This is a genomic window from Bacillus sp. ISL-4 (assembly GCF_018613275.1).
Lineage (GTDB): Bacteria > Bacillota > Bacilli > Bacillales > DSM-1321 > Peribacillus > Peribacillus simplex_E.
This window is the reverse complement of record NZ_JAGGQN010000010.1, coordinates 115343-346028: the sequence shown is the minus strand read 5'-3', so window position 1 is coordinate 346028 and position 230686 is coordinate 115343. Positions and strand designations below refer to the sequence as shown.

At 41.1% G+C, this 230686-nt stretch carries 235 protein-coding genes, 1 other RNA gene and 1 riboswitch (1 of these 237 only partly in view); of the genes, 205 read left to right on the top strand and 31 right to left on the bottom strand.

Annotated elements, in window-relative coordinates; translation table 11 throughout:
• The 3 genes in view from gcvT to gcvPB are tightly spaced (at most 17 nt apart) and all read left to right on the top strand, a layout consistent with a single transcriptional unit that may run on beyond the window.
• Nucleotides 1-476: the 3' end of a glycine cleavage system aminomethyltransferase GcvT gene (gene gcvT / locus J7J00_RS08060; RefSeq protein ID WP_214789708.1), read on the top strand. 631 nt of this gene lie to the left of the window's left edge; only the last 476 of its 1107 coding nucleotides appear in the window; the start codon falls outside the window, past its left edge; it ends in the stop codon at nt 474-476.
• A gap of 17 nt (nt 477-493) precedes the next feature.
• On the top strand, nt 494-1840 hold the full coding sequence (gene gcvPA, locus J7J00_RS08055; RefSeq protein WP_214789706.1) for an aminomethyl-transferring glycine dehydrogenase subunit GcvPA: 1347 nt from the start codon (nt 494-496) through the stop codon (nt 1838-1840).
• Nucleotides 1833-3290, top strand: a complete 1458-nt coding sequence (gcvPB, locus tag J7J00_RS08050) for an aminomethyl-transferring glycine dehydrogenase subunit GcvPB (protein WP_214789705.1) — start codon at nt 1833-1835, stop codon at nt 3288-3290. Before gcvPA ends, gcvPB begins: the two co-directional genes overlap by 8 nt.
• Nucleotides 3291-3451: 161 nt before the next feature.
• Here gcvPB and J7J00_RS08045 read toward each other — a convergent pair whose 3' ends face one another.
• Nucleotides 3452-3835, bottom strand: a complete 384-nt coding sequence (locus J7J00_RS08045) for a rhodanese-like domain-containing protein (protein ID WP_076365383.1) — start codon at nt 3833-3835, stop codon at nt 3452-3454.
• 203 nt (nt 3836-4038) lie between these two features.
• Here J7J00_RS08045 and J7J00_RS08040 point away from each other — a divergent pair, with 203 nt between their 5' ends.
• Both J7J00_RS08040 and J7J00_RS08035 read left to right on the top strand, forming a co-directional pair.
• The gene (locus tag J7J00_RS08040; protein WP_214789703.1) at nt 4039-4875 is read left to right on the top strand and encodes a lipoate--protein ligase family protein; all 837 of its coding nucleotides are present in this window, start codon (nt 4039-4041) and stop codon (nt 4873-4875) included.
• A 391-nt stretch (nt 4876-5266) separates the two neighbouring features.
• Complete coding sequence (locus J7J00_RS08035) at nt 5267-7837, top strand: vitamin B12-dependent ribonucleotide reductase (RefSeq protein WP_214789701.1); 2571 nt, start codon at nt 5267-5269, stop codon at nt 7835-7837.
• A 142-nt stretch (nt 7838-7979) separates the two neighbouring features.
• Here the strand turns inward: J7J00_RS08035 and J7J00_RS08030 are convergent, their stop codons facing one another.
• Complete coding sequence (locus J7J00_RS08030; RefSeq protein WP_098369828.1) at nt 7980-8165, bottom strand: hypothetical protein; 186 nt, start codon at nt 8163-8165, stop codon at nt 7980-7982.
• Between the two features lie 137 nt (nt 8166-8302).
• Between J7J00_RS08030 and splB the strand changes: the two genes are divergently transcribed.
• Entirely contained in the window at nt 8303-9328 is a 1026-nt protein-coding gene (gene splB, locus J7J00_RS08025; protein WP_214789699.1) for a spore photoproduct lyase, read from the top strand.
• Between the two features lie 85 nt (nt 9329-9413).
• Nucleotides 9414-10295: a patatin-like phospholipase family protein gene (locus J7J00_RS08020; RefSeq protein WP_214789696.1), complete on the top strand. Its 882-nt coding sequence runs from the start codon at nt 9414-9416 to the stop codon at nt 10293-10295.
• Nucleotides 10296-10318: 23 nt separating this feature from the next.
• Here the strand turns inward: J7J00_RS08020 and J7J00_RS08015 are convergent, their stop codons facing one another.
• Together J7J00_RS08015 and J7J00_RS08010 are read right to left on the bottom strand one after the other, a co-directional pair.
• Complete coding sequence (locus J7J00_RS08015; protein ID WP_081395494.1) at nt 10319-10693, bottom strand: SA1362 family protein; 375 nt, start codon at nt 10691-10693, stop codon at nt 10319-10321.
• Between the two features lie 138 nt (nt 10694-10831).
• Nucleotides 10832-11785: a DUF1385 domain-containing protein gene (locus J7J00_RS08010; RefSeq protein WP_214789694.1), complete on the bottom strand. Its 954-nt coding sequence runs from the start codon at nt 11783-11785 to the stop codon at nt 10832-10834.
• 334 nt (nt 11786-12119) lie between these two features.
• Between J7J00_RS08010 and J7J00_RS08005 the strand changes: the two genes are divergently transcribed.
• From J7J00_RS08005 to J7J00_RS07870, 28 genes are all read left to right on the top strand, one after another.
• Nucleotides 12120-12632 carry a YqhR family membrane protein gene (locus tag J7J00_RS08005; protein ID WP_214789692.1) on the top strand — a complete coding sequence of 171 codons (513 nt, stop codon included), beginning with the start codon at nt 12120-12122 and terminating at the stop codon, nt 12630-12632.
• A 94-nt stretch (nt 12633-12726) separates the two neighbouring features.
• Nucleotides 12727-13173, top strand: coding sequence for a type II 3-dehydroquinate dehydratase (aroQ, locus tag J7J00_RS08000; RefSeq protein WP_214789685.1), 447 nt, complete (start codon nt 12727-12729; stop codon nt 13171-13173).
• Nucleotides 13174-14235, top strand: coding sequence for a M24 family metallopeptidase (locus J7J00_RS07995; RefSeq protein ID WP_214789683.1), 1062 nt, complete (start codon nt 13174-13176; stop codon nt 14233-14235). It begins immediately after the preceding gene.
• Nucleotides 14236-14260: 25 nt separating this feature from the next.
• A complete protein-coding gene (gene efp, locus J7J00_RS07990; RefSeq protein ID WP_214789681.1) occupies nt 14261-14818 on the top strand; it encodes an elongation factor P in 558 nt (185 codons plus the stop codon).
• A gap of 359 nt (nt 14819-15177) precedes the next feature.
• Entirely contained in the window at nt 15178-16110 is a 933-nt protein-coding gene (spoIIIAA, locus tag J7J00_RS07985) for a stage III sporulation protein AA (protein ID WP_214789679.1), read from the top strand.
• Entirely contained in the window at nt 16103-16618 is a 516-nt protein-coding gene (spoIIIAB, locus tag J7J00_RS07980) for a stage III sporulation protein SpoIIIAB (RefSeq protein ID WP_214789677.1), read from the top strand. Before spoIIIAA ends, spoIIIAB begins: the two co-directional genes overlap by 8 nt.
• 21 nt (nt 16619-16639) lie before the next feature.
• On the top strand, nt 16640-16843 hold the full coding sequence (gene spoIIIAC, locus J7J00_RS07975) for a stage III sporulation protein AC (protein ID WP_034308319.1): 204 nt from the start codon (nt 16640-16642) through the stop codon (nt 16841-16843).
• A 14-nt stretch (nt 16844-16857) separates the two neighbouring features.
• Entirely contained in the window at nt 16858-17247 is a 390-nt protein-coding gene (gene spoIIIAD, locus J7J00_RS07970; protein WP_214789950.1) for a stage III sporulation protein AD, read from the top strand.
• A 33-nt stretch (nt 17248-17280) separates the two neighbouring features.
• Nucleotides 17281-18489, top strand: a complete 1209-nt coding sequence (spoIIIAE, locus tag J7J00_RS07965) for a stage III sporulation protein AE (RefSeq protein WP_214789675.1) — start codon at nt 17281-17283, stop codon at nt 18487-18489.
• 16 nt (nt 18490-18505) lie between these two features.
• Entirely contained in the window at nt 18506-19114 is a 609-nt protein-coding gene (gene spoIIIAF / locus J7J00_RS07960) for a stage III sporulation protein AF (protein ID WP_214789673.1), read from the top strand.
• Between the two features lie 7 nt (nt 19115-19121).
• Nucleotides 19122-19793: a stage III sporulation protein AG gene (gene spoIIIAG, locus J7J00_RS07955; RefSeq protein ID WP_063233088.1), complete on the top strand. Its 672-nt coding sequence runs from the start codon at nt 19122-19124 to the stop codon at nt 19791-19793.
• Between the two features lie 14 nt (nt 19794-19807).
• The gene (locus J7J00_RS07950; RefSeq protein ID WP_214789671.1) at nt 19808-20395 is read left to right on the top strand and encodes a SpoIIIAH-like family protein; all 588 of its coding nucleotides are present in this window, start codon (nt 19808-19810) and stop codon (nt 20393-20395) included.
• Between the two features lie 621 nt (nt 20396-21016).
• Nucleotides 21017-21508 carry an acetyl-CoA carboxylase biotin carboxyl carrier protein gene (accB, locus tag J7J00_RS07945; protein ID WP_214789669.1) on the top strand — a complete coding sequence of 164 codons (492 nt, stop codon included), beginning with the start codon at nt 21017-21019 and terminating at the stop codon, nt 21506-21508.
• A gap of 14 nt (nt 21509-21522) precedes the next feature.
• The gene (gene accC, locus J7J00_RS07940) at nt 21523-22875 is read left to right on the top strand and encodes an acetyl-CoA carboxylase biotin carboxylase subunit (RefSeq protein WP_214789667.1); all 1353 of its coding nucleotides are present in this window, start codon (nt 21523-21525) and stop codon (nt 22873-22875) included.
• A gap of 37 nt (nt 22876-22912) precedes the next feature.
• Complete coding sequence (locus J7J00_RS07935) at nt 22913-23317, top strand: Asp23/Gls24 family envelope stress response protein (protein WP_396020512.1); 405 nt, start codon at nt 22913-22915, stop codon at nt 23315-23317.
• A 448-nt stretch (nt 23318-23765) separates the two neighbouring features.
• Nucleotides 23766-24158, top strand: coding sequence for a transcription antitermination factor NusB (nusB, locus tag J7J00_RS07930; protein WP_214789662.1), 393 nt, complete (start codon nt 23766-23768; stop codon nt 24156-24158).
• Nucleotides 24159-24227: 69 nt separating this feature from the next.
• Nucleotides 24228-25103, top strand: coding sequence for a bifunctional methylenetetrahydrofolate dehydrogenase/methenyltetrahydrofolate cyclohydrolase FolD (gene folD, locus J7J00_RS07925; RefSeq protein WP_214789659.1), 876 nt, complete (start codon nt 24228-24230; stop codon nt 25101-25103).
• Nucleotides 25104-25251: 148 nt separating this feature from the next.
• Complete coding sequence (xseA, locus tag J7J00_RS07920) at nt 25252-26604, top strand: exodeoxyribonuclease VII large subunit (protein WP_214789657.1); 1353 nt, start codon at nt 25252-25254, stop codon at nt 26602-26604.
• Nucleotides 26601-26834, top strand: coding sequence for an exodeoxyribonuclease VII small subunit (locus J7J00_RS07915; RefSeq protein WP_214789655.1), 234 nt, complete (start codon nt 26601-26603; stop codon nt 26832-26834). The genes xseA and J7J00_RS07915 overlap by 4 nt, the downstream gene beginning before the upstream one ends.
• Before the next feature lies 1 nt (nt 26835).
• Nucleotides 26836-27729: a polyprenyl synthetase family protein gene (locus tag J7J00_RS07910; RefSeq protein ID WP_214789653.1), complete on the top strand. Its 894-nt coding sequence runs from the start codon at nt 26836-26838 to the stop codon at nt 27727-27729.
• 249 nt (nt 27730-27978) lie between these two features.
• Nucleotides 27979-29871 (top strand): 1-deoxy-D-xylulose-5-phosphate synthase, encoded by a 1893-nt coding sequence (gene dxs, locus J7J00_RS07905; RefSeq protein ID WP_214789651.1) that lies wholly within the window; start codon nt 27979-27981, stop codon nt 29869-29871.
• 4 nt (nt 29872-29875) lie between these two features.
• Entirely contained in the window at nt 29876-30703 is an 828-nt protein-coding gene (locus J7J00_RS07900; RefSeq protein ID WP_214789648.1) for a TlyA family RNA methyltransferase, read from the top strand.
• A gap of 327 nt (nt 30704-31030) precedes the next feature.
• Complete coding sequence (gene ahrC / locus J7J00_RS07895; RefSeq protein ID WP_214789646.1) at nt 31031-31480, top strand: transcriptional regulator AhrC/ArgR; 450 nt, start codon at nt 31031-31033, stop codon at nt 31478-31480.
• A 22-nt stretch (nt 31481-31502) separates the two neighbouring features.
• Nucleotides 31503-33218 (top strand): DNA repair protein RecN, encoded by a 1716-nt coding sequence (recN, locus tag J7J00_RS07890; protein WP_076365435.1) that lies wholly within the window; start codon nt 31503-31505, stop codon nt 33216-33218.
• A 161-nt stretch (nt 33219-33379) separates the two neighbouring features.
• The gene (gene spoIVB / locus J7J00_RS07885) at nt 33380-34672 is read left to right on the top strand and encodes a SpoIVB peptidase (protein ID WP_214789644.1); all 1293 of its coding nucleotides are present in this window, start codon (nt 33380-33382) and stop codon (nt 34670-34672) included.
• Nucleotides 34673-35002: 330 nt separating this feature from the next.
• Entirely contained in the window at nt 35003-35794 is a 792-nt protein-coding gene (gene spo0A, locus J7J00_RS07880) for a sporulation transcription factor Spo0A (protein WP_063233099.1), read from the top strand.
• 400 nt (nt 35795-36194) lie between these two features.
• Nucleotides 36195-36362 (top strand): hypothetical protein, encoded by a 168-nt coding sequence (locus tag J7J00_RS07875; RefSeq protein WP_214789643.1) that lies wholly within the window; start codon nt 36195-36197, stop codon nt 36360-36362.
• A gap of 84 nt (nt 36363-36446) precedes the next feature.
• Nucleotides 36447-37181 carry a glycerophosphodiester phosphodiesterase gene (locus tag J7J00_RS07870; RefSeq protein ID WP_214789641.1) on the top strand — a complete coding sequence of 245 codons (735 nt, stop codon included), beginning with the start codon at nt 36447-36449 and terminating at the stop codon, nt 37179-37181.
• Between the two features lie 43 nt (nt 37182-37224).
• Here J7J00_RS07870 and J7J00_RS07865 read toward each other — a convergent pair whose 3' ends face one another.
• Nucleotides 37225-37461 carry a DUF2627 domain-containing protein gene (locus J7J00_RS07865; protein WP_098369850.1) on the bottom strand — a complete coding sequence of 79 codons (237 nt, stop codon included), beginning with the start codon at nt 37459-37461 and terminating at the stop codon, nt 37225-37227.
• A gap of 205 nt (nt 37462-37666) precedes the next feature.
• Here J7J00_RS07865 and J7J00_RS07860 point away from each other — a divergent pair, with 205 nt between their 5' ends.
• The 15 genes from J7J00_RS07860 (at nt 37667) to J7J00_RS07790 (ending at nt 57148) form a co-directional block, all read left to right on the top strand.
• A complete protein-coding gene (locus tag J7J00_RS07860; RefSeq protein ID WP_214789639.1) occupies nt 37667-39724 on the top strand; it encodes a sigma-54 interaction domain-containing protein in 2058 nt (685 codons plus the stop codon).
• A gap of 368 nt (nt 39725-40092) precedes the next feature.
• The gene (gene bcd, locus J7J00_RS07855; protein WP_214789637.1) at nt 40093-41190 is read left to right on the top strand and encodes a branched-chain amino acid dehydrogenase; all 1098 of its coding nucleotides are present in this window, start codon (nt 40093-40095) and stop codon (nt 41188-41190) included.
• Between the two features lie 131 nt (nt 41191-41321).
• Nucleotides 41322-42743 (top strand): dihydrolipoyl dehydrogenase, encoded by a 1422-nt coding sequence (lpdA, locus tag J7J00_RS07850; RefSeq protein ID WP_214789635.1) that lies wholly within the window; start codon nt 41322-41324, stop codon nt 42741-42743.
• A 24-nt stretch (nt 42744-42767) separates the two neighbouring features.
• Nucleotides 42768-43763: a thiamine pyrophosphate-dependent dehydrogenase E1 component subunit alpha gene (locus tag J7J00_RS07845; RefSeq protein ID WP_098369854.1), complete on the top strand. Its 996-nt coding sequence runs from the start codon at nt 42768-42770 to the stop codon at nt 43761-43763.
• Between the two features lie 12 nt (nt 43764-43775).
• Complete coding sequence (locus J7J00_RS07840) at nt 43776-44759, top strand: alpha-ketoacid dehydrogenase subunit beta (RefSeq protein WP_214789633.1); 984 nt, start codon at nt 43776-43778, stop codon at nt 44757-44759.
• Nucleotides 44760-44785: 26 nt separating this feature from the next.
• Nucleotides 44786-46072, top strand: a complete 1287-nt coding sequence (locus J7J00_RS07835; RefSeq protein ID WP_214789631.1) for a dihydrolipoamide acetyltransferase family protein — start codon at nt 44786-44788, stop codon at nt 46070-46072.
• Nucleotides 46073-46763: 691 nt separating this feature from the next.
• Nucleotides 46764-48641 (top strand): methylmalonyl-CoA mutase family protein, encoded by a 1878-nt coding sequence (locus J7J00_RS07830; RefSeq protein WP_214789629.1) that lies wholly within the window; start codon nt 46764-46766, stop codon nt 48639-48641.
• Between the two features lies 1 nt (nt 48642).
• Nucleotides 48643-50835 (top strand): methylmalonyl-CoA mutase, encoded by a 2193-nt coding sequence (scpA, locus tag J7J00_RS07825; protein ID WP_214789627.1) that lies wholly within the window; start codon nt 48643-48645, stop codon nt 50833-50835.
• A complete protein-coding gene (meaB, locus tag J7J00_RS07820; RefSeq protein ID WP_214789625.1) occupies nt 50835-51962 on the top strand; it encodes a methylmalonyl Co-A mutase-associated GTPase MeaB in 1128 nt (375 codons plus the stop codon). The genes scpA and meaB overlap by 1 nt, the downstream gene beginning before the upstream one ends.
• A gap of 208 nt (nt 51963-52170) precedes the next feature.
• The gene (locus J7J00_RS07815) at nt 52171-52608 is read left to right on the top strand and encodes a BrxA/BrxB family bacilliredoxin (RefSeq protein ID WP_034308239.1); all 438 of its coding nucleotides are present in this window, start codon (nt 52171-52173) and stop codon (nt 52606-52608) included.
• Nucleotides 52609-53110: 502 nt separating this feature from the next.
• The gene (locus J7J00_RS07810; RefSeq protein ID WP_214789949.1) at nt 53111-53914 is read left to right on the top strand and encodes a transporter substrate-binding domain-containing protein; all 804 of its coding nucleotides are present in this window, start codon (nt 53111-53113) and stop codon (nt 53912-53914) included.
• A gap of 131 nt (nt 53915-54045) precedes the next feature.
• The gene (locus tag J7J00_RS07805) at nt 54046-54705 is read left to right on the top strand and encodes an amino acid ABC transporter permease (protein WP_101223460.1); all 660 of its coding nucleotides are present in this window, start codon (nt 54046-54048) and stop codon (nt 54703-54705) included.
• Entirely contained in the window at nt 54698-55420 is a 723-nt protein-coding gene (locus tag J7J00_RS07800; RefSeq protein WP_214789623.1) for an amino acid ABC transporter ATP-binding protein, read from the top strand. The genes J7J00_RS07805 and J7J00_RS07800 overlap by 8 nt, the downstream gene beginning before the upstream one ends.
• Before the next feature lie 191 nt (nt 55421-55611).
• Nucleotides 55612-56601: an aromatic acid exporter family protein gene (locus J7J00_RS07795; RefSeq protein WP_214789621.1), complete on the top strand. Its 990-nt coding sequence runs from the start codon at nt 55612-55614 to the stop codon at nt 56599-56601.
• 31 nt (nt 56602-56632) lie between these two features.
• On the top strand, nt 56633-57148 hold the full coding sequence (locus J7J00_RS07790) for a L,D-transpeptidase (RefSeq protein WP_214789948.1): 516 nt from the start codon (nt 56633-56635) through the stop codon (nt 57146-57148).
• Between the two features lie 37 nt (nt 57149-57185).
• On the opposite strand, the gene prli42 is transcribed toward J7J00_RS07790, so the two are convergent.
• Complete coding sequence (prli42, locus tag J7J00_RS07785; protein WP_155726463.1) at nt 57186-57281, bottom strand: stressosome-associated protein Prli42; 96 nt, start codon at nt 57279-57281, stop codon at nt 57186-57188.
• Between the two features lie 166 nt (nt 57282-57447).
• On the opposite strand from prli42, the gene mce reads away from it, so the two are divergent.
• From mce to J7J00_RS07770, 3 genes are all read left to right on the top strand, one after another.
• The gene (gene mce, locus J7J00_RS07780; RefSeq protein ID WP_214789619.1) at nt 57448-57873 is read left to right on the top strand and encodes a methylmalonyl-CoA epimerase; all 426 of its coding nucleotides are present in this window, start codon (nt 57448-57450) and stop codon (nt 57871-57873) included.
• Nucleotides 57870-59420, top strand: a complete 1551-nt coding sequence (locus J7J00_RS07775; RefSeq protein ID WP_214789617.1) for an acyl-CoA carboxylase subunit beta — start codon at nt 57870-57872, stop codon at nt 59418-59420. Before mce ends, J7J00_RS07775 begins: the two co-directional genes overlap by 4 nt.
• Before the next feature lie 216 nt (nt 59421-59636).
• A complete protein-coding gene (locus J7J00_RS07770) occupies nt 59637-60758 on the top strand; it encodes a tripeptidase T (protein ID WP_214789615.1) in 1122 nt (373 codons plus the stop codon).
• A gap of 51 nt (nt 60759-60809) precedes the next feature.
• Here J7J00_RS07770 and J7J00_RS07765 read toward each other — a convergent pair whose 3' ends face one another.
• The gene (locus tag J7J00_RS07765; protein WP_214789613.1) at nt 60810-60971 is read right to left on the bottom strand and encodes a hypothetical protein; all 162 of its coding nucleotides are present in this window, start codon (nt 60969-60971) and stop codon (nt 60810-60812) included.
• Nucleotides 60972-61154: 183 nt separating this feature from the next.
• Here J7J00_RS07765 and J7J00_RS07760 point away from each other — a divergent pair, with 183 nt between their 5' ends.
• A complete protein-coding gene (locus tag J7J00_RS07760; protein ID WP_214789611.1) occupies nt 61155-62429 on the top strand; it encodes a DNA polymerase IV in 1275 nt (424 codons plus the stop codon).
• A gap of 42 nt (nt 62430-62471) precedes the next feature.
• Nucleotides 62472-63884 (top strand): NADP-dependent phosphogluconate dehydrogenase, encoded by a 1413-nt coding sequence (gndA, locus tag J7J00_RS07755; RefSeq protein ID WP_214789609.1) that lies wholly within the window; start codon nt 62472-62474, stop codon nt 63882-63884.
• 128 nt (nt 63885-64012) lie between these two features.
• On the opposite strand, the gene J7J00_RS07750 is transcribed toward gndA, so the two are convergent.
• Nucleotides 64013-64186, bottom strand: coding sequence for a hypothetical protein (locus J7J00_RS07750; protein ID WP_034308217.1), 174 nt, complete (start codon nt 64184-64186; stop codon nt 64013-64015).
• Nucleotides 64187-64480: 294 nt separating this feature from the next.
• Here J7J00_RS07750 and J7J00_RS07745 point away from each other — a divergent pair, with 294 nt between their 5' ends.
• Nucleotides 64481-64642 carry a hypothetical protein gene (locus tag J7J00_RS07745; protein WP_214789607.1) on the top strand — a complete coding sequence of 54 codons (162 nt, stop codon included), beginning with the start codon at nt 64481-64483 and terminating at the stop codon, nt 64640-64642.
• A 43-nt stretch (nt 64643-64685) separates the two neighbouring features.
• Here the strand turns inward: J7J00_RS07745 and zwf are convergent, their stop codons facing one another.
• Nucleotides 64686-66185, bottom strand: coding sequence for a glucose-6-phosphate dehydrogenase (gene zwf, locus J7J00_RS07740; protein ID WP_214789605.1), 1500 nt, complete (start codon nt 66183-66185; stop codon nt 64686-64688).
• Nucleotides 66186-66414: 229 nt separating this feature from the next.
• Between zwf and rnz the strand changes: the two genes are divergently transcribed.
• From rnz to J7J00_RS07715, 5 genes are all read left to right on the top strand, one after another.
• Nucleotides 66415-67356, top strand: coding sequence for a ribonuclease Z (gene rnz / locus J7J00_RS07735; RefSeq protein ID WP_214789603.1), 942 nt, complete (start codon nt 66415-66417; stop codon nt 67354-67356).
• 63 nt (nt 67357-67419) lie between these two features.
• Nucleotides 67420-68238, top strand: a complete 819-nt coding sequence (locus J7J00_RS07730; RefSeq protein ID WP_214789600.1) for a squalene/phytoene synthase family protein — start codon at nt 67420-67422, stop codon at nt 68236-68238.
• Nucleotides 68239-68445: 207 nt separating this feature from the next.
• The gene (locus J7J00_RS07725) at nt 68446-69441 is read left to right on the top strand and encodes an ABC transporter substrate-binding protein (RefSeq protein WP_214789598.1); all 996 of its coding nucleotides are present in this window, start codon (nt 68446-68448) and stop codon (nt 69439-69441) included.
• Between the two features lie 33 nt (nt 69442-69474).
• Complete coding sequence (locus J7J00_RS07720) at nt 69475-70506, top strand: ABC transporter permease (protein ID WP_214789596.1); 1032 nt, start codon at nt 69475-69477, stop codon at nt 70504-70506.
• Nucleotides 70481-71275, top strand: coding sequence for an ABC transporter ATP-binding protein (locus J7J00_RS07715; RefSeq protein WP_076365488.1), 795 nt, complete (start codon nt 70481-70483; stop codon nt 71273-71275). The genes J7J00_RS07720 and J7J00_RS07715 overlap by 26 nt, the downstream gene beginning before the upstream one ends.
• A gap of 160 nt (nt 71276-71435) precedes the next feature.
• On the opposite strand, the gene J7J00_RS07710 is transcribed toward J7J00_RS07715, so the two are convergent.
• On the bottom strand, nt 71436-71987 hold the full coding sequence (locus tag J7J00_RS07710) for a MerR family transcriptional regulator (protein WP_214789594.1): 552 nt from the start codon (nt 71985-71987) through the stop codon (nt 71436-71438).
• 237 nt (nt 71988-72224) lie between these two features.
• Between J7J00_RS07710 and J7J00_RS07705 the strand changes: the two genes are divergently transcribed.
• On the top strand, nt 72225-72656 hold the full coding sequence (locus J7J00_RS07705; RefSeq protein ID WP_214789592.1) for a VOC family protein: 432 nt from the start codon (nt 72225-72227) through the stop codon (nt 72654-72656).
• A 108-nt stretch (nt 72657-72764) separates the two neighbouring features.
• Here the strand turns inward: J7J00_RS07705 and proC are convergent, their stop codons facing one another.
• Nucleotides 72765-73610 carry a pyrroline-5-carboxylate reductase gene (gene proC / locus J7J00_RS07700; RefSeq protein WP_214789590.1) on the bottom strand — a complete coding sequence of 282 codons (846 nt, stop codon included), beginning with the start codon at nt 73608-73610 and terminating at the stop codon, nt 72765-72767.
• Nucleotides 73611-74123: 513 nt separating this feature from the next.
• Between proC and J7J00_RS07695 the strand changes: the two genes are divergently transcribed.
• The 3 genes from J7J00_RS07695 (at nt 74124) to J7J00_RS07685 (ending at nt 76596) form a co-directional block, all read left to right on the top strand.
• Nucleotides 74124-75092: an MBL fold metallo-hydrolase gene (locus J7J00_RS07695; protein ID WP_214789588.1), complete on the top strand. Its 969-nt coding sequence runs from the start codon at nt 74124-74126 to the stop codon at nt 75090-75092.
• 23 nt (nt 75093-75115) lie between these two features.
• Nucleotides 75116-75907, top strand: a complete 792-nt coding sequence (locus J7J00_RS07690; protein ID WP_286201229.1) for an SDR family NAD(P)-dependent oxidoreductase — start codon at nt 75116-75118, stop codon at nt 75905-75907.
• Between the two features lie 161 nt (nt 75908-76068).
• On the top strand, nt 76069-76596 hold the full coding sequence (locus tag J7J00_RS07685) for a DUF3221 domain-containing protein (RefSeq protein WP_214789584.1): 528 nt from the start codon (nt 76069-76071) through the stop codon (nt 76594-76596).
• Nucleotides 76597-76678: 82 nt separating this feature from the next.
• On the opposite strand, the gene J7J00_RS07680 is transcribed toward J7J00_RS07685, so the two are convergent.
• Complete coding sequence (locus J7J00_RS07680) at nt 76679-77338, bottom strand: C40 family peptidase (protein WP_214789582.1); 660 nt, start codon at nt 77336-77338, stop codon at nt 76679-76681.
• 415 nt (nt 77339-77753) lie between these two features.
• On the opposite strand from J7J00_RS07680, the gene J7J00_RS07675 reads away from it, so the two are divergent.
• From J7J00_RS07675 to J7J00_RS07665, 3 genes are read left to right on the top strand one after another with little or no spacing between them, the layout of a single operon-like run.
• Complete coding sequence (locus tag J7J00_RS07675; RefSeq protein ID WP_214789580.1) at nt 77754-79013, top strand: Y-family DNA polymerase; 1260 nt, start codon at nt 77754-77756, stop codon at nt 79011-79013.
• 27 nt (nt 79014-79040) lie between these two features.
• Complete coding sequence (locus J7J00_RS07670; RefSeq protein WP_141993873.1) at nt 79041-79373, top strand: YolD-like family protein; 333 nt, start codon at nt 79041-79043, stop codon at nt 79371-79373.
• A gap of 54 nt (nt 79374-79427) precedes the next feature.
• A complete protein-coding gene (locus tag J7J00_RS07665; protein WP_309487151.1) occupies nt 79428-79901 on the top strand; it encodes an iron-sulfur cluster biosynthesis family protein in 474 nt (157 codons plus the stop codon).
• A 40-nt stretch (nt 79902-79941) separates the two neighbouring features.
• On the opposite strand, the gene J7J00_RS07660 is transcribed toward J7J00_RS07665, so the two are convergent.
• Entirely contained in the window at nt 79942-80841 is a 900-nt protein-coding gene (locus tag J7J00_RS07660) for an alpha/beta hydrolase (RefSeq protein WP_214789578.1), read from the bottom strand.
• Between the two features lie 130 nt (nt 80842-80971).
• Between J7J00_RS07660 and J7J00_RS07655 the strand changes: the two genes are divergently transcribed.
• Both J7J00_RS07655 and J7J00_RS07650 read left to right on the top strand, forming a co-directional pair.
• Nucleotides 80972-81232, top strand: coding sequence for a YqkE family protein (locus J7J00_RS07655; RefSeq protein ID WP_098369883.1), 261 nt, complete (start codon nt 80972-80974; stop codon nt 81230-81232).
• A 163-nt stretch (nt 81233-81395) separates the two neighbouring features.
• Nucleotides 81396-81833: a MarR family winged helix-turn-helix transcriptional regulator gene (locus J7J00_RS07650; RefSeq protein ID WP_098369884.1), complete on the top strand. Its 438-nt coding sequence runs from the start codon at nt 81396-81398 to the stop codon at nt 81831-81833.
• Nucleotides 81834-82272: 439 nt separating this feature from the next.
• On the opposite strand, the gene J7J00_RS07645 is transcribed toward J7J00_RS07650, so the two are convergent.
• From J7J00_RS07645 to mciZ, 3 genes are all read right to left on the bottom strand, one after another.
• Entirely contained in the window at nt 82273-82698 is a 426-nt protein-coding gene (locus J7J00_RS07645) for an Ohr family peroxiredoxin (RefSeq protein WP_214789945.1), read from the bottom strand.
• A gap of 283 nt (nt 82699-82981) precedes the next feature.
• Nucleotides 82982-83890 (bottom strand): aldo/keto reductase, encoded by a 909-nt coding sequence (locus J7J00_RS07640; protein ID WP_214789576.1) that lies wholly within the window; start codon nt 83888-83890, stop codon nt 82982-82984.
• Nucleotides 83891-83946: 56 nt separating this feature from the next.
• On the bottom strand, nt 83947-84108 hold the full coding sequence (gene mciZ, locus J7J00_RS07635; protein WP_214789574.1) for a Z-ring formation inhibitor MciZ: 162 nt from the start codon (nt 84106-84108) through the stop codon (nt 83947-83949).
• Nucleotides 84109-84183: 75 nt separating this feature from the next.
• On the opposite strand from mciZ, the gene J7J00_RS07630 reads away from it, so the two are divergent.
• Together J7J00_RS07630 and J7J00_RS07625 are read left to right on the top strand one after the other, a co-directional pair.
• Nucleotides 84184-84735, top strand: coding sequence for an NUDIX hydrolase (locus tag J7J00_RS07630; protein ID WP_214789572.1), 552 nt, complete (start codon nt 84184-84186; stop codon nt 84733-84735).
• Nucleotides 84736-85917: an endonuclease Q family protein gene (locus tag J7J00_RS07625; RefSeq protein ID WP_214789570.1), complete on the top strand. Its 1182-nt coding sequence runs from the start codon at nt 84736-84738 to the stop codon at nt 85915-85917.
• Nucleotides 85918-85952: 35 nt separating this feature from the next.
• Here the strand turns inward: J7J00_RS07625 and J7J00_RS07620 are convergent, their stop codons facing one another.
• Nucleotides 85953-86516, bottom strand: coding sequence for a GNAT family N-acetyltransferase (locus J7J00_RS07620; RefSeq protein WP_214789568.1), 564 nt, complete (start codon nt 86514-86516; stop codon nt 85953-85955).
• Between the two features lie 141 nt (nt 86517-86657).
• Between J7J00_RS07620 and spoIIM the strand changes: the two genes are divergently transcribed.
• From spoIIM to lysA, 17 genes are all read left to right on the top strand, one after another.
• Complete coding sequence (gene spoIIM / locus J7J00_RS07615) at nt 86658-87305, top strand: stage II sporulation protein M (protein WP_214789566.1); 648 nt, start codon at nt 86658-86660, stop codon at nt 87303-87305.
• Nucleotides 87306-87424: 119 nt separating this feature from the next.
• Complete coding sequence (gene fur, locus J7J00_RS07610; protein WP_034311309.1) at nt 87425-87874, top strand: ferric iron uptake transcriptional regulator; 450 nt, start codon at nt 87425-87427, stop codon at nt 87872-87874.
• Between the two features lie 168 nt (nt 87875-88042).
• Nucleotides 88043-88270, top strand: coding sequence for a YqzK family protein (locus J7J00_RS07605; RefSeq protein ID WP_057914302.1), 228 nt, complete (start codon nt 88043-88045; stop codon nt 88268-88270).
• A 5-nt stretch (nt 88271-88275) separates the two neighbouring features.
• Complete coding sequence (xerD, locus tag J7J00_RS07600; protein ID WP_214789564.1) at nt 88276-89169, top strand: site-specific tyrosine recombinase XerD; 894 nt, start codon at nt 88276-88278, stop codon at nt 89167-89169.
• A 300-nt stretch (nt 89170-89469) separates the two neighbouring features.
• Nucleotides 89470-90672 carry a phosphopentomutase gene (gene deoB / locus J7J00_RS07595; protein WP_214789562.1) on the top strand — a complete coding sequence of 401 codons (1203 nt, stop codon included), beginning with the start codon at nt 89470-89472 and terminating at the stop codon, nt 90670-90672.
• Nucleotides 90673-91485, top strand: a complete 813-nt coding sequence (locus J7J00_RS07590) for a purine-nucleoside phosphorylase (protein WP_098373672.1) — start codon at nt 90673-90675, stop codon at nt 91483-91485.
• Nucleotides 91486-91550: 65 nt separating this feature from the next.
• On the top strand, nt 91551-92855 hold the full coding sequence (locus J7J00_RS07585; RefSeq protein ID WP_214789560.1) for a pyrimidine-nucleoside phosphorylase: 1305 nt from the start codon (nt 91551-91553) through the stop codon (nt 92853-92855).
• A gap of 206 nt (nt 92856-93061) precedes the next feature.
• The gene (locus J7J00_RS07580; RefSeq protein ID WP_214789558.1) at nt 93062-94228 is read left to right on the top strand and encodes a D-alanyl-D-alanine carboxypeptidase family protein; all 1167 of its coding nucleotides are present in this window, start codon (nt 93062-93064) and stop codon (nt 94226-94228) included.
• A 131-nt stretch (nt 94229-94359) separates the two neighbouring features.
• Nucleotides 94360-94710, top strand: coding sequence for an anti-sigma F factor antagonist (gene spoIIAA / locus J7J00_RS07575; RefSeq protein ID WP_034308142.1), 351 nt, complete (start codon nt 94360-94362; stop codon nt 94708-94710).
• 1 nt (nt 94711) lies between these two features.
• Entirely contained in the window at nt 94712-95152 is a 441-nt protein-coding gene (spoIIAB, locus tag J7J00_RS07570; protein WP_034308139.1) for an anti-sigma F factor, read from the top strand.
• 13 nt (nt 95153-95165) lie between these two features.
• A complete protein-coding gene (gene sigF / locus J7J00_RS07565; RefSeq protein WP_214789556.1) occupies nt 95166-95933 on the top strand; it encodes an RNA polymerase sporulation sigma factor SigF in 768 nt (255 codons plus the stop codon).
• A gap of 281 nt (nt 95934-96214) precedes the next feature.
• Nucleotides 96215-97510, top strand: a complete 1296-nt coding sequence (locus tag J7J00_RS07560) for an NCS2 family permease (protein ID WP_214789554.1) — start codon at nt 96215-96217, stop codon at nt 97508-97510.
• A gap of 154 nt (nt 97511-97664) precedes the next feature.
• The gene (locus tag J7J00_RS07555; protein WP_144526821.1) at nt 97665-98285 is read left to right on the top strand and encodes a stage V sporulation protein AA; all 621 of its coding nucleotides are present in this window, start codon (nt 97665-97667) and stop codon (nt 98283-98285) included.
• Nucleotides 98275-98697: a stage V sporulation protein AB gene (locus J7J00_RS07550; protein WP_144526820.1), complete on the top strand. Its 423-nt coding sequence runs from the start codon at nt 98275-98277 to the stop codon at nt 98695-98697. Before J7J00_RS07555 ends, J7J00_RS07550 begins: the two co-directional genes overlap by 11 nt.
• Before the next feature lie 43 nt (nt 98698-98740).
• A complete protein-coding gene (spoVAEA, locus tag J7J00_RS07545; RefSeq protein ID WP_214789552.1) occupies nt 98741-99322 on the top strand; it encodes a stage V sporulation protein SpoVABEA in 582 nt (193 codons plus the stop codon).
• On the top strand, nt 99300-100793 hold the full coding sequence (locus tag J7J00_RS07540; protein WP_396020506.1) for a spore germination protein: 1494 nt from the start codon (nt 99300-99302) through the stop codon (nt 100791-100793). Before spoVAEA ends, J7J00_RS07540 begins: the two co-directional genes overlap by 23 nt.
• Before the next feature lie 272 nt (nt 100794-101065).
• On the top strand, nt 101066-102394 hold the full coding sequence (gene lysA / locus J7J00_RS07535; RefSeq protein ID WP_192205394.1) for a diaminopimelate decarboxylase: 1329 nt from the start codon (nt 101066-101068) through the stop codon (nt 102392-102394).
• 38 nt (nt 102395-102432) lie between these two features.
• Here lysA and J7J00_RS07530 read toward each other — a convergent pair whose 3' ends face one another.
• Entirely contained in the window at nt 102433-103302 is an 870-nt protein-coding gene (locus J7J00_RS07530) for a DUF1002 domain-containing protein (RefSeq protein ID WP_286201227.1), read from the bottom strand.
• A gap of 581 nt (nt 103303-103883) precedes the next feature.
• Between J7J00_RS07530 and J7J00_RS07525 the strand changes: the two genes are divergently transcribed.
• The gene (locus tag J7J00_RS07525; protein ID WP_214789548.1) at nt 103884-104228 is read left to right on the top strand and encodes a GNAT family N-acetyltransferase; all 345 of its coding nucleotides are present in this window, start codon (nt 103884-103886) and stop codon (nt 104226-104228) included.
• A gap of 28 nt (nt 104229-104256) precedes the next feature.
• Here the strand turns inward: J7J00_RS07525 and J7J00_RS07520 are convergent, their stop codons facing one another.
• Both J7J00_RS07520 and J7J00_RS07515 read right to left on the bottom strand, forming a co-directional pair.
• On the bottom strand, nt 104257-104793 hold the full coding sequence (locus tag J7J00_RS07520) for a DUF309 domain-containing protein (protein WP_214789546.1): 537 nt from the start codon (nt 104791-104793) through the stop codon (nt 104257-104259).
• Between the two features lie 166 nt (nt 104794-104959).
• Complete coding sequence (locus J7J00_RS07515) at nt 104960-105052, bottom strand: YjcZ family sporulation protein (protein ID WP_081108854.1); 93 nt, start codon at nt 105050-105052, stop codon at nt 104960-104962.
• 215 nt (nt 105053-105267) lie between these two features.
• Between J7J00_RS07515 and J7J00_RS07510 the strand changes: the two genes are divergently transcribed.
• The 18 genes from J7J00_RS07510 (at nt 105268) to J7J00_RS07425 (ending at nt 123246) form a co-directional block, all read left to right on the top strand.
• Complete coding sequence (locus tag J7J00_RS07510; RefSeq protein ID WP_098370821.1) at nt 105268-106035, top strand: segregation/condensation protein A; 768 nt, start codon at nt 105268-105270, stop codon at nt 106033-106035.
• Nucleotides 106022-106603 (top strand): SMC-Scp complex subunit ScpB, encoded by a 582-nt coding sequence (gene scpB / locus J7J00_RS07505; protein ID WP_214789544.1) that lies wholly within the window; start codon nt 106022-106024, stop codon nt 106601-106603. The genes J7J00_RS07510 and scpB overlap by 14 nt, the downstream gene beginning before the upstream one ends.
• Before the next feature lie 55 nt (nt 106604-106658).
• Complete coding sequence (locus tag J7J00_RS07500; RefSeq protein ID WP_286201226.1) at nt 106659-107060, top strand: hypothetical protein; 402 nt, start codon at nt 106659-106661, stop codon at nt 107058-107060.
• Between the two features lie 37 nt (nt 107061-107097).
• A complete protein-coding gene (locus J7J00_RS07495) occupies nt 107098-107586 on the top strand; it encodes a YpuI family protein (RefSeq protein ID WP_141993594.1) in 489 nt (162 codons plus the stop codon).
• Between the two features lie 120 nt (nt 107587-107706).
• A complete protein-coding gene (locus tag J7J00_RS07490; RefSeq protein ID WP_214789540.1) occupies nt 107707-108582 on the top strand; it encodes a superoxide dismutase in 876 nt (291 codons plus the stop codon).
• 443 nt (nt 108583-109025) lie between these two features.
• Nucleotides 109026-109589 (top strand): alkyl hydroperoxide reductase subunit C, encoded by a 564-nt coding sequence (gene ahpC / locus J7J00_RS07485; protein ID WP_214789538.1) that lies wholly within the window; start codon nt 109026-109028, stop codon nt 109587-109589.
• A 174-nt stretch (nt 109590-109763) separates the two neighbouring features.
• Nucleotides 109764-111410, top strand: coding sequence for an FAD-dependent oxidoreductase (locus J7J00_RS07480; RefSeq protein ID WP_214789536.1), 1647 nt, complete (start codon nt 109764-109766; stop codon nt 111408-111410).
• Nucleotides 111411-111558: 148 nt separating this feature from the next.
• Complete coding sequence (locus J7J00_RS07475; protein WP_214789534.1) at nt 111559-112719, top strand: D-alanyl-D-alanine carboxypeptidase family protein; 1161 nt, start codon at nt 111559-111561, stop codon at nt 112717-112719.
• Nucleotides 112712-113305, top strand: a complete 594-nt coding sequence (locus J7J00_RS07470) for a nucleoside recognition domain-containing protein (protein ID WP_076365572.1) — start codon at nt 112712-112714, stop codon at nt 113303-113305. Before J7J00_RS07475 ends, J7J00_RS07470 begins: the two co-directional genes overlap by 8 nt.
• A gap of 1 nt (nt 113306) precedes the next feature.
• A complete protein-coding gene (locus J7J00_RS07465; RefSeq protein WP_214789532.1) occupies nt 113307-113846 on the top strand; it encodes a spore maturation protein in 540 nt (179 codons plus the stop codon).
• Nucleotides 113847-114161: 315 nt separating this feature from the next.
• A complete protein-coding gene (gene rluB, locus J7J00_RS07460) occupies nt 114162-114902 on the top strand; it encodes a 23S rRNA pseudouridine(2605) synthase RluB (RefSeq protein WP_053535625.1) in 741 nt (246 codons plus the stop codon).
• A gap of 208 nt (nt 114903-115110) precedes the next feature.
• Nucleotides 115111-115641: a thiol-disulfide oxidoreductase ResA gene (gene resA, locus J7J00_RS07455; protein ID WP_098370814.1), complete on the top strand. Its 531-nt coding sequence runs from the start codon at nt 115111-115113 to the stop codon at nt 115639-115641.
• A gap of 18 nt (nt 115642-115659) precedes the next feature.
• Nucleotides 115660-117309, top strand: coding sequence for a cytochrome c biogenesis protein ResB (gene resB, locus J7J00_RS07450; protein WP_214789530.1), 1650 nt, complete (start codon nt 115660-115662; stop codon nt 117307-117309).
• Nucleotides 117302-118480: a c-type cytochrome biogenesis protein CcsB gene (ccsB, locus tag J7J00_RS07445; RefSeq protein WP_214789528.1), complete on the top strand. Its 1179-nt coding sequence runs from the start codon at nt 117302-117304 to the stop codon at nt 118478-118480. Before resB ends, ccsB begins: the two co-directional genes overlap by 8 nt.
• A 296-nt stretch (nt 118481-118776) precedes the next feature.
• Complete coding sequence (locus J7J00_RS07440) at nt 118777-119493, top strand: response regulator (protein WP_098370811.1); 717 nt, start codon at nt 118777-118779, stop codon at nt 119491-119493.
• Complete coding sequence (locus tag J7J00_RS07435; RefSeq protein ID WP_214789941.1) at nt 119490-121283, top strand: ATP-binding protein; 1794 nt, start codon at nt 119490-119492, stop codon at nt 121281-121283. Before J7J00_RS07440 ends, J7J00_RS07435 begins: the two co-directional genes overlap by 4 nt.
• 213 nt (nt 121284-121496) lie before the next feature.
• A complete protein-coding gene (gene sigX / locus J7J00_RS07430; protein ID WP_214789940.1) occupies nt 121497-122057 on the top strand; it encodes an RNA polymerase sigma factor SigX in 561 nt (186 codons plus the stop codon).
• Complete coding sequence (locus J7J00_RS07425; RefSeq protein WP_214789526.1) at nt 122023-123246, top strand: hypothetical protein; 1224 nt, start codon at nt 122023-122025, stop codon at nt 123244-123246. The genes sigX and J7J00_RS07425 overlap by 35 nt, the downstream gene beginning before the upstream one ends.
• A 90-nt stretch (nt 123247-123336) precedes the next feature.
• On the opposite strand, the gene serA is transcribed toward J7J00_RS07425, so the two are convergent.
• Nucleotides 123337-124911 carry a phosphoglycerate dehydrogenase gene (serA, locus tag J7J00_RS07420; RefSeq protein WP_214789525.1) on the bottom strand — a complete coding sequence of 525 codons (1575 nt, stop codon included), beginning with the start codon at nt 124909-124911 and terminating at the stop codon, nt 123337-123339.
• A gap of 308 nt (nt 124912-125219) precedes the next feature.
• A riboswitch (FMN riboswitch) is annotated at nt 125220-125356 on the top strand.
• 164 nt (nt 125357-125520) lie between these two features.
• Here serA and J7J00_RS07415 point away from each other — a divergent pair.
• The gene (locus J7J00_RS07415) at nt 125521-126102 is read left to right on the top strand and encodes an ECF transporter S component (RefSeq protein WP_141993586.1); all 582 of its coding nucleotides are present in this window, start codon (nt 125521-125523) and stop codon (nt 126100-126102) included.
• A gap of 127 nt (nt 126103-126229) precedes the next feature.
• Here the strand turns inward: J7J00_RS07415 and J7J00_RS07410 are convergent, their stop codons facing one another.
• Nucleotides 126230-126478, bottom strand: a complete 249-nt coding sequence (locus J7J00_RS07410) for a ferredoxin (RefSeq protein ID WP_214789522.1) — start codon at nt 126476-126478, stop codon at nt 126230-126232.
• 290 nt (nt 126479-126768) lie between these two features.
• Between J7J00_RS07410 and J7J00_RS07405 the strand changes: the two genes are divergently transcribed.
• The 20 genes from J7J00_RS07405 (at nt 126769) to fni (ending at nt 145199) form a co-directional block, all read left to right on the top strand.
• Nucleotides 126769-127830, top strand: coding sequence for a YpbB family protein (locus tag J7J00_RS07405; protein ID WP_214789519.1), 1062 nt, complete (start codon nt 126769-126771; stop codon nt 127828-127830).
• Nucleotides 127831-127832: 2 nt separating this feature from the next.
• On the top strand, nt 127833-129338 hold the full coding sequence (locus tag J7J00_RS07400) for a RecQ family ATP-dependent DNA helicase (protein ID WP_286201225.1): 1506 nt from the start codon (nt 127833-127835) through the stop codon (nt 129336-129338).
• Nucleotides 129328-129954, top strand: a complete 627-nt coding sequence (locus tag J7J00_RS07395; protein ID WP_214789485.1) for a CPBP family intramembrane glutamic endopeptidase — start codon at nt 129328-129330, stop codon at nt 129952-129954. The genes J7J00_RS07400 and J7J00_RS07395 overlap by 11 nt, the downstream gene beginning before the upstream one ends.
• A complete protein-coding gene (locus tag J7J00_RS07390) occupies nt 129932-130729 on the top strand; it encodes a LysM peptidoglycan-binding domain-containing protein (RefSeq protein WP_286201224.1) in 798 nt (265 codons plus the stop codon). Before J7J00_RS07395 ends, J7J00_RS07390 begins: the two co-directional genes overlap by 23 nt.
• A gap of 142 nt (nt 130730-130871) precedes the next feature.
• Nucleotides 130872-131330, top strand: coding sequence for a YpbF family protein (locus tag J7J00_RS07385; protein ID WP_063233188.1), 459 nt, complete (start codon nt 130872-130874; stop codon nt 131328-131330).
• A 95-nt stretch (nt 131331-131425) separates the two neighbouring features.
• Nucleotides 131426-132241: a metallophosphoesterase gene (locus J7J00_RS07380; RefSeq protein WP_214789482.1), complete on the top strand. Its 816-nt coding sequence runs from the start codon at nt 131426-131428 to the stop codon at nt 132239-132241.
• Between the two features lie 98 nt (nt 132242-132339).
• The gene (locus J7J00_RS07375) at nt 132340-133233 is read left to right on the top strand and encodes a MerR family transcriptional regulator (RefSeq protein WP_214789479.1); all 894 of its coding nucleotides are present in this window, start codon (nt 132340-132342) and stop codon (nt 133231-133233) included.
• A 91-nt stretch (nt 133234-133324) separates the two neighbouring features.
• Nucleotides 133325-133900 carry a genetic competence negative regulator gene (locus J7J00_RS07370; RefSeq protein ID WP_214789477.1) on the top strand — a complete coding sequence of 192 codons (576 nt, stop codon included), beginning with the start codon at nt 133325-133327 and terminating at the stop codon, nt 133898-133900.
• Nucleotides 133901-134167: 267 nt separating this feature from the next.
• A complete protein-coding gene (locus J7J00_RS07365) occupies nt 134168-135445 on the top strand; it encodes a Glu/Leu/Phe/Val family dehydrogenase (protein WP_214789474.1) in 1278 nt (425 codons plus the stop codon).
• 152 nt (nt 135446-135597) lie between these two features.
• Nucleotides 135598-136566: a YpdA family putative bacillithiol disulfide reductase gene (locus J7J00_RS07360; protein ID WP_214789471.1), complete on the top strand. Its 969-nt coding sequence runs from the start codon at nt 135598-135600 to the stop codon at nt 136564-136566.
• A gap of 27 nt (nt 136567-136593) precedes the next feature.
• Nucleotides 136594-137559: an asparaginase gene (locus tag J7J00_RS07355; RefSeq protein WP_214789468.1), complete on the top strand. Its 966-nt coding sequence runs from the start codon at nt 136594-136596 to the stop codon at nt 137557-137559.
• 97 nt (nt 137560-137656) lie between these two features.
• Nucleotides 137657-138343, top strand: coding sequence for a glutamic-type intramembrane protease PrsW (prsW, locus tag J7J00_RS07350; protein ID WP_076365613.1), 687 nt, complete (start codon nt 137657-137659; stop codon nt 138341-138343).
• Between the two features lie 125 nt (nt 138344-138468).
• The gene (gene sleB / locus J7J00_RS07345) at nt 138469-139308 is read left to right on the top strand and encodes a spore cortex-lytic enzyme (RefSeq protein ID WP_214789465.1); all 840 of its coding nucleotides are present in this window, start codon (nt 138469-138471) and stop codon (nt 139306-139308) included.
• Nucleotides 139309-139322: 14 nt separating this feature from the next.
• A complete protein-coding gene (ypeB, locus tag J7J00_RS07340; RefSeq protein ID WP_214789463.1) occupies nt 139323-140678 on the top strand; it encodes a germination protein YpeB in 1356 nt (451 codons plus the stop codon).
• Between the two features lie 182 nt (nt 140679-140860).
• Nucleotides 140861-141082, top strand: a complete 222-nt coding sequence (locus tag J7J00_RS07335) for a PilZ domain-containing protein (RefSeq protein WP_214789460.1) — start codon at nt 140861-140863, stop codon at nt 141080-141082.
• Nucleotides 141083-141143: 61 nt separating this feature from the next.
• Nucleotides 141144-141329 (top strand): YpfB family protein, encoded by a 186-nt coding sequence (locus J7J00_RS07330; RefSeq protein WP_214789457.1) that lies wholly within the window; start codon nt 141144-141146, stop codon nt 141327-141329.
• Nucleotides 141330-141520: 191 nt separating this feature from the next.
• A complete protein-coding gene (gene cmk, locus J7J00_RS07325) occupies nt 141521-142195 on the top strand; it encodes a (d)CMP kinase (protein ID WP_214789454.1) in 675 nt (224 codons plus the stop codon).
• A 2-nt stretch (nt 142196-142197) separates the two neighbouring features.
• Nucleotides 142198-142779, top strand: a complete 582-nt coding sequence (locus J7J00_RS07320; RefSeq protein WP_192208331.1) for a lysophospholipid acyltransferase family protein — start codon at nt 142198-142200, stop codon at nt 142777-142779.
• Between the two features lie 214 nt (nt 142780-142993).
• Entirely contained in the window at nt 142994-144133 is a 1140-nt protein-coding gene (gene rpsA / locus J7J00_RS07315; RefSeq protein ID WP_214789451.1) for a 30S ribosomal protein S1, read from the top strand.
• 19 nt (nt 144134-144152) lie between these two features.
• Entirely contained in the window at nt 144153-145199 is a 1047-nt protein-coding gene (gene fni / locus J7J00_RS07310; RefSeq protein WP_214789448.1) for a type 2 isopentenyl-diphosphate Delta-isomerase, read from the top strand.
• Between the two features lie 66 nt (nt 145200-145265).
• Here fni and J7J00_RS07305 read toward each other — a convergent pair whose 3' ends face one another.
• The gene (locus J7J00_RS07305) at nt 145266-145397 is read right to left on the bottom strand and encodes a YpzI family protein (protein ID WP_076365623.1); all 132 of its coding nucleotides are present in this window, start codon (nt 145395-145397) and stop codon (nt 145266-145268) included.
• 111 nt (nt 145398-145508) lie between these two features.
• Here J7J00_RS07305 and J7J00_RS07300 point away from each other — a divergent pair, with 111 nt between their 5' ends.
• From J7J00_RS07300 to J7J00_RS07145, 33 genes are all read left to right on the top strand, one after another.
• Nucleotides 145509-146126: a YphA family membrane protein gene (locus tag J7J00_RS07300; protein ID WP_214789431.1), complete on the top strand. Its 618-nt coding sequence runs from the start codon at nt 145509-145511 to the stop codon at nt 146124-146126.
• Nucleotides 146127-146627: 501 nt separating this feature from the next.
• Nucleotides 146628-147938 (top strand): ribosome biogenesis GTPase Der, encoded by a 1311-nt coding sequence (gene der, locus J7J00_RS07295; RefSeq protein WP_098370788.1) that lies wholly within the window; start codon nt 146628-146630, stop codon nt 147936-147938.
• Nucleotides 147939-147954: 16 nt separating this feature from the next.
• Nucleotides 147955-149007 (top strand): NAD(P)H-dependent glycerol-3-phosphate dehydrogenase, encoded by a 1053-nt coding sequence (locus tag J7J00_RS07290; protein ID WP_214789428.1) that lies wholly within the window; start codon nt 147955-147957, stop codon nt 149005-149007.
• A 386-nt stretch (nt 149008-149393) separates the two neighbouring features.
• Entirely contained in the window at nt 149394-150731 is a 1338-nt protein-coding gene (locus J7J00_RS07285) for an APC family permease (RefSeq protein ID WP_214789425.1), read from the top strand.
• Nucleotides 150732-151122: 391 nt separating this feature from the next.
• Nucleotides 151123-151254 (top strand): hypothetical protein, encoded by a 132-nt coding sequence (locus J7J00_RS27940; protein ID WP_286201223.1) that lies wholly within the window; start codon nt 151123-151125, stop codon nt 151252-151254.
• Between the two features lie 226 nt (nt 151255-151480).
• Nucleotides 151481-153586 (top strand): sigma 54-interacting transcriptional regulator, encoded by a 2106-nt coding sequence (locus tag J7J00_RS07280; protein WP_309487150.1) that lies wholly within the window; start codon nt 151481-151483, stop codon nt 153584-153586.
• A gap of 302 nt (nt 153587-153888) precedes the next feature.
• On the top strand, nt 153889-155262 hold the full coding sequence (locus J7J00_RS07275; RefSeq protein WP_214789422.1) for a putrescine aminotransferase: 1374 nt from the start codon (nt 153889-153891) through the stop codon (nt 155260-155262).
• A gap of 220 nt (nt 155263-155482) precedes the next feature.
• The gene (locus J7J00_RS07270) at nt 155483-155680 is read left to right on the top strand and encodes a DUF2768 domain-containing protein (RefSeq protein WP_048681698.1); all 198 of its coding nucleotides are present in this window, start codon (nt 155483-155485) and stop codon (nt 155678-155680) included.
• Between the two features lie 13 nt (nt 155681-155693).
• A complete protein-coding gene (locus tag J7J00_RS07265; RefSeq protein ID WP_396020503.1) occupies nt 155694-156419 on the top strand; it encodes a hypothetical protein in 726 nt (241 codons plus the stop codon).
• 232 nt (nt 156420-156651) lie between these two features.
• The gene (gene spoIVA, locus J7J00_RS07260) at nt 156652-158130 is read left to right on the top strand and encodes a stage IV sporulation protein A (RefSeq protein WP_214789416.1); all 1479 of its coding nucleotides are present in this window, start codon (nt 156652-156654) and stop codon (nt 158128-158130) included.
• Nucleotides 158131-158634: 504 nt separating this feature from the next.
• A complete protein-coding gene (locus J7J00_RS07255) occupies nt 158635-158907 on the top strand; it encodes an HU family DNA-binding protein (protein ID WP_034308023.1) in 273 nt (90 codons plus the stop codon).
• Nucleotides 158908-159212: 305 nt separating this feature from the next.
• Nucleotides 159213-159779 (top strand): GTP cyclohydrolase I FolE, encoded by a 567-nt coding sequence (gene folE / locus J7J00_RS07250; RefSeq protein WP_076365641.1) that lies wholly within the window; start codon nt 159213-159215, stop codon nt 159777-159779.
• Nucleotides 159780-159799: 20 nt separating this feature from the next.
• Nucleotides 159800-160048 carry a trp RNA-binding attenuation protein MtrB gene (gene mtrB, locus J7J00_RS07245; RefSeq protein WP_214789398.1) on the top strand — a complete coding sequence of 83 codons (249 nt, stop codon included), beginning with the start codon at nt 159800-159802 and terminating at the stop codon, nt 160046-160048.
• 248 nt (nt 160049-160296) lie between these two features.
• The gene (locus J7J00_RS07240) at nt 160297-161121 is read left to right on the top strand and encodes a heptaprenyl diphosphate synthase component 1 (protein ID WP_214789384.1); all 825 of its coding nucleotides are present in this window, start codon (nt 160297-160299) and stop codon (nt 161119-161121) included.
• 3 nt (nt 161122-161124) lie between these two features.
• Complete coding sequence (locus J7J00_RS07235; protein ID WP_214789380.1) at nt 161125-161835, top strand: demethylmenaquinone methyltransferase; 711 nt, start codon at nt 161125-161127, stop codon at nt 161833-161835.
• A gap of 34 nt (nt 161836-161869) precedes the next feature.
• On the top strand, nt 161870-162832 hold the full coding sequence (hepT, locus tag J7J00_RS07230; RefSeq protein ID WP_214789379.1) for a heptaprenyl diphosphate synthase component II: 963 nt from the start codon (nt 161870-161872) through the stop codon (nt 162830-162832).
• A gap of 96 nt (nt 162833-162928) precedes the next feature.
• Entirely contained in the window at nt 162929-163375 is a 447-nt protein-coding gene (gene ndk / locus J7J00_RS07225; protein ID WP_076365651.1) for a nucleoside-diphosphate kinase, read from the top strand.
• Between the two features lie 175 nt (nt 163376-163550).
• Nucleotides 163551-164324 carry a CheR family methyltransferase gene (locus tag J7J00_RS07220; RefSeq protein WP_214789378.1) on the top strand — a complete coding sequence of 258 codons (774 nt, stop codon included), beginning with the start codon at nt 163551-163553 and terminating at the stop codon, nt 164322-164324.
• A gap of 255 nt (nt 164325-164579) precedes the next feature.
• Nucleotides 164580-165752: a chorismate synthase gene (gene aroC, locus J7J00_RS07215; protein ID WP_098370778.1), complete on the top strand. Its 1173-nt coding sequence runs from the start codon at nt 164580-164582 to the stop codon at nt 165750-165752.
• 3 nt (nt 165753-165755) lie between these two features.
• Nucleotides 165756-166835, top strand: coding sequence for a 3-dehydroquinate synthase (gene aroB, locus J7J00_RS07210; protein ID WP_214789375.1), 1080 nt, complete (start codon nt 165756-165758; stop codon nt 166833-166835).
• Nucleotides 166836-166859: 24 nt separating this feature from the next.
• Nucleotides 166860-167228: a chorismate mutase gene (gene aroH, locus J7J00_RS07205; RefSeq protein ID WP_076365659.1), complete on the top strand. Its 369-nt coding sequence runs from the start codon at nt 166860-166862 to the stop codon at nt 167226-167228.
• An 83-nt stretch (nt 167229-167311) separates the two neighbouring features.
• Entirely contained in the window at nt 167312-168403 is a 1092-nt protein-coding gene (gene hisC, locus J7J00_RS07200) for a histidinol-phosphate transaminase (RefSeq protein ID WP_214789372.1), read from the top strand.
• Between the two features lie 102 nt (nt 168404-168505).
• The gene (locus J7J00_RS07195) at nt 168506-169609 is read left to right on the top strand and encodes a prephenate dehydrogenase (protein ID WP_141993566.1); all 1104 of its coding nucleotides are present in this window, start codon (nt 168506-168508) and stop codon (nt 169607-169609) included.
• Nucleotides 169610-169634: 25 nt separating this feature from the next.
• Complete coding sequence (aroA, locus tag J7J00_RS07190; protein WP_214789369.1) at nt 169635-170921, top strand: 3-phosphoshikimate 1-carboxyvinyltransferase; 1287 nt, start codon at nt 169635-169637, stop codon at nt 170919-170921.
• Nucleotides 170922-171289: 368 nt separating this feature from the next.
• Entirely contained in the window at nt 171290-172561 is a 1272-nt protein-coding gene (locus tag J7J00_RS07185) for a tetratricopeptide repeat protein (protein WP_214789363.1), read from the top strand.
• 41 nt (nt 172562-172602) lie between these two features.
• Complete coding sequence (locus J7J00_RS07180) at nt 172603-173154, top strand: ReoY family proteolytic degradation factor (RefSeq protein ID WP_214789360.1); 552 nt, start codon at nt 172603-172605, stop codon at nt 173152-173154.
• 161 nt (nt 173155-173315) lie between these two features.
• A complete protein-coding gene (locus J7J00_RS07175) occupies nt 173316-173777 on the top strand; it encodes a YpiF family protein (protein WP_214789357.1) in 462 nt (153 codons plus the stop codon).
• 160 nt (nt 173778-173937) lie between these two features.
• Nucleotides 173938-174444: a QcrA and Rieske domain-containing protein gene (locus tag J7J00_RS07170; protein WP_214789353.1), complete on the top strand. Its 507-nt coding sequence runs from the start codon at nt 173938-173940 to the stop codon at nt 174442-174444.
• A 3-nt stretch (nt 174445-174447) separates the two neighbouring features.
• Nucleotides 174448-175122, top strand: a complete 675-nt coding sequence (gene qcrB / locus J7J00_RS07165; protein WP_053346766.1) for a menaquinol-cytochrome c reductase cytochrome b subunit — start codon at nt 174448-174450, stop codon at nt 175120-175122.
• A 56-nt stretch (nt 175123-175178) separates the two neighbouring features.
• Entirely contained in the window at nt 175179-175946 is a 768-nt protein-coding gene (locus tag J7J00_RS07160) for a menaquinol-cytochrome c reductase cytochrome b/c subunit (RefSeq protein WP_034307972.1), read from the top strand.
• Nucleotides 175947-176122: 176 nt separating this feature from the next.
• Nucleotides 176123-176719: a lipoprotein heptaprenylglyceryl N-acetyltransferase LhaT gene (lhaT, locus tag J7J00_RS07155; protein ID WP_214789349.1), complete on the top strand. Its 597-nt coding sequence runs from the start codon at nt 176123-176125 to the stop codon at nt 176717-176719.
• A gap of 119 nt (nt 176720-176838) precedes the next feature.
• On the top strand, nt 176839-177624 hold the full coding sequence (gene ypjB, locus J7J00_RS07150; RefSeq protein WP_214789346.1) for a sporulation protein YpjB: 786 nt from the start codon (nt 176839-176841) through the stop codon (nt 177622-177624).
• Nucleotides 177625-177709: 85 nt separating this feature from the next.
• A complete protein-coding gene (locus tag J7J00_RS07145) occupies nt 177710-178384 on the top strand; it encodes a zinc metallopeptidase (protein ID WP_214789342.1) in 675 nt (224 codons plus the stop codon).
• A 136-nt stretch (nt 178385-178520) separates the two neighbouring features.
• On the opposite strand, the gene J7J00_RS07140 is transcribed toward J7J00_RS07145, so the two are convergent.
• A complete protein-coding gene (locus J7J00_RS07140) occupies nt 178521-179393 on the bottom strand; it encodes a YitT family protein (protein ID WP_214789339.1) in 873 nt (290 codons plus the stop codon).
• A 167-nt stretch (nt 179394-179560) separates the two neighbouring features.
• Between J7J00_RS07140 and J7J00_RS07135 the strand changes: the two genes are divergently transcribed.
• The 22 genes from J7J00_RS07135 (at nt 179561) to J7J00_RS07030 (ending at nt 200355) form a co-directional block, all read left to right on the top strand.
• A complete protein-coding gene (locus J7J00_RS07135; protein WP_098370844.1) occupies nt 179561-179920 on the top strand; it encodes a nucleotide pyrophosphohydrolase in 360 nt (119 codons plus the stop codon).
• A complete protein-coding gene (dapB, locus tag J7J00_RS07130; RefSeq protein WP_098370765.1) occupies nt 179913-180713 on the top strand; it encodes a 4-hydroxy-tetrahydrodipicolinate reductase in 801 nt (266 codons plus the stop codon). Before J7J00_RS07135 ends, dapB begins: the two co-directional genes overlap by 8 nt.
• An 18-nt stretch (nt 180714-180731) precedes the next feature.
• Nucleotides 180732-181157, top strand: a complete 426-nt coding sequence (locus J7J00_RS07125; protein WP_214789334.1) for a methylglyoxal synthase — start codon at nt 180732-180734, stop codon at nt 181155-181157.
• Nucleotides 181141-181854 (top strand): bacillithiol biosynthesis deacetylase BshB1, encoded by a 714-nt coding sequence (bshB1, locus tag J7J00_RS07120; RefSeq protein ID WP_214789331.1) that lies wholly within the window; start codon nt 181141-181143, stop codon nt 181852-181854. Before J7J00_RS07125 ends, bshB1 begins: the two co-directional genes overlap by 17 nt.
• A 4-nt stretch (nt 181855-181858) precedes the next feature.
• Nucleotides 181859-182998, top strand: a complete 1140-nt coding sequence (bshA, locus tag J7J00_RS07115; protein WP_214789328.1) for an N-acetyl-alpha-D-glucosaminyl L-malate synthase BshA — start codon at nt 181859-181861, stop codon at nt 182996-182998.
• Between the two features lie 13 nt (nt 182999-183011).
• Complete coding sequence (locus tag J7J00_RS07110) at nt 183012-184193, top strand: CCA tRNA nucleotidyltransferase (protein ID WP_214789325.1); 1182 nt, start codon at nt 183012-183014, stop codon at nt 184191-184193.
• Nucleotides 184178-185158, top strand: a complete 981-nt coding sequence (locus J7J00_RS07105) for a biotin--[acetyl-CoA-carboxylase] ligase (RefSeq protein WP_214789322.1) — start codon at nt 184178-184180, stop codon at nt 185156-185158. Before J7J00_RS07110 ends, J7J00_RS07105 begins: the two co-directional genes overlap by 16 nt.
• A 338-nt stretch (nt 185159-185496) precedes the next feature.
• Complete coding sequence (gene panB / locus J7J00_RS07100; protein ID WP_214789318.1) at nt 185497-186333, top strand: 3-methyl-2-oxobutanoate hydroxymethyltransferase; 837 nt, start codon at nt 185497-185499, stop codon at nt 186331-186333.
• A complete protein-coding gene (gene panC, locus J7J00_RS07095; RefSeq protein WP_214789315.1) occupies nt 186330-187178 on the top strand; it encodes a pantoate--beta-alanine ligase in 849 nt (282 codons plus the stop codon). Before panB ends, panC begins: the two co-directional genes overlap by 4 nt.
• Nucleotides 187179-187203: 25 nt before the next feature.
• Nucleotides 187204-187587 (top strand): aspartate 1-decarboxylase, encoded by a 384-nt coding sequence (gene panD / locus J7J00_RS07090; protein WP_076365694.1) that lies wholly within the window; start codon nt 187204-187206, stop codon nt 187585-187587.
• Nucleotides 187588-187747: 160 nt separating this feature from the next.
• Nucleotides 187748-190528 carry an ATP-dependent DNA helicase DinG gene (gene dinG, locus J7J00_RS07085; RefSeq protein WP_214789312.1) on the top strand — a complete coding sequence of 927 codons (2781 nt, stop codon included), beginning with the start codon at nt 187748-187750 and terminating at the stop codon, nt 190526-190528.
• Between the two features lie 155 nt (nt 190529-190683).
• Entirely contained in the window at nt 190684-190854 is a 171-nt protein-coding gene (locus J7J00_RS07080) for a YpmA family protein (RefSeq protein WP_065310840.1), read from the top strand.
• Between the two features lie 18 nt (nt 190855-190872).
• On the top strand, nt 190873-191349 hold the full coding sequence (locus J7J00_RS07075) for a cell wall elongation regulator TseB-like domain-containing protein (protein WP_063233239.1): 477 nt from the start codon (nt 190873-190875) through the stop codon (nt 191347-191349).
• A gap of 19 nt (nt 191350-191368) precedes the next feature.
• Entirely contained in the window at nt 191369-192553 is a 1185-nt protein-coding gene (locus J7J00_RS07070; protein ID WP_214789310.1) for a pyridoxal phosphate-dependent aminotransferase, read from the top strand.
• A 237-nt stretch (nt 192554-192790) separates the two neighbouring features.
• Nucleotides 192791-193468, top strand: a complete 678-nt coding sequence (locus tag J7J00_RS07065; protein WP_214789307.1) for a GntR family transcriptional regulator — start codon at nt 192791-192793, stop codon at nt 193466-193468.
• 109 nt (nt 193469-193577) lie between these two features.
• On the top strand, nt 193578-194495 hold the full coding sequence (hpaI, locus tag J7J00_RS07060; RefSeq protein ID WP_214789304.1) for a 2,4-dihydroxyhept-2-ene-1,7-dioic acid aldolase: 918 nt from the start codon (nt 193578-193580) through the stop codon (nt 194493-194495).
• Between the two features lie 79 nt (nt 194496-194574).
• Nucleotides 194575-196089 carry a 5-carboxymethyl-2-hydroxymuconate semialdehyde dehydrogenase gene (gene hpaE / locus J7J00_RS07055; RefSeq protein ID WP_214789302.1) on the top strand — a complete coding sequence of 505 codons (1515 nt, stop codon included), beginning with the start codon at nt 194575-194577 and terminating at the stop codon, nt 196087-196089.
• 31 nt (nt 196090-196120) lie between these two features.
• Nucleotides 196121-197104, top strand: coding sequence for a 3,4-dihydroxyphenylacetate 2,3-dioxygenase (hpaD, locus tag J7J00_RS07050; RefSeq protein WP_214789299.1), 984 nt, complete (start codon nt 196121-196123; stop codon nt 197102-197104).
• Between the two features lie 224 nt (nt 197105-197328).
• Complete coding sequence (locus tag J7J00_RS07045) at nt 197329-198204, top strand: FAD synthetase family protein (RefSeq protein ID WP_214789296.1); 876 nt, start codon at nt 197329-197331, stop codon at nt 198202-198204.
• A 244-nt stretch (nt 198205-198448) separates the two neighbouring features.
• The gene (locus J7J00_RS07040) at nt 198449-198652 is read left to right on the top strand and encodes a DUF485 domain-containing protein (RefSeq protein ID WP_214789293.1); all 204 of its coding nucleotides are present in this window, start codon (nt 198449-198451) and stop codon (nt 198650-198652) included.
• Nucleotides 198559-198786: a DUF485 domain-containing protein gene (locus tag J7J00_RS28845; protein ID WP_214789932.1), complete on the top strand. Its 228-nt coding sequence runs from the start codon at nt 198559-198561 to the stop codon at nt 198784-198786. The genes J7J00_RS07040 and J7J00_RS28845 overlap by 94 nt, the downstream gene beginning before the upstream one ends.
• Nucleotides 198787-198789: 3 nt before the next feature.
• Nucleotides 198790-200355 (top strand): solute symporter family protein, encoded by a 1566-nt coding sequence (locus J7J00_RS07030; RefSeq protein WP_214789290.1) that lies wholly within the window; start codon nt 198790-198792, stop codon nt 200353-200355.
• Between the two features lie 178 nt (nt 200356-200533).
• Here J7J00_RS07030 and J7J00_RS07025 read toward each other — a convergent pair whose 3' ends face one another.
• The gene (locus J7J00_RS07025; protein WP_214789287.1) at nt 200534-201403 is read right to left on the bottom strand and encodes a LysR family transcriptional regulator; all 870 of its coding nucleotides are present in this window, start codon (nt 201401-201403) and stop codon (nt 200534-200536) included.
• 165 nt (nt 201404-201568) lie between these two features.
• Between J7J00_RS07025 and hpaB the strand changes: the two genes are divergently transcribed.
• Nucleotides 201569-203041: a 4-hydroxyphenylacetate 3-monooxygenase, oxygenase component gene (hpaB, locus tag J7J00_RS07020; protein ID WP_214789284.1), complete on the top strand. Its 1473-nt coding sequence runs from the start codon at nt 201569-201571 to the stop codon at nt 203039-203041.
• Between the two features lie 81 nt (nt 203042-203122).
• Here hpaB and J7J00_RS07015 read toward each other — a convergent pair whose 3' ends face one another.
• From J7J00_RS07015 to J7J00_RS07005, 3 genes are read right to left on the bottom strand one after another with little or no spacing between them, the layout of a single operon-like run.
• Nucleotides 203123-203506, bottom strand: coding sequence for a 5-carboxymethyl-2-hydroxymuconate Delta-isomerase (locus tag J7J00_RS07015; RefSeq protein ID WP_214789281.1), 384 nt, complete (start codon nt 203504-203506; stop codon nt 203123-203125).
• A 17-nt stretch (nt 203507-203523) separates the two neighbouring features.
• The gene (locus J7J00_RS07010) at nt 203524-204312 is read right to left on the bottom strand and encodes a fumarylacetoacetate hydrolase family protein (RefSeq protein ID WP_214789278.1); all 789 of its coding nucleotides are present in this window, start codon (nt 204310-204312) and stop codon (nt 203524-203526) included.
• Nucleotides 204309-205097: a fumarylacetoacetate hydrolase family protein gene (locus tag J7J00_RS07005; RefSeq protein ID WP_214789259.1), complete on the bottom strand. Its 789-nt coding sequence runs from the start codon at nt 205095-205097 to the stop codon at nt 204309-204311. Before J7J00_RS07005 ends, J7J00_RS07010 begins: the two co-directional genes overlap by 4 nt.
• Nucleotides 205098-205302: 205 nt before the next feature.
• Here J7J00_RS07005 and J7J00_RS07000 point away from each other — a divergent pair, with 205 nt between their 5' ends.
• From J7J00_RS07000 to J7J00_RS06975, 6 genes are all read left to right on the top strand, one after another.
• Nucleotides 205303-206820 (top strand): 4-hydroxyphenylacetate 3-hydroxylase family protein, encoded by a 1518-nt coding sequence (locus tag J7J00_RS07000; RefSeq protein WP_214789241.1) that lies wholly within the window; start codon nt 205303-205305, stop codon nt 206818-206820.
• A gap of 165 nt (nt 206821-206985) precedes the next feature.
• Nucleotides 206986-208845 (top strand): XylR N-terminal domain-containing protein, encoded by a 1860-nt coding sequence (locus J7J00_RS06995; RefSeq protein ID WP_214789238.1) that lies wholly within the window; start codon nt 206986-206988, stop codon nt 208843-208845.
• Nucleotides 208846-209102: 257 nt separating this feature from the next.
• Complete coding sequence (gene asnS / locus J7J00_RS06990) at nt 209103-210395, top strand: asparagine--tRNA ligase (RefSeq protein WP_214789235.1); 1293 nt, start codon at nt 209103-209105, stop codon at nt 210393-210395.
• 116 nt (nt 210396-210511) lie between these two features.
• Nucleotides 210512-211207: a DnaD domain-containing protein gene (locus J7J00_RS06985; protein WP_214789232.1), complete on the top strand. Its 696-nt coding sequence runs from the start codon at nt 210512-210514 to the stop codon at nt 211205-211207.
• Between the two features lie 22 nt (nt 211208-211229).
• The gene (nth, locus tag J7J00_RS06980) at nt 211230-211886 is read left to right on the top strand and encodes an endonuclease III (RefSeq protein ID WP_214789230.1); all 657 of its coding nucleotides are present in this window, start codon (nt 211230-211232) and stop codon (nt 211884-211886) included.
• Nucleotides 211883-212422: a YpoC family protein gene (locus tag J7J00_RS06975; protein ID WP_214789227.1), complete on the top strand. Its 540-nt coding sequence runs from the start codon at nt 211883-211885 to the stop codon at nt 212420-212422. The genes nth and J7J00_RS06975 overlap by 4 nt, the downstream gene beginning before the upstream one ends.
• A 41-nt stretch (nt 212423-212463) precedes the next feature.
• Here J7J00_RS06975 and J7J00_RS06970 read toward each other — a convergent pair whose 3' ends face one another.
• Nucleotides 212464-215217, bottom strand: coding sequence for a PBP1A family penicillin-binding protein (locus tag J7J00_RS06970; protein ID WP_214789225.1), 2754 nt, complete (start codon nt 215215-215217; stop codon nt 212464-212466).
• A gap of 27 nt (nt 215218-215244) precedes the next feature.
• Nucleotides 215245-215856 (bottom strand): Holliday junction resolvase RecU, encoded by a 612-nt coding sequence (recU, locus tag J7J00_RS06965; protein ID WP_214789223.1) that lies wholly within the window; start codon nt 215854-215856, stop codon nt 215245-215247.
• A gap of 150 nt (nt 215857-216006) precedes the next feature.
• Between recU and J7J00_RS06960 the strand changes: the two genes are divergently transcribed.
• The 4 genes from J7J00_RS06960 (at nt 216007) to J7J00_RS06945 (ending at nt 218680) form a co-directional block, all read left to right on the top strand.
• Nucleotides 216007-216948 (top strand): DUF2515 family protein, encoded by a 942-nt coding sequence (locus tag J7J00_RS06960; protein ID WP_286201222.1) that lies wholly within the window; start codon nt 216007-216009, stop codon nt 216946-216948.
• A 356-nt stretch (nt 216949-217304) separates the two neighbouring features.
• Entirely contained in the window at nt 217305-217580 is a 276-nt protein-coding gene (locus J7J00_RS06955; RefSeq protein ID WP_098370736.1) for a hypothetical protein, read from the top strand.
• 69 nt (nt 217581-217649) lie between these two features.
• Nucleotides 217650-218018, top strand: coding sequence for a YppE family protein (locus J7J00_RS06950; protein ID WP_214789217.1), 369 nt, complete (start codon nt 217650-217652; stop codon nt 218016-218018).
• A gap of 77 nt (nt 218019-218095) precedes the next feature.
• Nucleotides 218096-218680 carry a YppG family protein gene (locus J7J00_RS06945; RefSeq protein WP_286201221.1) on the top strand — a complete coding sequence of 195 codons (585 nt, stop codon included), beginning with the start codon at nt 218096-218098 and terminating at the stop codon, nt 218678-218680.
• A gap of 68 nt (nt 218681-218748) precedes the next feature.
• On the opposite strand, the gene J7J00_RS06940 is transcribed toward J7J00_RS06945, so the two are convergent.
• Complete coding sequence (locus J7J00_RS06940; RefSeq protein ID WP_214789214.1) at nt 218749-219201, bottom strand: Hsp20/alpha crystallin family protein; 453 nt, start codon at nt 219199-219201, stop codon at nt 218749-218751.
• Between the two features lie 141 nt (nt 219202-219342).
• On the opposite strand from J7J00_RS06940, the gene J7J00_RS06935 reads away from it, so the two are divergent.
• The 10 genes from J7J00_RS06935 to J7J00_RS06890 all read left to right on the top strand — a co-directional run bounded on the left by J7J00_RS06935 (nt 219343) and on the right by J7J00_RS06890 (nt 230676).
• The gene (locus J7J00_RS06935) at nt 219343-220104 is read left to right on the top strand and encodes an alpha/beta fold hydrolase (protein WP_214789211.1); all 762 of its coding nucleotides are present in this window, start codon (nt 219343-219345) and stop codon (nt 220102-220104) included.
• 121 nt (nt 220105-220225) lie between these two features.
• Complete coding sequence (locus J7J00_RS06930) at nt 220226-222502, top strand: DEAD/DEAH box helicase (protein WP_214789207.1); 2277 nt, start codon at nt 220226-220228, stop codon at nt 222500-222502.
• A gap of 36 nt (nt 222503-222538) precedes the next feature.
• Nucleotides 222539-223795, top strand: coding sequence for a ribonuclease H-like domain-containing protein (locus tag J7J00_RS06925; RefSeq protein ID WP_214789205.1), 1257 nt, complete (start codon nt 222539-222541; stop codon nt 223793-223795).
• A gap of 453 nt (nt 223796-224248) precedes the next feature.
• Nucleotides 224249-224776, top strand: coding sequence for a CotD family spore coat protein (locus tag J7J00_RS27935; protein WP_286201220.1), 528 nt, complete (start codon nt 224249-224251; stop codon nt 224774-224776).
• Nucleotides 224777-224840: 64 nt separating this feature from the next.
• On the top strand, nt 224841-225392 hold the full coding sequence (locus tag J7J00_RS06915; RefSeq protein ID WP_214789201.1) for an SLOG family protein: 552 nt from the start codon (nt 224841-224843) through the stop codon (nt 225390-225392).
• Nucleotides 225393-225594: 202 nt separating this feature from the next.
• Nucleotides 225595-225909, top strand: coding sequence for a cell division regulator GpsB (gene gpsB / locus J7J00_RS06910; RefSeq protein ID WP_098370729.1), 315 nt, complete (start codon nt 225595-225597; stop codon nt 225907-225909).
• 80 nt (nt 225910-225989) lie between these two features.
• An RNA gene (gene rnpB / locus J7J00_RS06905) (RNase P RNA component class B) lies at nt 225990-226379 on the top strand.
• Between the two features lie 613 nt (nt 226380-226992).
• Nucleotides 226993-228141 (top strand): THUMP domain-containing class I SAM-dependent RNA methyltransferase, encoded by a 1149-nt coding sequence (locus tag J7J00_RS06900; protein ID WP_214789198.1) that lies wholly within the window; start codon nt 226993-226995, stop codon nt 228139-228141.
• 193 nt (nt 228142-228334) lie between these two features.
• Nucleotides 228335-228535, top strand: coding sequence for a cold-shock protein (locus J7J00_RS06895; protein ID WP_034307871.1), 201 nt, complete (start codon nt 228335-228337; stop codon nt 228533-228535).
• 224 nt (nt 228536-228759) lie between these two features.
• Complete coding sequence (locus tag J7J00_RS06890) at nt 228760-230676, top strand: ATP-dependent DNA helicase (RefSeq protein WP_396020499.1); 1917 nt, start codon at nt 228760-228762, stop codon at nt 230674-230676.
• The last annotated feature ends 10 nt before the right edge of the window (nt 230677-230686 follow it).

The window sequence follows — 230686 nt, the reverse complement described above, 5'->3', positions numbered from 1 at the left end:
GGAAGGCGATTATGGAAGCCGGAAAGGAAGAGGGGGTTCAGCCGATTGGTTTAGGTGCTCGTGATACCCTGCGTTTTGAAGCGAAGCTGCCGCTGTATGGACAGGAGCTTTCAGCGGACATCACCCCGATGGAAGCCGGTATTGGTTTTGCAGTTAAAGTGGATAAGGAAGTGGATTTTTTCGGGAAAGCCGTTCTTGCTGAGCAAAAGGAGAAAGGAGCTCCCCGCAAGCTTGTGGGAATTGAAATGATTGACCGTGGCATTCCACGTCATGGTTATAAGGTCTACAGCGGTGATAAAGTCATTGGCGAGGTCACGACCGGTACCCAATCACCAACGTTGAAGAAAAACGTGGGATTGGTACTTATCGATAAGGAATTTTCGGTGCTGGATGCGGAAGTCGAAGTGGAAATCCGTTCCAAACGTTTGAAAGCCGTTATCATACAAACACCTTTTTATAAAAAACCACGTAAATAGAGAGGAATGGTCATTAGATGAAACATCGTTATTTACCCATGACAGAGCAAGATAAACAAGAAATGCTGGAAGCGATAGGGGTATCTACTGTTCAAGAACTTTTCAATGATATCCCTGAAAGCGTTCGTTTTCAAGGAGAATACGATATCAAGCCTGCTAAATCGGAACCTGCATTAATGAAAGAATTATCAAGGCTTGCTGCCAAGAATGCGGACCTTAAAACCTATGCTTCCTTCCTTGGTGCGGGTGTCTATGACCATTACGCACCGGTCATCGTCGATCATGTTTTATCCCGTTCTGAGTTTTATACGGCTTATACACCCTATCAGCCTGAAATTTCACAGGGCGAGCTTCAGGCGATCTTTGAATATCAAACGATGATATGTGAATTGACGGGCATGGATGTAGCTAACTCCTCCATGTATGACGGCGGGACGGCGCTAGCTGAAGCAGCCATGCTTGCTTCAGGCCAGACACGACGCAAGAAGATTCTCATTTCAGGAACCGTTCATCCTGAATCAAGAGAAGTTGTGAAGACATATGCGAAAGGGCAACGGGTGGAAGTGGTCGAAATTCCTTATAAAGACGGTGTGACGGACTTAGCTGCTTTAAGGGAATTGGCGGATGATGACATTGCAGGAGTGATCGTGCAATATCCGAACTTTTTTGGCCGCATCGAGCCATTGAAAGAAATGGAGGATATCATTCATGGAGTCAAGTCCATGTTTATCGTTTCCAGTAACCCGCTTGCATTGGGAGCTTTGACATCCCCTGGTGCACTCGGTGCAGATATCGTAACGGGGGATGCCCAGCCATTCGGCATTCCAGCGGCATTTGGGGGACCTCATTGTGGATATTTTGCCGTTACTAATAAACTTGTTCGGAAAGTTCCGGGCCGACTCGTCGGTCAAACGGTGGATGAAAATGGAAAAAGGGGGTTTGTACTGACCCTTCAAGCTCGTGAACAGCATATTCGCCGCGACAAAGCCACATCCAACATTTGTTCCAATCAAGCTTTGAATGCCTTGGCAGCATCTGTTGCAATGACCGCGCTTGGGAAAAAGGGTGTCAAAGAAATGGCTGTGCAAAATATTCAAAAAGCGCATTATGCGAAAAAAGCAATTATGGCAAAAGGGGTGGAAGTGAAATTCGACGGTCCTTCGTTTAATGAATTTGTCATTAAACTGCCTGCTTCGTTTTCAGAAATCAATAAAAACCTTTTTGAAAAAGGGATGATCGGCGGCTTCGACTTAGGGACGGTTTATCCTGAGCTGAAAGACCATATGCTGGTCGCGGTAACTGAACTTAGAACAAAAGAAGAAATTGATGCACTTGCGCAGGAATTGGGGGATCAACATGAATAATCAAGATCAATCACTCATTTTTGAAATCAGTACTTCCGGTCGAATCGGATACAGTCTGCCAGAAATGGATGTTGCAACTATTCCGCTCGAAGAAATTCTTCCTGCCGACTACATCCGTGAAGAAGAGGCAGAGCTTCCTGAGGTGTCCGAGCTGGATATCATGCGTCATTATACAGCACTTTCCAAACGGAATCATGGGGTGGATTCGGGTTTTTATCCGCTGGGTTCATGCACGATGAAATATAATCCGAAAATAAATGAAAATGTGGCACGCTTCAACGGTTTTGCCCATATCCATCCATATCAGGATCCGGCTACTGTTCAGGGAGCATTGGGACTATTATTTGATTTGCAGGAACACCTAACGGAAATCACCGGGATGGACCTAGTGACATTACAGCCTGCAGCAGGTGCTCACGGTGAATGGACTGGATTGATGATGATTCGCGCTTTTCACGAAGCGAATGGCGATACAGAACGGACTAAAGTGATTGTACCTGATTCTGCACACGGTACGAATCCTGCCTCTGCGACTGTTGCCGGACTTGAAACGATTACAGTGATGTCGGATGAAAATGGGTTAGTCGACCTTGAGGATTTAAAGCGAGTTGTCGGACCGGATACGGCGGCCTTGATGCTGACGAACCCCAATACATTGGGATTGTTTGAAGAAAACATTCTGGAAATGGCACAACTTGTCCATGACGCAGGTGGGAAGCTTTATTATGATGGAGCCAATCTGAATGCAGTCCTATCAAAAGCACGCCCGGGTGATATGGGCTTTGATGTGGTTCACTTAAATCTCCATAAAACATTTACAGGCCCGCATGGCGGCGGCGGCCCGGGTTCTGGTCCTGTAGGGGTGAAGTCGGACTTGATTCCTTACTTGCCTAAACCGCTTGTGGTCAAACAAGGTGAGCAATTCGTTCTTGATTATGATCGTCCGCAATCCATCGGCAGGGTAAAACCTTATTATGGAAATTTCGGGATAAACGTGAGGGCATATACGTACATTCGGTCTATGGGTCCTGATGGCCTTAAAGCCGTCACCGAGAATGCGGTCATCAATGCCAATTATATGATGCGTAGGTTAGAACCATTTTTTGACTTACCATATAATCGTCATTGTAAGCATGAATTCGTATTAAGCGGACGCCGTCAAAAGAAATTAGGGGTAAGGACTCTCGATATAGCCAAAAGATTGCTGGATTTCGGGTATCATCCTCCAACCATTTACTTCCCGTTGAACGTGGAAGAAGGAATGATGATAGAACCGACTGAAACCGAGTCAAAAGAAACGCTGGATGCGTTCATCGATGCGATGATCCAGATTGCCAGGGAAGCGGAAGAAACCCCGGAAATCGTTCAGGAAGCTCCGCATACAACCGTTATAAAGCGGCTTGATGAAACTCTTGCTGCAAGAAAACCTGTTCTGCGTTATCAAGCATAGACTGATAGCTTACACGAAAAAAATCCCTGCCTGCCGGCGGGGATTTTTCATGTTTATGTAAGAATTCATTAAAGTCCAACAGTTAACTTTCATTTTCCTAGAGCCCGCATGATGCACAAGAAGGCTTTTTAATTTAAAAGAGCCCATGCGGAGATGGGGTCTTATTTCTTTGCTTTGATTTTCCCGGTCCACATCTTGAAACCGCCCTTTAGGTGAAAAAGTTCCCTGTAGCCCTTTTTGTATAGCATGGCTGCAGCTCTTCCGCTGATGATTTCGCTTTGAGCGTACAAATATACAGGCTTGTCCGGCCTTATTTCGACCAAGCGGGTTTTCATTTGAGTCATAGGGATGTTTCTTGCGCCTAAGATATGACCATTATCGAAATCATTCGGTTCCCGCACATCGATTAGCTGCACTTTTCTGTAGTTAGCGATAAATTCGTCCTGTGTTAATGTTTTAACGATTTTACGCTGGCGGTACCAATTAAAAAGTGAATACGCAATAACCACTCCCAAGATGATGAGCAGTGTATATAATATTTCCAAACATAAAAACTCCCTTCTACCTTAACGAATACACACAATCTTTATTATATAATTGCTTTACCCAATAATCAAAAAGAATTTTCATCAAATTCTTCATCGACTTGATAGCACTTTCTTTTTTAGAGTGTTAAAGTCTGTTAAACTACTACATGTGAGTTTTTTGTGGGGGATTGAAAAACAGTACATTGAAACGAGGGGTAAGGATGACTAAAGAAAAATGGGGTTTTATAGATTCAGGGTATTGTTCACCGGCTTTTAATATGGCGTTGGACGAAGCACTGTTAAACTGGCAAAGCAAAGGTGAAATTCCGCCAATCATACGCTTTTACGGCTGGGATCCAGCGACATTGTCGATTGGTTATTTTCAAAAGGCTGAAGCGGAAATTGATTTGGAAGAGGTCAAAAGGCAGGGACTTGGTTTTGTTCGCAGGCCGACAGGGGGACGAGCTGTACTGCACGAGCATGAATTGACTTATAGCGTAATCGTTCCAGAATCCTATCCGGGAATGCCAACTACCGTTACTGAAGCATATCGTGTCATTTCTGAAGGAATATTGTTGGGGTTCAGAAATCTTGGATTGGATGCTTATTTTGCCGTGCCTAGAACCGATCAGGAAAAAGCGGCTTTAAAAACGCCCAGGTCTTCCGTCTGCTTTGATGCTCCAAGCTGGTATGAACTGGTCGTCGAGGGCAGGAAGGTCGCTGGCAGCGCTCAAACCAGGCAAAAAGGCGTCATCCTTCAACACGGTTCCATTTTGCTTGAACTTGATGATGATAAGCTCTTTAGCGTATTTAAATTCTCAAATGACAGGGTTAAAGAGAGAATGCAAAAAAACTTAAAAAATAAAGCTGTGGCCATAAATGACATTGCCGGAAGAAAGATTACCATCCCTGAAGCGAAAGAAGCTTTTGAAAAAGGTTTTGCCGAAGGACTTTCGATCGATTTAGAGCCATACGTCCTAACCGAAAAGCAATTGCAGGAAGTGAAGGCCATTGCAGAAAGCAAATATGAAAGCGATGAATGGAATTTCATGAGATAGACGAAGTGGGATAATTAGAGTGATTAAATAAAAAAGTTTTTTCAGATTTTTTGACCAAATAAGCTATCCCTTGCGGGGATAAGCGCTAAAAGGGATGGGGAAAAAGCAAGGTCCAAATTAATTGAAATCTGATGAAAAATTATTGTAAATCGACATTTTCCTCCCTTTTGCTAACTATATTAATTGATTTATCGTTTGACAAAATTAAAAGTTATTCAAAACAAACACAATATATAGTAGTTGAAATATTTAATACGACACTATATGTTGATTTTTGAGTTTCGCTATGATAAATTTAGGGTACTTGTTAAGCGAAACGGACATGTAAGGCTACATAAGGATTTTTGCGGCAGCAAGAACGGATCTTGAAACATATAAAGGAGAGGGAATTATGTCGGTTGTAATAAAAGAAGCTTTAAAGGTTGATCTAGAAAGGTTGAATAAGGATATTTCTTTATTTCCCCAGGTTCACCCTGTAACTGCTGATATGAAAATGGCGCATAAGGGAGTGTCCCGTCTAGTCATGCTTGACCGCTATTCTTTTAAGGATACTGAAAAAATCACACTCTCGGCAGGCGATTTCGTCGTGTTGACGATTAAGGAAGATCCGAAATTCCCGGCAAGGGGTCTCGGTTACATCGTTGAAATTGATTGGGAAACCAAAAAAGCCAAGGTATTGGTGGATGAAGAATTCCGTGGCGTATTGGATAATCCGGAAGAAGTGGAGACGGGAATTGTAAACCGTCCGTTGGATATAATCGAAAAGCCGCTTGAAATATACTATGAACAAATTGCGAAACGTAATGCAACGGGCTTGGCATCAGTGGAAACCACGGAAGCAAAAAGAACGGAATGGTTCAATAAATTCTATGAAGAATTAAAGAACCTTAATTTTGTCCCTGCAGGACGAGTATTGTACGGTGCAGGTTCCAATACGGACGTTACTTATTTCAACTGCTATGTAATGCCATTCGTACCGGATTCACGTGAAGGGATCTCAGAACATAGGAAACAAGTGATGGAAATTATGAGCCGCGGCGGCGGAGTGGGTACGAACGGATCGACACTGCGTCCAAGAAACACTCTGGCAAAAGGGGTAAATGGAAAATCCTCGGGTTCAGTTTCATGGCTTGACGATATTGCGAAACTGACGCATCTTGTTGAACAGGGCGGTAGCAGACGCGGCGCGCAAATGATCATGCTTGCTGATTGGCATCCTGATATTGCGGAGTTCATCATTTCCAAAATGCAAAATCCAAGGATTCTGCGTTACCTAGTGGAAAACACTAAAGATGAAGCCATCAAGAAATATGCGACTGATAAATTGAAATTCACGCCGCACACGGAACAGGAAACGGCTATGTATCAAGGGATCATCAATTATAAGGAGATTCCTGGCCAAGGTGGATTTAGCGAGAAAATCATTAGAGATGCAGAAGAAAAGATCCGTACAGGTGGAACGTACAGCGTTCATAATTCGGATTTTCTGACTGGAGCCAATATCTCTATTTGCCTGACTAAGGAATTTATGGAAGCGGCGGAACAAGATGTGGAATACGAATTGCGTTTTCCTGATGTAGAGAGCTATAATGCCGAAGAAATGGCCATTTACAATGAAGAATGGCATAATGTCGGTGATGTTCGTGAATGGGAGAAGATGGGTCACAAAGTCCGTGTTTACCGTAAAATCCGAGCGAAAGAGCTTTGGAACTTAATAAACATTTGTGCGACATATTCTGCTGAACCAGGTATTTTCTTTATCGATAATGCTAATGAAATGACGAATGCCAAAGCATACGGTCAGCAGGTCGTAGCCACGAACCCTTGTGGCGAACAGCCATTGGCCCCATATTCAGTTTGTAACCTTGCGGCAGTCAATCTGGCTGAAATGGCTGATAAAGATAGCAAAACGGTAAATTTCGAGAAACTTAAGCAGACCGTCGAAGTCGGTGTGCGTATGCAGGACAATGTCATTGACGCAACTCCTTATTTCTTGGATGAAAACAAAAAACAGGCACTGGGCGAGCGACGGGTTGGACTTGGTGTAATGGGTCTGCATGACCTGTTGATCTACTGTGAAACGGAATATGGCTCTGAAGAAGGAAATATCCTGGTTGACAAGGTGTTTGAAACGATTGCGACTACAGCTTACAAGGCTTCCGTGGAACTCGCTAAAGAAAAAGGCAGTTTCCCGTTCCTGATCGGGTCAACGGACGAAGAAACCAATGAGCTTAGAACACGTTTCACACAAACCGGATTTATGGAAAAAATGCCGGAAGATATCAGGGAAAGTGTTGCTGCATATGGCATCCGTAACTCTCATTTATTGACAGTGGCTCCTACAGGAAGTACAGGAACGATGGTTGGGGTATCAACAGGTCTTGAACCATATTTCTCCTTCACGTATTTCCGCAGCGGCCGTCTGGGTAAATTCATTGAAGTGAAGGCTGACATTGTACAGGAATACTTGGACCGTCATCCAGAAGCCGATACAGAAGAGCTTCCAAAATGGTTCATTTCCGCTATGGAATTAGCTCCAGAAGCACATGCTGATGTTCAATGCATCATTCAGCGCTGGATTGACAGCTCGATCAGTAAGACAGTCAACGCTCCAAAAGGATATACTGTCGAACAAGTTGAAAAAGTATATGAACGTCTATACAAAGGCGGAGCAAAAGGCGGTACTGTATATGTGGATGGCAGCCGTGACAGTCAGGTCCTTACGCTTAAAGCGGAAGAAAACCAAATGGACGAGCAGCTTGAAATGGATGAATTGACAGATGTGGAAGTTAAGAAAAAAGTTGTATTGGTCGATACGATAAATGAACTGCGTTCGACGAATGTTACAATTGGATCGGAAGTGGGTAACACTTGCCCGGTCTGCCGTAAAGGTGAAGTCCAGGAAATGGGCGGATGCAATACTTGCACGAATTGCGGAGCGCAATTAAAATGCGGGCTATAAGTTGATGGTAGGGAAGTCGTTAAGTATGCTGCAAAGCTATCTTAACGGCTTTTTTCATATATGTGGGGTAGCAACAGTCTGTTCAGTTACATAGCTAAAGAAGACCGAATCATCGTAAATTCGGTCTTCTTTTTGCGTTCAATCAACCATTTTCATTTTGCTGCCCTATTTCCTTTTCAGCTAGATATTGGTTGCCATCTTTCAATACCGAAAATTCATCGACCGAGTCTCCAGGTATATTCCTTGGATTTGGAAATTTATTATCTGTTTGGACGGTGATCGCTTGTTTCCCCGTTCCATTTGTCAAGAAGTCTCGTTTATTAACCATATCGCATCCCCTTCATTTTGAATTTCCAAGTAAAAACAATCATGAGGCTAACAGAATAATGAAAAACTATCCTTATGAATTAGATTGTGTAGTTCGATTGAAAATATGAACAAATCGATAAAAGAATGGAGATCGAAATGAAACCATTTATGCCACAGTTAGTATATATTGAGCCAAGGGCACTGGAATACCCGCTTGGCCGGGAGTTAAAAAAGAAATTCGAAGATTTGAACATTGAAATCCGTGAGACCACATCGCATAACCAAATTAGGGATCTTCCTGGAGAAAATGATCTGCAAAAATATCGTGTCGCAAAATCAACGCTTGTGGTAGGAATCAGAAAAACATTGAAATTCGATTCCTCAAAGCCATCTGCTGAATATGCCATACCTCTTGCTACAGGGTGTATGGGGCATTGCCACTATTGTTATTTACAGACGACACTCGGATCAAAACCATATATTAGGACATATGTGAACCTAGATGAGATTTTCGAAGCAGCCGAAAAATATATAAATGAGAGAAAGCCTGAAATTACCCGTTTTGAGGCAGCCTGTACATCGGATATCGTCGGAATTGACCATTTGACACATTCGTTAAAAAGGGCCATTGAATATTTTGGGAAAAGTGAATATGGGGTTCTAAGGTTCGTAACTAAATTTCATCATGTCGACCATCTGTTGGATGCTGAACATAATGGAAAAACAAGATTTCGCTTCAGTATAAATTCACGTTATGTGATAAAGAATTTCGAGCCCGGCACTTCGAGCTTCGAAGAAAGGATGGAAGCGGCACGTAAAGTGGCAGGTGCCGGATATCCCCTCGGTTTTATCGTAGCTCCAATATATCGTCATGAAGCATGGAAGGAGGGCTACCATGAATTATTCGAACGGTTGAGTGAGGCTTTAAATGGGGTGGATATCCCTGACTTGACTTTCGAATTAATTCAGCATCGGTTTACTGGCCCAGCAAAAAAAGTGATTCAAAAAAACTACCCGAAAACAAAATTGGAACTGGACGAAACGAAGCGTAAATATAAATGGGGCCGATATGGAATTGGTAAATATGTTTATCAAAAAGAAGAAGCCGCAGAACTGGAAATGACCATCCGTGGGTATATAGCGGAATTCTTCCCTAAAGCGGAAATTCAGTATTTTACCTGAATCAAGGCAATTTTCTATTAAAAACTGTCATAAATCGCTCTAATCCTGCTTAGAAATGTAAAGACCGGATTAGGGGAGGGCAGCTATGATTATTGACGGCGTTTTTTCCGGAGGCGGGATTAAAGGCTATGGTTTAGTGGGAGCCCTGCAGGAATTAGAAGAACGGGGATTTGTATTCCATCGAACAGCCGGTACAAGTGCAGGATCCGTAATTGCAGCTTTCGTAGCAGCTGGGTACACAGGTAAAGAAATGGAAAAGCTTTTTCTTGATATAGATTTAAGTGGCCTGCTGGACAAAAGGCGTGGTCTTTTGCCTATCCCGTTTGCCAAATGGCTCCTTGTATACTGGAAACTTGGCCTTTATAAAGGCAACGCACTGGAGACATGGGTCGCCGGTAAACTTGCCGAAAGGAATGTAGTCACCTTTAAGGATATTCGACCGAAATCCCTCCGAATCATAAGCTCTGACATTACAAATGGGAAATTGGTGGTACTGCCTGATGATTTACCGAACTATGGCATTGATCCGAGCACTTTTCCAGTGGCAAAGGCAGTAAGAATGAGTTGTAGCATTCCTTATTTTTTTGAGCCAGTCAAACTTGATGTCGGAAAAAGCAAGTTCCTTTTTGTTGATGGAGGTGTGTTAAGCAATTTTCCAATGTGGCTATTCAATTCAGATCATGTAAGAAAGGAAAGGCCGGTCATCGGCTTGCGGCTAAGTGTCGATGAGATATGGAAACCGCATAAGGTGGATAATGCGGTTGAATTGTTCTCCGCATTATTCAAAACGATGAAAGATTCCCATGATGCACGTTATATTTCCAAGAAACACGTCCATAATATTGTATTTATCCCGATGAAGGGGATTTCTGCAATGGATTTCAATCTGAATGATGAAAAAAAAGGTGAATTGATGAATCGGGGAAGGCAGTGCACGAAAGAATTCCTTAAAAAATGGACTTATTGATTATAAAAAGAAAAATCGGGCTCTTAAAAAGAAGCCCGATTTTTCTTTTTATTCTTTTTCCCTTCGATGACGGTTAAGTGACTATCCGTTTTCTTTCTCCATTTAATTTTCTTTGATGATTTTGCTGCAGAGAAGCTAGCCACATTATCTTTTTTCGAAGTTCGGTTTTTTAGCCTTTTTTTCGATTGGCGGGCAGCCTTTCGGAATGCTTGCTGCTCTTTCTTAACTGGTTTTCCCTTTGTTAATCCGGTATAAATCATATAAATAATCCCTGCGACAATGGCTATTATGAGAATGTTTCTAAAAAAGCCAATCGGGTCATTAAATAGTCGGCTCATTAGTCCGAGGACTCCGAGGGCGATGATTCCGTATATCATGAAAGATATGAAACGTTTCAACAAAGACACCTCCTTAAGAGCATCATAAGCATTTTTAGCTTATTTTAAACATTATTAATGTAAAATATTTGAAAAAAAGTAAAGAGCATTCCCATAGTTAGTATATGATTTTCCCTAATCAAAATGTGTATAGATGTTTTACACAATTACATCGGATTCTAAACTTTTTTCTGTCTCTTTTTCCATCCTTAACAGTTCATGGAAGGATGCCAATGCGACTTCGACTTGATCATCGGTGGGAGCCTTGGTCGTCAATAACTGAAGCCAAAGTCCAGGGTAACCAAGGTAGCGCAGAACAGGAATATCCTTTAATTTGTTCGTTGCCTGCAATACCTCGAAGGCAATGCCTAGCACGACGGGGATAAGCAAAATGCGATTGACGACACGAACCCATAACGGATCCGTTGGTACGAGAAGATAGACGAACATGCCTACAATGACAGTAAATAAAATAAAACTGCTGCCACAGCGATAATGAAGGCGGGAACTTGCCTGCACATTTGCCACAGTCAATTCTTTTCCATTTTCGAAGCAATTGATCACCTTATGCTCAGCTCCGTGATATTGAAAGACTCGCTTGATTAATGGCGTCAAGGAAACTACATAAATATATACGAGCAGTAAGATCAGCTTGAACAAGCTTTCCACTAATACCTGAGCCGTATGGCCACTGAAAATGGGTTCTGTCAATTTTGCGAGGAAGACAGGAATCAAGGTGAAAAGCAATTTCCCAAATAGGAAGGAGATCACACCAATCACGGCAACACCTAGCCAAAGACTTAATTTAGAGGGTTCTTTGGTTTCTTGTTTCGTTTCGACCTGTTTTTCCCCGTCTTCTTCTTCATACTGTTCTGTGGAAAAGTTCAGATGTTTCGAGCCGGTAGCACTGGATTGGATCAATGATACGATCCCCCGTAGAAACGGTATTTTTTTCATAAGCTTTACAGCAGGTTTCGATTCACGCGGTAAATGATAATAAGCGATCGTTGAATCTTTGCGGCGTACCGCAGTGACTGTGTGATGTTTGCCGCCGAACATGACGCCTTCCACTACAGCCTGCCCTCCATAAACGGGTTTTTGAACCTCAGACATTTCTACACCAACCTAATAGTTATTCACGTAGCTCTCTCAAGGGTGCTAACATGTTTATTATCAAGCATCACAAGGGTTTAAAGGCGTTCCAATAAAATTGAATGGAAGCTTTAACCCTGCGATTACTTTATGAATGTTGAATCACAGGAAGGTAGTATCCTGTGTACATTATAATCTTCAACAGAGGATGGGTATTTTCCTCTGAAAAAAGTAGATTATTTATGATTTAATCATACAGAATAAAACACAAAACCTCTAGTGATTCTCCTTCCTAAAAATAAAAAAAAATAGTTCTAATTAACAAAGGGCATACTACGTAGCGGAGGTGATTGATATGTCTTCTAATGAAAATGGACAAATTCAACAGGAATATCAAAGCATGTTAATCTACAATGTACTTGCTGTCGGTTTTGTTGGGGGGGCTTTTGCCAGTTTTATCGGAATCATTGCCCATTATTTTAATTTTATGGATTTTAGCCCAAAATTCATACTAACTTCATGGTCCAACATGACCTGGATCGATCATTGGCTCGGTACGGTAATGACCATAATTTTATTCGGAATTCTATCCGTGGGGATCGCTTTTATATACTATAGTCTTTTTAAAAGGATGAAGAGTATTTTTTCGGGTGTTTTTTTCGGAGTGGTTTGCTGGGCTTTGCTAGTATTTGTCCTAAAACCGATGTTCGTCGATTTGCCAACCTTTTCTAAAATGACAGCAAATACGGTTATAACAAGTGTCTGCATTTTTATTATATACGGACTTTTTATAGGGTTTTCTATATCATACGATCATCAGGAGTATATACGTCAAAAAAACAAAGCCGAGAAGCAATCGGAAAGCTGATTGTTTCTTGGTTGTAAAAAAGTAGTAAGACAATTTGTAATTATGATAGAATGTTCATGGAAAGCATTCTTTTAACATGAGCAGGTGTTTGATGATGACAAAAATTTTACTAATCAATGGTCCGAATTTGAATCGCTTGGGGAAGCGGGAACCTGCGCATTATGGATCCTCGACGCTTGCGGATGTGGAAGCAAAATTAATGCAGCAAGCTAAAGGGTTAAATGTGGAATTAACCTCTTTTCAGACTAACCATGAAGGAGCGATTATCGACAAGCTCCATTGGTCAGAGGATCATGGGATCGACGGGATTATCATTAATCCTGGAGCTTTTACTCATTATAGCTATGCGATTCGTGATGCAATAGCCGGAATTGATGTTCCAGTGGTGGAAGTGCATATTTCGAACATACATGCCCGTGAAAGCTTTCGGCATGAATCAGTGACCGCGGCAGTATCGGCGGGACAGATTGTCGGCTTGGGGATACACGGATATGAATTGGCGTTGCAGGCGATCACAAAGATTGCAAAGGGGAGAAATTAAATGAATAAACTAATGCGCTTAAGGGCCTCAATGGAAAAGGTGGGCATTGATGGTTTTTTGATCACCAGTACATATAACCGCCGATTCATGACCAACTTTACGGGAAGTGCAGGCGTTGTCCTTATTTCCCAAAAAGAAGCTAAATTCATCACTGATTTCCGATACGTGGAACAAGCGGGCAAGCAGGCACCGGATTATGAGATCGTTCAACACAAAGGAACGATCATCGAAGAAGTAGGCAAGCAGGCTAAAGCGATGAATATCGGCAAGCTGGGCTTTGAGCAAGAGCACCTGACTTATGCTACATATAAGGCATACGAAGCGGCCATTGATGGTCAACTTTCGCCGGTGTCGGGTGTTATTGAGAATTTACGCTTGATAAAGACTTCATCAGAGATTAAGATATTAAAGGAAGCGGCTGCTATTGCTGATGCTGCGTTTACACATATTCTGGATTTCCTGCGTCCAGGGATCTCGGAACTGGATGTATCCAATGAACTTGAATTCTTTATGAGGAAACAAGGGGCAACTTCTTCTTCCTTCGATATCATTGTAGCATCCGGCATAAGGTCCGCACTTCCGCATGGAGTGGCTACGGATAAAATCATCGAAAAAGGCGATTTTGTCACATTGGATTACGGGGCATACTTTAACGGGTATGTGTCTGACATCACTCGGACATTAGCAGTTGGCAAGCCAAGTGAAGAACTTATTAATATTTATGACATTGTTTTGGAAGCTCAACTGCGGGGAATGGCTGGGATCAAACCTGGCATGACTGGCAGGGAAGCGGATGCACTAACTCGTAATCTAATTGAAGAAAAGGGATATGGGCAGTATTTTGGTCATTCGACCGGACATGGAATCGGTCTTGAAGTTCATGAAGGTCCAGCATTATCCTTAAGGTCTGATATCATTTTAGAACCAGGTATGGCTGTAACCGTTGAACCGGGCATTTACTTACCGGGTGTAGGCGGAGTGCGGATTGAAGATGATACAATCGTTACAATTGAAGGTAACGAAGCACTTACTCATTCAACCAAAGAGTTAATCATTCTGTAAACATGTACATGTAGGAGGACAATTTATGATTTCTGTAAACGATTTTCGCACGGGTGTTACAATTGAAGTAGATAATGGAATTTGGCAGGTTATCGAGTTCCAACATGTTAAACCTGGTAAAGGTGCAGCTTTTGTACGTTCTAAACTTCGTAACCTTCGTACGGGTTCAATCCAAGAGAAAACATTCCGTGCTGGTGAAAAAGTAGCTAAAGCACATATCGAAAACCGCAAGATGCAGTACCTTTATGCAAGTGGAGATAGCCATGTATTCATGGATAACGAAACGTATGACCAAATCGAACTGCCTGCTTCAAGCATTGAACGTGAACTTAAATTCCTTAAGGAAAATATGGAAGTACATATCATGACTTTCCAAGCGGAAACACTTGGGGTCGAGCTTCCAAACACAGTGCAACTTGAAGTGGCTGAGACTGAGCCGGGAATTAAAGGAGATACATCTTCAGGCGGCACGAAATCAGCCGTACTTGAGACGGGCCTTTCGGTTCAAGTTCCATTCTTCATCAACCAAGGTGACAAATTATTGATCAACACTAATGAAGGTTCTTACGTATCACGTGCATAAATGAAAGGAGGCCGAGATTAATTTCTCGGCCTCAGTTTGTTGAGGATTCTATCGAGGGAATGCTTACCTGATTTAAAAACAAGACTTCGGCACTCCTGCCGAAAAACTGGCTAGCCGAGACACCAAGGACAATTGGCAGACAGTCGCGGAATGGGAGCGGATTTCTGAAAACAACTCGAACTTTCTTATATAAAAAGACTGTAGACCGAGATTAATTTCTCGGTCTTTTTTTGTTTTTTTTTTGATCTCAGAAGATATAAAAAATCAATAATAGGTCTGTTTCTTTAATAGCCTGTCATCATTATGGGCTTGTCGGCATATATTTTATTGAAAGTGGTGTATACAGGAGGATTGTCAAAATGGAAACGATTCTTTCTTTTTTACCGAAAAAATTAAACGAGCAACTCCGGGGTATGACACCGATGATGATCGATAAGATGGAAGAGCTGCGAATTCGGGTTGGAAGGCCGCTTGAGGTCATTGTAGGAGGGGAACCATACTTCTTTTCCTATGAAGTGACCCATCTGGATGCAGATCAATTATTGAATCAAATAGGTCAATTTTCGTTATATACACTTGAGGAAGAATTAAAGCGTGGTTATATAACCATAGCGGGCGGACATCGGGTGGGGCTTGCTGGGAAGGTGATCCTTGAAAATGGGTCGGTCAAAGCGATCAGGGATATATCCTCATTCAATATTCGGGTTGCACGTGAAAAAATAGGTGCAGCTGAACCACTCACTTCATATTTATATGACGGGGAATGGCAGCATACTATGTTGATCGGTGCTCCGCAAACGGGAAAAACGACCATATTACGTGATATTGCAAGAATGATATCCAGTGGTAATGAAAAACGCGGCATTGCTCCTCAAAAGGTGGGGATAGTGGACGAGCGCTCGGAAATTGCCGGATGTGTTCATGGAGTGCCGCAGCTCGAATTTGGAACAAGGGTTGATGTGCTCGATGGATGTCCTAAAGCGGAAGGGATGATGATGATGATCCGTTCAATGTCCCCGGATGTATTGATCGTGGATGAAATAGGTCGCGCAGAGGATACACAAGCTGTGCTGGAAGCGGTGAATGCAGGTATTAAACTCATGATAACCACACATGGCCATACACTGGATGAGATTAAGAAGCGACCTTTTATCGCGGAAATATTAAAGCAAAACATCTTTGAACGTTTTATAGAATTACAGAGAAGTAAATCCGGTAAGAGGAGCTACAAAGTCCTTGATGCATCGGGGGTTCCCATTTTCTTGGGAGAAGGTGTGAGCCCGCATGTTTAAGATAATAGGAGCAGCGATCATTATTATTGCAACGACATGGGCAGGTTTCGAAGCTGCGAAAAAATTAAGTATGAGGCCCCGTCAACTGAGACAGCTGAAAGTAGCCATGCAATCGCTTGAAGCTGAAATCATGTATGGTCATACACCTTTGAAAGAAGCAGCAAGGAAACTTTCTAAACAGATGGCCAAACCTTTATCCATCTTTTTCGATACATTCGCAAATCGACTCGAGTCAGGTGAGACCACCGTCAAAGAAGCATGGGATGATAGTTTGAAGAAAATATGGCAATCCCTTGCTTTACAACAGGGAGAATTCGAGATTCTTTCACAGTTTGGGGAGACGCTTGGAAAAAGCGATAAATATCATCAGCAAAAGCAAATCATGCTAACGATGGCACACTTGGAACGGGAAGAGAGCGATGCACTCGACCGCCAGGGAAAATATGAAAAAATGGTGAAAAGTCTTGGTTTTTTAACAGGGCTATTATTGATCATCTTGCTGATGTAGGAATATGTGGGGGGAATGAGAATGGGCATTGATGTGGACATCATATTTAAAATAGCGGGTGTTGGGCTAGTTGTGGCATTTCTTCACACGATACTCGATCAGGTTGGGAAGAAGGAATATGCCCAGTGGGTGACACTTTTCGGATTTATCTATATTTTATTCATGGTTGCTTCTGTTGTAGAGGATTTATTTCAAAAAATTAAATCTGTATTTCTATTTCAATAAGGGAGGGATTCGCGATTGAAATCATAAAAATCGTGGGTATTGCCCTAGTTGCCACCTTTTTGGCACTGATCGTCAAAGAGCAAAAACCAAATTTCGCATTCCTGTTAGTCGTTTTTGTAGGATGCTCCATTTTTCTTTTTTTAGCTGACAAAATATACGAAATCATTTTAATGTTAGAAAAAATTGCAGTTAATGCGAATGTAAATACCGTGTACCTAGAGACCATCTTAAAAATAATCGGAATTGCCTATATTGCAGAATTCGCTTCTCAAATTACAAAAGATGCGGGGCAAGGCTCGCTCGCTTCCAAAATAGAATTGAGTGGAAAAATCTTGATTCTTGCCATGGCGATTCCGATTTTGACGGTCATTATCGAAACGATTTTACAGATGCTCCCTAGTTAAAGGATTACTCCTACTAGTCAATGAGGTGAATGTATGAAGCAGCGGATGCCTTACTTATCCATTCTATTCGTTTTACTCTTTTTTTTGCATGCATCTATTGGACAAGCTGCCGAAAATCCAGAAAATGGTGAAATCGATCAAGAGCCGATCATGCAGTCCGAACTGGTACAAGCCCAAATAGAAAGGCTTGGTGTCGATGAGCTCAAACAATATTGGGATGACATTGTTACGGAATATGGAGGATTCTTACCGGAAAGCCAGAAAGGGAGCTTCATGGATTTTGTAAGCGGCGATAAGAAATTTTCCTTTGAGCAATGGATAAAGGGAATGACAAAATTCATTTTTCATGAACTGCTCGTGAATGGAAAGCTGCTGGGATCACTCATTTTATTAACCGTTTTCAGCATGTTCCTCCAGTCTTTGCAGAATGCGTTCGAGCAAAGCTCTGTAAGTAAGGTTGCTTATGCAATCGTTTATATGGTTCTGATCATTTTGGCACTTAACAGTTTTCATGTGGCCATGGAATATACAAAAGATACGATAGATTTGATGATTTCCTTTTTAATGGCGCTCATCCCTTTACTCTTGGCCTTGATAGCTGCTTCAGGCGGACTTGTATCGGCAGCATTCTTTCATCCGGTATTGATGTTTTTAATGAATACAAGCGGCATCTTGATCCAGTTTGTCGTCCTTCCGTTATTATTCTTTGCAGCGATTTTAAGCATAGTCAGCACGCTGACCGAACATTACAAAGTGACTCAGATGGCACAACTTCTCCGTAATTTTGCCATCGGTATCCTTGGAGCATTCATGACCATATTCCTTGGTGTGATCTCCGTTCAGGGAGCATCCTCAGCTGTAGCTGACGGAGTGACCATCAGGACAGCCAAATTCGTGACAGGTAACTTTATACCGGTAATAGGGCGCATGTTTACCGATGCAACGGATACCGTCATCAGTGCCTCCGTCCTATTGAAAAATACAGTGGGCTTGTCAGGGGTCATCATTCTCTTGCTCATTACCACGTTTCCCGCCATAAAAATCTTGATGATTTCTTTTATATATAAATTGGCAGCGAGTCTTTTGCAGCCGCTGGGCGGAGGACCTGTAATAAAATGCCTTGACGTTATAAGTAAAAGCATGATTTATATTTTCGCTGCATTGGCCATTGTCTCACTCATGTTTTTTTTAAGTGTCACGGTAATTATCGCCTCTGGAAACATTACCCTGATGGTTCGTTAGAAAGGAGGAGGGCTTGGTGAGTTTTTTAGCTGGCTGGATATCCAACATCATCATATTTGTATTGCTGGCTACTGTGATTGATATGCTTCTTCCGAATTCAGCTTTACAGAAGTATGCAAAAATGGTCATCGGACTTTTACTGATTGCGATCATCATCACTCCTATATTGGGATTATTCAATATGGATTTCGACGATATTCTCACTGCGGCTACTAGTGAATTTGAGGGTCAGGAAAAAAAAGATTTAGGAAATTTGACAGAAATGAAGAAAAAAGAAATACAAGCTACCCAGGGTGCATATATTTTAAAACAAATGGCTGTTGACTTACAGGCAGAAGTGGAAGAGGAGCTGATGGTGGATTATAACATGAAGATTAGTTCAATTGATGTAGGGGTCAAGAATGTGGAAGAACCGGGTGTTGATGATCTGCAGAATATAACCATCTCATTGGAAAAGGCAGAAGGGAAAGAAAACTCGGAGATAGAGGCAGTAGCGAAGGTTGATATCAATGCAGATAGCCCATCCACTTCGAATGATGCCAATCTGGATGCTGTCAAAAGGTTTCTGGCAACAAGTTGGTCTGTTGATGAAGAAATCATTGAAATCGCCGGGGAAAGGAAGTGACTGAGTATTGAACAAAGACAAAGGTCCATTATCCTGGCTGCAAAAACTATTAAATAAAGACCCTGACCAAAAAGAGCCTAAGGAAAAAAAACCTTCCCTGTATGTCTATGCTCTAATAGTTGTCCTTTTGGGAGCGGGAATCATGATGGCCGGGAATTTGTTAACCACCAACCAGACTGGACAAACACCTGAAGTGAAGACTGTATTCAATAATGATAAACAGCAGGATGATGAGGGGGATGTTGAAACATTCGGCCAGAAGAAATCTGAATTCAAGACAACAAAAGACTATGAAATATATCTTCAGAATGAAATGAAGGAAGCGCTTGAATCCATCGCAGGCGTCCAGGATGTAAAAGTCGTAATCTACGTCGATGCATCCGAGAAAAAAGTATATGAAAGAAACAAAGTCACCCAAAAACAAGTCACTGAAGAAACCGACCAGGAAGGCGGCAAAAGGACGGTCGAAGACACATCTGTTGATGAACAGCTAGTTTTGGTCAAGAGCGGTGAAAAAGAAGGACCGATCATTTCGGAAACGAAAAAACCTAGTGTACGAGGAGTCCTGGTTGTCGCTAAAGGGGCCGAAAACATTCAAATAAAGAAGTGGATCATCGAGGCTGTCACACGCTCACTTGATGTACCGAGTCACAGGGTTTCTGTCATGCCTAAAAAATAAGGGGGAAAATCTACATGTTATTAAAAAAACAAACCGTTTGGTTATTGACTATGCTAAGTCTGGTCGTTGTGCTTTCAGTCTATTATTTAACCGCTCCTGAAGAAAATGCCGCCGATATGACGGCAACAGAGCAAAAGGAAGAAAATAAAGCAGAAACTAAAACAGAGAACAAAGCGGATACAAAAGAGGAAAGTAAAAGTGAAAAAGAAACGTCCAAAAATACAGAAGGTTCCTCTGTAACCATTGCATCTGGAGATGAGTTCGAATCGTTAAGGATGCAGATTGAAGATGAACGGGCGAAGCTGAATGAAGAATTGACTGCAAAGATGGGCAATACAGAACTATCAGCTGAAGAAAGAGACGAGGCTTATGCAAAAATCGAACAATTAAGTGAAACGAAAGTAAAAGAAAATATCATCGAAAACTTAATTGTTGCCATGGATTACAATGCCGCACTGGTCCGGGTGGACGGTACGGATGTAAAGGTGAGTGTCAAGGCCGATAAACAAACGAAAACAGAGGCCAATAACATTATCCGCCTCGTAAGGAAAGAAGTGAGCGATGCACAAAATGTTGTGGTCGATTTCCAACCGGAAAAGTAAATACACTTACAGAAAATAATGCTGATACAGAACAGTTCAACATCATAAAAATTTGAAAGCCCCCTTAATAAAAAAAAGGAGGCTTTTTTTATTATGTTTTTTTAAACTATCTTACAATCTGGAAACTTTAGAGGAAAAGTTTTTTTATGTCAATTGGCATAAGGAAATCAAATAAAAATGGTGATAACGACCATCCGTAATATTCTAGAAAAGTAATTACACTGGATATTATTACCTTTTTTTAGGAATTAAATGCGAAATTCAAGAGAAGGCGTTAAGGTGCCCCAGGTGAAAAATATTCACAATATTATAATAAAGGTGTAAGATATAAGTATGGATAATAAGTTACAACTAATCTATCATTGAATTTGTATAAGCTAATATTGTATGATGTTAGAAGCTGGTCATAAACTTTTCATTTCTCTTAGGGAAACAATATTTTGAGAAAGTGAAAAATCTGTTATAATACAGATGAGGTTTTTATTCAGTTTATTCGCATTCGCATAAAGAAAGCGGCTACTTTGTGCAGTATTGGACAAAGTAGGATAAGCTAAGGGTAAGGTTACATAAAATATTATTGCCTCACAAACTCATATTAAATTAGACAAGGGGTGCCACAAAATGAAAGTGCAAGAAATTCGTGAAATTATTAAGCTAGTCGATCAATCAAATATCAGTGAATTCGTTTTTGAAAATGAAGGAACGAAAATTAAATTGAAAAAAACTGAAACGGGTACAGTATTACAACCAGTAGCTGCTCCAGATGTTGTTCAAGCCAATGCAGCTGTAGCGGTCAATCCCGCAGCGGCCCCTGCAGTGCCGAAAGCTGTTGAGCCTGCAAAACCTGCTGCTGCCGTCACCGAACAGGAGAATTTACATAAAATCACTTCTCCGATGGTAGGAACATTCTACCAATCTCCTGCACCGGATTCACCTGCATACGTAAAAACAGGCGATAAAGTAACGGGGGATTCCATTGTCTGCATCGTGGAAGCCATGAAACTTTTCAATGAAATCGAAGCTGAAGTAAGCGGTGAAATCGTTGAAGTCCTTGTAAAAGAAGGGCAACTTGTAGAATATGGTCAACCATTATTTTTAGTAAAGCCGGAATGAGGAGCTGTTTCTAAATGATTAAAAAGGTATTAATTGCCAATCGTGGGGAAATTGCTGTCCGAATCATCCGGGCATGCAAGGAATTAGGAATCGAGACTGTTGCAGTCTATTCAGAAGCAGATAAAGAAGCATTACATGTTCAAATTGCGGATGAAGCATATTGCATCGGTCCTAAATTATCAAAAGACAGTTATTTAAATAAAACGAACATTATCAGCACAGCCAAGAAAACGGGATCTGATGCAATTCATCCAGGATATGGATTCCTAGCTGAAAATGCCGACTTTGCTGAGCTATGCCGTGAATGCAATATCATTTTCATCGGTCCTAGCCCCGAAGCGATCAATAAAATGGGAACAAAGGATGTAGCAAGGGAAACCATGCGCAAAGCTGGTGTACCGATCGTACCGGGTTCTAAAGGCATAATTAAAAATACGGATGAGGGTGTAGCCCTAGCTAATGAAATGGGCTATCCAGTCATCATCAAAGCTACTGCTGGCGGAGGCGGTAAAGGTATCCGTGTCGCAAGGACGGAAGAAGATCTCATTAAAGGCATTAACATCACACAACAGGAAGCCGCGACGGCATTTGGGAATCCTGGCGTGTATATTGAAAAGTTCATTGAGGACTTCCGTCACGTTGAAATACAGGTCATGGCAGATAATCATGGCAACGCCATCCATTTAGGTGAGCGTGATTGTACGGTCCAACGACGTTTGCAAAAACTTGTTGAAGAAACCCCGTCACCAGCGTTGGATGGTGAAACACGTGCGGAAATGGGGCAGGCTGCAGTAACGGCTGCACTTGCCGTTAACTATTCAGGTGCCGGAACAGTAGAATTTATTTATGACTATGTGAATAGAAAATACTACTTTATGGAAATGAATACACGTATCCAGGTTGAACACCCAGTTACGGAAATGGTAACGGGCGTGGATTTGATTAAAGAACAGATTAAAGTTGCTTCAGGTAACAAACTTTCGCTTTCACAAGAAGATGTCACTTTTAACGGATGGTCTATCGAATGCCGGATAAATGCGGAAAATCCAGAAAAGAATTTCATGCCTTCTGCAGGTAAGATTCAAATGTATTTACCGCCAGGCGGCTACGGAGTTCGTGTGGATTCCGCGGCATACCCTGGATACTCAATACCGCCGTATTACGATTCCATGATCGCTAAATTGATCGTCCATGCATCGACTAGAGAAGAGGCGATCGAGAAGATGAAACGCGCCTTAGGTGAGTTTGTCATTGAAGGGATCAGTACCACAATTCCTTTCCATATTAAGTTACTTCAACATGACCAATTTGTTTCCGGGGAATTTAATACCAAATTCCTTGAAATATATGATGTAATGAACTCATAATGTAAAGGAAGACAGGAGGTGCTTTTGAATGAGTGAAATGGAAGGCCAATTACTCGAAATGAATGATTATAATAGTGGGCTGGGCAAAGTGGAGATTGCGCCTGAGGTGATAGAGGTAATTGCGGGTATCGCTGCATCGGAAGTTGAAGGTGTTGCACATATGCGCGGGAATTTCGCTACGGGTGTTGTTGAAAAGCTTGGTAAAAAGAACCACGGTAAAGGTGTTAAAGTGGACTTAACGGGAGAATCCATCAAAGTCGAACTTTATTGTGTCATGAAGTTTGGTGTTTCAATTCCGAAAGTTGCTCAGGAAGTGCAAGATAACATTCGTGAAGCTTTGTTGAATATGACCGCTATCGACGCTGGCGAAGTGAACATTCATGTAGTGGGCATTGCTTTTGATAACGCTAAACAAGAAGCGGATTACGAACAAGAAGTGTAAGTGGCTTCATTTGATTCACACCTGCAAAAACCCGGCAAAAAGCCGGGTTTTTGTTTTTTTGAATGTATACTCCATGATACCCCGAATTTTGAGCTTGCTTATAATATTAAATTTAAATGAACATAATAAGGCGGTGTCTGGAAGTTTCCCTTTAATTCAAGGGTGATTTCTGTTAGAGTGTAAAAGGTGAAATATGAGCATGAAAGCTAGGCATGAGCTTTTTGACACTTTCAAAAAGTATGGGACTGTGTTGGCCGTTAATTGGAAAGTAATCTTGAGATGTTATCTTGATTCAAGATATTGAGTCTTTTGGCCTTGAATTTAGTGGGATTTAGCTTGATTTTAAAAAAATATAGCGAAAATCTTAATATTTTTGAAAAAATGTTATTTAATGTTCGTTTGTTCTAGCATTTTCATATATAATAGTAGATGTTAAAGGAGTAAGATTATGAAAAGAAGAGAAGCCCGTGAAAAATCCCTTCAAGCACTATATCAGATAGATATTGCCAACTCGAATGTAGAAGAAGCAATGGAAAGCGTACTGGATGGTGCCCCAACTGATGAATATTTCAGGAAATTAGTAATGGGGATAACGGAAAATCGAGAACAAATTGATGGAATGATCAGGGACAACTTAGAGAATTGGACGTTGGAAAGACTGGCGAACATTGATCGGAATTTACTGCGGATCGCGGTTTATGAAATGGTTCACAGTGAAGATGTTCCTGTAAGTGTTGCAATGAATGAAGCTATTGAAATTGCTAAGAAATTCGGTGATGATCAATCGAGCAGCTTTGTAAATGCCGTTTTATCCAAAGTAAAGGTGAAAAGCGGCAGCTGAAGTTGCAGCCTTGAACAAGGATTCTCACTGCAATTTCTTTAGCGAAATTAACTTGGGAGGAATAAACACATGTCAGCTCAAATCATTAATGGTAAAGAAATTGCGGAGTCAGTTAGGCAGGAAATCAGTAAGGAAGTTCAACAATTACGTGAAAAAAATATCGTTCCGGGTTTGGCTGTAATCCTGGTGGGTGACAATCAAGCATCACAAACTTATGTGCGCAATAAGCATAAGGCCTGTGAGGACTTGGGCATGCATTCCGTATTGATTAAAAAGCCTGCGGAACTCTCTCAGGAGGAATTAATTCAGAGCATTGCTGAATTAAACCAGGACGACAGCATTCATGGGATATTGGTGCAGCTGCCTTTGCCTGGACATATTCAGGAAAAAGCGATCATTGAAGCGATTTCGCCTGAAAAGGATGTTGATGGATTCCACCCGATTAATATTGGGCGGATGATGACGGGGCAAGATGCATTTTTACCTTGTACTCCATATGGCGTCATGGTAATGCTTGAGTATATCGACTATGACCTTGAAGGTAAGCATGTTGTCATCGTAGGGAGAAGTAATATCGTCGGAAAACCAGCCGGACAATTATTTTTAAATGCAAATGCAACCGTTACATACTGTCATTCACGGACAAAGGATCTTGCCTATTATACTAAGCAAGCCGATGTCGTTGTGGCAGCTGTCGGAAAGAGGGACACGATCACGAGTGACCATATTAAAGAAGGCGCAGTCGTCATTGACGTCGGAATGAACAGGAATGATGAAGGGAAGCTTTGCGGTGATGTGTCGTTTGATGAAGTGAAAAATAAGGCTTCATACATCACACCTGTTCCTAAAGGCGTTGGTCCAATGACGATTACGATGCTTATGAAGAATACGGTCAAATCTGCTCAAAAAGCACTTGAACAGAACGAGCAAGCATTAAAAAGCTGAAAAAAACGTTAAATTATTTTAAAGAAGCGGACCTCTTGTTTTATAATAACGGGAGACCGCTTTTTTCCATTCATGGATTAATCAAGTTTCAAGTGTAATCTATAGGCGGTTTTCTTTATATCCGATTTCCATCGGAAGGAGACATTATATGAGCAACCAACAATATTTGAGTGTGTCGGCTTTAACGAAGTACATCAAAAGGAAGTTCGATGCCGACCCCCATTTGCAAAATGTATACATAAAAGGTGAAATTTCGAATTTTAAACAACATACAAGCGGACACATGTATTTTACTTTAAAGGATGAGAAGGCCCGACTCCTCTCCGTTATGTTTGCCGCCAATAATAAAGGGATGAAATTCCTGCCCGAAAATGGTATGAAGGTACTTGTTAAGGGCGATATATCATTATATGAAGCAGGGGGACAGTATCAGCTTTATGTGAAAAGCATGGCCCCTGATGGTGTGGGGGATTTGTATCTTGCTTATGAACAGCTGAAGAAAAAGCTGGAGGCGGCAGGTTTGTTTTTGGCCGAACACAAGAAGCCGATCCCGCAGTACCCTAAGTCTGTAGGTGTCATAACATCGCCGACCGGAGCTGCATTAAGAGATATCCTGATAACCATCAAGCGGAGATATCCAATCGCCAGGATCATCGTTTATCCAGCACTTGTACAAGGGAATAATGCAGCTAAATCGATTGCCAAGGCAATTTCCATGGCAAACGCAAGGGCGGAAAGCGATGTTCTCATTGTCGGAAGGGGCGGCGGGTCGATTGAGGAACTATGGGCGTTTAATGAGGAGATAGTGGCTGAATCGATTTATGATTCCGATATACCGGTAATTTCAGCTGTCGGTCACGAAACCGATTTTACAATTGCTGATTTTGTCGCCGATATGCGTGCTCCTACACCGACTGGTGCAGCAGAGTTAGCGGTTCCTCACTTGAATGAAATACTCGAACGCCTGATGAACCGCAAGAACCGATTGACCCGCTCCATTCAAGAAGCGGTGAATTTTGAACGAACCCGTTTGACCAGGATGGAGAGGTCTTATGCCTTCCGTTATCCACATAAAATGTATGAACAGAAGCTTGAACAGCTAGACAAGACGATGGACAGGCTAGGTAGGACCAGCACGCGATATTTCATGAAAAAGAGAGATGAGCTGAATCAGCTGAACGATATTCTGAAAAAGCAGCATCCTGAACAAGCGGTGCAAAATGCGAAAGATGAATTACAGCAGCATGCAAAGGTTTTACGGAGGGCCATGGAAGCCATCTATCGGCAAAAATCACAGCAGTTCGTCCATATTACAGCCACTTTATCTGCCCTCAGTCCACTAAAAATCATGGAACGGGGCTATGGTTTGGTTTTTACTGAGGATGAGACATTAGTGAAAAGTACACAGCAAGTATCCAAAGGGGATAAGATAGCGGTGTCGATAAAAGATGGAACACTTGAATGTGAAATTAAAGAAATAAAGGAGCGGATTGAACCATGACAAAAAAACAGGAAGCTACATTTGAAGAAGCGATGGAGAATCTCGAAAAAATTGTAGAGCAGTTGGAAGAAGGCGATGTACCCTTGGAAGAAGCCATCTCCATATATAAACAAGGAATGGATTTATCAAGGCTTTGCCATTCAAAGCTTAAGGCTGTTGAAAATCAGTTGACTCAAATTTTACGCGAAGATGGGGAACTTGAAAACTTCGCTGTAAAGGAGGAAGAATGACATGGGTACGGCGTCCTTTGATATGTTTTCTAAAGAATATAAGGCGGTTATAGAACGGGAAATCGTGGGATATGTAAATAAACTTAAAGCTCCGGCAGTGGTCAAAGAAGCTATGATCTATTCACTTGAGGCAGGAGGTAAACGGATTCGCCCGTTATTGGTCTTTGCGGTTCTGGAGGCCTTTGGAAAAAACTTGAGGATGGGGATTCCTGCAGCGGCTGCCATTGAAATGATTCATACATATTCTTTGATTCATGATGATCTTCCTGCGATGGATGATGATGATCTCCGCCGCGGAAAACCGACGAATCATAAAGTGTTCGGTGAAGCGGTAGCAATACTGGCTGGTGATGCGCTTCTTACATATAGCTTTCAATTGGTGACGGATATGATCGATCCCGAGGTGACGGCTGAAATGAAGCTGAACCTAGTAAGTGAAATTGCAAATTCTGCCGGCGCCGAAGGAATGGTTGGAGGTCAAGTTGCGGATATGGAAGGTGAAAATAAACAGTTGACCCTTCAGGAATTGGAGTATATACATGAACATAAAACAGGGAAGTTATTGACTGCAAGCATCCTTTCCGGTGCTATATTAGCCGGGGCGAATGAAGAACAGCAACTGCATTTACGTGACTTTGCATACCACCTGGGGCTTGCTTTTCAAATTCGCGATGATATTCTGGATATTGAAGGGTCAGTCGAGTTGATCGGCAAGCCGGTTGGCAGTGATGTGGGGAATCATAAAAGCACATATCCATCTTTACTTACGCTTCAAGGGGCAAAGGAAAAGTTGGAACATCATATAGAACTTGCCCATGCCGCTTTGGGAAAAACAACATTACAAACGGGTTTGTTGAATGAACTAACTGATTTAATAGCGAACCGTAATCATTGATTGTGGCTAAATTTGTTATCAATTGAGGTTTTATGGTATACTCATTGTGCAAAAATATGTGAAAATCAAAATGAATTTTTTTATTGAGATACGTGATAAAATAGGTATAATAAGCCGCCGAAATCACCTGGGTGTTGGCGGCTATTTTTTAACTTAAAACCAATTTTTCGGTCTAGTCATCCATAGTCCTCTTTAATGCGGCTTTGTTTATGCTTACAATCGAAAATTACAGAAAGTGAGTGGTCCTGTTTGGATCTTCTATCTATAAAAGACCCTTCTTTTTTGAAGAAGATGAATAATGAAGAACTTGTCGAGTTAAGTGTGGAAGTACGTAAATTCCTTGTGGAAAAATTATCGGTGACCGGTGGGCATATTGGGCCCAATTTAGGTGTCGTTGAGTTGACTATAGCCTTGCATAAAGAATTCGACAGTCCGAATGATAAAATTTTATGGGATGTCGGACATCAATCCTATGTCCATAAAATCCTGACTGGCAGAGCAGGAGAGTTCGACACCTTAAAGAAATATAAAGGTCTTTGCGGTTTTCCCAAAATGATTGAAAGCCCCCATGATGTTTGGGAAACAGGTCACAGTTCGACTTCCCTTTCAGCTGCAATGGGAATGGCCGCTGCCCGTGATATCAAAGGTGAAAGCAGTTTTATATTGCCTGTAATCGGGGACGGTGCACTAACAGGCGGAATGGCGCTTGAAGCGTTGAATCATATCGGTGATGAAAAAAAGGACATGATCGTTATCCTGAATGATAATGAAATGTCCATAGCCCCTAACGTAGGTGCTTTACACACGGTATTGGGAAGATTGCGGACAGCAGGTAAATATAACTGGGCAAAAGATGAATTGGAGCTGCTTTTGAAAAAAATTCCTGCAGTCGGTGGTAAACTTGCAGCTACAGCGGAACGCTTGAAGGATAGCATGAAGTACTTATTGGTCTCAGGAATCTTTTTCGAAGAGCTTGGTTTCACATACCTTGGACCAGTAGATGGTCATAATTATGAAGAATTGCTGGAGAATTTAAGATATGCCAAGAAAACGAAGGGACCTGTACTGCTGCATGTCATCACGAAAAAAGGCAAAGGATATTCACCTGCCGAATTGGATACAACAGGGAACTGGCATGGGACAGGCCCATATAAGATCGAGACTGGCGATTTCGTTAAATCCCCTAGTAAAGGTCCTGCTTGGAGCGCTCTTGTAAGCGATACTGTCAGCAGGCTAGCTCGTGACGATGAGCGGATTGTCGCGATTACACCTGCAATGCCCGTAGGATCGAAGTTGGTGGGCTTTTCTCAAGAGTTCCCAGAGCGTTTCTATGATGTAGGGATTGCCGAGCAGCATGCTGCAACTTTTGCTGCAGGATTGGCAACTCAAAAAATGAAACCTTTCCTGGCTATATATTCAACCTTCCTGCAAAGAGCTTATGACCAGGTCGTTCATGATATTTGCCGTCAAAATCTGAACGTATTCATAGGGATCGATCGTGCCGGATTGGTTGGTTCCGATGGTGAAACGCATCAAGGCGTTTTCGATATTGCTTTCTTACGCCATGTTCCGAATATGGTGTTGATGATGCCTAAAGATGAAAACGAAGGTCAGCATATGGTCAATACTGCCTTAAACTATAATGATGGTCCGATTGCTATGCGTTTCCCTCGTGGGAATGGTTGGGGAGTTGTGATGGATACCGAATTAAAGCAGATTCCAATCGGTTCGTGGGAAGTTCTTAAAGAAGGAACGGATGCTGCCATATTAACGTTCGGAACAACGATTCCCATGGCTCTTGAAGCGGCAGAACTGCTGGAAAAAGAGGATTATTCAGTTAAGGTGATCAATGCCCGGTTCATTAAGCCTTTGGATGAGAACATGCTAAGCAGTCTCCTTGGTGAAAAAATGCCAATCTTGACAATAGAAGAAGCGGTTCTTCAAGGTGGTTTTGGTAGCTCTATACTTGAATATGCTCATGATCAAGGATTTTATGGGGCAATTATAGATCGAATGGGAATACCTGATTATTTCATTGAACATGGAAGTGTCGATGAGCTGCTTGAAGAAATCGGTTTAACGACTGAGACAGCCATCAAAAAGATTAAAATGATAACACCCAAAAAAGAAAAAAGGGCCTGACAATATGAAAGTGATGAAAGAAAGAGTAGATGTATTACTTGTAGAACAAGGCTTGGCCGATACACGTGAAAAAGCGAAGCGTATGGTTATGGCTGGCCTTGTCTATGCGAATGAAGAAAGGTACGAAAAACCGGGGGAAAAAGTGCCGGTCGATCTCGAATTTACGATCAAAGGAAAGGTCATGCCTTACGTTTCAAGAGGCGGTCTTAAACTTGAGAAGGCATTAAGGGAATTCGATTTGCAAGTGAATGGAAAAGTACTGCTTGATATAGGATCATCAACTGGTGGGTTCACGGATTGTGCTTTGCAAAATGGCGCCAAAATGTCTTATGCGCTTGATGTCGGCTATAATCAGCTTGCCTGGAAGCTTAGACAGGATGAGCGGGTAAAAGTAATGGAACGGACCAATTTCCGTTATGTTACACCCGCCGATCTCGATGGGGAGATGCCAAACTTTGCTAGCATTGATGTTTCTTTCATCTCGCTTACGTTAATTTTACCGGTGCTAAAGACCTTGCTCGTCCCGAATAGTGATGTCGTCGCCTTGGTTAAACCGCAATTCGAAGCTGGGAAGGATCAAGTGGGTAAAAAGGGGATTGTTCGTGATCCCAAAATCCATAAACAAGTATTGGATAAGATCATTTCTTTTTCTTTAAAGGAAGGCTATGATATTAAGGATGCCTCCTTCTCACCGATTACCGGCGGTGATGGAAATATTGAATTCTTACTTCATTTACACTGGCAGGGGTCGAAGGAAGATGGAGCGATATTGCTTTCGAAAACGGTTGATGACATCGTTGGAGATGCCCATGCCCAATTTAAAAAAGAATAGCTAGAACTTTGTATGGGCTCCTTTGGCTGAATGGTTGGCTAAAGGAGCTTTTTAACTATATATTGTGGGTCATGAACTTGGATCATTTATCGGTGGATACATAAAATAGGTAAGTACAAATAACAGACTTGTATTCATTTTTAGAGAAAAAGTTGTACAATTGCATAAAAATCCGATAACATTAATATTAGCCACTTTCCAAAGCGGCCTATTTGCACGTACTGATGACCGAAGCAATCCCATAGCGGGACAGCCTGCTTAAGTAAGAAATGAAAGTGATACCATTACCATTAAATGAGCAACAGTTGAGAAGAGGTGCTTCTACTTATGAATAAAGGACAGCGACATATAAAAATAAGGGACATTATAACGAATAATGATATCGAAACCCAGGATGAGTTAGTTGAAGAATTGAAATTAGCTGGATACAATGTAACTCAAGCTACTGTTTCTAGGGATATTAAAGAGCTTCACCTTGTAAAAGTTCCTTTAACGGATGGAAGGTATAAATACAGTCTGCCGGCCGACCAACGTTTCAATCCACTTCAAAAATTAAAGAGAATCCTTGTCGATGCATTTGTACGCATTGACTCAGCCAACAATTTACTGGTTATGAAGATGCTCCCAGGTAATGCCCAGGCAATCTGTGCATTGATTGATAATTTAAATTGGCAAGAAATACTCGGGACGATCGGCGGCGACGATACTTGTTTAATTATCTGCCGTTCTGAGGAAGAAGCAAAGATCATTTCCGGCAAATTCTTGGACATGCTCTAATAATGTTGTGAGGTGACCTAGTTTGTTAACAGAACTATCGATTAGGAATTTTGCGATCATAGACAGCCTGTCCGTTTCATTTGAGAAAGGCTTGACGGTCTTGACAGGAGAAACAGGGGCAGGGAAGTCAATCATAATAGATGCCGTTCATCTTTTGGTTGGGGGACGTGGTTCTGCAGAGTTCATTCGGCATGGTGAGTCGAAGGCTGAAATAGAAGGGTTATTCCAAATTGAAGATGAAAAACACCCGGTCTTTGCCAAAGCTGAAGAGTTTGGCATCGATATGAATGATGGGATGGCGATACTTCGAAGGGATATCTCACTGAGCGGCAAAAGCGTATGCAGGGTAAATGGAAAGCTTGTAACGATTTCCACCTTACGTGAGATAGGACGGACGTTGATAGATATCCATGGTCAGCATGAACATCAGGAATTGATGGACGAACGACTCCATCTTCCACTGCTCGATCAATTCGGCGGTGAAAAAATCGCATCTGCACTCACTGAATACCAAAAGCTATATAAACGTTATGAAACCGCTTCTAAACAATTGAATGGTTTGAGCCAAAATGAACAGCAAATGGTCCACCGCCTTGATTTGATCCAATTTCAATTCGATGAAATCCAAAAAGCTGATTTGAAATTACGCGAAGATGAAGAATTGATGGAAGAGCGGAAGAAAATTAATAATTTCGAAAAAATCCATGAAGCGCTGCAAACCAGTTATAATGCTTTAAATGGTGAACAGCATGCAATTGATTGGCTTTCCGTAGCCATGAATAATTTGGAGGAAGCGGCAGGGCTTGATGAAGGTTTAAAGAACAGCTCTGAAACCGTTTCAAATAGCTACTTCCTGCTTGAGGAGGCCGTGTCTAACATCCGTGACCAATTAGACTCTTTGGATTATGATACAGAGCGAGTGGAATTCATTGAAAGTCGCCTTAATGAAATAAATCAATTAAAGCGTAAATACGGGCGGACCATCGAGGAAATCCTGGAGTATGGGGCCGCTATTGAAGAAGAAGTCGAAAAGCTGCAAAATAGGGAAACCCATATAGCGAAGCTTGAAAAGGAAATGAAATCCATCAAGGCAGATTTAATTGTCGAAGCAAAGAATCTTTCTGAACTTCGCCAGAAATTCGCTCAGCAGCTAACCAAAAAGATTCATCAGGAATTAAAAGATTTATACATGGAAAAGACAATTTTCGAACCGCATTTCCTTCAAACTGCCTATACTTTCGATGAATTGTCAGATAGGGGCATCAATCAGTCAGGGCTGGATTCAATGGAATTTTATATTTCCACCAATCCAGGTGAACCATTAAAACCTCTTTCTAAAATCGCATCTGGTGGTGAACTGTCGAGGATCATGCTGGCATTGAAAAGCATATTCTCCAAGCACCAAGGTATAACGTCCATTATCTTTGATGAAGTGGACACAGGTGTGAGCGGACGGGTTGCGCAATCCATTGCCGAAAAGATCTATAAAGTGGCAACCGGATCACAAGTACTTTGCATATCCCATTTGCCACAGGTGGCAGCTATGGCGGATACGCACCTTTTCATAGCGAAAAATGTAAGGGCCGGACGCACGAATACCTCGGTAAAGCCGTTAATTGAAACTGAAAAAATAAAAGAAATTGGCAGGATGATTTCAGGAGTAGAGATAACGGATTTGACGAAACAACATGCCAATGAATTAATCCAGCTTGCCAAAAGGCTGAAAATTACATCTTGATGGGCCGGTAAGAAGATTTATTAAACTAATCATAAGCATTCATTGTAAAGCTATCCAAAAACGGATAGCTTTTATTTTTTGCACCTGTTATAAATGACTGTCATGAGGGCTAAATTAAAGGTGTAGCCATTAAGTTTCAGAGAGCGAGGAGAGTGAATGGATTGAAATTTATATGGATAAACAGGATCATCGGTGGAATTCTCCTTGTTTCGCTATTAACATTAGGGTTATACCAGCCATTTCGTGAATATTTTTTAATTCCAAATCATCTTGTACTATTTGAAGGAAGTCAATATAGTATTTCCAAATCATTGCCTGTTTCTGCAAAAACTTCGGGATCCAGTGATGGAATTTCGCTTCATGATGAACAAGCTTCGATTACGCTTGGTGCTGAGAAGCCAGGTACGAATGAAGTGTTACTCGATGTAGCAGGCCTGCCTGCCAAAAAGGTCGACATCAGGGTGTTAAAAGACTTTAAAGTCATGCCTGGTGGCCAATCCATTGGAGTAAAGCTTAATACTCTTGGGGTGCTCGTAGTAGGTCATCATCTTATTGATACTGCGCAGGGGAAAAAATCACCGGGAGAAAAAGCGAAAATTGAAATCGGTGATATTATTACAGAAATCAATGGTCAGACGATAAAGAAGATGGGGGATGTAACCCCTTTTGTTCAGCAGGCAGGCGAAAAGGGTGAGGCGTTGAATCTTGTCATTAACCGTGATAATGAAGTGCTCCACAGTACCCTATTACCTCTAAAAGATAAGAATGAAGGAACTTACAAATTGGGTTTGTATATCCGTGATTCGGCAGCTGGTATCGGAACGATGACGTTTTATCACCCGGATTCAAAAAAATATGGGGCGTTGGGACATGTCATATCCGATATGGATACAAAAAAGCCGATTGTTGTTAAGGACGGACAGATTGTTCAATCGACGGTCACATCCATCGAAAAAGGAAGCAATGGTGATCCCGGAGAAAAATTGGCACGCTTTTCTTCTAATAAAGAAAAAATAGGAAATATCAATCGCAATAGTCCCTTTGGAATTTTTGGGAAATTAAATCAAGATTTTAAAAATGGAATTAACGACAAGCCACTCCCCATCACCCTTTCCCATGAGGTAAAGGAAGGACCAGCAAAAATCCTTACAGTGGTGAATGGTTCTGAAGTGGAGGAATTCGATGTCGAAATCGTCAGCTCCATACCACAGAAGTTTCCTGCTATTAAAGGAATGGTCTTAAAAGTGACGGATAAAGAATTGCTGCAAAAAACAGGTGGGATCGTTCAAGGTATGAGCGGCAGTCCTATCATACAAAATGGGAAATTAATCGGTGCAGTCACCCATGTATTCGTTAATGATCCTACAAGTGGGTATGGAGTCCATATCGAATGGATGTTAAACGAAGCCGGTATAAATATATACGACAAAAATAATTATGAAAAGGCAAGCTAAGAATCCGGGTATCCTTTTGGATACCCCTTTTTAATGGAAATTTATGGTTAGCATAGGTTTTGGGTAGGAATTAAATTTGATTTCTTCAAAAAATAGAGGTTTTTTTGTAACGATGTGATAAAATGATAACGATATGAAGATTTTTCGACAATCGCTTTATTCGAATAGCAAACGAAGTCGAAAACAAGAGATATCCGGAGAATAATATTGAATTCCTTATATTTTTTCAAAAATAAAAGGAATTTAGTTTCCATTGTCGAAAAGTTCAATTACAATAGAATTTAGTCATATAGAAAAAAAGACCAATTGTAGTTGAGGAGGAAATCAAGCGTGAAAAAAATTAAGGTGTGCGTTGTAGATGATAATAGAGAACTTGTTGGCCTTCTGGAAGAATACATTTCTGCACAGGAAGACATGGAAGTAATTGGGGTGGCACATAACGGTCAAGATTGCTTGGGGATGCTTGAAAGCGTTGATCCGGATATATTGATCCTCGATATTATCATGCCTCATTTAGATGGGTTAGGTGTACTTGAAAAACTTCGTGAAGTAAAACGGGGTGCTATGCCTAATGTGATTATGCTTACTGCCTTTGGTCAAGAAGATGTAACGAAAAAAGCTGTTGATTTGGGTGCGTCTTACTTTATCCTGAAACCATTCGATATGGAAAATCTGGCCAATCACATACGTCAGGTAAGCAGTAAAGGGCAGGCAGTTTTAAAAAATCATAGTCAATTTAGTTATCGTCCCCAAAATGAATCCAAGCCGAAGAACCTCGATGCCAGCATCACAAGCATCATTCACGAGATTGGAGTTCCTGCACATATTAAGGGCTATTTGTATTTAAGGGAAGCGATATCAATGGTATATAATGATATTGAACTATTGGGTTCTATCACCAAAGTTTTATATCCGGATATCGCAAAAAAATACAATACTACGGCCAGCCGTGTTGAGCGTGCTATCCGGCATGCGATTGAAGTGGCCTGGAGCCGTGGAAATATAGAATCCATATCATCTCTTTTCGGATATACCGTAAGCATGACTAAGGCTAAACCTACAAATTCGGAATTCATTGCCATGGTTGCCGATAAGCTGCGCCTCGAACATAAAGCTTCATGACAGGGGTAGGGAAAAACCGGTTGTAAGGATTCAGGGTAACAATTGACCATATAAAGGCTAGAGCCGCTAAATATAAATAGGAACTCTCCGTCTGGAGGTAAAGGACAGGAAGAAGTTGCTTCTTGATTTTTTCTAATCGGCAACTTCAAATTTTTTATGCCGGTTAAAAAAAATTAAACGCCTTTTATTTATTGGATTTTGAAGGAAATCCCATAAATAAAAGGCGTTTTTGTTTGGGCGAAAAAGCGGTACAAATCATTTTAGACGAAGTAGGTGCTATATAGCTCCCTTTTCCTTAACTTTTAGATATATAATTATAGGTATATATGATCATGTTAAAGGGATGGGAGTTAATGATTTATGAAAAAATGAGCATTTTGTATTAGGAGCAGATAGAGATATGGTTTTTATCACCGTTTGTCCAAAAGGCTTTTCCATTCTTCGGTTGAATCCTATCCTATTGGATTTACCGCAAATCATGCTTGAGAACGTCAAAGACTTGAAGGACGCACGGACAGAGGCAAGCGAGGAAAGAATTCAAGTGGGAAGACGGAAACCGATTGATTGAAGGATTGATTTAGATGAAAATAATTTGCTGTTTCTGTTCATAAAATTGGGATATAACAATTATTGAGAGAGGCGGCGTTTCATCATGACCTTAATCTTTGCGCATCGAGGCTCTGCAGGAACACATCCGGAAAATACGATGTCGGCGTTCAAAGAAGCTGCCCGTGTCGGGGCGGACGGAATTGAAATGGATGTCCAGCTCTCGAAAGATGGAGAAGTGGTCATCATTCACGATGAAAAGCTCGATCGGACCACGAATGCCTCGGGATATGTAAAAGACCGGACCTTGATGGAGTTGAAAACACTTAATGCTTCTGCAACCCAAAAGGGTAAATTGAGTAAAGAAAAGATTCCGACGCTTGAAGAACTATTTATTTGGCTTTACGATAATCAGCTTTTTTGCAATATTGAATTAAAAAATATGCTTTTTCTGTATCCAGGCTTAGAAGAGAAAGTCATCCGGCTCATTCGTACTTACGAAATGGAGGAAAGGGTAATCCTTTCTTCCTTCAATCATTACAGTTTGGTCAATTGCCATCAATTGGCACCTGAATTGGAAACCGCACCGCTTTATAGGGATGGTCTATACATGCCGTGGATATATGCCAAGGCAATAGGCGGAAGTGCAATCCACCCAAATATCCGGGCTGCCCCTGATGCAATAATTCAAGCATCGGTGAGTATGGGTGTTCCTGTGCGGCCATATACCATTAATAAAGAAGACGAGATGAAGCGGTTATTCAATCTGGGGTGCAGCGGCATCATAACCGATTTTCCCGAAGCAGCCGTACGGATCAGAGAAGGATTGAAATCAAGATAAAGAAAGAAGGTGCCATATGATACATGGCACCTTCTATTTACGTTTAAAATTTAGTGAACCTGCTTTGGACCTTATTTTGTTTTCGATCTCGATGAAGGACAAAGCCGGCGATAAAGGCTATTCCGCCAATCGTAATGAGCAGTCCTATTAAAAATTGCAGCCAAAGGAATGGATAGGGAGGCTGTAAAATACCGAACACCATGTCCCTCATTATTTTTATGCCATAGGCTGCAAAGGCACCGGGTATAAAAAGAATCAAAAAAGCGATTAAACGTTTCATGCGGTCAAATCCCTTCCGAAAATTCCATCTTTAAAAAATGATAAAGGATATAAATTATTTGTCAAGTTTCGGGAATCTAGATAATGACTGGGAGTTGGTGGCTGTTTTTAAAGGGTACCGATATGGTAAAATGGTTGGGAGTATGAAAAAAATTGCAGGGAATGATCTATTAAAAGGGTTAATTATATCTTAAGGGGGATGGCTCATGCAAAAGGTCATGATAGTAGGGGGAGGAGTGGGAGGGACAACCGTGTTGAAACTCCTATCGGAAAGTGAAGTATTCTCCATTGTTTGTATGGCTGATACGAATGAATCCGCTGAAGGAATGCTTGCTGCAAAGGAACGAAGGATTCCTACAGTGACTGATTGGAGCAGGGGATTGGAGCGGGATTTGGACATCATTTTTGATACGACCGGAGACCCATCTGTCTATAAAAAGATTAAAAGGGACATGGGCGAACAAACGATTCTCATTCCTGGAAGTGTCGCCCTCATTATGACTAAGTTGTTTGAAGAGAAAAATCGATTAATAAGTAAATTGGAGAATACCTCGGCAAAAATGGACTTGATCCTTAATACGACCAGTGAAGGAATGGTGGTGATTGATCATGAAGGATTCATCATCATGTTCAATGATAGTGCGGAACGTGCATCTGACACAAAGCGCGAAGATGTGATAGGCAGACATATCAAAGATTTCATCCCTTCAACTGGATTGCTGCGAGTGATGCAAACGAACCAAAAAGAAGTAAATCAGGAAATCACCCTTAGCAATGGGATGGAACTCATAACGACAAGGATACCTCTTGTGAATGCCGATAAGGAAATCATAGGGGCTTTTTCCGTGTTTAGGAATAAAACGGAAGCTGTACAATTGGCAGAGCAGATCACTGATTTAAAAGAGATACAGACGATGCTCCAGGCGATCATTCAATCCAGTGATGAAGCCATATCTGTTGTGGATGATCAAGGCAGGGGGCTTTTGATCAATCCGGCATATACAAGAATCACTGGCTTAACAAAGACCCAAGTGATCGGTAAGCCGGCTTCCATCGATATTTACGAAGGTGAAAGTATGCATATGAAAGTGCTTCAAACAAAAAAGCCTGTTCGGGGTGTCAATATGCGTGTCGGCCCAAAACATAAGGAAGTTATCGTGAATGTTGCTCCAATCATTGTGGATGGGTGCCTGAAAGGGAGCGTTGGCGTCATTCATGATGTATCGGAAATTCAAGCCTTGACCCACGAATTGAATCGGGCAAGACAGATTATCCGGACATTGCAGGCTAAATATTCCTTTGATGATATAATTGGGGCTTCCGAAGAGATGAAGCTTCCCATTGAACAGGCGAAATTATCGGCAAGAACACCTGCTACTGTCTTATTAAGAGGGGAATCAGGGACTGGCAAAGAGTTATTTGCACATGCCATACATAATGCGAGCGATAGGAAATTCAATAAATTCGTACGGGTAAATTGTGCGGCCATCTCGGAATCATTACTTGAAAGTGAACTGTTCGGTTATGATGAAGGAGCCTTTACTGGAGCAAGCAGGGGGGGGAAGGTTGGTTTTTTTGAAGAGGCAAATCAAGGGAGTATCTTTTTGGACGAAATTGGTGAATTGCCGGCCAACATCCAAGCTAAATTACTTCGAGTATTACAAGAAAAGGAAATCATCAGAGTGGGGGGGACGAAGCCGATCCCCATCAATGTCCGGGTGATAGCCGCTACGAATATCAATCTTGAACAGGCCATCGCAAACGGATCATTCAGGGAAGACTTGTATTTCAGGCTGAACCGCATGCCTATTTTCATTGCACCATTAAGAAAGAGAAAAGAAGATTTGAGAGAATTGGCGGAGCATTTGATTAATAAAATCAATCAGGAGTATGGACGGAGCATTGAGGGAATTACAGCAGCAGCTATACATAAAATGCAAATTTACAACTGGCCGGGTAATGTCAGGGAACTGGAAAATATCTTAGGACGGGCAATCATTTTCATGAAATTGAACGAGACGGTCATTGATATACATCATATTCCGGATTTTATCGAAGAGATTCCATTAAAGCAGGAGAAATTATTAATGAAGCCTTCTGGCTACGTATCGGGGAAACCGCTCTCGGAGATAATAGACCAGTATGAAGCCGAAATCATTCAGCAAGCGTTCCATACCCAGAAGGGAAATAAAACACTTACGGCAAAAGCGCTGGGGATTTCAGTTAGAAATCTATATTACAAAATGGAAAAACTAAAACTGTGAAAATTTTTGCACGCAAATAATTGCGTACTATGAAAAAAACTGCGCGGAATTTTCTGATTTATTTTAATTTAAGCGAGACTCCACTTCTAACATGAAATTTTTTTGAATTTGTTATAGGCTATAGTTGCCCAACATATTAACCAGCATCTCCTTTATTTGGATAAACAGGCTCTCATTATGTATTTTATTGGCATGTTATTTGCATATTTAAAAGTGCATGGATCTTTCAAGGGAACCATTCCCCATGGGGAAAATATCATGCTAGTAGCGGATTTTATTTAAAATGAACGTAGTAACAAGTAAGAATGAGGAGTAATACAGTGTCCTCATATTTGACATGTATTAAAACATCTAGGGAGGATTCCTTTATGGAAATTTTTAAATATCTTGAGAAGTATGATTACGAGCAATTGTTATTCTGTCAGGATAAACAATCGGGTTTGAAAGCAATTATTGCCATTCATGATACGACATTAGGTCCTGCGCTGGGAGGCACTAGGATGTGGACGTATGCTTCTGAAGAAGATGCCATTGAAGATGCCTTAAGGCTTTCAAGAGGAATGACATATAAGAACGCAGCCGCCGGCTTGAATTTAGGCGGGGGAAAAACCGTCATCATCGGCGATCCCCGTAAGGATAAAAATGAAGAAATGTTCCGTGCATTCGGAAGGTATATCCAAGGACTGAATGGGCGTTATATAACAGCGGAAGATGTAGGTACAACGGTTGAGGATATGGATCTCATTCATGAGGAGACGGATTTTGTCACTGGAATTTCCCCTGCATTCGGTTCTTCGGGAAATCCTTCCCCTGTAACTGCCTATGGGGTATATCGCGGTATGAAAGCTGCTGCAAAAGAAGCATTCGGAACTGATTCCTTAGAAGGCAAGGTGGTTGCAGTCCAAGGCGTCGGGAATGTTTCTTATAACTTATGCCGTCACCTTCATGAGGAGGGCGCCCAGCTGATCGTTACGGATATCAATAAAGAAAGTGTGGCCCGTGCGGTTGAATCCTTTGGGGCGACTGCAGTTAATCCTGATGAAATTTATGGAGTAGACTGTGATATCTATGCACCTTGTGCGTTAGGGGCTGTCATAAATGATCATACAATCAATCAAATCAAGGCGAAGGTCATTGCAGGTGCGGCCAATAATCAATTAAAGGAACCTGTTCATGGCGATCAAATTCATGAAAAAGGTATTATATATGCACCTGATTATGTAATTAATGCAGGTGGAGTCATAAACGTGGCCGATGAGCTTTTAGGATATAATCGGGAAAGAGCCCTTAAGAAAGTGGAAACGGTTTATGATACAATTGAAAGAGTCTTCGAGATTGCAAAACGCGATCAAATCCCAACATATAAAGCAGCGGATAGGATGGCAGAGGAGCGAATTGCTCGCATGAGGAATTCAAGGAGCCAATTCTTGCAAAATGAAAAACATATCTTGAATGGAAGAAAATGATTGTAGTTTTACAAGCTATAGATTCCTGTGTTTTTTAAATAAACACAGGAATTTTCAACATGGATAACGTAATAAACATATGCCAAGTAAAAGTGGTGACAAATAGTATGTATTTGTGAGGAGGAGTGGTTTTGGCTGAAGAATTTGACCTCGTTATCCTCGGAGGAGGAACAGGCGGGTATGTGGCGGCAATAAGGGCTGCTCAATTAGGATTGAAAACGGCTGTCGTGGAGAAAGGCAAGCTCGGCGGAACGTGTCTACATAAAGGTTGTATCCCTTCCAAAGCACTTTTAAGGAGTGCGGAAGTTTATCAGACTGCAGTGAAAAGTGAGGAATTCGGTATTGTTACCGGGGATGTAAAGGTAGACTTCCTTAAGGTGCAGGAAAGAAAGAATAAAGTGGTCGATCAACTCTATAAAGGTGTTCAACACTTGATGAAACAAGGAAAGATAACAGTTTATGAAGGGTTAGGGCGTATACTTGGTCCTTCTATATTTTCACCGATGCCTGGGACAATTTCCGTGGAAATGAATAATGGCAGTGAAAATGAAATGCTCATTCCTCAGAATGTCATCATTGCTACCGGTTCGCGTCCGAAGACACTGCCCGGTTTAGCGATTGATGGGGAATTGGTGCTTACATCGGATGAAGCTCTAAAGCTTGAGAGCCTGCCAAAATCAATGATTATTGTAGGCGGCGGTGTTATCGGCATTGAATGGGCTTCGATGCTCAATGATTTTGGTGTGGAAGTGACAGTACTGGAATATGCAGATAGAATCATCCCGACTGAGGACCATGATATTTCCAGTGAAATGCTTCGTCTCCTAACGAAAAAAGGCGTCAAATTCGTTACAGGTGCGAAGGTATTGCCTGAAACCCTGAAAACGGATGTTTCAGTTTCCATATCTGCAGAAGTCAAAGGTTCGGTAGAGGGATTCACAGCTGAAAAAATGCTGGTTTCCGTAGGCAGATCAGCAAATGTTGAAGGGATCGGCATTGAAAATACGGAAATTATGAAAGAAAAAGGCTTTATTAAAACCAATGACTTCTTCCAAACGAAGGAATCACATATCTATGCAATCGGTGATTGTATTGGCGGTCTCCAATTGGCTCACGTTGCCTCCCATGAAGGTATTACGGCCGTTGAACATATCGCAGGCCAAAAACCGGAACGGCTGGATTATTCGCTCATTTCAAAATGTGTGTATTCAAGCCCTGAAGCTGCAAGTGTCGGTTTGACGGAAGAACAGGCAAACAAGGAAGGCTATGACCTTAAAATTGGGAAATTCCCATTCCGTGCAGTTGGTAAGGCCCTTGTATTCGGGGAAGCGGATGGTTTTGTCAAAATCATCGCCGATAAGAGAACGGATGATATACTGGGCGTTCATATGATCGGACCACATGTTACGGATATGATTTCAGAAGCCGGACTTGCAAAAGTGCTTGATGCGACACCTTGGGAAATAGGAAAGACAATTCATCCGCACCCAAGTCTTTCTGAAGCAATCGGAGAGGCGGCCCTTGCTGTCGATGGACGTGCCATTCATTCATAAAGAATAAGGTCAGGAGGTTTTATGATGGTAGAAAAACGTCATGAACAATTAGGCTTAAATGAGGAAACAGTTTTAGATATGTACCGGACAATGCTTTTGTCCCGCAGAATTGATGAGCGCATGTGGCTTTTAAACCGAAGCGGAAAAATTCCCTTCGTGATTTCCTGCCAGGGGCAAGAAGCTGCACAGGTTGGGGCTGCGTTTGCGCTTGATCGGCAGAAGGATTATGTACTGCCTTATTATCGGGATGTCGGTGTGGTACTTACCTTCGGAATGACCGCAAAAGACTTGATGCTTTCTGGTTTCGCAAAAGAGGAAGATCCCAATTCCGGCGGGCGCCAAATGCCTGGTCATTTTGGTCAAAAGAAAAATAGGATCGTCACTGGTTCATCGCCTGTAACGACACAGGTCCCGCATGCTGTTGGAATTGCCCTTGCAGGGAAGATGGAAGGTAAGGATTTGGTGACATTCGTAACGTTTGGGGAAGGTTCATCCAATCAGGGCGATTTTCATGAAGGGGCCAACTTTGCAGGTGTGCACAAGCTACCGGTCATTTTTATGTGTGAAAATAATAAATATGCAATTTCAGTTCCTATTGAGAAACAGCTATCGTGTGAAAATGTTTCCGACAGGGCGATTGGCTATGGGATGCCTGGAATAACGGTGGATGGCAATGATCCATTGGAAGTGTATGCAGCGGTGAAAGAAGCGGCTGACCGTGCACGAAGGGGAGAAGGCCCTACACTTGTAGAAACCGTTTCATACAGGCTTACACCTCATTCAAGTGATGATGATGACCGAAGCTACCGGACTGCGGACGAAGTGGCCGAAGCCAAAACGAAGGATTCGATAATGACATTTGGAGCGTATTTAAAAGAAGTGGGAATCATGGATGATAACCTTGAGAAACAAATGAATGATGAAGTCATGAAGATAGTAAACGAAGCAACCGATTATGCTGAGAATGCTCCATATCCGAAGGCTGAAAGTGCTATGAATCATGTGTATGCACAAAAGTAAGGGGGTAATAGAATGCCAGTGATTTCTTATATAGATGCCGTGACAATGGCAATGAGGGAAGAGATGGAACGTGATTCCCGTGTGTTCGTATTGGGAGAGGATGTAGGAAAAAAAGGTGGGGTCTTTAAGGCCACTAATGGTTTATACGACCAATTCGGTGAAGCCAGGGTCATCGATACCCCGCTCGCTGAATCTGCAATTGCAGGAGTGGGAATTGGAGCGGCCATGTATGGGCTTCGGCCGATAGCTGAGATGCAATTTGCTGATTTCATCATGCCTGCCATTAACCAAATAGTTTCAGAGGCAGCCAAAATTAGATACCGTTCTAATAATGACTGGAGCTGTCCTATGGTTATCCGTGCTCCGTATGGAGGAGGGATTCATGGAGCTCTTTATCATTCACAATCGGTTGAAGCAATCTTTGCCAATCAGCCGGGCTTGAAAATAGTGATGCCTTCCACTCCGTATGATGTAAAGGGGTTGCTTAAAGCTGCCATTCGCGATGAAGACCCAGTACTTTTCTTTGAACATAAACGCGCTTACCGCTTGATCAAGGGTGAGGTGCCCACTGAAGATTATGTACTTCCCATCGGTAAGGCGGAAGTGAAAAGGGAAGGGGAAGACATTACTGTCATTTCCTATGGCCTTTGTGTGCATTTTGCCCTTCAGGCAGCAGAAAAATTAGCTGCAGATGGAATTTCTGCACATGTTCTTGACTTGCGTACGGTTTACCCTTTGGATAAGTATGCTATCATAGAAGCAGCTTCTAAAACGGGGAAAGTATTACTGGTTACGGAAGATAATAAAGAAGGAAGCATCATGAGTGAGGTCGCAGCCATCATCGCCGAGCATTGCCTTTTTGATTTGGATGCCCCGGTAAAACGATTGGCCGGACCTGATGTACCTGCCATGCCATATGCGCCTACGATGGAAAAACATTTTATGGTGAATCCTGATAAAGTGGAAAAAGCAATGAGGGAATTGGCCGAGTATTAATGACTGTTAAGAAGGAGGAACGAATTATGGCTATGGAATTAATGAAGATGCCTCAACTAGGCGAAAGTGTCACAGAGGGAACCATCAGTAAATGGCTTGTGAAGCCTGGGGATCATGTCACGAAATACGACCCGCTAGCTGAAGTGATGACGTATAAAGTAAATGCTGAGGTTCCTTCTTCCTTCACCGGCATCATCAAGGAATTGAAAGCGGATGAGAATCAAACATTGGCAGTCGGGGAAGTCATTTGCTCGATTGAAGTTGAAGCGGCAAAGACGGATAACGGAAATGCTGGGCAAGTTTCTCATAGTGTGGAAAATGCTGATGCACCTGTTACAAGAGATGTGCAGCAAGCGTCGGCCGAACCATCAAGGAAAGCTCGCTATTCGCCAGCTGTGTTAAAACTTTCCCAGGAGCATGGAATCGATCTTTCAAAAGTTAAAGGAACGGGGAATGAGGGACGGATCACCCGTAAAGATTTACTGAAACTTGTTGAATCAGGGAATCTTCCTACGGCGGATGAGCCTTCCGCGATATCCGATTCGGCTCCTGTAGAGATCGCCCCTCAAGTTAATCGTCAAACCAGTCCAGTAACAAACGTGCCGACTGTGGCTGGGGACAAGGAAATACCTGTTACCGGCATCCGTAAGGCAATTGCGTCCAATATGTTGAAAAGTAAGCACGAAATTCCGCATGCTTGGACGATGGTGGAAGTTGACGCAAGCAATATGGTGAAGTTGCGTGATAATCTTAAATCCGAGTTTAAACAAAAAGAAGGCTATAATTTAACGTACTTTGCCTTTTTCGTAAAAGCGGTTGCTCAAGCCCTTACGGAATTTCCAGAGCTCAATTCGATGTGGGCAGGGGAAAAAATCATACAAAAGAAAGAAATCAATATATCAATAGCCGTTGCAACTGAAGATGCCTTATTTGTACCGGTCATTAAAAATGCCGATGAAAAATCAATCAAAGGTATAGCAAGGGAGATACAGGAACTTGCATCCAAAGTAAAGGCGGGTAAGTTAAAAGCAGAGGATATGCAAGGTGGTACGTTCACTGTTAATAACACTGGCTCATTCGGTTCTGTCCAGTCCATGGGAATCATCAATTATCCACAAGCGGCCATTTTACAAGTTGAAACGATTGTAAAACGCCCAGTGGTCATAAATGATATGATTGCAGTACGAGATATGGTGAATCTCTGTTTATCACTTGATCATCGTGTTTTGGACGGACTGGTATGCGGACGATTCCTTGCAAGGGTTAAAGAAATCATCGAAAAGATTTCCAAAGATAACACTTCCATATACTAAAATGAAGAAAAGGAAGGCCGGAAGGTTATTCCTTCAGACTGTAGGCAAACTCTATGAAAATCGAGTTTGCCTACAGTTTTTTTGATTGGTACAATTTGAACGTTATTAGTTGGAACTCCAGGCACTCGATTTCCCGGGCGGGTCCGCCCTCGGCGCTCTTGGCCGCCTGTGGGGTCCCTCCTTGGACGCGCTATTCCCGCTGGAGTCTCGCACACCTTGTTCCAATCACCTTTTTTTAAAAAAAATTGATAGAAACCATAACTATTGGATGATGGTGGTTCTTAATCATCATTTAGTCCAGCAGTTATTGATTCCCCCTTACTTTTTGATTTGTTGAAAGATGCGTATGCCGAAGTCGATCGCCAAAGTTTAGACCCTGTCATTTCTCTTTTCCGTAGAAAAACATCGACAAAAATTTTATTTTTGCTATTATTTTATTAAGAGCTGTTCTAATACAGATCAGGGACTGTACTTGATTTAAAAAAAGGCGAAATAGGCTAGTGGTTTCCTTAATAACAAATTTGCTAATTTCTATTGTCTTAAATTTCAAGAAAATTATGGTAGAATGTTAGTATAATCCAGATTAAATTGACGGGAGGGTGGTTTTCTTATCCAAAACTGACTGAGCGTTCGTTCTCCCAAAGAAAGGACAGGGCGTATGAGGCGGCAGAAGATAAGAAAGCGATTACAGATGGAACTGAAAGATGTAAAAAATATAACCTTTCCAAAGCCTTCTTTTGAAGAATGGAAAGAAGCTGCGGAAGCAAGTTTAAAAGGGAAAAGTGTAGAAAAGTTAAAAACGAATACATATGAGGGCATCACTTTATATCCGCTTTATACAGAAAAGGCGGATTCAACGGAAAAGGTAGCTGAATTACCAGGAATTTTCCCTTTCACCCGAGGAACGTCCCCCACGGGATATCACGAACAACCTTGGCTTGTCGTTCAACCTGTAAGCGGTATCACGGCTGAAGAAGCAAATGAAAAGATGAAGGCTTCATTCAAGCGCGGTCAAAATGTCGTGGCATACCCTGCACGATTGCTTGCCGAGGGCGCAAGGGCAGAAAAATTGTTTAAGGATATCCCATTAAAAGAAATTCCGGTTTTCATTGACCTTAAGGGGAACCAAAAAGGATTATTCTCTCAATTCAAAGCTGTTGCCGAAGCACAAAATACCCAATTGACAGGCGTTATTGCTGAAGATCCCATTGCAGAATGGCTCATTTGCGGTCAGCTGCCAGAAGATACGGATAACTATTTTGCAGACTGGCTAAAGACGATCCAAGATTATCAGAAAGTAGGCAGGGATTTAAAGACAGTTTTGATTAATACGGCAGCCTACCATAATGGAGGAGCTAATGCCGTACAAGAAATAGCTTACGGATTATCGGCTGCCGTCCAATATCTATTGGAAGGTCAAAAACAAGGGCTTTCTATTGCTTCGGTTTGCGAGAAAATAGTATTCTCTTTCGCTGTAGATTCAAATTACTTCATGTCCATCGCTAAATTGCGGGCTGCCAGAAGGCTTTGGGCAGGTCTTGCAGAAGCTTTCGATACGGCATCGGACCATTTTAAAATGGAGATACATGCCGTTACTTCCGAGTTGACAGAAACGCTTTATGATCAGCATGTCAATATTCTTAGAACCACAAATCAAGCTTTCGCTGCAGCTATTGGAGGCATTCAATATCTTCAAATTCATCCATTCAAACACGCAACTGGTGAAACCGATGAGTTTTCAGAAAGAATTGCCCGTAACACTCACTTGATTTTAAAAGAAGAAACAAATATCACAACAGTGGTCGATCCTGCTGGCGGTTCATGGTATGTTGAGCAACTAACGGATGAATTGGCTGAAAAGGCTTGGGCGAAATTCCTTGAAATCGATGCAGTTGGAGGGATTCTTGAGCTAATTAAACAAGGCACGCTTCAGAAAGAAATAGCTGAAGTTTACCAAGGCAGAGTCCAAAATGCGGCCTTCAGAAAAGAAAGCATCATCGGAACGAATGTCTATCCGAATCCCGCTGATAAGATTAAAATCCCGACACGGAAAAACCATGTGTCATATATGAAAGTGGAGCAGCCGGTTGGCATTACCCCGCTTGGCTCGGATCGGGTATCCATTCAGTTCGAACAGATAAGGCTACGCAGTGAAAAGTATAAAGAAATAAGTGGAACGGCTCCAACTATTGGTTTGATTAATTTGAAAAATCTCAAATCCTATAAACCTCGTGCAGATTTCGTAAAAAGTCTTGCTGCAGCAGGTGGTATTGAAACAATTGGCAGTAAGGGGTGTCAAACCGTTGAGGAAGCAGTCGATTATGTAGCTGCGACCAAGCTCCCTATCTATTGTGTTTGCGGCAGTGATGCTGACTACTCGGAATTAGCGCCAGTAACCATTAAAGAAATTAAAAAGCAATTCCCTGAAATCACTATTTATAGTGCCGGTAAGCAACAAGAAGAATTGGAGATTACACTAAGTGAAGCCGGAGTCAAAGATTTTATACATGTTAAAACGAATGCAATAGCCATTTTATCGGAATTATTGCAGAAGCTAGGGGTGAACTGAAATGAAAAAACCGAATTTTTCTGCTATAAATCCTGCTAAGTCCGAGAATAAAGGTACGGTGGAAGCATGGAAAAAGGAAGCCGAAGAAGCAATTGGGAAAAACATTGAGGATCTTCTGTTTGAAACAAATGAACAAATAAAAATCAAACCGCTTTATGTTGAGGAAGATAATCGCGATTTGGAGCATATGGAAAGTGTGCCAGGCATCGCTCCTTTTACAAGAGGGCCGTATCCTTCGATGTATGTCAATCGTCCTTGGACGGTACGTCAGTATGCAGGTTTTTCGACTGCCGAGGAATCCAATGCGTTTTACAGGCGTAATCTGGCGATGGGGCAAAAAGGGCTCTCAGTTGCTTTTGATTTAGCGACACACCGCGGTTATGACTCCGATCATCCACGCGTTGTCGGTGATGTGGGGAAGGCGGGAGTTGCCATTGATTCCATTCTTGACATGAAAATCCTGTTCGACGGCATTCCGCTTGATCAGATGTCCGTGTCAATGACGATGAACGGTGCTGTATTACCCATCCTTGCATTTTATATCGTGACAGCTGAAGAACAAGGCGTAACACAGGATAAGCTTTCAGGCACGATTCAAAATGACATCTTAAAGGAATACATGGTTCGGAATACGTATATCTACCCACCTGAGATGTCCATGAAAATCATAGCTGATATATTTGAGTATACATCCAAATATATGCCCAAGTTCAATTCCATTTCCATTTCCGGATATCATCTGCAAGAAGCGGGGGCGCCGGCTGATATCGAACTTGCCTATACGTTGGCGGATGGGCTTGAGTATGCACGTACCGGAATGAAAGCAGGTATTGATATCGATAAATTTGCACCACGCCTGTCATTCTTCTGGGCTGTAGGAATGAACTATTTCATGGAAGTGGCGAAAATGAGGGCGGCTCGTTTCATTTGGTCAAAACTGATGAAACAATTCGAACCGAAAAATAATAAAGCGATGGCATTGAGGACGCATTCCCAAACCTCCGGCTGGAGCCTTTCCGAGCAGGATCCGTTTAACAATGTCGCAAGGACCCTTATTGAAGCGCATGCGGCTGCACTTGGGCATACACAGTCCCTGCATACGAACGCATTGGATGAGGCCATTGCATTGCCAACTGATTTCTCGGCACGCATTGCACGTAACACACAGCTATATCTGCAGGAGGAAACCGGGATCACAAAAGTAATCGATCCATGGGCGGGTTCATACTATGTAGAATCGCTTACTAATGAATTAATCGAACGGGCTTGGGCTCACATAGAAGAAATCGAAGGTCTGGGAGGAATGGCCAAGGCAATTGAAACCGGACTTCCAAAAATGAGGATCGAGGAAGCCGCTGCAAAGCGTCAGGCTAAAATCGATTCTCAAGATGAAACGATCGTAGGCGTCAATAAGTATCGTTTGAAAAAAGAAGATCCTATTGAAATACTGGAGATTGATAATACAGTAGTTCGCGAAAGTCAGCTTAAGCGTTTAAGCGAATTAAAAGCGAAACGTGATCAGGCAAAGGTGGATGATGCTCTTCAAGCGCTATCCATGGCTGCCAGTACTGGAGAAGGTAACCTTCTTGAACTGGCTGTGCAAGCTGCAAGAGTACGGGCTTCATTAGGTGAAATCTCCGATGCGATCGAAGAGGTGGCTGGACGTCACAAAGCAACGATCCGTTCTATCAGCGGCGTATATAGCTCGGCATACTCAAAAGAAGCGGAAATTGAGGAAGTCGTCCGCATGACGGAAGAGTTCCTTGAAAATGAAGGAAGAAGACCGCGTTTGTTAATGGCTAAAATGGGTCAGGACGGTCATGATCGTGGAGCTAAAGTAGTCGGAACGGGGTTTGCGGATTTAGGCTATGATGTCGATATCGGTCCATTATTCCAAACACCGAAAGAAACCGCCATCCAAGCCGTGGAAAATGATGTGCATGTTGTCGGAATGAGTTCGCTTGCTGCAGGCCATAAAACTTTGTTGCCGCAGCTTATGATGGAACTGAAGAACTTGGGCCGTGAGGACATTATAGTGATTGTAGGCGGCGTCATTCCTGCACAGGATTATGATTACCTAATGGAAAATGGGGCTACAGCCATTTTTGGACCTGGTACGGTCATTCCACAGGCAGCGAAGAAAGTGCTTCAGGAAATATACAATCGCCTCGGATATGAGGAAGTGGCCCAATAATGAGTGAAGACAAGAAGCCGGAATGGGTCGATCTTAACAATCAGGAAGGTTTTGCTTCTTCATTAAAGCCAGGTGTGGAATTAGCAGCCAGCCAAAACAAACCTTCAAAAAGCAAATTCGTCAAAAAACATAATGTAAACATACCGGTCCATGAACTTAAAGAGGGAATCATAAAAGGGGACAAGGCCAAGCTAGCTAAAGGGATTACATTGGTTGAAAGCAATGCATCCCACCACTTAGATCATGCACAGGAATTATTGAAGGCCATCCTTCCTCATACAGGGAGCTCAATTCGCATCGGGATATCCGGAGTGCCCGGTGCCGGAAAAAGTACCTTTATCGAGACGTTCGGAACTTACTTATGTGACAGGGGCCATAAGGTTGCCGTTCTAGCCGTCGATCCAAGCTCTTCGATCAATGGCGGAAGTATACTGGGTGATAAGACAAGGATGGAGGAACTGGCAAGAAACCCCCATGCCTTCATAAGACCCTCACCATCCGAAGGAACTCTAGGCGGAGTTCACCGCAAAACGAGGGAAACGATGTTGCTTTGTGAAGCGGCAGGATTTGATGTGATACTGATAGAAACTGTCGGTGTCGGTCAGAGTGAAGCCATAGTTCGAAGTATGGTCGACTTCTTCATGCTCCTTGTCCTAACAGGTGCCGGAGATGAATTACAAGGGATGAAAAAAGGGATTCTGGAACTTGTGGACGGAATTGTGGTCAATAAAGCCGACGGAGAGAACATTCCGCTGGCGATTAGGACGAAGTCCGAATATAGCAGAATCTTGCACTTCCTTCACCCAGCAACAAAGGGATGGGCAGGAAAGGCATATGCTTGTTCCGCCATAACCGGTAAAGGAATCCCTGAGCTTTGGGATGTATTGAAAGAATTTTCCAATATGACCAAGGAATCGGGTGTTTTTCAAGAACGGAGAAGAATGCAATCTAAGGAATGGCTTTATTCATTGATGGATCACCAGCTTAAAACGATGTTTTATAAAAATGAAACCGTCAAAGGTCTTCTCCCTATACTCGAAAATCAAGTGATGTCAGGGAATAAAACGGTCACTGCTGCTGTTAAGCAGGCCTTTGAATCTTTTACAGAAACATTTAAATCAAATTAAAAAAGAAATAGGATGGGGCAGCGTGGAATGTCACCTAGCAGGCCCCATCTTTTTGTAAGTCCCTGCTGTTTCACACATGATTCTCGCTTCTATTTCGTTTTAAACATGTTCGGAACGGTTTATGCGGTTTAACAGGTAAATTTATTGAATCACGAAGTGGCAATTGTTATGATAGGATTGAAGAGAAAACTTGGAAGGAGCAAATGCCATGAATATGGATTTTAATTTTTTAATGAACGACGTAGTCAAACAGGCTCGCGATGAGATAAAGACTGCTGGATATACAGAATTGACTACTCCCGAGGAAGTAGAGGAAGTATTTGCACAAAAAGGAACGACACTTGTTATGGTAAACTCCGTTTGTGGCTGCGCTGGGGGAATTGCTAGACCTGCAGCTGCTCATGCAATCCATAATGATAAACGCCCAGATCAGCTTGTAACCGTTTTTGCTGGGCAAGATAAAGAGGCGACGGAGAAAGCCCGTGATTATTTCGAAGGGTATCCGCCGTCATCCCCATCATTTGCATTGCTGAAGGATGGAAAAATCATCACCATGATAGAGCGTCATGAAATTGAAGGGCACCACCCGATGTCTGTAGTAGAAAAATTACAAGACTACTTCGATCAATATTGCGAAGAAGTGTAAGCCCATAGCCATAGCTAAAAACCCGCCCAATCGGCGGTTTTTTAGTTTGACGACAAAAAGGGGTTCGGAATCCGTCTCACCCCGAATCATGATTATAAAAAGAAGACTTGGTTATCCTTCATGAATTTTACCTTTTTTATAGGGAATGAAATCAACTGGAATGTTTTTTCAGAAAAAAATGAGGCAGGCTCGCTTTTCTTCAAGTTTGACTACAGTCTGAAAACCGCCCATCCGGCGGTTTTTTTATTCATGATTTTGCATAAGTCAGGGGCATTTAGGAAAGAAGATAGATAAGGATGCCGATATATTCCCGTTGGAGCTTAAAGCGCGAAACTTAGAAATGGAATTATAGTAATATTCTGAAAAATAAATCTATTATTTACGTTATTGAATAATTATAAGAGTGTGTTAAAATACACATTAGTGTATGAATATTAGTTATTCAAATCAAATTCAATAAAAAGAGAATTGAAAATATCATTTTGGAGGAATAATAATGAAGTTGAAAAAGCAGTTAGCATTGTTGCTTACTTCTGTTTTATTAGTAGGTATTTTAGCAGCATGCGGAACATCCGGGAAAGAAGATAAGGACACAGCTGGTACAGAAGACAAAAAGGTCCTGGTAATGGGAACATCAGCGGACTATCCGCCATTTGAATATGTTGAAACATCTAAAAGTGATGAAATCAAAGGATTTGACATCGATATCGCTAAAGCAATTGGAAAAAAATTAGGTTATGAGGTTCAAGTGAAGGACATTGACTTTAATAGTCTTGTGCCTGCTCTGGAAAATAAATCGGTCGATTTCGTTATCTCTGGAATGACTCCAACAGAAAAACGTGAGCAATCAGTCGATTTCAGTGATATTTACTATACAGCTAAAAACATGATCATCACGACAAAGGACAGTAAAATCAAAACTGTTGAAGATTTAAAAGGGAAAACCGTAGGCGTACAGCTTGCATCCATTCAGGAGACTTTGGCAAATGACTTGAATAAATCCCAAGATATTGGGATGAAAGTTGAAAAACGGAATCGTATTCCTGAGGTTGTTCAAGAAATGTCAACAGGACGATTTGACGCCGTGATCATGGAAGATACTGTGGCAAAAGGCTACTTGAAAGATAATAAAGAATTGGTGGGCCATTTGATCAAATCCGGTGAACAAGATGCTGGTTCGGCAATCGCTTTCCAAAAAGGAAGCAAGTTAACTGAAGAATTCAATGCCGAGTTGAAAAAAATGATGGAAAATGGTGAAATGGAAAAATTAATAGTAAAATGGTTCGGTGGCAGTGAAACTGAATAATACAGAGAGATGAAAAGCGTTCAGAAGAGATTTAGTATGCCTTCTGAACGTTTTTCCGCGCTTTATTGTTAGTAAAATGAAGCAGGAGGAAGGACCTGAGATAAAGGCCTTCATAAGAGAGGATGAATGGAGTGAATCTGGAATTTGAAAGGATTATCCCTTCCCTTCCATATATCCTGGAGGGGATACCGACTACATTAAAGGTTGTAGCGGTAGCGGCAGTAATCGGATTTGTTTTGGGAATATTATTATCTATACTTAAAATCAGCAGAATCAAGCCCTTAAATTGGATTGCTGACTTTTATACATCCATTTTTCGCGGTACACCTTTGGTGTTGCAATTAATGCTGATTTATTTTGGTTCACCACAAATATTAGGGATTCAAATCGAAGCGTTCCAAGCAGCATTTTTAGCATTCGGTCTAAATTCAGCGGCATACATCTCTGAAATTATCAGGGGAGGCATTTTAGCTGTCGATAAAGGCCAACGAGAGGCTTCTCTTGCACTTGGGGTTCCCTATTCAGGGATGATGCTTAATATTATCCTTCCGCAGGCCATCAAGAATATCCTGCCATCCCTTGTGAACGAATTGATTTCCTTAACGAAGGAATCAGCCGTTGTCACAATTATTGGATTAGGGGATATCATGCGCCGTTCTTATATTGTCGGCGGTGAGACATATAAATTCTTCGAGCCGATATTATTTGCCGGCCTCATTTATTATGTGATGGTCATGGTTCTCACCATCTTAGGCAAAGTGATTGAAAGGAGAATGAGACGCAGTGATTAAAATTGATGGACTCAAAAAAAATTATGGTAAGCTCGAGGTATTAAAAGGAATCAGCACCGAGATAGGGCAGGGTGAAGTGTTAGCGATCATCGGTCCATCCGGTTCGGGAAAATCAACTTTCTTACGCTGCATCAATATGCTTGAAACTCCAACTGATGGTCAAATCAGGTTTAAAGATCAAATCATCACTGAAAAAAAGACCAATATCGTGAAAGTGCGTGAAAATGTCGGAATGGTATTTCAGCATTTTCATTTATTTCCGCATAAAACCGTACTGGAGAATCTGACATATGCACCTATGAAGGTGAAAAAACTATCAAAGGCCGAGGCTGTAAAACAAGCTCGTGACCTCTTGAATAAAGTCGGTTTGTCCGATAAAGAATCGACTTATCCGAATCGTCTGTCAGGCGGGCAAAAACAAAGGGTCGCGATTGCACGGGCATTGGCAATGAACCCGGAAGTAATCCTTTTCGATGAGCCGACTTCAGCTCTTGATCCCGAGATGGTAAAAGAAGTGCTCGAGGTTATGAAGTCACTGGCACATACGGGAATGACCATGCTGATCGTAACGCATGAAATGGGATTTGCCAGAGAAGTGGCCGATCGTGTACTATTCCTGGACGGGGGTCTGCTCGTTGAGGAAAGTGCTCCGGAAGAATTCTTTTCCAATCCGAAAAGCCAGCGTGCAAAAGACTTCTTGGAAAAAGTTTTATAAGCTAAAGAAAATAGTATATAATTGTGAAAAAAGGTAACGTTTAGGTTACCTTTTTTATTTTTTTCCTATAATGTATTTTTGCGTGAATGTATTTAGAAGAATTGGAAATTTAACTCGCAAAGGACTGTGAAAATATCTGATTTCCTGATAGTATTATAATAGATAGAGAAAGAGCCAGGTGATACATAACAATGTTTAAAATCGGATACAGGACGATTAAAACTGCTTTGGGGGCCACCCTGGCAATTATTATTGCACAAATGCTTAATCTCGAATATTTCTCTGCTGCGGGAATAATTGCGATCTTATGCATTCAAGTTACAAAAAAGAAGTCGGTGTATGCCTCCTGGCACCGGTTTTTAGCTTGTTTGATCGCAATGGCCTATGCATCCCTATTCTTTCATTTCATCGCATTCCATCCGCTGATAATTGGTTTGATCCTCTTGATTTTCATTCCAACGGCAGTTGCCTTGAAGATTAATGAGGGGATTGTGACGAGCAGCGTCATCATCATGCACCTATACGGGGCGGGTGACATCACTTTTTCCCTGCTGATCAATGAAACGATATTAATTGCAGTTGGAGTTGGAGTGGCGCTTGTCATGAATCTGTACATGCCCAGTGTCGATGACAAACTGCTGGCCTACCAGGAAAGCATTGAAACGAACTTTAGTGCGATCTTGATGGGGATTGTCCGCTATTTAAGGGATAATGATCACACATGGGATGGTAAGGAAATCACCGAAACAGCCAATCTTCTTAATCAAGCCAAAAGCCTTGCCTTCAGGGACGTGGAAAATCATTTTTTAAGGGAAGAAGACCTGTATTACCATTATTTTAAAATGCGTGAAAAGCAATTTGAAATAATTGAACGAATTCTGCCCCTTGTCACGAATATTCCACTTGTCGTCAAGCAAAGCGGGATAGTGGCTGATTTTATAGAAGATTTGGCAGAAAACGTCCACCCACAAAATACGGCCATCCTTTATCTGAAGAAGCTTGAAGAGATGGAGATTCATTTTAGGGGAATGGCACTGCCGCAGACACGGGAAGAGTTCGAATCCAGGGCCGCATTACTGCAGCTCATGAAGGAAATGGAGCGTTATTTGTTGTTGAAGCATTCCTTCAAGGGACTACCCAAGCTGAACAGCAACCGAATGAAAAAGAGGCACTTGGCTTAAACTAAGCAAAAAAGTGAAGGAATTGATACAAATGAAATGGATCCTTTCTTTGTTGCTTATGCTATCTTTGTGGCCGTTGCAGGTACCAGCCCAACCTCAAGCGGTTAAGCCTGGCGATCCGTTTATCATCATCAATAAAGCTAACAATAAATTGGCATTCATTGATGATAATGAGGTCAAGGAGATTCTGCCGGTCGGTACGGGAAAGAGTCAGGAACTTACACCTGAAGGGATTTTCACTGTCAAAGTAAAAGCAGTCAATCCATATTACCGGAAAAAAAATATTCCTGGCGGCGATCCCAGGAACCCCCTGGGGTCGCGGTGGATTGGATTCGATGCACAAAATACCGATGGGAGGATTTACGGCATTCATGGTACGAATCAGCCATCATCAATTGGTAAATACATTTCAAATGGCTGTGTACGGATGCATAAATCCGATGTAGAGCGTTTGTACGAAAAAGTCCCCATCGGCACTAAAGTGTTGATCACCATATCGAACGAGGATTTCAAAACGTTGGCAAAGAAAAATGGGGCGATAAAATAAAGAGAGGGAAGCTTTGCTCCCCTCCCAACGGTTTCTATTACAAAAGAAATGCGATACCTGATAATAAGCTCGTTAATAACATTGAGATAAGCATTAAATACACGACGATTTTTCTGATTTTCTTGTTTCCCATATGCTCTCTCCCTTAAAACAGTTTAATTGATTTTATTTTAACTTGAACATTTAGTAGAAACAAGTAAAAGTATAATGTTCATATTATTCCGAATCTTAAAAGGCTTTAATGCAAGATTAGTAGTATTTTAATGGAGTCATCCAATAATACATAGCATGGGGGTTTTATGATGATTAAAAATATCGATCATATAGGTATTGCCGTCAAGTCACTGGAGGAGACCTTGCCACTTTACACGGAAACGTTGAAATTGAAACTTGAAGGAATCGAGACAGTGGAGAGCCAAGGAGTGAAAGTGGCCTTCATCCTGGCAGGCAATACCCGTTTGGAGTTGTTGGAAGCGTTGTCACCGGCAAGCCCAATCGCCAAATTCATCGAAAAACGCGGTGAAGGGATTCATCATGTGGCGCTTGGCGTCGATGACATCGAAGAGAGAATAAAAGAAATCAAAGAATCTGGATTGCGCATGATTGATGATTCATCAAGAAAGGGAGCGCACAATGCGGATGTTGCTTTCGTTCATCCCAAGTCTACCGCGGGTGTATTATATGAGCTTTGTGAACAAGCATTATCAAAGGAGGAGCAGGAATGACAGACATATACGATACGATCAATGACCTATATGACAGACGCCGCAAAGTGGAAATGGGCGGCGGTGAAGAAAGAATCGATAAGCAGCATGAAAAGGGCAAACTTACTGCAAGGGAAAGAATTGAACTTTTAGTTGATCCGGGTACTTTCATAGAGCTTAATCCTTTTATCAAACATCGTAATACCAATTTTGGCATGGAAAAGGAAGAAGGGCCAGGAGAAGGGGTTGTCACCGGTTACGGAAAGGTCAACGGCCGTGACATTTATCTGTTTTCACAGGATTTTACTGTTTTTGGCGGCGCGCTCGGTGAAATGCATGCTCTGAAAATTGCCAATGTTATGGATTTGGCAGCGGAAAATGGAGCCCCTTTCATAGGTTTGAACGATTCTGGTGGCGCGCGTATTCAAGAAGGCGTGGTTTCGCTTGACGGATATGGCCAAATTTTTTACCGGAATTCCATTTATTCAGGGGTCATTCCGCAGATTTCGGTTATTATGGGACCTTGTGCAGGTGGAGCCGTATATTCCCCAGCCATAACCGACTTTGTCTTCATGGTTGAAAAAACGAGCCAAATGTTCATAACAGGTCCTAAAGTCATTGAAACGGTTACAGGGGAAAAGATTTCATCTGAAGGATTGGGTGGAGCGACAGTACATAATACCATAAGCGGTAATGCCCATTTCAAGGGGGCATCTGAGGAGCAAGTATTGGCGGACGTTAGACGACTCCTGAGTTATCTTCCACAAAATAATGAAGAGAAGCCGCCGGTTTTGGAAGCCGCCGATGGAGATGACTACCGTCCGGACTTAACGGATATAGTCCCTTATGAAGGGATTCGTCCATATGATGTTCGGAAAGTATTGGAGCAGGTTGTCGATGAGGATTCCTTTATGGAAGTTCAAGAGGGCTTTGCGAAAAACATAGTGGTCGGCTTGGCGCGTATCAAAGGGAAATCAGTGGGGCTTGTCTGTAACCAGCCAAAGGTATTGGCTGGGGGACTTGATATTGATTCATCAGATAAGGCTGCCCGTTTTATTCGTTTCTGTGACTCGTTCAACATTCCGCTAATTACGTTTGAAGACGTTTCAGGTTTTTTCCCGGGCGTTAAACAAGAACATGGTGGGATCATTCGCCACGGTGCAAAGCTGCTATATGCTTATTCGGAAGCAACAGTACCAAAATTGACGATCATTCTGCGTAAAGCATACGGAGGAGCTTACGTGGCTCTTAATAGTAAATCCATCGGTGCGGATCTTACGTTTGCATGGCCGAATGCTGAAATCGCGGTAATGGGTTCTGCTGGAGCGGCAAATATCATTTTTGCCCGTGAAATTCAAAATAGCCAAGATCCGGAAGCGACACGTGCAGCTAAAATTGAAGAATACCGTGAGAAGTTCGCCAATCCATATGTTGCCGCAAGTCTTGGAATGGTGGATGATGTAATTGATCCCCGTGAAACCAGGATTAAGATCATTCAATCTCTTGATATGCTGCGCAACAAAAAAGAAACCCGACCATGGAAAAAACACGGAAATATCCCGTTGTGATTCAACATTGCAAGGAGCCCAAACGATCTGTATTGGGCTCTTTTCCATACTGGGGAAGATATCATTTAAAAGAAAACCATTTATAAGTCATCATTCACCTTTTGGCAGGGAAATGACCAGCATGCCATTCTGGGGTCTTCCTTTTCACATTATTTGCCGGGGCGCCGCTTTTAGAAGTATAATTAAAGAGGAAAACTTTTTTGGAGGTTTTATTTTATGATAAATGAAGAACGTTTAGTTAATGAATTTATGGAATTGGTGCAGATTGATTCCGAAACGAAAAATGAAGCAGCCATCGCCAAAGTGCTGAAAGAAAAATTCGGGGCACTGGGTGTAGAGGTTTTTGAAGATGATACAACAGCAGTTACCGGTCATGGTGCAGGGAATTTAGTATGTACTTTAAAAGGAATGAAAGAAGGCGTAGATACCATTTATTTCACCTCCCATATGGATACGGTTATACCTGGGAACGGAATCAAGCCTTCCATCAAAGATGGATACATAGTGTCAGACGGAACGACCATTTTAGGTGCGGATGACAAAGCTGGATTAGCGGTCATGTTAGAAACGCTTAAAGTGTTGAAAGAACAGAATATCGAACATGGTACAATCGAATTCATCATTACAGTAGGTGAAGAATCTGGCTTGGTAGGGGCAAAGGCATTGGATCGCTCCCTTGTAACGGCTAAATTTGGTTTTGCACTTGATAGTGATGGAAAAGTGGGAAATGTGGTTGTTGCTGCACCTACTCAGGCGAAGGTATCTGCAACCATTTTAGGCAAGACTGCTCACGCTGGTGTCGCTCCTGAGAAAGGCGTTTCGGCCATTACGATCGCTGCCAAAGCAATCTCTAGAATGCCATTAGGCAGAATCGACGGGGAAACGACAGCCAATATCGGACGTTTCCAGGGGGGACAGCAAACCAATATTGTTTGTGACCATGTTGAAATCCTTGCAGAAGCAAGATCCTTGATTCCTGAAAAAATGGAAATACAGGTAGCGAAAATGAAAGAGGCATTCGAGACTGCAGCCATTGAAATGGGCGGACGTGCTGAAGTTGAAGTTAACGTCATGTATCCTGGTTTTAAATATGGTGCTGGTGACCATGTAGTCGAAATCGCAAGAAAGGCAGCAGAGAAAATCGGCCGTCCTTGCGAGCTGGTTAAAAGCGGCGGAGGAAGCGATGCGAATGTCATTGCAGGCTTTGGTATCCCTACTGTCAATCTCGCAGTGGGCTATGAAGATATCCATACTACGAATGAAAAAATCCCAGTTGAGGAATTAACGAAGCTAGCTGAAATGGTTGTCAGTATCATCAAAGAAGTATCAGGGGAATAATCACCCGAAATATGACAGGGAGATGGAGGAGATTTCCTGCAACCAAGTAAATCAGCCCCGGCTATGATGGTCATAGATGGATTGCAATAAATACGGATATCCTCCATCAAACGATTGTCCAGGAACACGTGAAATCTTGATTTTTACCGAATATATAGGTGTTGCCGTTTGATTACGATCATTGATCAGCAAAAACTCGTATATATTTGCCAAGGTGTTAACATTATTGAAGGAATATATGTACAGTCATCAATGATATGATGGCTGTTTTTCTTGGAGTGGAAGCATCTTTCAACGCGGTTACCAAAGATAAATAGGGGTACCTTAATAGAAGTGGTTTTTTATTGGGCCTATTATCCGGTATTTTTTATTTTTACAAGGATGTGACGGTCAAACATGAAGGACATGTATCCCAAAAATGGCAGGGTCATTCTCCATGTAGACATGAATAGTTTCTATGCTTCAGTGGAAATGTCATATGATGTTTCATTAAAAGGCAAACCGCTTGCCATTGCAGGCAATGTTGAAGAGAGAAGGGGCATAATCGTCACCTGCAGCTATGAGGCGAGGAAGTTCGGGGTTAAAACGACCATGCCGATTTGGCAGGCGAAAAAACTATGTCCTCAATTAGTCATTCAGAAACCGAATTTCGAGCGCTATCGTAAGGCATCACTGGCTATTTTCGATGTTTTAAGGCAATATACAGAGATGGTTGAACCGGTTTCAATAGATGAGGGGTATCTGGATATTAGTGAATGCGCCGAATTGGGTTCGCCTTTAGATATAGCCAATAGCATTCAGGAAAGAATTTTTAATACGATGGATCTCCCTTGCAGCATCGGGATTGCCCCTAATAAATTTTTGGCCAAAACTGCTTCTGATATGAAAAAGCCAATGGGAATCACCGTGTTAAGGAAACGGGACATTTCGGAAAAGCTCTGGCCTTTACAAGTGGGCCAAATGCATGGCATCGGGGATAAGACCTCGGAAAAGCTTCAAACCATCGGGGTAATGACGATCAGGGACCTTGCACACGCCAATGATAGTCAACTTAAACAGCTTCTAGGGATCAATGGCATCCGTTTGAAAGATAGGGCTAATGGAATCGACCCAAGGGCAGTGGATCCCGAAGCGATTTTTGAGCATAAGAGCATTGGGAACTCGACAACTCTTCCGCATGACTCCACCAATCAAAAAGAACTGATCGGTGTATTGGATAAGCTTTCCGGGAAGGTAGCCGTCCGTTTGAGAAATAAACGCCTGCTTGGTCAAAAAATAGGTGTGACGATCCGTTACAAAGACCGCCGCACAATAACGAGAAGCAGAACGGTTCCTAATCCAGTTTTTGAAAAAAAGGATATATTGGATGGAGCTATCGATCTCTTTATGAAAAATTGGAATGGGGAAGGAATCAGGCTTCTTGGGGTCACTGCCTATGATGTCATCGAAAAAGAGTCGGCCTTCAAGCAACTGGACATTTTCTCCTTTCAAGAGGATGCAGAAAAAGAACCTCTGTATGAAGCGATGGAACACTTGCAAAATAAGTACGGAGAAAATATTATTAAAAAGGGATTACCCTTGAAAAACCGTTCAATTGGAACAGACACTAGCTTCAGCAAAGATTTCTTTGGGCAAGCCAGGAGGAATGATCCTTCTTTTGACAAAGAATAGCTTACAAGCTGTGTAAAGATATAGAGAAGGGAAAGATGAAGCATGACAAAACAGCAGATTGGCGTTATCGGACTAGCCGTAATGGGCAAGAACCTTGCATTTAATATTGAAAGCAGGGGATATTCAATTTCCGTGTATAATCGCTCAGGGTCAAAAACGGACGAAATGATGAAGGAAGCGGAAGGCAAAAACGTAACAGCCGCCTATACGCTTGAAGAATTCGTCAATTCTTTGGAAACGCCACGCAAAATTTTATTGATGGTTAAAGCCGGAGCGGCAACAGATGCAACGATCGAGCAATTAAAACCGTTACTTGAAAAAGGTGATATCGTTATTGATGGAGGGAATACCTTCTTCAAGGACACTCAGCGCCGCAATGAGGAATTAAGCGAGCTTGGCATCCATTTCATCGGTACAGGCGTCTCAGGAGGGGAAGAAGGAGCTCTAACAGGTCCATCCATCATGCCTGGAGGTCAAAAAGAAGCATATGAACTTGTTGCACCGATCTTGAAGGATATTTCAGCTAAGGTCGATGGTGATGCTTGCTGTACGTATATCGGACCGGATGGAGCAGGTCATTATGTTAAAATGGTACATAATGGTATTGAATACGGGGACATGCAGTTGATTTCCGAATCTTATTTCCTTTTGAAAAATCTCCTTGGATTATCTGCTGAAGAGTTCCATGAAGTTTTTACTGAATGGAATGAAGGGGAACTTGATAGCTATTTAATTGAAATTACAGCTGATATTTTCAAAAAATATGATGAAGAAACCGGTAAGCCGATGGTCGATGTCATTTTAGATAAAGCTGGCCAAAAAGGTACAGGGAAATGGACAAGTCAAAGTGCGCTTGATCTTGGTGTTCCGCTTCCAATCATTACGGAATCCGTGTTTGCCCGGTTTATTTCAGCAATTAAGGACGAGCGTGTTGAAGCGAGTAAAATCCTTCGTGGTCCAAAAGCCGAATCATTTACAGGCGACAAAAAGGCATTGATTGAAAATATCCGTAAAGCACTTTATATGAGCAAAATCTGTTCATATGCACAAGGATTTGCACAAATGAAAGCAGCATCAGAAGAAAATGACTGGAACTTGCAATATGGGGAAATCGCGATGATTTTCCGTGGTGGCTGTATCATTCGTGCACAATTCCTCCAAAAAATCAAGGAGGCGTACGATCGTGAAGCGAACTTGAACAATCTTCTTCTAGATCCATACTTCCAAGGGATCGTCGAAAGCTATCAAGGAGCTTTACGTGAGGTAGTGTCAACGGCTGTGATGAACGGAATTCCGGTTCCTTGCTTGTCATCAGCACTTGCCTATTTCGACAGCTATCGCACAGAAACACTGCCAGCTAACCTGATTCAAGCTCAGCGTGACTATTTTGGAGCTCATACTTATCAACGCATTGATAAAGAAGGAACGTTCCATACCGAATGGATGGAAAAATAAAAAGCTCAAGCCGGCTTAAAAGGGGATTCCCTTTTATACCGGCTTTTTTTTGGTTGTAAAATTCATCATGTTAAGGACATCGAATGCACAGAAAAAAAGAGGGCGCTTCTATGCGCCCTCTTTTTTTACTATCTTCGATGCTCAACAAGGTCAATGACCCCTAATACAACATGTGCCAAACCGAAACCAAAAACCGTATTAGCTACCATTTTGTTTGAGCCCCGGGTCTGCTTCATTGCATAACCCGCAGCTGTCACGGCTGTGCCCAACGCTGTTGGAATTAATCCTTCACGAATGTCCATAAGTTTAATCCCTCCACACCGAAGTTAGTGGTGCCGTCCTCTGGCACCTTTTCTAGTGTAACCTTAGCAAGGAGTTACCATTCTTTTTCCTTGAGGGTAAAAATGGTAAAAAAGAACTAGTTGTAAATAGTTCCAACTAATTTACCTTTTTTAGGAAAAACGTAGTATGATGTATGTCATTCATCCCTGCTTTTTAGGTTTAAACACCTGCGGAAAAAGGAATATAAACATTGAAAGAGTGGGACGGACCTTAGGATACAGTAGGCAGAAAGAAGAGAGAAGGAGCGGAGACTTATGTTCATCATCTGGTGGGCTGTAGCCATTTTTTTATTTTTCATTGCCTTGGAATCTGGTGTTTCCTTTTGGCTTAATTCAGAAATAGAGGAAGAAATGTCTAAGCCCAAGGAAATGTTTCATATTATCCGGAATAAATTGCTGAGGAAGAGTGTTTCATGAATGAAGAAGGGATGCAGATCCAAATCTGCATCCCTTCTTCATTTCAATCAACATCATTTTCGTTATTCTTGATTTCCCACCAAATATGTCCATCTTCTGCCAGGAGTTTATCGGATGCCAGCGGACCTGTGGATCCCGCTTCATAGTTAGGGAAAGACTCCTCTTTAGTATTTTCCCATGCATTGGAAATGGTATCGACGAACTTCCATGATAGGGCAACCTCGTCCCAGTGCGTAAAGTTTGTAGCATCCCCGCGCATGCTGTCAAACAATAGCTTTTCATATGCCTCGGGAGAATTGATGTGTTCGATCCCTTTGTTGGAGACGGTCAGCTTCACTGGTTTTGTATTGGATGTCGTCCCGGATTTCTTAACATTTAAGTACAGTGTGATACCTTCGTCAGGCTGGATATGGATAACGAGAAGATTCGGGTTCAGCGTTTCTTCCGTTTTATAATACAGATTCATTGGGATATCTTTGAATTGAACGACGATATTCGTTGATTTGACATCCATCCTCTTACCGGTACGGATATAAAAAGGAACACCGGCCCAACGGAAGTTATCAATCATCAATTTACCCGCCACATAGGTCTCTGTGTTGGATTCGGGATCTACGTTATGTTCATTGCGGTAGGCCGGAAGTGTTTGACCGTCTATCGTTCCTTCACCATATTGGCCACGGACGAAGTATTGATTGACTTCGTCCACTTTCATTGGTCGAAGTGAGCGCAATGCCCGCACTTTTTCGCTTCGAATCTCTTCTGTCGTCAAAGCGATCGGGGGTTCCATGGCAAGCAAGGCCACCATTTGCAGCAGATGGTTTTGGACCATATCCCTTAGGGCACCGCTGGTTTCATAATATCGCCCACGTTCTTCAACGCCAAGTGTTTCGCTTGAAGTAACCTGGATATTGGATATATATCTGTTATTCCAAAGCGGCTCGAATAGGGCATTTGAAAAACGTATGACCTCAATGTTTTGTACCATTTCTTTACCTAAATAATGATCGATACGGTAGATTTCATCTTCAGCGAATGCAGTCCGAATCTGCTCATTCAATTTTTGTGCTGTTTCGAAACTGTGTCCAAATGGCTTTTCTATGACAAGGCGCTTATATCCATTCGTGTCGGTCAGGCCTTGAGCTTTAATCTGTTCGGCAATCGTTCCGAAAAACTCGGGTGCCATCGCCAAATAGAAGATCCGGTTTCCTTCTAATTGATATTGTCCGTCCAATTTTTCGGCAATGTCTTTTAACTGCAGGTATGATTCCGAACTGGAGACATCATGGGAGTGATAATGGAAATGGGAAATGAATTCGTCGACCTTTTCTTCCGCATGTCCGAACGTAAGTATGGAATCCTTGACACTTGTTTGGAACTCCTCGTTCGTCAAGGGCCTCCTTGCTACTCCAACGACGGCGAACTTATTGATTTTCTCTTTTTGAAATAGTCGATATATCGAAGGAAACAATTTCCTTTTCGCTAGATCTCCGGTAGCACCAAAAATCATGATCAATGCTGTGGGTTTATTATTTTCTGTCATGTTAAAACCTCAACTTTCCGTTAAATCTGTCTATAAAGTTGGAATTCCCGTATGTGTACCAATTTCTAATTTTACGTTTAGCTTTCCCTCAAAGCAATCAATTTGCGCATTTTTTCTCATATTTCATTAAAAGGTTAATTTGGTTTCGGTTTTAATGAGTCATAAATGAAAGAGCACCTTGGTTATGCTATAGTTAAGTCATAAAGTATTTGCAACGGAGGTAGTAGGAGTGGATTTCGTTTTATTGGGTACAGGCGCTGGCGTTCCGGCTAAAGCACGTAATGTGACATCAATCGCCCTTCAATTATTGGAAGAAAGAGGGACGGTTTGGTTATTCGATTGTGGGGAAGCAACACAGCATCAAATATTAAAAACGGCGGTCAAACCGCGAAAGGTTGAAAAGATCTTCATCACCCATTTACATGGTGACCACATCTTCGGACTGCCTGGATTTTTAAGCAGCAGATCTTTCCAGGGCGGAGTGGATAAATTGACCGTATATGGTCCACAAGGCATAGATGCATTTATTAAGACGAGCTTGCAGGTGAGTGGAACTCATTTAAAATACCCCTTGGAAATCATCGAAATAGAAGAAGGCGCAGTGTTTGAGGACGAAAAATTCACGGTGACGGCCATGTCGCTTGATCATGGCATTTACAGCATCGGTTACCGAATTGTGGAAAAAGATCGTCCGGGAAGCTTACTGGTCGACCGACTGCGGTCTGAAGGTGTGAAGCCGGGGCCTCTTTTTAAAGCATTGAAAAATGGACAAACGGTCTGTCTCGATGATGGCCGTGTCTTAAATGGGAAGGACTATCTCAGTGCTCCGCAAAAAGGCCGAATCATCACGATTCTTGGTGATACAAGAATGTGCAGCAATGCGCTCATTCTTGCTGAATCGGCGGATTACCTTGTTCATGAAGCTACATTTTCAGCGGAAGAATCGGAAATGGCATCAGCCTATTATCATTCGACTACCGTTCAGGCTGCAGAAACGGCTTTGAAAGCGGGAGCTAAGCATCTAATCCTTACGCATATCAGCTCACGGTATACTCCGGAGGATGCTGAGAGGCTAAAAGAGGAAAGCAAAGCGATCTTTGCAAACACGATTATGGGTGAAGATTTAATGGCAATTAAAGTTCCTTTGTATTCAGAGGAATCGGGCAGCTGAAATCAAAGCCAATGTTTGGTATAATTAATCAATTGTTCATTGGATATTTAAAGGAGTGTAAATATGACTGACAAAAGTGACCTACATACTAAAGCAATGGATTTTCTCCTAAAAACAAGCCGTACTTTTTTCATTCCAATCAGCTATCTTCCAAAGGGATTAAAAGAGGCTATTGGAGCTGCATACCTTTGCATGCGCGCCATCGATGAGATCGAGGACCACCCAGGTCTTCCTGCAGATATTAAGGTTTCCCTTTTAAAGGCTCTTAGTGAGCTGCTTGATGCGGATCTCAGGGAAGAAGACCTTCAATCGTTATTTGAACCATATAAGGATGATCTTCCCGAGGTGACCCTGTTTCTTTCGGACTGGATTGAATTTTGTCCTCCCGGTGCAAAAGACAAAGTCTTGGAGTCGACAAAGGAAATGGCCGAAGGCATGGCAAAATGGGTTACGAAGGACTGGCAAATTCATAATGAAGAGGAACTCGATGATTACACATATTATGTTGCAGGTTTAGTGGGGGTCATGCTGTCTGATATGTGGAACTGGTACGATGGAACCGAAACGGACCGTGAACTTGCCATCGCATTTGGCCGTGGTCTTCAAACGGTCAATATCCTGCGTAACCGTGAGGAAGATGCAGAACGCGGTGTAAACTTTTATCCGGATGGATGGGGTTTCGACGAGATGCTTGCCCATACGGAACATAATCTTGCATTAGCCGATGCATACATTGGAGAGATTGAAACGAAAGAGATCATCCACTTCTGTAAAATACCCTTGGAATTGGCAAAAGCCACATTGAAAGCCCTAAAAGAAGGCAAAGAAAAAATCGATCGTACTACAGTTACCGAAATTGTCAGCCAGGTTGTCGAACACTGATTTTTCATAAAGCTGCTGTGAAAGTTACCAAACCTTTCACGGCAGCTTTTTTCATGTTTTACATTCAGAACTCGAAAAATTCTAAAAAGTTAAAAAATATATTGGAATAATTGGGACTAAACGATTATAATTTAGGAAATAAAAGCGAAAAAGTTGACGTCGCTAGAAAAAACCTAATCTTAAATAAGAAAAAAGCGGGGGGAAAATATGAAAAAGAAATTATATTCAACTGCAGCTATGACATTGGTCGCAGGGTTATTATTGGCTGGGTGTGGAAATGACAAGGAAAAAGATGCGGCAAAGGATGACAGCAAAAAGGATACCGTCAACATTGGGGTAACACAAATCGTTCAGCATGATTCGCTGGATCAGGCTTATGAAGGATTCCAGGCGGCATTGAAGGATAGTGACATCAATGCCAAATATGATCTTCAAATTGCACAGGGTGACCAAAATAACAGTCAAACGATCGCCAATAACTTTGTTGGGGATAAAGTGGATTTAATCTTTGCCAATTCTACTCCTAGTGCTCTTAGCGCTTTGAATGCGACAAAGGATATACCAATCGTCTTTACATCGGTTACCGATCCTGTAGCGGCGGAGCTCGTTACATCTTTGGATAAGCCAGGCGGAAATGTGACGGGTACGACGGATTCCCATCCTGAAGCCATTGCCAAATCAATGAAATTCCTAGCAGAAGAACTTGGCGCCAAGACAATTGGGACCGTTTATAATACAGGGGAGCAAAATTCCGTCGTCCAAATAAAAAACGTAAAAGCGGAAGCGAAAAAAGCGGGATTGAAAGTCGTGGAAGCATCCGTCTCCACTTCAGCCGAGGTTAAACAGGCAACGGAATCATTAATTGGAAAAGCCGATGCTTTCTATATCATTACTGATAATACCGTTGTCTCCGCACTGGAATCGGTCATTTCGGTGGCAAATGATAAAGATATTCCATTGTTTGTTGGTGAGCTTGATTCCGTGAATGCTGGTGGTTTTGCAGCATATGGCTTCAGTTATTATGATATTGGTTATGAAGCGGGGCAAAAAGCGGTTGAAATCTTGAAGGATGGCAAAAAGCCTGGAGATATCCCGGTTCAATATCCACAAAAACTGAAATTGGTCATCAATGAAAAGGCAGCAAAAGATATGGGTGTTGAAATAAAAGAAGAATGGAAAGCAGATGCTGAGTTTGTAAAATAAACTCTGCTTTTGTTCGGGGAAGGAAGAAAAAAAATGTTCTCAGCTTTATTCAACTCTTTTGAGTCGGGAATGATTTATGCGATCATGGCACTTGGTGTCTATTTAACATTCAGGATTCTCGACTTCCCGGATATGACAGTGGAAGGCAGTTTTGTGACAGGGGCCTCTGTGTCCGCCATTATGATCGTTAACGGTTTCTCGCCAGTCATGGCCACGTTTTGTGCCATGGTGGCAGGTTTCATCGCTGGGACAATAACGGGATTCCTGCATACGAAAGGAAAAATCAATCCACTTCTGGCAGGTATCTTAATGATGATTGCCCTCTATTCCATCAATTTAAGGATCATGGGTGCATCTAACATTCCGTTGCTTTCTCAAACGACCATTATCACGAATATCCAGGATGCCTGGGCTGGCACTGGTATGGACAATATGTTGAATGGTCTTTTATCGATCGTAGGCCTTGGGGATAGCTTGCCAAAAACGTGGGCCATACTAATTGTTATGTTGATCGTGGCTTTAATCATTCAAGCTGGAATGTCAGCTTTTTTAAAAACGGAAATCGGTCTTGCTTTACGTGCGACGGGTGATAATGAAGCAATGGTCAAGAGTTTTTCCGCCCATACAGGAAACATGAAGATCCTGGGCCTTGCGATCGGAAATGCACTTGTGGCTTTCTCGGGATCCTTGGTTGCCCAATATAACGGATTTAGCGATATTGGCATGGGGATTGGAATCATCGTCATCGGATTGGCATCCGTTATAATTGGCGAAGCATTATTTGGCTCAAAAACGATTGCACGTGCGACCCTTGCGGTCATTGGAGGAGCAATCATTTACCGAATTGTCGTAACATTGGCACTACGCGTAGAATTCCTTGATACGGGTGATGTTAAATTAATTACGGCACTTATTGTGGTAGGGGCACTTGTCATTCCGAAAATTACCGATAAACAAAAGGAAAAAAGCCGAAAGAAAAGGCGTCTCAAAGAAATACAGATGCGCCATGGTGGGACTTTATCGAAAGGGGGAGAAGGATATGCTTCAGTTAAATCAGATTTATAAGGTCTTCAATGAAGGGACACCAGATGAAAAGTTAGCCCTTGGGAATCTGGAACTGCAGATGACAAAAGGCGAATTTGTAACAGTCATCGGGAGTAATGGAGCAGGTAAATCGACGCTGATGAACATGATATCCGGCAAAATTCTCCCTGATGCCGGTGAAGTCATCATTGATGGGGAAAATGTATCGGCCATTGAAGAACATGCCCGTGCTAAAATGATTGGCCGCGTTTTTCAGGATCCCATGCTTGGTACGGCACCACATATGACGATTGAAGAAAATATGGCGATTGCCTATGGCAGAACCAATAGAAGAGGTTTAGGCTTTGGGGTGACAAAAAAACGGAAAGAACTTTTTAAAGAATGTTTGGGTACCCTTCATTTAGGTTTGGAAAATCGGATGACTGCAAAAGTGGGGTTATTATCAGGAGGGGAGCGCCAAGCATTATCATTGTTGATGGCGACCTTCACCGATCCTAAAATCCTGCTTCTTGATGAACATACAGCCGCTCTCGATCCTTCCAGGGCAGAGCTTGTTACAAATCTGACGAAGGAAATCGTCGAAAAGAACAAGCTAACGACGTTGATGGTGACTCACAATATGCAACAGGCAATCGATCTTGGAAATTCCTTGATCATGATGGATAAAGGACAAATCATTTTTGAAGCAAGAGGTGCTGAAAAGCAGAAGCTTACCGTTGAAAAACTGCTTAACGAATTCCAGCGCATCAAAGGCGAAAAAATGCTCAATGACCGTGCAGTGTTGATTTAAGATGAGAAAAGGCCCGACCCAGGTGAGATTAATCCTTGGGTCGAGCCTTTTTATTTTTGGGGTGATTAATTAGATCAGGTCCTATTACTGAAGAAATGCTCGGCATAAGAAAAATGGCTATCGTGGGGTGCTCATGATCCATCTTGAATGATAATCGATGTTAATCGCTGTCGGCTGTGCTCCATGATGAACTATCGTTCTTTCTGTTTCCAAAAATCATTTTTATGAATGGCTTTTTCTTCGTCTTTTTAGTGGCAGCAGTCTCTTCAGCCGCGAGGAAATAATCAAACGGCTGACCCATTGGTGTTTCTAACGCTTCGATACGGGCTTCGAGTTTCTTAACGAGTTTGTGCATTTCTTCCATTTCACTTCTGTGCTGTAAAAGCTGATAGGATACAACATCGTCCGCTTTTGTTTTCAGACCATTTTCAAGCCGGGTGACCCGTTCTAGCAGTTGATCATGTTCTTTATCCGGTTCGGAGTGTTTCTGGATGGTTGCTTTTCTAATCTTTTTCTCTGAGATGCTGACCTTTTGGAGAATGATGCCCTCGTTCAGCTGATCTTGGATTTTTCTCAATAATGCAATGTCTTCATCCGAAAACTGGTAGTGGCCAAGCTGATTCCGTTCTACTTCCATGTTCAATTGGGTAACCCAGCGTTGAATCGTACTATGGGAAACATTCAGTAACCGGGCAACTGCACTTGTATTCATCGAGATTCCCCCTTTTGGTTGTTGAATTCGATAAGTATGAGAGAATTCCTTTACAGATGACAAAACATGTATTCATTCGGCAAAGAAAGTGGAATTCCAACGTAATTTGCATAGTAAGCTTTGTTAGGAACCTTAAGTAGCATTTGTGATGGTGTGGCTGATGGTCAATCAAGCTATAAAGGGAAAAGTGATCCAGATGTCGAATTACCCTTAAAACATGGAAAAAGGAGGACTAGTATGAACAGGATCAACATTATAACTTTAGGTGTCAGGGATATTACTGAATCATTAAGGTTTTACAGGGACGGGTTGGGATTCCGTACATCGATTAAAGAGGACGAACCCGCAATCGTTTTTTTTAATAATGCCGGAACGAAACTTGCTTTGTATCCTTTAGAGGAGCTGGCAAAAGACATCAATGAGAAAGAACCGCCTAAGAAAAGGGGTTTCCCGGGTCTTACGCTCGCTTATAATGCTAAATCAATTGAAGAAGTGGATGATGTGATCAACAAGGCTGAAAAGGCTGGGGGAACAATCGAGAAATCACCTCAGGATGTTGTCTGGGGAGGATACAGCGGGTATTTTTCAGACCCCGATGGTTACTATTGGGAGGTTGCGTATTCGAAGGATTGGAGTTTCGATGAAAATGATATGTTGATTATAAAGTAACGCTCACTCCGGAAGGATTATCCTTTATAGGATGTCCGGATCATAAAAAGGGCTGTTGCCTGGCCGCTGCCGTAGGAGTGGCCAGGCAACAGCCGATCATCATGCGGCTTACTGCGAAACTACATATTTGGCTAGTTCTTTACTTATTTGATTGCCCATTCGCTTCGATTGCTCTGTCGCTTCTTGTACACAGGCAATGAATGCTTCTTCCACTTGATGTGCTTGAAGTGTTTTCAGACCTGCTTCAGTCGTTCCACCTGGTGAAGTTACTTCCTTTCTTAGTACGGCCGGCGTTTTAGGTGATTTCTGTAACATATCGGCCGCACCCATCAGTGTCTGCAGAATCAATTGCTTGGCGGTTTCGGAATCGAGACCTATTTTTTCTGCTGATTTTTCCAATGCCTCGACCAAGTAATAAATATAAGCCGGACCGCTGCCTGATAAGCCTGTTACCGCATCTAGCTGGGTTTCGTCGACCACTGCCACCGTACCTACCGTTTCAAAAAGGGTAATCGCCGTTTGTAATTGCGAGTCTTTCGTATGACCGTTAGCCGCAAGGGCCGTTGCTGATTTTCCTACAGCTGCCGATGTATTAGGCATGGCACGGACGATCGAGAACCGCTTGTTGGCGATTCCTTCCAAGCTTGATGTATGAACCCCGGCAACAACGGAAATGAACAGCATTTCCTCACGAATGTATTCTTTTATGGATTGCATCGTTTCTAAAATATCTTTCGGTTTCACCGCCAGTACGACAAGGCTTGCATCCTGTACTAATTGCTGCAGCGATCTTGTGGCAGTTACACCATATTGGTTCTTTAAATAATCAAACCGTTCATCATTTGATCTATTTGTTACAAAAATATTTGCTGGTTCAATTACCTGTTGGGTCACCAGCCCCGAAATGATTGCTTCTGCCATCGATCCAGCTCCGATAAACGCGATTTTTTTCATATTTCCCGCTCCTTTTTCTTTTGAATTTTCGGCCTTTTTTTAAAAAAACAAAAAGACCCCTCATCCAATAAAGGACGAAAGGTCTAGCTTCCGTGGTACCACCTTTGTTCAACTTTTCCATAACAAATAAACAGAAAAGCTGCACTTGAATCCTCTAACGCGGGAATTACGTCAGGTTTTCCTGAAGGCTCATAAGGTAGGTTCAATAATGAGGGGGCGATGAAGCCTTTCAGCACATTCCGAGCTTCACTCTCTTTACGCCATCATAAATTTACTTGGCCTTAATCAATGCCACGCCGTCTTTAATTACTTGTGATTATGAAGGATATATCAGTACTCTGTCAATGATAATATATGCAAGGACGATAAAAAGTAGACATGAATTATGTGAAAATAATGACAGTGATTTAAAATACATGTAAAATGGTAATTATACATGTTAAGTGTACTAGGAATCCTGTTTTGCGTATAAAAAGATTTATATAAATATAATTTTCTAAGGTGGAAAAGATTATGGCGAATTGGAATGGAGATATTGCAAAACTTGCTTTGCCCACGCCGTTTGCAGTGGGTGATGTGAATGTTTATGTAGTTAAAGGGGATGCTTTAACGTTAATCGATACTGGAGTGAAAACAAAACGATCAAAGGAAGCCCTGACTAACGGGCTTGGGGAATTGGGTCTGAAACTGACTGATATCGAACAAATCATTTTAACCCATCATCATCCTGATCATGCTGGTGCACTCGATTTCTTTGAAAAGGAAATCCCGGTTTATGGACACAAAAACAATCAGCGCTGGCTGACTATCAGTGATGAATTCCTTGAAACCCATAATCGTTTTTTCCTTGATTATGCCACAAAGTTCGGGGTGGCAGAAGAGCTGAAAAATAAACTGATCCATAATCGCGACGAAATCAGTTTCCTTAGTGAACGGAAGCTTCATGGATATTTGGCTGAGGGTGATGAGCTCCCTAGTCTTCCAGGCTGGAAAGTGATTGAGACTCCAGGGCATGCTCAAAGCCATTTATCTTTTTACCGGGAAAGTGACGGTGTCATGATCGCAGGCGATCACTTGCTTGCCAAGATCTCACCTAATCCATTAATGGAACCACCTTTACTTCCCGGCGGTATAAGGCCTCGTCCGTTACTGCAATATAATGCATCACTTCAGAAATTATTGGATCTTTCCATATCCACTGTTTACTCTGGACATGGATCTGAAGTGGAAGGAGATGCGGTTGCCGACTTGATTCAATATCGATTTGAGCGGCAGCATAACCGTGCCATGCAGGTGAAAAGCATGCTTCAAGATAGGCCTTTATCGGCCTTTGAAGTGTGTCAGCAGCTTTTTCCGAAAGTATACCTTCAGGAAGTGGGCCTGACACTTTCGGAAACGGTCGGTCAGCTGGACTATTTAGAAGACTTGGGTGAAGTCGAAACAGAAATCCAATCAGGGGTCATTCTGTATTCAATCGCTTAATGATCGCAAGGAGGCTCACTTTTTTGAATAAGTTGCAAGGCAAAGTTATTGTTATTACCGGTGCTTCCGGAGGGATTGGCAAGGAAGTTGCCATTCAAAGTGCAAAGCAGGGAGCCTGTCTCGTCCTCTTGGCCAGAAGCCTGGATAAATTACTGCAGCTAAAGAATGAACTGATCACCCAATATGGGGTTGATGCATATGCCTATAAGCTTGATGTTGCAGATACTGATCAGGTGACAAATGTATTTAATGATATCCATGCGCAAATAGGAGAAGTGGATGTGTTGGTCAACAATGCTGGTTTCGGCACATTTAAAGAAGCACAGGATACGGAATTAAATGAAACGAAAGCAATGTTTGCTGTCAACGTCATTGGATTAATGGCCTGCACAAAGCTGGTTCTTCCGTATATGAAGCAGAGAAAAGCGGGGCATATCATCAACATAGCTTCACAGGCCGGTAAAATCGCCACTCCTAAATCAACATTGTACTCTTCGACCAAGTTCGCGGTTCTTGGTTATTCAAACGCACTTCGGCTCGAGCTGATGGAAGATCATGTTTTTGTGACTACCGTCAATCCTGGCCCTATAGAAACGAATTTCTTTAACATTGCGGATGAATCAGGTACATACTTAAAGAATGTTGAAAAATTCATGCTTAAGCCTGGAGATGTCGCTGCCAAAATCGTAGCGGCGATGCTGACCAATAAGAGGGAAATCAATCTCCCTGGCTGGATGAATTTAGCTGGGAAATGGTATACCATGTTTCCAAAGATCACTGAAACATTAGGAAAAAAAGCATTTTTTAAAAAGTAGGCTAGACTTTCGATACCGGAAAAGGAGAAAGTCGGTCTAATGATAGGCAAAGGGGAATGTCGATGACATTCCCCTTTTTGAAATGCCCGAAGTTTTCTGTGTTAAATAATTTGGTAACTATTTCAGGGGGAATCCGTCTATTTCTATTAGGAGGGATTTGTATGAAGATGATAGTGAACCTTTATATCTCTATATTCGTTGCCTTTATTCTGGGTAGCTGCCAATCCCCTGATTGGAACATGGATGAAGTCATTGATAAGGGGGAAGAAGGTTTCATTACGGATCTTGACGATAAAAGGATTTTGATTAAAGGGACGTATTATAAGGTGACCAATGATACATATATTCAAGATCAACATGGTAATGACCTCGATTATTCCGACCTGGAAATCGGGATGAAAGTGAAGCCATGGCACCGGGGCGGGGTGAAGAAATCATTTCCTGGGAAAGCGGAAGCGGAACTGATTCTTGTTTTGACGGATGAAAAAAGCTTAGCCGAACAAAGGGCGGTCACTGCTGCCCTCGATCATGTCAGCAAAGCGGAAAGTCAGCGATTCATGGTTCTCGAAGTCGTCCATTTACCATCAGAGCATGTTTATAATATCGAAATGATGAATCGTTCCAACCTAGACTCTTCTTTCATGGTGACAGTTGAGGATTTAACAAATGAAATATTATATATAAAATAAAACAACCGGACTGAATCACTTTGGAATTCTGTCCGGTTGTTTTATGGGGATTCACTCACAAGAATAAGCTCTCGTCCTGATTTTATAAAGTTTTCGCACCTAAATATTTTGGTTTCCAATAAGAATTATCCATATCCGTAATGGTTATTCCTTTAGAAGACGTAGCACTAATGAATTGACCATTTCCGATATAGATCCCAACATGGGATACTCCTGTTCTTCCAGAAGAAGTATCAAAGAATACAAGATCACCCTTAGATGGTGAAGATACCTTTAAACCTGTATTGGAATAGAGCAATGATGTTGTACGCGGTAAGGTAATTCCTTGTGATTTCTGGAATACATAATAGACGAAGCCTGAGCAGTCGAATCCAGTCGGTGTCGTCCCGCCCCATTTATAAGGTTTGCCTATTAAGGTTTTTGCATAGCTTATCAGGCTTGTATTATTGACATTATAAACACCAAGCGCATTAAATGTGCCTCGGCCGGCAATCCCATCGGCAGTTAATTCTTTGGCTTTTTGGAATTTTTTTACTGCGGATACAGAATAAGTGCCGTAATATGTAGTCAGTGAACCTGAATATGTGAAATAACCTTTGGTTTTTAAAAGTTGTTGTAGTTGTTTGACATCACTATGTGTCATTCCGGGTCTGAGGGTTTGATCTCCAATATTTGCAAAGGCTTGCAGTGGGGTTAGCATCATGGCAGATGCAACAGCGGCTGAAGCGATCCATTTCTTCATAATTTTCATTTCCTCTCTAGCTATCTCTCTATTATTCTTAACAATATTATCCTACAATACCATTATGACAATTAGACATATTTTTGGTTACAGTTTCATTACAAAAAATGAGCAGTAAGACTGAATTATAAATAGACGAAAGCCTGTTGAAAAGGGTGGATGAATTTTAAAAAACTGAGCATATGGATCCATTAAAAATTATTCAAGCTACTAATTGATTCTTTTTCAAAAAAACAATTTGGATGTTTAGTATAAAATTGGTATTTTATCCATTTTCAGTATCAATTATATTTTTCAAGGGAATTACAATAAAAAGTAGAAATTTGTATGAAAACTTCCATTGAATAAGAACGTATATTCGGTTAAAGTTATGAATATAATAAAAGCGAACGTATATTCTTGTTAGGGTGAAGAAATGATGGATTATGGGACGATGCCGAAACAATCAATTATGTGTATCGATATGAAAAGTTTTTATGCAAGCTGTTCAGCAGTCATGCTTGGTCTGGACCCGCTTGATTGTTATCTGGCGGTGGTTGGTGATTTGAAGAGGACAGGAAGCATTGTGCTCGCGGCTTCTCCAAAAATGAAGAAGGAATTTGGCATCAAGACAGGTTCGCGGATGTTTGAGATCCCGAATGATCCGAAGATTGTCGTCGTTGAACCTAAAATGGCGACCTATTTAAGGGTTTCGACGGAAATCACCCGCTTGTTCAACCGTTATGTGCCCAAAGAAGCGATTCACGTATATAGTGTGGACGAAAGTTTTGTGAAAGTCGATGGTGCCGCTTCTTTATGGGGAGATGCCCGGATGATAGCTGAAAAGATAAAGGATGAAATCGAACGCGAATTACAGCTCCCTTGTGCAATTGGAATTGGACCGAACATGCTTATGGCAAAACTTTGCCTTGATTTGGATGCCAAACATAAAGGGATTGCAGAATGGAAGTATGAGGATGTGCCAAGCAAACTTTGGCCGATTTCCCCGCTTCGTGAAATGTGGGGGATCGGCAGGCGCGTTGAAAAAACCCTTCATGGAATGGGGATCTTTACGGTTGGGCAGCTTGCCAATTATGATCTTGAATTACTTGAAGCGAAGTTTGGGATTATGGGCAATCAGCTTTACCACCATGCGTGGGGAATAGATTTATCCGATATGGGGGCAGCGATCATCGAAGGGCAGGTAAGCTTCGGCAAAAGTCAAATCCTGCTGCGGGATTATAAGGAGGAGCATGAGGTAAAGCAGGTCATGCTGGAAATTTGCGAAGAAGTTGGAAGAAGGGCACGCACCCATCGCAAGGCAGGAAGAACGGTGAGCCTAAGCATTGGTTACAGCAAGGATGAGTTTGGCGGAGGTTTCCATCGTTCACGTTCGATTAGCGAACCTACCAACATTACGATGGAGTTATATAAAGTTTGCCTGGAGCTTTTTCATGAGAACTATAAGCAAAAAACGGTTCGGAGCATAGAGGTTAGACTCTCGAATATTGTGGATGATAACGAAATGCAGCTGACTTTATTCGATGCTTCGCGCTGGAAGAAGCGGGAATTGAGTTACACGGTTGATCGAATCCGCCATAAATATGGAGCCAAATCGTTATTGCGTGCGGTTTCGTATACGGAAGCGGGTACAGCCGTTTACCGAAGCAGGCTGCTTGGTGGGCATAAGGCGTAAGGGTGACATTGAAGGGAGGGAAAAAGAATGATTCGTGATCGCGGCCGTATCAAATGGACATCGATGATGTTACCGGAGCATGTGAAGATGCTGCGGGATTGGGTGGTGGAGGATGGCTATGAAACGAAGCGCATCCTGGATGAACAGCAACTGGAGGAAATGAATGCGGTAATGGGGGAAGCGATGGAGGAAAGAAAGGATGTTACGATTGCTCATTATGAAGGAAACCGGTATCAGCTGTTAATCGGCAGGATCCATTATTATAATGAGCCCACCCAAAAGCTTCATATCGTTGATCGGTTTCAGCAGGTTCACTATATCAGGCTTTCCGATATAGCAGATGTAAGGATAATGGAATGATGAGCGGAAAGGCTGTTCCAGGGGACAGCCTTTCATTTTCGAAACGGCATCGTGATGAAAGGGATCATGGGGCGTAAGAGAATCGGCATTGTTAGCACGGTCTTCGTGTGGCTGATGTTGCAAAAGGAAGCAGGCAGTTTCTTTAACAGAAGCGTTTTTATCGTTTATAATGGGGAAAGGAAAGACATCGGGAGGCGTGCAATCATGTATATTGAATGGACGGAAACAGCGGCTGAGAAAATAGCCGATAAAGTACAGGGACAAGAAGGATATTTACAGTTGAAATATGATACGGATGGCTGTGGCTGCGTGGTAAGTGGTGTGACCGCGCTATGGTGGGTCAACGACCCTGAAGAAGGTACCGAAAAAGTGGAAACAAACGGGATTCCTCTATATGTGGAGAAATCAAAAATGATTTTTCTTGATGAAGTCATGAAAATAGATTTTGTTCCGGAAGCGAACAGCTTTCAATTAAAAAGTCCAAATCAAATCTTAAATCCGAGGATGAGCTTTTTTAATAAAATCTAAATGAAGCAAAGAGGGAATCTTGGGTTCCCTCTCTTTCTTCTCAGACAAGTTTTAGAAACTGATCGACTTGATCTTCATATTCTCTTGGATTTTCATTATAAGATTGAGCGTGGGCCCCTTTTTTAGCGATGTACAGCTGCTTTGGGCCCTCTTTTGCTGCATATAATTCCGCTGTCATGTAAGCGGGGATGAAACTGTCATTTTCACTATGGATGAAGAGCACGGGGTTTCGGATATTTTTCATATAATCGATTGGTGATACTTCATTGGTCCAATACCCATCCCGGAGCTTGATGAACGTACGCCCAAGCGGAAACACGGTCCAAGAGGGAAGTGGGACTACATGTTTAAGCTGGTGTTTAATCTGATCCTCGAAATTTGAAAATGGACAGTCGGCAATGTAAAAATCAGCACCATCTTCAAGCATTCCGGCATATAAAAGCAGGGTTACAGCCCCCATGGATTCTCCATGAATGCCAATATGAAGGTCGGGACCTTTACGTCTTTTCAATTCATCGATTACGGCCTTCAGGTCGAATTTTTCATAATGTCCATAACTGCTCGTCTTGCCACCGGAATCCCCATGCCGGCGGTGGTCATAAATGATAGCATTGAAGCCCCGCTTAAGAAAAATATTCATGTACTTAATTGAATTGACTTTGTTCTCCGTCACACCATGAGAAATGACCACCCACTTATTAGTATCATGCGGTTCGATGAACAAGCATTTCAAGGAATATCCGGATGGTGACGATACCCAAATTTCCGTTTTAGGCAGATTATCAAAATCCTCCGTGATCAGGCGTTTAGCCATGATTTCACGATTCTGGATAAAATCATCTTCCTTCTTTTTCATGTACATGATCCGATTGGAAAAATAAATGCCGACGCCGATGATATACGATAGGATTCCAGCTAGTGTAAACCACCATTTCTTCATGAGAGGCCCTCCTCGGTTGATTTTCTTTATTTTACCATGAGGGAAATGGGAAAACACTGTTTGAAAACCATGACGAGGAAAACGGCAGTCGTGATATAATAATTTCATAAATGGCCAGGAGGTTTTAAGGGTGAAAAAGAAACAGCAGCGAAATCAAAATCAAAGCAAAAACCAAGATAAAGATTCATCTTCATTGAAACTTGGTGATATGATCAATCAAGATATCATGTCCCAGCTTCGTCAAAAGCAAAAGGAACTTAATGAGGCTGAACAAGAAAAAAGGGCAGCGGAAGAAGAAAAAAAACGCGAAGAAAGAAAGCGTCGGGAGAAGAATAAATCATTCGAAGAACTATTGGGTGAAAGCAATCTGAACTGGAAGAACTATAAATGAAGAACAGGGAGCAGTTTAAGTTTTAAGAGGGCTGGCTCCCTTTTCCCGTTCAGGAAGACCATTCCTAGCTGATATTCCTTTATTTTATAAAGTATAACGATTATATTAAAGATAAGTTCGATATGCTTTCATATCGGATGGACTACAATTAGCTGGTGATATGATGCAAAGTAAAATAGAAAAAGTACTGGAAGACCAATTATGCTTCCTGCTTTATGCAAGTTCAAGGGAAATGACGAAGAAATATAAACCGCTGCTTGATAAACTCGAAGTGACATATCCTCAATATCTTGTTCTTCTTCTATTATGGGAACAGGATACACTTACAGTAAAAAAACTAGGGGAGCTCCTTGCCCTCGACTCAGGAACGCTTACCCCCATGTTGAAACGAATGGAGCAGAATGGCTTGATTGTCCGTGAACGTTCGTCTGAAGATGAACGGTCTGTCATGATTAAGTTGACGGAAAAGGGACTTGGTTTACAGGAAGAGGCCTGTTTCATTCCCGATCGCATTTCGGCAATGTCGGGTGATGATAAGAAGGTGGTTGAGGATTTAAAAGCTTCGCTGCTCCAGCTATTGAAAACTTTACAGGAATTTTAGCAAAGAAAAGACGCTTGGTGACCCCAAGCGTCTTTTTGTCGACAAAAGGAGATTCGGAATGGTCTGTACCCCGAACCATGACTATAAAAGAAGACTTGGTTATCCTTCTGAAAGAGGGTTTGTGAAATGATTTCTACTCCAGGCACTCGCTTTCCGCGGGCGGTCCGGGAGCCTCCTCGGCGCCTTTGCGCCTGCAGGGTCTCCCCTGGACGCGCTTTTCCCGCAGGAGTCTCGTACCTTCCATTCCAATCAACGTTGTTTTTCTTTTAGATAGAACACGAACAACCCTAAACTGTAGACCGACAATAGAACATGCCGGTCTCAACTGAAATCAACTGCAACTTTTTCAAATAAAAAACTTGAGGCAAACTCGCTTTTCTTCGAGTTTGTCTACAGTCTGAGACGCTTGGTAACCCCCAAGCGTCTTTTTGTCGGATTTTTAATCTACATCTATTTCAAAGGCGACGTCCACATTGCCATTGATTGCTTTTGAATAAGGACACATTTGATGTGCTTTATGAACAAGGGTTTCGAATGTCTCCTTGTCGACCCCGGATCCCTTCACGCCCAAAGTTACAGCCAAGCTGTACTGATGCATCTCACCCATCAAAAGACTGACGCTTGCGGTGACTTTGGAATCGAAAGAAACGCGTTCAATTTTACCAACTGATTGCAAAGCACTATCAAAACATGCAGCATATCCAGCTGCAAAAAGCTGTTCCGGATTAGATGCTTCAGGCATCTGTTTAGCCCTAGGTGTTCCAGGCATCGCAATATCAACCGTGAAGTTGCCGTCAGCAGAAATTGCCGTTCCTTCTCTGCCGCCATCAACTGTTACAGACGTTGTAAATAATGGTTTTGTCATCATATTTTCTCCCTTATCTTCTTATTTTTAAATTGTGCACAACTGAATTGTACAATATTGATTTTGAGATGTCCAATGAAAAAGTTAAAAACGTTGGTATGAAGTTAAATTGGTTTGGAAAGGGATTAGAATGATGGGAAACTTGAAAGCGGTATAGAAGCAGTAAGACGAAAAAAACGAAGGAACGGAAAAAGGCTGCCTATCACGTTGGTTAAACGGAGATAGTGCAGCCTAAAGGTTGTCCTGACATTCCTTTGAAACATTTAGTTTAGTTCTATTCTTTTTACTCCCGGTGACTTTCATATTTGTTCGCTTTGGTCAACCGCTTCAGGATATCCAACTCGGTTTTGGACAGTGAAGGGCTGTTAGCGGCCTGGCAGTTCTCACGGAGCTGCTGTACGGAGCTTGCTCCTGGTACAACGGTAGCGACGCTTTTATGTGACAATACATATTGAAGTGCCGTTTCATTCAACTTCCTATCAGAAAGTTTGTCCTTTATTTGCGGAAGTAAATCTTTAAGTTCGTGATAGCTATAGTCAAGGTATCCATCCTCATTTGCCTTTTCAAGCATTTTTTCACTGAGCAGCCCTTTGGCAAGGGGGCCACGGGCGATAATGCTGATCTGGTTGTTGGCCATAAGGGACAGCCACTCTTCTGGGCGGCGGTCGAGTAGATTAAACTGCATCATCACGGAATCAAGCTCAGACTTTTCAGTGAATTCCTTGATTACATTCGGACGAATCGAGGAAATTCCATAATGTCGGATATAGCCTTCTTTTTTCAAATCTTCAAATGCTTCTACCGTTTCTCCGATATTGTCTGAAATGGTGCCGCCATGTAACTGATAAAGATCAATATAATCAGTACCCAATCGCTTTAAGCTATCTTTTACAGCCGTTTTAATATAGGCGCCAGATGGATCCCAGCTCCAGGAATCTTTATTTTCATTCCAGCGGTTTCCGACCTTGGTGGCTATGTATACCTTATCGCGGACCGATTTTAAATTCTTTCCGACGATTTCTTCATTCATACCGAAATCATATAAGTCAGCAGTATCAAAATAATTGATTCCTTCATCTAAAGCGGCCTGTATGATTTCGGATGCCTGATTTTCAACAGTCCCCAATGACATGCATCCGAGCCCGATTTCAGAAACTAGCAAGTCAGAATTTCCTATTCTGCGTTTTTTCATGTTATCCACTCCCTTTACATTCATTGTAAAGGAGAAATCCATTTCACTCAAAGAATTCACTTGATCCGTTTTAAAGGAGTGGGCAGCACCTGATCATGTATGTCGGCAATCCAATCATTGATATAGACATATTGATTTTGTAATTGTTTTAGTTTTTGAAGGATTTCCCAACTCTTTCCGGATAAAGTAACGCTTTTTTCCAATACGTAAACTTTCATTAAATCGCCCTCCATCTCTATTATGGTAAAATGTATGAGGAATCATGCTGCAATTAGAACAGAGGAGTGGTCAGGATGAAAAAATTTGAAGAAAAAACGCTGTCATCGAAAAAAATCTTCACGGGAAAGGTAATCAGCCTGCAAGTGGATGAAGTAGAGCTTCCAGATGGGAAAATGGGTAAACGTGAAATAATCAAACATCCGGGGGCGGTTGCCATCATAGCTCTCACGGCAGACAATAAAATCATCATGGTTGAGCAGTACCGTAAAGCGCTGGAGAGGAGCTTGGTGGAAATTCCTGCAGGAAAGCTGGAGAAAGGCGAAGAGCCGGTTCTGTCGGCTAAACGGGAGCTGGAGGAGGAGACAGGTTATGAATGTGAAAAAATGGAGCACATCATATCCTTCTATACATCCCCGGGTTTCGCCGATGAATTGGTCCACCTGTATGTGGCCCACAATTTGAAAAAGAAAGAAAATGCGGCCCCACTGGATGAAGATGAATTTGTCGAGATGCTTGAACTCACGTTGGAGGAAGCTCAAACTTATATGGATGAAGGGAAAATCCAGGATGCCAAAACGGCATATGCAGTTCAGTATCTGCAGTTGAAAAAGGCGATGACATCATAAATGAAAGAATTTTACGCTGACCTGCATATCCATATAGGCAGAACGAGAAGCGGAAGGTCCGTGAAAATAACAGGTGCTAAAACGTTAACCTTCAGCAATGTGCTGCAAGTGGCAAGTGAAAGGAAGGGCCTTGATCTAATCGGGATAATCGATTGCCATTCTCCTGAAATTATCGAAGAGATCGAAGCGGGGATTCTTGATGGCGAAATCACGGAAAAGATTGAAGGCGGACTTCAATACAAGAATACAACCATCATTCCAGGCTCGGAGATTGAAATTTATGATCAGAATTGTAATGGACCGATCCATGTCCTCGCCTATTTCCCCACTTTAAAAGCGATGAAGGAATTCTCCTCATGGATGAGCGGACATGTTAAAAATATCACCTTAAGCTCCCAAAGGAATTATTGTGATGGAAGAACGCTGCAAAAGATCGTGAAGTCACTGGGCGGCCTGTTTATCCCGGCACATGTCTTTACCCCATTTAAAAGCTTATATGGAAAAGGGGTGCGATCCAGTCTGACAGAAGTATTCGATCCGAAGCTAATTGATGCCATCGAACTTGGTTTAAGTTCAGATACAGAAATGGTCAAGGATATCGAGGAGTTGGACTCCTATGTATTCGTGACAAATTCCGATGCGCATTCGCTTGGAAAAATCGCCCGTGAATATCAAAAAGTCCTGCTTGAAGAACCAAGTTTCAATGAGCTGGCAAAAGCCCTTAAAGAAAAAGGGAATCGTAAGGTGGCCGTTAATTATGGATTGAACCCCTTATTGGGAAAGTATCATCAAACCGTATGTTCAGGGTGTTTACACCAGGTATTGAGGGATGATGAACAATGTCCCGAGTGTGGTAATAAATCCATTATTAAAGGGGTATCGTCCAGGATCGAAGAACTCTCCATTTCCGAGTTGGACGGAAGAAAAGGAAGGGAAAGGCCACCGTATATCCATCAAGTGCCACTCGATTTCATCCCAGGACTCGGACCGAAATCCATGGGAAAACTGCTGGCGGCATTTGGAACAGAGATGAATATCCTTCATGAAGTTACGCTTGAACAGCTCATGGAAATCGTTCCTGAAAAATTGGCGCGCTACATCGATTCTGCCAGAAAAGGGACGCTTTCTTTTGAAGTGGGGGGCGGAGGAAAGTACGGAAAGGTCAAAAAGGAATTAAATTAAAAAAGTCCTGACAGATGAGATCTGTCAGGACTTTTTTAGTTTGTTGTTTTTGCATAAATGGAGGTGTCCCGCACTTCCTTGCCGTCTGCACTAAGGCAGTCATTACGCAAAATACCTTCAAGGGTATATCCTAGCCTCTCAGGAATCCGTTTGCTGGCAATATTATTAGGGTCACAGCGGATTTCCACTCGTTTTGTGCCATAATGGTAAAAGGCAAATTTAGTTAACTTTTCCACTGCCTCCGTTATGTAGCCTAGTTTACTGTATCTCGTATCAATCCAATAGCCAATTTCGAATTTAGGGATATCCCAGTTAATTCGGTGCAGACCAGTGGAGCCGAGGAATTGATCGTCTTCTTTCCTATAGATATGGAGTCTGATATCCTCTTTTAAAATAAAGTCCGCAAAGGACTTAAGGACGTTCTGTTCAGAAGTTTCCAACGAAAAATCTTGATGTGCAAACGGCAGCCACTGTTTCAATTCAGGTTTAGAATGGACAATGGCTTCGTAAAGGTCCAGGCCATCGCCAGGCTGACAAGGTCTTAGATATAATCGTGGGGTTTCAATTTTTTCGGGAAAATCCATTAATATAGCTTTCATATCCTGCCTCCATATATTATTGATATGGAAAATTATAACACGAATTGGGTTCAAGGCGTTCGGCTGATGGGGAAAGTTTTCTTAGCATAAATGAGAGAGTGAAAACATAGATTCTAGTAAGCGGAGTTGGGAGGATGAAAGATGAAAAAAAAATCTGTCGTACAAAATGCCGTAATGAAACATATTAACGAACATTCCTCATTATATGTCTTTATCACTGTGCTTTTTTTGATGGGTGTCATTTTTGGGGCAATATTGGTGAATAGTTTGAGCTTTACCCAAAAGGAAGACTTGTTCTATTATTTATCGCAATTTTTCGGACAAGTATCCAAGGGTGAATTTGCATCTTCGCATGATATGTTCAGCCAAAGTATTATGCATAATATAAAGTATATCGGGGTCATCTGGATTCTCGGAATATCGGTCATCGGTTTGCCGGTCATCCTGGTTTTGTTATTTATAAAAGGGATGGTTGTTGGATTCACAGTCGGCTTTTTAGTCAATCAAATGGGATGGAGCGGGTTCTTATTATCGTTTGTCGCTATTCTGCCCCAAAATATATTCATCGTCCCGATATTCATCGTAATAACCGTCCTTGCCGTCTCACTATCAATGAAAATGATCAGCCGGATTTTCCTAAAGCAGGTTCGTGAACCGCTGAAGCCGATAATTTCGCGGTATATTTTCTCATTGGTTTTGTCGGGTTTATTTTTGATTACGGCTGCCGTTTTTGAAGCGTACCTATCCCCTTCTTTAATGAAAAATGTCGTAAGTTTATTGGGTCGTTGATGAAAATTTACCGTTCCCGCAAATTTTTTTATCATTAACAAGAAATCTATTTTGACAGTTTTCCCTCTTTTGATATAATGGATAGGATAGCGGCGCGGGAGGGAATATTAGGTATGGAAATAGAAAACAGAATTGATAGGATAAAAAAGCAGTTACACTCGTCCAGCTACAAATTAACGCCTCAGCGAGAAGCGACCGTCCGCGTTTTACTTGAGCATGAAGAGGATCATTTAAGCGCAGAAGACGTTTACCTCCTTGTCAAAGAAAAGTCGCCGGAAATTGGATTGGCAACAGTTTACCGTACGCTAGAGTTGCTGACTGAATTGAAGATAGTAGATAAAATTAACTTTGGAGACGGGGTTTCCCGTTATGATTTAAGACAAGAAGGAGCTGCGCATTTCCATCATCATCTTGTTTGTGTGGAATGTGGTGCGGTAGATGAGATCCAGGAAGACCTACTTGAAGACGTAGAAGACATTGTGGAACGCGACTGGAACTTCAAGATTAAAGACCATAGATTAACCTTTCATGGCATTTGTCATCGATGTCATGACAAAGAAGAAAATTAAGGTGAATGAAGTCGGACCTTTTCCATTTAATGGAGAAGGTTTTCTGCATTTTAAAGACCTATTTTCTCAAGGAAGAGCTGTTTTTGTTTTCTCCTTTCCGAAACACGTATAAAACTTGTCCTGTTGGGCATAGATTGATACAAAGGGTCGAATGGGAGGGGAAAGATGATGAAAACATCATTATCGCTTGTTTTGCACACGGCTAAAGTGATGGTTCTCTTTGTTAGCTTCACTGTTCTTTTTTATATAGGAATGGTATGGTTAAATCAGGAATATCAAAGTTATCATCGTTATGATGAACCGAAAGGCATGGCCGTAAAAGTATCAAAGGCTGTTGATACGGGTGATGACGCATGGCTTGAACGCTTAATGTTGTTTTATTTAAACGGGGAGTAATGAATATGGAGAATCAAATTAGGGATTTCATTCATTTTTTAACCATTGAAAAAGGACTTGCCAAAAATACGCTCGTCTCGTATGAGCGTGACTTAAGATCATATTGGAGCTATCTGAAAGATGTTGAAACCATTGAAGCTTGGAATGATTCACGGCGGGTGAACATCCTGCATTTTCTCGTGCATTTGAAGGATCAAGGGAAATCATCGAAGACGGTGGCGCGTCATATAGCTTCCATTCGGTCTTTTCATCAATTTCTTTTAAGGGAAAAAGTAACCGAGCAGGATCCGTCCATACATATAGAAACGCCAAAACCTGAACGAAGCCTTCCAAAGGTATTAAGCATGGAAGAGGTGGAAGCACTATTGGAAGCCCCGAAGAAAATGGATGAATTCGGTTTACGCGATAAGGCGATGCTGGAACTGATGTATGCGACGGGGATGCGTGTCAGTGAGTTGATATCCATGGATGTGAGTGATGTCCATGCATCGATGGGTTTTGTCCGATGCGTAGGGAAAGGAAATAAAGAGAGGATCATTCCGATTGGACAAACTGCATTGGGTGCGATTGAACATTATATGGAAAGTTCCCGGGGGAAAATGGCCAGTCCCAAGCACAGGACAGATTCACTTTTTTTGAATCATCATGGAAACCGGCTGACAAGGCAGGGATTTTGGAAGATTCTAAAAAAACTTGTAAAATCGGCACAAATTGAAAAAGAAATTACACCGCATACACTAAGACATTCTTTCGCGACACATCTATTGATGAACGGGGCTGATTTACGTGCCGTCCAAGAAATGCTTGGTCATGCGGATATTTCGACAACTCAAATTTATACACATATTACGAACGTACGGATCAAGGATGTATATTCAAAATTCCATCCGCGAGCTTAAAAGAATAGTAGAATGATAGAAAAGGTTGTGAATTTAACTGCGAGGCAGTTGGAGGAGCAGCCTTTTTCTCCATTTGTACTTGACTGCTAAAAGGGCTGCAAATGATTCCAACGTGCATCTTAGGGCACTTTGTTTCATTCCGAAATATATTATTTGTCTCCATCATGGTAATCGTTTACAATGTAGAGAGGTCAGACTTCTGACGTTCTCACGATTTCATTTAAATGAAGAGTAACTAAGCAGAACAAGGGTATTATAGAGAGTATAAAAAGTGATTTACTATTTTAGGAGGAATGACTCATGAAAGGGAATTCAGCATTTAAACGAATATTTGTAATAGTTATGGATTCAGTTGGGATTGGCGAAGCACCTGATGCAGATTTATTCGGCGATAAAGGGGCGGATACACTTGGCCATATCGCAGAAAGAATGAATGGATTGAACATGCCGACACTCGCAAAATTGGGTTTAGGCAATATCCGTGAAATCAAGGGGATTGATAAAGCTCAACAACCTCTCGCATACTATACGAAAATGAAGGAAGCCTCTACAGGAAAAGATACGATGACTGGACATTGGGAAATCATGGGGTTGAATATATCGACTCCATTCCGTGTATTTCCAGATGGTTTCCCGGAATTATTAGTCAATGAACTCGAGGCGAAGATGGGGCGGGGAATTATTGGGAACGTCCCGGCAAGCGGCACGGAAATCATGGAAAGGCTTGGCGAAGAACATATGAAAACGGGTGCGCTGATTGTTTATACATCAGCTGATTCCGTATTACAGATTGCTGCACATGAAGATATTGTTCCGATAGATGAATTATACAAGATTTGTGAAATTGCCCGTGAAGTGACGATGGCTGATGAGTTCAAGGTTGGACGCGTGATTGCCAGACCGTTCACAGGTGAACCAGGCAACTTCAAAAGAACGCCTAACCGTCATGATTATGCGTTGAAGCCTTTTAACCGGACAGTAATGGATGAATTGAAAGATTCTGGATATGATGTGCTCGCAATCGGGAAGATCTCTGATATCTTTGATGGGGAAGGCGTCACTGAATCATTGAGGACCGTATCCAATATGGATGGAATGGATAAATTAATCCAAACGGTAGAACAGGACTTCAAAGGGTTAAGTTTCCTTAATCTAGTCGACTTCGATGCTTTATACGGTCACCGCCGCGATCCAGAGGGATACGGAAAGGCATTGGAAGAATTCGATGCTCGGATGCCGGAAGTCCTTGATAAACTGAAAGAGGATGATTTATTGATCATCACTGCCGATCACGGGAATGATCCGGTCCATGAAGGAACCGATCACACACGTGAATATGTACCATTATTAGTTTATTCCAAACGATTTACAGAAGGTGCAGAACTCCCGATTAGAGATACATTTGCTGATATTGGGGCGACGGTCGCTGCTAATTTTGACGTGAAAATGCCTGCCTTTGGGAAAAATATATTGGGCGATTTAAATTTAGGGGAGATTAAATAGATGTTTAATAAAATAGAGACTGCTGCGTCATTTATAAAAAGTAAAATTGAAGGCTCTCCGGAGATAGGACTGATTCTTGGTTCCGGTCTTGGAGTATTGGCGGATGAAATTGAAAATCCGATAACTATTCCATACCACGAAATCCCGGAATTCCCGGTATCGACTGTTGAGGGACACGCTGGACAGCTTGTCATTGGACATCTAAGTGGTAAAAAAGTGGTAGCTATGCAAGGACGTTTCCACTTTTATGAGGGTTACTCCATGGAGAAGGTCACTTTTCCTGTACGTGTAATGAAGCTGCTTGGTGTTGAGCAGTTAATTGTAACGAATGCTGCCGGAAGCGTTAATGAAAGCTATGAACCAGGTGACTTGATGCTCATTACGGATCATATTAATTTAATGGGGGCCAACCCATTGATTGGTCCTAATGAAGAGCGTTTCGGCCCTAGATTCCCTGATATGTCTGAGGCGTATAATAAAGACCTTCGGACACAAGCAAAAAAAATAGCAGCTTCACTAGGATTGGATATTAAAGAAGGTGTCTATATCGGAAATACAGGACCGACCTATGAGACACCGGCAGAAGTGAAAATGGCAAGGATCCTTGGCGGGGATGCAGTTGGTATGTCGACAGTTCCGGAAGTTATCGTAGCTAGGCATAGTGGTATGAAGGTGCTCGGAATTTCATGCCTTACAAATATGGCCGCAGGCATTCTTGATCAGCCTTTGTCGCATGAAGAGGTAATTGAAACGACTGAAAAAGTGAAAAGCAGTTTTCTTGAATTTGTTAAGCTTATCGTTAAAGACATATAAAACGAACAAAAAAATCCAAGTACACCTAAGAGAAGCGGTGTCTTTGAAAAAGTGGGGATTCTAATATGAGAATGGTAGATTTAATCGAGAAAAAGCGTGATGGAAAGGCTCTTACTACAGAAGAAATACAGTTCATCATCAAAGGGTTTACCGATGGATCGATTCCGGATTACCAAATGAGCGCTTGGTCAATGGCAGTTTATTTCAAAGGCATGAATGAGCAGGAACGTGCTGATCTAACCATGGCAATGGTCGAATCAGGAGATCAAATTGATTTATCGATGATTGAAGGAATTAAGGTCGATAAACATTCAACAGGCGGTGTTGGTGATACCACAACTCTAGTGCTTGGACCATTGGTTGCTGCTGTAGGTGTTCCAGTGGCAAAGATGTCAGGACGCGGTCTTGGTCATACAGGAGGAACGATCGATAAGTTGGAGTCTGTAAAAGGATTTCATGTCGAAATAGAAAATGACGAGTTCATTCGACTTGTTAATAAAAATAAGATAGCTGTCATTGGACAAAGTGGTAACCTGACTCCAGCCGACAAAAAGTTATATGCATTGCGCGATGTTACGGCTACCGTTAACAGTATCGGTTTGATTGCTGGCTCGATCATGAGTAAGAAAATCGCCGCTGGTGCTGATGCCATCGTACTTGATGTTAAAACGGGAGCGGGCGCTTTCATGAAAACTCTCGAAGATTCCGAAGAGTTGGCGCATGCAATGGTTAGTATTGGAAACAATGTGGGACGAAACACGATGGCCGTCATTTCCGATATGAGCCAACCTTTGGGTTACGCAATCGGAAATGCTTTAGAAGTGAAGGAAGCCATCGATACGCTTAAAGGAGAGGGACCGGAAGATTTAACGGAACTTTCTTTAACACTAGGAAGCCATATGGTATACCTTGCCAAAAAGGCAAGCTCGCTGGAAGAAGCAAGAACCTTGCTGGAAAATGCGATTAAGGATGGTTCTGCACTTAACTCATTCAAGGTTTTCCTAGAAGCGCAGGGAGGCGATGGTTCGGTTGTAGATCAGCCGGAAAAACTACCGCAGGCTGCTCATACTTTCGAGCTGGAAGCGAAAGAGGACGGATATGTATCGGAAATCATCGCTGATGAGGTAGGAACGGCAGCCATGCTGTTGGGCGCCGGGCGGGCAACAAAAGAATCAGAGATTGATTTTGCAGTCGGACTGGTACTTCGTAAAAAAATCGGGGAAACTGTGGCAAAAGGTGAATCCCTAGTGACGATTTACAGCAATTTTGAAGATGTTTCAAAGGTAAAGGAAAAATTGTATGAAAGCATTGCGATTTCAAAAGAGAAAATAGAAAAACCTACATTGATCTATAAAGAGATCATGGAATAAACATTTTCCAAAAAAGGCCGCTTTTGAGCGGCCTTTTTTTACGTTTATCCCATTGAATGTTAAAAGAGGATGCCCATGCGCATCCTCTTTTAATTTGGTTCAATTTGTTACCCAATATCCAGTATATGTTTCAAAATTCATCTTTATTTGTATAAAAATGGGTTTAATGGAAAAAATAAAATCTATAAAGATTGGAGGGTATGGAGATGAAGCGGATTCTTTCTCTATTTTTAACCGTTTTGGTAGCATTGGGTTTTAGCATCCCGCATACAAAAGCAGCTGAAGAAAAAGGAGTCGAATTGGCGGCAAATGCTAAATCCGCTATTTTGATTGAACGGGATACAGGTACTGTTCTCTATGATAAAAATGCAGACGTTCGTCTTTCACCGGCAAGCATGACGAAAATCATGACGATGCTGCTGATCATGGAAGCGATTGATAAAGGCGAACTTAGCATGAAGGAGAAAATCAGGACTAGTGAGTATGCAGCATCGATGGGCGGTTCCCAGATCTTTCTCGAGCCGGGTGAAGAAATGACCACAGAACAAATGCTCAAGGGCATCTCGATTGGTTCGGCGAATGATGCATCGGTGGCGATGGCTGAACATATAGCTGGATCGGAAGAAGAGTTTGTTAGGAAAATGAACAAAAAGGCGAAAGTTCTCGGTTTGAAAAATACAAAGTTCCAAAACGCAACAGGCCTTCCTGTTAAAGATCATTACAGTTCGGCACATGATATGTCGATCATGGCAAAGGAATTATTGAAATACGATACGATTACAAGGTTCACGGGTACATATGAAGATTATCTCCGTGAAAATACCGAAAAGAAATTCTGGCTTGTCAACACGAACAGATTAGTGAAATTTTACCCTGGGGTCGATGGATTGAAGACAGGATTCACAAATGAAGCGAAGTATTGTTTGACAGCGACTGCCAAAAAAGGGAATATGCGTGTCATTGCCGTCGTTTTCGGAGCCGTTTCTCCAAAAGAACGAAACGCTCAGGTCACCAAGATGTTAGATTATGCATTTTCACAATACATCACATACCCGATTTATAAACGCGGCGAAACGTTAGGTGAAGTCAAGGTAAGTAAAGGACACAAAAAATCCGTGGTGGGAGTCACAAGTGAACCGATTTCAGTTTTGACAGCCAAAAACGGAACGGCAAAGGACTTTACAAAAAAAATCACGCTTGATAAAGATTTGGATGCCCCGATTAAAAAAGGAGATGAAATTGGTACGCTTGAATTGAAGAAAAACGGTAAAGTGTATGTCGAATCTCCGATAGTAGCGAAGGAAACTGTTGAAAATGCCAGCTGGTGGCAATTGTATAAAAGGGCTTTCGGCATGTTTACCCAGGCGAAATAGAATAAATTGTCGCATTGCCTGTTAATCGTACTAATTTAGGCGAAACTCCACTAGTTTTGCTAGTAAGGAGGAATCGGCAGGTGAAAAAGAGAATTTGACTCTTTATAAGACAGTGAAGGAGGCTGTATATAATGAGTCTTACGATTAATATGGAGGCGAAAAACCGAGTATTGTGCATTCGTCTCAAAGGTGATTTGGATCATCATACAGCAGAAAAATTGAAAAACCAGGCAGAGGCAGCCATTCAAAAGCATAACATCAAGCATATCATCCTTAACATGGAAGAATTGGATTTTATGGACAGTTCAGGGCTCGGAGTTATTTTAGGGCGCTATAAGCAGGTAAACAAAAAGCAAGGTGAAATGGTGGTCTGTGCAATTTCTCCAGCAGTAAAGCGGTTATTTGAGATGTCAGGGTTGTTTAAAATTGTTAAAATGGAACTATCCGAAAAAAACGCTTTGCAAAGACTGGGGGTTGCCTAAGATGAAAAATAAAATGGAAACGAAATTTTCTGCACTTAGCCAAAATGAATCTTTTGCCAGGGTAACTGTTGCGGCTTTCATTGCCCAATTGGACCCGACGATGGATGAATTGACAGAAATCAAGACTGTCGTGTCAGAAGCCGTTACGAATTCGATTATCCATGGTTATGAAAGTGACCCGGAAGGTTGGGTCTACATTTCAGTGGTCATCGAAGGCGATACTGTGGAATTGACCATTCGGGATGAAGGACTGGGCATTGAAGACGTCGAGGAGGCTAAACAGCCGTTATTTACGACAAAACCCGAACTTGAACGTTCCGGTATGGGATTCACCATCATGGAAAACTTCATGGATGAAATCAATATAATTTCCCACAAGGGCGAAGGCACGATCATTCGATTAAAAAAGCACTTAACTACAAGCAGAGCTTTGTGCAATTAAGGGAGACTTGCATATGGATGTGGAGGTTAAAAACGGGAAGAGCAAGAAAGGCCAGCCCCATTTAAAAGATGAGGAATTGCGGAATTTAATCCAACGCAGCCAGAGCGGTGACCAAGATGCGAGGAACCTGATTGTCAACAGCAATCTGAGGCTTGTATGGTCAGTGGTGCAAAGGTTCCTCAATCGAGGTTACGAACCGGATGACCTTTATCAAATAGGCTGTATTGGCCTGTTGAAGTCCGTGGATAAATTTGATTTATCGTTTGAAGTGAAATTCTCAACGTATGCTGTGCCTATGATCATTGGTGAAATCCAACGTTTTATCCGTGATGACGGAACGGTTAAAGTAAGCCGGTCATTAAAGGAAATGGCGAATAAAATTCGCAGGGCCAAAGAGGAACTTTCAAAGACGTATGGCCGTGTTCCGACTGTCAATGAATTGGCGGAACATCTAGAGCTGTCGCCAGAGGAAATCATCATGGCCCAAGAAGCTAGCAGGAGCCCTTCATCCATCCATGAAACGGTTTACGAAAATGATGGAGATCCGATTACTCTTCTTGACCAGATTGCCGACAATAATGAAACATCCTGGTTCGATCAAATCGCTTTGAAAGAAGCCATACATGAATTGAATGAACGTGAAAGGCTGATTGTTTTCCTGAGGTATTATAAAGATCAGACGCAATCGGAAGTGGCGGCAAGGCTTGGCATTTCCCAAGTCCAGGTGTCAAGGCTGGAAAAGAAGATTCTTCAGCAAATGAAAAACCACATGAATCAATGATTCATGTGGTTTTTTTATTGAGCTGAAAATAAATCTTGATTTTAGGAAAATTAAAAGTGATTCCTTATCGGGTAAGGCGAAAATATGAATGGGTCGAATTTTTAGTTGAATTTAGGAATAAAAACGAATATTATAGTAAAGGTCGCGTTCCTCATTCGTTTTTTATCTTTCTTTCAATGAATAACGATCAGGAAAAACGTCGATGCAGTACAATATTAGGACACCTTGTCTTTTCGTGCAAACGGTTGTCGGTGTTTCCTTTAGATCTGGAGGTCTAAAATATGTTTTTGGAAAAGTTTTTCTCCTTGAAAGAAAATGGGACGGATGTCCGCACAGAAGTCATGGCGGGTGTTACGACATTTTTAACTATGGTTTATATCCTTATTGTGAATCCGGCTTTATTGTCTTCAATAGGAATTCCATTTGAACAAGTTTTCATGGCAACGGTCATATCAGCGGTGATTGGTACCCTTATCATGGGGCTTGTTGCAAAATACCCGATTGCGATAGCACCAGGGATGGGTTTGAATGCTTATTTTGCCAGCGTAGTGGGGGCACAGGGCCTTTCATACCAGACCGTATTCGGTACGGTTTTCATTGCTGGTTTGCTATTTCTATTAATTAGCGTGACAAGCTTGCGTAAAATGATAATTGATGCGATTCCTAACTCATTAAAATATGGCATCACATCCGGAATTGGTTTATTCATTGCGTTTATCGGATTGAAAAATGCTGGAATCGTAGTGCCTAATGAATCAACGATGGTGACGCTTGGAGATTTACACCAGCCTGGAACCGTTTTAGCGGTGGCAGGCTTATTCATTACCTTGATTTTTATGGCCCGTAATATTAAAGGGGCAATTTTCATTGGTATGATCATTACGGCAATCATTGGCTACTTTATCGGTTTGCTCAACTTTGATGGGGTCTTATCTGTACCTCCAACACCGGTATTTTTCGATATCGATATTGCTGGGGTCTTCACGAATTCATTATATTCAATTGTTTTCGCCTTTTTACTTGTGACGATCTTTGATACGACAGGAACCTTGATTGGTGTGACGGAACAGGCTGGTCTAACGAAGGATGGGAAAATCCCTCGTGCCAAGAAAGCCTTTTTAGGTGATGCCATTGCGACGACAGTCGGCTCGATGTTTGGTACAAGTCCTTCGACGGCCTATGTTGAATCGAGTACGGGCGTGGCCGCAGGCGGACGTACGGGATTAACCGCTACTGTCGTGGCAATCTTGTTTGCTGCATCGATTTTCTTTTCTCCGTTGATATCGGCAATTTCTTCAGTTCAAGCAATCACAGCTCCCGTTTTGATCATTGTAGGATGTTTCATGATGGAAGGGCTGGCTAAAGTAAATTGGAAAATTTTCGATGAGGCATTTCCGGCATTTGCGATCATTTTGACGATGCCGCTTACTTCAAGTATATCTACAGGGATTGCGATTGGGTTCATTACATTTCCCCTTATGAAGGTATTCAGTGGAAAAGGAAAATCTGTACATCCTATCATTTATATTTTTGGATTTATATTTTTGATTCAGCTGATTTTCTTCCCCACTCATTAATGTATGAATGTAATCAAAAAGACATGCTGTCATTGCAGCGTGTCTTTTTTTGTTTTCAAATTAGTAATATTTGGACTTGGTTCACTTCCTGCATTTTCAAACTGTTTCCAAACCATACTACTAGCATAAGGAAATAAAAGGTCGGGATGTGATGATAGTGGCAGTTGTATATATCAGGATGAGGAACCGTGTACAAGTAAAGGGAAATCAAACGGTGAGGATAAAAGATATTGCAAGGATAATCGGACCTGAAGAAGTGATTCCCATTATTGAAGAAATTATATTATTAACGGTCAAGAAGGAAGATAAGAATATTATTGTCGTTGATTTGGCTCAAGTAATCGTGGCCATCCGCAAGATGGATTCGACTATTGAACTGGAGACATTCGGGCCCTCCCAAACGATCATCGAAATCATCCTCTCGAAAAAGAAAATGTCATACCTGACATTCGCCTTGGTTTGGTTTTTGTTATTTGTCGGAGGCGGGATGACAATCATGAATTTTCATGTGGATGTCAGCATGGGGGAAGTGCATCAAAAAATCTTTACTATAATCACGGGAAAAGTGGATGATAAGCCGTTATTGATCCAAATCCCATATAGCTTCGGCCTTGGTATGGGCATGATTCTATTTTTTAATCACTTTTTTAAAAAACGCTTCAATGAGGAACCTAGTCCGCTTGAGGTTGAAATGTTCAACTATCAGCAGGATTTGGACAGTTATGTAATCATGAATGAAAATAAGGAGAATGTGCGCCACCTTGATGACCGGTAAAATTATCTTTGGAATCTTTGTCGGATTAGCCGGGGGTTTTGCGACAGGTGCGGGTTTTGTAGCGTTTTTAACTGTACTAGGGGTGATTCCGAGACTGACTCAGCTGACAAAAACAATGAAGATGATTCATTACTACGAAGGAGCCATCATTGCCGGCGTTGTCGCAGGAACATGGTTAGGATTACAGGAAACAGAATTTTCCCTCCCATATTTTTTATTAATTCCGATTGGTTTGGCTGACGGGATATTTAATGGAATGCTTGCTGCTGCCTTAACTGAAGTCCTGAATGTATTTCCGGTTCTGTCAAAGCGAATCGGAATTCAAGAGAAAATCATTTATCTGTTAATGGCACTCGTATTGGGGAAAATAGCCGGATCATTATTCCAATGGATTTATTTAGTGGATTTATAAGTTTATGAGGTAACTATTCCTGATGATGAAAGGTAGGCCCAAGATGGTGACCAAACGAAAAGTGATATTGATTACGGATGGAGATGAGTATGCGAAACGGGCTGTCGAGCATGTAGCCAAGGAAATAGGGGGAAGGTGTATCTCCATGTCCCAAGGTAATCCATCACGATATACGGGCTTGGAGCTAGTTGAATTAATAAAAAAGGCGAAGTATGATCCTGTATTGGTCATGTTTGATGATAGCGGTTTTATCGGTGAAGGATCAGGCGAACAGGCAATGAAGGTAGTTGCCGGTCACCCTGATATTAATGTCCTTGGTGTGATAGCGGTCGCTTCAAAGACTAGAAGGGAAGAATGGACCAAGGTGGATATCTGTATTGACCGTGATGGTAACCTGACACCGAACGGGGTTGATAAATACGGCGCCGAAGAATTTGAACTCGGCAAGATAACTGGAGATACGGTGTATTGCATCGATCAATTACATGTTCCGATAGTAGTGGGGATAGGGGATATCGGAAAAATGTCCCATCAGGACGATTTTAAAAGAGGAGCACCGATAACGAAGCTAGCGGTGGAAATCATATTGGAAAGGAGTGGTCATGATGACATCAGAAAAACCTGAAAACATGAAACCGATTCCGGATAGGGTAGCGGAAGTTGACGCGTACATGGAAAAGAATGTAGGTCTAGGCGTCAGCTTCGACTTAGGTGTAAGAAGGATAAAGGTCCTAAGAAAAGATGTGCATCTTTACTACATAAACGGGCTGACGGATACAGAGTACATCATTGGAATCCTCGATTCTCTTATTCATAACAAAAATGCCGAAATCGTGTCTACTAAAGTTTTTGATGTAGTCAAAAACTTGCTTGTACACCAATCCGTTGAAGAAATAAAGACGATGGATGAGCTTGTTGATCAGGTATTATCCGGTTTAATAGTCATTGTTGTTGATGGTAAACCAATAGGACTGGTTGTGGATGTCAGGAGTTATCCCGGGAGACAGCCAGTAGAACCCGATACGGAAAAAGTCGTCCGTGGATCAAGGGACGGTTTTGTCGAGAATATCATCATTAACACAGCGATAACCAGACGGAGAATCAGGGATGAAAGATTACGTTTCGAAATGTTGCATGTAGGGGAACGGTCGAAAACGGATATATCCATCGGCTACATTAAAGATATTGCCGATCCTGATTTAATTGATATCGTTCGTAAGGAATTGAATAGTATTGAGGTTGATGGCATAACGATGTCTGATAAAACGATCGAAGAGTTCATCGTCAAGCAAAGATATAACCCATACCCGCTTGTCAGGTACACGGAACGGGCTGATGTAGCTGCAACACATTTACTTGAGGGGCATGTCCTTATTTATGTGGATACGTCACCGAGTGTCATCATTACTCCGTCCACTCTTTTCCATCACATGCAGCACGCTGAGGAGTATCGGCAGGCACCTGCTGTTGGATCCTTGGTGCGCTGGGTACGTTTTTTGGGGATTTTCGTTTCGTTATTCTTGCTGCCGATTTGGTTATTGTTTTGTTTGGAGCCTTCCCTCCTGCCGGAGAAGTTAGAGTATATCGGGCCGAATGATAAAACACATATACCTATTGTGATCCAAATCTTCATTTCCGATATTGGGATAGAATTTTTAAGGATGGCAGCCGTTCATACCCCGACCCCGCTTTCTACGGCAATGGGCTTGGTTGCGGCAGTTTTGATAGGACAGATAGCGATAGATGTTGGCCTATTTGTTCCTGAGGTGGTTCTCTACGCTTCCGTAGCGACAATCGGTACATTTGTCACTCCAAGCTTAGAACTAGGAGTTGCAAATAAAATTTCCCGTTTAGTCCTGCTAGTATTGGTCGCTTTATTTAAAGTGCCTGGCCTAGTCATAGGCATCACACTTTACATTATTATGCTTACTAGTATAAAAACGTTAAATACGCCTTATTTATGGCCGCTTCTCCCGTTTCAGCCAAAGGCCCTATCACATATAATATTAAGAAGACCTTATCCTGGTACAATAGAACGTCCGAGTATTGTACATCCCCAAGATCTATATAGGCAGCCGAGAAAATCTAAAGGTTGATGTTGTCGAAAAGTTGTGGTAATTTAATTTTATTCGGATAAAGAGGTATTGTTAGGCTTCACAAAGAGATAGAGCTACTATGATCTTTGGAGTTTAAACCAATCTGTCTTTCCCTTCGAACTACCAAGCAGTCATAGAGAAAAATGTTTACATGGATATCGATTCGGATGAGGCTTGTTCATATAGAGGACTTTTTACAGCAGGGTTTCTTTATTTGAGGCTGCCTCATTTCTTATTAATCTTTAGTTTTAAGTCAGGAAGGTGAGGCTATCATGCATTTGTACGGAACCGGTGGTGTAAATGAACGTGGACATCTGGAGATTGGCGGAGTGGACACGATCGAATTGATCGAGCAATTTGGAACACCATTATATGTTTATGATGTAGAGCTAATTCGCGAACGGGCAAGAGGGTTCAAGAGAACTTTTGAGGAATTGGGGATTTCAGCTCAAGTTGCTTACGCAAGTAAGGCCTTTTCTTCGATTGCCATGATCCAGTTGGCAGAGCAGGAAGGACTTTCTCTCGATGTTGTCTCAGCAGGGGAATTGTATACGGCAATTAAGGCAAATTTCCCAACAGAACGGATTCATTTTCATGGAAATAACAAAAGTGATGAAGAGCTACATATGGCTTTGGATCATGACATTGGCTGTATAGTAGTCGATAATTTTTCAGAGTTGACACTGTTGGAAGAAATTTGTACAAACCGTGAACAAAAGGTGAAAATCCTTCTTCGTGTAACACCAGGTATCGAAGCCCATACGCATGATTATATATTGACAGGACAAGAAGATTCGAAATTTGGTTTTGATCTTATTAATGGCCAGGCCGAAGCTGCTCTTCGGCAAGCGCTGCAAAGTGAATTCCTCGAAGTGCTGGGGCTTCACTGTCATATCGGTTCCCAGATCTTTCAAACGACCGGTTTCCTTCTTGCAGCCCAAAAAATTATCGGCAAGCTGAATGATTGGCACGGCTCGGTAGGGTTTCAACCAAAGGTATTGAATCTCGGAGGAGGTTTCGGGATTCGGTATACACAAGAGGACGACCCGCTACCGGCGTCTCAATATGTTGAGGAAATCGTTAGGGAAGTGCAGAACCTGATTGCGGATTCTGATTTAGTGATGCCTGAAATCTGGATCGAACCTGGCCGTTCATTAGTCGGAGACGCCGGTGTGACACTGTACAAGGTCGGTTCTGAAAAGGAAGTTCCTAATGTCCGTAAATATATTGCCGTTGATGGGGGCATGAGTGATAATATACGTCCCGCTCTTTACGAAGCGAAATATGATGCCATTCTTGCAAATAGGCCGCTTGACCCTGTAGAAGAGACAGTGTCCATTGCCGGGAAATGCTGTGAAAGCGGAGATATGTTGATTTGGGATTTACCATTGCCAAAAGCCGGCCGCGGTGATGTCTTGGCGGTATTTTGTACAGGGGCATATGGATATTCCATGTCGAATAATTACAATCGGATTCCAAGACCGGCAGTCGTCTTTGCCGAAAATGGAGAAGCCCGGTTGGTCATCAAACGAGAGACGTACGAAGATCTTATCCATTTGGATTTGGCCCTTCATGAAGCGGCAGTCGTCACTAAAGAATAGAAAAAAGGATGGCAGTTGCCATCCTTTTTTTATTTGAATCAGCTGAAAAGTGACTTGATCGCGTCTATTAAACTACTGAAGACTTCTTTCAATTTATCCAGAAATGATTGACCCTCTTCGGATTCAAGAAAATTTGAAAGTTTATCTTTAGCTGCAGTAAGCTGGTCACCGACAGCGCTCCAATCAATATTCAATTCTTTTAGCTTATTGAATAAATCAATTAAACTTTGAGTTTGAGCATCATTTAAGGTGATTCCAAGGTCTTTTGCTGAAGACTCGACAACCTCGCGGACCTCTTCAGTATTGGCTGGTGGATTTGCAGCCATTTCCTCTTTGATTTTCGTAACCAGTGCAGAGGCTTCTTCTGTACCGATTTCGTCACCCAATTTTGCTGTTTTCACCATTTCTTCATTCGCTGCCTGTTTCACATCTTCAGGAATCTTCTTGTCTGCAGAGATTTCATAGGCTTTAATGACTCCTGTCAAAGCCGCTGTACCGGAAACGGGTATAGGTGCTGTGACATAAACGGTAGCATCTTTTACTCCAGCAGTTGCCAGTGCATTGATATACATTTCATCGGTAACCCAGTTAATGTTTTTCGACTCCAGTTTAAGTCCGGTACCTTTTTCCTCCAAAGTAATGGCAGAAGATGAAATCGCTTTTGTACCGATCAGACGGCTAGCGATATAGTCTCCTAAGTATTCATGTTCTTCCGCATTTGTAACCGTTAGAACCTCAACATCGTTTGGTGCTTTCATTTCTGATAAGATCATATTTTTTTGTTCATTTGTCAAATTCTCACCAAGTGTGACGATCATTTCACCAACAGCTGCATCTGCAAAAGCTTTATATGGCAATAATAGACATAATAAAATGGTCACAATGACCCATTTATTCATTTTTTTCATGATAATCCTCCTTAACTTTTCCTGCTGAATTGGGAATCTTTCAATAAAAGGGCGGCACTTTAAATCAGATTCATAGTATTTGACGAAACAAAGGATAAAAAAGATACATATTTTCCTGAAAAAAATTTATATAGCCCAAGATAGCTACGTTTTTTAAACGAAAAAGTTTGGTGTATTTTTGTCTTTTATACCTAAGAGGGCACTCTATGAACCTAGATCACTTTACCAATGTAGTAAAATCGAAGCAAGATTGCAAGGATATTTGTCAGATTGTGTTAAGTTATAGTAGAATGAATTCGTTATTTAAATATTTGGACCATTCATAAAGGGAGTATGGAATGAGGAAAAGTAATAAGGCTCTTTTACTTATGATGCTTATTATCGCTTTGGTGTGGGGAATCGTATATTGGCTGTTTATCGCTTAGCACATAGCACATCGATAAATCAAGTGCTGAAAGTGATGTTGAAACGAACGAGGTTTTTATGTATGATGTAAATGTTATATGTGAGGATTATTATTCAAAGCAAATTAATCGGAAACAGGAAGATAATAAAAACGTTATTTAGTAACGAGGGATATTATGTTGATTAAGTATAAGAAAAGTTATGAGAAGTTTGCCATGGGATTATTATCTTTCATGCCAAATGAAAAAGAGATAAAAACGCTTCGGAATACGATGAAGAATTATGAAACGGATGAAAATCTACAGCTGTTCTTATGGAAAGATGAAGAGATTACGGGCTTGATCGGGATAGAAGTCTCTCCAAACCACATTGAGATACAACATATATCCGTAAATCCATCCTTCCGGAAGCAAGGTATCGGTAAAACGATGGTCAGGGCCATCAAGGAGCAATATCCTGACAAAGAATTAAAAGCAAATGAGTTTACGGAAAGCTTTCTTGACAGGTGTGAAGATTTATGAATAGGAAAGCTTGAATGGAGGACCACCTTTAAGGGCGGTCCTCCATTCTTATTTTTCGAAGGGAAAGCTGCCGAGCCCTTTCAGAAATGACATCCGAACGGTCACGCATTAGATGCTTATCAACTATTGCTGAATTAGCCATGTCGCTATCTGTACCCCATATGTACCCTTGTTGCAAACAGATGGACTGGCATTTTTCAATCAAGCATTGATCGGCTATCGGCAGATTAATGCTTTTATATGGCTTTTGTGATAACATTCGCTCATGGGTGTCCTCAAGCAATTTGAACAGTCGTTCTGGATCGAGTCCCAACTTCAGGAGCTCGGCCTTTTTAAGGTGGAGATTTGCTAGGGCTTTAGACAGGGTCCTTGCAGCCCCTTTTTTGTTTCCCCTGCGATCATGATACAGGGCAACCGCAATTTGAATGAGTCCGACCCAATGAGAGTCACGCTCTTTTGGTGCGGTTTCCTTCCAATATTCTTCAAGAATTTCATGACATTCGAAGTAATCCCTTGGCCCATGGAAATGGACAAGGAAAGAAAGGTAGTCTTCCGCGTAATTCAATAGGAGCACCCCTTTTGTTTGATGGAATCATCTAAAGTAAGGCAAAAAGCCATTTTCTTATAGCTTAACACCCGCTAGTATACTCACTAATTTTAGCATAGAATTTTTTCCTGGAAAATAAAGAAAGCCGATTGCAAGGCAATCAGCTTGATTCATCAGTCATGAATTAACACCATGAAGCACCGACGATAACTAATAATATGAACAATACTACAATAAACGCGAATCCGCCGCCGTGTCCAAAACCACCTGCACCCATAATGAGTACCTCCTTTGTTCTGCTATTCTTACATTTCTAGGTTATGTTGGATTTCGGAATGTGATTGGGCAACGACCCATTTGACGGTAATCCCAAATAAAAACTTTTCTAAGGTCAGTAAATTATTATTTGGATAAAGGGCAGCAATCCTCTATACTTGATTAGTAAAAGAAATAGGTCTATATCGGCCAATTAGATTTAAATGAGGTAATTTAATGGGTTATAATATAAAAATTGACGCTTTCGAAGGACCGATGGATTTACTTCTGCATTTGATTAATCGCCTGGAAATAGACATCTACGATATTCCGATGGCTGATATTACAGATCAATACCTAAGTTACATCCATACGATGCAGCATCTTGAATTGGATGTCGCCAGCGAATATCTAGTGATGGCTGCAACGCTGCTTGCCATCAAGAGTAAAACGTTGCTTCCAAAGCATGAAGATGAACTAATGATTGATGAAGATGGGGAAATATTTGAGGAAGATCCACGTGATGAGCTTGTGGAAAAACTATTAGAATATAAAAAGTATAAAAATGCAGCTGAAGAATTTAAGGGGATGGAAGAAGAAAGAAGCTTGATTTTCACCAAACCCCCAAGTGATTTATCAGTTTATGTAAAAGAAGCGGAAAGTGATAAGCAAGAGTTGAATATAAGTCTATACGATATGTTGGGGGCTCTTCAAAAACTGCTGCGAAGGCAAAAAATTCAAAAGCCGCTTTACACGAAGGTAACGAAACAAGAGATATCGATAGAGAAACGAATGGATGAAATCATGATTGAGTTACAATCGATTAAAGGAAAGAAAAGTTTTTTTGAACTGTTCTCGCTCCCGGTTAAAGAGCATATCGTCATCACTTTTATGGCGGTGCTGGAACTGATGAAATTAAATGAAATCATCGTTGAACAGGAAGATAATTTTTCGGATATCATGATTGCTGCTAAGGAAGGTGTAGAACCAGTTGGAAGTTATTAATTGGAAAGGGATTCTTGAGGCATTATTGTTTGCTGCCGGAGATGAAGGGCTATCCGTCAAACAAATTGCCTCTGTCCTGGAAATTACGGAATATCAAGCAACGGACATCGTTGAAAGTTTAAAGGAAGAATATATATCGGATGTACGCGGGATTCAGGTGATCGAAATAGCGGGTGTTTATCAAATGACGACAAAGAAAGAGCACTCGGATTACTTGAAAAGGCTGGTGGAAACATCAAGCACTCAAGGATTGTCCCAGGCGGCTTTGGAAACACTCGCAATCATTGCCTATAAACAGCCGATTACTAGAGCTGAAATTGATGAAATTCGCGGAGTGAAAACGGATCGCCCCATTCATACACTTGTCACTAAAGTCTTAATAAAAGAGGTCGGACGTGCTGAAGGCTCGGGCCGGGCTTATTTATATGGGACAACAAAAGAGTTTTTGGATTACTTCGGCCTGAATTCCATTGATGAATTACCGCCTCTCGCCGATAATTCGGATGATGGCTTTGAAAATGGTGAAGCCGATTTGTTTTTTGAAAAATTTCAGCAAACAATCGAATAACATTTTTCAATAAATTGTGATAATATAGAAAAAAATGAATGCGGGGGGATTGCGGGTGCGAATTGTAGCATGCAATGGATTTGGGCTTGAAAAGGAAAAGTCAAATTCACCTGAGGACTTCTTTAATCGATCCGTTATACAATACATAAAGGATGGAGAAGATAAGACGCTGAATGTACTGTATCTTCGCTATTTTGATGAGATGGTCACTCGTTGGACCCCATATCCCGCCAACCCTATATTCAAAAGCCCTAACAGAGATATTTATATGGCTGATATCATGGCCATGGTGTGTCTACTCAAAGACCCGAGCCTGGTTAACCGAAAACGTATTTATATAAATGCAGAAAAAGAGATGGCTGGTTATTTCGAAAATATAGATTTTGAAAAATTGGAGAAAGTGTTTATATCTATTGACCAAGCTAAACCATATGATATAGAGTCACATGTTGACTAATATATTCAATCTTAATCATTTTGAGGAGGGTTCACGGTTGGGGAATACATTGGTAAAATCTCAGCTTGAGGATGTAAAAGGGTTTTTAGAAACGACAGTGGCTCAACTAGAAGAATTTATGAATGAGACGACCTATTCTAAGCTGCAAGAGGAAAAAAGCGGGGATGAAACCTATTATAAAGGAATCCTTTCTAGTTTAAGAAGAATGCTTGTAAGTTGTGAAGAGGGCTTGGAGGCTTGCCAAATCGTTCTGAAAAATGATGTTTTCAATAAAGCTGCAGCTGAAAAGACGCTTTATAGAGTTTATCATCAATGTATCGAAGAATACTTTTCCCCAAAATCAGATCGGTGGTTTGAGGACAGCAGATCTGCCTATACAGGAAAAAACTCGATTAAATTTCACCAAAGTGTACCAGACAGCATAATATCCATTCTGAAGGCCGTGGAAAGTGGATTCCAGACCATGCGTGAAGAATTGGAGTTTTATGAAACGGATTACCGGACGAAAATGTTACAGTCAAGATAATGAAACAGCTGGGCTTAAGAGGCCTAGCTGTTTTTTTAGCTATAAATGGAATCTCCGCTTAATCGAAACATAAAATACTTTGATGATTCATGTGCATAAAGGTTAAGAGGAGGTTGCAAGATGTCCGATGAAAGAGATTATGCTAAAGAGGTAAGTGATTGGGTTGATGGAGTGATGGAATATCTTGAGAAGATCGATATCACCGATTCGCCATTGCTGTCGAATATTGAACGGCTTTCCCAGTTGACAAAAGATATGGATGAGGAAGAAATGGATTATGAGGATATGGTCCTGATTGAAGAAGAGATGGCTCGGGTCTACGAGGAAATTGAAGAACTCGCTAGAGAATTCAGTATACAGGATAGGCAATCAGTGCCAATTGGGAAGCATACGCTACCGCCGTTACCTTATGCCTATGATGCGTTGGAACCGACGATTTCAAGGGAAATCATGTATCTGCACCATGATAAGCATCATCAAGCATATGTCGATGGTCTGAATAAAGCGGAATTGATGATGAAAAAAGCGAGGGAAACAAAAGATTTTTCCTTGTTGAAGCATTGGGAAAAGGAAGCAGCCTTTCATGGGTCAGGCCATTATCTCCATACGCTGTTCTGGGAAGAGATGATTCCGGGAGGGGGCGGACAGCCAAGGGGGGATTTACTCAATCAGATTGAGACGGATTTTGGAAGCTTTGCAGCTTTTAAAAGTCATTTTAGTGAAGCTGCCAAACAAGTAGAAGGAGTTGGCTGGGCGATTTTAGTCTGGGTTCCGCGTGCGCGGCGGCTAGAAATACTTCAATCGGAATTGCATATGGTTTTGACCCAGTGGGATACGATCCCAATCCTTGTTCTTGATGTATGGGAACATGCTTATTACCTGCAATATAAAAATAATCGGGCAGCCTATGTGGACAAATGGTGGGACGTTGTAAACTGGCCGAAAACTGCCGTAAGGTTCACCGAAGCGAAAAAGCTTATCTGGAAAAAGCAATAACTGATAAAATATAGGAAAGTCTTTTAAGAACCAATTGCAAATATACGAGCCGTTAAGGTTCGTTTTTTTTTGCCTGAAATATTGTATCAAGAATTTTTTAGGGAAAATATGGGAAGGATATAAAGGGAGCTGCAAATTTTATTTTGGAAGCGACTTATGATTCTCATTTGGATAATTTAATTAGATTGAAAAGGAGATGATATCATCTTACGAAATAATGAGCATGTGTCTTATTTAAATCCTTGAAATAACATTGGAAATGTGTTAAATATGCTACTTTGAAGTACTATGGGTTTTTTAAAATAATTAATTTATATCAATATAAAAACTGTGACCAATTTGTGAACTTAAAAATTATTAAGGTATATTTATTGACTAATTTCTATTTAATAATTATTATAAACAGGAGCAGATAAAAAAATTAGCTATTGGAGGAATTTATTATGTCATTGATCAATAAACAAGTTGAAGATTTTAAAGTACAAGCTTACCATGCAGGAGAATTCAAAGAAGTTACACTTGAAGATGTTAAAGGAAAATGGGCAGTATTCTTTTTCTACCCAGCTGACTTCTCTTTCGTATGTCCAACTGAATTAGCTGATCTTCAAGATCACTATGAAACATTCAAGGAAATTGGTTGTGAAGTTTACTCAGTTTCAACAGATACTCATTTCAGCCACAAAGGATGGGCTGATGCTACTGATACAATCGGTAAAATCCAATATCCAATGTTAGCTGACCCAGCAAACGTTTTATCCCGTCAATTCGGTGTATTGATTGAAGAAGATGGATTGGCTCTACGTGGAACTTTCATCGTGAATCCAGAAGGACAAATTAAAGCATACGAAATTAATGACCTAGGAATTGGCCGTAATGCTGAAGAACTTGTAAGAAAAGTTCAAGCTGCACAATTCGTAGCAGAACATGGAGATAAAGTTTGCCCTGCAAAATGGACTCCAGGTGAAGCCACTCTTGAACCAAGCCTAGACCTTGTAGGTAAACTTTAATTTTAATGGAATGGTCCATTTCTACAGGTAATGGACATACCGAGCATTGATTACGATTACTGGGACAACTCGTCCTACAAGATCTTATGACAAAAGGCACTTACCTATAAGTGCCTTTTGTTTTTCAAAATAATCAGTTTAGCACGTATTATCATTCAGCAAGGAGCACAAAAGATGAAAAAAATATATGATTTATTAATTATTGGCGGCGGACCTGCAGGCCTCTCAGCCGGCGTTTATGCAGGAAGAGCTAAGTTAAAAACAATAATTCTTGAAAAAGGAACTGGCGGCGGACAAGCAGCAACTACATCGGAAATAGCCAATTATCCTGGTATCCGTCATATATCGGGCCCTAGGTTAGTTGAAGAAATGAAGCTTCAAAACGAAGATTTTGGCGTTGAATTCGCCAAAGCTGATGTAACCGGCGTGGATTTCTCCGGTGAGGTGAAAGTCGTTAAAACCCTTGGCGGGGACTACCATGCTCGCGCCGTTATCATTGCAACAGGTGCTTCTCCAAGAACACTAGGATTTCCAGGTGAAGAGGAATTTACTGGCCGCGGTGTAGCATATTGTTCAACATGTGATGGTGAATTCTTTGAAGGGTTGGAAGTTTTCGTTATCGGGGCAGGATATGCAGCCGCTGAAGAAGCGATCTTCCTGACACGCTTTGCTACAAAAGTTACAATCATCGCCCGGGAATCAAGCTTCTCGTGTGCCCCGTCCATTGTGGATAAAGTAATGGCAAATGATAAGATTGAAGTGAAATTCAATACGGAGATCCTTGGGGTATATGGAGACGGGATGATTCAAAGTGCCCGTTTCATCAATAATGCGACTAAAGAAGAATTTGAATATAAGGCGAAGGAAGAAGACAGTACGTTTGGAGTATTCGTTTTCATAGGGTATGAGCCGAAAACAGAAATTTTCAAGGGCCACATCGAAATGGATCATGCTGGTTACATTTTAACCGATGATGATATGAAGACTAATGTGAAAGGTGTCTATGCAGCGGGCGACCTAAGGCCAAAATCCTTGCGACAGATTATTACAGCTGTATCTGATGGGGCGATTGCAGCAACGGATGCCGGTAAACATATAGAAGAAGAAAAAGATCGCCTAGGAATCAAAGATGAACCTGAAGTTGAAAAACCGGCGAAAAAAGAACAGGCCGCTGTCCCGGCAGGTAAAAGCGCTTTATTAAGTGATGCGTTACGCGGCCAATTAAAGGGAATCTTCGGCAAGATGGAGAGCGAAGTAACATTGGTGTCCATCGTCGATGAAAGCTTGCCAAAATCAGTCGAATTGCGAGACTTCTTGTTGGATGTTGCGGAATTAGGAGACAAGCTGCATCTTGAATTATACAACAAGGGAGAAAGTCCGGAAATTGAAGAAAAAATCAATGCAGATAAGTTCCCTGTCGTTTCCCTCTTAAATTCGAATGGTGAATACAGTGGCGTCAAATACCACGGTGTACCAGGCGGCCATGAGTTGAATTCCTTCATTTTGGCTATCTATAACTTGGCCGGACCTGGTCAAGCATTGGATTCAGTCGTATTGAATTCAATTAAGGGAATCAGTAAAAAAGCGAACATTAAGGTTATGGTTTCATTGGCATGTCACTACTGTCCAGACGTTGTAGTGGGTGCACAGCGCATTGCGATTGAAAACCCTAACGTTGAAGCTGAAATGGTCGATATAAGCAATTTCCAGGAAATCAAGAAGAAATATAAAGTCATGAGCGTGCCGGCCATGATCATCAATGATGAAGAAGTGGTATTCGGAGCTAAGAAAATTGATGAAATCGCTGCATTATTAGTATGATAGAACACTAAATCGATAGGGGGCCCCTATCGATTTTTTTTATGTTGAAAATCAATAGATATCATGAAGGTTTACATTCTTTTATTCATAACCCTTGTCCATTTGCATAAACTTGTACAAAAACAAGTAAAGAGACGAGGGGGCACTCATGCGTTTTCCATATAAAGGGTTATCAAGTTTGTGTATCGTCATTCTCCTGCTGTCTTTTATGGCACCCGTGCAAAGCGCCAATGCAAATGTATCCGTAAGTGCCCATAGTGCGATTTTAATGGATGAGGATAGCGGAAGGGTCATATATGAAGTGAATGCTCATGAAAAGAACCGCATAGCAAGCATTACGAAAATAATGACGGCTATCTTGGCTATTGAATCGGGACTAATGGATGAAAAAGTGAAGGTGAGCAGCAATGCCTTCGGGACGGAGGGCTCGTCACTTTATTTAAAAGAAGGAGAAAGAATTAAGCTCGAAGATTTGGTTTATGGCCTGATGCTTCGTTCGGGTAATGATGCAGCAGTCGCAATCAGCGAAAAGGTTGGTGGAAGCCTGGATGGATTCGTGTGGATGATGAATCAAAAGGCGGAAGAAATCGGAATGAAGAATACCCATTTTTCAAATCCACATGGTTTGGATAATACGAAGAACCATTATTCAACCGCATATGATATGGCCATACTCACTCGTTATGCCATGCAAAATGAAACGTATGCAAAGATTGCCGGCACAAAGGAACACAGGGCACCTAATTCCACAGAACAATGGGATTATGTATGGAAGAACAAAAACCGCCTACTTACACAATTGTATGAGTATTGCACAGGGGGGAAAACAGGGTATACCAAACTAGCAAAACGTACCTTGGTCACGACCGCAACAAAAAACGGGCATGATCTGATTGCTGTGACATTGAATGGTCCGGATGATTGGAATGATCATATTCAAATGTACGAATCCGCATTTAAGGATTATAAGCCAACAGAAATTTTACCTGAAGGCATGGTAAAGAATATGGAAAATAAAATATATAAAGAGCATGTCTACATTAAAAATGATTTTTCGTACCCACTGACAAAAGAAGAGAGAAAGTTGGTCAATGTGAAAATGAAATTGTTGAAACCACAGAGGGCTTGGAAGGATAAAAGAAAAATCCCGGCAGTGGTCGGCAGAGCATCCATCTATCTCGATGGAAAGAAAATAGGTAGTCGTTCGATTTTTTATGGGGAATCAAAAGAAAGCTTCAAGCAACAATCATTCCAATCTTCATGGGCTGAGGTATTTGAAGCGGTATTGGGAATCGGACGCAATGGTTAATTACATTTGGGTCGGGATGTTTGTGATCGGTATTGTCTTTGGCATGATTAATGGGACGATGGATCAGGTGAATGAAGCTCTATTTGTCAGTGCAAAGGAAGCGGTCACCCTTTGCCTGGGACTGATGAGCATACTTGTCTTTTGGCTGGGTTTGATGAAAATAGCGGAGGAATCGGGGCTGTTAGATAAACTATCCAATTTGTTCAAGCCGTTCATGAGATGGCTATTCCCTGAAGTGCCTCCTAATCATCCCGCTATGGGGTATATACTTTCCAATATGATGGCAAACACATTCGGATTGGGGAATGCAGCTACACCTCTTGGTATAAAAGCCATGGAACAGCTAAAGAAACTAAATGGGGGAAAAGCAACGGTCAGCCGCTCGATGGTCACTTTTTTAGCCATCAATACCTCAAGCGTAACGTTGATTCCAACTACAGTCATTGCTATCCGCATGAATTACGATGCCCACTCCCCGACGGACATCGTTTTTCCGACCATAATAGCAACGGCCATTTCTGCAGTTGGAGGAATCGCGATAGATCGATATTTTTATTACAAGAGAAAGAGGAGCGGGAGGGAATAGGATGTTGCACTGGATGACCACCATTTCAATTTGGATGATACCGATTTTGATCCTCTGTATATTACTGTACGGCACATTGAAAAGAGTTCCCACCTATGAGACCTTCGTTGAGGGGGGGAAAGAAGGAATCAGCATGTCTTTTTCCCTCATCCCTTTCCTGGTAGGGATGCTAGTGGCGATTTCAGTATTTAGGGCATCAGGAGCCTTGGATTTTATTGTACAATCAATTCACCCCTTGCTTTCCCTTCTTCATTTTCCATCTGAGGTTTTACCCCTTGCGATTATTAGACCAATATCCGGAACAGCCGCTTTAGGAATAACCAGCGACCTGATATCTGTTTATGGACCGGATTCCTTTACTGGGCGCTTGGCTGCCACGATTCAGGGAAGTACAGATACCACCTTCTATGTATTGACCGTTTATTTTGGAGCTGTCGGGATCAAAAAAATGGGTGACGCCCTAAAGGTCGGTCTTTTGGCAGACTTGATCGGTATCATAGCTGCCGTTATCGTCGTCACATTGGTTTTCGGTATGAATTAAAGACTAGGGAAATGGGCGATTCCATTTCTTTTTTTTTGTCTTTTTTCTTAAACAATCGGCTATGTTAAGCTCTCCATTTTCAAACGGAATCGAACTTTCATCCAAAAGAAACATTTTTTTGTATGGAAAAATAAGCTATGTTACACTCATTATGGAAACCAACCCATTTAACCGTCCCATTATTGGTGTAATAATAAAAGAAAAGCTCTTATTCGCGAAAAACCTTTTGTTTTTGCCTCTCAATATGTAATAATTGTATGATTGTGTATGTATAGACAATAACAAACGAATGATTATACTATGGGGTGAAGATAGATGGAACGATTACAAAAGGTGATAGCACATGCTGGACTGGCTTCCCGCCGTAAAGCAGAAGAGTTGATTTTAGAAGGTAAGGTAAAAGTGAACGGCAAAGTGGTGAAGGAATTAGGTGTGAAAGTTGGGCCTAATGATAAGGTTGAGGTTAATGAAGTCCCGCTAGAAAAAGAAGCCCCAGTTTATTTCCTATTCTATAAACCGCGCGGCGTCATTTCGGCAGTTTCTGATGATAAGAATAGAAAAGTCGTAACTGACTATTTCCCTTACATCAATGAACGGATTTATCCAGTTGGCCGCTTGGATTACGATACTTCGGGCTTATTGATTTTAACCAATGACGGGGAATTTGCAAACACGTTAATGCATCCGAAGCATGAAGTGGATAAAGTGTATGTGGCAAAAGTGAAAGGGATGCCTTTGCGTGAAAGCTTGAAAAAGTTGGATAAAGGTATCAAGTTGGAGGATGGCAAGACTGCGCCAGCCAAGACAAGGGTATTGTCTACCGACAAGAAAAAGGAAACGGCGATAGTTGAAATTACAATACATGAAGGCAGGAACAGGCAAGTCCGCCGGATGTTCGAAGCAATTGGCCATCCCGTCATTAAATTGAAGAGGGAACAATATGGTTTCTTGACCTTGGACGGTTTAACAGCAGGAGATTCCCGGGAGCTGACTCCACATGAAGTTAAATTAATGCGGACTTTAGCAACGACCGAACCTAAACAGCGGAGAATGTAAGAAAGAATTTTTCCTGTATTAATAGGTTGAAACCACTACCCCATTCTTCCCCTGGAAGAATGGGTGGTGGAAAACAACCTGTAAATACCTTTTCCTTCATGAATCAGGAAAGAATGTCACAAAACCTTCAGAAATGTAAATAAAAAGGACATGGCGTTAAATGGTATAATGGTATGGTTAAATTTAGTGTGGCCTTAGGAGGATCTCTATGGATAAAAAGAAGCGACGCCTAATTAGCAGAACCATCATTCTCCTGCTTTTAGGTGCAGCTTTAGTGTTTGCCCTTTATACGAACTTCACTAAAGATAAGAATGAAAGTCTGAGAAAAGGATCAGATGCACCCAATTTCGTCTTGACTGATATGGAAGGCAAAGAGCATAAACTTTCCGATTACAAGGGAAAAGGCGTCTTCCTGAACTTTTGGGGTACATATTGCAAGCCGTGTGAATACGAAATGCCTTATATGGAAAATCAATATAAAAACTTTAAAGACCATGGTGTAGAGATATTGGCGGTTAATGTCGGGGAATCTGACTATGCTGTCAATAATTTCATTACAAAGCATGATCTGACCTTTCCTGTCATGATCGATAAAGGTAGGGAAGTGGAAAATGCTTATCGCGTGGATATATTGCCTGTCACCTTTTTGGTCGATAAAGAGGGGAAAGTGATAGATATCATCACCGGAGCTTTGACAGAAGAGAGCATCCAAAAGCATATGGAGAGAATTAAACCATAATATTGGGGAGTTTTTGACATGAAAGAAGTAAAATGCGATTGTGGTCATATAAATCCGTTTGGCACAAAGATTTGTGGTAAATGCGGGATGGTGCTTGGTAACGAAAAAGAAAACAAGCTTATTGATATGAGATATGAGGGAAGTGCCAGGCGTTCACAAACCTATAAAAAAACGATCATCGATAAAATATGGAACTTCTTTTCTTCCGTTAAGGTAGGGGTGACGCTCATTGTCATTGCCTTGATCGCTTCAGCTATCGGGACGATTTTACCTCAGGAAATGTACATACCTTCAACAGCTACGCCTGCTGAGCATTATGAACTGGAATACGGCTGGTTCGGAAGAGTGTATTATGAACTCGGGTTTCATAACTTATATAGTTCATGGTGGTATTTGATTATCATAGGCATGCTGGGCATATCACTATTGATTGCCAGTATCGATCGGTTCTTTCCATTATATCGATCGTTAAAAAAACAAGGGGTCACACGTCATGACGGTTTCATGAAACGTCAGCGGATTTATGGGGCGACAAAGCTTGAAGACCAAGATATAAACCTTGAAGAAGTAAAGGCTAGACTAAAAAGGCAGCGTTATCATATACGGGAGGAAAACGGTCATATACTTGCCGAAAAGGGTCGTTTTTCACGTTGGGGACCCTATGTTAATCATATTGGACTTATCATTTTCTTAATTGGAGCATTATTGCGTTCTGTCCCTGGGATGTATATCGACAAAGTACTTTGGCTGCGTGAAGGCGAGAAAAAAGAAATCCCGGGTACAAATGGTGAATATTACCTCCAGAATAATGAATTTACCTTAGAGGTGTATGACAAAGAGAATGAAGAAGATGCCCAGTACAGTGCTGCAATCGATAAAACCGGTACGATCGCAAAAACTTATCAATCCGATGTTACGTTGTATGAGCGCAAGGGAGAAACCTTACCAGGGGAAAAAGTGGAACTTGAAAAGCTTAAAGATTATAAAATCAAAGTCAATGAACCTCTGAAACATGATCATTATGCCCTCTACCAAGTAGACTATAAACTGGATGAGCTCAGTACGATGGCTTTTAATTTGATAAATAAAAAAACCGAAGAGAAATATGGAAGCTTAAAGGTTGATTTGAACAATCCACAAAAGAAATACGAGTTGAAAGAAGGATATTCCGTTGACTTGATCAGTTACTTCCCCGATTTCGAGTTCGATGAAAAAGGTGAACCTAGAACGATATCGAAGATTCCGAATAATCCAGCATTTATCTTTAAAATGCATACTCCGGATAAGCCAAAAGGTGAGGTCAGTTTCGTAGCGATTAAGGAGACTGTGGAGCCTCTAGGGGAAAACACTTATAAAATGGCTTTTAATGGTGTGGAAACCCAAGATGTCACGGCTTTGACCGTCAGGAAGGATTTAACGCTTTGGATCCTATTCACGGGTGGAATCATTTTCATGATCGGCGTTGTCCAAGGGTCTTATTGGAATCACCGGCGTATATGGATTAAGAGGAAAGATGATGAGATATTAATGGCCGGCCATACAAACAAAAACTGGCACGGTATTAAAAGAGATATAAAACAAGCGATAGAATCAACATCACTTTCCGAACCAATGGATCAACTTGAAGATGAGAAATCTTCTAGTAAGGGGGAAGTTTTAAATGGCTGAATTAAGCAGTAACTTTTTATATGCAGCTTTCTTATTATATCTTGTCGCAACCTTTTTATTTGGGGGATCGATCAAGGATAAACGCGGAGCGGAGGAAAAGAAACAAAACAAATGGGCTAAACTGGGCATTTTCATCACCATTCTCGGTTTCGCGGCGCAAATTGGGTATTTCATCACTAGATGGATTGCTGCCGGGCATGCCCCGGTAAGTAACCTGTTTGAATTTACGACCTTTTTCGGAATGATGCTGGTCGGTGCTTTCATATTAATATATTACCTTTATAAAACACCTGCCCTTGGGCTATTCGCTTTACCGATTGCGTTATTGATAATTGCATATGCAAGTATGTTCCCTACAGAAATTTCGCCACTCATTCCTGCTTTGCAAAGTGATTGGCTTCATATTCATGTAACGACTGCAGCGGCAGGACAATCTATCCTTGCCATAAGTTTCGTTACTGCCATCATTTATTTAATCAAATCCGTCGATCAGACACAATCAAGCAAAAGAACGTTCTGGCTTGAAGGCATCATGTTCACATTAGTCTGCACCATCGGATTCGTCATCATCACTTCTTCTTTTGCTGCGATGGATTATAAGGCGAATTTTGATTGGATCGATAAACACGGAGCCGACGTCAAACAGGAATTCAACTTACCGGCATTGGTTGGTCCCAATGAAGGGAAACTTATCGAGACGGATCGATTTGAACCACTGGTGGACATGCCTGCACTGATCAATGCCAAGAAACTGAATACTGTACTTTGGTCATTCGGTATGGGGCTCGTCTTGTATGGTTTAATAAGGTTGATTGCTCGCAAAAGAGTGGCAGCATTGATTAAACCGATCGTTAAAAATGTGAATTTGAATTTATTGGATGAGATTAGTTATCGTTCGGTCCTTATCGGTTTTCCGATTTTTACACTCGGTGCCCTCATTTTTGCAATGATCTGGGCTCAAGTGGCCTGGACACGATTCTGGGGCTGGGATCCGAAAGAGGTCTGGGCACTGGTTACTTGGTTGTTTTATGCAGCTTTCTTGCATCTGCGCATGTCAAAGGGATGGCAAGGGGAAAAATCAGCTTGGCTTGCCGTCATCGGTTTTGCCATCATTATGTTTAACTTGATATTCGTCAATCTTGTTATTGCTGGTTTGCATTCATATGCTTGATTCTGTATTGTAATATTTAGATGAAGGGGGTCTTTTGAAAGAAACGTCGATGAGTTGGCTTATCGATTTTTCTGGAGAATGATCCTTTTTTCCGTCACTCCCTTTAATAAGGATATTTCGGTGAAATAGCATTCATGAACTTTTAGTGAGCGGTCGAATTCTTTTTTTTGTGACAAAATGGTGAAAGGTTCATGGAAGCCATGCAAAATTGGCTCTTTATCGTACTTTGTGCGGAAAAAGTATTAGTCATGGAAGTTTTCATTTTGTAGAATATATGATAGGAGGCTGATTACATAATGTATAATGCTATAAAAATTCTCGTGGTGGATGATGAGGAAAGAATCCGCCGGCTGCTAAAGATGTATTTGGAAAGAGAAGAATACATAATCGATGAAGCTGAAAATGGAGATATGGCTTTAACAAAAGCCCTTGAAAATGATTATGATTTAATTTTATTGGATATTATGATGCCTGGTAAAGATGGAATCGAAGTTTGCCGTGAATTAAGGGAAAAGAAAACGACACCGATTATCATGCTGACTGCTAAAGGGGAAGAAGTGAACCGCGTTCAAGGGTTCGAAGTGGGTACAGATGATTATATCGTAAAGCCGTTCAGTCCCCGGGAAGTCGTGTTAAGGGTTAAAGCTTTATTACGTCGCTCTTCAAGCACTAGCTACATGCAGACGGAAACGACGGCAAAAGATGTGATCGTCTTCTCGCATTTAACCATTGATAATGATGCCCACCGAGTACTTGCTGATAACAAAGAGGTTTCATTAACACCAAAAGAATATGAATTATTATATTTCTTGGCGAAATCCCCAGATAAGGTTTTCGACCGAGAGCAATTGTTAAAAGAAGTGTGGCACTATGAATTCTTTGGGGATCTTCGAACTGTTGACACGCATGTTAAACGCTTACGTGAAAAATTAAACCGTATATCCGAAAACGCAGCCAAGATGATTGTCACTGTTTGGGGTGTAGGTTACAAGTTCGAAGTCATTAATGACTGATGCTATGGGGCAGTGTTGTAGGGAAGCTATGGGCAACGATCCTATTGCTCGTGTCGTTTGTATTAATTGTTTTAACCGTTCTGCTGGTCGAATTCTTTGAGAATTTCCAGATTGAAAATATTGAAAATGATTTAACTAAAACTGCTGAACAAATCATTAAGGTAACCAATGAACATCAGGGATCCAGCAATGAGGTTTTACAAATAGCTTCGGAATTAATCGGCAACGAAACGAAAATGATCATTCTTAATGATGACAAAATGATATTCTCATCAATCGGAGGAGATAATGAGTACGAAATCACGCCGGAACTCATTAAAAATGATTCCGAATTGATCAAGGTTTTTACGGAAAGAAAGACTGTAAAAAAGGAAATGGCGCTATCCGATGATGCAGACAATGAGGAATTGTCCGCAATCGTAGTAGGCATTCCACTTGAATTGAATGGGGAACAGGATGAAGTTTTCTTATTTCAATCGTTGGAATCGATGGAAGAAACCACAAAATCGACTACACAGTTCATATTATTGGCAGCAGGCATCGCCATTATTTTGACAACGATTTTTGCTTTCTTTTTATCTACAAGAATCAATGCCCCATTGGTGAAGATGAGGGAAGCCGCACTAGCGATTGCCCGGGGGAAATTTGATACAAAGGTCCCAATCCTGACTCAAGATGAGATCGGTGAGCTTGCCATAGCGTTTAACCAGATGAGAAAACAGCTGAAATTCAATATGAATGCACTTAGTCAGGAAAAGGAACATCTCTCAAGCATTCTTAGCAGTATGGCAGATGGGGTCATTACCTTCAATAAAGATGGCACAATTCTTGAAACGAATCCGCCAGCAGAAAGGTTTCTGCAATCCTGGTACTTTGAAAAGGGCTATAACCGGGAAGATAATGTCAATGTCCCATTGGTTTTGATGAATCTTTTTGATGAATCAGAGTCCTTCGATAAGGAGCAAGTCGGTGAAATTACTTTGCAGGGCCGTGATTGGGGATTCATTGTCAGTCCGCTATATACAAATGCCGACAATATTCGGGGAGCGGTGGCCATCATACGGGATATGAGTGATGAAAGACGTATGGACAAACTTAGGACTGATTTCATAGCGAATGTCTCCCATGAGTTAAGAACGCCGATTTCAATGTTGCAAGGATATAGTGAAGCGATTGTAGATGACATTGCGAGCAGTGAAGAGGAAAAGGTGGAAATGGCCCGCATCATCTATGATGAGTCTTTGAGAATGGGCCGTTTAGTCAATGATCTCCTCGATCTAGCTAAATTGGAATCGGGTAAAATGAACCTTAGCTATGAATGCGTACCTATTTCTCCTTATTTAAAGAGGATTACAAGTAAGTTTTCCGGGCTGGCTAAAGAAAAGGGAATCACAATATCAACCAGTATGCAAGACGATCAAATTCAATGGCATTTTGACCCGGACCGCATTGAACAGGTTTTGACCAATTTAATTGATAATGCGATTCGTCATACTCCTCCGGGCGGTAACATTGATGTCATTCAGAGGACAAGTGATCGAAGGGGTCTGATCATTGATGTGAGGGACTCTGGATCTGGAATTCCCGAAGAAGATTTGCCTTTTGTATTCGAGAGGTTTTATAAGGCGGATAAAGCAAGGACCCGCGGCCGTTCGGGCACCGGTTTGGGTTTGGCAATCGTAAAAAATATAATCAATGCCCATGATGGCTTCATTTCGGTAAACAGTTTACCTAATAAAGGAACGACTTTCAGTTTTATTCTGCCTCGAATTATGGAAAATGCTGAATGACGGGTAGCTTGCCAAAAAATCTTGATTCATAAGGAACTGAGAGGACAAAGGCAATTGGATTTCTTTCCAACTTGTCTTTGTTTTTTTTCGGAAACAAAATAAGAAGTCCCTGATATGTGGAAATTAACGGAATTTTATAATAAGATTAAAGCCGAAGTATGTAACTTTTGTTTAGGATTGACGACTATATTTATGAACGGATGTGGGGAAATGATGGATTCCGTTTTCCACGATCTTTATGAAAAATATCATCAGGAAATATATCAATTCATTTTTTATATGACTAAAAATCGAGAAACGGCTGAGGACCTTGTTCAGGAAGTCTATATCCGGGTGATGAAGGCTTATGAACGCTTCGAAGGTAAAAGCAGTGAAAAAACGTGGATGTACTCGATTGCAAGAAATGTGACGATTGATTACTTTCGGAAACAAAAAGGGTGGAAAGATAAAATCTTTCCTAACTTTGATTGGGATAGGCAATTAATAAAAGATAAAGAGCCCATTCCGGAAGAAGTGGCTATCATGAAAGATGAAATCCAAGATATTTATCAATGCTTAAACCGGTGTACCACGAATCAAAGATCGGTCATCATTTTACGATATATTCAGGGATTGTCCATTACCGAAACTGCTGAAGTATTGAATTGGAGTGAAAGTAAGGTAAAAACGACCCAGCACCGTGCTTTGAAGGCTATTAAAAAGTTGATGGAAGATTTATCAGGAAAGGAGGGCCACCGCATTGAGAAGATCCCGTTGGAAAGAAAGCGAAATTGAAGACCTGCTGCGCGAGCTTCCGAAATTAAGAGATGACAGAACCAAGGCAGAGATGTTTTCGAGAATACATGATAAGAAGAAAAAGAAACACTGGATACCTCTATTTGCGGGTGTTGCCTCCTTATTCTTAATGGTTGTTTTGGCATCATCTTTAATTATTGAAAAAAAAGGAACGACAAGTCAAGAGGACAGCGGCAGTAGTGGGAAATTATCTCTATCTGAAAATAAGGAAATGGCAGATCTTGAACGGCAGGATGCAAGTAACAAAGAAGATCATTCAGCAGATAAACAGGATAATCAAAAGTTTTCGAGTAAGCAAGCGGAAATCGAATCTAAAGACAAGGTTTCAGAAATGGAACCCCGAAAAGGGGAAAAGGAAAAAACATTTGCACGAGCAATCTATCAAGATGACCTTAAAAATGCATCGATCATTACGATGGGTGTCCCAGATGATCAAATGAATTTCATCGTTCCCATTTCAATTAAACTCAAACATTATGACGAAAGTGATAAACTGAATCAGTTAGTTTATCAAATGTCCGATATGGATGAAGAGCAATATGGGCTATCTGACTATTTTCCACTTGATATAAAGATCAGCCAAGGAAACGATATGACCACTGCTCATATTGATTTTCAAGAAAAAAGCCGACTATTGGATGAAGATACACTTTTTCTCCATTCGATGGAGGAAACGCTTTCCTATAACAATATAGAGAAAATGACATTTTCTACAGATGGTAAGCAAGGTGCCATGTTTGCGCACGCGGGATATTTAAAGGAGGTGGACATACCTCATCAAAAAAATCGCACATACTTTCTTTACCAAAGGGATCAGTCCTCCCCAAGGTTCCTTGTTCCAAGCAATATGGGTTATCAGGACTTTGAGGAGGCGCTGCAAGCTGGAAAAGGGGAGGCGGACATCGAGGGAATTTCACCTGCAATCCCGCATGGCCTGAAATGGGAAAGGGTAAGCTCTAATGGAGATCTTGTGATCATTCAATTATCAGATCAAGCTGCCATTGAAAATAATAAGGAATCCCTTCAAGCTTTAGAAGCCATACTCTTCATTGCCAAGGATTTTGGTTTTGAAAAAGTGAAGTTTGAAAATGCTCCTATTGAAGAGGTAGGCCAGTTGAATTTAACTGAAGACATAGTGGTGCCCAAAGCACCGAACCAAGTGAATTGATGGTGCGTTAAAAACACCCTGTCTATGGTTGGCAAAAGCCCCTTGCAATCACAGAAAAAGTGCCCGCGCTGGACGGGCACTTTTTTCTTCTTATAATGATATACGGGCCATAAATGTAATTTCTTCTGTTTCCATTAAAAATTGTTTCATGTTGTCTTCTAATGGTAAATCAAAGCTCAAAACCATGATGGCTTCCCCGCCAGCTTCTTTTCGGCCAACCTGCATGGTGGCGATATTCACTCCGTGATCACCTAGGACCTTACCTACGTTACCGATTACACCAGGTTTATCGGTATGCTGGATATAAAGTAAATTCGATTCTGGTTGAAAGTCGATTTTGAAACCATTCAAACTTACAATTCGAGAACCGTAATTTTCGATATAGGTTCCACTGATTGTTAATTCACGGTGGTCACCTTTTACTTTAAGGCTGATCAAATTTGAGTAACCTAAAGAGTCCGTAGAGATTTTTTCACCAACCGTTATGCCACGCTCTTTTGCGATCAACAAGGCATTCACTTCATTGACTGATGCATCAACTCTTGATCTGAAAAAGCCAGAGATTAGACTTTTTGTAAGAATCGCTGTATCGAAATCCAATGATTCTCCTGCATACGTAACGGAGATTTCCTGAATTCCTTCATTCATGCACTGAGAAGCAATGGATCCCATTTGCTGAACAAGTTGATAGAAAGGCTGTACCTTTTCAAACACTTCTTTAGATATGGCTGGAAGGTTGATTGAACTTGAGACCGGGTTTCCTTCAAAATAGGTCAATACTTCTTGGGCAACCTGTACGGCAACATTTAATTGGGCTTCTTTCGTGGAAGCACCAAGATGCGGTGTAGCAATGACGCTATCCAGTTCAAGCAGTTTATGGCCAAGTGGAGGTTCTTCGACGAAAACGTCCAGTGCCGCCCCTGCAACATGTCCTTCGACTAACATTTCATATAAATCATCTTCGTCTAGAATTCCACCACGGGCGCAGTTTAGTACATATACCCCTTTTTTACAGGTAAGCAGTTTTTCTTTATTGATTAATCCTCTAGTATCATTCGTTAGTGGTGTATGAACAGTAATGATGTCTGCTTTAGGAAGCAATTCATCTAACGGCAGGGCCGTTACGGACATTTTCTTTGCACGATCGACAGTCAGGAACGGATCATAGACAATGACATCCATGCCAAACACTTTAGCACGTTTTGCAATTTCCCCTCCGATACGTCCAAAGCCAACTATACCTAATGTTTTACCACGAAGTTCAGTTCCCGTGTATGAAGAACGTTTCCACTCCCCATTCTTCAGTGAAGCATAAGCTTGCGGGATGTGGCGCATTAATGAAGCCATCATCGCAAATGTATGTTCAGCTGTTGAAATGGTATTGCCGTCAGGTGCATTAACCACGACAATCCCGCGTTTTGTCGCAGCGGGGATGTCTATGTTATCAACACCGACACCAGCGCGTGCTATAATTTTTAACTTCGGCATACGGTTCATTAAATCTTCCGAAACCTTCGTTGCACTTCTCACAAGAATTGCATCGATCCGATCAAGTTCGTTTGCAGCTTCCTCTACGGTTTTCTGAATGAGATGAATATTGGATGCCTCTGATAGCGGTCCGAGTCCTTCTGGTTTAATGGCGTCTGCTACTAAAATCCGATACACGTCTAAACACCTTCCTAGGGAAAAGAATTATCTTAAATTTCAGTTAATTTTACAATTGAAATGCTGATTATGTCAATTTGGCTTATTTGGATGTAAGCGCTTAATAGCATGATTATCATCTGATTATTTGTTTAATATCGTGATATAAATGGCTTCGTCTCCGTTTGCATCGTATAAAAAAATTTTCGTTATTTGTTTTAAACCATTCACTGGACGATCGATAAATCATCCTAAATGCATCTACTGAGAAAAAATGCTATCAAAAAAAAGGAATTTCAGATATAATGGGAAGTATAAAAATTTTATAGGTCTATCTTCGGGGCGGGGCGAAATTCCCCACCGGCGGTGATGAAGGAATTTCTTCTTCTAAGCCCGCGAGCCTTACAAGGCAGGATTTGGTGCGATTCCAAAGCCGACAGTATAGTCTGGATGGGAGAAGATGGAGGTTCCTGAGTGCGTTTCAACAGTTATTTGCTGAACGTTTGTTTGATGTAACCTTTAATTTATCCCTTTAATTCTATTGGAATTAAAGGTTTTTTATTGAGCATCAACATATTTTGGAACCCAAACCTCTTTTTCAGGTAGATCGGAAAAGAAGGAGAGAGAACTATGAATAAGAACAAAGTGAAAAAAACGGTCACACTTGCGATGATGGGAAGCATTTCTTATTTATTGATGCTTTTAAATTTCCCGTTTCCAGGATTCCCGCCTTTTCTCAATGTCGATTTTAGCGACATACCAGCACTGATGGCGGCATTGATTTTCGGTCCGATGGCTGGAATTCTAGTCGAGTTCATTAAAAACCTATTGGATTTAGTCATGACAGGGACCTTGACTGCTGTACCTGTGGGGCATATCGCTAACTTTATAGCCGGAATACTGTTTGTCTTGCCAACTTATTATGTATTTAAGAAAATCAATTCAAAAAAAGGGATGACGTTCGCTTTACTTGCGGGGACAGTATCCATGGCAGTATTCATGAGTGTTTTAAACTATTTTGTCTTTTTACCGGCATATACCTTCTTTATGGGATGGGATGCAATGTCGGCTCCCGAGTCAAGAAAGTTCGTTACGACGGCAATCTTGCCTTTCAACGTGATTAAAGGCGTGCTCATCACATCTGTATTCATGTTGCTGTTCATTAAATTACAGACATGGATCAATAAGCAAATATTATATAAAAATGCTTAACGGCATTGACGATAGAAATGAAAAAACAACCGGATATCCATATTCGGTTGTTTTTTTTGTATGAGAAGATGTAATCCGACATTGGCCAAAAGAAAAAGCCATTCTCGATTGAAAATGGCTTGTACCGTTATTCGAATTTTAGTGCATCTCCGTCAAATGACTCGTCAGCAACTTTAATGGAATCCGTTGGGCATCCTTCAAATGCATCCATCATGTCGTCTATAAGTACATCTGGAATTTCAACGATTCCCTCGTTATCGTCAAGGGTAACAAATGCAATCCCTTCGTCATCATAATCATATATATCTGGTGCAGCTGCTCCGCAAGCTCCACAAGCTATGCATGTTTCTTTATCCACAATAGTAAATTTAGCCATGAATATAACCCCTCCTAAGTTGATTAACAACTGATAATCTTTTTATTTCAGATTATTTTCTCTTTCTTATTGTAAGACCGAATGCCAAACTTTTCAATAGAAATTGTATTGATAATAACTATCATGTAGCTGAATGTCAACGAAAAACATCGAAATAATTAACTTGGTTCTTTCCATGGTTCGTCATTTAGTCACATAATTTCCCTTGTAATCATCAATAATAACGGCGATTTTTGCAGTTTTTTGTTACAATGGGGTTATTGGTTAAATGAAACAAGGATGTGAGTCCCATGAATAATTATCTACAGGCCATCATTCTATATGCGATAAAAAAATTTCAAGGCGAACGTTCCATTTATGCTATTTACCATATGCTGCAGGGTAAGAAATCGTCACAAACAATCCAGGATGCCCATTTATTCGGGTTAACGGATATTTTTGGGACAATACCCCGATTTACCCGTCAGCAATTAAATCAAAACATTGAACATTTACTTAAGCATGACATGATTAATTTAACGGATAAACCAGATGCGTATGAAATTAGTATGCAAGGTGAGGGAATGTTAGGCGATTATTTTAAAAGTAATCCTTTTCCGACGTATATAAATGGTTGGAAGTATCACAATATCACCCCGGTTTTCTGGGGAAGGTTAAACTTACTCATTCAAACTATATCTCATATTGTCCACAATGAAAGACGTTTTTATCCGATACAACGAAATCCTAAAATCCAATTCTTCGTAAAGGAATTTTTACATGTCAATCGTGAGGATCGAGCGGTGATTGCCCAACATCTATATGATGAACTGATATCCCTTTTAGAAAGTCAAAGTGAAATGAAACGAGACATTTTCATTTTGAGGTTAACCGGAATAAACAGGGTTGGACTTACGTTTGAACAAATTGCAAAAAGGAAAGATGTAGAAGAAGAGTATGTTCGCTTTACATTCCTTGACTCATTGCATCAAATGCTTGCAGAAATGGAAACGGGAAAGGATTACCCTCTCTTGTCCTCATTAACTAATGATTGGAAAAGAAGTGGGAATCCTCAATTGACACAATCTACAAAGACAACTTTACGATACATCCAGGAAGGGAAAAATCTGGGTGAAATAGCTGAAATCCGCAGATTGAAAGTCAACACCATCGAAGATCACCTCGTAGAAATTGTCTTATCGGAAAAAGATTTTCCGATTTCCGATTATGTAACTATCGAGGATGAGAGGGAAATTGCTGAAGCTATTAAGGAACTTGGTACGAAAAAGCTTAAAGCAATCAAGCAGATGGTCGATAATAAACAAATAAGCTTTTTCCAAATAAGACTTGTACTTGCGAAAATAGGTGAGTGATGATGAACATAGAACGAGTCCTCAAAGAAAAATTCGGATTTGATGAATTCCGCCCTGGACAAAAGGAAGTGGTTGAATCATTGATGTCCGGCCGTCATACCTTAGCGATGCTCCCAACCGGATCAGGTAAATCATTATGTTACCAGCTGCCTGCTTATCTTTTAAATAAGACTGTCCTAATTGTCTCCCCGTTATTATCTTTAATGCAGGATCAAGCAGATCAGCTAAAGATGAGTGGCGAAAAAAGTGTATTGACCCTCAACTCTTTTTTGACGCTAAATCAAAAAAGGAAAGCTTTCGACCGGTTACATAGTTATCGTTTTATTTTTTTATCTCCTGAAATGCTAAGTCTGGATGGCGTGATAAAATCCTTGAAATCCATAGACATAGGTTTGTTCGTCATAGACGAAGCACACTGCATCTCACAATGGGGGTATGATTTCCGTCCGGATTATTTGAATTTAGGAGAAGTGAGGCGTGAATTGAACAATCCGTTGACCCTTGCCCTGACGGCAACTGCAACCGATGAGGTCCGGAGGGACATCGTTGGTAAACTCAACATTGGGCAGGTCAAGGAAATGGTATCATCTGTTGATCGGGAAAATATAGCAATTATTGTCGAGCGAATGTTCAGTTACGATGAGAAGCTAGCCCGTGTGCTGGAACTTGTCAGGAAACTTAATGGAAGCGGAATTATTTATTTTTCCTCTAAAAAAGTGGCGGAATCAGTCACTGGGTTTTTACAGGATAACGGGATCGATAGTGTCAATTATTATCACGGTGGAATGGAACAGGAGCAAAGGATGCTCATTCAGCAGCAATTCATTTCCGGCCAGTTGAAAATTATATGTGCAACAAGTGCTTTTGGAATGGGTGTGAATAAAGCGGATGTCAGATATGTTATTCATTTTCATATCCCGTCCACGATGGAAGCATATCTTCAGGAGATAGGCAGGGCTGGACGAGATCGGAAACAAAGTGTGGCTGTCTTATTATATAGCGAAGGGGATGAAGGGCTTCCCCTGCATTTGATGGAGCAACAGTTGCCTACGGATTCGCAAATCGATGGTGTATGTTCTTTCCTTAATGCATCACACAAAAATATGGCGAATTTGACCCTCTCGGAAAAAGAACAGCTGTCTCAATCCTTTTCGTTGAACGAAATCCAGCTCCGTTTTTTTACGCAGCTTATCACGGGCAATAACCTAGATCAAATGGCAGAGATGAAAGCGTATTGTCAAAAGAGAAAATCAAGGAATCAGGAAAAGCTGCATAAATTCCTTCACTGGATATATACACAGGAATGTCGCCGTTTAGGGATACTGGACTACTTTGGAGAAAAGCATCGGGAAGTGAACCCCATCTGCTGTGATATCTGTGGGATGGATGTCGAAAAAATGGCTGATGTATGGCCGGAAGTCAAGGTGGACCCGGTCAATTCCTTTTCCACTTGGAAAAAAGAATTGGCTTATATCTTATTAAAGAAGGAAAATGGCAATGAAAAATAAGCAAGCTGAAATTATTAAACAACTTACAGATAAACAGTTGCTATATAATTTGTTTCTTACGCAAATTATTCTCTTAACGTTAGCCATCTTTTTAGGTATTATTTTATTTAAAGACCGTTCAGCTTTTTTCGACTTATTTATCTTTGATGACCTGAACATTTTGCTTATTGGAATTCCCGCTGGAGTCATTGTCGTGTTATTTGACATATTGTTTATGAAAGTGACACCATCTTCCTATCAGGATGATGGTGGTATTAACGAACGCATTTTCAGTAATTTGTCATACCCGATGATTTTTGTCGTAACTTTAGTGGTTGCGATAAGTGAAGAAGTATTATTCCGTGGAGTGTTGCAAACACATTTTGGTTTGCTTCTTACGAGCCTCATTTTTGCAGCTGTTCATTATCGTTACCTTTTTAATTGGTTTTTATTTTTAAATGTTTTGGTTTTGAGCTTCTTTATCGGTTTTCTATTTGAAATGACTAATAATCTCATCGTGACGATAACTGCTCACTTTTTGATTGACTTTATCCTTGGTATTTTAATCAGGAACAAAAAGCAAAGAGGGTTTAGCAAGAAAGGGGGTGACTTGAATGAGCCGAGTGCAAAAGAATGAAAAAGAAAACGATCAGGCTGGTGAACTTCGTTCGCGAATTGAACGTCAGAAGGCTAAGTCCTCATTGCCCAAGCGGAGCAAAGTTCACCAGAATAAAAAGAAAAAAAGTAAAGTGAAGAAGTTCCCAATGATACAATTATTAGCAGTATTTTTTATTTTACTTCCAATTGGATTTTACACCCTTTATACATATATGCAGGGTAGGCCTGTACCTGTTGTGAAAAGTGACCAAGTCGTCTTTAGTGAGGAAGCTAATGAATCGATTCCAACTACAGCTTCTGCAGATGATTTAAAGGAAAAAGAATCGGCAAAGGCTGAAGCGGAGAAAGAAAAAGAAGAAGCTGAGGCTAAAGCTAAAGCTAAAGCGCAGCAAGATGCTGAGAAAAAAGCCAAAGCACAGCAAGAAGCTGAAGAAAAGGCCAAAGCACAGCGAGAAGCTGAGGAAAAGGCCAAAGCACAGCGAGAAGCTGAGGAAAAGGCCAAAGCACAGCGAGAAGCTGAGGAAAAGGCCAAAGCACAGCAAATAGCTGATGAAAAAGCAAAGAAGGCAGAAACAGAAAAGAAAAAGGCTGCCCAAAATGTTCAAGCTGCGAAACCGGATAAAGAGGGATACAAAGTTGTCTTACATACTGTTCAAGGTGAAGAAACATTATTTCGAATTTCCATGAATTACTACAAATCACAGGAAGGGATTGCTCTGATCAGGGAGTGGAATGGGCTGAATGGCAATGAAATTTCCAAAGGTCAGGTATTGAAAATTCCTATTAAGAAATAACGAGGGCACTCTGTCTTTATAGGCAGGGTGTTTTTAAGATTGTTTGACTTAGTTCAGTGTGAAGGTAAACGTGACAGGTACTTTATCATTTTTTCCTCTACTCTTTCATATCATGATTTGAAAGAGTAGAGGAGGAAATGCGATGGAATCGACAATCATTTTATTGGATGAGAAGACGGATCAAGCAACAAAGCAAATGCTGCAGAATGTCGTGGATCGAAAGAAAAAATTCGAGGCACTTAAAAAGAAGCACCTTCAAAGCTTATGGGCAACCATGATTGTTGCTGCCCTTTTTATGATTTATCTATATTTTTATATCGTTGTACCTTATTCCTATTCCTTTTTCAGTATGTTTAGTGTTTTCGTCGACCATTTTAGCCATTTCCTTTTTTTGGCGGCGGCGATTGGTCTATATGGATATATGGTATTAATTAAAAAAAAGCTTGATAAAGCTGAAAAGGAGTTTCAACTGCTACGCTGTGAAATCATAAATAAAAGTAAACAATTGTGGGAAAAAGAGGAAGAATGGAAAAGCCGCCATAAGGTATTTGAAATGATGAAGAAGAATTATGATATTAACTTATATCATGAAAATAAATGATGATCGCATTAAATCATATTTAATTGCGGGTAATATGGTTTTATGGTTATATGAAAGTACGTTTGGGATAAGGATGGAAAGAAGGTTTAACTAAGATGTTATGGTTATCTGGATTATTTTTAGTCATCATTCTACTGTCATTTGCCACGATCTTTTACATGTGGCGTACGGCTATGCTAGATAGGGTGATTTCTCAAGACTTATATTTCAAAGACTTTCCTGAAGGCTTTGGAGATGTTCGGATCTTTTTTATATCCGATCTTCATCGGCGGATCGTTGCGGATAAATTAATTGAGGACGTTCGTGACAAGGCAGATTTGGTGATAATCGGCGGTGACATTAGGGAACACGGGGTTCCCTTAGAACGTGTGGAAAAAAATATATTGAAACTAAAAGAACTTGGTCCCCTTTATTTTGTTTGGGGTAATAATGATTATGAAGGAGACTTCCATGAACTGGATGCGACTCTTTTGAAACATGGTGTGAAAATCCTTGATAACACAGCTGTTTCTTTTGAGTCTCAAAATGGCAGCAAAATCGCTCTTCTGGGCATTGATGATATATCGGAAGAACGTGATAGGCTTGACCTTGCCCTGTCGGATTGTGGGAATGAAGATTTTCGGATTTTGGTGAGCCATAATCCATTGGTCAAGAAACAGTTGACTCCGGAACACCATATTAGTCTTGTCCTGTCAGGTCACACCCATGGCGGGCAGATTCGTATATTCGGATTCGGGCCCTATCAGATCGGCAGCATTGAAAAAGAGGGGGACTGTTTATATATGACGAGTAATGGCTATGGGACAAGCGAAGTACCTTTAAGGCTTGAGGCTAAGCCGGAAACGCACCTCTTCACCCTGAAAAGGGGGACAGACACTGAAATAGGAGAAGCTGTGGAAAAGACCTATTAGGCTGCTATTAATCGAGCATATCGGAATTTTACAGACCATGAAAAATCCACTATAATTTCAACAAATGATCGTACAGTTATTGGAGGCCTTGTAAAACCATGCAAGAAGGTAAATATAATATAAAGGCAGTTTCAAAACTGCTGGACATTCAGTCGGGAACCCTTAGGGCATGGGAAAGGCGCTATAAATTTATCGAGCCTGTCAGGAATGAATCGGGGCACCGGCTGTATACTGAAAAACATCTGCAAATCCTTAAGTGGCTCATCAATAAAACAAAGCAAGGTTTTACAATAAGCCAAGCCGTTTCACTTCTCGAAAGTACTGGCACTCTAGCTCCTGGAGTTCCTGAAACGAACCGTAAGGATGAACAAGCGATTAAGTTATCGGATGAATTAATCGAAGCTCTATTGAATTTCAATGAAAATAAAGCTCATATGCTAATAAGCCAAGCATTCAGTATGTATACAATCGAACAAACCATAGTTGATGTACTTGGCTCAATATTGGTTCAGGTTGGGGATAAGTGGGAAAGGGGAGAAATTACTTCCGCTCATGAACACTTTGCGTCGAACATCCTGAAATCCAGGATCAGTTCAGTTATGCATACCATTCCGACTAATGGATTTCTTCCGAAAGCCCTTACCGTTTGTGCTCCCGGTGAAAAACATGAATTTGGACTGTTGGTCTTTACCGTTTTTTTGAAGAGGAAAGGGTATGAAACCATTTATTTAGGTGAATCCATTGCTGATAATGACCTTTTCACCGTTTTAAACATCATAAAACCCACTTACCTATTTATGTCATGTTCACTGAAAGAGAATCTTGATGGAACATTTAGGCTGGTTGAAGCATTAATAAAGGATTTCCCGGATGTGAAGGTGGGCCTTGGCGGTGCGGCGCTGAGCCTTATTTCCGAGGAAAACCGTACGGCCTTCAGCGGAGTCTTAATGGGGGACACGCAATCGAAATGGGAGGAATGGCTGAAAGGTTAACGGCGGCCGACTTAAGAGAAATAATGGATATGCACCCTGCAACCAAGGCTTCATATGATGTATGAAGATGGTAACCAGGGGGCATTTTTTTATGAAGCTGGAGCGATTAACTAATAATAAAATCAAGATTTTTTTGACCCTTGATGATTTAATTGATAGAGGCATAACAAAAGAAGATATTTTAGGGAATTCCTTAAAGGTCCACAAGCTATTTCAGGATATGGTCGAAGAAGCGTGCGAAGAACTCAGCTTTAAAATGAGTGGCTCCATTGCAATCGAAATTTTCTCTTTGCCTGCACAAGGGTTGATAATCATCGTGACAAAGGACGAAGAGGAATTATTGACTGACGAAGAGGAATTCTTGGATTTACAAGTGAAAATAGATGACTTCCCTCATATTCTGTATGTTTTCAATGACTTTGAAGATATCATCCAATTATGTCGTAGATTATCTTTTCAAGGTTTGCTTAATAGTACTCTTTATCATTTTGAGGGAAGATACTATTTACTTATCGAGAATGTTAAAGACACGACGTATGACACGGTCATATCTTTAGCGGCTGAGTATGGCCATGCATCTACATTGACACTCAGCCGCATCAATGAATATGGAGCATGTATAATCGAAAATGAAGCGATACATGTTTTGCTCACACACTTTAGCTGATGTAAAACAAATGAGACAAGGCAGCCACATTATGGTAAAAACAATGCGGTTTGCCTTTTTTGTCTCAACTTTCTGCCGAAGAAGATATACGCAAAAAGAGGAAGAAAACAGTTGATATGATAACGTTTTCATTTTTAGAATATTTCCAACTTTTAAATTCCCATTTTTACTCTTGCATTAATATAACGAAGGTGTATACTAGCACATGAAGAGGACTATTTGTACATTATAATTTTATATATGGAGATTTTCTAGGAGGTACTTTTAATGGAATCGGCAAAAGGCAATAGCCATGCAAATGAAGAAGAAAAACACGACGTACTGAGGTCTACCCAAACTGTAATACATAAAGCCTTGGATAAACTGGGTTACCCGGAAGAAGTTTTTGAGCTGTTGAAGGAACCATTGCGTTTATTAACGGTGAAGATACCGGTCCGCATGGATGATGGCTCGGTTAAAATTTTCACAGGTTACCGTGCCCAGCATAACGATGCTGTTGGGCCTACAAAAGGTGGTATCCGTTTTCACCCTAATGTAACGGAACGTGAAGTGAAGGCATTATCCATATGGATGAGCTTGAAATGCGGTATCGTTGATTTGCCATACGGCGGGGGTAAGGGCGGTATCGTTTGTGATCCTCGTAATATGTCATTCCGTGAACTTGAAAGGCTGAGCCGGGGCTATGTTCGCGCAATTAGCCAAATCGTGGGGCCGACTAAAGATATCCCGGCACCTGATGTATTTACAAATTCCCAAATCATGGCTTGGATGATGGATGAATACAGCCGTATGGATGAATTCAACTCGCCAGGATTCATTACTGGTAAACCGCTAGTGCTTGGTGGTTCTCATGGCCGTGAATCAGCCACTGCTAAGGGTGTGACGATTTGTATCAATGAAGCTGCCAAAAAACGCGGCATCGATATTAAAGGTGCACGGGTAGTCATTCAAGGTTTTGGTAACGCAGGTAGTTTCTTAGCTAAATTCATGCATGACGCAGGTGCTAAAGTTATTGGGATTTCGGATGCATATGGTGCTCTTCATGATCCTGAAGGATTGGATATCGATTATCTTCTCGATCGGAGAGATAGTTTCGGAACCGTAACGAAATTGTTTAAAAGCACAATTTCAAATAAAGAACTGCTTGAATTGGAATGTGATATTTTAGTTCCGGCTGCAATTGAAAACCAAATCACTGAAGAAAATGCTGCTGAAATCAAAGCATCGATCGTTGTCGAGGCAGCTAACGGACCTACAACGATTGAAGCGACACAAATCCTTACGGATCGCGGAATCCTTCTTGTTCCTGATGTCCTTGCTTCTGCTGGCGGTGTAACGGTTTCTTACTTCGAATGGGTACAAAATAATCAAGGATATTACTGGTCAGAAGAAGAAGTTGACGAAAAGCTGGAAAAAATCCTTGTGAAATCTTTTAATAACATTTATGAACTTGCACAATCAAGACGTGTTGATATGCGCCTAGCGGCTTATATGATTGGCGTAAGAAAAATGGCTGAAGCTTCTCGCTTCCGTGGTTGGATCTAAAAGATTCGAATCATGTATTGATTTATAGTTAAAATCTTGTTCATTGCATTATCATTGAAATGATTTGTAAAAACTCCTATCATGTATTGATAGGAGTTTTTATTTTTTAGACGAACGAATTACATAGTGCATGGAAAGGCAGTGGAATAAAGATGAATGTTGAAGAAGTCATTATCATAGGTGGGGGCCCTTGTGGATTGGCTGCTGCGATCGCTCTTAAAGAAGTGGGAATACAGTCCTTGATCATTGAAAAAGGCAATGTGGTTGATTCCATTTACCGCTATCCGACACATCAAACATTTTTCAGTTCGAGTGAAAAACTCGAGATTGGTGATATTGCTTTTATAATCGAAAACCGTAAACCGGTCCGCAATCAGGCGCTAGCCTATTATAGGGAGGTAGTCAGAAGGGAAGAATTGCGGGTCAATACATTCGAAAAAGTGGAAAATGTGGAAAAACGAGAAGATGGGAAGTTTTTAGTCAAGACATCGAAAGGTGAGTATACAGCTTTGCATGTGATCATATCGACCGGTTACTATGATCATCCTAACTATATGTGCATACCGGGTGAACAGCTCCCTAAGGTGTTTCATTACTTCAAGGAGGGCCATCCCTACTTCAATTGTGATGTTGCAGTCATCGGTGGCAAAAACTCAAGTGTGGATGCCGCTCTGGAATTGGTCAAATCAGGAGCAAGGGTTTCAGTCCTTTATAGAGGATCGGATTACTCTCCAAGTATCAAACCTTGGATTCTTCCTGAATTTGAGGCATTAGTCCGCAATGGAACCATCAAGATGGAATTTAATGCAAATGTTGACAGGATAACGGAAGACAGCGTCATCTACCATGTGGGGGATGAGGAAAAAGTCATTAAAAATGATTTTGTATTTGCAATGACTGGTTACCATCCTGACCATTCCTTTTTAGCTTCAATGGGCATTACTATTGATAAGGAGACTGGAAGGCCCGCATATAACGAGGAAACGATGGAGACGAACGTTAAAGGTCTTTATATTGCAGGAGTTCTGGCAGCCGGAAATAATGCGAACGAAATCTTCATCGAGAACGGCAGGTTTCATGGTGGATTGATTGCCTATCATTTGGCTGTTAAAGAAAAGTGAATTATTTAAATGAGGAGCAGTGACCGTATGGAAAAAATATCGTTAATAACGACTGGTGGGACTATTGCCAGTAAAGAAACTGTGAATGGTATGCTGGCCTCTGGTGCATTGACTGGCCATGAGTTGGCATCACTTTGCGAATTGCCCAACGATATCGAGGTAAAAGTGGTTGATCTTTTCCAGATCTCAAGCATGTCCATGTCCTTTGAGAAAATGCAACAGCTTAATTCAGCCATTCTAAAGGAATTGGAGGATCCCGAAGTTACGGGAATCGTCGTGACCCACGGTACGGATACACTTGAGGAAACTGCTTATTTCCTTGATGTCACGAGTAAGGATCAACGACCTATCGTATTAACCGGCTCCCAACGTTCTCCTCAAGAGGTGGGCACTGATGTATATTCCAATTTAAGGAATTCGATATTATGCGCTGCGAGTGATCTTATTAGGGATGTTGGAGTAGTGGTCGTTTTTAATGAGCGGATCTATTCTGCAAAATATGTCAAAAAAGTTCATGCTTCCAATTTGCAGGGGTTCGAATCTTTTGGCTATGGATATTTGGGGATAATTGATAATGATGTCGTCAGCATCTATCAAAAACCTTTGCATAGGGAGTGTTATGATATTCAGAATAGCATCCCAAGGGTGGATATCATCAAGTGCCATACAGGCGCTGATGGCCTCTTTATTGATGCTGCGGTTGCAAACGGTGCGAAAGGAATTGTGCTCGAGGGTGTAGGAAGGGGACAAGTTACCCCTGTAATGGTTACTTCCATACAAGCTGCAATCGATAAAGGAATTACGATCATCATGACTACAAGTGCAGAAGAAGGAAAAGTTTACCCCGCTTATGATTATGAAGGCAGCGCATTTGATTTAAAACAACGCGGTGTGATATTAGGAGCTGATTATGACAGCAAGAAGGCTCGAATCAAGTTAGCTGTCATGCTGGCAAGCGAAAATCCTATAGATGAGACCTTCTTTAAGTACTGAAGGAATAAATAAAATTTGGAAGACTTGATTCTTGGATTCAGTTTTTCTTCATTCCATGGTACGATTAAGGAAAAGAAGATGAAAAGAGGGTCAGCTAATGCTGGTCATGTTGTCAGCGGCTATTGCGCCAGGATTGGCGCTACTGAGCTATTTCTATTTGAAAGACCAATATGAAACCGAGCCGATATCGGTTGTAGTCAAAACATTTTTATTCGGTGTATTTCTTGTATTGCCGATTATGTTCATACAGTATGTGCTCGAAACCGAACATATCCTGAATACTGATTTAGCAAATGCCTTTTTATGGGCTGCACTGCTTGAGGAATTCTTCAAGTGGTTCATACTCATTTATGTTATTTATCAGCATGTGGCATTCGATGAGCCATATGATGGGATTGTTTACGGAGCTGCAGTCTCCCTTGGATTCGCCACAATGGAGAATATTTTGTACCTGCTGGCCAACGGGGTGGAACACGCTTTTCTCAGGGCGGTACTCCCTGTATCCAGTCATGCTTTGTTCGGTGTGATCATGGGATATTATTTAGGCAAGGCGAAATTTTCGGCTTCGAATAATAGGGTCTATTTATTATTGGCATTGATCATACCGATTTCGTTACATGGGGTTTACGATTATATTTTAGTTTCCCAAAAATTTTGGGTGTACTTTATTATGCCATTCATGATTTATCTATGGTGGTTAGGCATGAAAAAAGTAAAGAAGGCACGTCTGTTGTCTGACTTTCACGCGAAAAAACTTTCACAAAATCATTACCTTAGCAAATGACGAATACTATCAAAACGGAGTGCTGGCATATTTTGCCCGCTCCGTTTTTTTTATGTTTGGAATAAAAAAACCCGTAAAGAAGAAAATAGAATTACATTAATTCAAGAAAAAGAGGAGTGTTTTTGATGAAAGGAATTTCGTCAAAATGGAAATGGCTTTTGCTGTTTTCGTGTATAACTATTTGTTTCGTAATTTACCCGGAAACAAGAACAAATGCCTTTTCGGGCCAAGTCATTCAAAAGGGTGCGGTTGGAGATGATGTAATTGAGCTGCAGGCACGCCTGCAAAACATCGGTTACTATAAAGGAAAGATTGATGGAGCCTATGGATGGGGCACTTATTGGGCACTTCGAAACTTTCAACAAGATTTCGGGCTTCCAATCGATGGTTTGGCGGGGACAACAACAAAACAGAAGTTGACGAATGCGTCTAATTTCAATAAACAATTTGTTCACGAACAGATCAATAAAGGGAACGAGTTCACCTATTATGGGGGAGTCCCCATTGAAAAACAGGTAAAAGCAAAAGGCAATAAATCTACTTCCGGAGGGGCCGCTTCCGGAAAGGCCCCTTCCAAAACTACGACATCAGCCAATCTTCCAGGAGGATATTCTCAAAACGATATTCAGCTGATGGCCAATGCCGTTTATGGAGAGTCACGAGGGGAGCCATATACTGGTCAGGTTGCTGTTGCAGCAGTAATTCTGAATAGAGTGGAAAGTGCTGCCTTTCCTAATACCATTTCGGGAGTGATTTTTGAACCTGGGGCCTTTACGGCTGTTGCTGATGGGCAGATTTGGCTGACACCGAACGAAAGGGCGAAAGAAGCCGTGGTGGATGCTATCAACGGGTGGGATCCAAGCGGTAATGCAGAATATTACTTTAATCCCGATACAGCAACAAGCAAATGGATCTGGTCAAGGGAACAAATTAAAAGAATCGGAAAACATATCTTTTGTAAGTAAAGAGGTGAAGGAAAATGATCAGGAATATAGTGATTGCCCTGCTTGTTGTAGTTGTTGCGGGAACTGCATTCTGGGGCTATCAAGAACATAAGGAAAAAAATGCTATATTAATTAACGCGGAAAATACGTATCAGCGAGCCTTTCATGATTTAAGCTATCAAGTGGATTTATTGCACGATAAAGTCGGCAGTACTTTGGCCATGAATTCACGTTATTCATTAAGTCCGGCTTTAACAGATGTTTGGCGTATCACTTCCGAAGCCCAAAGTGATGTCGGGCAGTTGCCATTGACCTTGCTTCCTTTTAATAAGACAGAGGAACTTTTATCTAAAATTGCGGACTTCAGTTATAAAACGGCGGTACGTGACCTTGAAAAAGAACCATTGAATGATAAGGAATATGCGACTCTCCAATCCTTGTACACACAGGCCGGGGACATCCAGGGCGAGTTAAGAAAAGTGCAGTATCTAGTCCTTAAAAACAATTTAAGATGGATGGATGTCGAAATGGCTCTTGCATCAGGGAAAGAAAATTCGGATAACACGATCATCGACGGATTAAAGACTGTTGAGAAAAAAGTATCTGGTTACGGGGAAACGAATGAGATGAATCCGACTTTTACTTCTGCACCACAGAGGGATGAAAATTTCAAAAATTTGCAAGGTGAAACTATCACGAAAGAAGAAGCAATTTCGACGGCAAAAAACTATGCACATTCAAAAAGCAAGAATTTGAAGGTGAATGTGGAAGAGAACGGAAAAGGTTCCGATTTTGGATTTTATAGCGTGAGCATCCTCGATAAAGATTCCGACACCGAATTGAATATGGATTTGACAAAAAAAGGCGGTTACCCTATTTGGTATATCAATAATAGGGACGTGAACAAAACAAATATTGATTTGAATCAAGCCTATACAAAAGCCGAAGACTTTTTAAAGGAACATGATTTCAGTTCACTTGAATTATTTGAAAGTGCTCAATACGATAATATCGCATTATTGAATTTCGTAACATCAGAAAATGGCGTCAAGATTTATCCAGATTCAGTCAAGGTCAAAATCGCATTGGATGATGGATCCGTTATAGGGTTTTCAGCCGACGAGTATTTAAAATCACATAAAACCAGGGAAATAGGGAATCCGAATATATCCGAGAAAGAAGCTAAGGACAAAATCAACAATAATGTAAAAATAATGGAAGAAGGAAAGGCGTTAATCATCAATGATATCGGTGAAGAAGTTCTTTGTTATGAATTTCTCGGTACGATTAAAGATGATACCTACCGTATTTTCATTAATGCAGATACCGGTCAAGAAGAAAAGGTGGAAAAATTAAAGAATTCCGAACCGATATACGAGAATATAATTTAATTTAAAATAATGAATCATTAGTTGTAGGGAAATGTGCTTGGTCACTTTCCCTTTTTCTTATTTCATGACATAATAATTTAAATGATAATTGGATTATATGGGAAAATTAGTAGGTAATATTATGCAGTTCCCTTCCAATCAAAAAGGAAGCGGACGACGATGGTTAAAATTGGTAATATTTAATGCTCGAACCGAAATACTCACAACACAGTGCAGGCGGAGCTTCGATAAGGATTTTAAAAGGAACTACTATTCAATCTCGCGTAACGGAGAAAAAGCATGGAAATATGCTGCTGCACGTCCAATTTCTTGATCCTGCAAAAAATGATGTACAGACATTAATAAGATTTATATTTGAAAAGCAGGTGGATTTAAAGAAAAAAGGCTTGCGTGTTTTAACATGATTGAATGAAAAACAGCGATTCCATCCATACTGCTAATATAAACGGATGGAGGGTGCGGCTTATGAAAACATTTGAAAGACTATTAATTAAAGTGATCGTCATCCAATTGGCCTGCTTATTTTTTTTCCAGTTCCTTTTGAGCAGGGAGGATCAAATCTTTGATTTGACCAAGCTCTCGAGGTATGAAGGTGTCACCAGCAATAATTATACGAAAATCATTGAAACATTCAATGGGTCCAAAAAGTAAAGCGGTGATCCGCTTTTTTTGTATGAAGATTTTCAGGTAAAGGATAACTTTTGATGGCAGTAGCGATCAAGAAAAGAACAAAGGTTATTTTGAAAGTACACATCCCTTTTATTAATGATTTTCCCGCTAGTTGTGATAAAATGAAAGGGTATTAAATAATCAGCATGATTGTAGGATTCTTGGGAGGATTTATGGAAAAAAAATTATCAGTCGCAATCGATGGACCAGCTGCTGCTGGAAAAAGTACGGTTGCTAAAATTGTTGCAGAAAAGTTCAATTACATATATGTGGATACAGGTGCAATGTACAGGGCCCTTACCTATAAGGCCCTTAATCAAAAGATTCGCCTGAATGATGAACAATCATTATCAGAAGTTCTCATCAATACGGAAATCGAATTAAGACCAAGTGAAAACGGACAGTTGGTGTTCTTGGATAATGAGGACGTGACAGCCCAGATCAGGAACAATGAAGTGACTGGTTCCGTTTCGGAAGTGGCAAAGCACCGGAGCATCCGGGAAGAATTGGTTCGCAGGCAGCAAATCTTTGGTGAAAATGGCGGTGTCGTCATGGATGGCAGGGACATCGGTACACATGTTTTGCCAAACGCCGAAGTAAAGGTATTTCTAATCGCTTCTGTGGATGAAAGGGCACAGCGGAGGCATCAGGAAAATATATCGAAAGGTTTTCCATCAGATATCGAAAAATTAAGGGAAGAAATCGCAACACGGGACAAGCTGGACTCCGAACGCGAGGTATCGCCACTGAAAAAGGCAGCGGATGCTATCGAAATCGATACGACTTCATTAACGATTCAGGAAGTTGCAGAAAGTATCATGTCTTTAATAGAAGAGAGGAAAAGATGACATTGGATTTTTACACATTTGCCAAGAACGTCGTAAAAGGCATTTTAATGCCTTCGTTTAGGGTTAAAGCGCTCGGAAAGGAACATTTCCCTAAAGAGGGCGGAGTATTGATCTGTGCCAATCACATTGATAATTTGGATCCGCCCATAGTTGGTATGACATCTCCAAGGGATATCCATTTCATGGCGAAAGAAGAGTTGTTTCAAGCACCAATTTTAAAGGGTATATTACCCAGAGTAAATGCATTTCCCGTGAAGCGGGGCAATAGCGATCGGGAATCCCTTAGAAAAGGTTTGAAGCTTTTGAAGGAAGGCAAGGCGATTGGTCTGTTTCCCGAGGGAACCAGAAGCAAAACTGGTGAATTGGGAGAAGGTTTGGCGGGGGCTGGATTTTTCGCGTTGCGGTCTGATGCCGTTATCATACCGTGTGCAATCATCGGCCCGTATAAATTTTTGCGTCCGTTGAAAGTCGTTTACGGTCCTCCAATAAATTTTACCGAATATCGCGAACAGAAAATATCAGCCGATGAAGCTACAAAAATCATCATGGACCATATTCGGAAATTGATTTCCGAGCATAAATAGTCCTTCATACTTGACAATTTTCTGTTTTTGTTAGAATTTATAAAATAAGGGTATTGTTCCTTATTGCAGATGAAAAGGAATATAACTTTATTACACTAAAAAAACTGTTTTTATCTTTAGTAGGAAAGTGTTTTTATTGAACCACTTTAAATAAAATATGTGGCCGATGAAGAGGAAATTTGCTGATCAGTCATGGGTTAAGGAGGAGTTAGTAATGACAGAAGATATGAACCAGGTAGAAGTGAACAATTACAAAGTAGGGGATCAAGTTAAAGCAACCGTTTCAAAGGTAGAAGAAAAACAGGTCATTGTCGATGTGGAAAACAGCAAGACGGATGGAATCATACCCATCAGTGAGCTTTCAAGCCTGCATGTCGAAAAGGCGTCAGATGCCGTTTCGGAAGGTGATGCATTGGAGCTGGAAGTCATTAAAGTCGAAGAAGAAGCTCTTATTCTATCAAAACGTAAAATTGACGCTCTAAAAGCGTGGGATGACCTGGAATTGAAATTTGAAAATGGAGACGTATTTGAGGCAGAAGTTAAAGATGTCGTCAAAGGCGGGCTTGTTGTAGATCTAGGCGTACGTGGTTTTGTTCCAGCTTCTCTAGTAGAAGACTATTTCGTTGAAGACTTTTCTGATTACAAAAACAAAACTTTAACATTCAAGATCGTTGAGCTTGAGAAAGACAAGAATCGCTTAATCCTCTCACATCGGGCAGTGGTCCAAGACCAAAAGGAAAAGCAAAAAGCAAACGTTTTGGATAAGATTGATAGCGGGCAAGTGCTTGAGGGCGTGGTCCAAAGGATTACCGATTTTGGTGCATTCGTGGATATTGGAGGCGTAGACGGCCTTGTCCACATTTCCCAGCTTTCCCATCAGCATGTCGACAAGGCATCCGATGTCGTTTCCGAAGGGGATAAGGTGCAGGTGAAAGTTCTATCCATCGATCGTGATAATGAAAGGATTTCACTTTCCATTAAGGATACCCTTCCGGGACCTTGGGCAGGCATTGCAGAAAAAGCGGCCAAAGGCTCTACACTGGAAGGTATCGTCAAACGCCTAGTTTCTTTCGGTGCATTCGTGGAGATTTTTCCAGGGGTAGAAGGGCTTGTCCATATTTCACAGATTTCGCACAAGCATATTGCCACACCGCAAGAAGTACTTAAAGAAGGCCAGTCTGTCAAAGTGAAAGTACTGGAAGTCAATGAAACGGATCAACGTCTATCATTGAGCATTAAGGAACTTGAAGAACCTCAATCCAATTACAACACATCTGATTATGAGCTCCCAGAAGAATCGAAGGGCTTTCAGCTAGGTGAAATGATTGGTGATCAATTGAAAAAACTAAAATAAGATAATAATGGTGATGGCCTTGGAGAGAAAACAACGAAAATTAGATCATATAGAATTTGCACTAAAGACAGGACAGCAACATAAAACCGGGCTAGAAGATATTTCGTTTATTCACCAAAGCTTACCAGGTATTTCCTTGAATAATGTGAACCTCACAGCAGAAGTTGGCGAACTTGAATTAAGTTCGCCAATTTTTATAAATGCCATGACCGGAGGCGGAGGCCCTGAAACCGAAAAATTGAATGGTGACCTAGCCATTGCAGCACGGGAAACAGGAATCGCCATGGCGGTAGGATCGCAAATGGCAGCCATCAAGGATTCTGGCCAGCAAGCTTCTTTTAAAGTTGTAAGGAAGGAAAACCCTGATGGTGTGTTGATTGGTAATCTCGGTGGTGAAGCAACAGTCGAACAGGCTAAGCGGGCAAGCGAAATGATCGGGGCCAATGCCCTTCAGATTCATATTAACGTCATCCAGGAATTGACGATGCCTGAAGGGGACAGGGATTTTGCGGGTACCCTTTCGAGAATAGAAAAAATCAACAGAACAATCGGAATTCCTGTCATCGTAAAAGAGGTTGGATTTGGGATGAGTATGGAAACGGTGCGTCAATTACATTCCGTGGGTGTTTCGATCATTGATGTAGGCGGGTTTGGCGGAACGAATTTTGCTAAAATCGAGAACGAAAGACGAGCAAAAATACTCGGATATTTTAATGAATGGGGCATACCGACAGCCGCTTCGATTGTCGAAGCAGTTAATGTTTCACCACAGCTTTCAGTCATTGGGTCGGGTGGCATTCAAAGCCCTTTGGAAATTACAAAAAGCTTGGCATTAGGGGCGAAAGGAGTCGGATTGGCCGGATATTTCCTCAAGATTTATAAAGAGTTGGGCTTGGAACAATTGATTAAAGAAATACATTACATACATGAAGATTTGAAGGTCATCATGACTGCACTCGGGTGCGGTAATATCCCAGAATTAAGGAAATCGAAATTAGTCATCAAAGGAAATACCTATCATTGGTTATCTCAAAGAGGAATTGATTGTTCGGCGTATGCTAAATGAATGACCACAAAAGGAAGCATCTCAATTGAAACGAATTGAGATGCTTCTTTTTGTTCAGGGACAGACTTAACTATTCCTTTTTCGTGCCTCTTCAGGGCCTTCCATTCTTGTTGCCCCTTTATGATCCAGTGATTGGTCCCTGTCGGACTCCACTCGTTTACTTTCTTTCAATTTCTTCTCTTGCCGATCTTTTCCCATGTTCACACCTCCTTTTAATTGATAGGGGGAAGGTTTTCCTCATTAAATGCCGTGCTTTATGTTTATACTTTGAATAAACGAGCCATAATGTTCCTAAAAGGGGGACGTTGCATGGATGGAATTATATTTTATTGGATTTCATGGATAGTTTGGGTCATTGTCATGTTTTTTATTCCGAAAACGGTTCCCTTTCGTTTTGATTTTCTTTTTCATCTATTAGCCGTTATGGTATTAGCGGGCTATAAACTGGAGGCTCTATTGGTTTCCGTTCATTTGAGCGGTCCGTACCTTTTCTTTATACTGTGTGTATATATTAGGAAGAAATCCATCATCAAGATGATGGAACTGATCAGCGGAAGTCTTATTATCACTCTCGCTTATGCCAGTTTTCAACTATTTTCTTTGCTTGATCCGATATGGCTTTTCATGAAGCCCTCTTATCTTTTGTGTATTTTCCTTAATTATCTTATCCTATTACTTTTTAAAAATTGGAAACATCGATTGTTCGTCCTTTTAATTGGGATGATGATGGGAGATATCATATATTCTGGATTACTTGCTTACCACTCTTTACCTTATGTGGCCCTTGCTTACGCATGGCATGATAATGCAGTTCTGGTATTGGGCGCGAACATACTGTGGAGAATGTTGGAAATGGTTGGCCAATACATTTATTTAATATCCCAATCGAGATTTTTATCAAAACAAGGAAAAGAGAATTTTAATTAATGAAGAGTATGGTTAAAAATGGTATGGGGTATTAGCCGCTTTATCAAAAGGCAGAAGTATAAATGGAACCAATTGGAAATGGAAGGCTTTTATTCATACAATCATTGTTGATTGGCGAGAAATTTGTTACTATAGGATAGTTAGAGGTCTGTAGATAAATCGTAAAATGCTCTAAACAATTAAAAAGGAAGCCGTATGTCGAAGCTTTCTTCATTTTTTTGGGCTGTTTATAATCAAGTTTGAGCATGCAGGGGTTCGGCTTCACGTCACTTTAGGAACCGGGGCGTCAAGTGGACAAACTGCCCGTGAATACTTGATGAGTTTAACTGAACATCAGTTAGGATTTTCTTACTGATGAAAAATTCCTTTAAATGATGATGGATACAGCCATTTCCTTTAAAAGGAAATGATGAAAATCAATAATGCAAAGCAACCGTAATAAATGCATTCATGAATTTCGTGACTTTGACAGAGATATAGTAGCAGAAAGGGTGAATAGCAATGCCAAAACCGGTAATTGCGATAGTCGGTCGTCCGAACGTGGGAAAATCGACAATCTTTAATAGAATAGTTGGAGAACGGGTTTCGATTGTCGAAGACGTTCCTGGAGTAACTCGGGACAGGATTTATAGTTCTGGTGAATGGTTGACACATGATTTTAACATAATTGATACAGGTGGAATTGATATCGGTGACGAGCCGTTCCTGGAACAAATTCGCCAGCAGGCTGAAATTGCCATCGACGAAGCTGATGTGATAATTTTTATGACGAATGGTCGTGAAGGGGTAACGGCTGCTGATGAAGAAGTAGCTAAGATACTCTATAAATCGAGAAAGCCAGTTGTCCTTGCAGTAAATAAAGTCGATAACCCAGAAATGAAAGATCAAATTTATGATTTCTATGCGTTAGGTTTTGGGGATCCATTCCCGATCTCCGGGTCTCATGGACTTGGTCTTGGTGACCTTCTGGATGAAGCGGCCAAACATTTCCCTAATTTCAGCGGCCAGGATTATGCTGATGATGTCATTAAATTCAGCTTGATTGGAAGACCGAACGTAGGTAAGTCATCTCTGGTCAATGCATTGTTAGGTGAAGAACGTGTCATTGTAAGTGATATTGAAGGTACGACTCGCGACGCGATTGACTCTCCTTATAAATATAATGGCAAAGAATATGTCATTATTGATACAGCAGGGATGCGGAAAAAAGGTAAAGTGTATGAAAGCACGGAAAAATATAGCGTACTTCGTGCATTAAGGGCAATTGAGCGTTCAGACGTTGTTCTTGTGGTCCTGAACGCCGAAGAAGGTATTCGTGAGCAGGATAAAAAAATTGCCGGATATGCCCATGAAGCGGGTAGGGCGGTCATCATCGTCGTCAATAAGTGGGATGCCATCGAGAAAGATGAAAAAACGATGAAGGATTTTGAAGAAAATATCCGTGCCCATTTCCTATTCTTGGATTATGCGCCAATCATTTATCTTTCTGCCTTAACGAAAAAACGGACACATACATTAATTCCGGTCATTGATCAGGCTAGTGAGAATCATGCTATCCGGGTTCAGACAAATGTCTTGAATGAAGTGGTCATGGATGCCGTTGCGATGAATCCGACACCGACTCATAATGGCAACCGTTTGAAAATTTATTATACGACTCAGGTAGCGATCAAGCCGCCAACTTTCGTTGTATTCGTTAACGATCCGGAGTTATTGCATTTTTCATATGAGAGATTTTTAGAAAATCGAATTAGGGATGCCTTTGGTTTTGAAGGAACACCAATACGAATTTTTGGACGCCAGAGAAAATAGTAAAGGTGGTTATATCATGGTGAAAGATAAAGAAAGTATCGCAGTGATTGGAGCTGGGAGCTGGGGAACTGCTTTAGCGCTCGTAATCGCCGATAACCAGCATGAAGTGAGATTGTGGGGACATAATCAGAAACAAATCAATGAAATAAATCAAAATCATACGAATGAAAAATACTTGCCTGGGATTGAATTGCCTTTGGGGATTAAAGGTTACTCTTCCCTTAAGGAAGCGTTGGCCGGGATTGAAATAATTATTTTGGCTGTGCCGACCAAAGCTTACAGGGAAGTGCTTGGCCAGATTGAAGAGGCTCATGATAAACCATTGACAATCGTTCATGTGAGTAAGGGAATTGAACCTGATTCACTGCTTCGTATATCAGAAATGATTGAAGAAGTCTCTTCGGCTGAATGGCTTAAGGATATAGTGGTTCTTTCAGGACCGAGCCATGCGGAAGAAGTAAGTCTGCGTCACCCGACAACAGTTGCCGTTTCTTCAAAGAATATGAAGGCTGCCGAAAGGGTTCAGGACATCTTTATCAATAATAATTTCCGTGTATATACAAATCCGGACATGGTTGGTGTTGAAATCGGAGGGGCATTGAAGAACATCATTGCTTTGGCTGCCGGCATTACGGATGGTTTAGGCTATGGGGATAATGCCAAGGCTGCATTAATGACACGAGGATTGGCTGAAATATCCCGTCTAGGGGTGGCCATGGGGGCTAACCCACTTACGTTTTCAGGTTTAACTGGGATTGGCGACTTGATCGTCACTTGTACAAGCGTTCATTCCCGTAATTGGAGAGCTGGGAATATGCTTGGTAAAGGGCAAAAGCTTGAAGAAGTTTTGGAAAACATGGGTATGGTCGTTGAAGGTGTCAGAACCACTAAAGCTGCCTATCAACTAGCCAAAAAGTACGAAGTGAACATGCCGATCACAGAAGTCTTGTACGATGTTTTATTCAATGGGGAAGAAGTGAAAAAGGCTGTTGACCTTTTGATGAATCGTTCAAAAACGAATGAGATGGAAGAACTTTATAACATATTGGATAGCAGGCAGCAGGATTAACCTCCAATTTGTTGATTTTCATAAAAGAATTTCATTAAATTAGGCATTTGATGATGCGCCTTGCCATGTATCAGCATACAATGCAACGAAAGTAAACTAGTAATTTGACCTCGGCACGGGGGATTTAGTCAAATGAGCAGAAGATATTCAGATATCTTCTGCTTTTTTTTATGGTCAAAAAATCATCTGTTCTCTGTGGATTTATGCAATACTGAATGGTTTATTCAGTATTGCATAAATCATTCTACATATTTCCTTGTTTTTTGTTAAAAATCGACTATTTTTTTTGGTATGAAAATTGCGAAGTGTAATATGACCAAAGAATTATAAGGGAGGCCAGAAAAGTTGGTTTACTTTTCTCGCTAAAAAAGGAAGGGGAATGATACATGCAAACAGGTAAACTGAAAAGGTCCTTAAACTTATGGCATATCGTATTGCTTGGTGTTGGATATATGACGCCGATGGTTGTTTTTGATACATTCGGGATAGTTTCCGAAAAAACAGGGGGGCATGTGCCAACCGCATATGTCATTGCTCTTTCAGCGATGTTGTTTACTGCATCCAGTTATGGAAAAATGGTGAAAATCTATCCACAGGCAGGTTCATCCTATACTTACACACAAAAAACGATTAATCCACATTTAGGCTTCCTTGTCGGGTGGTCTTCGTTACTTGATTATTTATTTTTACCGATGGTGAACGGCATTTTAACAAAAATATACTTAACTGCTCTTTTTCCGGAAGTATACCCGTGGATATGGGTGGTGGCATTTGTCCTTTTAATGACAGTCATTAACTTATTCAATGTTAATTTTGCAGCCAACTTTAATAGCTTCCTTGTTTTTTTTCAAATGTTGGTCATCGTTATTTTTGTGGCACTTGTCGTTAAAGGAGTCATGAGTGGAGAAGGCAATGGAGAGGTCTTGTCGTTTCAGCCATTCTTCGGGCCACATTTGGAAATGTCGACGCTTATATCTGGTGCTACAATCCTTTGTTTTTCATTCTTGGGGTTTGACGCAGTCACTACTTTATCGGAAGAAACATCGAATCCATCCAAAACGGTTCCCCGGGCCATCTTTTTGACTGCCCTTATCGGAGGGGGGTTATTTGTGACGGCATCATTCTTTACACAGTTATTTTTCCCGGATGTTTCCCGTTTTAGCGATCCTGAAGCAGCTTCTCCGGAAATTGCCCTTTTCGTTGGCGGGAAGTTATTTCAGGCTTTCTTTCTTGCAGGAACCTTATGCGGTACCCTTGCCTCCGGTCTTGCATCTCATGCTAGTGTTTCTAGATTGCTATATGTCATGGGGCGTGACCAAATGATCCCGAAAAAACTATTTGGGTTTATCCACCCCAAATACAACACGCCATTTTTTAATGTCATATTTGTCGGGTCCATATCAATGGTTGCCTTATTCCTTGATTTGGTTACAGCCGCTTCCCTCATAAACTTTGGGGCTTTAATCGCTTTTACCTTCGTGAATATTTGCGTAATCGTCCACGCAATAAGAAACAAAAGCTTCAGAACGATTAAAGGATTTCTTTCAACTATTCTTTCCCCGGTATTAGGCGCGGCTTCGGTCTTCATCCTTTGGCTTAATCTCGAGGTGAGTTCATTAATTTTAGGAATTGTCTGGGCGGTAATTGGGATTGGCTATCTTCTGTTTCGGACAAAATGGTTGACGGAATCCCCTCCGCTATTCCATTTTGAAAAAGCACAGTGAATCTATTGTATTCATGAAACAAGGGTGGTTGTTATATGGCTGATGAGAAAATGAAGAAGACGTTAATCCCCATGCCTGTTGTTCTATTTTCGTTCATGGCGTCAGCGACTTGTGTTCAGTATTTATGAGCAAGAATATGTCACTTGGTATGGTTCCGGGAGCCTGCTTGCTCGTTTATGGTGATGCTTTGCACAGCGTACAGTAATGGAAAAATCATTCCTTCGGCAGGTTTGGTATATGCGTACATATGCCGGTTTTCTTGTAGGTAAGTCGATACTGATGGATTAATTCATTCATTCAATTAATTGTTGTTCCGCATTTTCTTTACAGCATTACTTCTGTACCGGCTTATGATGGATCCTGAATTTACTGATTATTGTGACGTTTGTCAATGTCATGGGGAGTCGCCTTGCTATTCATGGTTAAAACTTTGAAACAGGTATGGAACCGTAATGACGGTATGGTGGAAGCTCCCTATCTTTATAAAAAGCCTTGGGCGAGGACGACCATCCTCGAATCATAACAAGCAGGCGTATGAAAAAGGCTAAGAAAAGGTGAACGGTCCTTTATAAAATAAGTCTAAGGTGCATACCAGGTTTTTAGGTCAAAAGCGTCCGTTAAAGGACCCTTTTGTTGTGGAACGAATAAAGGTAAATGATGGATATTGATTAATGGTGCATGTTATTTTTTATCTTGCAATTCAGAATTGTGATAAAATATAGGTTAGGTTACAAAAGGAGAGTGAAAATGTGTTATCTATTCCGGATGATAAAATAAGACCATTCATAACTATAACAATTGATCAGCCTACATTTTCAGACCAAAAAATTCATGAGATACAAGAACCTTTCTTCTTTCTTATGAAGGAAAATCAAGTGTTTGCGTATATCCGCATGGATGACCTCCCGTTAAATGAAAAAATAACGACAGTCGATCAGCTTTTACAGTATGCTTTTTCGATTGATAATGTCTGTAAATTGCACCCCAACATATCCTTGCCGCTTCTGTTTCAAATTATCGGTGAACCTATCGTACTGATAAAAACGGATGATGGCCTGCTAACCGGTTATGTAAAAAGGGAAGATGTATTAGCTGAATTATTCAAGCAGGACAGCAAACAAAATTTAGACCTGCTAAATGTGATTTTAACCTCCATTCCTATGGGGATTTTTGTGGCTGATAAAGAAAAAAATATCGTGAACTTTAATGAATCAGGCTTGAAGATGATAAAAAAGCCTTCTGATCAAGTCCTTAATGAACCTGCTGCGAACATCTTCAATAAGCAGCATATACATAGCGTGTTTGCCAGCGGGAGCAGTATTCTGAATCAGCTGGAGATTACTGATGCCATGAGTGTGCTTGTCGACTATAGCCCGATTCTGAACCATGAAAAAGAAGTGGAAGGCCTGATCATCATCGTTCAGGATTTACCGATGGTTGAGGAAATGGCCATGGAAATAGAATTGATAAAAAGCTCGAATAAAGACTTGAATGCCATTTTGGCGAATATCTATGATGAAATACTTGTAGTCAATCAAAAAGGAGAGCTGCTGCGCTATAGTGACAGCATCATCTCAGGATTCTGGGGGAAGAACTTAAAAGATTATATAGGGAAGAATCTCTTGCAATTAGAAGATGAAGGGATTTTTAATCCTTCGGTCACCCGGTTAGTCCTTGACCAAAAAAAGAAAGTATCGATTGTCCAGGATACAAAAATGAATAAGAAAGTCCTATCCGTGGGTACCCCTGTGTTCAATGAAAAAGGCGATATAGATCGAATAGTCATTGCATCAAGGGATATAACGGAAACGACCCAATTGAAATCGGAATTAAATGAAATGAGGAAAGAACTGGACTCTTTCAAAAAACAAGATCAATTTTATAAAGAGTTGGTTTTTGCAAGTCCTAAAATGGAGCAGATAATCAGCCAAGTCAAGAAAATTGCTCATTTTTCATCTACTGTATTAATCAATGGGGAGTCGGGAGTAGGTAAAGAAGTGATAGCCGAAGCCATCCATAAAATGGGCAGGCGATCTAAACAGCCTTTCCTGAAGATAAATTGCGGGGCGATTCCGGAAAACCTCCTCGAAAGTGAATTGTTTGGTTATACGAAGGGTTCCTTTACAGGAGCGGATAAAAATGGGAAGGTAGGATACTTTCAACAGGCCAATAAAGGTGTTTTATTCCTTGATGAAGTGGGTGACATGCCAATACATCTGCAAGTCAAACTGCTGCGGGTCCTCCAGGAACAGGAAGTAATTCCGATTGGCAGCACTACGCCCATCTCCATTGATGTTCAAATTGTTGCAGCCACGAATAAGAGTCTGGAAAAAATGGTCGAGAAGGGCACGTTCAGAGAAGATTTATTCTATCGATTGAACGTCATACCCATACATGTGCCCCCTTTAAGGGAGAGGCCGGAGGATATACCACCGCTAGCCTTTCATTTCCTGCAAAAACTGAATGAAAGGTATCAGCGGAATTACCACTTTTCCCCCGATGCATTAAATATACTGGAAGTCTATACCTGGCCGGGGAACATTCGTGAGTTGCAGAACATGATAGAAAGATTGGTTGTTTCTGCAGATGAAGAGATGATCGATGCTGACTTCATTCAAAGGTTCATACCTGTAGGCAGTGACTTTAAACAAACGAAACCCATCATTACGAGAATTCTTCCATTGCAGGAAGCACAAGATCATGTCGAAGAACAATTGATCATGCTTGCCATGAAACAGTATAAAACCACGACCAAAGCGGCTAAAGCGCTCGGGATAAGTCAATCGTCAGTGAGCAGGAAGTATCAAAAAGTGTTAGCTGAACAGAGTAAGAAAATCGAAAACAATGCATTTTAAATAAAAGCCGTTGCCGAGTGATGAAAATCACTTGGCAACGGCTTTTATTTTTATTGACGGCATTAGGGAAGCTATTAATGATTTTCAAAGATGATTATGCAAAGTGAAATAACGCTATGCATATTTGCATAGTATCGGAGTGATTTATCAAAAAGAAATGCGATTTTATTGGTTAATTAACTTGGCATGGTTCTTGCTTGATTAATAAGTATAAGAAAAAAGGGAGGTAAGCATCAAATTTTCATAAAGAAGCAATCTTAATTAACCATCCAATATAGTTATAAAAAAAGGAGATTAAAAAAATGTCAATTAACGTAGAAAGTAAAAACACTCAAGCTAACCAATCAGCAACCCAAGATTATATTAAAAAAGTGCTTCAATTAATCGAACAAAAAGAAATTTCAAAAGAAGATGCACAGTGGGTAACAAAAGAAACGGTCGAGAATTTCCGTGACCATGTAAACCCAGGGTTTTTGGAATACCGCAAGACAGTCACTAAAGACACACAATTCGCTTCGGTTGAGTGGTCTGATCAAGATTCCTGTTTTACGGATGTAAATGGAAAAAAATATATTGATTGTTTAGGTGGATTTGGTATTTATAATGTAGGCCACCGTAACCCTAAAGTTGTAAAGGCTGTAACCGATCAATTGCAAAGACAAGCCCTTCATAGCCAGGACTTACTTGATCCATTACGTGCAATGCTTGCCAAGATCCTTGCCGAAATCACGCCGGGAGATCTAAAATACTCGTTCTTTACGAATAGCGGTACCGAGAGCGTGGAGGCAGCGCTTAAGCTGGCCAAAATGTACAGTGACCGACACACGATCATTTCCACGACAAAATCATTTCATGGGAAAAGCCTTGGTTCACTATCGGCAACGGCAAAAGGCATGTTCAGAAAACCGTTCATTCCATTGATCCCAGGTGTGCGTCATGTACCTTTTGGTGATATGGATATGATGAGAAAAACGTTTGAAAGTTGTGCGTTGGTCGGTGAAGATGTTGCTGCTGTACTATTGGAGCCAATCCAGGGTGAAGGTGGGGTCATCCTTCCTCCACAAGGTTATTTAAAGCAGGTTCGGGCATTATGTGACGAATATGATGCATTATTAATATTGGATGAAGTGCAAACTGGAATGGGCCGTACAGGTAAAATGTTCGCTTCCGAGCTATATGATGTAGTTCCGGACATTCTTTGTTTAGCGAAAGCATTTGGCGGCGGAGTAATGCCTGCAGGGGCTGTTGTAGCCAATGAGAAAGTGTTTAAAAGCTGGTTCGACAATCCATTCATGCACACTACGACATTTGGCGGAAATCCACTGGCTTGTGCTGCAGCCATTGCTACGATCGACGTACTTTTGGAAGAAAACTTACCGCAGCGTGCTGCAGAAGTTGGTGAATACTTCTTAAATGGGTTAAGGGAAGTGGCTGATGAGCACAAAGATAAGGTTTTGGAGATCCGCGGCCAAGGTTTGATGATTGGTATTGAGTTCCATAAAGATGAAGTGGGTTATGAATTCTCAAAAGCCCTCTTTGATAAAGGCATCTTGGTAGCAGGTACGCTCATAAATTCCAAAACAATAAGGATTGAGCCGTCATTGACTATTAAGTTGGATGAAGTCGATACAGTCATTAAAGCGTTTAAAGAGGTCTTGCCGACGCTTCAATCTTAATTTAAGTAAGCAGAAAAACAGCCTTTGGGCTGTTTTTTTTTGATTGGAGGGAGGGGTGTCGGAATTACTTACATATTTTTCGTTTTATTACTGCACCTCAGAAATTTTTTCATGAAAATGAGTCATGAAAACGGGAATTACACAGATTGGACAAGGATTTAATTCCTTTAACGTAATTTGGTATGTTATAATAATTTCTGGAAAAAGGAGTGATAAAGATATGACACCTGCTCTGCAAAAAATGTGGATATCCTTTATAGCTATGGGCTTTATGGTTATCTCTATATTTCTAATCTACTTAAGCCGTTATAAATTAAAAGGTTTTTGGAGAGTCTTGACAGCAATTATCGCATACATACTTATGATTCTAGCCGGCTTGATCATCCTTATCGTTGTTCTTAGCGGGCCAACCACTTGATAGGTGAGGAGAAATGATGAGAAATTTTTTCAAAATATTATGTTTATTATGCATCTCTGTATCATTATCTGGCTGCTTATATCCGGAGAAGCAAAAAATGCAAAACCAACTGCCTTATAAAGAGCAAATACAATCAGTCCAAAGTGCAGTGGATCAATTTCAGAAAGATGAAGGCGGCATACTGCCCATCGTTACAAAAGATGCTGAAACACCGATTTATCAAAAATATGTCATAAAATTTTCTAAGATTTCACCGAGGTATATGGCTGAACCGCCAGACAATGCCTTTGAATCGGGAGGCGTCTTTCAATACATCCTCGTAAATGTTGAAAAGAATCCGACTGTAAAGTTGTTGGATGTCAGGATGGCGCAGAAGATTCAGGATGTTTCCTTGAGATTGACTGCTTATCAGCAAAGCAACGGTTACCCGCCATTTAAGGAAAGGTTATCCGATAATGTCTTCACTCTTGATTATGAGAAAATGGGCCTGAAGGAAGCTCCGACGGTCACGAGCCCATTTTCACAAAAAGACTTATATCTTGTAGTCGATGGTCAAGGCAGTATTTTTGTTGATTATACCCCGGATTTACTTGAGGCATTAAAGAAGCATGAGGGGGAAATTAAGCCAGGTGAAGATATCCGGGAACTGCTGGTTCAGAGTTCGGAGTTAGTCCCTGCCTATTCATTGCCATATACAATTGATGGAAAAACAAATAATCCAATATTTCTTACAAAATAGGCATAACCCTTCTTCTGCAAAATATATTGTAGGGGAAGGGTTATTTCTTTTATCTTTATTTCATCTTACTTTTAAAATAACAACCCTTATATAAAATTTCTGGTGGAGGAAGGGATTGAACCAGGGAAATAATTGGAATAAATTTTTAGGACAACATCATAGATATATAATGTCCTAAATAAATGCAAATGGATAAACGAAATCCCAAAACTCTAATTCGGGAGGGGATACCTTGGAAAAGGTAGATATTTTTAAAGATATAGCTGAACGGACCGGTGGCGATATATACTTGGGGGTGGTCGGTGCCGTCAGGACTGGGAAATCCACATTTATTAAAAAATTCATGGAGCTAGTCGTCATTCCGAATATTCCGTCAGAGGCGGACCGTGCCAGGGCACAGGATGAATTGCCTCAAAGTGCAGCCGGAAAGACGATCATGACGACGGAGCCAAAATTCGTACCGAACCAGGCAGCATCGATTCAAGTAGCTGAAGGCCTCGACGTGAACATCCGTTTAGTCGATTGTGTCGGTTATACAATACCCGGGGCTAAAGGGTATGAAGATGAGAATGGTCCCCGCATGATTCACACGCCTTGGTATGAAGAACCGATTCCGTTCAATGAAGCGGCTGAAATCGGTACTCGCAAAGTAATTCAGGATCATTCCACATTAGGCGTAGTCGTTACGACAGATGGATCGATAGGAGAAATTCCGCGAAGTGATTATTTAGAGGCCGAGGAAAGGGTTGTCGAAGAATTGAAGGAGGTTGGCAAGCCATTTATCATGATTGTCAATTCCGTTCAGCCCCACCACCCGAATACGGTAGCACTGAAGGAATCCCTGCAGGAAAAGTATGATATCCCTGTATTGGCCATGAGTGTCGAAGGAATGCGGGAATCGGATGTTTATAGTGTACTGCGCGAGGCCCTGTACGAATTTCCTGTTCTTGAGGTCAATGTTAATCTCCCGAGCTGGGTAATGGTTCTGCGCGAGGATCATTGGTTGAGGGAAAGTTACCAGGACGCGGTCAAAGAGACCGTCAAGGACATTAAACGTCTGAGGGATGTAGATCGTGTAGTCGGTCATTTCAATGAATTCGAGTTCATTGACCGTGCCGCGCTTGCAGGCATTGAGATGGGGCAGGGTGTTGCAGAAATAGACCTATACGCCCCTGATGAACTCTATGATGAAATCCTGAAGGAAATTGTCGGTGTAGAGATCCGGGGCAAGGATCATCTGTTATCATTGATGCAGGACTTTGCGTATGCTAAAGCAGAATATGATCAGGTGGCCGATGCATTAAGAATGGTCAAACAAACTGGATATGGTGTTGCAGCCCCATCCCTTAATGATATGAGTCTTGATGAACCGGAAATCATCCGTCAGGGAGCCAGGTTCGGTGTCAGGCTAAAAGCCGTAGCTCCTTCCATCCATATGATCAAGGTCGACGTCGAATCCGAATTCTCGCCAATCATCGGTACGGAAAAGCAAAGTGAGGAATTAGTCCGGTATCTGATGCAGGATTTCGAAGACAATCCACTTTCCATTTGGAACTCCGATATTTTTGGCAGAAGCTTAAGTTCCTACGTAAGGGAAGGCATACAAGTGAAATTAGCGATGATGCCAGACAATGCGCGCTATAAATTGAAAGAAACACTGGAGAGAATTATTAATGAGGGCAGTGGGGGATTGATTGCCATCATATTATAGAAAACGTTTAAAAGCTGGACCAACTCCATTTATGGATTGGTCTTTTTGCATGGGATGAACGGCGGATCGATGGAAAAATATCATTTATGAATACTAATATTTGAAATGATCTGCCGTTTTTTAGTATAATCTTGAAAAAACCCTGTGGTAAAGCGATTTTCAGCAATATAATAAGTTTAATTTCTATAAAAAAGGGAAATGATGAATAGCGAAAGACAAAATTTATAATATATACAATTATTAATGAAAAGATTCCCATTATTTTTTGAATTCCCTTGCTAAGCTAATAGGATTTGTGATAATCTACATACAGAAAACGCGTTATAACAGCGATTTCAACCTATTTATAAATTTTCGGATGAATTATTTGGAAATTAATCGGGCTTGGTAATCCATGATTGCCAGGGAATGAAAATTTTTTGACCGAAACTAATATCAAATCACTATTATAGTGTTGTAATAATGATTTTTTATAAAGATCCCTTTTGGGAGGAGGTGAATGGCATGAACAAAACAGAATTAATTAATGAAGTTGTTACAGCAACTGAAATTTCTAAGAAAGACGCTACAAAAGCTGTTGATGCTGTTTTTGATACAATCTTAGAAGCTCTAAAAAACGGTGATAAAGTTCAATTGATAGGTTTTGGTAACTTTGAAGTTCGTGAACGTGCGGCTCGTAAAGGCCGTAACCCACAAACTGGTGACGAAATCGAAATTGCAGCTAGCAAAGTGCCAGCATTCAAACCCGGTAAAGCGCTGAAAGATGCAGTGAAGTAATTCTACCATTACATACGGGTGCTTAACCGAAAAGGGCCGCGTGAAAACGCGGTCCTTTTTTTGCTTCTTAATTTCCATCTGTGATAATATAAAAGACAGTGAATATTTTCGAAACGCTGCAGATGGTAAATCCGTCACAAGGAAATGACCATCCGAATACCCCTTCCGGTGAAACTGTCTTTAAAGGGCGTCAATGTATGGGGGAAGGGTCGCTTTAATAATTGCAATTATGGATATCCGGGTGCAACGCCTTGGATTTTTTATCTGAATACATAATATTATTGATTTTTTAGGAGGTACAAAAAATGGCTAATGTTGATCATGCCAAATTAGAAGAAGCAGTTAAAATGCTTCTTGAGGCTGTAGGGGAAGACCCAACGAGGGAAGGACTGCTGGATACTCCTAGCCGTGTAGCTAGAATGTATGAAGAAATTTTTTCTGGACTTAATCAAGATCCAAAGGAATATTTCGATACTGTTTTTGGGGAGGACCATGAAGAACTCGTACTTGTAAAGGATATTCCGTTTTACTCAGTATGTGAACATCATTTAGTCCCTTTTTACGGGAAAGCCCATGTAGCATATATTCCGAAAAACGGAAAAGTGACTGGCTTAAGTAAATTGGCACGGGCGGTTGAGGCAGTATCGAAGCGTCCGCAACTTCAAGAGCGCATCACTTCTACAGTTGCTGACTCGATAATGGAAAAGCTCGAGCCTCATGGTGTTATGGTTGTAGTAGAGGCTGAACATATGTGCATGACCATGCGCGGTGTAAAAAAACCCGGATCTAAAACAGTGACTTCAGCTGTAAGGGGAACGTTTGCGAAGGATCACCGTACTAGAGCTGAAGTGCTGGCATTCATTAAAGACTAAGGACATGGGGGCAGGAAAAAATGAATGAAAAAAAGATTCTGAATGATTTTGTCGTAATCAAAGCCATTGAGGATAGTGTGAATGTCATCGGGTTGACAAGGGGAACGGACACCAAGTTTCATCACTCCGAAAAACTTGACTCAGGAGAGGTGATGATTGCACAATTCACGGAACATACCTCGGCAATTAAAATCAGGGGCCATGCAAAGGTCTATACTCCATTCGGAGAGATAGAAAGTGATTCCAAAAAGAATTCTCCTGTCAAATGATAGCTTCTCAATGCTTGGTTAATTAGTAAATCAATCATCTGATATCGGGTTTAACAAGCTGTAAATTTCCCGCATCCATTTTTTTGAAGAGCAAAAGACGATGGTTTCCTTACTTTTGGAAGTTTCATTTTATAAACGTTGACCATTTCATCTGATTGTTTTTATGGTATAATAATGTGTATTTTACACAGACAGAAACCAATATGTATGAAAAAAATTATCTTTCGGGGATGCAAGGGTGATCTCAATTGTTAAACATAACGGACGACATAAGGCAATTAAAACGATTAATAGAAACGAAAGCTCAACATCCATATTTATTGAAGTATATACAAAAGCCAAGCTTGGACGAAGATAAACTGATATTGCTTTGGGGATTGTTTAACGATTTGGACGTTACAAGCGAAAAACGGAATCAATATATCAGTTCAACCATGTTAGTGCAAATAGCTCTGGATACCCATGAAATCGTCTCGAATTCGGGTGAAGGAATCGAGTCGCCCGAGGTATTGAAAAATCGTCAATTACAAGTGCTTGCCGGAGATTACTATAGCGGCTTATATTATCAAGGGCTTGCCAGTGTTGGTAATGTTGATATGATCCGTATACTTTCAAGCGCGATAAAAAAAATAAATGATAATAAAATCATCCTTTACCAACAAGGTTCCATTAATGATGTACCAACGCTTTTAATGACGATAAAAGCGATCGAGGCTTCGCTGATTCATAAACTGGGGGATTATTATAGTGAGCCTGCCTGGATGGAACTATCGGAAGATCTGCTGCTTTTAAAACGGTTGCATGCCGAGAAGTGCAGTTATATGAAGTCGGGTCAATCGATAGTTTTTGATGTCCTAAGGGAAATGACTTTTGATGACTCGATTGGTGGGGAAGCTTCCATAAAAGAAGAACAGGTACGCACCCAGTTCGACAAGTGCCTGTGGGACGCAAGGCAATCCGTAGAGCGCTCGATGCGGAAGCTTGCAAAGTTGGATGATGAGCTACTGGAAAGAGTGAAGGCCATCTTGGAACAAACAGAGAGTATAGCAAATTCATATGTGAAAGAAGGGTGAATCATGGAGCAGTCTAAAGAGCAAAAAGTTCATCATGTCTTTGAAAAAATCTACGGAAATTATGACAAGATGAATTCCCTCATCAGCTTTAAACAGCATCTTAAATGGCGGAAGGCTACAATGGCCATCATGAATGTCCCAAAAGGCGCCCATGCACTGGATGTATGCTGTGGAACAGCGGACTGGACCATTGCCCTTGCTAATGAAGTAGGACCAGAAGGAAAGGTTGTTGGTCTGGATTTTAGTAAGAACATGCTGAAAATCGGTGAACAAAAGGTGAATGATCTCAATCTAGATCAAGTTTCCCTAATGCATGGGAATGCAATGGAACTTCCTTTTGAGGATAATAGCTTTGACTATGTCACGATTGGTTTCGGGCTGCGGAATGTCCCTGATTACATGAAAGTGCTTAAAGAGCTAAACCGTGTAGCCAAACCGGGTGGAATGGTCGTTTGCCTGGATACATCACAGCCAACGATGCTAGGCTTTAAACAGGGCTATAATTTTTATTTCCGTTTCATTATGCCCATGTTCGGCAAATTATTCGCAAAAAGCTATAGTGAATACTCATGGCTGCAGGAATCAGCCCGGGATTTCCCAGGCATGAAAAAGCTTGAAAACATGTTTAAGCAGGCAGGAATGGAAAATGTCAGTTATAAGGCCCATTTCGGTGGGGTAGCAGCAACACATTTCGGGTACAAGCCTTCAAAATAAGCAGAATAGCAATGGACAAAGCTGGGTGGAATGTATGAAATTTAAAATGATGTATTCATTTTTGAATGCAGATTTGCAATTAATAGAAAAAGAACTGGAAGCCGCAATTGAAGCGGATTCCACGGTTTTAAGGGAAGCTTCCCTGCATTTACTGCAATCCGGTGGAAAACGGATCCGTCCGGTATTCGTCCTATTGGGTGCGAAGTTTGGCAACTATGATATTCATGTCGTAAAGCATGTCGCAGCGACTTTGGAACTCATCCATACGGCCTCCCTTGTACATGATGATGTTGTGGATGATGCGGATTTACGCAGGGGATCGGCTACCATTAAGTCAAAATGGGATAATCGTGTCGCCATGTACACAGGCGACTTCATTTTTGCTCGTGCACTGGAAATGATGGCGGTTATCGAGTCTCCGCTTGCGCATCAAATTCTCGCAGATACTATGGTTGAACTATGTCTTGGGGAAATTGAACAAATAAAAGATAAGTACAATTTCGAACAGAATTGGCGGATTTACTTTAGAAGGATCAAACGGAAAACGGCATTGCTCATTGCATCCAGCTGCCAGTTGGGAGCCATTTCAGCAGGTGTTGAAGAAAGGGTTCATCAAAAGCTATTTAAATTCGGATATTATGTCGGTATGTCCTATCAAATCACCGATGATATATTGGATTTTACGGCTTCGGAAGAAGAGCTTGGGAAACCAGCCGGCAGTGATTTGATTCAAGGTAATATCACTTTGCCCGTTTTGATTGCTATGGAAGATCCAAAGTTAAAAAAGCTTATCGAAACAGTTCGGGAAGATACGCCAAAAGACGAAATGTCCAATATAATCAATGCGATAAAAACTTCCGGTGCCATTGAACAGGCAGCGAGGATCAGTGATATGTATTTAGAAAAGGCTTTTACTGAATTGAAAGGCCTCCCTGCCATTAAAGCTAGAAAAACTTTATCGGACATCGCGAAAAATATCGGAAAAAGAAAGTTTTGATAATGGGAGTTGCGAAACTCATCAAACAATGGTAATATTCTAAAAGTATTGCCTTATATAGGCAAATAACAATGATACATATTAGGAGTGACATTCATGGAAAGAACATTTTTAATGGTTAAGCCTGACGGCGTTCAACGCAATCTAATCGGTGAAATCGTTTCCCGTTTTGAAAAGAAAGGCTTCCTTCTTGCAGGAGCAAAATTAATGGTGATTTCTCAAGAATTGGCCGAGCAACATTATGGCGAGCACAAAGAACGTCCTTTCTTTGGCGAATTAGTGGACTTCATTACTTCAGGTCCTGTCTTCGCAATGGTTTGGGAAGGTGAAAACGTAATCGCTACTGCACGTCAAATGATGGGTGCGACTAACCCTAAAGATGCAGCAGCAGCAACAATTCGTGGCGATTTTGCCGTAACTGTCGGCAAAAACATCATTCACGGATCTGATTCAGCTGAAAGCGCTGTACGTGAAATTGGTTTATTCTTCAAAGAAGAAGAAATTGTTGAGTATTCTAAACTTGTAAGCGAGTGGGTTTATTAATTAATACGATCACTCTATAAAAAGCGGGTTCCATCGTCATTATGCGATGGAACCCGCTTTTTTTTGTATAGCTTATTTAGTTTCCCGGCAAGGTTAGTTTAAAGAAAATATGGCACTCTCCGATATATAAAGGGAAGGACCACTTAAAATAATTATGTGCAGGGGAGTCGTAGGAATGCCTCAAGAATATGAAGAGTTTATTCGTAATATCAAAATGTTGACAGGCATTGATTTGGCATTATATAAGGAAGGGCAAATGAAAAGGCGACTAACAACTCTATATGAAAAAAGAGGGTTTCATTCATTTCGTGAATACTTTAAAGCCATTCAAACCAATCCAGGAGTTTTAAATGAATTTTTGGATAGAATGACAATCAATGTTTCCGAATTTTATAGAAATGCGAAAAAATGGGAAGTGTTGGAGCGGAAAATCCTTCCTGGATTATTATCAAGCAAAAAAAAGTTGAAAATTTGGAGTGCGGCCTGTTCAACTGGCGAGGAACCATATACGATTGCAATGATATTATCCAATCTGGTTCCACTTAGCCAGATAAAGATATTGGCGACGGATCTGGATGAAAATGTATTGGCGCGAGCGAAATTGGGGGTGTATCCTGAACGTTCCTTAAATGAAGTACCTGAAGAAATCAAAAGGAAATACTTTGAAAAAAAGGCGGAGTTTTATCTTGTCGATGATGAAATCAAGAGTAGGGTGACATTTAAAAAGCAGAACCTTCTCGCTGACCGGTTCGAAATGGGATTCGATTTAATCGTTTGCCGCAATGTTTTAATTTATTTCACTGAAGAAGCCAAAAATTTATTATATGAAAAATTCAGTGCATCACTAAAAAGCGGCGGGGTCTTTTTTGTAGGAAGTACAGAGCAAATATTCACCCCAGGAAAATATCAATTTGAAACGGTCGACACATTTTTTTATAAGAAAAAGTAAATACTTTGGATAAAAAGGGACTGATTCTGTACATGAGCATTCAGTCCCTTTTCGTTTGTTGTGTAATAGCAAATCCAGTAGAACTCAGATTTGAAAGATTAAACCATATCGAAAATGTTTAAGTACTTGTAAAATAGAGAGAAAAGTGATTAAATTCAAACAATATGGTTTTTACGTTTTACATATACCCACATTTCATAAAGTTGTGGTATATTGATACATATACACTTTAAAGTGCTAAAAGGGGGCTGGAAGATGAGATATTTAACAGCGGGAGAATCACATGGTCCGCAACTGACTACTATCATTGAAGGATTACCGGCAGGAATGCCGATTTCGAATGAGGATATTAATCAAGAATTAGGGCGCCGGCAAAAAGGGCATGGACGTGGAAGAAGGATGCAGATCGAGAAAGATCAGGCATTTATTTCTTCGGGAATCCGACATGGCTACACACTCGGTTCACCGGTTGCTTTGGTGGTTGAGAACGATGACTGGAAGCATTGGACAAAGATTATGGGAAGTGAAGGGCTTTCAGAAGAGGAAGCTGAAGAAATTAAACGTAAAATCACCCGGCCTCGTCCTGGTCATGCCGACTTGAACGGCGGGATTAAATATGGGCACCGCGATTTGAGAAATGTTCTGGAACGCTCTTCAGCCCGTGAAACGACAGTAAGGGTGGCAGCAGGTGCTGTCGCTAAAAAGCTATTGTCATTATTGGGGATAGAAGTGGCATCGCATGTTTTGGAAATTGGCGGAGTGAAGGCAGAACCGCCAAAATACGAAACGATTCAGCAATTGCAACAAGTAACGGAAGAATCTTCTGTTAGATGTTTTGACAAAAACGTAGAGCAGCAAATGAAGGATGCAATTGATGAAGCGAAACAAAAAGGAGATTCCATTGGCGGAATCGTTGAAGTCATTGTAGAAGGAATGCCGGTGGGTGTGGGAAGTTATGTGCATTATGACCGTAAGCTTGATGCAAAACTAGCCGCAGCAATAATGAGCATCAATGCATTTAAAGGTGTGGAAATAGGTCTTGGCTTTGAAGCGGCCCATCTATTCGGCAGTGATGTCCATGATGAAATTGCATGGGACGAAGGTCAGGGTTATTACCGGAAAACCAATCGCCTTGGCGGTTTTGAAGGTGGTATGACAACTGGAATGCCGATAGTTGTACGCGGTGTGATGAAGCCGATCCCGACTTTATATAAACCTTTGAAAAGTGTTGATATTGATACGAAGGAAGTGTTTGAAGCAAGTGTCGAACGTTCCGATAGTTGTGCGGTTCCTGCAGCAGCAGTAGTTGCTGAGGCGGTAGTGGCATGGGAGCTGGCGGCTGCCATCGTTGATCAATTCCCTTCAGATCGGTATGAGCAATTAGCAGAATACATGAGATCATATCGGGAAGAAGTAAAGGGGTTTTAAATCATGGAATCCATCCAAATAAAAACGGCTTCCAAGCAATATCCGGTTTTAATTGGCAAGAAGGCAATAAATGAATTGCCAGAATTAATAACACATGAATTAAATCACCTTAACAAGATTCTAATCATAACTGATGAGAAAGTGGCGGCACTTCATTTGGAGACTGTGAAAAACGCCCTGATCAAGACGGGAAAACCGGTCCTGCATCATGTAGTGCCAGAAGGGGAGCATGCTAAAACTTTCGATGTGTTTTATGAATGCCAAAGCTTCTGCTTATCCCATCAGATTAATCGCAAGTCATTGATCATCGCCCTTGGCGGTGGTGCAGTCGGTGACTTGGCTGGATTCGTCGCGGCCACTTTTATGAGAGGGATTCCATTTATACAGGTTCCGACGACTTTGCTCGCCCATGATAGTGCAGTGGGCGGTAAGGTTGCCATCAATCACCCGCTAGGGAAAAATATGATTGGGGCCTTTCATCAGCCTGAAGCGGTCATTTATGATCTTGAATTTCTTAAAACTCTGCCTCTTAAAGAATTAAGGTCAGGTTTTGCGGAAGTCATTAAACATTCCTTGATAGCAGATATTGAATTTTATCTATGGTTAAAGTCGAATATTGTTGATTTGAATGAGATAACGGATGAGCAATTCCTGACAATGATTACAAAAGGAATTGGCATTAAAGCTAAAATTGTCGAAGAGGATGAGAAGGAAAATGGCATTCGTGCCTTTTTGAATTTTGGTCACACGCTTGGACATGCAGTGGAAAGTTCAATGGGATACGGAAACTTTACGCACGGGGAATCAATTTTAATCGGGATGGTATATGCTCTTAAATTAAGCAGAAAGAAAGTGGATCTCGATTTTAAGCTAGATGAGTTTATTGGCTGGGTTTCTTCTTTAGGTTATCAAATAACCATTCCAACCCGACTTGAACATGCAATGCTGCTTGATTTAATGAAAACAGACAAAAAATCGGTCAATGATGCAGCTACCTTTGTTCTGCTAAACGAAGTGGGGTCACCGCTATTAATGGATATAGCTGACTCTGAGCTGATTGAGGAAATGGCGGATATGATATAGAGTTCTGAAGAAGGGGGACTATGTGTGATAAGAGGAATAAGGGGTGCCACTACAGTAGAGAGAGACACAGAAATGGAAGTGATTTCAGCTGCCGAAAAGTTGATGGCAGAGATCATTCAGGTCAACGAGATTGATCCCGATATGGTAGCTTCTGTATTTTTTTCTGCTACGGAAGAGATTCGTTCTGTCTTCCCTGCCAAAGCCTTGAGGAAATTCGAAGGCTGGACATATGTACCGGTTACATGCATGAAAGAAATACCGGTGAGCAATTCCTTGCCATTTTGCATCCGGGTCATGATCCATGTAAATACGACGAAATCTCAAAAAGAGATACATCATGTATACCAGGCAGGGGCTACGGTACTACGGCCAGATTTGACAAAGCAGATATAAGATGATTTTAAATCTATGAATATGATATACTATTCTCGCACTTTCTTACTTTAAAGTGATAAAAATATATAGAGGTGATTGACATGAAATGGAATGAAGCGGTCCTTTCCTTGAAGTCTTATCAACCGGGAAAATCCACTGATGAAGTGAAAAAATTATACGGGCTGGAAAAAATCACGAAATTAGCTTCAAATGAAAATCCTTTTGGCTGTTCGGAAAAGGTCAAGGAATCCGTTAGGAATTCAACCCATTCGTTTGCCATCTATCCGGATGGATATGCAACGATGCTTAGGGAAGCTGTTGCAAAACATACAGGTGTGAAAGAAACGCAGCTTATTTTTGGAAATGGATCTGATGAGAACATTCAAATCATCTCCAGGAGTCTTTTGGGAGCTGGAAAGAATACGGTCATGGCAACAGGCACTTTTTCGCAGTATCGCCATAATGCCACGTTAGAAGGTGCGGAAATCAGGGAAGTTCCTCATATTGACGGTGCTCATGATCTAGAAGGAATGCTTAAAGTAATAGATGAAAAAACGGCGGTAGTCTGGCTTTGTACACCAAATAATCCAACTGGTAAATACATTTCGGAACAGGACTTAGTATCGTTCATCGAAAAAGTGCCGGAAGATGTTCTTATCGTTTTGGATGAAGCTTATTGTGAATATGCAACGGCTGAGGATTACCCGAGAACGAATCAATGGATTAATAAATATAAAAATTTGATCATACTCCGGACATTCTCAAAAATTTATGGACTTGCCAGTTTTAGGGTAGGGTACGGTTTGGCGGATGAGGATATTATTCAGAAACTAGATCCATCCCGGGAACCATTCAATGTGAACACATTCGCACAGAATATTGCTATCGTTGCTTTGGAGGATCAGGCCTTCATTGAAAAATGCAAGGAAGAAAATCAAAAAGGGCTCAAGCGGTACTATGAATTTTGCAATAAGGAAAATTTAGCTTATTACCCGTCACAAGGTAATTTCATCTTTATCCATTTTAAACAGGATGCCGATGTGGTGTTTCAATATTTGCTTGAGCGCGGGTACATCGCAAGGTCGGGGAAATCTTTCGGTTTTCCTAACAGCCTGAGGGTAACGATTGGTTCCACTGAAGAAAATGAAGGAATGATTAATGCTATTAGAACTTTTTTGAATGAAAATGATTAATGCTATTAGAACTTTTTTGAATGAAGTTGAGGCACCTTCTGATTCGCTGCTTTAACGTTTCATCAAACCTAGAGGAGCATAAAAGATGCGGGGGAGAGAAGAGTGAAGGGTAAGGTTTTTGTAATAGGTCTAGGTCTAATTGGCGGATCACTGGCCATGGCTGTACGCCATGCTCATCCTGAAGCCGTGATTGTTGGTACGGACCTAAGTGAAAAGAATATTCAACTTTCGATGCTATTGGGAATCATTGATGATTCTGTATCATCTTTGGAAGCGGGAGCACGTGAAGCTGATTTGATTCTACTTGCTGTGCCTGTCAATGAAACCGTGAAGATTTTAGCTCAATTGGCCGATATGGAGTTAAAGAGTGATGTCCTCATATCGGATGCAGGAAGTACGAAGGATACAGTCGTTAAGGCAGCAAAACCATTGATAGATAAAGGGGTGGCCTTCATCGGGGGGCACCCTATGGCTGGTTCCCATAAAAGCGGCGCTGGGGCAGCCAAATTGCATTTATTCGAACATGCATTTTATTTGCTTACTCCCGGAGATTCCATTGAAGAAGAAAAAGTTGAGCAGCTGAAAGGGTGGCTGCAAGGGACAAGAGCTAACTTTCTGGTTGTGAGTCCTGCCATGCATGATAAGCTGACTGGGGTCATTAGTCATTTTCCGCATATTGTCGCATCGGGGCTCGTTAAACAGGCAGAAAATTACAGTAAGGAAAACAAGTTGATTTCAAGGCTTGCAGCAGGCGGATTCCGAGATATTACAAGAATTGCTTCAAGCAGTCCGGAAATGTGGCGTGACATTTTGTTACATAACCGGGATGTGCTACTTGAATTAATGAATGATTGGCTGAATGAAATGGAGCATATAAAAGGTCTGGTTGCGAATGAAGATAGTGAAGAAATCCTTCGATTCTTTACCGATGCCAAGATTTTCAGGGATGATTTGCCAACACATGCAAAAGGCGCCATACCAGCGTTTTATGATTTATATATCGATATACCGGATTATGCCGGAATAATTTCTGAGATTACCGGATATTTGGCTCAAGAAGGTATCAGTATTACAAACATAAGGATCATTGAAACCAGGGAAGAGATATACGGTGTGCTGGTCATCAGCTTTCAAACGGACGTTGATCGCATAAAAGCTGCGGAGTGTATTTCTAGACATACAGATTATGAAACGATCCTGGCATAATATTTTGATAGGAAAGGATGGTTTTATGAATACAAAAAAATTACAAACGAACATCCAGACATTACGTGGTTCGATTGCCATACCTGGAGATAAGTCGATCTCCCATCGTTCGATAATGTTCGGAGCACTAGCCGAAGGGGAAACGACAGTCACTAATTTTCTTCCAGGAGCCGATTGTTTAAGTACGATTTCCTGTTTTAAGCAGCTTGGAGTCCATATTGAACAAGATGGCCAGAACGTTAAAATTGAAGGCAAAGGTTTTAATGGATTGAAGGAACCTGAATCTGTACTGGATGTCGGAAATTCTGGTACGACGATCAGGTTAATGATGGGCATTTTGGCAGGACAGCAATTTTCGGCCGTTTTGGCAGGTGATGAATCGATAGCCAAACGTCCAATGACCCGGGTAGTCAACCCTCTTCGTCAGATGGGAGCAGTCATTGACGGCCGAAAAGGAGCCGAATACACCCCGCTCTTCATAAGAGGTGGCAAATTAAAAGGGTTTCGCTATGAATTGCCTGTAGCAAGTGCGCAGGTAAAATCAGCGATAATCTTGGCTGGTTTACAGTCAGAAGGTGAAACGATCATTATCGAACCGGAAGAGACCCGTGATCATACAGAACGAATGATCCAAGAGTTTGGCGGGAAAATCGAAAAGGACGGTCAAACGATTAAAGTAAGCGGAAACCAAGTCTTCAAAGGGACCGCCATCCATGTGCCGGGTGATATTTCTTCGGCGGCTTTCTTCATGGTGGCTGCAGCGATTACGGAAAATAGTGAAGTGGTGTTAAAGAATGTGGGCCTTAATTCGACAAGGACTGGAATCATCGAAGTCATGAAATCGATGGGGGCGGATATTACGATAGAGAAGAAGACGAGCGAGGGTGAACCTGCAGGAGACATCACTGTCAGAAGCTCCCGACTAAAAGGGACGACCATCAGCGGTGATCTAATTCCCCGTCTCATCGATGAAATACCGGTAATTGCACTTCTGGCAACACAGGCTGAAGGGATAACGACAATTAAGGATGCTGCAGAACTTAAAGTGAAAGAGACGAATCGAATTGATACTGTTGCAAATGAGCTCTCCATCCTTGGGGCAGATATAACCCCGACAGCAGACGGATTGATCATCAAAGGACGAAAAGCCCTTAATGGAGGTATGGTTACAAGCCATGGAGATCATCGTATCGGGATGATGCTTGCTGTAGCGGCTTTGATAACGGATGGGGAAGTGGAACTTGCTGACCCTGATGCCATAGATGTATCATATCCACAATTTTTTGGGCATTTGAGCCAATTGATAAAGTAAATATAAAAAAAGTTTACATACCTTATTTGGTCTGTAAACTTTTTTTAAATGCTTAAAAGTGTTGAAAGCGCTAACATTCGGGCTTTTTTTTACCTGTATGGTCATGAAAATAATGAAAAAGGGGTTCATGATCAAAAAGGAGATTTACCGTAGCGTGGAGAATTAACTAGTAACCTTTTTTTAATGAGAATGGGAGGGGACTTCATCAATGGAATACAGGGCTACAGTATGGTAAACTAGTGAATACTGTTTACTATGCATCTCGCGATTACATGGTATTTTGTTCTTAATGGAAGAATATGTTACATTATGACGTGAGTGTGTATGACTAGGGACCAAGTCTATCATGCAAAAGGAAGGATTCAACAATGAACTCAGTGGAACAAGTTATACAGCATTTAAAAAAAGGGGAATTAACAGAAGCTCTTAAACATATAAATCGAATTAAATCATCAGAGTCAGCAGAGGACATATTGTTGCTGGCCGAAGAAATGCTCCAGCTTGGTTTTGCGGAGGAGGCAAAGGATCTTTTTGAACACCTGCTGCAACTCTATCCCAATGAAGGAGAATTGATTGTTTCGTTGGCGGAAATCCTTATTGACATGGACCAGGAAGATGAAGCGATGCTGATGCTTGAAAAAGTAAGTGCAGATGATGAAGTATATCCAAGTGCTTTGCTTTTGGAAGCGGACCTTTATCAATTACAGGGGATGGATGAGGTCAGCGAACGGAAATTACAGCAAGCCAAGGAAATGCTTCCAGATGAGATCATCATTGATTTTGCACTAGCTGAACTGTTCTTTCATCAAGGAAGGGATCAGGAAGCCATTGCAAATTACATAAAGGTTTTGGAACATGAACAAGAAATCGCTGGTGTTAATGTCAATCAGAGGCTTGCTGAAGCATTAAGCAGTTCAGGGAAGTTCGAGGAGGCCCTTCCGCACTTTGAAAAGGCCTTACAGGATGGACTTGAAATCAATACCCTATTTGAATATGCATTTACAGCTTTTCAGGCAGGCCTTTATGAGACAGCCGTACGAAAGTTTATTGAACTGAAAGAATTAGATCATGAATACCATTCTCTATATTTGTACCTGGCAAAGAGTTATGAACATCTTGAAGATTTGGAAAATGCCTTGAAAACGGTCAAAGAAGGAATCAAGGCTGATGAATTCAATAAGGAACTTTACTTCTTCGGTGGAAAAATAGCCTTGAAAAGCGGGATTGATGAAGAGGCGGAAAATCTATTTAAAGAAGCACTTGCCATTGATCCGGGATACCTGGAAGCTGCACTCACTCTATTGAAATTGTATATGCACCACGAAAGGTATGAAGATGTATTGGAGTGTATTGGTGAAGTAAGGCGATATGGAGAGGATGATCCGCAGTTTGAATGGATAGCTGCTGTATCTTATCAACAAACCGAACAATTTAAAGAGTCATTAACCAGTTATCATAAAGCATATAATTCATTCAAGAACAATCAAGATTTCCTTGAAGATTATGGTTTCTTTTTAATTGAAGAAGGAGACAGAGCCACATCTAGAGAAGTATTTAATAAGCTGCTTGAGATGAACCCGGCGAATGATGAGTATGCAATGATTTTGGAGCGGCTAGGTGAAAGCACGGATGAAATGTAGATAAGTGAAACAAAACTAAATCAAGACAGAGGAGGGAATTCATGGTGGCTGCCCCTGTTTCTGTGAATGAGAAGAAGGATTTTATTCGGTGGTTTTTAAATCATTATCAATTGAAACGAAGAGAATGCGTATGGATATTGAATTACTTAATGAGTCATGATCAACTAATGAAAAAGGTTCATTTTGTAGAAAATGCACAATATTGCCCACGTGGACTGATCATGTCGACACATTGTGTGGATGAAGTCCCTTTCAGGTTCTATAAGTCCAATATCATGACGACCGATGCAGAGAAATCTTTTCATGATATCCGTTTAAATCGGGATGAAGATATTTATATTCAGCTCAATTTTAAATCGTCTTACTCTTCCTATCAATATGCAGCGGTACTCGAGCACAATCCCTTCATGCCGAAATCAACTGCATCGAATGAAAAAGATCAGCTGCTGGCTGAACAATTTTTAGAAAGAAGCATGTTGTATTTTCAAAGGGACCGACTGCTTAAGGAAATCGATGAAGCACTTGATAAGCATGATGAACAAGCATTTAAGTACTTAACAGAACAATTGAATCAATTAAAAGTACTTGGATAAAATAAATTGACCTTTCCGTAATCAGGAAAGGTTTTTATTTTTTATAAAAAATTGATAAAATCCACATTTTTGTAAAGACTATGGGTATATGGTAAAGATGTTATAAAAATAATGGTAAAATGAAAAGGAGTTGATTCAAAAAATCGGGAGTGAAGTAAAACATGAAGTGGACAGCAAAAGATCTTGACATGTATATGCAGTCAAAAGAGTATGTGGATACCGTTTTGATTCCTTTGGTTCCCCTATCTTTTAAAGGGCAAATGAAGCAATCTGGCTCAATGAATGAATTTCTTACCATTTTAAGCTTGGAAATTGAAAAGCAAATGAAAGGAAGAATTCTTTTATTGCCAACATTTCATTATATAAGTGATGAAATGGATAAGGTTGAGCGGTTAAAGCGTTGGGCCAATGAAGTGAAAGAAAATGATTTCGAGCATGTTTTTTTTCTTACATCGGATTTTGAGTGGAAAAAGGAAGAGCGGGAATTAGAAAATAATTTAGTATGGATTCCTGCCATCCCCCTCGATGGGCTTGAAATTGAACAAGCAAGGGAAATGATTAATCAGCAAGTTATCCAAATCCTTGATATTTTCTCTTATAATTGGAAAAATGAAAAAAAGTAGGATTTTTCGCATTATTTGACACATTGTTGCCACCTTTTGGGTTTTACAAATATTGACCTTGGTAAATTATTGAGATATCATGGAAATGTCCTAGTTTTATAGTGTCGCTATTTATTGGTCCTTTGGGCTCTCAGTATAGTAATAGAGGGGGGGAAAACGCATGAGCAAGCATAATGTTTCACGACGTCAATTCCTTAATTACACACTTACTGGCGTTGGTGGATTTATGGCGGCCGGTATGTTGATGCCTATGGTTAGGTTTGCAATTGATCCTGTATTATCAGCTGATAAAGGCGGGGATTACGTTGCAACTAAACAGAAGGTAAGTGAACTGACTACCGAACCAACCCGTGTCGACTTTAGTTTTAAACAGGTCGATGGGTGGTATGAGTCTGAAGAAACAAATACAGCATGGGTTTACAAAACGGATGATGGTAAGATCGTTGCTTTATCTCCAATCTGTAAACATTTAGGCTGTACAGTAGGTTGGAATACGGATAAGACTAATCCGAATCAATTTTTCTGTCCTTGCCATTATGGCAGGTATACGAAAGATGGGGTGAATGTGAAAGGGACACCGCCGGTTTCACCATTGGATGTCTTTGACACGAAAGAAAAAGATGGAATACTTTATTTGGGTCAACTAAAACCGCATGGGGAGGCGTAAACATTGCTAACAAAGTTATATGACTGGGTGGACGAGCGTTTAGATATTACGCCATTATGGCGGGATATTGCTGACCATGAGGTTCCTGAACATGTTAACCCCGCACATCATTTTTCTGCATTCGTATATTGTTTTGGTGGGTTAACTTTCTTTATTACGGTCATCCAAATCTTGTCAGGCATGTTCTTGACGATGTACTATGTCCCGGATATTAAAAACGCTTGGGAATCTGTTTATTATTTGCAAAATGAAGTTGCCTTCGGTCAAATTGTCCGTGGTATGCATCACTGGGGAGCTAGTCTAGTTATCGTTATGATGTTTCTACATACTCTTCGTGTCTTCTTCCAGGGAGCTTACAAAAAACCGCGTGAATTGAACTGGATGGTCGGCGTATTGATTTTCTTCATCATGCTGGCATTAGGCTTGACTGGTTATTTATTGCCATGGGATATGAAAGCGCTATTCGCAACGAAAGTTACTTTGACAATTGTCGATTCGGTACCATTGATGGGACCGGCACTCAAGACATTGATAGCAGGAGATCCAACCATCGTTGGAGCACAGACATTGACACGATTCTTTGCAATTCATGTATTCTTCCTGCCAGCAGCATTATTTGCTTTACTAGCGGCTCATTTCCTGATGATCCGAAAACAAGGTATTTCAGGTCCACTATAAAAGAATGGTGAGCCAAAAACCAAAAAAACCTTTTCATAAAGGAGGGGAATTGTTCAATGCATCGTGGGAAAGGTATGAAATTCGTAGGTGACTCGCGTATCTCCGCGGACCGTAAACCGAATATTCCGAAAGATTATTCAGAATATCCTGGGAAAACTGAAGCATTTTGGCCTAATTTCCTTTTAAAAGAGTGGATGGTAGGAGCTGTATTTCTTGTAGGTTATCTTTGCCTGACAATCGCGCATCCGTCACCATTGGAAAGGATAGCAGATCCAACAGATACAGGGTACATTCCGCTGCCGGACTGGTATTTCCTATTCCTTTACCAATTACTTAAGTATACCTATGCTTCAGGTCCTTATAATGCAATCGGGTCCATGGTAATACCTGGTTTGGCTTTCGGGGCATTGCTCTTGGCACCTTTTCTAGATCGTGGTCCAGAGCGGAGCCCGGCGAAACGTCCTTTTGCTGTAGGCTTCATGTTATTGGCAATGGCCGGCGTTTTCTATTTAACATGGGAGTCCGCAGCCCATCACGATTGGGAAGCTTCCAAGAAGCAGGGTGCGATCGTGGAAGGCGCAGACATAGATAAAGAGAGCGATGGGTATAAATTGATGGATTCTAATGGCTGTATCAGCTGTCATGGAGCAGAATTAACTGGTGGAGCAGGAGCACCAAGCTTAATTGACACTGGTTTAAAGCCAGAAGAAATCTCTAAGATCGCAGTCAAAGGCCAGGGCGCCATGCCAGCTGGCATGTTCAAAGGTACAGATGAAGAATTGAAAACATTAGCTGAATTTGTATCAGGTTTATCGACAAAATAATATAGCCATCAACAGATTTTCTTTCATATGCTGCAAAAGAAGCTGACGACCACGGTTGTCGGCTTTTTTATTGGTAAATTGAAGTGTTAATGAGAAGAAATTGAAATGAATACTTGGTTTTCTGGATGATGGCCTGTAAAATGAGTATACATGAGAATGTAAGTGAGGGTAAAAGAATGAATATTATCTACAGTTGGCTTGCAAATCGGCAAATGCTCGCTTTGTTATTATTAATAAATATATTCGGAACTGCCTATGGATATTATTGGTACGGTAGTCAATTGGAAAACACACCGGCGATTTTTTTGGCATTTGTACCGGATAGCCCGACTGCCAGCCTGTTTTTTGTATTTGTTTTAGTGGGGTTCCTATTAAGAAGGAATTTCGGACTTATGGAAGCATTGGCGATAATGACACTATTCAAATATGGCATATGGGCAGTTGTAATGAATCTGATGACCTTCGTGACGACAGGTTCATTGCCATGGGAAGGCTATATGTTAATGGCTTCTCATTTGGGGATGGCGATTCAAGGTGTATTATATGCACCATTTTATCGAATAAAACCTTGGCATATGATAGTGGCAGGGATTTGGACCATACATAATGACATAATCGATTATGTTTTTGAAATGATGCCAATATACCGTGATTTATTGGTATATATGAATTCGATAGGTTATTTCACTTTTTGGCTTAGCATACTTTCCATTTTTGTCGGCTGGTACTTTGGATATAGAAATAAGCGAATCACCCTATCCTTCATCCCTTAAAAAGTTAACTCTAAATACAGCTTTGTAAAGGCAGGGTTAACTTTTTTATGTTGAACGAGGTCTACTCATGTTTTTTCTTTCATATCGTTTTAGTAGAGATATGAGGAGGGACGAGTAGCATGTTGAAAAAATTCATATTAACCATTGCTGTTTTATTTGTCGTCTTACATTTCCCTGTCTATGCAGCATCCTCTTCAAGTTTGGAGCAATTAGATGACATTTCCGATAGAGCCTTGGAAATGACCAAGTTGAAGCGATATGGAGATTCGGAAAAGATGCTGACGTTTTTTTCTGACCGGTTTTTAAAAGAGACAGCGAAAGAGCAGATCCTTGACATGGACGAACTTCGAATTATCACTGTAGCTCATAATGAGGCGTTGATGACAATAAAGGATATGAACAAGGGAGATTCCGAAAAGGTTAATTCTGTTACAAAGTTCCGGCTTGTTGTTGATGCGGTCAAGTCTACCCATCAGCCCCTTTGGACAGAGATGGAGGATCAAATGATGAATTCTTTCCAGCAAACAAAGAACGCCGCGATCAATCAAGACACAATTACATTCAATAGCCAATTGAACTTATTCCTATCACAATATGAAATGATATATCCAAGCTTGAAAGTCGACCTTTCTAAAGAAACGATGCAGCAACTGGACACGAGAATCCAATACATCAACCAATACCGTCCGGAGGTAATCAGTGATGGAGAAAGTCAAAAGGAACTGGATGCGCTGCAAAACGAACTAAGCACCATTTTTGATGAAATGGGGGAAGATGATGCAGATCCTTCCCTTTGGTGGGTCATCATATCGACAGGCTCAATCATTATCATGACGCTTTCATATGTAGGCTGGAGAAAATATAAAGGTGATAGGGAAAAACCAAGGAAAGAACATAATGATTAAAAAGACACGGGAAGAGAACACTATATTTGACACGGTTGCCTTCAATCCATAGAATTAAGAGTAATAATAGTTATAGGAGGATACCATGTATTTCATTTATTTGGCGATTATCATTTTAATCCCGATTTATGCACAAATGAAAGTGAAAAGAACATATAAAAAATATTCAAAGGTATCGGCCTCTTCTGGTATGAATGGTGCTGAGACGGCGCGGGCCATCTTGGATCAAAATGGACTGTTCAATGTCAGGGTCGAAGAGACACCTGGAATGCTTTCGGACCATTATGACCCAAGGGATAAAACGGTGCGTTTATCATCTGATAATTATCACGGCCATTCAGTTGCCGGTGTAGCGGTTGCAGCCCATGAAGTTGGACATGCGATTCAAGATAAAGAAGCATATGCATTCTTGCGTTTCCGCCATGCATTAGTACCGGTAGCTAATTTTGGCTCTAACATATCTTGGATTTTGATTTTAATCGGGATGTTAGCTTCAATTCCTGGGTTGTTATTGGCGGGTATCGCGTTTATGGCAGCCGCTGTATTGTTCCAAGTGATAACCCTGCCTGTTGAATTCAATGCTTCTTCTCGGGCGATGGATCAACTCGTTTCCGTTGGGGTCATCCGGAATGATGAAGAACGGGAAACGAAAAAAGTATTAAGTGCTGCTGCGATGACTTATGTTGCTGCTGCTCTTGTAGCCGTTCTGGAATTAGTTCGTCTTCTGCTTATGTATACAGGGATGAGGGAAGAGGATTAATTGAAAAAGGACACCATCTTGGGATGGGGTCCTTTTTTATTTTTAAAAGTATTTGCTTCACATCGCTAATAAAATTCAGTTAGTAGGGCAATATTCATAAGGATTGCATTCCATCGGTATGCCACAAATAAAAGGATTACCTTTCAATGGGATTCTTGTTTTCATCAAGGGTAAAGCCCTCACCCAATACATCATGCACTTCACTTACAGATACAAATGCATGAGGGTCCACCGATGTTATGGCAGTCTTTAAGCGGACTAGTTCATTTTTACCAACAACACAGTAGAGTACTTCCCGGTCATTGCGTGTAAAGGACCCATATCCCCTTAATACGGTTACGCCCCGCTCCATATCATTCATGATTTTTTCAGCAATTTGCTTGTTTTTATCACTAATGATCATTGCGCCTCTAGCAGCATAGGCTCCTTCTTGCATAAAGTCGATTACCCTGGCACCTATAAATACGGCAACGAGGGTATACATCGCTTGCCGGTAATCAAGGTAGGTTAGGATGGACAGGCCAATGACGATGGCATCAAAGATGAACATGGTCCGTCCCATGCCCATCCCCAAGTAACGATGGGCAAAACGGGCGATGATATCCACTCCGCCTGTTGTCCCGCCGTAGCGAAAGATGATGCCCAGCCCGACACCAACAGAAACCCCGGCAAACAATGCCACCAGCATCAAATCGTTTCCGAGATCGATATCAATTTCGTATTTCTCGAATATCCAAAGCCAAACGGAGAGGCCGACAGTGCCGATAATCGTATAAAAGAAAGATGTACGCCCTAAATATTTCCACCCTATTAAAAATAAGGGAATATTCAAAATCAAATTAGAATAAGAAGGATTTATCCCGATAAGTTGATATATAATCAAGGTGAGACCGGTGAATCCGCCTTCGGCCAAGTTGTTCTGCATGTTAAAATGCACGAGGCCAAAGGCGAATATTCCAGCCCCAAAAAGGATGAATATAATATTTTTCATTTTTAAGCCCAAAAGCATGTCCCATACCTCCAAAGGTTTGCATATCATCAATTTACTTATTATAACTAATTAACCAACTATGGGCAATTTTGATTCGCGAACGTATCTGTTGTCTTCTGTTTCACTTTTAGCTAACATGGAGAAGGTATGGTGTTTGAAAACGAAAATCAAGAATGGGTGACGATATGGAAAAGCATAAGACGATCCAACAAATGCAAGCGGAAGTCGACCAATACATAGGACAATTTAAAGAAGGATATTTCAGCCCTCTGGCCATGCTCGCCCGCTTGTCTGAAGAACTTGGTGAATTAGCTAGGGAAGTCAATCATTACCATGGTGAAAAACCAAAGAAGGCAACTGAGGAAGAGAATTCGATTGAAGCGGAATTAGGGGACATGCTTTTTGTGTTGATTTGTTTTGCCAATTCTTTAGGGATTGACCTTCAAAACTCGCATGATTTGGTCATGGAAAAGTTTACAACCCGCGATAAAGATAGATGGACAAGAAAAGAAGAGAAAATGGAGGAGGAAGGTAAAGATGAGTAAAGTGAAAGTGATTGTAGCTGGTCCACGTGGCAGAATGGGAAATGAAGCGGTGAAACTTGTACATAGGACAGAAGGGTTTGAATTGGCAGCTGTCATAGATCGCAAGCATAACGGGGAAAGCATCTCCGCGATAGAAGGTTTTCACGGTATTGAAGCGCCGGTTTTTTCAGATATAAATGAATGCTTTTCTTCTATAAAGGCGGACGTATTGATCGATTTGACCACACCGGAAGTGGGGATGTTCCATACCGAAACGGCACTTAATCATGGTATCCGCCCTGTAGTGGGAACGACTGGTTTTACTAAGGAAGATTTAGCGAAACTGGATTCATTAACAAAAGAAAAGGGCATTGGTTGCATCATCGCGCCAAACTTTGCAATTGGGGCCATTTTGATGATGAAGTTTTCCCAAATGGCTGCAAAGTATTTCCCTGATGTAGAAATCATAGAAATGCACCATGATCAAAAACTGGATGCACCTTCTGGCACTGCTTCCAAAACGGCAGACATGATTGCAGCGGTACGGGAAACAAAACAACAGGGGCACCCTAATGAAAAAGAAACCATCCAGGGGGCAAGAGGTGCAAATGTAGATGGCATGCATATCCACAGTGTACGGCTACCGGGACTGGTTGCCCATCAACAGGTGCTTTTTGGAAGTGATGGAGAGCTATTGACGGTTCGGCATGATTCGTTTAATCGAGCGTCCTTCATGTCAGGAGTCAAACTTGCTGTCGATACCGTCATGAAATTGGATGTTCTTGTATACGGCCTGGAAAATATTATCGAATAGGGATCAGGAGGATTTACGATGAAAATTGCCTTAATTGCCCATGATAAGAAAAAAGAAGATATCATTCGATTTGTAACAGCCTATAAAGCTGTATTTGAGCAGCATGAATTATTTGCAACAGGTACAACCGGGAAAAGAATCATGGAAGAAGTATCACTGCCTGTCCATCGTTTTCATTCAGGACCTCTTGGCGGGGATCAGGAAATAGGTGCAATGATTGCACGCGGAGAAATGGACATGATCCTGTTTTTCCGCGATCCTTTGACATCACAGCCGCATGAACCTGATGTATCGGCGCTTATACGACTATCAGATGTATATGAAATTCCCTTGGCGACAAATATGGGCACGGCAGAAGTGCTGATACAAGGATTGAAACATGGGTATATGGACTGGCTTAAACTACGGCAAAAACAAGGTGAGATAAATGAAAAACAAAAGTAACATAGATATCCTGGCTTTTGGCGCACATGCGGATGATGTTGAAATCGGTATGGGCGGCACAATCGCTAAATATGTACAACAAGGCAGGAAAATTGTCATTTGTGATTTGACAAAAGCTGAAATGTCATCCAATGGAACCGTTTCATTGCGGCTAGAGGAAGCGCATAAGGCTGCTGAAATCCTTGGGGTGACGAGGGTTTCCCTTGATTTACCCGACCGGGGACTATACATGAAAGCGGAATACATAAATCAAATCATTACGGTCATTCGCCAATATAAACCTGCCCTTGTATTTGCACCATTTTTGGAAGATCGCCATCCCGATCATGGTAACTGTGCCAAATTAGTGGAGGAAGCAGTTTTTTCGGCAGGAGTAAGAAAGTATATGGAAGAAGAAGGCCTGGATTCTCATCGTGTCCAAAATATGTACTATTATATGATCAATGGGTTTCACAAACCGGACTTCGTCGTGGACATCACTTCTACAATTTCGAAAAAGCTGGTTAGCCTCAGGGCATATGGCAGCCAATTCGAAAAAAGTCAAATATCTGTAGAAACACCGCTAGTTAATGGCTATATCGAGACTGTAGAGGCACGGGAGCGGATGTTCGGTAAAGAAGTGGGTGTCGCCTATGCGGAGGGATTCATGACAAAAAAACCGTTACTGATCGATGCCGACTTGTTAGGAGAAAAATAAGCTTATGAAATTAAAAATTGGAATTACCTGTTACCCTACAGTTGGGGGTTCTGGTGTCGTAGCAACTGAATTAGGTAAGATGCTTGCAGAAAAAGGACATGAAATACATTTCATTTCTTCAAGCCTCCCTTTTCGCTTGAATAAGATGTACTGTAATATTTTTTATCACCAGGTTGAAGTGAACTCGTATTCAGTCTTTCAATATCCACCATATGACCTGGCTCTTGCTAGCAAAATAGCGGATGTCGTAAAACGGGAGAAATTAGATATCCTTCACGTTCATTATGCAATTCCACATGCTGTTTGTGCGATCCTTGCAAAGCAGATGTCAGGTAATGAAGTAAAGATCGTAACCACACTGCATGGTACGGACATAACCGTATTAGGCCATGATCCCTCATTGACCAATTTAATAAAATTCGGGATAGAGCAATCAGATGTCGTTACAGGAGTATCTAATTCCCTTGTTCAGCAGACGCACGAATTAATCGCGCCGGATAAGGAAATCAAAACCGTCTATAATTTTATTGATGAGAGAGATTACCATAAATCTAATTCCGATTACCTTAAGGATGAATACGGAATCAGTGAAGATGAAAAAGTGATCATCCATGTTTCGAATTTCCGTTCGGTCAAGCGAGTGAAAGACGTTATCCAGGCGTTTTATTTAACTCAAAAGAAAATGCCTGCAAAGCTTCTACTTGTAGGAGACGGGCCAGAAGTGACAACCGTATTGAAATTGGCTAAAGATCTTGGAATCGATGATTCGGTCTTGTTTCTTGGTAAGCAGGATAACCTTGCCGAATTATATTCAATCAGTGATTTGATATTCCTGTTATCGGAAAAAGAGAGTTTCGGACTTGTGCTGCTCGAGGCGATGGCATGTGGAGTTCCTTGTATCGGGACGAATATCGGGGGAATTCCTGAAGTTATCGTTGATGGGAAGACTGGTTATATTTGTGAATTGGGAGATGTCAATATGGTTGCTGAAAAAGCGGTTGGACTTTTAAGCGACCCGATTTTACATAAACGCTTTTCTGAAGCTGCGCTGGAAAGGGCCAATACTGATTTTCACTCCGATACGATCATGTCAGAGTATGAAGCCATCTACATTCAAGCACTTGAAAGTAAATCCATGGAATAGGGAGGGGATGCTGATGGATCGGTTATTCTTAAAATCAGTACCCATTCTTGAAGTGATTGAAGAAGCAGGATACGAGGCTTATTTCGTTGGCGGCTCTGTAAGGGATTATATCCTTGGCATGCCCATAAACGATGTGGACATCGCCACTTCCGCAACACCCCAGGAAATCAAAAGGATTTTTCCTAATACGGCTGATATCGGAATCGACCACGGAACAGTGCTTGTCATTACGGATACGGGTACATACGAAATGACGACGTTTAGAACGGAAAGCGGGTATTCGGACTTTCGCAGACCCGATTCTGTACAATTTGTCCGTTCTTTGACTGAGGATTTGCAAAGAAGAGATTTTACGATGAATGCAATGGCAATGGACAAGACCGGAAAGATCATCGATCCATTTAATGGTAAGCGTGATTTGGCAGAAAAAAGGATCATCACGGTTGGCAACCCGCATGAAAGGTTTCATGAGGATGCATTGAGAATGATGCGTGCTTTAAGGTTCGTCAGTCAACTTGATTTTGACCTGGATCAAGAAACCTTTGATTCCCTTAAAGAGAACGCCCAGATCATCAGTGAAATCGCTGTCGAAAGAATCCTGGTTGAATTTGAGAAGCTAGTGGCCGGCTCCAATAAGATAAGGGCTTTCACACTCTTGCTGGAAAGCGGATTATATCAATACCTGCCTCTATTCTCCAGTAAAAAAGATCATTTAATGGACTTACTGAACCTGCCTCTTCATCAGCTAAAAGCGGCAGAAATATGGTCTATAATCATGGTTCACACAAAGGATCAGGAACTGGAAAAGGCTTTGAGGGCATGGAAGCTGCCTTTGAAAACGATAAGAAACATTCAACGTACGATACAGCTAGTGAAGAAAGAACCATCAGCCATCGATGTATTTCATGCAGGTCATGGCGTAGCTGTACAAGCTGCTAAAGTCAAGGCGGCACTGACTGGTGGTAATGTATCGGATGCGGAGGAGAATGCACATCGGCGCTACAATGAACTTATTATAAAACAAATGTCGGATCTTGCCGTTTCGGGGACGGATTTATTGAATTGGCATAAAGAAAAGCCAGGTCCATGGGTCAAAGAATACTTGGAAAAAATATTGAAAGCGGTCTTGAATGAAGAATTAAGAAATGATAAAGAAGAAATTAAGAGGTGGCTGGTGAAATGCAATCTGAGTTAAGAACAAAGCTGATGGAAGCCCTCTCGAAAGCGGATGGTGCGTTCATATCCGGTCAGGAAATTGCTGAATACATTGGCTGTTCGCGCACAGCTGTCTGGAAGCATATAGAAGACCTGCGCAGTGAAGGATATAACGTGGAAGCCGTTAGGAAAAAAGGCTACCGGATCATATCAGCTCCGGAAAAAGTGTCAGAGAGCGAAATACAACTTGGCTTGGAAACAAAAACGATCGGCAAGATGATCCACTATCAGGAGACTGTAGAATCCACTCAAAAGATTGCGCATCAACTAGCAAATGATGGCGTTCAGGAGGGAACCCTCGTCGTTGCCGAGGAGCAGATATCCGGAAAAGGAAGGCTAATGAGATCTTGGCATTCCCCGAAATTCAGCGGCATATGGATGAGTCTGATCCTAAGACCGAAAATCCCGATTCATGAGGCTCCGCAACTTACATTATTGGCCGCGGTCGCTGTGGCTCAGGCTATAGAGGATACCACTGATTTGAAGCCACAAATAAAGTGGCCGAATGATATTTTGGTGAATCGCAAGAAAGTGGTGGGCATCCTTACGGAGATGCAGGCGGAGTCAGATAGAATCCATTCTGTCATTATCGGAATTGGAATGAATATCAATCAGCAATTGGAGGATTTTCCTGAAGAACTGCAGGAAAAAGCGTCTTCCCTTCTCATAGAAAGTGGAGGGACGGTTTCAAGGTCCAAGGTCATTCAACGAGCATTGTTCCGTCTGGAAAATTTGTACGAACTCTATTTAGATCAAGGCTTCATGCCCATAAAGGATTTATGGGAGAGTTATGCGATCAGTCTTGGTCAGGTTATCAAAGCCAGTACCGTTAATGACACGATTGTCGGAAAAGCATTGGGCATAACGGATTCAGGCGTTTTACTTCTTGAAGACGGAAAAGGAATCGTACATTCGATATATTCTGCTGATATTGAAATTCAGTAGATTTTTGTCAAATTCGTGAAAATTAAATAGAAATTTTTAATTTGGATTGATATAATGCAAGTGGGCAGTATCTATGTGAACTGCACCCCCATAAATACCAAATTATTTGAAAATCTGCCTTGATCCAGAGAACTGGACGGGGACGGAGGGATGAAACTTCTGATGAAACAAAGATTGACTAAAAAGATAAGTCTGTTTATTGATCGGTATTTGGCTTTTTAAGCCATTTTTCGTAGCGAAACAGATACTTTTTTAGTCAGTCTTTTTTTTGCGCATGAATGTTTAGACACCAGTTTTCGCTGATGTTTTCATCTCCTCCATCAAAAGGAGGAAACGAAATGAAATTGTCCGGAGATTTTTTGAAAATGAAACAAAATCAAGAGAAAATTGTCATGCTGACGGCTTATGATTACCCGTCAGCAAAGTTAGCCGAACAATCCGGTGTTGACATGATTTTAGTCGGCGATTCTTTAGGAATGGTCGTATTGGGATATGACTCAACGATTCCAGTTACGGTGAATGATATGATCCATCATACAAAGGCAGTAAAACGCGGGGCACCAAATACATTTGTCGTGACGGACATGCCCTTTATGAGCTATCACCTATCTATGGATGAAACACTCAAGAATGCTGCCCGAATCATGCAGGAAGGTCAAGCGGATGCAGTGAAGCTTGAGGGAGCGGATGATGTTGTTGAAAAAATATCAGCATTGACCAAGGCGGGCATCCCGGTTGTAGCCCATCTTGGCTTGACTCCTCAATCAGTCGGCGTTCTGGGCGGATATAAAGTGCAAGGAAAAGATGCCGAAAGTGCAGCACAGCTCTTGGAAGATGCGAAAAAGTGTGAAGCGGCAGGGGCGATGGCAGTAGTATTTGAATGTGTTCCACATCAAGTGGGGGAACTCATCACACGGAACCTGGAAATTCCGACCATTGGAATTGGGGCAGGCGCAGAAACGGATGGTCAAGTCCTCGTTTACCATGATGTCATCAAGTATGGGGTAGACCGGCTAGCGAAATTCGTAAAAGTTTATGGAAATGCAAATGAACTGATTGGTCAATCGATTACAAGCTTTGTGAATGAAGTGAAATCTAAAGATTTTCCGTCGGAAGAACATACTTTTACTATGAAGGAAGAGCAGCTTTCTGAACTTTATGGGGGGAAAAGATGAAAACTTTTACATCAGCGGCTGATTTGCAACTGGCACTTAGAGAGGAAAAAAACAATCACAAAAGCATTGGCTATGTAGCGACAATGGGGTTTTTACATGAGGGGCATGCAACCCTTTTGGAAAAGGCTCGCAAAGAAAATGATATTGTGGTATTGAGTATTTTTGTGAATCCGATGCAATTTGGACCTAATGAGGATTTTGAAACATATCCGCGGGATATGGAACGGGATGAAAATGTCGCAGCAAATGGCGGAGTGGATTATCTCTTCTATCCAACAGTCCACGAAATGTACGGTGAAGAACCATCTGTGAAGGTTGTTGTCCAAAGCAGGACCGATGTTTTATGCGGGAGACAAAGGCCTGGACACTTTGATGGTGTAGCGACGGTCTTAACGAAATTCTTCAATATCATCCTTCCTGATAGAGCTTACTTTGGAAAGAAGGATGCCCAGCAAGTCGCCGTGATAGATGGACTGATCAAAGACTTTAATTTCCCTATCCAGCTTGTTGCTGTAGATACCGTTCGCGAAGAAGATGGGTTAGCGAAGAGCTCGCGAAATGTTAACCTATCAGATCAAGAACGCATGGAGGCTAAAGAGCTGTACCAAAGTTTATTAAAGGCCAAAGAGGCTGTTGAATCAGGTGAAAGAAATACAGCAGCCGTCACGGCCTTAGTAAGTGAACATATTGCTGCCCAAACAAGTGGAGTGATCGACTATATTGAAGTCTATCAATATCCGGAACTTAAACCACTTGAATCGCTTGCAGGAAACGTCATCATTGCATTGGCTGTAAAGTTCAAGCATGCGAGACTAATTGATAATATCACCTTATATGTAGAATAATTCATGAAAATCAGGGGGGATTGAGATGTTTCGAACGATGATGAATGGAAAAATTCACCGGGCACGGGTAACTGAAGCTAATTTGAATTATGTAGGCAGCATTACGATTGATGAAGACATAATTGATGCGGTGGGGATTCTGCCTAACGAAAAAGTCGCCATCGTGAATAATAATAATGGTGCACGACTTGAAACGTATGTGATTGCGGGTGAACGGGGTAGCGGTGTAGTGTGTTTGAATGGAGCGGCGGCTAGACTAGTGCAGCCGGATGATATCGTGATTATCATTTCTTATGTAATGGTTTCAGAGGATAAACTGGGAGAGCACAAACCAAAAGTTGCGATCATGGATGAAAACAACAAAATCATTGATTTGATTTCAAACGAACCTGCAGCTACAATCATGTAAGCGGGGGGCCGGCACATGTGCATGAATCATGCATACAGGTGCCGGCCCTTTTAGTCTTTAGATGAACGGCTTGTTTCCTTTATTACGATTATTATGGTATAAAAAAGATAAGAGAATTCCATCAGGAAGTGGAGAAAGCGAAGTTTGAGGTGTACAATTCATGATGCAACGATATGTAGTGGTTGATTTGGAAACAACAGGGAATTCTCCGAAAAAAGGAGATAGGATTATACAATTTGCTGGCGTGGTCATCGAAAATGACCAAATTGTGGATGAATACTCGACATTCATCCACCCTGGACAGGAAATTTCCTTGTTTATTGAAGAATTGACCGGAATAAGCAACGAGACGGTAAAAAATGCACCTGACTTTGAAGATGTTGCAGAAAATATTGCCCGGCTTATAGAAGGGGCTTGTTTTGTTGCCCATAATGTTTTATTTGATTTATCTTTTTTACAGGAAGAATTAGTACGATGCGGGTTTGAGCCGTTTTATGGTTCCACCCTTGATACAGTAGAGTTAGCGAAAATATTAAAACCAACATCCGATGGATATAAGCTGCACCAGCTGGCTAAAGAAGAAAACCTGGATCATTCCAGGCCCCATCAAGCGGATAGTGATGCATATGCCACCGCTTTATTATTGTTGGAATTGAAAAAAAAGCTGATGAACCTTCCAGTCATGACACTAAAACAGTTATATCGATTATCTTATTCCTTACAAAGTGAGGTTTCCGAATTAATAGATGCTTGCATTGCAAGCAAACTTGCTAAAGCAGAAGTCCATTCACCTGATCTTATTACGTATAGGGGCCTTGCATTTAAAAAGGCCGAAGACGTTGGTGATCATAAAGACACGGAGTCGAAATTCCCGCTCGATGATGAGGAAAAAATAACCATGCTTCAAAGGGCATTCCCTGCCTTTGAAGCAAGAAGCGGACAACTTGATATGATGAACATGATTCACCATTCCTTCGAATCCAGCCAAGATGCAATCATTGAAGCTGGGACAGGTATTGGAAAATCCATAGGCTATCTGCTTCCGGCTGTTTATTTTGCAAAAAAACATCATAAACCTGTCGTTGTTTCAACGTATACGCTTCAGCTACAGGATCAACTTCTTCAAAACGAGGTTCCTAAACTTAAGAAAATCCTTCCCTTTACATTTCAAGCTGTTTTACTTAAGGGGAGAAGTAATTATTTGAGCTTGGCAAAGTTCGAAAGGGCATTGCGTGAAAAGGAAGATAATTATGAAACGGCATTAACGAAAATGCAGATATTGGTTTGGCTCACTGAAACCATAACAGGCGATAAAGATGAATTGAATCTCACAAGCGGCGGTCAGCTATTTTGGAATAGGCTTCAAAGTGATGGTCTAACATACGCCGGTTTAAAACAGCCCTGGCTTGAATTGGATTTTTTTGAACGGGCAAAAAGAACAGCTGCCAAGGCGGATATCATCATTACTAACCATTCGTTTTTAATGACGGATCTGCTTACAGAAGACGCCTTGATTCCCAAAAAAGGGTATTTGATTCTCGATGAAGCACATCATTTGGAACAGGCTGCATCTAAACAGCTTGGGAGCAGGCTTAATTACATTTCGGTGAAGACGGTTTTGAACAGACTAGGGACATCAGATCAAAAGCAATTATTATATAAATTGGACAGGATGCTCTTAAATAATGGACTGACGGATGGGAAGTCCATGCATGAATTAGATCAAAAGCTTAGCGATTTTTCGTATGAATTCGAACAGCTTTTTTATTATATCTCCAATCAGGCGGAAAAACTTTCACGTTCCATGAGTCCGAAACGGCTTTCATTCAAAATAGATGATGGAAGATGGGGTAAAGCGATTCTGGTTGCTGAGCGATTGGTGGATTTATTAGGATACATCATCTCGGAGTTAGAGAAAAGATTGGCTCTTTTATTGAATAATGAGTCCCCCTTAGGAAAAAATTCATTATTTCACTTGAATGATATCGAGGTGCTGCTTGGAAATTTACAGGATACCAGAGACTCCTTGCATGAATTTTTCATCAAGCCGCATGAAGAAAATATTTATTGGCTTGATTATACGAATGCAGCACCCCAGCATGGGGTGACTTTGACGGTTCAGCCGATTGCAGGAAGTAAACGGCTATGGGATTCCTATTTCGGGCGCCAAAAGAGTGTGGTCATGACATCGGCAACCCTCGTGGTGAAGGATTCTTTTAAGTATTTTAAAGAACAACTCGGTTTAGAGAATGAGCCAATGCATACGGCAAGTTTACCCTCACCCTTTCCATATAAGGAACTCGTAAAGGTACTGGTTCCAAATGATCTACCAGATATCAATTGCTTATCGGTGGAGGAATTCTCCGAAACAGCGGCAAATCATATTATTGCTGCCGCTCAGGCAGCGAAAGGGAGAATGATGGTATTATTCACCTCGCATGAAATGCTGCGGGCAACCTATCATTCCATCAAAGACAGTGGCGTACTGGATGAGTTCACGCTGTTTGCCCAGGGGATTTCTGGCGGAAGCCGGATGAGGCTGCTCAGGAATTTCCAAAACTTCGAGAAAGCCGTCCTGTTTGGGACAACCAGCCTATGGGAAGGCGTCGATATCCCCGGCGAGGATTTATCTTGTTTAATCATTGTCAGGCTGCCTTTTTCGCCACCGGATGAACCAGTGACAGCTGCAAAATGCCAACTTCTCGAGAAGCAAGGGCGCAATCCTTTCTCTGCGTATTCTTTACCTGAAGCCCTATTAAGGTTCCGGCAAGGTTTCGGCAGACTTATACGCACTCCAGAAGATAAAGGGATTTTGGTAATTCTTGATCGCCGCATCATCACTGCCAAATATGGACCTGAATTTCAAAAGGCCATTCCGGACGTGGACTGGCACCAAGCCTCAATAACAGAAATGGCTGAAATGATAGAAGAGTGGATTTAAAGAATCTTTAAATCATTCTTAATCTAAAATGAATTTTTAAGAATTTATAAAGAAAAATAACCTTTGAGCTGGTATAATGTGATAGGTGGTAAAGCCTTCAAATCCTATTCATACCAGTGGTTGTTGACAAATTATTAAAATGGAGGGGCGTTTTCATGGAAAGTAAAATCGAAGTAATTTCAACAGTCAGGTTGCAACATTCTCCTGATCTGTATAAAATTGTGGATTCTTTGAACCGAACATTGAAAAAAGATGACTTAATGTTCGGCCTAGCACTGGATTCCCAAGATCAAGAAAAAGCGATATTTACAATTTATCGTACATAGAAAGAAGGAAAAGCAGCTTTGAAAAAATGGTTGATTATTGCTTCTATCCTGGTCCTTTGTTTTATCGGATTTGTCAGCGGGGCATATATTAAAGCGTTGCAGCCTAAAAAAGAGGCTGGTAATGAGGCTTTCAAAAAGGCAAAGGAAGAGGGCGGCCTTGTGACCATGGAAGAATTTTACCTTTATAATGGGCAGGATTCATATTCTGTAATCATTGGTAAGGGAGAAAAAGGGACTAAAAAAATAGTCTGGCTTCCTGAGGACAAGAAGAAAGAAATAGTAGTGGAAAACTATAAAGATGGTAAATCAAAAAAAGAAATCTTAAACATTGTCAAAGAAAAGCTTAATCCCCAAAAAATCATTTCGGTTAAGCTAGGCATGGAAAAGAACGTTCCGCTTTGGGAAGTAACGTATCTTGATGAATCCGAGCGTTTTAACTATGACTATTATGATTTTAAAACTGGGGAATGGTTGAAGTATTATCGAAGCATTTAGAATGGAGGATTAATTTAAAATGAAATTAGCGAACCGCGTTCAGTCATTAACGCCATCAACAACATTGGCAATCACGGCAAAAGCAAAGGAACTTAAGGCCCAAGGTCTAGATATAATTGGTTTGGGTGCTGGTGAACCAGACTATAATACGCCCAAACATATCATAGATGCAGCATTTCTTTCCATGAATGAAGGTCAAACTAAATACACGCCATCCGCTGGTCTGCCGAAGCTAAAAGAAGCAATTGCGGCTAAATTGAAGCGTGATCAGGGCTTGGATTACAAACCGTCTGAAATTGTAGTTGGCTCAGGTGCAAAGCACGCGCTTTACACATTGTTTCAAGCTATCCTGGATGAAGAAGATGAAGTCATTGTTCCGATACCATATTGGGTTAGCTATCCTGAGCAAATCAAGCTTGCTGACGGAAAGCCAGTTTATGTAGTCGGTACGGAAGAAAATCAATATAAAATCACTAAAGAACAATTAGAACAAGCAATTACCGAAAAAACGAAAGCGGTTATCATCAACTCTCCAAGCAATCCAACGGGCATGCTTTATTCCAGGGAAGAATTGGCAGCTATCGGGGAAGTTTGCCTGGCTCATGATATCTTGATCGTTTCCGACGAAATTTACGAAAAATTGGTTTATGGAAATGCTAAACATACATCCATTGCAGAGATTTCACCTGAATTGAAAAAGCAAACGATCATCATCAATGGTGTTTCTAAATCGCATTCAATGACTGGCTGGAGAATTGGTTATGCAGCCGGTGATGAGTCCATCATTAAAGCAATGACGAACCTTGCAAGCCATAGCACATCCAATCCTACCACAACTGCTCAATATGGTGCGATTGCCGCTTATGAAGGCACACAGGAGCCTGTTGAAGAAATGCGTCAGTCATTTGAAGGCCGTTTGAATAAGATATATGATAAATTGGTTGAAATTCCAGGGATCAGCTGCATTAAACCACAAGGGGCATTTTATTTATTCCCTAACGTTAAACGTGCAGTTGAATTAACAGGGTACAGCAATGTCGAGGAATTTACGACTGCGTTGCTGGAAGAAGCTCAAGTGGCTGTTATTCCAGGTTCAGGGTTTGGTGCACCCGATAACATCAGACTTTCTTATGCAACTTCATTGGAGCTGCTGGAAGCAGCAGTTGAAAGAATACATTCATTCGTTAAATCAAAAATGGCATAATTTTTTAAAAACCTGCAGACTACCTGGCTACATCAGGGTCTGCAGGTTTTTTTTGATTGTATTTCGATATGGCACTTTCGGGAAGAAGACATGATAAGCGTTTTAGCTCACTTCACTATGACAAAGGAAAAGGTCATTATTTATGGCAAAACAAGCTTGTAAAGAAAAGTAAAAATCATATATGATTTTTAATAAAAATCGATTGCAATCATATATGATTTCATATATGATGAAAATATGGAAGAGAAAAACAAAAACCCCAGCAAAAAGCAAATAGCTTATGAGCACCTTCGTAAATTAATTTTGGATGGAACATATGGTTCTGGACAGCGGATCATTATCGATCAAACGGCAAAAGAACTTAGTTTAAGTCCGATTCCTGTCAGGGAAGCGATCAGACAACTGGAATCTGATGGCCTTATTCAATATAAGCCATATAGTGGAGCGGTGGTTACAAGCATTAATGAGAGCGAATACATTGAAACTCTTTCTGTTTTATCTTTGCTTGAAGGATATGCTGCTGCCCTCAGTTCTTTAACGATGAATGATCATGGTTTTGAAAATCTAATTAATTTAAACAAAGAAATGGAAAAAGCCCTCCATAACTTTGAATTAGAGCTGTTTGGTAAGTTAAACGAATGTTTCCATGCGGAAATTTATGAAAAGTGCGGAAATTCCTTTTTAAAGGAAGAAATTAAACAGGCGCAACAAAGAATGAATAGGGTCAGAAAGTCCATGTTCACCATGGTTCCGCAACGCGCAGTCCAATCGATTCGCGAACATGAAAGCATCATAAAGCTTCTAAAGGAAAAAGCATCTTTTGAAGAAATTGAATCCTTGGTGAGAAAGCATAAACTGAATGCCATCAGCACATTTAAGCAGAGGGCGGAAACTAAACACGATCAGGCACTTTGATGACCCAGGCTTTGTTTTATAATAGTCGATCGATTATTCATAAAAGCAAAGCCGATTTTTTCACTTAAATTATTCCGAATATTCAAATAATTAAAAGGTGGTAGAAAAAATGTACGAGGAAATCAAAAGTCGTTTAAGAGGATCCATCGCTCCCGTTATCACTCCGTTTGATGAAAAGATGGAAGTTGATGTAAAGGCAATTGAAAATCTAGTAAACTGGCACATTGAAAGCGGTTCCCATGGAATCTCGGTATGCGGTACTACCGGCGAGCCGAGTTCACTTACGATTGAGGAACGGGAATTAGTGATGGAAACGGCTATTAAAGCCGCAAAAGCCCGTGTTCCAGTTGCACCAGGTACTGGATCTGCCAATCAGAAAGAAACGTTGCATTTGACAAAAAGGGCACAGGAAATGGGCGCGGATGCTGCTTTAGTCATCGTTCCTTATTACAATAAACCGAATCAACAGGCACTTTACAATCATTTTAAAACGGTAGCCGATTCTGTTGATATCCCGCTTATCGTTTATAACATTCCCGGGAGAACGGCGACGAATTTAGAAGTGAAGACATTGGCACGTCTTGCTGAAGATTGTGAAAATATTATTGGTGTAAAGGAATCTAATAAAGATTTCGAACATGTGAACCGTGTCTTATTGAATTGTGGAAGGGACTTTCTCTTATATTCCGGCATCGAATTATTATGCTATCCAATGTTGGCTATTGGAGGGGCAGGACATATAAGTGCCACTGCAAATATCACTCCTAAAGAAGTTGCGGAAATTTATAACCTTTGGGTGGAGGGTGATGTGGATAAGGCACTTGACCTCCATTACAAATTAATGCCATTGAATGATGTCTTGTTTAAAGAAACCAATCCAGGACCATTAAAAGCTGCGATGGGGATGATGGGGAAAATCAATCCTGCATTAAGGCCGCCTATGGGACCGCCTTCGGAACCATTGGAAAAAGAACTGCGTGAAACCCTTCAATCATACGGGTTGATTGACCAAATAATCCAGTCATAATTGCTAGATTGGGAAGATTGCACAAATCTAATCGAATATTGTCATCTTCCCAAAATTATTTTTTAAAGGAGGATTTATCATGCAAACTTTTCCCGTGCAAGATGTCAAGCATTATATTAATGGTCAATTTGTCGATGGTATCTCAGGAAAAACATTTGAAAATCTAAGCCCTTTTAATAATCAAGCAATCAATAATGTGGCAGAAGGGTTTAAAGAGGATATTGATCAAGCGGTAGCTGCCGCAAGAGCTGCATTCGATAATGGCCCATGGAGAACGATGAAAGTGGAAGAAAGATTGAAGTACATTAATAGGATTGCTGATTTAATTGAAGAAAATGCAGAAGAAATTTCCTTTTTGGAATCCCTTGATACAGGGTTGCCGATTAGCCAGACAAAAAAACAGGCGGCAAGGGGAGCGGAGAATTTCCGTTTTTATTCTGAGATGGTGAAAAGCAGGCTAATAGGAGAGTCGTATCAAGTGGATGACACTTTCATCAATTATACGATCCATAAACCGATAGGAGTGGCAGGATTAATCACTCCTTGGAATGCGCCATTCATGTTAGAAACCTGGAAGATCGCCCCGGCCCTGGCTACAGGTAATACATGTGTCCTTAAACCGGCGGAGTGGTCCCCACTGACTGCCAATAAATTGGCACAAATCATTGACCAATCCGGTCTGCCGAAAGGCGTATTCAATATCGTTCACGGTTTTGGGGAAACAGCAGGGGCGTCCTTGGTTGCCCATCCTGAAGTCCAATTGATATCCTTTACCGGAGAAACGACGACTGGCGCTGAAATCATTAAAAATGGTGCGGATACAATGAAACGTTTTTCCATGGAACTCGGAGGTAAATCGCCAGCGGTCATTTTTGAAGATGCCGATCTAGAAAAAGCCCTGGATTCCGTGGTTTGGGGAATTTATTCATTTAATGGGGAGCGCTGCACAGCCAATTCCAGATTATTTGTCCATGAATCGATAATAGACCAGTTCGTTGCAGAGTTGAAGGAACGTGTTCACAATATCAAAATTGGAAACCCAATGGACCCAGAAACGGAAATCGGACCGCTGATCCATCGTAACCATTTTAATAATGTCTCCCGTTATCTGGATATAGCAAAAGATGAAGGGGCGGAAATTGTAAGCAGTGCCATACCGAGTGCGTTCAAGGAAGGGAATTATATTGCCCCGACGCTTCTCTTGAACTGTACAAATGAGATGACGGTAGCACAGGAAGAGATTTTCGGACCAGTCATGGCAGTCATTCCTTTCAAGACTGAAGAGGAAGTACTGAGAATGGCTAACGATGTAAAGTATGGTCTCGCTGCTTATGTATGGACCAATGATATGAAACGTGGACATAGGTTTGCACAGGCTGTCGATAGCGGGATGGTCTGGGTGAATTCCCAAAACGTAAGGGATTTGCGGATACCATTTGGAGGATCGAAATATAGTGGGGTAGGACGTGAAGGTGGCCATTATAGCTTCGAATTCTATACGGAAACACAAGTTATCCACGTAGCAATTGGTGAGCATCATATCCCAAAATTTGGAGACGTAAAACGGAATGCCGTTTCTTCTGCTGAAAAATAATCCGTGTTTCATTAAAGAAGGGGAGAATACTATGAATTTTTCTATTATTCGTGTTGCGAGAACGATACTTAATGTAACAGATTTAGATAAATCAAGAGCCTTTTATGTGGATGCTTTAGGTTTCATTGAAACGGAAAGAACGAATGATCACATATATTTACGTGGTTTAGAGGAAGCGCATCATCACTCGCTTATCTTGCAAAAGGCAGAAAAGCCAAGCGTTGAAGCAATAGGATACAAGGTTGAAAAAGAGGAAGACCTTGAAGAATTGGAGTCTTTTTTCCTGTCAAAGGGAATGAAAATGAAGTGGATGCAGGAAGGAACACAGCATGCACTTGGCAAGTCGCTACGAGTTCAGGATATTTCAGGATTGCCAGTGGAGTTTTTCAGCAAAATGGATAAAGCCGAGAGATTGCTTCAACGATTCGATATGTATAGGGGTTCAAGGGTCCAAAGAATCGATCATGTGAATTGTTGTGTACCAAATGTGCAAAAAGCCTATGATTTTTATGTGAAAGAATTAGGTTTTGCCTGCTCGGAAGACACAGTGGATGAATCGGGCAAATTATGGGCAGCGTGGCTACATAGAAAGCAAACGGTCCATGACCAGGCATTCATGAACGGAATCGGTCCAAGACTTCATCATGTAGGCTTCTTTCTGCCTGACCCCCTTGCACTTATCCATGCATGTGATGTACTGGCATCACTGGGATATGCCCAGTCCATCGAACGCGGACCAGGAAGGCATGGCCTATCCAATGCATTCTTCCTATATTTAAGAGACCCGGACGGTCACAGGATCGAATTATACAATGGGGATTACTTAACAGCTGACCCGGATACCGAACCGATTCATTGGGATTTGAATGACCCAAGACGCCAGACATTCTGGGGAGCCAAAGCACCGGATTCATGGTTTGATGAGGCATCTGCTGTACTTGATATAATTTCAGGTGAAGAAGTTTCTCTTAAAGAACCGATTCTGGCAAAAAGCAAGCCTGAATTCATCATCTAGAAGCGGGATTTAGGATGAATGATCGAACGTTCTTAAAAACATACATTGACTCCCATGGTCATTAGGATAGGGCGCTAGTGCATATAAACCAGTTCCAAGACCAATTGTCACCATTTAAGGGAACAGAACTGGTGAATGGTTGATGGAAACTGCTGGATTATGGAAGGTCCGTTTTACAGAGTTTATAATGTAACCTTTCAAGAAGCAAAGGAAGGAAGATGGATTTGGATATCATTCATGTTCAGCACCCACTTTCCAGTAAATATACAGCATTAGCAGAACCGTGTGTGCTGGCTCTAGGATTTTTCGACGGAGTTCATCTTGGCCATCAAGAATTGATAAATATAGCCAAAAGGATTGCCATACAGCAAGATTTGAAATTGTCAGTCATGACATTTTTTCCGCATCCAAAGCAAATCATAGGAAACGATCAACCCCAAACATATATTACTCCTTTAGAGAAAAAAGCAAAAATCATGCAAGATTTAGGTGTAGAAACCTTGATAGTCGTGAACTTCGATTTTGCATTTGCCCATCTTTCACCTACTGGTTTTATCGAGGATTATCTATGTGGATTTAAATGCAAACATGCCGTGGCTGGATTCGATTTCCGCTATGGACATAAAGGGGAAGGGAATATGGAAACGCTGAAAATCGAAGGTAAGCGATTTTTTGAAGTGACGGAAATGAAGAAGTTTGAAATTGATCATGAAAAAGTAAGTTCCACTAGGCTTAGAAACTTGATTGCAGAAGGTCGGTTCGCAGATATCCCGTCATTCCTTGGCACATACTTTGAAAGTCAAGGAACAATCCATTCCAAGGAAAATCAACACGTCATCGTTACATTATCGGAAGCATTCCTGAAACCCCCGCCAGGAGTTTATTTAATCGAAATCCAGAACGAAGGAAATGTTTATGAGGGAATTGCCTATCAAACAATGGACGGATCATTTCATGAGAGTGGGCACTTACATTTCAATGATTCTCTTCCCTTGGAAGGAAGGAAGATTCATATCAAATGGAAAAGTGAAAGGATAATGAAGTCGAAACAGATGACGAATATGCGAGCCAAGTCTATTACGAAAGTGAAAGCCTTCTAAAAAGATATGGTCTGGGACAGGGCAGCAGTGGGAACTTACTGCTGCCCTCCCTGTGAGCGTCACGGTTAGAAAAAGGAGAACGGAAAGCTTAGGGAAGGGGCTTTAGACCCTCTGTGCAGATGAGTTTGTTTGGATTTTGGGATGGAGGGGATATGTGCCATTGAAGAAAGCGGCTGACATTGGAGAGGCTCAATACTCCTAGTACCGTCCTTGCAAAAATAAAAATCAGAAGAGGTGTGTAGAAATGGTTCGGTTGGAAAAAAACCTTGATGAATCGGAACAAACTAATCTAGTGGATTATGAAAAGATTGCTGCCTCCAAAGAGTTTCAGAATATGCTTTCCGATAAAAAGAAATTCGTCATCCCTTTTACGATTTTCTTTATGGGATATTCCCTGCTTTTGCCCTTCTTAGTTTTTTACACAGATATCCTGGATCACCATTCATAGGAGACATAACCTGGGCGTGGGTGTACGGTGTCTCCATTACGGTAATGTCTGTATGGGTTTGCAGCATATATGTAAGGAAGTCAGAAAGAATCGATGAACAAATAAAAGAAATCATCGAGAAAGAAGGGCTTTGAATCATGAATTGGACAGTTATTATTCTCTTTGCGCTAATGTCGATAGGTACCCTTTTCATCACGTATTTCGCTTCCAAGAAAACTAAAACGGCAGGCTCTTTTTATACGGCTGGGGGAGGGTTGACCGCTAGGCAAAATGGACTTGCATTGGCCGGGGATTTTATGTCGGCCTCCACGTTTTTAGGGTTGATTGGAGCATTTTCCTTAACGGGGTATGATGGATTTTTCCTGATGTATGGAGCACTTGTTTCATTTCTTGTCGTGTTATTCCTAGTGGCTGAACCTTTAAGGAACTTGGGGAAATACACATTGGCTGATATGGTGACTACAAGGTTTAAATATAAACAGGTCCGGGGAGTGACCGCATTTAATACCCTGGTGATATCAGTCATGTACATGCTGGGTCAACTTGTTGCGGCAGGTGCTTTATTTAAATTGCTTTTAGACATCCCGTATAATATTTCTGTCACCATCGTAGGTATTGTCATGTTGGTATTTGTTCTATTTGGGGGAATGACGGCGACGAGCTGGGTGCAGATCATTAAAGCCATCCTGCTGATAGGCGGAGTGTTTATATTATTCATGATCGTCATGTGGAAATTGAATTTTAGCTTCATCGGAATTTTCACTGATATGAAAACCGCGACACCCATGGGTGCAGATTACCTGAAAGCAGGTATTAAATATGCCAGTGGGTGGGATGCAGCTTCCTTATCACTGGGCCTAATTCTGGGAACGGCGGGTCTACCTCACATTTTAATACGTTTTTTGACTGTCCCGAATGCACGAGTGGCAAGAAAGTCTGTTGTTTGGGTGATGTGGATAATGGGTGCTTTTCATATCATGGTCATTTTTCTCGGATTCGGGGCTGCGAAGTTGGTTGGAACATCGAATATCATGGCCGCTAATCCAGCGGGTAACATGGCTGCACCTTTATTGGCAAAACTTGTGGGCGGGGACATCTTATTCGCATTTATTGCGGCCGTTTCCTTTGCAACGATACTCGCAGTTGTTGCGGGAATCGTTTTAACAGGTGCTACGGCTTTTTCACATGATTTTTATAATGAAATATTAAAAGATGGAAAAGCGACGGAAAAACAGCAAATGACGATGGCTAGATGGGCATCAGTTGGTGTTACTGCAATTGCGATCGTTTTATCATTAGGTCTGCAGGAATTCAATGTAGCGTTTCTGGCATCGATTGCCTTTACACTGGCGGCTAGTTCGAATTTGCCGGTAATCCTTCTTACGATCTATTGGAAAAAATTCAATAAAACCGGAGCGATAGTCGGTATGATGACAGGTCTTATTGGTACGCTCTTGCTCGTGGCTCTAAGTCCAAATGTCTGGAACCCGGCCCCCGGAGCCACCATTATGACAGGTGACCCGATTTTCCCTTTGAATTCACCAGGAATCGTTTCCATTCCGCTTGGGTTCCTCGCATGCTATTTAGGTGCCCTGTTCGGTAACCGTAGGACAAAGTTGAAAACGGTTACAAAGGACGATTATAATGAAATCCTCGTAAAGTCCAATACCGGTCATGATGTTAAGGGGGTTTTGCGACATTGAATGATGTAAAAGCATGCCTATAAATAAAGCGCAGGTCATCGCACTTATGAATGAATTTGAAAAAGCAGCCATCAAATGATAGGTTGCTTTTTTCTTTTCATTGGATAAAGAAATTCAAACAAACACTAAAGATTAGAAAGTGGTACAGATGACATAATATTCAAGGATAACTGGCCATTCATTCAGAAAACGTTTCTAGAAATTTGACGGCGCCTTTGGAAAGATAGCGTTCTTCGAGCCAAATAAGGGCGGCTTCCGATTGTACTTCACAATCTATCAATTCAATTATTTTAATACCTTGGGTTGAAAACGATTTGGATGTGGTTCGTGGCATGATGGTAGCGCCTATTCCTTCCTTCACCAAAGATAAAATCATTGCAGCATCAGGACATTCACATACAATCAGCGGTTCAAACCCATGTCTGAAGCACTCATCCACTATTAGTTCATAAGTTCCCTGTCCGCTTACCCTATGCAGCAATAGGAGGGGATAATCCTTAATATGTTTAAATTCGATGGAGTCTGGGATATCCCAATCTTTTGGTGTGACAAGCACAAAATCTTCCGGCGGAAGGTTAATCGATGAGAATTGCTTACCGTTAATAGGAAGCCGTACAATGGCCAACTCGATTTCCCTGTTTATTAAGTCTTCTGTCAAACGGAACGTATCACCTTCCATTAACTTGAAGCGTATGTCAGGGTATTTTACTCTAAAGGCCCTCATCCTTTGCGGAATGTAAGAAAAGCAAGTTTTTACTGACCCTATGGAAAGAGTGCCCTGTACCCCTTTACTGACTTCCTTCACTTCCAGTAGTGATTCTTCAAACTGGTTTAATAGAGCTTCGGCTTTTTTATATAGGACCTTGCCAGTTTCAGTGAGTTCAAGTTTCTTTCCATTCCGATCGAAAAGTTTTTCACCGATTTCCATTTCCATTAATTTAAGTTGCTGGCTAAGGGGGGGTTGAGCCATATGTAATTTTTTTGCGGCTTTGGTTACTTGTTCTTCCTGAACGATCATCACAAAATACTTTAACTGCCGGATGTCCATTATATACACCTCATACATATGATTTACATATACATATTGAATTTTTTAAGTATTATATATATATCATAACATATGGTATATTTTGTTATAGGAATTAATTGAATTTTTGGAATTTATTTAATTGTAAGCGCTTCATTTAAATTGATACTAAAGGGGGATGTAAGCATGCCAGCTAAAACAGGTAAAGAATATATCGATAGGGTAGATAAAGCAAAGGCGAATGTATGGATCAATGGAGAGCAAGTAAAAGATAAGATCAGTCAACACCCAGCTTTTAAAGGGGTCATGAAATCACAGGCCGAATTATATGATTTGCAGCATGATTCCGCGAAAACTGACATCATGACTTATATTTCACCAACTTCAAACGAAAGAGTAGGGACCTCATTCATGCAGCCGCGGACTAAGGAAGACCTTGAAAAAAGGAGGAAAATGATTCAAGAATGGGCAAGGCATAATAATGGAATGATGGGGCGTTCCCCTGACTATATCAACAGTGGGATGATGGCGTACGGTGCTGCAGCTGATATGTTCGGCACTCAGGATTCGGCATTTGCTAAAAATATGAAAGATTATTATGAGCTCTGCAGGGAAAAGGATTTGTCGTTGACACATACCCTGATTCAACCCCAGGTTAATAGGGGAGTGAGTGCCGCAAAGCTTCCGGACCCTTACATCGCTGCACGGATTGCTGGCAAGAATTCAGAAGGGCTTATTATAAAGGGAGCAAGATTATTAGCTACACAAGGAGGAATAACGGATGAAATCATGGTTTTCCCTTCAACATTGCTTAAACAATCGGAAGAAGAAAATCCTTATGCATTCGCATTCTCCATACCAAATAATACACCAGGGTTGAAATTCATCTGTCGTGAATCATTCGACTATGGCAAATCACATTTTGACCATCCACTTGGTTCACGATTTGAAGAAATGGATACGATTATCGTTTTTGATGATGTAGTCGTTCCTTGGAATCGGGTATTTGCTTATGGGGATGTCGGCATTTGCAACCAGGCTTATAATGAAAGCAATGCAGTTGTTCATATGACCCATCAGGTGGTAGCGAAGAATATCGCCAAAACCGAGTTCATTCTGGGGATTTTGCAACTAATGGCGGAAACCATCAATATCGGGCAATACCAGCATGTTCAGGAAAAAATCTCGGAAGTCATCATAGCGCTTGAAACGGTAAAGGCTTTCATTACAGCTTCGGAGGCAAACGCGAAAGTGGATAAGTGGGGAATGATGACACCCGATTTCACACCGTTAAACATAGCCCGTAATTATTATCCGAAGATTTACCCTAGATTCAGTGAAATAATGCAGCTTCTTGGAGCTAGTGGCTTAATGGCGATACCAAATGAAGCCGATTTCAATTCGGAGCTTCGACCGGATTTGGATAAATATCTTCAAGCCGCGAATGGTGGAGCCTATGACAGGGTTAAATTGTATCGTCTCGCATGGGATGTATGCATGAGTTCATTTGGGTCTAGGCAAACGCTGTACGAAAGATTCTTTTTTGGGGATCCGGTCCGTATGGCGAGCGCTTTATATAACGGGTATGATAAACAGGAATATGTGGACCGTGTCAAGGAGTTCTTGAACCGTACTGAAAACCTTGCAGAAATCAACTGAGCCCGGTAGCATTGGCAAAACATATTAATTTAAAGGCCTTCCCGATGATGAGGAAGGCCTTTAAATATGAAATATTGTTCATTAATTATATCGATCATGGATATTATTTTTTTTATATGTGCCAAAATCACTGAATTCAATAAGTTCCATGGAGAGGGCAAGATATCTTTTTGAAAAGAGGGATGCCAAATGGGATTCCAACGTTTTGAAAAGTTCGTCACATACTTTGGTTTTATCACTGTCTTTGCGTCCAGCGCCTATTTTTAGAATGGCATGAACAAAGGCATCATCCTCTGTACCATCGGCAACACGATAATGCTTCAATTCAATGGCCCGGGATCGAATGCCGCCAATCGGAAAGATGGAAGGATAGGAAATCAGTACATCATTCACCTTCCTTAATAAGCCGTCAATCTGGATTTCATCTTTGATATTATCCGTATATTCAATAATGATATGAGGCATGTGATCAGTCCCTTCCGTTAATTATGGATTTTTAGATGCGGCCAATCTCCGCCTTCAGTAAATATATCGTCACCGACTATTGTGTTAACGAGTTTCCCAATCCCTTCAATTTCAGTGATGATTTCATCGCCTACAGCAGTATCCGCCAATCCTTCAGGTGTGCCTGTCAATATGATATCCCCTGGGCTCAATGTCATGAAGCTACTAAAATATTCAATTAAATCAGCAATGCCGAAAATCATGTCTTTCGTGTTGCCTTGCTGAGTCAATTTTCCGTTGACGTAAGTTTTTATGGCAAGATTCGAAGGATCTGGAATATCATCGGCATCGACAAGCCAAGGCCCAATTGGGGTGCAGGTATCGCGATTTTTGACCTTTAGGTTAGGTCGGTAGTAATTCTCCAGATAATCCCGTATTGCATAATCATTTGCAATCGTATATCCACTCACATACTTAAAGGCTTCTTCCTTTTTTATGTTCTTCGCCTTTTTACCTATGACGACTGCAAGTTCACATTCATAATGCATATAAGCTGCATCAGCAGGCCGTCTTGTCTGTCCCCGGTGGCCGATAAAGGTATTGGGACCTTTTAAGAACGCAAGGGGTTCTTCCGGGGCGTTAAAAGCAAGCTCCTTCGCATGGTCTGCATAATTCAAGCCAAGCGCGAAGACAGTTCGTGGTTCCACAGGGGGAAGCCAGACAACATCCTGCTCATTGACAATCCTGCCATCCGCCAATTGGAGCTGGCCATTATATTCACTTGCTGGATGTATGGCACCTGCATAGGCTACACGTGCTCTCTTCATAAAATCCCCTCCAGTGATAGTTTTCCATCGGAAATGATGGTATTTTCCAAATATCCGATTTCGTCTATTTCTATTCTGACATGATCATTGGCTTTTGCCAGCGGTGCATTCTCTGGAACACCAACTAGGAGGACGTCACCCGTACTCAAAGTCATGAAGTCAGTTACATCCTCAATAAGGCGGGTTATGGGGCGAATTAGATTTGAAGTTGAATTTTCCTGTCTTAACTCTCCATTTATATATACACGAATTCCTAAAGAATCGGGGTTGGGGATGGATTCCTTGGATACGACCCATGGACCGATCGGGCAAAATCCATCACGGGCTTTATGGCGGATAGCAGGACGGAAAACGCTCTCATGCGGAATGCTAATATCATTGGCGATCGTAAAACCTTCTATATAATCCAATGCATGTTCTTTCTTGACTCTTGTGGCCGTTTTACTGATTACTATTCCAAGTGCGGCCCCGATTTCCAATTCATGTATGCCGTCCGGAAGGGGAACTGGATTTGAAAAAGACGAAAACGTGTTTCTAGGCTTAATATAAAGGATCGGCCCTTTAGGAGGTTCATTATAAGGAGGATGGTCGACCTTTTCTTTCAATGCTTCCAATGATCCTTTATAGTTTAATAATGTTCCATATACGGTTCCTGAAATAGGGTTATCCAACTTGATTTGTGATACCTCATACTTATCACCGTTCATTAATATATAGCGGTTTGACAGTATTTCCATTTCTTCTGAATAATCTGACTTTTGAAGTTTCACTCTTGCTTTTGCCATGGACACTCACCCCTTGTTTTTATTATTAATCATATATGATATCGTATATGATTAATTGTTTAAGTTCAACATATTTAGATTATTCAGTATAATTAGACAAAAAATGTTAGAAAAAAGATAGGTTTCAACAGATAAATGCCTTGAACATTTAGTTAGTATGAAGCTAGGAATTCAAATTGAAAGATTGTGAATGGGGGATGTTCCGATGATGAATGGTAAAGAGTATTTAGAAAGTTTACGAGATGGAAGAACGGTATTCTTGAACGGAGATAAAGTAGATGATGTGACGACACACCCAGCATACCGCAATTCTGCCAGGTCAATTGCCCAACTATATGATGCTCTCCATGATCCGGTTACTGCACGGATTTTAACGGCCAAGACAGATGAAGGTCATACTACCCATAAGTTCTTCAAGGCCTCAAAGAACGCAACAGAGCTGCTTGAAGCAAGGGATGCGATAGCACAATGGTCAAAATTGAGCTATGGTTTCATGGGTCGTACCCCTGACTACAAAGCTGCTTTTACAGGATCATTGGGACCGTATAGCGATTTTTATAAGGGATTTGAAGATAATGCGAAAAGATGGTATGAAAAAACCACAAGGGACGTTCCCTTCTGTAACCATACAATTATAAATCCGGCAATGGACAGGAATAAACCGCTACATGAAAATAAAGAGGTATTTGTACGTACGGTGGAAGAGCGGGATGATGGGATAATCGTAAGCGGAGCCAAAATGGTTGGAACTTCTGCAGCACTGACGAATTATAATTTTGTTGCGAATTATTCTCCTGTCGATCTTGGGGAAGGAGATAGAAGCCATGCATTGATTTTCTTTGTGCCGATGAATGCGCCGGGATTAAAAATGATTAGCAGACAGTCTTTTGAAGAAACGGCTGCCAAGTCAGGCACTCCTTTCGATTACCCGCTTTCCAGTCGGTTCGACGAAAATGACGCAGTCATCGTCCTTGATGATGTATTCGTCCCATGGGAGAATGTATTCGCCTATAATAATGTGGAAATTGCAAATGGGATTAGATCCAAGACCGGGTGGATGAATCGATATACATTTCATGGCTGCACACGCTATGCGGTGAAATTGGACTTTATGGCTGGGCTTCTGATGAAAGCTACGGAAATGGCAGGAACGAATCAATTTAGGGGAGTTCAAGCCAATATAGGGGAAGTGCTTGCATACAGGAATATGTTTTGGGCTATCTCGACAGCGATGGCTACGGATCCAATGGAAGGGCCGAATGGCACTGTTCTACCCAATAGCACATATGCAACTGCATATAGGGTGTTCGCACCAATGGTTTGGCCAAAGGTGAAACAGATATTTGAACAGGTTGTAGCAGGTAATCTCATTCAACTCCCATCAAGCTCCAAGGATTTTTTAAACCCTGAGGTCCGTCCGTATCTCGATAAATATTATAAGGGTTCAGGCGGGGTTTCGGCAGTGGAAAGGGTAAAACTGATGAAACTTATATGGGATTCCATCGGCACGGAATTTGGTGGCAGGAATGAATTATATGAAATCAATTATGCAGGTAACCATGAAAATATTAGGCTTGAAACCATGAAAATGGCAGATTTAAATGGACAATCGGATAAATTCAAAGCGTTTGTGGACTTGGCAATGGACGATTATGACCTCCATGGCTGGACAAATGATAAGTGGATAAATGCATATGAAGGCATTAATGCTGATTTGATCTAGCTCCGAATGAATTAATCTGATTAAGAAAACGTGAAAAAGAATGGTTTGTATCGGACTCCCACCGGTGTTTTCGCCACTGCATGATATGAATGCGTTTACATTTTTCTTGAAAGGTAAGGTATGGAAAAAGTATAATATTATGTAAAAGGAAAGCCGGAGGGAATCATGACGAATCTTTTGAATCTTAAGAAAGATGATGGTGAAATTCATTTAAATGATGAGAGGATGATCCTGACTTCCTCTTCGATTTTCGGTACTTTAAGAAAGGACTTGATCGAGAATATTGGATTTGAAAGAATGAAGTCTTTTTTAATACGTTATGGCTGGAATATCGGAGTCAATGATGCTAAAAAGGCACTAAAAGGGAATATGTCAACGGTTAAGGAGATACTGAGGCAAGGCCCCATTTTACATATGCTGCAAGGTTATACAAAAGTTAATACTATGAATCTGGAATTATCGATGGATAGTCAAGCGGAAGTGCACTCTGTAAAGGTGGAAGGGGTTTGGGTGAATTCCTATGAAGCAGAGGGACATATCACCCAGACAGGCATCGCGGAAAAGCCAGTCTGTTATACATTGACGGGATATGCAAGTGGATTTTATTCAACGGTCTGCGGTCATGAAGTGATTTTCAAGGAAAGTGCCTGTAAGGGAGCAGGGCAATCAGAGTGTAGATACGAAGGTAAATCGATACATTTATGGGGCATGGAGATTCAGGATGAGCTGAAATATTATAAAACCGAACCGATTGTACAAGAGCTTGCCGTAACATATGAAAAGCTGCTGGAGGAACGCAATAGTTTGTCAAAAGTGATGGATATTCATAATTTGCTGACTGAAGAGTTAATAAACGGAAGAAACCTTCAATCCATAGTGAGGATGGTTTATCAGAAAACAAAAATACCTTTGTTGATGGAGAATTTCAATGACAATCAGGTTTATCATGCTGGCTTTCACAAAGGGAAGGTGAGGGAAGTCAGGAATGAGCTTAAATTAATGAGGGAAAATGGTCCTGTCACTTTGGAGACCGGAAGAATCGTAAAAGATGGGATGGAACTGCTTTATACTCCCATAACGTTACAAAATAAAACTTATGGCTATTGTGCCTTTGTGCAATCTGATCGAGTCGAAGGAAAAACGAACCTTGAAATCAATCGAATGATTCTTGAGAGGGTTTCCATGACTTGTTCCTTATTCCTCTTAAATGAGAAAAGCAGTTTTGAAGCCCTTGAAAGGGTAAAAGGTTTATTTCTTGAACAAATATTAAATGGAGAGTTTGCTTCTAGAAAAGAAATAATCAAAAAAAGCATGTATTTAGACGCTTCGTTGGATCATCCTTTCACCATTGCGGTGCTGGGCTATCATTTTTCCTCCGATCGGGGGACAGAGAATGACTATTTCATTCAGCAGAAAATCATCGAAGAGATATATAGTTTCTTTAAGAAGCGGAATCAAGTCGTCTTAACAGCATTAAGGGATGGTAATATCATATTGCTTATACCACTGAGTCTTGGAAATGAATTTCAATTTCTAACCAATGAATGCATCAATCACTTATATACTGTTTTCAGCGGATATAATTTTAAAATGGGACTTAGCACAACAAGTGATGAATTGGAACGGGCTCACGATGTTTTTCAAGAAGCTTTAACCGCTTTGAATATGAATGAAGGAACTCGGGATATTACCAAATTTGAAGAAGTCGATCTGTTATCCATTTTAATGCATACTGGGAGTACTCCAGCGGTCCTGCAAAAAGCTGAGAAAATGCTGGGTCCTTTATTGTTGAAAGAAGATCCAAAAATGAATGAATTATTGAAAACGCTTTATGTATTTCTGCAATGCGGTGGAAATCTTGAATGCAGCATGAAAGAATTGAACATTTCAATGAGTGGTTTACGCTATAGGATCAAAAGACTTGAAGAGCTGCTTTCCTGCCAAATAAGAAACCCTAAAAGTGCTTTTCAATTATATGCATCATTTGAAACCTTGTTAAAGGCGAAAATGATTACCATTGGTTGATTGGATTCAATCCTTTGTTTAAAAATAGAAATGTCGATCGATACATATACCGAGATGATTTTCATAAGAGCATGGGCATTAGTGAAAAGTAATCTACCATGCAATCTGGCGAATACGCGACAAAAATATAATAAGAGTGATATAAAAGGGCATGGAACTTCCGCTTCAATTGATTTATTTGCTTGTAAGCAGGGCTATGGGTATAATAAGTAGAGTAAATTCATTAGTAAGTTAAGCTATTTTTGGAGGTAAATTCCGTGAAAATAACAATAAAAGATGCTAGCAAATTCGTCGATCAAGAAGTTACCATTGGAGGCTGGCTTGCCAGCAAACGTTCCAGTGGGAAAATTGCTTTCCTTCAAATCCGTGATGGCTCTGGTTTCATTCAAGGTGTGGTCGTGAAAGCTGAAGTGGGTGAAGAAATTTTCGCTCGTGCGAAATCGATTTCGCAAGAGTCATCCTTGTATGTAACAGGTGTCATTCAAAAGGATGAACGATCGCCGTTCGGTTTTGAGTTACAGGTGAAAGATATTGAAATCATTCATGAATCATTGGATTATCCCATTACACCTAAAGCTCATGGTCCCGAATTCTTAATGGATAACCGCCATTTGTGGCTGCGTTCAAAACGGCAGCATGCAGTCATGAAAATCCGGAATGAAATAATCCGTGCTACATATGAATTCTTTAATGAAGAAGGTTTCGTTAAAGTGGATCCCCCAATTTTAACTGGAAGCGCACCAGAAGGAACGAGTGAGTTGTTCGCGACTAAATACTTTGATGAGGATGCATACCTTTCACAAAGTGGTCAGCTCTATATGGAAGCGGCTGCCATGGCACTTGGGAAGGTATTTTCCTTTGGTCCTACCTTCAGGGCAGAAAAATCCAAAACAAGACGACATTTAATCGAATTCTGGATGATTGAACCAGAGATGGCTTTTATCGAATTTAAAGAAAACCTGGAGGTCCAGGAGCAATTCGTTTCTTCCATCATCCAATCCGTATTGAAAAACTGTCAGCTTGAGTTAAATACACTGGGCCGTGATACAGCGAAGCTTGAACAAATTCAAGCTCCTTTCCCGCGGATTACATATGATGAAGCCATTAAGTTCCTTCATGAACAAGGATTTGATGATATCCAATGGGGTGATGATTTTGGAGCTCCGCATGAAACTGCGATAGCGGAAAGTTATGATAAGCCTGTTTTCATAACTCATTACCCAACCAAAATCAAGCCTTTTTATATGCAGCCAGATCCTGACAGGGAAGAAGTGGTTCTTTGTGCCGATTTGATCGCTCCGGAAGGTTATGGAGAAATAATTGGCGGTTCAGAGCGGATTCATGATCAGGAATTGCTTGAACAGAGAATCAATGAGCATGGCTTGAGCGAAGATGCTTACAAATGGTATATGGAATTAAGAAAATACGGCTCTGTACCGCATTCAGGCTTCGGTTTGGGATTAGAACGCACCGTTGCATGGATCAGTGGAGTCGAACATGTCCGTGAAACCATCCCGTTCCCACGTCTATTAAATCGATTATATCCTTGATTCCGTAATGAAGCGGTTATCTTGCCATATTTGGCAGATAACCGTTTTTTGTTAAAATTATAAACTTATTCGGAGAGCCTTATTCATGTTATACTTAACCAGAGGTGTCCAAAAACATGAATAAAGAACATTTATATGCGTGGTTTAAGGAAGGAACGATAACGATTCCATCCTTTTTGTTGACTAACTATAGTACAATGGGGCTGAATGAACAAGAAATGGTCCTATTATTACAATTGCAAAGCTTCATCGATAAAGGTAACCATTTCCCTGCACCATCCCAACTTTCTGACCGAATGACATTGCAGGAAACGGAATGTCTATTCTTGATCCAGCGTTTGGTCCAAAGGGGATTTGTTGAAATGGTGGTTGAGGAGAGCCAAGAAATCGGACAGGAAAAATATTCGTTGTCCCCACTTTATGAAAAAATGATGGACTGTTTCTTGAAAACATTGAAACAGTCAGAGTCTGCTGAAATCCAAAAAGCGGGGGAGAGCCTTTATACGATATTTGAACAGGAGTTCGGCCGCCCTTTATCTCCATTTGAATGTGAGACATTGGCAATGTGGATGGAAGACGACCATCAAACTGAAATCATTAAGTCAGCTCTGAGGGAGTCTGTCATTTCCGGAAAATTGAATTTCCGATACATTGATCGAATTTTATTCGAGTGGAAAAAGAATGGAATTAAAACCTTGGAACAGGCAAGGGAGCAAGGACAAAAATTTAGAGTTCACCAAAAGAGGGACCGAAAGACGGAGACTGCACAGCCGTTGAAAGATGTGCCTTTCTATAACTGGCTCGAGCAGTAATGTAAATTGAAGGAGAACCAATATGTTGAATAAAGCTCAAATTCGATATTGTCTGGATACGATGGGTGAAATGTTTCCGGATGCCCATTGTGAGCTGAATCACTCCAATCCATTTGAATTGGTGGTTGCTGTTGCCCTGTCAGCTCAGTGTACGGATGTATTAGTCAATAAAGTCACGAAGGATTTATTTCAGAAATATAAAACGCCTGAGGATTACATAAGCGTTCCGATAGAAGAGTTGGAAAATGACATTCGCTCAATCGGTTTGTTTCGTAACAAGGCGAAAAACATACAAAAGTTGTCGCACATGCTGATCGAAGAGTACGGTAAAGAAGTCCCCAGAGATCGTGATGAGCTAGTTAAATTGCCTGGCGTTGGCAGAAAGACAGCGAATGTAGTCGTTTCCGTTGCTTTTGATGTGCCTGCGATTGCTGTGGATACCCATGTAGAGCGTGTTTCCAAGCGTCTGGGATTATGCCGTTGGAAGGATAGTGTCCTCGATGTTGAGAAAACGTTGATGGCTAAGATATCAAAGGATGAATGGTCCGTTACGCATCACCGCCTGATATTCTTTGGACGCTATCATTGCAAGGCCCAGTCACCAAGATGTGAAACCTGCCCGCTTCTCGAATTATGCCGTGAAGGTAAAAAAAGAATGAAAAGGAAAGAAGCCAATTGACGCAGTCCATATCATTAAAAGTTCCTAAAGAATTGGACCATTCTTTGTTTTTTCCTGAAAAGGAACCCATCTTGGAAAAAGAGCGATATGCAGGTTGGAATGAAACGATCCCATTCGAGGCTTTCCCGTATGAGTTACTTTATTATAATAATGTAGAGGCGTATGCTCCTTGGAATAAGGGGGCAATGCATGTAAAGGAACTTCTGGAAATATGGAAGGGAATTGATTCAGAATGCAGTTTGCTATTTTCTGAGCGAAAAGTGGGACAAACTTTGGGACTCATGAAGAAGGGGATCGCTTTGTTTTTAACCGCAGTCTACTGGATGCATGGGAAGCCGGTGGTATTGAATGATTTCCGGGTCCAAATAGAATCCTTTAACAATATTCCGGTAAATATGGATGAAAGGCTATCATTCATCCTTGCTAGACCCGCTTTTTTTCATTCTTATAGACAGCTTAGTGAGTTGTTCCGGGAATTTGAAAAACAATATGTGAAGTTCATGATCAAAAATAAGAACAGCCAAAAAAACGTCTAAGCTAAAAGCTTAGACGTTTTTTTAGTCAATCCTTATTATATTTATTCCGTATCTTTGTTTGGATCTGGGGCCGGATTAGGGTCAGGTTCAGGGGTTTCGACTGGTTTTTCCTCTTCTACCGTTCCGGGGTCAGTGACATCATCCCCGCCTTCGACATCCTCATCACCCTTATTGCCATTTCCGTCATCAGTGTTGTTGCCATTGCCATTACCATTACCATTATTATCATTGTTGCCATTACCATTGTTGCCATTACCGTTATCGCCGTTATTGCCGTTATTGCCGTTTTCACTATTTTCGCCATTGTTATTTTTGTCTTTGTCTTGTTTATCCTCTTCGCCTTCTGCAGGAGTTTCTTGTTCCGGATTTTCACCTTCGGCCGGATCTTCAATCTTCTCGTCCTCAGTACCCTCAGGGACTTCCACTTCAGCAGGTATTTTGACAGATGTACTCGCAGGATCACTTTGTTGGTTATCAACTAGAGCTACCACTGAGAAAGTATATTTACTTCCAGGGTTTGGATTAGGGATCGTTAAACTAGTATCCTTCGATTTTTTTAATACGCTCTGTGCACCGCCGTCCACGGACATCTTAACCTCGAATTGGGTATTCCCATTACCTTTAGGATATGACCATGATAGATTGATTTCATTGCTTTCCTGGTTGTAAGAAGCGTTAATGCCAGGTGAGTCGATTTTTTCATATTCTGTCGTCACTTGTGTTGGCTCGTGACCTTTAACATAATATTCATAAGTGATTTTACTGCTTGGTGTATATTCATTAGCTTTAACAGCTGGATTCGAACCTTTGATGACTCCAACCTTCACAACACTGTCAGGTTGATCAAAGTCTTTCGTTTCTTTTGATTGAGCCATATGTTCCATTAAATTCTTAAAGATGAATTTAGGGATCCTTTGAGAAGAATCACCCAGATATTCCATTTTCTTGCCTGATGCATTATCATAACCAGCCCATACTGCAACTGTATAATTGGTTGTATAACCCGCCATCCAGCTATCTTTTACACCGGAAGATGGGATGTTGTTCGCTGCACGCTGTTCAGGCGTGAAATTGGTTGAACCTGTTTTACCGGCTACAGGAAGATTAGGTATATTGGCTAGCCTTCCTGTTCCATAAGGTTCTTTCATGACGCTCTTCAACATATCCGTCACGATGAAAGCTGTGGAATCTTTCATGACCGGCTTTGATTCCGTCTTGTTTTTGATGGTGGTTTTGTCACGTAAAACAATCTTCTTCACACTATGCGGTTTATTATAGATACCATTGTTTCCGAATGAACTGTATGCACCGGCAAGTTCAAGTGTAGAAACATCCTTACCGCCGCCCAATGCTGCCGATTCGGTAATTTCCTTGTCAAAAGGAATGCCAAGGTCCGTGGCAAAATCACGCGCCCGGTCCAAGCCGACTGCTTGAAGCGTCTTTAAGGCAGGGATATTTAATGACCGTGCGAGTGCGTCGCGAGTCGTTACAGTACCATAATGTCGCCCTGAAGCATTTTTAAGCGGTGTTCCATCACTGTAAGTATATTCCTCATCTTTGATTTGATGGTAGGTGGACCAATTTAAATATTCTACGGCAGGACCATAATCCAGAATTGGCTTAATGGTCGAACCTGGTGAACGCTTGGCATCCGTTGCATAATTCCAGCCGCGCTTAACTGTCGTGTTCCTGCCGCCGCCCACTGCTTTAATTTCACCAGTTTCAGTATCTAGTAAGGTTACTCCAGCTTGGAGATCTTTACTTGGATAATTGATGATTTCATCACTGTTCAACATGTTATAGACATATTCTTGGGCATCTTTATCAATGGTCGTTTGGATTTCTAAACCATCGGTAAAGACGTTATAGTCACCCATATCCCCGACTTCCTCAATTACCAAATCGATGAATGCATCATAAGCAGTCGTATCTTTTTGGCTTTTATCGATTTCTTGAAGCCCTTCTGTTATATCGATGCTTTGTGCATCTTTCATTTCTTTTTCGGTGATATATCCATGTTTATTCATTAAGTGAAGAACAATATCACGGCGTTCTTTCGCACGTTCAGGGTGTTTATACGGGTCATACCTGCTTGGGCTTTGCGGTAATCCTACAAGCATGGCCGCTTCGTTCAATTTCAATTCGCTAAGATCTTTTCCATAATAAGTTTGCGATGCAGTTAAGATCCCGTTGGCGCGGTTTGCAAAGAAAATCTTATTCACATACATTTCGAAAATTTCTTCTTTTGTATATTTTCTTTCAAGCTGAATGGATAGCCACATTTCCTGGACTTTCCTTTTAATGGTCTTATCAGGTGTTAAATAAGAACGCTTGATAACCTGCTGGGTCAATGTACTTGCACCCTCAGAGCCGAATCCGTTTTTGAAGTTTGCTATGACGGCACTGCCCAGACGTAAGAAATCGACCCCGTGGTGTTGATAAAAGCGTGAATCTTCCGTTGCCAGGAAAGCTTCTTCGACAAGATCGGGAATATCTTCATAATTTACATAATCCCGGTTTTCCTTTCCGATTTCAGCTAGCAATTTACCATTTTCATCAAGAATCTTGGATGTGACCGGATCTTTCAAAAGCTTTTCGTCAAGTTTTGGAGCGTCGCTTATAAAGTAAGCCATTGCAGCTCCACCGGCAACAAGGCCTATTATTCCAATTGTAACAAGTATAAGGAAAATTCGCTTAAGCATATTGGTTGGCTTTTTAGGACCATTATTCTGTCCCTTTTTTTGAGTCTGCCCCTGCTTTCGGCGTTCTTCTCTAGTATTATATTTTTCAGCCATTACAGCTAACCTGCCTTTCTAAAAAAACTAAAAATTTTCTGCGATGAGCGAATCTACTACTTTAATATAGTCAATTCTCGGTAGAAAGCCAAGAGTAATCTTTCGTGAACTGCTTTCAACTTCTTGAAGAGTTATAGATTTGCGCCCGCCTTCTTTCATTCTCTTCCAATAAAAACTCAGTTGTTCAGAACTCATTAGATATATATCTTCCATTGCGGAAAACCGGATGATGACAAACGCAATTCCGTCATGCTGAACGATATGTTTCATATGTTCAATTTGATGGTCATGAAAATTCTTCAAAGGGAACGAACTGCTGTTTTTCGTTTCCTTTGCCTCAAAATCAATGTACTTTCCTTTATAAACACCATTGTAATCGGTGGTCGATGCTTGTTTGAAATAAGCCTCTTTAATGACTGCAGCACTTCTTTTCGGATAGTGGACATCGACAATTTGAATGGGTGTCGGTTTTTTATGGATGACGGCAATGCCGTGTGCTAAATAATACTGATTGGTTTCGTTCAAATCGTCTTCCAATGTTTTTCCCCGGTTGCTGTAACTGATTTTTTTTAGTGGGCTTTTCTTTTCTTCCATAGCCTGCGGTACAAACTTTCGTCCATTGGGATAATGAAATGCCACTTTTACCCCTCCTTTTTTTTCACTTTTCTATATTAGCAAAAAAAGAATCCAAAATGTGAATAAAAAGAATTGTTTCTTAGAACGATAGGATTTATGTACAACTATATGTCACAATTCATCGCTATGGAAAGGCTGGACTCATAGATGCGAATGTTAAAGACGGAAAAGCAATTGCTTCATTACATAAAAGCCCAAACCGCTAAAGGGAATAGGGATAATATATCAAGAACAAAAGCATATGAACAATTTTTTAGAATGCATCCAGAAATACAATGGTCTTTTTTAGCTGGGATGGTTTCTAGGAATGCAGGCTGGAATATGTGTGATCTTGAAGGAATTTGGTTTTCCCATTTGCTTGGCCTTAAATATAGGCATCACTTATTCCTAACGTATGAAGAAGCCAACTGGAGAATATTCCAAGATGCGTATCCGCAATTACTTCTCTATCATTATTCGACGAAGTATGGACGTCCTTTGTTTCACTTATGTCATTATTTTTTTATTACCAAATTCATGAAGAACGAATGGTATTCCTTTTGGAAACATGGAGATCGTGAAAAATTAGTCACTGCGCTTATCATAAATGAACAAAACATCATTGAAGAACCGGTTATTAAAAAGCAATCTTTCGTTTTTCATTCTCTATTATTTTTCCTGCAGGACTGGATGCATTTTAGCACCGTTTTATTTCCTACTTGCAATGGAGAACTGTATGGCTCGTCGGTTTCGCATTTTAGAAATATAGATAAAAGGATTGAATTGGGGAAAAGGTTGGCTGGCCTTTTATTTTCTGAAGATTTGTTTCCGCGCTTTTTTGAATTTTCCTGCAGGACTGAACCAACGGGTGCCAGATATGATTATGAACAATATCGAAAAAAGCCTAGGTACCATGAAACCCCGATGCTGAGGGGCGTATATCCTGTGATTCATCATCGAGCAGGGGAGACAGAGCAATGGGATATGAAAAAAGGGGTTAAAAAAAAATGGTTTATTGAACCCAAATGGGAAGAAGAGCCGTATTTGACCGATTGGTATGACCATAAACAAAAGCAGCTGCACACGGCAGCAATAATCAAAAACTTGATTTTATAATAGGAAACAGGGAAGGCGTCGATTAAGCCTTCCCTGTTTAGTCGTTCAGTATTTATGTCTTACGTAGAGGGGCGGTTCTCTCCACTAAGTTTCGGGTTTCCCGTTCCTGCCTTTTTAGTGGGCGGCTTTTGTCGTTTTTCGTTTTTTTGCTGTCTGCTTTCATTCGACTGCATAAAATCACCTCCTGTCTGTATTCTTGTTTAAAACTTCATTCTTCATTCTGGCATTGTTGTCGAAGGGCATAATAAATTAAGTGAATTGCACTTTCTTTGCCGATTCCCTTCTAGTTTTGTCAGTCATGAAGGGCTTTCAGATAAAAAAAAGAATAGTACAGGTAAAGAATGGGAGGGATCAGCATGGTCAATAAAAGTGTCGCAACAGAAGAGATATTAAGGATGATAGCTGAGATCAGTACCAGCCTGGATCGTTTGGAAATTTCATATGGGGAAACTGTAAATACAGTGCGGTGCAAACTATGGGCGGAGCAATATACATTAGTTAATGAAGCCCAGGAAGCCATTGAGAAAGCCGAGGATTATTGGGTAAATGCTGAAGGTCCAAACCACTCCTTTTCCATTGTCCCGGAAAAAAGAATGATAAAGCACAAGGTTTTCACGGAATTGCCCGTATAAGCCGGAGGAATATCATTTTATAAAGAACTGGATTATACTTAGGGAAACAATTGTACGGAGGAATTTAATGTGCAAAAAGAAAAAATGCAGCTATTAACAGAACAATTAATACAATATACGGTCAAAGCGGATGAGATTTATGAGGGTGTACGCAAGGAAGGAAAGGAAAAGGATTTCTTTTTGGAAGTCAAGCCGTTTGCAGACCTGGTCAGGACCGCATGCATCGAATGGGAAACCGGAATGAAGGAGTGGATGAAAGAAACCGAATTCAGGCATCTTTTCCCCGAGCAAATCGAACAAACCGCCCATAACCTTTCTGATGTGGCCGTTCAGGCATTTTTTCCTAAAACAAGTTATAAGCGATTTAAAAGCCACGTCCAATCGGTCGAATTCATCCTTAATAATGTAAAAACGGAAATCGATCGGATTTTATCATAAAAACACCTGAACTATATTACCTCTTTTTTCATATATTATCAGAACCATGTAATGAAAAAAGAGGAGGGCTCATTGACATGATGAGATCCGGTTTTAACCAAATCTCTCCAAATCAAGGACAGTTTCCTCAACCAATGCCGGAATATTGGGGAGGGTACCAACAGCCAATGCCGTATCCTCCGCCAAATAATCATAATCTTGAACAATCATTTACGTATCCATATCATCTCCAGGATACAGGGGGCTATATGACGCCATATCATGATCCTTATCAGCAGGCGGCCTATCATCCATTCCAACAAGTCCAGCAGCAGGCGATGCCTGTGGGTGCTTATCCGGGCAACAGTGTAATGCAGCCAATGGCACAAATGCACCCAATCCAGTCCAATCAACAGCCGCAAGCTTTTAGTCCGTTCGCCAATCCGTTACAGCCAGCTAAAAGACCTCCGCAAAGTCAGCAGCAGGCCCATAATCCATATCCTAAGCAGCAGTTCATGCAAAAACCCCAGCCATCGGGTTTCAAATCGGTCATGAATCAATTCAAAACACAAGATGGCTCCATGGATATAACGAAGATGATGAATACAGCCGGACAAATGATGAATACTGTTTCTCAAGTATCTTCAATGGTCAAAGGAGTAGGGGGCTTCTTCAAAGCTTAGATGGTGAATAAAGGAAAAGCAGACTTATAAGTGACCAGCCACTTTTTTAAGTCTGCTTTTTTTCATGCCTAATGAATTTCAATCCGATTCCCTCTGACTTTGGGTAGGTTAAGCGTGAGGATGCCATCGCGATGTCGCGCGGTCACATTTGCTTCATCAATCGGCTTTGGAAAGGAAATGGTTCTTGATAAAGTACCGGCTGAAACTTCCTTTTGGAACAATCCTTGATTTTTATGCTTTCTATCTTCATGCTTTGCAGATATGGTTACGGCATGGGACAGTACATCAATTGATATTTGACTGCGTGCAATTCCGGGCAAGGTGGCAGTAAGGGTATATTCTGAATGCGTTTCGTGAACATCAACCGGAAAGCTGCGTTCTTTCGCCGAACCGAAGAACTCGTCAAGAGATTGCAGCATGCCTTTAGGGGGCCTCTCGGAAAACAGCCGATCCATTTTGTTAATGAAATGGGTAAAGGGTTCTATTCGATTCCGATTATTATTTTTTTCAGAAGAGGTCATCACGGTGCTCCTTTCTAAAAAATTCCTTTGCCTATAGGCTATGTGAGGAATGAAGAAATGTGAATGCACTGTTGGGTTTCAGATACAGGTCTATAGGGAATAACGTTACTGAATGATTAGTAAAGGAAATGAGGGATTAATATGACAGATGGCAAGCTTTCCTACATAGATACCGGGAAAGGTAATGAAACATTGTTGTTTATCCATGGGTTTTGCGGAAGCCATGAATATTGGAGTGACATCATTGCTGAATTAAAGGGTGAATACCGGATTATTGCCGTTGATCTACGGGGGCATGGTGCAAGTGAGGAAATTGAGGGATCTTTCTCGATTGAAGATATGGCTGCTGATATTGCGTCATTTCTGGAAGAACTGGAAATCGGACAGGTCTATATGTTTGGTCATTCGCTTGGGGGATATATCACCTTGGCATTCGCAGAAAGGTTTCCTGGGAAATTGTCTGGTTTTTCATTGGTACATTCCACCGCTTTCCCTGACGATGAGACTGGAAAGGCGGGGCGCTTAAAATCTGTCGAGAAAATTGAAAGTGAGGGAATCCCCGCTTTCATTGACGGACTTATACCAAAGCTTTTCGCTAATTCCGATGATCCCAATATTGACCATATAAAGGAAATCGGATATAAAACAAGTGAAATTGGTGCAATAGGGTCTTTACATGCCATGAGGAACAGAATCGACAGAAATCATGTACTCAAAGATACGAAGTTGCCAGTCCTATTGGTTGCAGGTGAACAGGATAAGGTGATTCCCGTTGACAAAACCTTTTCTGTAAAAGGGAGCCATATCAAAGAAGTTATACTTAAGGGCAGCGGCCATATGGGAATGTTGGAAGCTCCAAGCAGGCTAATCGAAGAAATCATTCGCTTTGTCGAGAAGAATTAAATGAAAAAAGACTGAGCTGGAAACGAGATGGTGACGTTTCCGGCTTTTTTTTTTGAAAAGGAAATAGTTTCCCTTTTGCATAGAACGTTCATTCGGTAGAATAGGAGTATGGGGTGGTCATATGAAACTGCGAAAAAATTTACAAGAAGTCATCAATGATTTAAAAACAAATGAGGATTTTAAAGATAATATAGTACATTGGCAAGTAATTGAAGCAAAAGAGGCAAAACATGTACCTTTTCCGGATGCAATGAATGATAAAATCAAGCATGCTCTTGAATTACGGGGGATAAATGGATTGTATACCCATCAGGCAACTGCATTTGATACTGCTGTCAGTGGCAATAGCCTTGTAGCGGTCACACCTACAGCTTCTGGAAAAACATTATGCTATAATTTGCCGGTCCTTCAAAAAATACTGGAAGATGAGAAAACTAGGGCGCTTTATATTTTTCCGACAAAAGCGCTGAGTTATGATCAAAAGAGCGAATTGAATGAAATGATTCATGAAATGGATGCTGAGATAAATAGTTATACATACGATGGGGACACACCTTCAAATATCAGGCAAAAAATCCGCCAGGCAGGGCATATCGTGATCACCAATCCTGATATGCTCCATTCCGGAATCCTGCCCCATCATACGAAATGGGTCTCTTTGTTTGAAAATTTGAAGTATGTGGTAATCGATGAACTTCATATTTACCGCGGCGTTTTCGGAAGTCATACAGCCAACGTCATAAGAAGGTTAAAAAGGATTTGCAAGTTTTATGGAAGCGACCCTGTATTCATCTGTACATCCGCTACGATAAATAACCCAAAAGAGTTGGCAGAAGAGCTCACGGAAAAACAAATGGTCCTAATCGATAATAACGGAGCCCCAAGTGGTAAAAAGCATTTTGTGTTTTACAATCCCCCAATAGTAAATAAGCCGCTGAACATACGAAGGAGTGCGGTTTTGGAAGTCAGGAAACTGGCAAATGAATTTTTGAAAAATAAAATTCAAACGATCGTTTTTGCGCGAAGCAGGGTTCGTGTGGAAATTCTATTGACATATTTACAGGAACTTGTGTCAAAGCAATTGGGGCCAAAGTCGATCAGGGGCTATCGCGGTGGATATCTTCCAACACAGCGCAGAGAAATTGAACAAGGACTCAGGGATGGTTCCATTTATGGAGTGGTTTCCACAAATGCACTTGAGTTGGGCGTCGATATCGGCCAGCTTCAGGTCTGCATAATGACTGGTTACCCTGGATCCATATCGAGTGCCTGGCAACAGGCGGGACGAGCAGGTAGAAGGCATGGTGAAGCATTGATCGTCATGGTCGGCAGTTCTAGTGCCCTAGATCAATATATCGTACAGCATCCCGAATATTTCTTTACCAGAAATCCAGAAACTGCAAGAATCAATCCGGATAATCTTTTGATCTTGGTTGATCATGTAAAATGTGCAGCATATGAGCTTCCATTTAAAAAAGGCGATACCTTTGGGAAAACAGAGATTATGGACGTTCTTGAATTCCTTACGGAAGAAAGGGTCTTACACTTAAATGGCGACAAATGGCATTGGATGAATGATGCTTTCCCCGCAAGCAATATCAGCCTGCGTTCAGCGGCACAGGAAAATGTCGTGATCATCGACCAAACGAATGCACCGGTTAATCGGGTCATAGGGGAAATGGATACGTTCAGTGCAATGACCCTCCTCCACGATGAAGCCATTTATTTGCACCAGGGAATTCAATTTCAGGTGGAAGAACTTGATTGGGATGAAAAGAAAGCTTATGTACGTGAAGTCAATGTGGACTATTATACGGATGCCAACCTTGCTGTTCAGTTGTCTGTATTGGAAGTAGATAAACAGCGAACTTTCGCTTCCACAGCAGCTGCTTTTGGTGATGTCGCAATCCGAGCGATGCCTACGATCTTCAAAAAAATCAAATTTGAAACTCATGAGAATATTGGTTCAGGACCAATCAGTCTCCCGGAAATGGAACTGCACACGAGTTCAGCCATGCTTTCCATGAATCCCGATATATTTAAGTGGGACGAAAATCGGATAGAACAAGGAATGATAGGTGCCTCCCATGCTCTTAATTACATGATTCCGCTACATGTTATGTGCGATCCGCATGATATTCATGTTTATCCGCAGGTTAAGGCAGCACATAATGAAAAACCGACCATTTTTATCTATGATAGTTATCCGGGAGGGATAGGGTTAAGTGATAAAGTATATGAAAACTCTGAAGTCATTCTGCTTGAAACAATATCAATGATCGAAAATTGCGCTTGTGAAAGCGGCTGTCCTTCCTGTATCGGGACGGAATCCGCAACGAAAACAGCCAAGAATGATGCCAAACAATTATTGGGTCAATTTTGTAAGCAAAAACATTAATAGATCGCAGTGATAAGTGAAAAGAGGTGTAATTTTATGTCCTTAAAAAATAAATTGAACCGTATGAAAACGCATATGAACCTAGGGGAACATCCTTCTCCTGTAAAAGAAGATGACCGAACAGATAATGAAGAAATTCCTTACTATGAAAAGTGGCTGGAGAACGATACCGTTTCCTTTCATTTCGATGGTGACTATTGTTTCATTAGGGAAGTCCGCTACCCTATAAATCACAAACACGGGTTATATGCATTTTCCGAGCTGAAAAAGGTTGTAAAAGAGTGGAATCAAACTAAATTGGAGCATCCACTATCCGCTAGGGGCGTTAAAAGTGAAGATCTGTTTTTCTTCGATACGGAAACAACAGGGCTTGGAGGCGGAGCTGGCAATACCATTTTTTTACTTGGCTATGCATATTTAGAAGGTGAAGAAGTAGTCGTGAAGCAACATATCCTTCCGCAGCCTGGAAGTGAAATCCCGCTTTATCAAAGCTTTCTGGAAAACATCAATTACGAAACGCTTGTCACATATAATGGTAAATCCTTTGATTGGCCCCAGCTAAAAACCAGACATACCTTGATAAAAGAGCATGTACCAAAACTACCGGAATTCGGACATTTCGATTTATATCATGCTTCAAGACGCCTTTGGAAAAACAAATTGGAACGAGTGAAATTATCAGCAGTCGAAACCGATATTCTAGGTGTTTATAGGGAGGATGATATTCCTGGATATTTGGCGCCGATGATTTATTTTGATTTTGTTGAGAGGAAGAATCCGGAAATTCTGTTTGGAATCATGAAGCATAATGAATTGGATATCTTATCACTGATCACATTGTATATTCATTTATCCCGAAAAATCCTCCAAATCGATGGATATACGGAAGAGTCCATGGAAATTGCACGATGGCTCGCTTATTTGGGAAAAAAAGAGGAGTCAGTTGAGACATATCAAAAAATATTGGAAGCAGGAAATGAGGAAGATCGGATAATCGCTGGCCATGCCTTAGCCTTCCAGAAAAAGAAGCAAAAACTATTCAATGAAGCTTTGGAAATTTGGAAGGAAGCCGCCTTAAAAGGAAATGTGCAAATAAGGATACAGGCACAGATTGAATGTGCAAAATTATATGAACATCAATTTAAGGATGTCGGTCTTGCTCTAAAATGTTCAATAATCGCACTTCAAGAGATGGTGAGCGAAGGGAACCTGCCAGGGAAAAAACAATCGGAATTGGAAAAGAGGATCCATCGACTCGAAAAGAAAGAGCAATCTAAGGGTATTTCTATATAATATATGGGAATTGAATTGGTCTTTTAGTGCAAAAGGCTGAAAATAAAAAATATGTATACAATTATTGTAGCCTTCAACTATTATGTGTAAAATGGAAAGAGTTGAGGGTGAAATTCTGAAGCGTTCATTTCATTCCTTTACATCATAAATTCAAGGTGAAAGTGGAGCGAAGAAATGTATAAAACGACTTTATTTCTATTTTTTGTTGTCCTTTGTTTAACAATTGTTTTATTTACTTCATTAAAAGACAGTCTCTATTCCTTTTTATAGAAAATTACCCTCAGTACATTTGAAGGGATAGCATTAATATAATAGTGTACTTATCGACAGCCATACATCGTTTTATACTTATTCTGTATAATTAGGTCATTTCATCAGTACACGTATCCCCTTTTTTTCATAGTCTGTAATGGTAAGACTAAACTTATCATGATGAAAGGGGACGTATTATAAATGTATTTTCGTAATTGTGGAGGAAATAAGCCCAATGTAATGGGAGCATCCAACAATGTAATGGGAGCATACGGGAACGCACCTGGAGTAATGGGCGCATCAACCGGTAAACACCCCCACAACGTAATGGGCGCATCAACCGGTAAACACCCCCACAACGTAATGGGCGCATCAACCGGTAAAAAGTCTAACGTAATGGGAGCCTATAGTCCATCGGCTGTGTCACCAGCGCAATATGGTCCATCGGCTGTGTCACCAGCGCAATATGGTCCAACACAAACATCTCCATCTCAAGTTGCCCCAGCGCAAGTCTCTCCGACACAGCAATTTGTCAATACGAATGTATCGAACACAGTGGTTCCTGTCGTTCATCCATCACATACTACAAATGTCAATAAACATGTGAACACGTTTAAACATTATTTCCCGCATACTCAATCCGTGGTGAACGAGTGCTATAATCAACACTTGATTTGTGGAAGGCCGCCGCAAAACCCATGCTGTCCGCCTGGACATTTCGGATATTAAAAAATAAGGGCTTATAAGCCCTTGTTTTCTTACATAATCATGTTAAAAGGAGATTAGCCAAGCGATGAAGGTTTTGTATATGACGGGCTATAAGGCTTTTGAATTCGGGATATTCAAAAATGACCATGAAGCCGTAAAATATATAAAGAAAGCGATGAAGCAGCGTCTCCTTCCATTGGCGGAAGATGGGCTGGAATGGGTGATCATCTCAGGTCAGTTGGGTACGGAACTATGGGGTGCAGAAGTAGTGTTCGAATTACAGGAGGAATATCCTCAGCTTAAATTAGGGGTACTTACTCCTTTCCTGAAACAGGAAGAGTCTTGGAACGAGACGAATCAAGACTATTACCGATCCATATTGGCCCGTGCCGATTTTGTTGAGTCCATTTTCAATAAACCATATGAAGGGCCACAACAGCTGAAAATCAAAAATAGGTATATGGTCCATAAAAGCGATGCCATGCTCATCATTTTCGAAGCAGAAAAAGAAGGATCATCCCGATATCCTTATTTCGAGGCGATGAAAAAAGCCGAAACACAGCCATACCCCATCTATCAGATAAACTTTGATGATCTGCAACTGGCTGCGGAAGAAGCAAGCTGGTCCGAAGAATGATGGAGTGAAAATAATTATGGATTAAAAGTTGTTTCTAAAGCATAATCATATTATTATGAAATTTAGATACAGATTTAATGGGAATACATATCGTTCACTAAACAGTATGCATACAAAAAGGTGTTTCGTTGACAAACCCAAGCAGATTTGAAAAAATAATAAAAAGTCGATTGTATTGGCGAAAGTATTGAGGTGAAGTCTTATGCTATCCGATAAGATAAAATTAACGGCTAAAGATATTCTTGAAAAAGATTTTAAAACAGCCATGCGCGGTTATAAACCTGAAGATGTGGATCAATTCCTGGATCTGATCATTAAAGATTATGAAGTGTTCCATCAGGAAATCGAAGATCTAAAACAAGAAAATCTTAAATTGAAAAAACAAGCCGCAGAAGAGAGTACAAAACGTCCAAATCAACCTGCTCCAAGTGCCACTCCGGGAACCACTAACTTTGATATCCTTAAACGGTTATCCAACTTGGAAAAGCATGTTTTTGGTAACAAGCTTTTTGACTGAGATTTTGCATTGTAAAAGTGAAAATTATTTTGGTATTGTTTTTTCATGAGTAATGGAGTATAATCAATTATGTTATGTTAACGTTTGGGTAATTGCTGCTGCATTTATGCAGTAGAGGAAAGTCCATGCTCGCACGGACTGCGATGTCCGTAGTGTTCGTGCCTGGCGAAAAAATAAGCTTGGGCAGCAATCTTGGATTGCTGACGGCTGGGAAAATGCCTAAGTCCTTTTGGATATGGCATGAATACCTATAAAAGTGCCACAGTGACGTAGCCTTTACAGAAATGTAAAGGGTGGAACGAGGTAAACCCCACGAGCGAGAAACCCAAATTAATGGTAGGGGCGCTTTCTTCCTTGGAATTGAACGAGGAGAAGGACAGAAGCATATGCTTCTGTAGATAGATGATTACCGCCGAAGTACGAGACGCGAGTCGCTTGCAGTACTGAGGAACAAAACATGGCTTACAGAACGTTATCATATTACACCAAAAGCACAACTCTCCTTTTAAAAGGGGAGTTTTTGTTTATGGAGATTGCCTGATTATAAAAAGATTGGGCATTTCCATTTATTTTTCGTTTTCTGAAACACCGCTGTGTTAAACTAAGAACTTGGCAAGTTTTTCATTCCGTTTCGAAAAGTGCAAGCGGAAAGAAAAATGGGTTTGGATGAAGTCAGTCGGAATCGTTTTAAAAAATAGTGTCGGAATGTAAAGCATTTCCTTTATTCTGGGTATCCTATTTTTAAAGGTTCCTTAACTCTTCGAAAACTTCAAATTTCAGGATAATGAATGGGAAGCATACATAATTGGTTTTGATGATTTCAATCATATGATTGCTGCGTGTATCTTAAGGTACATGGATAATTGAGTAGTGTTTTATTTAATTATTGAATGTTCTCGCTACATGATCATGAAATAAGCTAAGCAAACAATGAAGAATTTTAACTGAAATATAAAAAAGCGGTGGACCTTTAAAATAAGGTTTACATGTAAAAAATCAATGCCTGATTCTTAAATACATAAATGAAGAAATTCCGGAAAAGGTGACATTGATTTGGATTAATGGAAAGAAGGTGCAAGATTAATGAAACAATTCGATATTATCGCAACATCAGCAATGGGATTGGAATCAATTGTTGCCAAGGAGGTTAGGGATCTTGGTTACGATTGTCAAGTCGAAAATGGTAAAATCACATATAAAGGCGACCAATCCGCCATTGCCCGCTCTAATTTATGGCTGCGCAGTGCCGATAGGGTGAAAATTAAAGTCGCGGAATTTAAAGCATATTCATTTGATGAGTTGTTTGAAAAAACAAAGGCATTGAATTGGGAAGATTACTTATCAGCCGATGTAGAGTTCCCTGTGAGTGGAAAATCCGTTAAGTCAAAGCTTTACAGTGTTCCTGATTGTCAGGCTATTGTCAAAAAGGCGATTGTTGATAGATTGAAAAGTAAATATAAGCAAGTGTCTTGGTTTGCAGAGACTGGTCCTTTGTTTAAAATTGAAGTGTCTATCTTGAAAGATTTAGTGACACTTACCATGGACACTTCAGGAGCAGGTTTGCATAAAAGAGGATATCGGACAGATCAGGGGGAGGCGCCCCTTAAAGAAACATTGGCAGCTGCGTTAATCATGCTGACCAATTGGAAACCGGATAAACCTTTCATAGATCCATTTTGTGGATCTGGAACGATTCCCATCGAGGCAGCCTTAATTGGGCAGAACATAGCACCTGGGTTTAACAGGGAATTCGTATCTGAAACCTGGGCGTGGATGGACAGCAAGGTTTGGGATGAAGCACGGATTGAAGCTGAAGATTTAGCCGATTATGATCAGTACTTGGACATAACCGGTTGTGATATTGACCATCGAATGGTCGATATAGCTAAAGAGAATAGTTTTGAAGCCGGTCTTGGTGATCTGATTGAATTCAAACAAATGCAAGTGAGGGATATCTCGACAAGGAAAGAGTATGGTGTCATTGTCGGGAACCCGCCTTATGGAGAACGTCTTGGTGAGAAAAAAGAGGTTGAGCAGATGTATAGAGAAATGGGCCAAGCCTTCAAGAAGCTTGATACATGGTCAGTATACATGATTACCTCCAATCCTGACTTCGAACAGCATTACGGTAAGCCTGCAACGAAAAAAAGGAAGCTTTTCAATGGTTTCATCCGTGCAGACCTTTATCAATATTGGGGGAAAAGGCCGCCAAGACAGCCTCAAGGTGAATAAGTAGGTAGAATATAATGGAGGATTTTGATGGTCAGGACGATTTATTCATAATAGGTTCCAGTCTTGCTTATCATTTCCTTTTCTGTTATTCTAATAATGAATTATTTTTGTTCAGATTTAAGGAATACCTTAATATTCTTTTGAGCAAGGATAGTAATATAATGTGTGGAGAACACACTAGGAGGCAACAAAAATGGAACAAGGTAAAGTAAAATGGTTTAACGCAGAAAAAGGTTTTGGATTCATCGAACGTGAAGGTGGAGACGATGTATTCGTACATTTCTCAGCTATCCAAGGCGAAGGTTTCAAAACACTTGAAGAAGGCCAAGACGTTACATTTGATGTAGAACAAGGTCAACGTGGACCACAAGCATCAAACGTAAACAAAGCTTAATTCAACCCTATATTATTTACAGACAGGCTCTCTTTTGGAGCCTGTCTTTTATTTTACGAATCGGGCAACCAGACAGCATACATAGAAAAACAGACATAATACGCTTCATTTCGGATGGTTGGTAAATATCTTGACTATTAATGTGAAATAAAGGATAATATACTTTTGCTTAAGATTATAATGATTCGGATACTATATACTGATGATAGATAAAAGGGGAGACCATGATGCTTAAAACACTGCCTTTTTCGGTAACAAAGGAAGATTCTTTTTACGATAAGCTTTCAGAATGGATCGGTGATGTTTTTTACGATATTCTTCCCGAAAAAGGATTTGAGCTGCGTGACGAACAAATCTTCATGGCTTTTCAGTTAGAAAAAGCCTTTAAAGAAAAGAATGTAAGCTTTGCTGAAGCAGGGGTAGGGACCGGTAAGACTTTGGTCTATTTACTATATGCGATTTGTTATGCGAGATATACGAATAAACCTGCAATTATTTCGTGTGCGGATGAAACGTTGATTGAACAGCTTGTCAAAGAGGAAGGCGACATCCAAAAAATCAAGAATGCTTTAGGCATTGAAGTGGATGTTAGGCTTGCCAAGTATCACGATCAATATGTATGTCTTAAGAAATTGGATTACGCAGTGAATCATGAAGATTCAGAGGGAATAGATCAACTATATGATGAACTTCCCAAGTTTGTCCATGATAACTCATCCATGAACGCCTATACAGCATATGGAGACCGTAAACAGTATCCATATTTAAATGATGAAGACTGGTCTAAAGTTGGCTGGGATCAGCTCCAAAACTGTTTTACTTGTGATAAACGCCATCGTTGTGGGCAAACCCTATCACGGGACCACTACCGAAAATCAAGTGATTTGATCATTTGTTCACATGACTTCTTCATGGAGCATGTATGGACTAAGGAAAAGCGTAAGCGTGAAGGACAGTTACCATTGCTGCCTGATCATAGCTGCGTTGTCTTTGATGAAGGTCACCTATTGGAGTTCGCTGCTCAAAAGGCTTTAACTTATAAAGTTGGGGAACAGACCCTTGCTTCGGTTTTAGAATTGCTTACAGCCAATCAGGTTCGTGAAGAAACGTTATACATCATTGAGGATTTAATTGATATCAATGAAGAATTTTTTGATTTGTTGGATGAAAAGGCGATACATGTCAGCGGATCTAATCGTTATGAAATTCCGATGTCCAAAGAAATTACAAGCTTCGCCCAAAAGCTTCACAAAAAGGTTGAAGAGTTAGAGGAGAACCTTGTTTTTGAAGCGGAAATGTACACGATCAATGATTATGATTTAAAAGTGACGGAAGAATATTTAGAGCAGCTGGGCTACTCCCTTTCTTTATTTGTGAAGGATGAACAGGCCGTTTCCTGGTTTGAAGAAAATGAAATGACCAAAACATTGGTCATCATGCCAAGGCTTGTACAGGATATTTTGTCTGAACAGGTATTCTCTAAAAAAATCCCTTACATTTTTTCATCGGCAACATTATCGGATAATAAATCCTTCCAATATATTGCAGATAGTTTAGGGATAGAAAAGTATGACAGCTTCTCCGTTGAATCACCATTTGATTACGATGAAGTCATGAAAATGAACATGCCGGTCTTCGAAAGTGGAGATCAATTGGCAAAACTTCAATATACGATGAAGACAATCGAGGAAAATGAAGGTCGAACACTAGTGTTATTTCATTCGAAAGAAGAATTGCATTGGTTCAAGGAAAACTGCCCAATATCTTCTTATCCATTTTATTTTGAAGGGGAAGCGGAAATCAGTGAGCTTGTTAAGAAGTTCCAAGAGGATGAGCAATCTGTCCTTTTCTCCTATCATTTATGGGAAGGGCTTGATGTTCCAGGACCTTCATTACAAAATGTAGTGATACACTCCCTTCCATTCCCGCCACGCGATCCAGTTTTCGAGGCCAAACGCAACTCGGTTACTGACGCATTTGAAGAAGTGGATCTTCCATACATGCTCCTTCGATTACGCCAGGGAATAGGGCGTTTGATCAGGACGAGCAATGATTCGGGAACAGTCCAGATTTTGATTGAAAAGGATCTTTCGGAACAGGTGAAAGAGAAGATTGTATCCATCCTTCCTGTAACGCTTTAACTAAAGTCCA

What these genes read in the sequence shown, in the direction of transcription:
- J7J00_RS07910 (WP_214789653.1), top strand. Translation starts at nt 26,836, where the DNA reads ATGGGTACGGCGTCCTTTGATATGTTTTCTAAAGAATATAAGGCGGTT.
- J7J00_RS07375 (WP_214789479.1), top strand. Translation starts at nt 132,340, where the DNA reads ATGCAAGAAGGTAAATATAATATAAAGGCAGTTTCAAAACTGCTGGAC.
- J7J00_RS07620 (WP_214789568.1), bottom strand. Translation starts at nt 86,516, where the DNA reads ATGAAAGCTATATTAATGGATTTTCCCGAAAAAATTGAAACCCCACGA.
- J7J00_RS07840 (WP_214789633.1), top strand. Translation starts at nt 43,776, where the DNA reads ATGCCAGTGATTTCTTATATAGATGCCGTGACAATGGCAATGAGGGAA.
- aroQ (WP_214789685.1), top strand. Translation starts at nt 12,727, where the DNA reads ATGACAAAAATTTTACTAATCAATGGTCCGAATTTGAATCGCTTGGGG.
- J7J00_RS07465 (WP_214789532.1), top strand. Translation starts at nt 113,307, where the DNA reads ATGTTGCACTGGATGACCACCATTTCAATTTGGATGATACCGATTTTG.
- J7J00_RS07770 (WP_214789615.1), top strand. Translation starts at nt 59,637, where the DNA reads ATGATAAATGAAGAACGTTTAGTTAATGAATTTATGGAATTGGTGCAG.
- J7J00_RS08035 (WP_214789701.1), top strand. Translation starts at nt 5,267, where the DNA reads ATGTCGGTTGTAATAAAAGAAGCTTTAAAGGTTGATCTAGAAAGGTTG.
- J7J00_RS07480 (WP_214789536.1), top strand. Translation starts at nt 109,764, where the DNA reads ATGAAAAAAATATATGATTTATTAATTATTGGCGGCGGACCTGCAGGC.
- J7J00_RS07720 (WP_214789596.1), top strand. Translation starts at nt 69,475, where the DNA reads ATGTTCTCAGCTTTATTCAACTCTTTTGAGTCGGGAATGATTTATGCG.
- J7J00_RS07845 (WP_098369854.1), top strand. Translation starts at nt 42,768, where the DNA reads ATGGTAGAAAAACGTCATGAACAATTAGGCTTAAATGAGGAAACAGTT.
- J7J00_RS07540 (WP_396020506.1), top strand. Translation starts at nt 99,300, where the DNA reads ATGATGACATCAGAAAAACCTGAAAACATGAAACCGATTCCGGATAGG.
- J7J00_RS07220 (WP_214789378.1), top strand. Translation starts at nt 163,551, where the DNA reads ATGCCTCAAGAATATGAAGAGTTTATTCGTAATATCAAAATGTTGACA.
- prsW (WP_076365613.1), top strand. Translation starts at nt 137,657, where the DNA reads ATGCTGGTCATGTTGTCAGCGGCTATTGCGCCAGGATTGGCGCTACTG.
- J7J00_RS08010 (WP_214789694.1), bottom strand. Translation starts at nt 11,785, where the DNA reads ATGTCTGAGGTTCAAAAACCCGTTTATGGAGGGCAGGCTGTAGTGGAA.
- sleB (WP_214789465.1), top strand. Translation starts at nt 138,469, where the DNA reads ATGAAAGGAATTTCGTCAAAATGGAAATGGCTTTTGCTGTTTTCGTGT.
- mce (WP_214789619.1), top strand. Translation starts at nt 57,448, where the DNA reads ATGATGATTAAAAATATCGATCATATAGGTATTGCCGTCAAGTCACTG.
- J7J00_RS07305 (WP_076365623.1), bottom strand. Translation starts at nt 145,397, where the DNA reads ATGGGAAAAGATCGGCAAGAGAAGAAATTGAAAGAAAGTAAACGAGTG.
- prli42 (WP_155726463.1), bottom strand. Translation starts at nt 57,281, where the DNA reads ATGGGAAACAAGAAAATCAGAAAAATCGTCGTGTATTTAATGCTTATC.
- spoIIM (WP_214789566.1), top strand. Translation starts at nt 86,658, where the DNA reads ATGAAAAAAAAATCTGTCGTACAAAATGCCGTAATGAAACATATTAAC.
- J7J00_RS07030 (WP_214789290.1), top strand. Translation starts at nt 198,790, where the DNA reads ATGAATTGGACAGTTATTATTCTCTTTGCGCTAATGTCGATAGGTACC.
- J7J00_RS07585 (WP_214789560.1), top strand. Translation starts at nt 91,551, where the DNA reads ATGAGAATGGTAGATTTAATCGAGAAAAAGCGTGATGGAAAGGCTCTT.
- J7J00_RS07670 (WP_141993873.1), top strand. Translation starts at nt 79,041, where the DNA reads ATGATTCGTGATCGCGGCCGTATCAAATGGACATCGATGATGTTACCG.
- J7J00_RS07580 (WP_214789558.1), top strand. Translation starts at nt 93,062, where the DNA reads ATGAAGCGGATTCTTTCTCTATTTTTAACCGTTTTGGTAGCATTGGGT.
- J7J00_RS07040 (WP_214789293.1), top strand. Translation starts at nt 198,449, where the DNA reads ATGGTTCGGTTGGAAAAAAACCTTGATGAATCGGAACAAACTAATCTA.
- J7J00_RS07725 (WP_214789598.1), top strand. Translation starts at nt 68,446, where the DNA reads ATGAAAAAGAAATTATATTCAACTGCAGCTATGACATTGGTCGCAGGG.
- J7J00_RS07605 (WP_057914302.1), top strand. Translation starts at nt 88,043, where the DNA reads ATGAAAACATCATTATCGCTTGTTTTGCACACGGCTAAAGTGATGGTT.
- J7J00_RS07470 (WP_076365572.1), top strand. Translation starts at nt 112,712, where the DNA reads ATGGTTAATTACATTTGGGTCGGGATGTTTGTGATCGGTATTGTCTTT.
- lysA (WP_192205394.1), top strand. Translation starts at nt 101,066, where the DNA reads ATGCATTTGTACGGAACCGGTGGTGTAAATGAACGTGGACATCTGGAG.
- aroB (WP_214789375.1), top strand. Translation starts at nt 165,756, where the DNA reads ATGGAATCCATCCAAATAAAAACGGCTTCCAAGCAATATCCGGTTTTA.
- sigX (WP_214789940.1), top strand. Translation starts at nt 121,497, where the DNA reads ATGGATTCCGTTTTCCACGATCTTTATGAAAAATATCATCAGGAAATA.
- meaB (WP_214789625.1), top strand. Translation starts at nt 50,835, where the DNA reads ATGAGTGAAGACAAGAAGCCGGAATGGGTCGATCTTAACAATCAGGAA.
- J7J00_RS06960 (WP_286201222.1), top strand. Translation starts at nt 216,007, where the DNA reads ATGTTAAAGACGGAAAAGCAATTGCTTCATTACATAAAAGCCCAAACC.
- folE (WP_076365641.1), top strand. Translation starts at nt 159,213, where the DNA reads ATGGCTAATGTTGATCATGCCAAATTAGAAGAAGCAGTTAAAATGCTT.
- J7J00_RS07355 (WP_214789468.1), top strand. Translation starts at nt 136,594, where the DNA reads ATGGAAAAAATATCGTTAATAACGACTGGTGGGACTATTGCCAGTAAA.
- J7J00_RS07005 (WP_214789259.1), bottom strand. Translation starts at nt 205,097, where the DNA reads ATGGCAAAAGCAAGAGTGAAACTTCAAAAGTCAGATTATTCAGAAGAA.
- J7J00_RS07135 (WP_098370844.1), top strand. Translation starts at nt 179,561, where the DNA reads ATGGAAAAGCATAAGACGATCCAACAAATGCAAGCGGAAGTCGACCAA.
- J7J00_RS06915 (WP_214789201.1), top strand. Translation starts at nt 224,841, where the DNA reads ATGAAGGTTTTGTATATGACGGGCTATAAGGCTTTTGAATTCGGGATA.
- J7J00_RS07125 (WP_214789334.1), top strand. Translation starts at nt 180,732, where the DNA reads ATGAAAATTGCCTTAATTGCCCATGATAAGAAAAAAGAAGATATCATT.
- panB (WP_214789318.1), top strand. Translation starts at nt 185,497, where the DNA reads ATGAAATTGTCCGGAGATTTTTTGAAAATGAAACAAAATCAAGAGAAA.
- J7J00_RS07915 (WP_214789655.1), top strand. Translation starts at nt 26,601, where the DNA reads ATGACAAAAAAACAGGAAGCTACATTTGAAGAAGCGATGGAGAATCTC.
- spoIIIAC (WP_034308319.1), top strand. Translation starts at nt 16,640, where the DNA reads ATGGGCATTGATGTGGACATCATATTTAAAATAGCGGGTGTTGGGCTA.
- J7J00_RS07170 (WP_214789353.1), top strand. Translation starts at nt 173,938, where the DNA reads ATGAGCAAGCATAATGTTTCACGACGTCAATTCCTTAATTACACACTT.
- J7J00_RS07525 (WP_214789548.1), top strand. Translation starts at nt 103,884, where the DNA reads ATGTTGATTAAGTATAAGAAAAGTTATGAGAAGTTTGCCATGGGATTA.
- J7J00_RS07590 (WP_098373672.1), top strand. Translation starts at nt 90,673, where the DNA reads ATGTTTAATAAAATAGAGACTGCTGCGTCATTTATAAAAAGTAAAATT.
- J7J00_RS07400 (WP_286201225.1), top strand. Translation starts at nt 127,833, where the DNA reads ATGAACATAGAACGAGTCCTCAAAGAAAAATTCGGATTTGATGAATTC.
- J7J00_RS07630 (WP_214789572.1), top strand. Translation starts at nt 84,184, where the DNA reads ATGAAAAAATTTGAAGAAAAAACGCTGTCATCGAAAAAAATCTTCACG.
- J7J00_RS07490 (WP_214789540.1), top strand. Translation starts at nt 107,707, where the DNA reads ATGTCCGATGAAAGAGATTATGCTAAAGAGGTAAGTGATTGGGTTGAT.
- ahpC (WP_214789538.1), top strand. Translation starts at nt 109,026, where the DNA reads ATGTCATTGATCAATAAACAAGTTGAAGATTTTAAAGTACAAGCTTAC.
- spoIIIAB (WP_214789677.1), top strand. Translation starts at nt 16,103, where the DNA reads ATGTTTAAGATAATAGGAGCAGCGATCATTATTATTGCAACGACATGG.
- J7J00_RS07255 (WP_034308023.1), top strand. Translation starts at nt 158,635, where the DNA reads ATGAACAAAACAGAATTAATTAATGAAGTTGTTACAGCAACTGAAATT.
- hpaB (WP_214789284.1), top strand. Translation starts at nt 201,569, where the DNA reads ATGCCAGCTAAAACAGGTAAAGAATATATCGATAGGGTAGATAAAGCA.
- J7J00_RS07730 (WP_214789600.1), top strand. Translation starts at nt 67,420, where the DNA reads ATGACTGACAAAAGTGACCTACATACTAAAGCAATGGATTTTCTCCTA.
- spoIIAA (WP_034308142.1), top strand. Translation starts at nt 94,360, where the DNA reads ATGAGTCTTACGATTAATATGGAGGCGAAAAACCGAGTATTGTGCATT.
- gcvPB (WP_214789705.1), top strand. Translation starts at nt 1,833, where the DNA reads ATGAATAATCAAGATCAATCACTCATTTTTGAAATCAGTACTTCCGGT.
- J7J00_RS07335 (WP_214789460.1), top strand. Translation starts at nt 140,861, where the DNA reads ATGCTCGAACCGAAATACTCACAACACAGTGCAGGCGGAGCTTCGATA.
- J7J00_RS07650 (WP_098369884.1), top strand. Translation starts at nt 81,396, where the DNA reads ATGCAAAGTAAAATAGAAAAAGTACTGGAAGACCAATTATGCTTCCTG.
- J7J00_RS07270 (WP_048681698.1), top strand. Translation starts at nt 155,483, where the DNA reads ATGACACCTGCTCTGCAAAAAATGTGGATATCCTTTATAGCTATGGGC.
- J7J00_RS06955 (WP_098370736.1), top strand. Translation starts at nt 217,305, where the DNA reads ATGGTCAATAAAAGTGTCGCAACAGAAGAGATATTAAGGATGATAGCT.
- J7J00_RS07995 (WP_214789683.1), top strand. Translation starts at nt 13,174, where the DNA reads ATGAATAAACTAATGCGCTTAAGGGCCTCAATGGAAAAGGTGGGCATT.
- hisC (WP_214789372.1), top strand. Translation starts at nt 167,312, where the DNA reads ATGAAATGGAATGAAGCGGTCCTTTCCTTGAAGTCTTATCAACCGGGA.
- J7J00_RS07695 (WP_214789588.1), top strand. Translation starts at nt 74,124, where the DNA reads ATGGCGAATTGGAATGGAGATATTGCAAAACTTGCTTTGCCCACGCCG.
- J7J00_RS06925 (WP_214789205.1), top strand. Translation starts at nt 222,539, where the DNA reads ATGTCCTTAAAAAATAAATTGAACCGTATGAAAACGCATATGAACCTA.
- J7J00_RS07875 (WP_214789643.1), top strand. Translation starts at nt 36,195, where the DNA reads ATGGTTTTTATCACCGTTTGTCCAAAAGGCTTTTCCATTCTTCGGTTG.
- J7J00_RS07900 (WP_214789648.1), top strand. Translation starts at nt 29,876, where the DNA reads ATGAAAGTGATGAAAGAAAGAGTAGATGTATTACTTGTAGAACAAGGC.
- J7J00_RS07235 (WP_214789380.1), top strand. Translation starts at nt 161,125, where the DNA reads ATGGAGCAGTCTAAAGAGCAAAAAGTTCATCATGTCTTTGAAAAAATC.
- spoIIIAA (WP_214789679.1), top strand. Translation starts at nt 15,178, where the DNA reads ATGGAAACGATTCTTTCTTTTTTACCGAAAAAATTAAACGAGCAACTC.
- ypeB (WP_214789463.1), top strand. Translation starts at nt 139,323, where the DNA reads ATGATCAGGAATATAGTGATTGCCCTGCTTGTTGTAGTTGTTGCGGGA.
- J7J00_RS07760 (WP_214789611.1), top strand. Translation starts at nt 61,155, where the DNA reads ATGAAGGACATGTATCCCAAAAATGGCAGGGTCATTCTCCATGTAGAC.
- J7J00_RS07390 (WP_286201224.1), top strand. Translation starts at nt 129,932, where the DNA reads ATGAGCCGAGTGCAAAAGAATGAAAAAGAAAACGATCAGGCTGGTGAA.
- J7J00_RS07530 (WP_286201227.1), bottom strand. Translation starts at nt 103,302, where the DNA reads ATGAAAAAAATGAATAAATGGGTCATTGTGACCATTTTATTATGTCTA.
- J7J00_RS06930 (WP_214789207.1), top strand. Translation starts at nt 220,226, where the DNA reads ATGAAACTGCGAAAAAATTTACAAGAAGTCATCAATGATTTAAAAACA.
- J7J00_RS07665 (WP_309487151.1), top strand. Translation starts at nt 79,428, where the DNA reads ATGAAAGGGATCATGGGGCGTAAGAGAATCGGCATTGTTAGCACGGTC.
- gpsB (WP_098370729.1), top strand. Translation starts at nt 225,595, where the DNA reads ATGCTATCCGATAAGATAAAATTAACGGCTAAAGATATTCTTGAAAAA.
- J7J00_RS07370 (WP_214789477.1), top strand. Translation starts at nt 133,325, where the DNA reads ATGAAGCTGGAGCGATTAACTAATAATAAAATCAAGATTTTTTTGACC.
- J7J00_RS07415 (WP_141993586.1), top strand. Translation starts at nt 125,521, where the DNA reads ATGAATAAGAACAAAGTGAAAAAAACGGTCACACTTGCGATGATGGGA.
- gcvPA (WP_214789706.1), top strand. Translation starts at nt 494, where the DNA reads ATGAAACATCGTTATTTACCCATGACAGAGCAAGATAAACAAGAAATG.
- J7J00_RS07715 (WP_076365488.1), top strand. Translation starts at nt 70,481, where the DNA reads ATGCTTCAGTTAAATCAGATTTATAAGGTCTTCAATGAAGGGACACCA.
- resA (WP_098370814.1), top strand. Translation starts at nt 115,111, where the DNA reads ATGGATAAAAAGAAGCGACGCCTAATTAGCAGAACCATCATTCTCCTG.
- spoVAEA (WP_214789552.1), top strand. Translation starts at nt 98,741, where the DNA reads ATGGTGACCAAACGAAAAGTGATATTGATTACGGATGGAGATGAGTAT.
- ypjB (WP_214789346.1), top strand. Translation starts at nt 176,839, where the DNA reads ATGTTGAAAAAATTCATATTAACCATTGCTGTTTTATTTGTCGTCTTA.
- bshB1 (WP_214789331.1), top strand. Translation starts at nt 181,141, where the DNA reads ATGAAAAACAAAAGTAACATAGATATCCTGGCTTTTGGCGCACATGCG.
- J7J00_RS07080 (WP_065310840.1), top strand. Translation starts at nt 190,684, where the DNA reads ATGGAAAGTAAAATCGAAGTAATTTCAACAGTCAGGTTGCAACATTCT.
- J7J00_RS07175 (WP_214789357.1), top strand. Translation starts at nt 173,316, where the DNA reads ATGAAGTGGACAGCAAAAGATCTTGACATGTATATGCAGTCAAAAGAG.
- efp (WP_214789681.1), top strand. Translation starts at nt 14,261, where the DNA reads ATGATTTCTGTAAACGATTTTCGCACGGGTGTTACAATTGAAGTAGAT.
- J7J00_RS07330 (WP_214789457.1), top strand. Translation starts at nt 141,144, where the DNA reads ATGAAAACATTTGAAAGACTATTAATTAAAGTGATCGTCATCCAATTG.
- rluB (WP_053535625.1), top strand. Translation starts at nt 114,162, where the DNA reads ATGGAACGATTACAAAAGGTGATAGCACATGCTGGACTGGCTTCCCGC.
- proC (WP_214789590.1), bottom strand. Translation starts at nt 73,610, where the DNA reads ATGAAAAAAATCGCGTTTATCGGAGCTGGATCGATGGCAGAAGCAATC.
- J7J00_RS07625 (WP_214789570.1), top strand. Translation starts at nt 84,736, where the DNA reads ATGAAAGAATTTTACGCTGACCTGCATATCCATATAGGCAGAACGAGA.
- J7J00_RS07750 (WP_034308217.1), bottom strand. Translation starts at nt 64,186, where the DNA reads ATGGACATTCGTGAAGGATTAATTCCAACAGCGTTGGGCACAGCCGTG.
- folD (WP_214789659.1), top strand. Translation starts at nt 24,228, where the DNA reads ATGTCAGCTCAAATCATTAATGGTAAAGAAATTGCGGAGTCAGTTAGG.
- J7J00_RS07645 (WP_214789945.1), bottom strand. Translation starts at nt 82,698, where the DNA reads ATGACAAAACCATTATTTACAACGTCTGTAACAGTTGATGGCGGCAGA.
- J7J00_RS08005 (WP_214789692.1), top strand. Translation starts at nt 12,120, where the DNA reads ATGTCTTCTAATGAAAATGGACAAATTCAACAGGAATATCAAAGCATG.
- xerD (WP_214789564.1), top strand. Translation starts at nt 88,276, where the DNA reads ATGGAGAATCAAATTAGGGATTTCATTCATTTTTTAACCATTGAAAAA.
- J7J00_RS07775 (WP_214789617.1), top strand. Translation starts at nt 57,870, where the DNA reads ATGACAGACATATACGATACGATCAATGACCTATATGACAGACGCCGC.
- J7J00_RS07015 (WP_214789281.1), bottom strand. Translation starts at nt 203,506, where the DNA reads ATGCCTCATATCATTATTGAATATACGGATAATATCAAAGATGAAATC.
- cmk (WP_214789454.1), top strand. Translation starts at nt 141,521, where the DNA reads ATGGAAAAAAAATTATCAGTCGCAATCGATGGACCAGCTGCTGCTGGA.
- J7J00_RS07640 (WP_214789576.1), bottom strand. Translation starts at nt 83,890, where the DNA reads ATGAAAAAACGCAGAATAGGAAATTCTGACTTGCTAGTTTCTGAAATC.
- nusB (WP_214789662.1), top strand. Translation starts at nt 23,766, where the DNA reads ATGAAAAGAAGAGAAGCCCGTGAAAAATCCCTTCAAGCACTATATCAG.
- J7J00_RS07285 (WP_214789425.1), top strand. Translation starts at nt 149,394, where the DNA reads ATGCAAACAGGTAAACTGAAAAGGTCCTTAAACTTATGGCATATCGTA.
- J7J00_RS07795 (WP_214789621.1), top strand. Translation starts at nt 55,612, where the DNA reads ATGTTTAAAATCGGATACAGGACGATTAAAACTGCTTTGGGGGCCACC.
- J7J00_RS07265 (WP_396020503.1), top strand. Translation starts at nt 155,694, where the DNA reads ATGATGAGAAATTTTTTCAAAATATTATGTTTATTATGCATCTCTGTA.
- J7J00_RS07010 (WP_214789278.1), bottom strand. Translation starts at nt 204,312, where the DNA reads ATGAAGAGAGCACGTGTAGCCTATGCAGGTGCCATACATCCAGCAAGT.
- mciZ (WP_214789574.1), bottom strand. Translation starts at nt 84,108, where the DNA reads ATGAAAGTTTACGTATTGGAAAAAAGCGTTACTTTATCCGGAAAGAGT.
- J7J00_RS07365 (WP_214789474.1), top strand. Translation starts at nt 134,168, where the DNA reads ATGGAATCGGCAAAAGGCAATAGCCATGCAAATGAAGAAGAAAAACAC.
- J7J00_RS07515 (WP_081108854.1), bottom strand. Translation starts at nt 105,052, where the DNA reads ATGGGTGCAGGTGGTTTTGGACACGGCGGCGGATTCGCGTTTATTGTA.
- J7J00_RS07680 (WP_214789582.1), bottom strand. Translation starts at nt 77,338, where the DNA reads ATGAAGAAATGGATCGCTTCAGCCGCTGTTGCATCTGCCATGATGCTA.
- dapB (WP_098370765.1), top strand. Translation starts at nt 179,913, where the DNA reads ATGAGTAAAGTGAAAGTGATTGTAGCTGGTCCACGTGGCAGAATGGGA.
- J7J00_RS07830 (WP_214789629.1), top strand. Translation starts at nt 46,764, where the DNA reads ATGGAACTGAAAGATGTAAAAAATATAACCTTTCCAAAGCCTTCTTTT.
- J7J00_RS07705 (WP_214789592.1), top strand. Translation starts at nt 72,225, where the DNA reads ATGAACAGGATCAACATTATAACTTTAGGTGTCAGGGATATTACTGAA.
- J7J00_RS07440 (WP_098370811.1), top strand. Translation starts at nt 118,777, where the DNA reads ATGTATAATGCTATAAAAATTCTCGTGGTGGATGATGAGGAAAGAATC.
- accC (WP_214789667.1), top strand. Translation starts at nt 21,523, where the DNA reads ATGATTAAAAAGGTATTAATTGCCAATCGTGGGGAAATTGCTGTCCGA.
- J7J00_RS06895 (WP_034307871.1), top strand. Translation starts at nt 228,335, where the DNA reads ATGGAACAAGGTAAAGTAAAATGGTTTAACGCAGAAAAAGGTTTTGGA.
- panC (WP_214789315.1), top strand. Translation starts at nt 186,330, where the DNA reads ATGAAAACTTTTACATCAGCGGCTGATTTGCAACTGGCACTTAGAGAG.
- J7J00_RS07395 (WP_214789485.1), top strand. Translation starts at nt 129,328, where the DNA reads ATGAAAAATAAGCAAGCTGAAATTATTAAACAACTTACAGATAAACAG.
- J7J00_RS27935 (WP_286201220.1), top strand. Translation starts at nt 224,249, where the DNA reads ATGTATTTTCGTAATTGTGGAGGAAATAAGCCCAATGTAATGGGAGCA.
- zwf (WP_214789605.1), bottom strand. Translation starts at nt 66,185, where the DNA reads ATGACAGAAAATAATAAACCCACAGCATTGATCATGATTTTTGGTGCT.
- lhaT (WP_214789349.1), top strand. Translation starts at nt 176,123, where the DNA reads ATGAATATTATCTACAGTTGGCTTGCAAATCGGCAAATGCTCGCTTTG.
- scpA (WP_214789627.1), top strand. Translation starts at nt 48,643, where the DNA reads ATGAAAAAACCGAATTTTTCTGCTATAAATCCTGCTAAGTCCGAGAAT.
- J7J00_RS07185 (WP_214789363.1), top strand. Translation starts at nt 171,290, where the DNA reads ATGAACTCAGTGGAACAAGTTATACAGCATTTAAAAAAAGGGGAATTA.
- J7J00_RS07865 (WP_098369850.1), bottom strand. Translation starts at nt 37,461, where the DNA reads ATGAAACGTTTAATCGCTTTTTTGATTCTTTTTATACCCGGTGCCTTT.
- J7J00_RS06970 (WP_214789225.1), bottom strand. Translation starts at nt 215,217, where the DNA reads ATGGCTGAAAAATATAATACTAGAGAAGAACGCCGAAAGCAGGGGCAG.
- J7J00_RS07790 (WP_214789948.1), top strand. Translation starts at nt 56,633, where the DNA reads ATGAAATGGATCCTTTCTTTGTTGCTTATGCTATCTTTGTGGCCGTTG.
- J7J00_RS07950 (WP_214789671.1), top strand. Translation starts at nt 19,808, where the DNA reads ATGTTATTAAAAAAACAAACCGTTTGGTTATTGACTATGCTAAGTCTG.
- J7J00_RS08030 (WP_098369828.1), bottom strand. Translation starts at nt 8,165, where the DNA reads ATGGTTAATAAACGAGACTTCTTGACAAATGGAACGGGGAAACAAGCG.
- dinG (WP_214789312.1), top strand. Translation starts at nt 187,748, where the DNA reads ATGATGCAACGATATGTAGTGGTTGATTTGGAAACAACAGGGAATTCT.
- panD (WP_076365694.1), top strand. Translation starts at nt 187,204, where the DNA reads ATGTTTCGAACGATGATGAATGGAAAAATTCACCGGGCACGGGTAACT.
- hepT (WP_214789379.1), top strand. Translation starts at nt 161,870, where the DNA reads ATGAAATTTAAAATGATGTATTCATTTTTGAATGCAGATTTGCAATTA.
- J7J00_RS07405 (WP_214789519.1), top strand. Translation starts at nt 126,769, where the DNA reads ATGAATAATTATCTACAGGCCATCATTCTATATGCGATAAAAAAATTT.
- J7J00_RS07745 (WP_214789607.1), top strand. Translation starts at nt 64,481, where the DNA reads ATGTTCATCATCTGGTGGGCTGTAGCCATTTTTTTATTTTTCATTGCC.
- J7J00_RS07685 (WP_214789584.1), top strand. Translation starts at nt 76,069, where the DNA reads ATGAAGATGATAGTGAACCTTTATATCTCTATATTCGTTGCCTTTATT.
- J7J00_RS07710 (WP_214789594.1), bottom strand. Translation starts at nt 71,987, where the DNA reads ATGAATACAAGTGCAGTTGCCCGGTTACTGAATGTTTCCCATAGTACG.
- J7J00_RS07675 (WP_214789580.1), top strand. Translation starts at nt 77,754, where the DNA reads ATGATGGATTATGGGACGATGCCGAAACAATCAATTATGTGTATCGAT.
- xseA (WP_214789657.1), top strand. Translation starts at nt 25,252, where the DNA reads ATGAGCAACCAACAATATTTGAGTGTGTCGGCTTTAACGAAGTACATC.
- ndk (WP_076365651.1), top strand. Translation starts at nt 162,929, where the DNA reads ATGGAAAGAACATTTTTAATGGTTAAGCCTGACGGCGTTCAACGCAAT.
- J7J00_RS27940 (WP_286201223.1), top strand. Translation starts at nt 151,123, where the DNA reads ATGTCATGGGGAGTCGCCTTGCTATTCATGGTTAAAACTTTGAAACAG.
- J7J00_RS07560 (WP_214789554.1), top strand. Translation starts at nt 96,215, where the DNA reads ATGTTTTTGGAAAAGTTTTTCTCCTTGAAAGAAAATGGGACGGATGTC.
- J7J00_RS07510 (WP_098370821.1), top strand. Translation starts at nt 105,268, where the DNA reads ATGGGTTATAATATAAAAATTGACGCTTTCGAAGGACCGATGGATTTA.
- J7J00_RS07860 (WP_214789639.1), top strand. Translation starts at nt 37,667, where the DNA reads ATGCAAAAGGTCATGATAGTAGGGGGAGGAGTGGGAGGGACAACCGTG.
- bcd (WP_214789637.1), top strand. Translation starts at nt 40,093, where the DNA reads ATGGAAATTTTTAAATATCTTGAGAAGTATGATTACGAGCAATTGTTA.
- J7J00_RS07000 (WP_214789241.1), top strand. Translation starts at nt 205,303, where the DNA reads ATGATGAATGGTAAAGAGTATTTAGAAAGTTTACGAGATGGAAGAACG.
- splB (WP_214789699.1), top strand. Translation starts at nt 8,303, where the DNA reads ATGAAACCATTTATGCCACAGTTAGTATATATTGAGCCAAGGGCACTG.
- resB (WP_214789530.1), top strand. Translation starts at nt 115,660, where the DNA reads ATGAAAGAAGTAAAATGCGATTGTGGTCATATAAATCCGTTTGGCACA.
- J7J00_RS06985 (WP_214789232.1), top strand. Translation starts at nt 210,512, where the DNA reads ATGAATAAAGAACATTTATATGCGTGGTTTAAGGAAGGAACGATAACG.
- J7J00_RS07180 (WP_214789360.1), top strand. Translation starts at nt 172,603, where the DNA reads ATGGTGGCTGCCCCTGTTTCTGTGAATGAGAAGAAGGATTTTATTCGG.
- J7J00_RS07065 (WP_214789307.1), top strand. Translation starts at nt 192,791, where the DNA reads ATGGAAGAGAAAAACAAAAACCCCAGCAAAAAGCAAATAGCTTATGAG.
- J7J00_RS07160 (WP_034307972.1), top strand. Translation starts at nt 175,179, where the DNA reads ATGCATCGTGGGAAAGGTATGAAATTCGTAGGTGACTCGCGTATCTCC.
- hpaD (WP_214789299.1), top strand. Translation starts at nt 196,121, where the DNA reads ATGAATTTTTCTATTATTCGTGTTGCGAGAACGATACTTAATGTAACA.
- J7J00_RS07140 (WP_214789339.1), bottom strand. Translation starts at nt 179,393, where the DNA reads ATGCTTTTGGGCTTAAAAATGAAAAATATTATATTCATCCTTTTTGGG.
- J7J00_RS07290 (WP_214789428.1), top strand. Translation starts at nt 147,955, where the DNA reads ATGGTGAAAGATAAAGAAAGTATCGCAGTGATTGGAGCTGGGAGCTGG.
- nth (WP_214789230.1), top strand. Translation starts at nt 211,230, where the DNA reads ATGTTGAATAAAGCTCAAATTCGATATTGTCTGGATACGATGGGTGAA.
- spoIIAB (WP_034308139.1), top strand. Translation starts at nt 94,712, where the DNA reads ATGAAAAATAAAATGGAAACGAAATTTTCTGCACTTAGCCAAAATGAA.
- J7J00_RS07475 (WP_214789534.1), top strand. Translation starts at nt 111,559, where the DNA reads ATGCGTTTTCCATATAAAGGGTTATCAAGTTTGTGTATCGTCATTCTC.
- J7J00_RS08040 (WP_214789703.1), top strand. Translation starts at nt 4,039, where the DNA reads ATGACTAAAGAAAAATGGGGTTTTATAGATTCAGGGTATTGTTCACCG.
- aroA (WP_214789369.1), top strand. Translation starts at nt 169,635, where the DNA reads ATGAATACAAAAAAATTACAAACGAACATCCAGACATTACGTGGTTCG.
- J7J00_RS07385 (WP_063233188.1), top strand. Translation starts at nt 130,872, where the DNA reads ATGGAATCGACAATCATTTTATTGGATGAGAAGACGGATCAAGCAACA.
- J7J00_RS07070 (WP_214789310.1), top strand. Translation starts at nt 191,369, where the DNA reads ATGAAATTAGCGAACCGCGTTCAGTCATTAACGCCATCAACAACATTG.
- hpaI (WP_214789304.1), top strand. Translation starts at nt 193,578, where the DNA reads ATGTACGAGGAAATCAAAAGTCGTTTAAGAGGATCCATCGCTCCCGTT.
- J7J00_RS06995 (WP_214789238.1), top strand. Translation starts at nt 206,986, where the DNA reads ATGACGAATCTTTTGAATCTTAAGAAAGATGATGGTGAAATTCATTTA.
- J7J00_RS06940 (WP_214789214.1), bottom strand. Translation starts at nt 219,201, where the DNA reads ATGACCTCTTCTGAAAAAAATAATAATCGGAATCGAATAGAACCCTTT.
- aroC (WP_098370778.1), top strand. Translation starts at nt 164,580, where the DNA reads ATGAGATATTTAACAGCGGGAGAATCACATGGTCCGCAACTGACTACT.
- J7J00_RS07380 (WP_214789482.1), top strand. Translation starts at nt 131,426, where the DNA reads ATGTTATGGTTATCTGGATTATTTTTAGTCATCATTCTACTGTCATTT.
- J7J00_RS07110 (WP_214789325.1), top strand. Translation starts at nt 183,012, where the DNA reads ATGGATCGGTTATTCTTAAAATCAGTACCCATTCTTGAAGTGATTGAA.
- deoB (WP_214789562.1), top strand. Translation starts at nt 89,470, where the DNA reads ATGAAAGGGAATTCAGCATTTAAACGAATATTTGTAATAGTTATGGAT.
- J7J00_RS07815 (WP_034308239.1), top strand. Translation starts at nt 52,171, where the DNA reads ATGAATATGGATTTTAATTTTTTAATGAACGACGTAGTCAAACAGGCT.
- rpsA (WP_214789451.1), top strand. Translation starts at nt 142,994, where the DNA reads ATGACAGAAGATATGAACCAGGTAGAAGTGAACAATTACAAAGTAGGG.
- J7J00_RS07105 (WP_214789322.1), top strand. Translation starts at nt 184,178, where the DNA reads ATGCAATCTGAGTTAAGAACAAAGCTGATGGAAGCCCTCTCGAAAGCG.
- J7J00_RS08020 (WP_214789696.1), top strand. Translation starts at nt 9,414, where the DNA reads ATGATTATTGACGGCGTTTTTTCCGGAGGCGGGATTAAAGGCTATGGT.
- J7J00_RS07360 (WP_214789471.1), top strand. Translation starts at nt 135,598, where the DNA reads ATGAATGTTGAAGAAGTCATTATCATAGGTGGGGGCCCTTGTGGATTG.
- spoIIIAE (WP_214789675.1), top strand. Translation starts at nt 17,281, where the DNA reads ATGAAGCAGCGGATGCCTTACTTATCCATTCTATTCGTTTTACTCTTT.
- hpaE (WP_214789302.1), top strand. Translation starts at nt 194,575, where the DNA reads ATGCAAACTTTTCCCGTGCAAGATGTCAAGCATTATATTAATGGTCAA.
- J7J00_RS07660 (WP_214789578.1), bottom strand. Translation starts at nt 80,841, where the DNA reads ATGAAGAAATGGTGGTTTACACTAGCTGGAATCCTATCGTATATCATC.
- J7J00_RS07835 (WP_214789631.1), top strand. Translation starts at nt 44,786, where the DNA reads ATGGCTATGGAATTAATGAAGATGCCTCAACTAGGCGAAAGTGTCACA.
- J7J00_RS07935 (WP_396020512.1), top strand. Translation starts at nt 22,913, where the DNA reads ATGGAAGGCCAATTACTCGAAATGAATGATTATAATAGTGGGCTGGGC.
- J7J00_RS07275 (WP_214789422.1), top strand. Translation starts at nt 153,889, where the DNA reads ATGTCAATTAACGTAGAAAGTAAAAACACTCAAGCTAACCAATCAGCA.
- bshA (WP_214789328.1), top strand. Translation starts at nt 181,859, where the DNA reads ATGAAATTAAAAATTGGAATTACCTGTTACCCTACAGTTGGGGGTTCT.
- mtrB (WP_214789398.1), top strand. Translation starts at nt 159,800, where the DNA reads ATGAATGAAAAAAAGATTCTGAATGATTTTGTCGTAATCAAAGCCATT.
- J7J00_RS07145 (WP_214789342.1), top strand. Translation starts at nt 177,710, where the DNA reads ATGTATTTCATTTATTTGGCGATTATCATTTTAATCCCGATTTATGCA.
- gndA (WP_214789609.1), top strand. Translation starts at nt 62,472, where the DNA reads ATGACAAAACAGCAGATTGGCGTTATCGGACTAGCCGTAATGGGCAAG.
- ccsB (WP_214789528.1), top strand. Translation starts at nt 117,302, where the DNA reads ATGGCTGAATTAAGCAGTAACTTTTTATATGCAGCTTTCTTATTATAT.
- J7J00_RS06890 (WP_396020499.1), top strand. Translation starts at nt 228,760, where the DNA reads ATGATGCTTAAAACACTGCCTTTTTCGGTAACAAAGGAAGATTCTTTT.
- J7J00_RS07410 (WP_214789522.1), bottom strand. Translation starts at nt 126,478, where the DNA reads ATGGCTAAATTTACTATTGTGGATAAAGAAACATGCATAGCTTGTGGA.
- J7J00_RS07870 (WP_214789641.1), top strand. Translation starts at nt 36,447, where the DNA reads ATGACCTTAATCTTTGCGCATCGAGGCTCTGCAGGAACACATCCGGAA.
- accB (WP_214789669.1), top strand. Translation starts at nt 21,017, where the DNA reads ATGAAAGTGCAAGAAATTCGTGAAATTATTAAGCTAGTCGATCAATCA.
- der (WP_098370788.1), top strand. Translation starts at nt 146,628, where the DNA reads ATGCCAAAACCGGTAATTGCGATAGTCGGTCGTCCGAACGTGGGAAAA.
- J7J00_RS07550 (WP_144526820.1), top strand. Translation starts at nt 98,275, where the DNA reads ATGACCGGTAAAATTATCTTTGGAATCTTTGTCGGATTAGCCGGGGGT.
- J7J00_RS06945 (WP_286201221.1), top strand. Translation starts at nt 218,096, where the DNA reads ATGATGAGATCCGGTTTTAACCAAATCTCTCCAAATCAAGGACAGTTT.
- J7J00_RS07025 (WP_214789287.1), bottom strand. Translation starts at nt 201,403, where the DNA reads ATGGACATCCGGCAGTTAAAGTATTTTGTGATGATCGTTCAGGAAGAA.
- sigF (WP_214789556.1), top strand. Translation starts at nt 95,166, where the DNA reads ATGGATGTGGAGGTTAAAAACGGGAAGAGCAAGAAAGGCCAGCCCCAT.
- ahrC (WP_214789646.1), top strand. Translation starts at nt 31,031, where the DNA reads ATGAATAAAGGACAGCGACATATAAAAATAAGGGACATTATAACGAAT.
- J7J00_RS06935 (WP_214789211.1), top strand. Translation starts at nt 219,343, where the DNA reads ATGACAGATGGCAAGCTTTCCTACATAGATACCGGGAAAGGTAATGAA.
- J7J00_RS06900 (WP_214789198.1), top strand. Translation starts at nt 226,993, where the DNA reads ATGAAACAATTCGATATTATCGCAACATCAGCAATGGGATTGGAATCA.
- J7J00_RS07300 (WP_214789431.1), top strand. Translation starts at nt 145,509, where the DNA reads ATGGATGGAATTATATTTTATTGGATTTCATGGATAGTTTGGGTCATT.